The sequence below is a fragment of the Blastococcus sp. TBT05-19 genome (assembly GCF_003319095.1).
Lineage (GTDB): Bacteria > Actinomycetota > Actinomycetes > Mycobacteriales > Geodermatophilaceae > Blastococcus.
In genome coordinates, this window is the sequence record NZ_QOHI01000003.1 from 1 (window position 1) to 224677 (window position 224677).

General features: G+C 73.5%; 239 protein-coding genes, 4 tRNA genes and 4 pseudogenes (1 of these 247 cut by a window edge). 186 read left to right on the top strand and 61 right to left on the bottom strand.

The window, feature by feature from the left end:
- Positions 1-629 precede the first annotated feature (629 nt).
- The 9 genes from mobF to DQ244_RS09000 all read left to right on the top strand — a co-directional run bounded on the left by mobF (position 630) and on the right by DQ244_RS09000 (position 10512).
- Positions 630-4268, top strand: a complete 3639-nt coding sequence (gene mobF, locus DQ244_RS08955) for a MobF family relaxase (protein WP_113811162.1) — start codon at positions 630-632, stop codon at positions 4266-4268.
- A gap of 861 nt (positions 4269-5129) precedes the next feature.
- Positions 5130-5441 carry a WXG100 family type VII secretion target gene (locus tag DQ244_RS08965; RefSeq protein ID WP_113811164.1) on the top strand — a complete coding sequence of 104 codons (312 nt, stop codon included), beginning with the start codon at positions 5130-5132 and terminating at the stop codon, positions 5439-5441.
- A complete protein-coding gene (locus tag DQ244_RS08970; protein ID WP_113811165.1) occupies positions 5438-6787 on the top strand; it encodes a hypothetical protein in 1350 nt (449 codons plus the stop codon). The genes DQ244_RS08965 and DQ244_RS08970 overlap by 4 nt, the downstream gene beginning before the upstream one ends.
- Entirely contained in the window at positions 6788-7180 is a 393-nt protein-coding gene (locus DQ244_RS08975; RefSeq protein WP_113811166.1) for a hypothetical protein, read from the top strand.
- A complete protein-coding gene (locus DQ244_RS08980) occupies positions 7177-7860 on the top strand; it encodes a hypothetical protein (RefSeq protein ID WP_113811167.1) in 684 nt (227 codons plus the stop codon). Before DQ244_RS08975 ends, DQ244_RS08980 begins: the two co-directional genes overlap by 4 nt.
- Complete coding sequence (locus tag DQ244_RS08985) at positions 7853-8479, top strand: hypothetical protein (RefSeq protein ID WP_113811168.1); 627 nt, start codon at positions 7853-7855, stop codon at positions 8477-8479. Before DQ244_RS08980 ends, DQ244_RS08985 begins: the two co-directional genes overlap by 8 nt.
- The gene (locus DQ244_RS08990; protein WP_113811169.1) at positions 8476-9117 is read left to right on the top strand and encodes a hypothetical protein; all 642 of its coding nucleotides are present in this window, start codon (positions 8476-8478) and stop codon (positions 9115-9117) included. The genes DQ244_RS08985 and DQ244_RS08990 overlap by 4 nt, the downstream gene beginning before the upstream one ends.
- A 392-nt stretch (positions 9118-9509) precedes the next feature.
- Positions 9510-9674, top strand: coding sequence for a hypothetical protein (locus DQ244_RS19385; RefSeq protein WP_158544503.1), 165 nt, complete (start codon positions 9510-9512; stop codon positions 9672-9674).
- The gene (locus DQ244_RS09000) at positions 9664-10512 is read left to right on the top strand and encodes a hypothetical protein (protein ID WP_233491283.1); all 849 of its coding nucleotides are present in this window, start codon (positions 9664-9666) and stop codon (positions 10510-10512) included. Before DQ244_RS19385 ends, DQ244_RS09000 begins: the two co-directional genes overlap by 11 nt.
- Positions 10513-10515: 3 nt before the next feature.
- Here DQ244_RS09000 and phaZ read toward each other — a convergent pair whose 3' ends face one another.
- Positions 10516-11340 (bottom strand): poly(3-hydroxyalkanoate) depolymerase, encoded by an 825-nt coding sequence (gene phaZ / locus DQ244_RS09005; protein ID WP_113811171.1) that lies wholly within the window; start codon positions 11338-11340, stop codon positions 10516-10518.
- On the bottom strand, positions 11324-13087 hold the full coding sequence (locus DQ244_RS09010; protein WP_113811172.1) for an alpha/beta hydrolase: 1764 nt from the start codon (positions 13085-13087) through the stop codon (positions 11324-11326). The genes phaZ and DQ244_RS09010 overlap by 17 nt, the downstream gene beginning before the upstream one ends.
- A 156-nt stretch (positions 13088-13243) precedes the next feature.
- Between DQ244_RS09010 and DQ244_RS09015 the strand changes: the two genes are divergently transcribed.
- Entirely contained in the window at positions 13244-13843 is a 600-nt protein-coding gene (locus DQ244_RS09015) for a TetR/AcrR family transcriptional regulator (RefSeq protein ID WP_113811173.1), read from the top strand.
- Between the two features lie 8 nt (positions 13844-13851).
- Positions 13852-14523 (top strand): enoyl-CoA hydratase/isomerase family protein, encoded by a 672-nt coding sequence (locus DQ244_RS09020; RefSeq protein WP_113811174.1) that lies wholly within the window; start codon positions 13852-13854, stop codon positions 14521-14523.
- A gap of 18 nt (positions 14524-14541) precedes the next feature.
- Here the strand turns inward: DQ244_RS09020 and DQ244_RS09025 are convergent, their stop codons facing one another.
- Positions 14542-15723 carry an acyl-CoA dehydrogenase family protein gene (locus DQ244_RS09025; RefSeq protein ID WP_113811175.1) on the bottom strand — a complete coding sequence of 394 codons (1182 nt, stop codon included), beginning with the start codon at positions 15721-15723 and terminating at the stop codon, positions 14542-14544.
- A 102-nt stretch (positions 15724-15825) separates the two neighbouring features.
- Here DQ244_RS09025 and DQ244_RS09030 point away from each other — a divergent pair, with 102 nt between their 5' ends.
- On the top strand, positions 15826-16533 hold the full coding sequence (locus DQ244_RS09030) for a hemerythrin domain-containing protein (protein WP_113811176.1): 708 nt from the start codon (positions 15826-15828) through the stop codon (positions 16531-16533).
- Positions 16534-16596: 63 nt separating this feature from the next.
- Here DQ244_RS09030 and DQ244_RS09035 read toward each other — a convergent pair whose 3' ends face one another.
- Together DQ244_RS09035 and DQ244_RS09040 are read right to left on the bottom strand one after the other, a co-directional pair.
- Positions 16597-17637: a YihY/virulence factor BrkB family protein gene (locus DQ244_RS09035; RefSeq protein ID WP_113811177.1), complete on the bottom strand. Its 1041-nt coding sequence runs from the start codon at positions 17635-17637 to the stop codon at positions 16597-16599.
- Between the two features lie 99 nt (positions 17638-17736).
- Entirely contained in the window at positions 17737-19215 is a 1479-nt protein-coding gene (locus DQ244_RS09040) for an MFS transporter (RefSeq protein ID WP_113811178.1), read from the bottom strand.
- 181 nt (positions 19216-19396) lie between these two features.
- Between DQ244_RS09040 and DQ244_RS09045 the strand changes: the two genes are divergently transcribed.
- Positions 19397-19588: a hypothetical protein gene (locus tag DQ244_RS09045; protein WP_147251495.1), complete on the top strand. Its 192-nt coding sequence runs from the start codon at positions 19397-19399 to the stop codon at positions 19586-19588.
- A 71-nt stretch (positions 19589-19659) separates the two neighbouring features.
- On the opposite strand, the gene DQ244_RS09050 is transcribed toward DQ244_RS09045, so the two are convergent.
- From DQ244_RS09050 to DQ244_RS09060, 3 genes are all read right to left on the bottom strand, one after another.
- On the bottom strand, positions 19660-21456 hold the full coding sequence (locus DQ244_RS09050) for an acyl-CoA dehydrogenase (RefSeq protein WP_113811180.1): 1797 nt from the start codon (positions 21454-21456) through the stop codon (positions 19660-19662).
- A 135-nt stretch (positions 21457-21591) separates the two neighbouring features.
- Entirely contained in the window at positions 21592-23373 is a 1782-nt protein-coding gene (locus DQ244_RS09055) for an MDR family MFS transporter (RefSeq protein ID WP_113811181.1), read from the bottom strand.
- Complete coding sequence (locus DQ244_RS09060) at positions 23370-23873, bottom strand: MarR family winged helix-turn-helix transcriptional regulator (RefSeq protein ID WP_113811182.1); 504 nt, start codon at positions 23871-23873, stop codon at positions 23370-23372. Before DQ244_RS09060 ends, DQ244_RS09055 begins: the two co-directional genes overlap by 4 nt.
- Positions 23874-24055: 182 nt before the next feature.
- Here DQ244_RS09060 and hrpA point away from each other — a divergent pair, with 182 nt between their 5' ends.
- Positions 24056-27994 carry an ATP-dependent RNA helicase HrpA gene (gene hrpA / locus DQ244_RS09065; RefSeq protein WP_113811183.1) on the top strand — a complete coding sequence of 1313 codons (3939 nt, stop codon included), beginning with the start codon at positions 24056-24058 and terminating at the stop codon, positions 27992-27994.
- Here the strand turns inward: hrpA and DQ244_RS09070 are convergent.
- On the bottom strand, positions 27991-28341 hold the full coding sequence (locus DQ244_RS09070) for a hypothetical protein (RefSeq protein WP_113811184.1): 351 nt from the start codon (positions 28339-28341) through the stop codon (positions 27991-27993). The genes hrpA and DQ244_RS09070 overlap by 4 nt on opposite strands.
- 226 nt (positions 28342-28567) lie before the next feature.
- On the opposite strand from DQ244_RS09070, the gene DQ244_RS09075 reads away from it, so the two are divergent.
- The 3 genes from DQ244_RS09075 (at position 28568) to DQ244_RS09080 (ending at position 30690) form a co-directional block, all read left to right on the top strand.
- On the top strand, positions 28568-28957 hold the full coding sequence (locus DQ244_RS09075; RefSeq protein ID WP_113811185.1) for an ATP-binding protein: 390 nt from the start codon (positions 28568-28570) through the stop codon (positions 28955-28957).
- A gap of 97 nt (positions 28958-29054) precedes the next feature.
- Positions 29055-29219, top strand: a complete 165-nt coding sequence (locus tag DQ244_RS19620; protein ID WP_199580317.1) for a hypothetical protein — start codon at positions 29055-29057, stop codon at positions 29217-29219.
- Between the two features lie 94 nt (positions 29220-29313).
- The gene (locus DQ244_RS09080; RefSeq protein WP_233491284.1) at positions 29314-30690 is read left to right on the top strand and encodes a cytochrome P450; all 1377 of its coding nucleotides are present in this window, start codon (positions 29314-29316) and stop codon (positions 30688-30690) included.
- On the opposite strand, the gene DQ244_RS09085 is transcribed toward DQ244_RS09080, so the two are convergent.
- The gene (locus DQ244_RS09085; RefSeq protein ID WP_199580318.1) at positions 30687-32030 is read right to left on the bottom strand and encodes a sulfate adenylyltransferase subunit 1; all 1344 of its coding nucleotides are present in this window, start codon (positions 32028-32030) and stop codon (positions 30687-30689) included. The two genes, DQ244_RS09080 and DQ244_RS09085, sit on opposite strands and share 4 nt — an antisense overlap.
- A 68-nt stretch (positions 32031-32098) precedes the next feature.
- Between DQ244_RS09085 and DQ244_RS09090 the strand changes: the two genes are divergently transcribed.
- A complete protein-coding gene (locus DQ244_RS09090) occupies positions 32099-32326 on the top strand; it encodes a hypothetical protein (RefSeq protein ID WP_113811186.1) in 228 nt (75 codons plus the stop codon).
- Here DQ244_RS09090 and cysD read toward each other — a convergent pair.
- The 6 genes from cysD to DQ244_RS09120 form a co-directional block, all read right to left on the bottom strand.
- Positions 32317-33225: a sulfate adenylyltransferase subunit CysD gene (gene cysD / locus DQ244_RS09095; protein WP_113811187.1), complete on the bottom strand. Its 909-nt coding sequence runs from the start codon at positions 33223-33225 to the stop codon at positions 32317-32319. The genes DQ244_RS09090 and cysD overlap by 10 nt on opposite strands.
- A 75-nt stretch (positions 33226-33300) precedes the next feature.
- The gene (locus DQ244_RS09100; RefSeq protein ID WP_113811188.1) at positions 33301-34041 is read right to left on the bottom strand and encodes an inositol monophosphatase family protein; all 741 of its coding nucleotides are present in this window, start codon (positions 34039-34041) and stop codon (positions 33301-33303) included.
- A complete protein-coding gene (locus DQ244_RS09105; protein ID WP_233491285.1) occupies positions 34032-34754 on the bottom strand; it encodes a PaaI family thioesterase in 723 nt (240 codons plus the stop codon). The genes DQ244_RS09100 and DQ244_RS09105 overlap by 10 nt, the downstream gene beginning before the upstream one ends.
- 22 nt (positions 34755-34776) lie before the next feature.
- On the bottom strand, positions 34777-36288 hold the full coding sequence (locus DQ244_RS09110) for a cell wall metabolism sensor histidine kinase WalK (RefSeq protein WP_199580319.1): 1512 nt from the start codon (positions 36286-36288) through the stop codon (positions 34777-34779).
- The gene (locus DQ244_RS09115) at positions 36285-37046 is read right to left on the bottom strand and encodes a response regulator transcription factor (protein ID WP_233491286.1); all 762 of its coding nucleotides are present in this window, start codon (positions 37044-37046) and stop codon (positions 36285-36287) included. The genes DQ244_RS09110 and DQ244_RS09115 overlap by 4 nt, the downstream gene beginning before the upstream one ends.
- Positions 37047-37135: 89 nt before the next feature.
- The gene (locus tag DQ244_RS09120; protein ID WP_113811190.1) at positions 37136-37924 is read right to left on the bottom strand and encodes a siderophore-interacting protein; all 789 of its coding nucleotides are present in this window, start codon (positions 37922-37924) and stop codon (positions 37136-37138) included.
- Between the two features lie 104 nt (positions 37925-38028).
- On the opposite strand from DQ244_RS09120, the gene DQ244_RS09125 reads away from it, so the two are divergent.
- Together DQ244_RS09125 and DQ244_RS09130 are read left to right on the top strand one after the other, a co-directional pair.
- Complete coding sequence (locus DQ244_RS09125; RefSeq protein ID WP_113811191.1) at positions 38029-38238, top strand: DUF2945 domain-containing protein; 210 nt, start codon at positions 38029-38031, stop codon at positions 38236-38238.
- 45 nt (positions 38239-38283) lie between these two features.
- Positions 38284-38742 carry a DUF2795 domain-containing protein gene (locus DQ244_RS09130; protein WP_113811192.1) on the top strand — a complete coding sequence of 153 codons (459 nt, stop codon included), beginning with the start codon at positions 38284-38286 and terminating at the stop codon, positions 38740-38742.
- Between the two features lie 71 nt (positions 38743-38813).
- Here DQ244_RS09130 and DQ244_RS09135 read toward each other — a convergent pair whose 3' ends face one another.
- Positions 38814-39581 (bottom strand): alanine-zipper protein, encoded by a 768-nt coding sequence (locus tag DQ244_RS09135; protein WP_233491287.1) that lies wholly within the window; start codon positions 39579-39581, stop codon positions 38814-38816.
- A 283-nt stretch (positions 39582-39864) separates the two neighbouring features.
- On the opposite strand from DQ244_RS09135, the gene DQ244_RS09140 reads away from it, so the two are divergent.
- Positions 39865-41838: an LCP family protein gene (locus tag DQ244_RS09140; RefSeq protein ID WP_233491288.1), complete on the top strand. Its 1974-nt coding sequence runs from the start codon at positions 39865-39867 to the stop codon at positions 41836-41838.
- On the opposite strand, the gene DQ244_RS09145 is transcribed toward DQ244_RS09140, so the two are convergent.
- From DQ244_RS09145 to DQ244_RS09175, 7 genes are all read right to left on the bottom strand, one after another.
- Positions 41828-42376: a GNAT family N-acetyltransferase gene (locus DQ244_RS09145; protein WP_199580320.1), complete on the bottom strand. Its 549-nt coding sequence runs from the start codon at positions 42374-42376 to the stop codon at positions 41828-41830. The two genes, DQ244_RS09140 and DQ244_RS09145, sit on opposite strands and share 11 nt — an antisense overlap.
- Before the next feature lie 34 nt (positions 42377-42410).
- Positions 42411-43190 (bottom strand): phosphate ABC transporter ATP-binding protein PstB, encoded by a 780-nt coding sequence (gene pstB / locus DQ244_RS09150; RefSeq protein WP_113811195.1) that lies wholly within the window; start codon positions 43188-43190, stop codon positions 42411-42413.
- Positions 43191-43229: 39 nt separating this feature from the next.
- Entirely contained in the window at positions 43230-44309 is a 1080-nt protein-coding gene (gene pstA / locus DQ244_RS09155; RefSeq protein ID WP_113811196.1) for a phosphate ABC transporter permease PstA, read from the bottom strand.
- A complete protein-coding gene (gene pstC, locus DQ244_RS09160) occupies positions 44309-45259 on the bottom strand; it encodes a phosphate ABC transporter permease subunit PstC (protein WP_113811197.1) in 951 nt (316 codons plus the stop codon). The genes pstA and pstC overlap by 1 nt, the downstream gene beginning before the upstream one ends.
- A 127-nt stretch (positions 45260-45386) precedes the next feature.
- On the bottom strand, positions 45387-46514 hold the full coding sequence (gene pstS, locus DQ244_RS09165; protein ID WP_113811198.1) for a phosphate ABC transporter substrate-binding protein PstS: 1128 nt from the start codon (positions 46512-46514) through the stop codon (positions 45387-45389).
- A gap of 167 nt (positions 46515-46681) precedes the next feature.
- Positions 46682-47578: a mycothiol synthase gene (mshD, locus tag DQ244_RS09170; RefSeq protein ID WP_113811199.1), complete on the bottom strand. Its 897-nt coding sequence runs from the start codon at positions 47576-47578 to the stop codon at positions 46682-46684.
- 7 nt (positions 47579-47585) lie between these two features.
- A complete protein-coding gene (locus DQ244_RS09175; protein ID WP_113811200.1) occupies positions 47586-48362 on the bottom strand; it encodes a response regulator transcription factor in 777 nt (258 codons plus the stop codon).
- Between the two features lie 176 nt (positions 48363-48538).
- Between DQ244_RS09175 and DQ244_RS09180 the strand changes: the two genes are divergently transcribed.
- From DQ244_RS09180 to DQ244_RS09200, 5 genes are all read left to right on the top strand, one after another.
- Positions 48539-49363, top strand: coding sequence for a hypothetical protein (locus tag DQ244_RS09180; protein ID WP_113811201.1), 825 nt, complete (start codon positions 48539-48541; stop codon positions 49361-49363).
- A complete protein-coding gene (locus tag DQ244_RS09185) occupies positions 49360-50049 on the top strand; it encodes a DUF2993 domain-containing protein (protein ID WP_113811202.1) in 690 nt (229 codons plus the stop codon). The genes DQ244_RS09180 and DQ244_RS09185 overlap by 4 nt, the downstream gene beginning before the upstream one ends.
- Before the next feature lie 29 nt (positions 50050-50078).
- On the top strand, positions 50079-50447 hold the full coding sequence (locus tag DQ244_RS09190; RefSeq protein WP_113811548.1) for a thioredoxin family protein: 369 nt from the start codon (positions 50079-50081) through the stop codon (positions 50445-50447).
- Positions 50448-50677: 230 nt separating this feature from the next.
- Positions 50678-51505, top strand: coding sequence for a sulfurtransferase (locus DQ244_RS09195; protein WP_113811203.1), 828 nt, complete (start codon positions 50678-50680; stop codon positions 51503-51505).
- Between the two features lie 6 nt (positions 51506-51511).
- Positions 51512-51805: a DUF1416 domain-containing protein gene (locus DQ244_RS09200; protein ID WP_113811204.1), complete on the top strand. Its 294-nt coding sequence runs from the start codon at positions 51512-51514 to the stop codon at positions 51803-51805.
- 111 nt (positions 51806-51916) lie between these two features.
- Here DQ244_RS09200 and DQ244_RS09205 read toward each other — a convergent pair whose 3' ends face one another.
- Positions 51917-53677, bottom strand: coding sequence for a SpoIIE family protein phosphatase (locus tag DQ244_RS09205; protein ID WP_113811205.1), 1761 nt, complete (start codon positions 53675-53677; stop codon positions 51917-51919).
- Positions 53678-53911: 234 nt separating this feature from the next.
- Here DQ244_RS09205 and DQ244_RS09210 point away from each other — a divergent pair, with 234 nt between their 5' ends.
- Together DQ244_RS09210 and DQ244_RS09215 are read left to right on the top strand one after the other, a co-directional pair.
- Positions 53912-54445: an FABP family protein gene (locus DQ244_RS09210; protein ID WP_113811206.1), complete on the top strand. Its 534-nt coding sequence runs from the start codon at positions 53912-53914 to the stop codon at positions 54443-54445.
- Positions 54442-56130: a DUF885 domain-containing protein gene (locus tag DQ244_RS09215; protein WP_113811207.1), complete on the top strand. Its 1689-nt coding sequence runs from the start codon at positions 54442-54444 to the stop codon at positions 56128-56130. The genes DQ244_RS09210 and DQ244_RS09215 overlap by 4 nt, the downstream gene beginning before the upstream one ends.
- Positions 56131-56146: 16 nt before the next feature.
- On the opposite strand, the gene DQ244_RS09220 is transcribed toward DQ244_RS09215, so the two are convergent.
- The 3 genes from DQ244_RS09220 to DQ244_RS09230 all read right to left on the bottom strand — a co-directional run bounded on the left by DQ244_RS09220 (position 56147) and on the right by DQ244_RS09230 (position 59495).
- Complete coding sequence (locus DQ244_RS09220; RefSeq protein WP_113811208.1) at positions 56147-56878, bottom strand: hypothetical protein; 732 nt, start codon at positions 56876-56878, stop codon at positions 56147-56149.
- A gap of 321 nt (positions 56879-57199) precedes the next feature.
- Positions 57200-58576, bottom strand: a complete 1377-nt coding sequence (gene nhaA / locus DQ244_RS09225; RefSeq protein ID WP_113811209.1) for a Na+/H+ antiporter NhaA — start codon at positions 58574-58576, stop codon at positions 57200-57202.
- A gap of 70 nt (positions 58577-58646) precedes the next feature.
- Positions 58647-59495: an aminotransferase class IV gene (locus DQ244_RS09230; RefSeq protein WP_113811549.1), complete on the bottom strand. Its 849-nt coding sequence runs from the start codon at positions 59493-59495 to the stop codon at positions 58647-58649.
- Between the two features lie 38 nt (positions 59496-59533).
- On the opposite strand from DQ244_RS09230, the gene DQ244_RS09235 reads away from it, so the two are divergent.
- The 8 genes from DQ244_RS09235 (at position 59534) to DQ244_RS09265 (ending at position 64532) form a co-directional block, all read left to right on the top strand.
- Positions 59534-59989, top strand: a complete 456-nt coding sequence (locus DQ244_RS09235) for a Fur family transcriptional regulator (RefSeq protein WP_113811210.1) — start codon at positions 59534-59536, stop codon at positions 59987-59989.
- Positions 59986-61089, top strand: a complete 1104-nt coding sequence (locus tag DQ244_RS09240) for a folate-binding protein YgfZ (RefSeq protein ID WP_113811211.1) — start codon at positions 59986-59988, stop codon at positions 61087-61089. Before DQ244_RS09235 ends, DQ244_RS09240 begins: the two co-directional genes overlap by 4 nt.
- Positions 61086-61229: a hypothetical protein gene (locus DQ244_RS19390; protein ID WP_158544505.1), complete on the top strand. Its 144-nt coding sequence runs from the start codon at positions 61086-61088 to the stop codon at positions 61227-61229. Before DQ244_RS09240 ends, DQ244_RS19390 begins: the two co-directional genes overlap by 4 nt.
- On the top strand, positions 61226-61786 hold the full coding sequence (locus DQ244_RS09245) for an aerial mycelium formation protein (protein WP_113811212.1): 561 nt from the start codon (positions 61226-61228) through the stop codon (positions 61784-61786). The genes DQ244_RS19390 and DQ244_RS09245 overlap by 4 nt, the downstream gene beginning before the upstream one ends.
- Positions 61787-61800: 14 nt before the next feature.
- Entirely contained in the window at positions 61801-62754 is a 954-nt protein-coding gene (locus DQ244_RS09250; RefSeq protein WP_113811213.1) for an asparaginase, read from the top strand.
- Between the two features lie 87 nt (positions 62755-62841).
- Positions 62842-63306, top strand: coding sequence for a helix-turn-helix domain-containing protein (locus DQ244_RS09255; RefSeq protein WP_113811214.1), 465 nt, complete (start codon positions 62842-62844; stop codon positions 63304-63306).
- 30 nt (positions 63307-63336) lie between these two features.
- Positions 63337-64119, top strand: coding sequence for a hypothetical protein (locus DQ244_RS09260; RefSeq protein WP_113811215.1), 783 nt, complete (start codon positions 63337-63339; stop codon positions 64117-64119).
- A 128-nt stretch (positions 64120-64247) separates the two neighbouring features.
- Complete coding sequence (locus tag DQ244_RS09265; RefSeq protein ID WP_113811216.1) at positions 64248-64532, top strand: DUF2516 family protein; 285 nt, start codon at positions 64248-64250, stop codon at positions 64530-64532.
- A gap of 12 nt (positions 64533-64544) precedes the next feature.
- Here the strand turns inward: DQ244_RS09265 and DQ244_RS09270 are convergent, their stop codons facing one another.
- From DQ244_RS09270 to DQ244_RS09280, 3 genes are read right to left on the bottom strand one after another with little or no spacing between them, the layout of a single operon-like run.
- Positions 64545-64739: a PspC domain-containing protein gene (locus tag DQ244_RS09270; protein ID WP_113811217.1), complete on the bottom strand. Its 195-nt coding sequence runs from the start codon at positions 64737-64739 to the stop codon at positions 64545-64547.
- Between the two features lie 33 nt (positions 64740-64772).
- Complete coding sequence (locus DQ244_RS09275; protein ID WP_113811218.1) at positions 64773-65612, bottom strand: spermidine synthase; 840 nt, start codon at positions 65610-65612, stop codon at positions 64773-64775.
- 4 nt (positions 65613-65616) lie between these two features.
- Entirely contained in the window at positions 65617-66480 is an 864-nt protein-coding gene (locus tag DQ244_RS09280; protein WP_113811219.1) for a class I SAM-dependent methyltransferase, read from the bottom strand.
- 34 nt (positions 66481-66514) lie between these two features.
- Here DQ244_RS09280 and DQ244_RS09285 point away from each other — a divergent pair, with 34 nt between their 5' ends.
- Positions 66515-67522, top strand: coding sequence for a UDP-N-acetylmuramate dehydrogenase (locus tag DQ244_RS09285; RefSeq protein ID WP_113811220.1), 1008 nt, complete (start codon positions 66515-66517; stop codon positions 67520-67522).
- A 72-nt stretch (positions 67523-67594) separates the two neighbouring features.
- Here DQ244_RS09285 and DQ244_RS09290 read toward each other — a convergent pair whose 3' ends face one another.
- Complete coding sequence (locus DQ244_RS09290) at positions 67595-68380, bottom strand: SDR family oxidoreductase (protein ID WP_113811221.1); 786 nt, start codon at positions 68378-68380, stop codon at positions 67595-67597.
- Between the two features lie 86 nt (positions 68381-68466).
- On the opposite strand from DQ244_RS09290, the gene mshA reads away from it, so the two are divergent.
- The 5 genes from mshA (at position 68467) to DQ244_RS09315 (ending at position 74101) form a co-directional block, all read left to right on the top strand.
- Positions 68467-69807: a D-inositol-3-phosphate glycosyltransferase gene (mshA, locus tag DQ244_RS09295; protein ID WP_233491289.1), complete on the top strand. Its 1341-nt coding sequence runs from the start codon at positions 68467-68469 to the stop codon at positions 69805-69807.
- The gene (locus DQ244_RS09300; protein WP_113811223.1) at positions 69804-70328 is read left to right on the top strand and encodes a YbjN domain-containing protein; all 525 of its coding nucleotides are present in this window, start codon (positions 69804-69806) and stop codon (positions 70326-70328) included. Before mshA ends, DQ244_RS09300 begins: the two co-directional genes overlap by 4 nt.
- Positions 70325-71917, top strand: a complete 1593-nt coding sequence (locus DQ244_RS09305) for an MFS transporter (protein ID WP_113811224.1) — start codon at positions 70325-70327, stop codon at positions 71915-71917. Before DQ244_RS09300 ends, DQ244_RS09305 begins: the two co-directional genes overlap by 4 nt.
- A gap of 109 nt (positions 71918-72026) precedes the next feature.
- Positions 72027-73298, top strand: a complete 1272-nt coding sequence (locus tag DQ244_RS09310; protein WP_113811225.1) for an aminotransferase class I/II-fold pyridoxal phosphate-dependent enzyme — start codon at positions 72027-72029, stop codon at positions 73296-73298.
- A gap of 35 nt (positions 73299-73333) precedes the next feature.
- On the top strand, positions 73334-74101 hold the full coding sequence (locus DQ244_RS09315; protein WP_113811226.1) for a phosphoglyceromutase: 768 nt from the start codon (positions 73334-73336) through the stop codon (positions 74099-74101).
- A gap of 108 nt (positions 74102-74209) precedes the next feature.
- Here the strand turns inward: DQ244_RS09315 and phoU are convergent, their stop codons facing one another.
- Complete coding sequence (gene phoU / locus DQ244_RS09320; RefSeq protein ID WP_113811227.1) at positions 74210-74872, bottom strand: phosphate signaling complex protein PhoU; 663 nt, start codon at positions 74870-74872, stop codon at positions 74210-74212.
- Between the two features lie 168 nt (positions 74873-75040).
- Between phoU and DQ244_RS09325 the strand changes: the two genes are divergently transcribed.
- Both DQ244_RS09325 and DQ244_RS09330 read left to right on the top strand, forming a co-directional pair.
- The gene (locus tag DQ244_RS09325) at positions 75041-76246 is read left to right on the top strand and encodes a cell wall metabolism sensor histidine kinase WalK (protein WP_113811228.1); all 1206 of its coding nucleotides are present in this window, start codon (positions 75041-75043) and stop codon (positions 76244-76246) included.
- Positions 76243-76929 carry a response regulator transcription factor gene (locus DQ244_RS09330; protein WP_113811229.1) on the top strand — a complete coding sequence of 229 codons (687 nt, stop codon included), beginning with the start codon at positions 76243-76245 and terminating at the stop codon, positions 76927-76929. The genes DQ244_RS09325 and DQ244_RS09330 overlap by 4 nt, the downstream gene beginning before the upstream one ends.
- Positions 76930-76942: 13 nt before the next feature.
- Here the strand turns inward: DQ244_RS09330 and DQ244_RS09335 are convergent, their stop codons facing one another.
- Together DQ244_RS09335 and DQ244_RS09340 are read right to left on the bottom strand one after the other, a co-directional pair.
- Positions 76943-77143, bottom strand: coding sequence for a DUF3072 domain-containing protein (locus DQ244_RS09335; RefSeq protein WP_113811230.1), 201 nt, complete (start codon positions 77141-77143; stop codon positions 76943-76945).
- A gap of 10 nt (positions 77144-77153) precedes the next feature.
- On the bottom strand, positions 77154-77381 hold the full coding sequence (locus tag DQ244_RS09340) for a hypothetical protein (RefSeq protein ID WP_113811231.1): 228 nt from the start codon (positions 77379-77381) through the stop codon (positions 77154-77156).
- Between the two features lie 81 nt (positions 77382-77462).
- Between DQ244_RS09340 and DQ244_RS09345 the strand changes: the two genes are divergently transcribed.
- Positions 77463-78542 (top strand): helix-turn-helix domain-containing protein, encoded by a 1080-nt coding sequence (locus DQ244_RS09345; protein ID WP_113811232.1) that lies wholly within the window; start codon positions 77463-77465, stop codon positions 78540-78542.
- On the opposite strand, the gene DQ244_RS09350 is transcribed toward DQ244_RS09345, so the two are convergent.
- Positions 78435-79247, bottom strand: a complete 813-nt coding sequence (locus DQ244_RS09350) for a hypothetical protein (protein ID WP_113811233.1) — start codon at positions 79245-79247, stop codon at positions 78435-78437. The genes DQ244_RS09345 and DQ244_RS09350 overlap by 108 nt on opposite strands.
- 32 nt (positions 79248-79279) lie before the next feature.
- On the opposite strand from DQ244_RS09350, the gene DQ244_RS09355 reads away from it, so the two are divergent.
- Genes DQ244_RS09355 through DQ244_RS09365 form a run of 3 tightly spaced genes read left to right on the top strand, consistent with a single transcriptional unit; the run spans position 79280 to position 81413 of the window.
- Positions 79280-79648: a DUF1801 domain-containing protein gene (locus DQ244_RS09355; RefSeq protein ID WP_199580321.1), complete on the top strand. Its 369-nt coding sequence runs from the start codon at positions 79280-79282 to the stop codon at positions 79646-79648.
- Positions 79649-79665: 17 nt separating this feature from the next.
- Positions 79666-80610, top strand: coding sequence for a Ppx/GppA phosphatase family protein (locus DQ244_RS09360; RefSeq protein ID WP_113811235.1), 945 nt, complete (start codon positions 79666-79668; stop codon positions 80608-80610).
- Complete coding sequence (locus DQ244_RS09365; protein WP_113811236.1) at positions 80610-81413, top strand: hypothetical protein; 804 nt, start codon at positions 80610-80612, stop codon at positions 81411-81413. The genes DQ244_RS09360 and DQ244_RS09365 overlap by 1 nt, the downstream gene beginning before the upstream one ends.
- A 10-nt stretch (positions 81414-81423) precedes the next feature.
- Here the strand turns inward: DQ244_RS09365 and DQ244_RS09370 are convergent, their stop codons facing one another.
- On the bottom strand, positions 81424-81984 hold the full coding sequence (locus tag DQ244_RS09370; RefSeq protein ID WP_113811237.1) for a type 1 glutamine amidotransferase domain-containing protein: 561 nt from the start codon (positions 81982-81984) through the stop codon (positions 81424-81426).
- Positions 81985-82042: 58 nt separating this feature from the next.
- On the opposite strand from DQ244_RS09370, the gene DQ244_RS09375 reads away from it, so the two are divergent.
- The 6 genes from DQ244_RS09375 to DQ244_RS09400 all read left to right on the top strand — a co-directional run bounded on the left by DQ244_RS09375 (position 82043) and on the right by DQ244_RS09400 (position 86483).
- Entirely contained in the window at positions 82043-82693 is a 651-nt protein-coding gene (locus DQ244_RS09375; RefSeq protein WP_113811238.1) for a hypothetical protein, read from the top strand.
- On the top strand, positions 82690-83508 hold the full coding sequence (gene proC / locus DQ244_RS09380) for a pyrroline-5-carboxylate reductase (protein ID WP_113811239.1): 819 nt from the start codon (positions 82690-82692) through the stop codon (positions 83506-83508). The genes DQ244_RS09375 and proC overlap by 4 nt, the downstream gene beginning before the upstream one ends.
- A gap of 423 nt (positions 83509-83931) precedes the next feature.
- Complete coding sequence (locus tag DQ244_RS09385) at positions 83932-84147, top strand: helix-turn-helix domain-containing protein (RefSeq protein WP_113811550.1); 216 nt, start codon at positions 83932-83934, stop codon at positions 84145-84147.
- Between the two features lie 222 nt (positions 84148-84369).
- Positions 84370-84468 carry a 30S ribosomal protein bS22 gene (locus tag DQ244_RS09390; protein WP_012854759.1) on the top strand — a complete coding sequence of 33 codons (99 nt, stop codon included), beginning with the start codon at positions 84370-84372 and terminating at the stop codon, positions 84466-84468.
- Positions 84469-84478: 10 nt separating this feature from the next.
- Positions 84479-85585 (top strand): NAD-dependent epimerase/dehydratase family protein, encoded by a 1107-nt coding sequence (locus DQ244_RS09395; protein WP_113811240.1) that lies wholly within the window; start codon positions 84479-84481, stop codon positions 85583-85585.
- Entirely contained in the window at positions 85578-86483 is a 906-nt protein-coding gene (locus tag DQ244_RS09400) for a lysophospholipid acyltransferase family protein (protein WP_113811241.1), read from the top strand. Before DQ244_RS09395 ends, DQ244_RS09400 begins: the two co-directional genes overlap by 8 nt.
- 71 nt (positions 86484-86554) lie before the next feature.
- On the opposite strand, the gene DQ244_RS09405 is transcribed toward DQ244_RS09400, so the two are convergent.
- The 3 genes from DQ244_RS09405 to DQ244_RS09415 all read right to left on the bottom strand — a co-directional run bounded on the left by DQ244_RS09405 (position 86555) and on the right by DQ244_RS09415 (position 89623).
- Positions 86555-87469 carry an HAD family phosphatase gene (locus DQ244_RS09405; protein ID WP_113811242.1) on the bottom strand — a complete coding sequence of 305 codons (915 nt, stop codon included), beginning with the start codon at positions 87467-87469 and terminating at the stop codon, positions 86555-86557.
- Between the two features lie 89 nt (positions 87470-87558).
- A complete protein-coding gene (locus DQ244_RS19625) occupies positions 87559-88689 on the bottom strand; it encodes a DUF5667 domain-containing protein (protein ID WP_199580322.1) in 1131 nt (376 codons plus the stop codon).
- A 109-nt stretch (positions 88690-88798) separates the two neighbouring features.
- Positions 88799-89623: a sigma-70 family RNA polymerase sigma factor gene (locus DQ244_RS09415; protein WP_113811243.1), complete on the bottom strand. Its 825-nt coding sequence runs from the start codon at positions 89621-89623 to the stop codon at positions 88799-88801.
- A gap of 198 nt (positions 89624-89821) precedes the next feature.
- Here DQ244_RS09415 and DQ244_RS09420 point away from each other — a divergent pair, with 198 nt between their 5' ends.
- From DQ244_RS09420 to DQ244_RS09490, 15 genes are all read left to right on the top strand, one after another.
- Positions 89822-91405, top strand: coding sequence for an AMP-binding protein (locus DQ244_RS09420; RefSeq protein WP_113811244.1), 1584 nt, complete (start codon positions 89822-89824; stop codon positions 91403-91405).
- Complete coding sequence (locus DQ244_RS09425; protein WP_113811245.1) at positions 91398-91643, top strand: glutaredoxin family protein; 246 nt, start codon at positions 91398-91400, stop codon at positions 91641-91643. The genes DQ244_RS09420 and DQ244_RS09425 overlap by 8 nt, the downstream gene beginning before the upstream one ends.
- A gap of 232 nt (positions 91644-91875) precedes the next feature.
- Complete coding sequence (locus DQ244_RS09430; RefSeq protein WP_113811246.1) at positions 91876-92538, top strand: redox-sensing transcriptional repressor Rex; 663 nt, start codon at positions 91876-91878, stop codon at positions 92536-92538.
- The gene (locus DQ244_RS09435) at positions 92535-93878 is read left to right on the top strand and encodes a glutamyl-tRNA reductase (protein ID WP_113811247.1); all 1344 of its coding nucleotides are present in this window, start codon (positions 92535-92537) and stop codon (positions 93876-93878) included. The genes DQ244_RS09430 and DQ244_RS09435 overlap by 4 nt, the downstream gene beginning before the upstream one ends.
- A complete protein-coding gene (hemC, locus tag DQ244_RS09440; RefSeq protein ID WP_113811248.1) occupies positions 93875-94861 on the top strand; it encodes a hydroxymethylbilane synthase in 987 nt (328 codons plus the stop codon). The genes DQ244_RS09435 and hemC overlap by 4 nt, the downstream gene beginning before the upstream one ends.
- 94 nt (positions 94862-94955) lie before the next feature.
- A complete protein-coding gene (locus tag DQ244_RS09445) occupies positions 94956-96500 on the top strand; it encodes a uroporphyrinogen-III synthase (protein WP_113811249.1) in 1545 nt (514 codons plus the stop codon).
- Positions 96497-97492 carry a porphobilinogen synthase gene (gene hemB, locus DQ244_RS09450; protein ID WP_113811250.1) on the top strand — a complete coding sequence of 332 codons (996 nt, stop codon included), beginning with the start codon at positions 96497-96499 and terminating at the stop codon, positions 97490-97492. Before DQ244_RS09445 ends, hemB begins: the two co-directional genes overlap by 4 nt.
- 4 nt (positions 97493-97496) lie before the next feature.
- Complete coding sequence (locus DQ244_RS09455; protein ID WP_113811251.1) at positions 97497-97967, top strand: hypothetical protein; 471 nt, start codon at positions 97497-97499, stop codon at positions 97965-97967.
- The gene (gene hemL, locus DQ244_RS09460) at positions 97964-99337 is read left to right on the top strand and encodes a glutamate-1-semialdehyde 2,1-aminomutase (protein WP_113811252.1); all 1374 of its coding nucleotides are present in this window, start codon (positions 97964-97966) and stop codon (positions 99335-99337) included. The genes DQ244_RS09455 and hemL overlap by 4 nt, the downstream gene beginning before the upstream one ends.
- Positions 99334-99969, top strand: a complete 636-nt coding sequence (locus DQ244_RS09465) for a histidine phosphatase family protein (RefSeq protein ID WP_113811253.1) — start codon at positions 99334-99336, stop codon at positions 99967-99969. Before hemL ends, DQ244_RS09465 begins: the two co-directional genes overlap by 4 nt.
- Positions 99966-100544, top strand: coding sequence for a TlpA disulfide reductase family protein (locus DQ244_RS09470; protein WP_113811254.1), 579 nt, complete (start codon positions 99966-99968; stop codon positions 100542-100544). The genes DQ244_RS09465 and DQ244_RS09470 overlap by 4 nt, the downstream gene beginning before the upstream one ends.
- A gap of 1 nt (position 100545) precedes the next feature.
- Positions 100546-101391, top strand: a complete 846-nt coding sequence (locus tag DQ244_RS09475; RefSeq protein WP_113811255.1) for a cytochrome c biogenesis CcdA family protein — start codon at positions 100546-100548, stop codon at positions 101389-101391.
- Entirely contained in the window at positions 101388-103013 is a 1626-nt protein-coding gene (locus DQ244_RS09480) for a cytochrome c biogenesis protein ResB (RefSeq protein ID WP_113811256.1), read from the top strand. Before DQ244_RS09475 ends, DQ244_RS09480 begins: the two co-directional genes overlap by 4 nt.
- Complete coding sequence (ccsB, locus tag DQ244_RS09485) at positions 103006-103965, top strand: c-type cytochrome biogenesis protein CcsB (RefSeq protein ID WP_113811257.1); 960 nt, start codon at positions 103006-103008, stop codon at positions 103963-103965. The genes DQ244_RS09480 and ccsB overlap by 8 nt, the downstream gene beginning before the upstream one ends.
- Positions 103966-104087: 122 nt before the next feature.
- Complete coding sequence (locus tag DQ244_RS09490) at positions 104088-104381, top strand: hypothetical protein (protein WP_113811258.1); 294 nt, start codon at positions 104088-104090, stop codon at positions 104379-104381.
- A gap of 57 nt (positions 104382-104438) precedes the next feature.
- Here the strand turns inward: DQ244_RS09490 and DQ244_RS09495 are convergent, their stop codons facing one another.
- The gene (locus tag DQ244_RS09495) at positions 104439-104648 is read right to left on the bottom strand and encodes a hypothetical protein (protein WP_113811259.1); all 210 of its coding nucleotides are present in this window, start codon (positions 104646-104648) and stop codon (positions 104439-104441) included.
- A gap of 108 nt (positions 104649-104756) precedes the next feature.
- Here DQ244_RS09495 and DQ244_RS09500 point away from each other — a divergent pair, with 108 nt between their 5' ends.
- Together DQ244_RS09500 and DQ244_RS09505 are read left to right on the top strand one after the other, a co-directional pair.
- A complete protein-coding gene (locus DQ244_RS09500; protein WP_233491291.1) occupies positions 104757-105185 on the top strand; it encodes an Lrp/AsnC family transcriptional regulator in 429 nt (142 codons plus the stop codon).
- Complete coding sequence (locus DQ244_RS09505; protein WP_113811261.1) at positions 105178-105468, top strand: DUF4229 domain-containing protein; 291 nt, start codon at positions 105178-105180, stop codon at positions 105466-105468. The genes DQ244_RS09500 and DQ244_RS09505 overlap by 8 nt, the downstream gene beginning before the upstream one ends.
- A gap of 3 nt (positions 105469-105471) precedes the next feature.
- Here the strand turns inward: DQ244_RS09505 and DQ244_RS09510 are convergent, their stop codons facing one another.
- Together DQ244_RS09510 and menE are read right to left on the bottom strand one after the other, a co-directional pair.
- Positions 105472-106341, bottom strand: a complete 870-nt coding sequence (locus DQ244_RS09510) for a 1,4-dihydroxy-2-naphthoate polyprenyltransferase (RefSeq protein ID WP_113811262.1) — start codon at positions 106339-106341, stop codon at positions 105472-105474.
- Entirely contained in the window at positions 106341-107456 is a 1116-nt protein-coding gene (gene menE / locus DQ244_RS09515) for an o-succinylbenzoate--CoA ligase (RefSeq protein WP_113811263.1), read from the bottom strand. The genes DQ244_RS09510 and menE overlap by 1 nt, the downstream gene beginning before the upstream one ends.
- A gap of 40 nt (positions 107457-107496) precedes the next feature.
- Between menE and DQ244_RS09520 the strand changes: the two genes are divergently transcribed.
- From DQ244_RS09520 to DQ244_RS09530, 3 genes are all read left to right on the top strand, one after another.
- A complete protein-coding gene (locus DQ244_RS09520; protein ID WP_113811264.1) occupies positions 107497-108465 on the top strand; it encodes an o-succinylbenzoate synthase in 969 nt (322 codons plus the stop codon).
- Positions 108462-110129, top strand: a complete 1668-nt coding sequence (gene menD, locus DQ244_RS09525) for a 2-succinyl-5-enolpyruvyl-6-hydroxy-3-cyclohexene-1-carboxylic-acid synthase (RefSeq protein ID WP_113811265.1) — start codon at positions 108462-108464, stop codon at positions 110127-110129. The genes DQ244_RS09520 and menD overlap by 4 nt, the downstream gene beginning before the upstream one ends.
- 82 nt (positions 110130-110211) lie before the next feature.
- Positions 110212-110568, top strand: coding sequence for a hypothetical protein (locus DQ244_RS09530; RefSeq protein WP_147251496.1), 357 nt, complete (start codon positions 110212-110214; stop codon positions 110566-110568).
- A 1-nt stretch (position 110569) separates the two neighbouring features.
- Here the strand turns inward: DQ244_RS09530 and DQ244_RS20155 are convergent, their stop codons facing one another.
- On the bottom strand, positions 110570-111829 hold the full coding sequence (locus DQ244_RS20155; protein WP_199580324.1) for an isochorismate synthase MenF: 1260 nt from the start codon (positions 111827-111829) through the stop codon (positions 110570-110572).
- 35 nt (positions 111830-111864) lie between these two features.
- Between DQ244_RS20155 and DQ244_RS09540 the strand changes: the two genes are divergently transcribed.
- The 20 genes and pseudogenes from DQ244_RS09540 to DQ244_RS09635 all read left to right on the top strand — a co-directional run bounded on the left by DQ244_RS09540 (position 111865) and on the right by DQ244_RS09635 (position 134006).
- On the top strand, positions 111865-112584 hold the full coding sequence (locus DQ244_RS09540; protein ID WP_113811267.1) for a demethylmenaquinone methyltransferase: 720 nt from the start codon (positions 111865-111867) through the stop codon (positions 112582-112584).
- Between the two features lies 1 nt (position 112585).
- Positions 112586-113509, top strand: a complete 924-nt coding sequence (locus DQ244_RS09545) for a DNA polymerase beta superfamily protein (protein WP_199580325.1) — start codon at positions 112586-112588, stop codon at positions 113507-113509.
- 6 nt (positions 113510-113515) lie between these two features.
- The gene (locus DQ244_RS09550) at positions 113516-114175 is read left to right on the top strand and encodes a phosphoribosyltransferase (RefSeq protein ID WP_233491292.1); all 660 of its coding nucleotides are present in this window, start codon (positions 113516-113518) and stop codon (positions 114173-114175) included.
- A 92-nt stretch (positions 114176-114267) separates the two neighbouring features.
- Positions 114268-115536 (top strand): geranylgeranyl reductase family protein, encoded by a 1269-nt coding sequence (locus DQ244_RS09555; RefSeq protein WP_113811268.1) that lies wholly within the window; start codon positions 114268-114270, stop codon positions 115534-115536.
- Between the two features lie 93 nt (positions 115537-115629).
- Entirely contained in the window at positions 115630-115992 is a 363-nt protein-coding gene (locus DQ244_RS09560) for an NADH-quinone oxidoreductase subunit A (RefSeq protein ID WP_199580326.1), read from the top strand.
- Between the two features lie 13 nt (positions 115993-116005).
- Positions 116006-116474, top strand: a pseudogene (locus DQ244_RS09565) (NuoB/complex I 20 kDa subunit family protein); the annotation flags it as partial.
- 202 nt (positions 116475-116676) lie between these two features.
- A complete protein-coding gene (locus DQ244_RS09570) occupies positions 116677-117429 on the top strand; it encodes an NADH-quinone oxidoreductase subunit C (protein ID WP_113811271.1) in 753 nt (250 codons plus the stop codon).
- A complete protein-coding gene (locus DQ244_RS09575; RefSeq protein ID WP_113811272.1) occupies positions 117426-118748 on the top strand; it encodes an NADH-quinone oxidoreductase subunit D in 1323 nt (440 codons plus the stop codon). Before DQ244_RS09570 ends, DQ244_RS09575 begins: the two co-directional genes overlap by 4 nt.
- Complete coding sequence (gene nuoE, locus DQ244_RS09580; protein WP_113811273.1) at positions 118745-119758, top strand: NADH-quinone oxidoreductase subunit NuoE; 1014 nt, start codon at positions 118745-118747, stop codon at positions 119756-119758. The genes DQ244_RS09575 and nuoE overlap by 4 nt, the downstream gene beginning before the upstream one ends.
- 3 nt (positions 119759-119761) lie before the next feature.
- The gene (gene nuoF / locus DQ244_RS09585; protein ID WP_113811274.1) at positions 119762-121090 is read left to right on the top strand and encodes an NADH-quinone oxidoreductase subunit NuoF; all 1329 of its coding nucleotides are present in this window, start codon (positions 119762-119764) and stop codon (positions 121088-121090) included.
- Complete coding sequence (locus DQ244_RS09590) at positions 121087-123588, top strand: NADH-quinone oxidoreductase subunit G (protein ID WP_113811275.1); 2502 nt, start codon at positions 121087-121089, stop codon at positions 123586-123588. The genes nuoF and DQ244_RS09590 overlap by 4 nt, the downstream gene beginning before the upstream one ends.
- Positions 123585-125066 (top strand): NADH-quinone oxidoreductase subunit NuoH, encoded by a 1482-nt coding sequence (gene nuoH, locus DQ244_RS09595; protein WP_113811276.1) that lies wholly within the window; start codon positions 123585-123587, stop codon positions 125064-125066. The genes DQ244_RS09590 and nuoH overlap by 4 nt, the downstream gene beginning before the upstream one ends.
- On the top strand, positions 125059-125622 hold the full coding sequence (nuoI, locus tag DQ244_RS09600) for an NADH-quinone oxidoreductase subunit NuoI (protein WP_233491293.1): 564 nt from the start codon (positions 125059-125061) through the stop codon (positions 125620-125622). Before nuoH ends, nuoI begins: the two co-directional genes overlap by 8 nt.
- On the top strand, positions 125619-126428 hold the full coding sequence (locus tag DQ244_RS09605; RefSeq protein ID WP_113811277.1) for an NADH-quinone oxidoreductase subunit J: 810 nt from the start codon (positions 125619-125621) through the stop codon (positions 126426-126428). Before nuoI ends, DQ244_RS09605 begins: the two co-directional genes overlap by 4 nt.
- Positions 126425-126724, top strand: a complete 300-nt coding sequence (gene nuoK, locus DQ244_RS09610) for an NADH-quinone oxidoreductase subunit NuoK (RefSeq protein WP_113811278.1) — start codon at positions 126425-126427, stop codon at positions 126722-126724. The genes DQ244_RS09605 and nuoK overlap by 4 nt, the downstream gene beginning before the upstream one ends.
- Before the next feature lie 16 nt (positions 126725-126740).
- Positions 126741-128636, top strand: coding sequence for an NADH-quinone oxidoreductase subunit L (gene nuoL / locus DQ244_RS09615; RefSeq protein WP_233491294.1), 1896 nt, complete (start codon positions 126741-126743; stop codon positions 128634-128636).
- Between the two features lie 46 nt (positions 128637-128682).
- On the top strand, positions 128683-130290 hold the full coding sequence (locus tag DQ244_RS09620; protein ID WP_113811280.1) for an NADH-quinone oxidoreductase subunit M: 1608 nt from the start codon (positions 128683-128685) through the stop codon (positions 130288-130290).
- Positions 130287-131834 carry an NADH-quinone oxidoreductase subunit NuoN gene (nuoN, locus tag DQ244_RS09625; protein ID WP_113811281.1) on the top strand — a complete coding sequence of 516 codons (1548 nt, stop codon included), beginning with the start codon at positions 130287-130289 and terminating at the stop codon, positions 131832-131834. The genes DQ244_RS09620 and nuoN overlap by 4 nt, the downstream gene beginning before the upstream one ends.
- 1 nt (position 131835) lies before the next feature.
- Entirely contained in the window at positions 131836-132888 is a 1053-nt protein-coding gene (locus DQ244_RS09630) for a polyprenyl synthetase family protein (RefSeq protein WP_113811282.1), read from the top strand.
- A gap of 17 nt (positions 132889-132905) precedes the next feature.
- Positions 132906-134006 carry a sorbosone dehydrogenase family protein gene (locus DQ244_RS09635; protein ID WP_233491295.1) on the top strand — a complete coding sequence of 367 codons (1101 nt, stop codon included), beginning with the start codon at positions 132906-132908 and terminating at the stop codon, positions 134004-134006.
- On the opposite strand, the gene DQ244_RS09640 is transcribed toward DQ244_RS09635, so the two are convergent.
- The gene (locus tag DQ244_RS09640) at positions 133990-134658 is read right to left on the bottom strand and encodes a pyridoxamine 5'-phosphate oxidase family protein (protein WP_113811283.1); all 669 of its coding nucleotides are present in this window, start codon (positions 134656-134658) and stop codon (positions 133990-133992) included. The two genes, DQ244_RS09635 and DQ244_RS09640, sit on opposite strands and share 17 nt — an antisense overlap.
- Before the next feature lie 90 nt (positions 134659-134748).
- Here DQ244_RS09640 and DQ244_RS09645 point away from each other — a divergent pair, with 90 nt between their 5' ends.
- Entirely contained in the window at positions 134749-136209 is a 1461-nt protein-coding gene (locus DQ244_RS09645) for a PLP-dependent aminotransferase family protein (RefSeq protein WP_113811284.1), read from the top strand.
- 19 nt (positions 136210-136228) lie between these two features.
- On the opposite strand, the gene DQ244_RS09650 is transcribed toward DQ244_RS09645, so the two are convergent.
- Complete coding sequence (locus tag DQ244_RS09650) at positions 136229-137323, bottom strand: 2-oxoacid:ferredoxin oxidoreductase subunit beta (protein WP_199580327.1); 1095 nt, start codon at positions 137321-137323, stop codon at positions 136229-136231.
- Complete coding sequence (locus DQ244_RS09655) at positions 137320-139287, bottom strand: 2-oxoacid:acceptor oxidoreductase subunit alpha (protein WP_199580328.1); 1968 nt, start codon at positions 139285-139287, stop codon at positions 137320-137322. Before DQ244_RS09655 ends, DQ244_RS09650 begins: the two co-directional genes overlap by 4 nt.
- Before the next feature lie 196 nt (positions 139288-139483).
- Between DQ244_RS09655 and htpX the strand changes: the two genes are divergently transcribed.
- Positions 139484-140359, top strand: a complete 876-nt coding sequence (gene htpX, locus DQ244_RS09660) for a zinc metalloprotease HtpX (protein ID WP_113811285.1) — start codon at positions 139484-139486, stop codon at positions 140357-140359.
- Positions 140360-140375: 16 nt separating this feature from the next.
- Here the strand turns inward: htpX and DQ244_RS09665 are convergent, their stop codons facing one another.
- Complete coding sequence (locus DQ244_RS09665; RefSeq protein WP_158544507.1) at positions 140376-141323, bottom strand: DUF559 domain-containing protein; 948 nt, start codon at positions 141321-141323, stop codon at positions 140376-140378.
- A gap of 128 nt (positions 141324-141451) precedes the next feature.
- The gene (locus DQ244_RS09670) at positions 141452-141943 is read right to left on the bottom strand and encodes a YajQ family cyclic di-GMP-binding protein (protein ID WP_113811287.1); all 492 of its coding nucleotides are present in this window, start codon (positions 141941-141943) and stop codon (positions 141452-141454) included.
- A gap of 113 nt (positions 141944-142056) precedes the next feature.
- Here DQ244_RS09670 and DQ244_RS09675 point away from each other — a divergent pair.
- Positions 142057-142138: transfer RNA gene (locus DQ244_RS09675), tRNA-Tyr, on the top strand.
- A 58-nt stretch (positions 142139-142196) separates the two neighbouring features.
- On the opposite strand, the gene DQ244_RS09680 is transcribed toward DQ244_RS09675, so the two are convergent.
- Positions 142197-142628 (bottom strand): pilus assembly protein TadG-related protein, encoded by a 432-nt coding sequence (locus DQ244_RS09680; RefSeq protein WP_113811288.1) that lies wholly within the window; start codon positions 142626-142628, stop codon positions 142197-142199.
- A gap of 683 nt (positions 142629-143311) precedes the next feature.
- Between DQ244_RS09680 and DQ244_RS09685 the strand changes: the two genes are divergently transcribed.
- The 7 genes from DQ244_RS09685 to DQ244_RS09720 all read left to right on the top strand — a co-directional run bounded on the left by DQ244_RS09685 (position 143312) and on the right by DQ244_RS09720 (position 148716).
- On the top strand, positions 143312-145807 hold the full coding sequence (locus DQ244_RS09685; RefSeq protein ID WP_199580329.1) for a bifunctional diguanylate cyclase/phosphodiesterase: 2496 nt from the start codon (positions 143312-143314) through the stop codon (positions 145805-145807).
- A 135-nt stretch (positions 145808-145942) separates the two neighbouring features.
- Positions 145943-146015, top strand: a tRNA-Thr gene (locus tag DQ244_RS09695).
- Between the two features lie 56 nt (positions 146016-146071).
- A tRNA-Met gene (locus DQ244_RS09700) sits at positions 146072-146145 on the top strand.
- Positions 146146-146254: 109 nt separating this feature from the next.
- Positions 146255-146419, top strand: coding sequence for a 50S ribosomal protein L33 (rpmG, locus tag DQ244_RS09705; protein WP_113811290.1), 165 nt, complete (start codon positions 146255-146257; stop codon positions 146417-146419).
- Positions 146420-146450: 31 nt separating this feature from the next.
- Positions 146451-146894: a MaoC family dehydratase N-terminal domain-containing protein gene (locus tag DQ244_RS09710; RefSeq protein WP_113811291.1), complete on the top strand. Its 444-nt coding sequence runs from the start codon at positions 146451-146453 to the stop codon at positions 146892-146894.
- Positions 146891-147298 (top strand): MaoC family dehydratase, encoded by a 408-nt coding sequence (locus DQ244_RS09715; RefSeq protein WP_113811292.1) that lies wholly within the window; start codon positions 146891-146893, stop codon positions 147296-147298. The genes DQ244_RS09710 and DQ244_RS09715 overlap by 4 nt, the downstream gene beginning before the upstream one ends.
- On the top strand, positions 147295-148716 hold the full coding sequence (locus DQ244_RS09720) for a M1 family aminopeptidase (RefSeq protein WP_113811293.1): 1422 nt from the start codon (positions 147295-147297) through the stop codon (positions 148714-148716). The genes DQ244_RS09715 and DQ244_RS09720 overlap by 4 nt, the downstream gene beginning before the upstream one ends.
- Positions 148717-148722: 6 nt before the next feature.
- On the opposite strand, the gene DQ244_RS09725 is transcribed toward DQ244_RS09720, so the two are convergent.
- Entirely contained in the window at positions 148723-149979 is a 1257-nt protein-coding gene (locus tag DQ244_RS09725) for a pyridoxal phosphate-dependent aminotransferase (protein WP_113811294.1), read from the bottom strand.
- 218 nt (positions 149980-150197) lie between these two features.
- Here DQ244_RS09725 and DQ244_RS09730 point away from each other — a divergent pair.
- From DQ244_RS09730 to DQ244_RS09825, 20 genes and pseudogenes are all read left to right on the top strand, one after another.
- Positions 150198-150270 (top strand) — tRNA-Trp (locus tag DQ244_RS09730).
- Positions 150271-150383: 113 nt separating this feature from the next.
- Positions 150384-150911 carry a preprotein translocase subunit SecE gene (gene secE, locus DQ244_RS09735; RefSeq protein ID WP_113811295.1) on the top strand — a complete coding sequence of 176 codons (528 nt, stop codon included), beginning with the start codon at positions 150384-150386 and terminating at the stop codon, positions 150909-150911.
- A gap of 44 nt (positions 150912-150955) precedes the next feature.
- Positions 150956-151846, top strand: coding sequence for a transcription termination/antitermination protein NusG (gene nusG, locus DQ244_RS09740; RefSeq protein WP_113811296.1), 891 nt, complete (start codon positions 150956-150958; stop codon positions 151844-151846).
- A gap of 50 nt (positions 151847-151896) precedes the next feature.
- The gene (rplK, locus tag DQ244_RS09745) at positions 151897-152325 is read left to right on the top strand and encodes a 50S ribosomal protein L11 (RefSeq protein ID WP_113811297.1); all 429 of its coding nucleotides are present in this window, start codon (positions 151897-151899) and stop codon (positions 152323-152325) included.
- An 86-nt stretch (positions 152326-152411) separates the two neighbouring features.
- Complete coding sequence (gene rplA / locus DQ244_RS09750; RefSeq protein WP_113811298.1) at positions 152412-153131, top strand: 50S ribosomal protein L1; 720 nt, start codon at positions 152412-152414, stop codon at positions 153129-153131.
- A 351-nt stretch (positions 153132-153482) separates the two neighbouring features.
- Positions 153483-154007: pseudogene (gene rplJ / locus DQ244_RS09755) on the top strand (50S ribosomal protein L10); the annotation flags it as partial.
- 125 nt (positions 154008-154132) lie between these two features.
- Positions 154133-154525, top strand: a complete 393-nt coding sequence (rplL, locus tag DQ244_RS09760) for a 50S ribosomal protein L7/L12 (RefSeq protein ID WP_113811300.1) — start codon at positions 154133-154135, stop codon at positions 154523-154525.
- 294 nt (positions 154526-154819) lie between these two features.
- Positions 154820-155968: an ABC transporter ATP-binding protein gene (locus DQ244_RS09765; protein WP_113811301.1), complete on the top strand. Its 1149-nt coding sequence runs from the start codon at positions 154820-154822 to the stop codon at positions 155966-155968.
- Positions 155969-156072: 104 nt separating this feature from the next.
- Positions 156073-156780 carry an ABC transporter permease gene (locus DQ244_RS09770; RefSeq protein ID WP_199580354.1) on the top strand — a complete coding sequence of 236 codons (708 nt, stop codon included), beginning with the start codon at positions 156073-156075 and terminating at the stop codon, positions 156778-156780.
- A gap of 104 nt (positions 156781-156884) precedes the next feature.
- Entirely contained in the window at positions 156885-157649 is a 765-nt protein-coding gene (locus DQ244_RS09775) for an ABC transporter permease (protein WP_224500141.1), read from the top strand.
- A gap of 7 nt (positions 157650-157656) precedes the next feature.
- Entirely contained in the window at positions 157657-159036 is a 1380-nt protein-coding gene (locus DQ244_RS09780) for an MCE family protein (protein ID WP_113811302.1), read from the top strand.
- Positions 159033-160112, top strand: coding sequence for an MCE family protein (locus tag DQ244_RS09785; RefSeq protein ID WP_113811303.1), 1080 nt, complete (start codon positions 159033-159035; stop codon positions 160110-160112). The genes DQ244_RS09780 and DQ244_RS09785 overlap by 4 nt, the downstream gene beginning before the upstream one ends.
- A complete protein-coding gene (locus DQ244_RS09790; RefSeq protein WP_113811560.1) occupies positions 160112-161137 on the top strand; it encodes an MCE family protein in 1026 nt (341 codons plus the stop codon). Before DQ244_RS09785 ends, DQ244_RS09790 begins: the two co-directional genes overlap by 1 nt.
- Entirely contained in the window at positions 161137-162387 is a 1251-nt protein-coding gene (locus DQ244_RS09795) for an MCE family protein (RefSeq protein ID WP_113811304.1), read from the top strand. The genes DQ244_RS09790 and DQ244_RS09795 overlap by 1 nt, the downstream gene beginning before the upstream one ends.
- Entirely contained in the window at positions 162384-163652 is a 1269-nt protein-coding gene (locus tag DQ244_RS09800) for an MCE family protein (protein WP_113811305.1), read from the top strand. The genes DQ244_RS09795 and DQ244_RS09800 overlap by 4 nt, the downstream gene beginning before the upstream one ends.
- Positions 163649-164923, top strand: coding sequence for an MlaD family protein (locus DQ244_RS09805; RefSeq protein ID WP_113811306.1), 1275 nt, complete (start codon positions 163649-163651; stop codon positions 164921-164923). Before DQ244_RS09800 ends, DQ244_RS09805 begins: the two co-directional genes overlap by 4 nt.
- A 73-nt stretch (positions 164924-164996) precedes the next feature.
- On the top strand, positions 164997-165737 hold the full coding sequence (locus DQ244_RS09810; RefSeq protein WP_113811307.1) for a nuclear transport factor 2 family protein: 741 nt from the start codon (positions 164997-164999) through the stop codon (positions 165735-165737).
- Positions 165738-165861: 124 nt separating this feature from the next.
- Positions 165862-166548, top strand: coding sequence for a hypothetical protein (locus DQ244_RS09815; protein ID WP_113811308.1), 687 nt, complete (start codon positions 165862-165864; stop codon positions 166546-166548).
- Between the two features lie 499 nt (positions 166549-167047).
- Positions 167048-170440 carry a DNA-directed RNA polymerase subunit beta gene (gene rpoB, locus DQ244_RS09820; protein ID WP_199580355.1) on the top strand — a complete coding sequence of 1131 codons (3393 nt, stop codon included), beginning with the start codon at positions 167048-167050 and terminating at the stop codon, positions 170438-170440.
- 92 nt (positions 170441-170532) lie between these two features.
- Positions 170533-174438: a DNA-directed RNA polymerase subunit beta' gene (locus tag DQ244_RS09825; protein WP_113811310.1), complete on the top strand. Its 3906-nt coding sequence runs from the start codon at positions 170533-170535 to the stop codon at positions 174436-174438.
- Positions 174439-174607: 169 nt separating this feature from the next.
- Here the strand turns inward: DQ244_RS09825 and DQ244_RS09830 are convergent, their stop codons facing one another.
- Positions 174608-175648, bottom strand: a complete 1041-nt coding sequence (locus DQ244_RS09830; RefSeq protein ID WP_113811311.1) for an LLM class F420-dependent oxidoreductase — start codon at positions 175646-175648, stop codon at positions 174608-174610.
- A 523-nt stretch (positions 175649-176171) separates the two neighbouring features.
- On the opposite strand from DQ244_RS09830, the gene rpsL reads away from it, so the two are divergent.
- The 37 genes and pseudogenes from rpsL to truA all read left to right on the top strand — a co-directional run bounded on the left by rpsL (position 176172) and on the right by truA (position 199102).
- Positions 176172-176546, top strand: coding sequence for a 30S ribosomal protein S12 (rpsL, locus tag DQ244_RS09840; protein ID WP_012950487.1), 375 nt, complete (start codon positions 176172-176174; stop codon positions 176544-176546).
- Positions 176546-177016, top strand: a complete 471-nt coding sequence (gene rpsG / locus DQ244_RS09845; RefSeq protein WP_113811313.1) for a 30S ribosomal protein S7 — start codon at positions 176546-176548, stop codon at positions 177014-177016. The genes rpsL and rpsG overlap by 1 nt, the downstream gene beginning before the upstream one ends.
- Positions 177017-177094: 78 nt before the next feature.
- Positions 177095-179194, top strand: coding sequence for an elongation factor G (gene fusA, locus DQ244_RS09850; RefSeq protein WP_113811314.1), 2100 nt, complete (start codon positions 177095-177097; stop codon positions 179192-179194).
- A gap of 94 nt (positions 179195-179288) precedes the next feature.
- Complete coding sequence (tuf, locus tag DQ244_RS09855) at positions 179289-180482, top strand: elongation factor Tu (RefSeq protein ID WP_097182414.1); 1194 nt, start codon at positions 179289-179291, stop codon at positions 180480-180482.
- A 117-nt stretch (positions 180483-180599) separates the two neighbouring features.
- Positions 180600-180905 carry a 30S ribosomal protein S10 gene (gene rpsJ, locus DQ244_RS09860; RefSeq protein ID WP_014377994.1) on the top strand — a complete coding sequence of 102 codons (306 nt, stop codon included), beginning with the start codon at positions 180600-180602 and terminating at the stop codon, positions 180903-180905.
- A gap of 15 nt (positions 180906-180920) precedes the next feature.
- Positions 180921-181586, top strand: a complete 666-nt coding sequence (gene rplC, locus DQ244_RS09865; protein WP_113811315.1) for a 50S ribosomal protein L3 — start codon at positions 180921-180923, stop codon at positions 181584-181586.
- Complete coding sequence (gene rplD / locus DQ244_RS09870; protein WP_199580330.1) at positions 181583-182365, top strand: 50S ribosomal protein L4; 783 nt, start codon at positions 181583-181585, stop codon at positions 182363-182365. Before rplC ends, rplD begins: the two co-directional genes overlap by 4 nt.
- Positions 182362-182664 carry a 50S ribosomal protein L23 gene (gene rplW, locus DQ244_RS09875; RefSeq protein ID WP_104523787.1) on the top strand — a complete coding sequence of 101 codons (303 nt, stop codon included), beginning with the start codon at positions 182362-182364 and terminating at the stop codon, positions 182662-182664. The genes rplD and rplW overlap by 4 nt, the downstream gene beginning before the upstream one ends.
- A gap of 43 nt (positions 182665-182707) precedes the next feature.
- Positions 182708-183541: a 50S ribosomal protein L2 gene (gene rplB / locus DQ244_RS09880; RefSeq protein WP_113811316.1), complete on the top strand. Its 834-nt coding sequence runs from the start codon at positions 182708-182710 to the stop codon at positions 183539-183541.
- Between the two features lie 23 nt (positions 183542-183564).
- Complete coding sequence (gene rpsS / locus DQ244_RS09885; RefSeq protein ID WP_091929108.1) at positions 183565-183846, top strand: 30S ribosomal protein S19; 282 nt, start codon at positions 183565-183567, stop codon at positions 183844-183846.
- Positions 183847-183866: 20 nt separating this feature from the next.
- Positions 183867-184217 (top strand): annotated as a pseudogene (gene rplV, locus DQ244_RS09890) (50S ribosomal protein L22); the annotation flags it as partial.
- 113 nt (positions 184218-184330) lie between these two features.
- Entirely contained in the window at positions 184331-185260 is a 930-nt protein-coding gene (gene rpsC / locus DQ244_RS09895; protein WP_113811317.1) for a 30S ribosomal protein S3, read from the top strand.
- A 3-nt stretch (positions 185261-185263) separates the two neighbouring features.
- The gene (rplP, locus tag DQ244_RS09900) at positions 185264-185680 is read left to right on the top strand and encodes a 50S ribosomal protein L16 (protein WP_104523783.1); all 417 of its coding nucleotides are present in this window, start codon (positions 185264-185266) and stop codon (positions 185678-185680) included.
- Positions 185680-185913, top strand: coding sequence for a 50S ribosomal protein L29 (rpmC, locus tag DQ244_RS09905; protein ID WP_089336468.1), 234 nt, complete (start codon positions 185680-185682; stop codon positions 185911-185913). The genes rplP and rpmC overlap by 1 nt, the downstream gene beginning before the upstream one ends.
- Positions 185910-186200: a 30S ribosomal protein S17 gene (gene rpsQ / locus DQ244_RS09910; protein WP_113811318.1), complete on the top strand. Its 291-nt coding sequence runs from the start codon at positions 185910-185912 to the stop codon at positions 186198-186200. Before rpmC ends, rpsQ begins: the two co-directional genes overlap by 4 nt.
- A 211-nt stretch (positions 186201-186411) precedes the next feature.
- On the top strand, positions 186412-186780 hold the full coding sequence (rplN, locus tag DQ244_RS09915) for a 50S ribosomal protein L14 (RefSeq protein WP_091929103.1): 369 nt from the start codon (positions 186412-186414) through the stop codon (positions 186778-186780).
- Between the two features lie 35 nt (positions 186781-186815).
- Positions 186816-187130 carry a 50S ribosomal protein L24 gene (rplX, locus tag DQ244_RS09920; RefSeq protein ID WP_113798601.1) on the top strand — a complete coding sequence of 105 codons (315 nt, stop codon included), beginning with the start codon at positions 186816-186818 and terminating at the stop codon, positions 187128-187130.
- 50 nt (positions 187131-187180) lie between these two features.
- On the top strand, positions 187181-187735 hold the full coding sequence (gene rplE, locus DQ244_RS09925) for a 50S ribosomal protein L5 (RefSeq protein WP_233491330.1): 555 nt from the start codon (positions 187181-187183) through the stop codon (positions 187733-187735).
- Positions 187736-187754: 19 nt separating this feature from the next.
- On the top strand, positions 187755-187940 hold the full coding sequence (locus DQ244_RS09930; RefSeq protein ID WP_040338541.1) for a type Z 30S ribosomal protein S14: 186 nt from the start codon (positions 187755-187757) through the stop codon (positions 187938-187940).
- 155 nt (positions 187941-188095) lie between these two features.
- The gene (rpsH, locus tag DQ244_RS09935; RefSeq protein WP_104523780.1) at positions 188096-188506 is read left to right on the top strand and encodes a 30S ribosomal protein S8; all 411 of its coding nucleotides are present in this window, start codon (positions 188096-188098) and stop codon (positions 188504-188506) included.
- A gap of 14 nt (positions 188507-188520) precedes the next feature.
- On the top strand, positions 188521-189060 hold the full coding sequence (gene rplF, locus DQ244_RS09940; RefSeq protein ID WP_113811320.1) for a 50S ribosomal protein L6: 540 nt from the start codon (positions 188521-188523) through the stop codon (positions 189058-189060).
- Positions 189060-189461 carry a 50S ribosomal protein L18 gene (gene rplR, locus DQ244_RS09945; protein ID WP_113811562.1) on the top strand — a complete coding sequence of 134 codons (402 nt, stop codon included), beginning with the start codon at positions 189060-189062 and terminating at the stop codon, positions 189459-189461. Before rplF ends, rplR begins: the two co-directional genes overlap by 1 nt.
- A gap of 49 nt (positions 189462-189510) precedes the next feature.
- Entirely contained in the window at positions 189511-190125 is a 615-nt protein-coding gene (rpsE, locus tag DQ244_RS09950; RefSeq protein WP_113811321.1) for a 30S ribosomal protein S5, read from the top strand.
- Between the two features lies 1 nt (position 190126).
- The gene (gene rpmD / locus DQ244_RS09955) at positions 190127-190306 is read left to right on the top strand and encodes a 50S ribosomal protein L30 (RefSeq protein ID WP_113811322.1); all 180 of its coding nucleotides are present in this window, start codon (positions 190127-190129) and stop codon (positions 190304-190306) included.
- Between the two features lie 12 nt (positions 190307-190318).
- Positions 190319-190762 carry a 50S ribosomal protein L15 gene (gene rplO / locus DQ244_RS09960; protein ID WP_113811323.1) on the top strand — a complete coding sequence of 148 codons (444 nt, stop codon included), beginning with the start codon at positions 190319-190321 and terminating at the stop codon, positions 190760-190762.
- Between the two features lie 133 nt (positions 190763-190895).
- On the top strand, positions 190896-192206 hold the full coding sequence (gene secY, locus DQ244_RS09965; protein ID WP_113811324.1) for a preprotein translocase subunit SecY: 1311 nt from the start codon (positions 190896-190898) through the stop codon (positions 192204-192206).
- Positions 192206-192814, top strand: a complete 609-nt coding sequence (locus tag DQ244_RS09970; protein WP_113811325.1) for an adenylate kinase — start codon at positions 192206-192208, stop codon at positions 192812-192814. The genes secY and DQ244_RS09970 overlap by 1 nt, the downstream gene beginning before the upstream one ends.
- Before the next feature lie 37 nt (positions 192815-192851).
- Positions 192852-193709 carry a type I methionyl aminopeptidase gene (map, locus tag DQ244_RS09975; protein ID WP_233491297.1) on the top strand — a complete coding sequence of 286 codons (858 nt, stop codon included), beginning with the start codon at positions 192852-192854 and terminating at the stop codon, positions 193707-193709.
- Between the two features lie 298 nt (positions 193710-194007).
- Positions 194008-194229: a translation initiation factor IF-1 gene (infA, locus tag DQ244_RS09980; protein ID WP_012950459.1), complete on the top strand. Its 222-nt coding sequence runs from the start codon at positions 194008-194010 to the stop codon at positions 194227-194229.
- Positions 194230-194302: 73 nt separating this feature from the next.
- The gene (gene rpmJ / locus DQ244_RS09985; protein ID WP_012950458.1) at positions 194303-194416 is read left to right on the top strand and encodes a 50S ribosomal protein L36; all 114 of its coding nucleotides are present in this window, start codon (positions 194303-194305) and stop codon (positions 194414-194416) included.
- A gap of 14 nt (positions 194417-194430) precedes the next feature.
- Positions 194431-194805: a 30S ribosomal protein S13 gene (rpsM, locus tag DQ244_RS09990; RefSeq protein ID WP_113811327.1), complete on the top strand. Its 375-nt coding sequence runs from the start codon at positions 194431-194433 to the stop codon at positions 194803-194805.
- 119 nt (positions 194806-194924) lie between these two features.
- On the top strand, positions 194925-195332 hold the full coding sequence (rpsK, locus tag DQ244_RS09995; protein ID WP_026857037.1) for a 30S ribosomal protein S11: 408 nt from the start codon (positions 194925-194927) through the stop codon (positions 195330-195332).
- Positions 195333-195367: 35 nt separating this feature from the next.
- On the top strand, positions 195368-195994 hold the full coding sequence (gene rpsD, locus DQ244_RS10000; protein WP_113811328.1) for a 30S ribosomal protein S4: 627 nt from the start codon (positions 195368-195370) through the stop codon (positions 195992-195994).
- 100 nt (positions 195995-196094) lie between these two features.
- Positions 196095-197171: a DNA-directed RNA polymerase subunit alpha gene (locus DQ244_RS10005; protein WP_104523802.1), complete on the top strand. Its 1077-nt coding sequence runs from the start codon at positions 196095-196097 to the stop codon at positions 197169-197171.
- A 149-nt stretch (positions 197172-197320) separates the two neighbouring features.
- A pseudogene (rplQ, locus tag DQ244_RS19895) lies at positions 197321-197668 on the top strand (50S ribosomal protein L17); the annotation flags it as partial.
- A gap of 257 nt (positions 197669-197925) precedes the next feature.
- Positions 197926-198234 (top strand): hypothetical protein, encoded by a 309-nt coding sequence (locus tag DQ244_RS10015; RefSeq protein WP_199580332.1) that lies wholly within the window; start codon positions 197926-197928, stop codon positions 198232-198234.
- A gap of 70 nt (positions 198235-198304) precedes the next feature.
- Positions 198305-199102, top strand: a complete 798-nt coding sequence (gene truA, locus DQ244_RS10020) for a tRNA pseudouridine(38-40) synthase TruA (RefSeq protein ID WP_255411602.1) — start codon at positions 198305-198307, stop codon at positions 199100-199102.
- A gap of 67 nt (positions 199103-199169) precedes the next feature.
- Here truA and DQ244_RS10025 read toward each other — a convergent pair whose 3' ends face one another.
- Together DQ244_RS10025 and DQ244_RS10030 are read right to left on the bottom strand one after the other, a co-directional pair.
- Positions 199170-199835, bottom strand: a complete 666-nt coding sequence (locus DQ244_RS10025; protein ID WP_113811331.1) for an SDR family oxidoreductase — start codon at positions 199833-199835, stop codon at positions 199170-199172.
- A 10-nt stretch (positions 199836-199845) separates the two neighbouring features.
- The gene (locus tag DQ244_RS10030; protein ID WP_113811563.1) at positions 199846-200430 is read right to left on the bottom strand and encodes a molybdenum cofactor guanylyltransferase; all 585 of its coding nucleotides are present in this window, start codon (positions 200428-200430) and stop codon (positions 199846-199848) included.
- Positions 200431-200472: 42 nt separating this feature from the next.
- Between DQ244_RS10030 and fdhD the strand changes: the two genes are divergently transcribed.
- Positions 200473-201303 (top strand): formate dehydrogenase accessory sulfurtransferase FdhD, encoded by an 831-nt coding sequence (fdhD, locus tag DQ244_RS10035; protein WP_113811564.1) that lies wholly within the window; start codon positions 200473-200475, stop codon positions 201301-201303.
- 7 nt (positions 201304-201310) lie between these two features.
- On the opposite strand, the gene DQ244_RS10040 is transcribed toward fdhD, so the two are convergent.
- From DQ244_RS10040 to glp, 3 genes are read right to left on the bottom strand one after another with little or no spacing between them, the layout of a single operon-like run.
- The gene (locus tag DQ244_RS10040; protein WP_233491299.1) at positions 201311-201814 is read right to left on the bottom strand and encodes a molybdenum cofactor biosynthesis protein B; all 504 of its coding nucleotides are present in this window, start codon (positions 201812-201814) and stop codon (positions 201311-201313) included.
- A complete protein-coding gene (gene moaC / locus DQ244_RS10045; protein WP_113811332.1) occupies positions 201802-202275 on the bottom strand; it encodes a cyclic pyranopterin monophosphate synthase MoaC in 474 nt (157 codons plus the stop codon). The genes DQ244_RS10040 and moaC overlap by 13 nt, the downstream gene beginning before the upstream one ends.
- The gene (glp, locus tag DQ244_RS10050) at positions 202272-203474 is read right to left on the bottom strand and encodes a gephyrin-like molybdotransferase Glp (RefSeq protein WP_113811333.1); all 1203 of its coding nucleotides are present in this window, start codon (positions 203472-203474) and stop codon (positions 202272-202274) included. Before glp ends, moaC begins: the two co-directional genes overlap by 4 nt.
- Before the next feature lie 88 nt (positions 203475-203562).
- Between glp and DQ244_RS10055 the strand changes: the two genes are divergently transcribed.
- The 11 genes from DQ244_RS10055 (at position 203563) to tsaE (ending at position 213815) form a co-directional block, all read left to right on the top strand.
- Complete coding sequence (locus DQ244_RS10055; protein ID WP_113811334.1) at positions 203563-204066, top strand: carbonic anhydrase; 504 nt, start codon at positions 203563-203565, stop codon at positions 204064-204066.
- Positions 204067-204190: 124 nt separating this feature from the next.
- Positions 204191-204634, top strand: a complete 444-nt coding sequence (rplM, locus tag DQ244_RS10060) for a 50S ribosomal protein L13 (protein ID WP_113811335.1) — start codon at positions 204191-204193, stop codon at positions 204632-204634.
- Positions 204631-205050 (top strand): 30S ribosomal protein S9, encoded by a 420-nt coding sequence (rpsI, locus tag DQ244_RS10065; RefSeq protein ID WP_113811336.1) that lies wholly within the window; start codon positions 204631-204633, stop codon positions 205048-205050. Before rplM ends, rpsI begins: the two co-directional genes overlap by 4 nt.
- An 8-nt stretch (positions 205051-205058) precedes the next feature.
- Positions 205059-206402: a phosphoglucosamine mutase gene (gene glmM, locus DQ244_RS10070; protein WP_113811337.1), complete on the top strand. Its 1344-nt coding sequence runs from the start codon at positions 205059-205061 to the stop codon at positions 206400-206402.
- Positions 206403-206486: 84 nt separating this feature from the next.
- Positions 206487-208364: a glutamine--fructose-6-phosphate transaminase (isomerizing) gene (gene glmS, locus DQ244_RS10075; protein WP_113811338.1), complete on the top strand. Its 1878-nt coding sequence runs from the start codon at positions 206487-206489 to the stop codon at positions 208362-208364.
- A gap of 224 nt (positions 208365-208588) precedes the next feature.
- Positions 208589-208975 carry a holo-ACP synthase gene (locus DQ244_RS10080; protein WP_113811339.1) on the top strand — a complete coding sequence of 129 codons (387 nt, stop codon included), beginning with the start codon at positions 208589-208591 and terminating at the stop codon, positions 208973-208975.
- Positions 208972-210438, top strand: a complete 1467-nt coding sequence (locus tag DQ244_RS10085) for an NAD(P)H-hydrate dehydratase (RefSeq protein WP_113811340.1) — start codon at positions 208972-208974, stop codon at positions 210436-210438. The genes DQ244_RS10080 and DQ244_RS10085 overlap by 4 nt, the downstream gene beginning before the upstream one ends.
- Positions 210435-211571 (top strand): alanine racemase, encoded by a 1137-nt coding sequence (alr, locus tag DQ244_RS10090; protein WP_113811341.1) that lies wholly within the window; start codon positions 210435-210437, stop codon positions 211569-211571. The genes DQ244_RS10085 and alr overlap by 4 nt, the downstream gene beginning before the upstream one ends.
- Complete coding sequence (locus DQ244_RS10095; protein ID WP_113811342.1) at positions 211571-212746, top strand: alpha/beta fold hydrolase; 1176 nt, start codon at positions 211571-211573, stop codon at positions 212744-212746. Before alr ends, DQ244_RS10095 begins: the two co-directional genes overlap by 1 nt.
- The gene (locus DQ244_RS10100; RefSeq protein WP_113811343.1) at positions 212743-213372 is read left to right on the top strand and encodes a uracil-DNA glycosylase; all 630 of its coding nucleotides are present in this window, start codon (positions 212743-212745) and stop codon (positions 213370-213372) included. The genes DQ244_RS10095 and DQ244_RS10100 overlap by 4 nt, the downstream gene beginning before the upstream one ends.
- The gene (tsaE, locus tag DQ244_RS10105; RefSeq protein ID WP_113811344.1) at positions 213369-213815 is read left to right on the top strand and encodes a tRNA (adenosine(37)-N6)-threonylcarbamoyltransferase complex ATPase subunit type 1 TsaE; all 447 of its coding nucleotides are present in this window, start codon (positions 213369-213371) and stop codon (positions 213813-213815) included. The genes DQ244_RS10100 and tsaE overlap by 4 nt, the downstream gene beginning before the upstream one ends.
- 5 nt (positions 213816-213820) lie before the next feature.
- On the opposite strand, the gene DQ244_RS10110 is transcribed toward tsaE, so the two are convergent.
- On the bottom strand, positions 213821-214225 hold the full coding sequence (locus tag DQ244_RS10110) for a GtrA family protein (RefSeq protein WP_113811345.1): 405 nt from the start codon (positions 214223-214225) through the stop codon (positions 213821-213823).
- Between the two features lie 17 nt (positions 214226-214242).
- On the opposite strand from DQ244_RS10110, the gene DQ244_RS10115 reads away from it, so the two are divergent.
- The 4 genes from DQ244_RS10115 (at position 214243) to tsaD (ending at position 216953) form a co-directional block, all read left to right on the top strand.
- Positions 214243-214764 carry a GNAT family N-acetyltransferase gene (locus DQ244_RS10115; protein WP_113811346.1) on the top strand — a complete coding sequence of 174 codons (522 nt, stop codon included), beginning with the start codon at positions 214243-214245 and terminating at the stop codon, positions 214762-214764.
- Positions 214765-214840: 76 nt separating this feature from the next.
- On the top strand, positions 214841-215476 hold the full coding sequence (gene tsaB / locus DQ244_RS10120) for a tRNA (adenosine(37)-N6)-threonylcarbamoyltransferase complex dimerization subunit type 1 TsaB (RefSeq protein ID WP_113811347.1): 636 nt from the start codon (positions 214841-214843) through the stop codon (positions 215474-215476).
- 14 nt (positions 215477-215490) lie between these two features.
- Entirely contained in the window at positions 215491-215919 is a 429-nt protein-coding gene (gene rimI, locus DQ244_RS10125; RefSeq protein WP_113811566.1) for a ribosomal protein S18-alanine N-acetyltransferase, read from the top strand.
- On the top strand, positions 215916-216953 hold the full coding sequence (tsaD, locus tag DQ244_RS10130) for a tRNA (adenosine(37)-N6)-threonylcarbamoyltransferase complex transferase subunit TsaD (RefSeq protein WP_113811348.1): 1038 nt from the start codon (positions 215916-215918) through the stop codon (positions 216951-216953). Before rimI ends, tsaD begins: the two co-directional genes overlap by 4 nt.
- 8 nt (positions 216954-216961) lie before the next feature.
- On the opposite strand, the gene DQ244_RS10135 is transcribed toward tsaD, so the two are convergent.
- Entirely contained in the window at positions 216962-217333 is a 372-nt protein-coding gene (locus tag DQ244_RS10135; RefSeq protein ID WP_233491333.1) for a hypothetical protein, read from the bottom strand.
- A 25-nt stretch (positions 217334-217358) separates the two neighbouring features.
- A complete protein-coding gene (locus DQ244_RS10140) occupies positions 217359-218591 on the bottom strand; it encodes a THUMP-like domain-containing protein (protein ID WP_158544509.1) in 1233 nt (410 codons plus the stop codon).
- 219 nt (positions 218592-218810) lie between these two features.
- Between DQ244_RS10140 and groES the strand changes: the two genes are divergently transcribed.
- Together groES and groL are read left to right on the top strand one after the other, a co-directional pair.
- The gene (gene groES / locus DQ244_RS10145) at positions 218811-219119 is read left to right on the top strand and encodes a co-chaperone GroES (RefSeq protein ID WP_113811350.1); all 309 of its coding nucleotides are present in this window, start codon (positions 218811-218813) and stop codon (positions 219117-219119) included.
- A gap of 107 nt (positions 219120-219226) precedes the next feature.
- The gene (groL, locus tag DQ244_RS10150; RefSeq protein WP_113811351.1) at positions 219227-220873 is read left to right on the top strand and encodes a chaperonin GroEL; all 1647 of its coding nucleotides are present in this window, start codon (positions 219227-219229) and stop codon (positions 220871-220873) included.
- A gap of 107 nt (positions 220874-220980) precedes the next feature.
- On the opposite strand, the gene DQ244_RS10155 is transcribed toward groL, so the two are convergent.
- Positions 220981-221280 carry a WhiB family transcriptional regulator gene (locus DQ244_RS10155; protein ID WP_104523745.1) on the bottom strand — a complete coding sequence of 100 codons (300 nt, stop codon included), beginning with the start codon at positions 221278-221280 and terminating at the stop codon, positions 220981-220983.
- Between the two features lie 375 nt (positions 221281-221655).
- On the opposite strand from DQ244_RS10155, the gene DQ244_RS10160 reads away from it, so the two are divergent.
- The 7 genes from DQ244_RS10160 to DQ244_RS10190 form a co-directional block, all read left to right on the top strand.
- Positions 221656-222354 (top strand): response regulator transcription factor, encoded by a 699-nt coding sequence (locus DQ244_RS10160; RefSeq protein WP_199580357.1) that lies wholly within the window; start codon positions 221656-221658, stop codon positions 222352-222354.
- A gap of 179 nt (positions 222355-222533) precedes the next feature.
- On the top strand, positions 222534-222998 hold the full coding sequence (locus tag DQ244_RS10165; RefSeq protein ID WP_113811353.1) for an Asp23/Gls24 family envelope stress response protein: 465 nt from the start codon (positions 222534-222536) through the stop codon (positions 222996-222998).
- Positions 222995-223333, top strand: a complete 339-nt coding sequence (locus DQ244_RS10170; RefSeq protein ID WP_113811354.1) for a hypothetical protein — start codon at positions 222995-222997, stop codon at positions 223331-223333. Before DQ244_RS10165 ends, DQ244_RS10170 begins: the two co-directional genes overlap by 4 nt.
- An 8-nt stretch (positions 223334-223341) precedes the next feature.
- Positions 223342-223599 carry a hypothetical protein gene (locus tag DQ244_RS10175; protein WP_113811355.1) on the top strand — a complete coding sequence of 86 codons (258 nt, stop codon included), beginning with the start codon at positions 223342-223344 and terminating at the stop codon, positions 223597-223599.
- A 46-nt stretch (positions 223600-223645) separates the two neighbouring features.
- Positions 223646-223831, top strand: a complete 186-nt coding sequence (locus tag DQ244_RS10180; protein WP_113811356.1) for a hypothetical protein — start codon at positions 223646-223648, stop codon at positions 223829-223831.
- Positions 223828-224232 (top strand): Asp23/Gls24 family envelope stress response protein, encoded by a 405-nt coding sequence (locus tag DQ244_RS10185; protein WP_113811357.1) that lies wholly within the window; start codon positions 223828-223830, stop codon positions 224230-224232. The genes DQ244_RS10180 and DQ244_RS10185 overlap by 4 nt, the downstream gene beginning before the upstream one ends.
- 10 nt (positions 224233-224242) lie before the next feature.
- Positions 224243-224677 carry the 5' portion of a DUF6286 domain-containing protein gene (locus tag DQ244_RS10190; RefSeq protein ID WP_113811358.1) on the top strand. The gene runs 96 nt beyond the window's last position, so the window shows 435 of its 531 coding nt (coding positions 1-435); it begins with the start codon at positions 224243-224245; the stop codon falls past the right edge of the window.

The window sequence follows — 224677 nt, forward strand, 5'->3', positions numbered from 1 at the left end:
GCACGCCGATGACGTGGGCTTTGCGATGCGCGAACAGGTCCACGGCGAGCATGGCGACGATGCCGCCGAGCACGGCCAACCACAACCACAACGGGACATCCATGCGGAGACTCCTGCCTCGGTCGGTGCCTTACTACCCCGCCGTTGACGGGAGGTTCGTCGACGTTCGGTGCAGGCTGACCGGTCCGGACTGCCCCGGGTGCGTCGCGATCGTATGTACCGGAGGCCAAGGCCTCTGAAACGGCCGGGGGTTGGATGACGCCTGGCCGCCATGTCACCGCCAGCGGGCGACTCCCACGCTGCAGGGCTCGGCGGCACGGCCGTCGAACTCGTCGCGACGCACAGGCGCCCGCGGCCCTCGGCGTGTCCCTACCTCCACCGCAAGCGCGAGAGCTGGAACATTGACATTCGGCTCGCAGTCGACGATCGCCATGAACGATCAACAAGATGGCACCTGCACGATTCCTTGCCCCCGAGTGAGCTGCTCCAATAAGTGCTCAGATCTTCACGAGAGAACGGCACGAATGCTACCTTCGGAGGTAGCTCGGGCCCCGCTTCGCGGGGCCCATCGGCGTTTCTAGGGGTGACTCGTTGGTCATTGTCGGGTGGCGTTGAAGATGCACGGCGGAATGAAGATTTACGCCGGCGCGCCGGTGGCTGCCCGGCACTACGTGGAGGCCGACCGCGGCCGGGTCGACGACTACTACCTCACCGAGGGCACCGGCGTCGCCCGTCGCTTCACCACAACGGATGGTCGCGTGGCCGAGCTGGGGCCGCTGACCGGCGACGCCTACGAGACCTGGGTGGCTGGCCGCGACCCGAAGACGGGTGAGCCGAGGGGGCAGCTGCGCACCGATGAGCACGCCGTTCGGTTCGCCGAGGTGGTGGTCAACGGCCCGAAGACGTGGTCGCTGGCCGCCGCGCTGGACCCGGACATCGCGACGGCGTACGAGGCGGCGCAGGACCGCGCCGCCGAGCAGATCATCGCCTGGCTCTCCGAGCACGCCACCACCCGGGTCGGCCCGCGCGGCGGGCAGGTGCAGATACCGCTGGAGGTGCTGGAGGCCGCGACGGTTCGGCACTACACCTCCCGGGCGAACGACCCGCACTGGCACCTGCACCTGCAGTTCCTGTCCCGGGTATTCGCCGCGGGGAAATGGCGCGGCTTGCACACCGTCGGCGTCCGCGACTTCCTGGGCGCGATCAACGGGATCGGGCACGCCGCGATGGCGTGTGACCCGGAATTGAACGCCGCCTTCGCCGCGCACGGCTACCGGAAGGGCGCTACGGGAGAAATACTGGAGCTCGCCGAGTACACGGGTCCGTTCAGCGCCCGGCACGCCCAGATCGCCCGGAATGTGGACCGCTACGAACGGGAATGGACCGCAGCGCACCCCGGCGAATCCCCCGGGCCGGTGCTGCGCCGAGCCTGGGACGTCCGGGCGTGGGCCGACGGCCGCCCGGACAAGATCACTGCCCAGCCCGGGGTCGGGCTGGAGGAACGCTGGCGGGCCGAGCTGTCCGCCCTCGGCTACCGCGACCCGGGAAAGCCGGTCGACCTGGCCCCCACCCCGATCGGGGCCCTCGATCGAGACGAACTGGTGCAGCGCGCGCTGGCCCGGCTCGCGGCCGGGCGGTCGGCGTGGAACGCCGCCGACATCCGGGGCGAGGCCGAGCGGCTGATCGCCGCCGCAGGCGTCGTCGCCGACGCCGGGGTGCGCATCGAGCTGGCCGAAGACCTCACCGCCCGCGCGATGGACCGGTGCGTGCCGTTGCTGGACCGCGACGGGGTGCCCGAGCACATCCGCGCCTGGACCTCCCAGCCGGTCCTCGACGTCGAAGCCGACCTGACCACCCGGCTCGCCGCCCGCGCTGCGCGCGGCGTGCCGGACACCGTCCCGGCACTGCCGGTCGAGCGCGTGGCCGCCGCCGGCCGGCTGGATGCCGGCCAAGCCGCGGCGGTCGCCGCGCTCGCCGGCGACCGGCCCCTGGTGGTGGTCGAGGGCGCCGCCGGGGCGGGCAAGACCACCACCCTGTCCGCCACCCGCGACCTGCTCGAGGCACAACATCGCCGGCTCGTGGTGGTCACCCCCACCCGCAAGGCAGCCAAGGTGGCCGCCTGCGAGGTGGGGACGGCCGCCGGGTCGGCGGCATCCCTGGCCTTCCAGCACGGCTGGCGCTGGAACGACGAAGGGCGTTGGACCCGGCTCACCGCCGGCCAGGTCGACCCGGCGACCGGCCGTGTGTACGCCGGGCCGAACGAGGCCGCGCAGCTACGGCCCGGGGACCTGCTGCTGGTCGATGAGGCCGGGATGCTCGATCAGGACACCGCCCGCGCCCTGCTCACCGTCGCCGACGAGTGCCGGGTCCGGGTGGCGCTGCTCGGCGACCGGCACCAGCTGTCCGCGGTCGGCCGCGGCGGCGTCCTAGACCTCGCCATCGGCCAGGCCGACCCCGGGGCGCACCTGACACTCGACTCCGTGCACCGCTTCACCCGAACCGACGAGGAAGGCCGCACAACACGCGACACCGGCTACGCCGAGCTGACCCTGGCCATGCGCACCGGCGAGGACCTCGGCGCCGTCTTCGACGCCCTCCTCGCCCGCGGCCAGATCCGGCTGTTCCCCGACGCCGCCGCGCTGCGCGACGCGCTGGCCGCCACCGCCGCCGAGTCTTATGCCGCAGGCCGACCGGTGGCCGTGGTGGTGGACACCCGCGACCAGGCCGCCGAACTCAACACCGCCATCCGGGAACGGCTGGCCGTCGCCGGCCGGGTCGATGACCGAACGGTGGCCGTCACCGGCGCCGGGGAGCGGATCGGCGCCGGGGACCGGATCGCCACCCGGCGCAACGACCGTCACCTCGACGTCGCCAACCGCGACACCTGGGTGGTCACCGCGGTCGGCCGCCGCGGCGGGCTGCTCGTCACCCCTGCTGTCACCCCCACCGGCACCGTCCCCGGGAACGGGTCCGGCGGTGTCACCCCGGCCGGCCTAGGGACCCGCGTACTGCCCGCGGACTACGTCACCGAGCACGTCGAGCTCGCCTACGCCTCCACCGCGTACGGCGTGCAGGGCGACACCGTCACCGCCGCGCACGTGGTGGTCGGCGAGCAGACCGGCGCCTCCTCCTGCTATGTCGGGATGACCCGCGGCCGAACGGCGAACACCGCCCACCTCGTCGCCACCGACGCCGACCAGGCGCGGGGACAATGGATCGCCGTGTTCGCCCGCGACCGCGCAGACCTCGGCCCCGCGCACGCCGCCCAGCTCGCCGCCGCCGAGGCCGCCCGGTACGCCACTCCCCGCCCGCTGGAGCAGACGCTCGCCGACCTGCACTCTGCGTGGACGGCCGAGCAACGCTGCCTCGACCGGCTCGCCCACGACCTGCCGCGCCGGGACGCGCTGCGCGAGATCGTCGCGCTCGAGTCCGCCCACGCCGACCGGGCCGCCGCGCTCACAGATGCGTATCGGCAGACAGGGATCGACGCCCGCCACGCGACGGCGCGGGCCGACGCCAGCGGCGCGGTCGTCACCGCCGAGACCGACCGGATCCGCGACACGCTGCTCGGCAGCTGGGACACTGGGCGTGACGCCGCCCGTGACGCCGCGCAGGTCGTGCTCGATGGTCCCGGCCGGCTCCGGCTGCGGCGGGCGGCGGTGAACCGGGCCGGCGAGCAGCTGGTCGACTGGGCGGACGCCTGGCGGCCCTACCTGCCGGCCATGCCCACCGACCCGCAGCAGCTCGCGCGCCTGGCTGACCGGTCCGACGACCGACCGCGGCTGTGGACTGCCTTCGACTCCTACGCCCGCCACCACGCCGAACACGCCCATCCGGAGCACGCTCAGTTGCGCGAGACCGCAGCCACCGCCCAGGAGACCCACCGGCACGCCGGGGCCGCGCTGGCCGACGCCCGCCGTCAGCACGAGGACCGGCTCGCCCGCTTCGGACCTCTCGCCCGAACCCTCGACCCGGCGGAGCGACTGTCCGACACCGACCGGGCCATCACCGCCGCCCGAGCAGAACTGGCCGCCGTCGGCGCCCGCGTTGCGCGTCTGACGGCCGAGCCGGCTCTTCTCGCCCAGCCGGTCGACCGCCTCGCCCAGGAGCGGGTCACCTGGCGTGCACACCAGGACGCAGACCCGAACCCACACGGATCGGCCGCCCCGCTGCTGACCGCCTCCGAACCGGGTGTCCGCCGCCCGCGGCCCGAGGATCTTCAATACATCTCGCCGCACCGCGCCCCGGGGCGGGGCATATCGCGCTGAACGGGCGGCCCTCCCCGAGCCTCCGACGACGGGGCTGAGACTCGGCCGCCAGCGTCGACGCTCCGTCGCCCAGGCGGGGGTGGGTGCCGCGAGCCTACGGCGCTCACCACCACGCGGATGGTTCACCGGCGGCGTGCGGATCAGTGGGGGCACTTCGCCCGACAGCCGCCCACACCGCGCCCACAAGACGCCCACAGAAGGGCCGTCCGCGACCAACGTCGACCGAACGCAGCAAACGGTATTTCTGCTGGTCAAGACACAGTTCCGCGGAGAATGCGCTGATCAGAAGAGCGTCTCTTGGGAACTTTTATCCGCGGGTTGTGGGTTCGATCCCCACGGGGCCCACTGGACAGCAGGCGTGGATCCTCGGCCTCCCCTCGCGGTAGCGGGCGGCGCGTACGCCGCAGCCGGAAGTTCGAGCCGCGCCTCCGCCCTGGCTGGCGGTCGGCTGGAGGTCCGGAACCGGCTGAGCACCCGCCAGTTGCTGGGCGCGGACATCGAGCGGGTTTCCTCGGCTCGGACCATGGGGGTCGGGTCGAACCGCCGACTCGTGGTGCACCTGAGAGACGGGGCGGCCGTGCCGCTCGCGGCGACCGAAGCTCTGCCGCTACCCGGGCAGCTCCGGGCGCTGGAGGAGCAGTCGGCGGAACTGCTCCACTGGCTCCGGGACCACCGCTCCCGGTAGACGCTGGCCGACATCAGCCGCCAAGCTGCCGGGTCCGCAGCGGATCCCTCGCGTCCTGCTCGGGCCCGGTGCGTCTCGTAAGCGCTGCACCCTCACGGCGTCGCCCATATCCTGCTCCTCGGACTCGCGGCCGCGTGCGGCGCGAACGGGCTCCTGAGAGACGCGGGGGGATGCGGATGAGCGACCTGAGGGTGGACTTCGAGACGCTGCGCAGCAGCGCCGAGACGGCGAAGGTGATCAAGGCCGCCTTCGACGACCTCGCGTCCCGCGTGGGGGACACGCGCGACTGCTGGGGCCACCCCGGGATCGCCGACGCCATGCACACCTTCGGCACGAACTGGCGCTACCACCGCACGATCCTCAGCGAGGAGATCCAGGCGACCGGCGACAAGCTGGAGAAGTGCCTGGAGGTCTTCCAGGAGGCCGACCAGGCGCTGGCCTCGAGCACCCCCACCAGCAGCACCGGCGGACAGCAGGGGCCCCGATGAGCGCGCGACCCGGGAACTGGGGCCTGCTGGAGCTCGGCCGCGACCCGCTGCCGGGCGACCCGGACGAGGTGGCGACCGAAGCGGCGCACTACCGGGACCTCGCGCAGGAGATCCGCAGCCAGGTCGCCCGGCTGCGCGAGCTGGCCTCCGGCACCAACGAGCTGGTCGGCAGGTTCGCCCCCGAGGTGCGCGAGAGCGCCGAGGAGCTCGCCACGCACCTGGGCCAGGCGCAGGGCCGCTTCGACACCGTCGCCGCGCAGCTCGACCGCTGGCACCCGGAGCTGGAGCACGGGCGGATCGAGACCGGGAGCCTGCTGCGCCGCGCCGAGGACGCGAAGCACGAGGCCGCGGTGAACGAGCCGTCCGGCACACCCGTCGATCCGACCGACCCCGCCGCGGTGGCCGCCGACCAGGCCCGCAGCAGCAGGCTCCAGCAGGCCACGTCGGAGCTCAACGCCCTGGTCAGCCAGTGCCGGACGCTCCTGGACGACGTCAACGGCGTCGGCGACGACGTCGCCCGCACGATCGAGGACGCCTCCTCCGACAGCCTCGAGGACAGCTGGTGGGACCGGAACGTCCGGTCGTTCATCCACGAGCACGCGGACTTCCTCAAGCTCATCGCCGACGTGCTCACCTGGGTGGCGACCGGCCTGGCGATCGCCGTCCTGCTGCTCAGCAACCCGGCCGGCTGGATCGCCCTCGCCGCCATCGCGTTCACCGCGGGCGCCATGGTGATCCACACGGCCCTGGCGGCGAACGGCGACGGCTCGTGGGCCGACGTCGGGATGGACGCGTTCGCGCTGGTGACCTTCGGCGCCGGCCGGCTGCTGACGTCGGGTGCGAAGACGGCGCTGGCGGCCCGTGAGGGCATGGCGGCCTTCAGCGCCGCGTCGCGGACCGCGCGGCAGGCGTTCGCGAGCGCCAGCGGAGTGTTCGGCAAGGCCGGGGCCTGGCTCACCAGGAGCAACCTCGTGGCGCGCAACCTCCGGGGAGCCGGGGCGGCCCTTTCCCGTTTCCAGCAGGTCCGGGGGCAGAACCTGGTGGGCGACGTGCCGGTGCTGTCCTGGCTGTCCTTCGGGGAGAAGCAGGGAGCTCTGCTGCACCAGGCGATCCAGACGTCGGTCCGCCAGCACGGGCCGGGCGTGCTGCTCAACGGCGCACTGGCGATGTCCAACGGCGCGCGCGCCGCGTTCCTGGCCGGGACCACGGCCGACGTCGCCGGGAAGATCGTCAACCCCTCGTTCCCGGGGATCCGGCCCGACGGCGCGCCGCTGCTCCCGGGCGTGCCGGTCGTGGACCAGTGGCTCCAGGAGCACACCGTGCACGGCGCTCCGGTGTTCCGCTAGATGCTGGAACTGACCCGACTCGCCCGCGGCATCGGTTTCGTCTTCCTCGGCTACTTCGCCGGCTGGCCGCTGCTCGCCGTGCTCGGTGCCGTGCTCACCCGGGGCTTCGACGTCCAGGGGTTCGAGCGGGTGGTCGAGTGGTGGATCTGGCCCGTGCCGGGCATCTTCCCGGTCCTGTCGGTGGTGCTCGCCGTGGACTTCTTCCGCAGGCTGCGCGGGCACCGGCTGCGACCGGCCAAGGTGGGCAGCTACCGCTTCGTCGCGCTCCTGCTCACCTTCGGAGCGGGCTTCGCGGTCAGCCGGCACTGGGCACCGCTCCTGATCAGCGGGCTGTGCCTGCTGGCGATGTTCGCCCCGGTCAAGAAGCGCGCCGCCGCCTCGGTGGAGGCATGAGCCTGTTCCGCCGTCGCCGCACGGCACCCCCCACGGCCGCGCGGGCCGCCCTCAAGGACCCGGTCTTCGCCTGCTCCACCCCGGGCGTCGCGGCGGTCCACGTCGACTACGACCCCGCGGTCTGGGTGCGCACGCCCAAGCCGGGCCAGGACCGCACCGACTGGGTGGCGGACCACCTCGCGGCCTTCGCCAGCGACCTGGATCTCGACGCCTCGGACGTTCTCTACCAACACGCCCGCATCGCCCTCGACCTCGTCGCCGACAGCGGCATGGGGCACACCTGCGACTTCGTCTCGGTCCAGGGCGAGGGCCAGGAGACGGGCATCGTCGCCTACGTCAACGTGGTCGACGAGGAGCTGGGCTGGCTGGAGCACGGCGACCCCGAGGCGTTCACCACCATGGCCGACCTCGCGGCGCAGGGCGGCGAGCTCCGACGTCCCGAGCACTTCCCGACGCGTCGCGACCCGCGCAGCTGGCGGGTGTCGCGCGAGCAGAGTCTGGACCCGGAGACCCTGTCCACCACGTTCCTCGAGCGGGCCTACCGCTGCATCGCCGCCGAGGCCGGCCGCCCCGCCGTCCACCTGTACGGGGGAGGCTTCTACTCGTCCCCGCAGTCCGTGGCGCCGCTGCTCGGCCTCTTCGTGAAGGTCGACGTGCAGCTCGAGGAGCCTCGTGGCTGACCCCACCGACGACGGGTCCCAGATGACGGCCCCCGACATCGCCGTGGCCGTCGACTTCGACCCCGGGGTGTGGATGGTCGGCCCGACCGACGGGGACGCCGAGGGCTGGACCGAGGGAGCGCTCGCCGCGGTCTGCGCCGATTTCGTGATCGCCGACGGCAGCGCGGCGCAGACCGCGGTGCGCGAGGTGTTGCTCGCCTTCGCCACCGCCGAGCTCGGTTCGGACTTCCGCTTCCTGCGCCTGCGCAGCCTGGCCGACGTGCCGGTCATCGCCCTGCTGCACATCTGGCCGGTGGATCCGACCGACGTCGATGCCGCACGGCGGGGCGCTGCCGTGCTCTCCGAGTTCGAGCCCGGGACCCGGTGGTACGACCACGGGCCCCAGCTGCTGGACCTGGACGAGGAAACGGGCCTGAAGCGGGCGCTGCGGTACGCCCTCGGCGACGACGGCCGGCTCAGCAGCGTGATCCGCTACCACCGGCGGGTGGCCCGGCCGGCGGCGGACGTCGTCCTCACCTGTGCCGGCGCGGACCTGCGCACGACCGCCATGGCGCTGGGCGACCTCGACGACCTCGCGCGGGCGGTCCAGCTGATCGAGCCGCGAGGGACGCGGCCGTGACCCGGATCAGCTCCTACCGCCTCGTCCTGCCGCCACCGTGGGTGCGGGTGCCGCTCGGCCCGGACGCGCGGGACCGGGTGCACGACATCGTGGAGCAGGCGGCCGCCCAGGCGCCTCGGAACATGTCGCCGGACCAGCTCGGCCCGCTGAAGCGGGAGCTCGAGCGGCGCATGCTCGGCCAACTCGCGGCGGCGGCCGACCGCGGCGGCCTGGACCACTACTTCCCCCTGGGCCCGATGCACGGGATCAACCTCGGGGCGTCCTTCTTCGTCGCCGCCGTCACGCCACCGGGAGGGACCGCGGACCTGACGCCGGACGCGCTCGCCGGCGGCGTGCTCACCGAGCTCGTGGCGTCCACGCCGGGAGCGGTCGCGGTGGAGATCGGGGGCACGGTGTGGGTCCGCACCGACGGCGTGGACGCACCCGATCCCGGCCGCACCGGTGGCGTGGACGTGCCGGTCCGCCGGGTCACCTACCTGACGGCGGTTCCCGACGACCCCGGGCAGTGGATCCTCGTCACCTTCAGCACCGTCGGCGACGGCGACCCCGACAGCGAGCACACCCTGCTCACGGTGGAGCTGTTCGACGCGATCATGAGCACCTGGCGCTGGGCCACCGGCCCCGACGGCTGGGACTGACCGCTCAGCGGCGGAGCGCCGGTACCGGCCGGCCGCCGGGGTGCCGATGGAGAGGGGACGGCGAAGCATGCCCTCCGCCCACCCCGTCCGACACGCCGGGGTGTCGCGACCGCGACCGGGATGACCGACACCGGGATCGCCGCTTCCACGCTCAGATCCCGCGGACTTGTCGACAAGACGCCGGGCCGGGGAACAGGTCGTCGACCCGCCTCGGGGGCGTCGGCAACGAATCGGAAACGGGGCGTCCGCGAGGTGTCGCGGAACGGGTCCCGGGGGCCTCCTCGCTCCCTAGCCTTCGGGTCGTCCGCGGCGCTTCCCCAGCCGCGGAGCACGACCCAGAGGAGCTCCCCGTGAACGCGCCCGGCCTTCCGGTCCACACCCCCGTCCCATCCGTGGGACGCCCTGACCACGGACTGGCCCTGGTCCTGGACCTGATGACCTACGAGCTGCCGGCGACGTCGACGGCCGGCCCGGGGTTCGTGGCGCGTGCGCAGGACTGGGCCCAGCGGGCGGCCGCCTGGGGCGAGGGACCGCGGGGAGCCTGGCGTGCCTGGTGAGCTGATCTGGCTGGCGCTGTCCCTGCTCAGCAGCGTCGGGCTCGTGATCGTCCTCGGTACCAGCTCCACCGCGCGGTACGAGTTCGAGCGCAACGGCGTCCAGCAGCAGCGGCAGCGGACGGCGGCGCCGACCTCAGCACCCGTCGCCGCTCCCGCGGCGCAGGTCCCCGCCGCCGGCCCGGGTGCCGCGCAGGCGGCGCCGGCGCCGAAGTCCGTCGCCGTGGGCACCCACCCGTCGGCGCGGCTGGCCACGGTCGCCCCGATGGCGACGGGCTGGTGGCTCGTCGACGGCCCCGGCGCCCCGCTGGCCGGCCCCTTCGCCGACGTCATCGACGCGGACTGGGCGGCCTTCTCCCTCGGGCTGCCCGAGAGCGCGCGGACCGTCTACGGCGCCCAGCGCGAGGACGGCGGCGTCGCCCGTCGTCAGTCCCCGCAGGAGCGGGTGTGGCTGGACGAGCTGGGACGTCAGCTGGACCGGCTGCCCGAGGAGTGGACCGAGCTCATCAGCGACGACGACGCCCTGACGACGCTCGCCGTCGACGTCACCGCGGCACTGCTGGAGGCCGGCCTGCCGCTGCACGACTGCGACGGGCACGCCGCCGAGGGGCGCGGTACCGGCGGCGCCTGCCTGACCCCGCGCCCCGAGGCCGGCGGGCTGGTCGTCACGTGGCGGCAGCACGACCGGATGAGCGTCCAGCAGGTGCGCGGCGCCGACGCCGACGCCGCCGTGCAGCAGGCGATGACCGCCGCCGTCGTCACGGTGCTGGAGCAGCTCGGCTTCGTCGTCGAGCCCTACGGCGCCGCCGGCGGCCACCTGGTCACCGCGAGCGGCCGCTGAGCGTCAGGCGTCGAGGAACCGCTCGATCACCGGCGCCAGCTCCTCCGCCTCGGTGATGAGCGCGATGTGCCCACCGCTGTACACGTGCAGCTGCCCGTGGGGGAGGAGCCGGGCCATCAGCCGGGCGTTCACCACCGGGATGATCGGGTCGTCGTCGCCGGCGATCACCAGCGTGGGCTGCCGGATGAGCCGCAGGAAGGGCAGCGAGCTCCACCCCGCGCTGGACGCCAGCTGGTAGTAGTAGCCGCGCTTCGGGCCGACCCGCGTGTTGGCGTGCAGCGCGGCGGCGGCCCGTTCCGGCTCGGTGCGCATGGTGCCGCCGTAGATGTCGCCGGCGATCTGCCGGGCGTACGCGGGATCGCGGTGCCGGCGGGGCGTCAGCATCCGGGCGAGGACCCGCGGGTGGGCCGGCACCATCAGCGACCCGGTCGCCGTCGCGGCCAGCACCAGCCGGCGGCACCGACGGCGGTGCTGCACGGCGAAGTGCTGCGCGAGCCCGCCGCCCCACGACAACCCCAGCACGTCGACCGGTTCGTCGTACCCCAGCCTGCTCAGCACGCCGGCCACCACCGGGCTCAGCGTGGACAGCACGTAGGGGACGACGGGCCGCGGTGACCCGCCGACCCCGGGGACGTCGAATCGGACGACGGTCCGACGGGGGTGCAGGGCGTCGACCAGCGGCTGCAGCACCTCGAGGCTGGCGCCGATGCCGTTCATCAGCAGCAGCGGGGGGACGTCGTCGTCGGTGCCCTTCCGGACCGCGACCCGGATCGTCCGGCCGCCGACGGTCAGGCTCCGGACGAGCTCCGGGCTACTTGTCGAAGACATACGTCCCCGGTGCCTCGGCCAGCACGTCCAGCCCGTTCCCGCCCAGCTCGGCCGGGGCGTCGATCTCCTCACCGGACCGGTCGCCGAGCCAGGCCGTGAAGTCCGGCCACCAGGAGCCCTTGACGGTCTCGGCGGCCTTCATCCACTGCTGAGCGTCGGGCGGCGTGGACTCCGCGACCTGGAAGGTCGACTTCGGGTTGCCCGGCGGGTTCACCAGCGAGGCGATGTGACCGCTGGTCGACAGCACGAACCGGCTCTCCCCGCCCAGCAGCTGCGTCGTCCGGTAGCAGGCCTCCCACGGGCAGAGGTGGTCGGCGATCCCGGCGGTGGCGTAGGTGTCGACCGTGACCGCGGAGAGGTCCACCGGCGAGCCGAGCATCGACACCTCGCCGGCCTTCGTCAGGGCGTTGCGCACGGCGACGTCGATGAAGTCGCGGTGCAGACCGGCCGACATCCGCGTGGTGTCGGCGTTCCAGTAGAGGATGTCGAAGTTCGGTGGCGGCTTGCCCTGCAGGTAGTTGTTGACCCAGTAGTTCCAGATCAGGTCGTTGGGTCGCAGCCAGGCGAACACCTCGGCCAGCTGGGCGCCGTCCAGGTAGCCCTTCTTGCGGGACCGCTCGGTCGCGGCCTCCACCGCCCCGGGGTCCATCAGCGCGGACACCGTGCCTGCCTTGGACCAGTCCAGGACGGTGACGGCGTAGCTGGCGGCGCGCACCCGGTCCTGCCGGCCGGTCGCGGCGAGGTGGGCCAGCACCATCGCCGTGATGATGCCGCCGGAGCAGAACGCCTGGAGCGCCACCTGCTCCTGCCCGGTGATCGTCTCCACGGCGTCCATCGCGTCGAGCAGGGCCTGGCCGTAGGTGTCGAGGTCCCAGTCGGCGTGCCGCTCGTCGGGGTTGCGCCACGAGATCATGAAGACCTGCTGCCCGGCGGCCACGTAGTGCTCCACGATGCTGCGGCCCGGCGCGAGGTCGGTGATGTAGAACTTGTTGATCGTCGGCGGCACCATCACCAGCGGCAGCGAGCGGACCTTCTCGGTGGTCGGCCGGTACTGGATGAGCTCGAAGACCTCGGTCCGGAGCACGACGGCGCCGGGCGACACCGCGAGGTCCTCCCCGACGGTGAACGCGTCCGGCTCGACCATCGAGGGCACGCGCGGCGGCGAGGTCAGGTCCGACACCAGCCGGCGCACGCCCTCGACCACGTTGTGCCCACCGGTGTCGATCGTGGCCTTGAGCGCCAGCGGGTTGAGGAACGGCACGTTGCTGGGCGCCAGCGCGTCGACGAGGTTGGTCGCGGTGAAGCGGATCCGCTCGTCGTCCTGCCAGTCCAGGTCGGCGTCCTCGATCAGCTCCCAGGCGGTGCGCGCCGTCGCCAGGTGCAGCTGCATCGCCCGCTTGAGCAGGGGGTTGCCGCTCCACGCGGGATCGGCGAAGCGCTTGTCCTTCTTGCCCGGGGCCAGTTCCGAGCGGCCGGTGGTGATCCGGCCCAGCTCGCCGACCAGTTCGCCGGCCCGGCGGGCCACCGTGCCCGGCTTGCGCGCCAGGGAGGACCCGAAGTGCAGGGTCGTGCTGAGCGGGGGGACGAGCCGGCGGAGCGGGCCCCGGGCGGCGTCGACCAGGACCATGTCGAGGCCGGTCGCCGCCTCGGCCGCAGCCTCCGGCGTGCCGGTCGACGCGACGGCCTCGGGGCGCTCGCGAGGCGGAGCGGAGGCGTTCTGCGCTGGTTCGGTGGCGGGCTGGGCCATGCGGGTCTCCTTCACGCGCGCCGCCTGCGAGAGGGCCGGAGCGCCGCCCTCGAGGCGCGGATGTGACCCCGACCACTCAACCACAGCCACCGGAACGGGGCAGGCTGGAAAGGGGCGCCCGAAAACGGTTGTGGAGCGTGTGCTCCAATACGGGCCGTGGCCCGCCCCCGTCTCCGCACAGCCGACGAGCTGCTCGACGCCGCCGAGGCGCTGGTGGTCGACTCCGGGCGCGGGGGCCTGACCGTGCGGGCGCTGAGCGCCCGGACCGGCGCCTCGAACGGCAGCGTCTACCACGCGTTCGGCGACCTGGAGTCACTCCTCGCCAGCACCTGGCTGCGCCGGGCCCGCCAGTACCTCGCCCTCCTGCGGCAGTCCGTCGACGCGGACCTGCTCGCGGGTGAGGGGCGGCGGGCGGTCCTCGCCGCGGCCGACACCCCGGCCCGGCTCGCCGAGCAGGACCTCCGCGCCGCCCGGCTGCTCACCGCCCTCACCCGCGACGACGTCCTGACCGACGGCGTGGCCGAGCCGGTGGCCTCCGACCTGCGGGCTCTGGACCAGGAGCTCGGCGAGGTGCTGCGGGCACTGGCCCGCGCCGTCCGCGATCGCGCCGGCCGCGCCGCGGTCGACGTCGTCACCACCTGCGTCGTGCGCCTCCCGGCGGCGCTGCTCTTCCCCGAGATCCGCGCCGGCCGGGTGCGCTCCCTGGCCCGCCGGCAACTGGCGGCCGCCGTCGGCGCCGTCCTCGACACCCCCTAGGAGAACCGATGCCCGCGCTGGACCGGCAGGACGACGTCTTCGTCCTCGACCTCGGTGACACCGAGAACCGCTTCTCCCCCGACTGGCTGACGGCGGTCGAGGCGGCCCTGGACGAGGTCGAGGCGGCCGAGGGTGCCCGCGCCCTGGTCACCACGGCGACCGGCAAGTTCTTCTCCAACGGGCTGGACCTGGACTGGCTCTTCGCCCACGCCGACCAGCACGAGGCCTACGTCGTGCGCGTGCACGAGCTCTTCGCCCGCGTGCTCACCCTGCCGCTGATCACCGTGGCCGCCCTGCAGGGGCACACCTTCGCGGCCGGCGCGATGCTGTCGCTGGCCCACGACTTCCGCGTCATGCGGGCCGATCGCGGCTTCTGGTGCCTCCCCGAGGCCGACATCGGCATCCCGTTCACCCCGGGGATGTCCGCGCTGATCCAGGCCCGCCTGACCCCGCAGACGGCGCACGAGGCGATGACCACCGGACGGCGCTACGGCGGCGCCGACGCCCAGGTGGTCGGCCTCGTCGACCAGGCCGTCGAGGAGGACGCCGTCCGGTCCACTGCGGTCGAGCTGGCCGCGTCGCTGACCGGCAAGGCCGGCGACACCCTGGGGACGATCAAGACCCGGATGTACGCACCCGCGCTCGCGGCGCTGCGCGAGCGGGCGTCCGCGACCGGCTGAGCGCCGACGGGGCCGGCGTCACACGATGGCGCTGGCCCCGGTCACGCCCCGGCCGACGATCAGGGTGTTGACCTCGCGGGTGCCCTCGTAGCTGTAGATCGCCTCGGCGTCGGCGACGTACCGGCCCACGTGGTTCTCCAGCAGGATGCCGTTGCCACCCATCAGCTCGCGGGCCCAGCCGACGGTCTCCCGCATCCGCATCGTGCAGAAGGCCTTGGCGAGCGAAGCCTGCTCGTCGGACATCTCGCCGGCGCCCTGCAGCTGCGACAGCCGGGCGCACATGGCCGCCGAGGCGGTGATGTTGCCCAGCATGCGCACCAGCAGGTCCTGCACGAGCTGGAACTCCACGATCGGCTGGCCGAACTGCTGGCGGCCCATCGCGTAGCGCAGGGCGTGCTCGTAGGCGCCGCGGGAGCAGCCGACCGCGGACCACGCCACGCCGGCGCGGGTCATGCGCAGCACGTTCGCCGTCTCCCGGAAGCTGTGCGCCTCCTGCAGCCGGTTCTCCTCCGGCACCCGCACGCCCTCGAGCGTGATGTGCGCGTTCTGCACCGCCCGCAGGGCGATCTTGTCCTCGAGGTCGACGGCGGTGAAGCCCGGCGTCCCCTGCTCGACGACGAAGCCGAGCACGCGTTCGGTCTCCACGTCGCGGGCCCAGATGATGATCAGGTCGGCGAAGCTGGCGTTGCCGATCCACTTCTTCTCGCCGTCGAGCACCCAGGTGTCGCCGTCGCGGCGGCAGGTCGTCTGGAGCCCCTTGGCGACGTCGGACCCGTGCTCGGGCTCGGTCAGCCCGAACGCGCCGATCAGCTCCATGCGCGCCATGGCCGGCAGCCAGCGCTCCTTCTGCTCCTCGGAGCCGCACAGGTAGATCGAGCCCATGGCGAGCCCGCCGTGCACGCCCATGAAGGTGGAGATCGACGGGTCGCCCTTGGACAGCTCCATGGCGATCATGCCGTCGACGAGCTGCGACCGGCCGGGGCAGCCGTAGCCGGAGTAGGGGTTGCCGGCGATGCCGAGCTCGGCCATGGCGGGGATGAGCTGGGTGGGGAACGTGCCCTTCGTCCAGTGCTCGTTGATGACCGGCTCGACCTGCTCGTCCATGAACGTGCGCACCCGGTACAGCAGCGCGCGCTCGTCCTCGTCGAGCAGCGCCTCGAGGTCGTAGAAGTCGGACGTGATCGTCGAGCGGTCGGTCATCGCGGGGACCTACCCGCGGCACCCCGGCCCGCAACCAGTGGCATGCGCCTCCGGGGAAGCGGGCACTCCGGAGGTCGAGACCCGATCAGCCGGGAGGCCCCCGTGACCAGATCCATCGCCGACCAGACCGTCGAGGAGCTGGGTGGTCCGGGCAGCGTGCTCGCCCGCCAGCGCCGCGACCACGTCCAGCTCGACCAGCTGCTCCACGAGCTCGACGGCAGCACCGGCACCGCCCAGGAGGAGGTGCTCGCCCGCATCGACCGGCTCGTCTTCAGCCACGCCTTCGCGGAGGAGACCGTGCTGTGGCCGGTCATCCGACGGGTCCTCCCCGACGGCGACGCGCTCACCCTCCAGGTCGAGGAGGAGCACCAGGAGGTCAACGAGCTCGTCACCGCCCTCGAGCGCGACGGGCTGGACTCCCCGGAGCGCCCGGCGAGGCTGCGCCGGCTGGTGGAGGTGCTGCGCGAGGACGTGCGCGACGAGGAGGACGTCCTCTTCCCGCGGCTGCAGGAGGCGCTGAGCCACGAGGAGCTGCGGGCGCTGGGCCGTCGCTGGGCGCTCATGGCCCGGAGGTCGCCCACCCGCCCGCACCCGACGGTCTCCCGCCGGCCGCCGGGCAACGCCCTCTCCGGGCTGCCCCTCTCGCTGATCGACCGGACCCGGGACGTGGTCGACGCCGCGGCCCGTCGAGCGCCGGAACGGTTCGTCCCGGCCGGCCGCGCGGTGAGCCAGGGACTGGCCGCGGTCGCCGCCGTCGTCGAGCGGCTGCCGCTGTCCCGCACGGGCGACCGACCGCCGACCAGCCGCTGAACGCACGTCAGGGGCCCTCTCCCGCACGGGGAGAGGGCCCCTGACGTGTGGTGGGGCCGGTCGTTACGTCGTCTGCTTGTCCTTGGGCTCGGCGCGGGCGTCGAGCTGGATCTCCTTGTCGGCGCGCGGGACGCCGTCCTTGAGCTCCTTGGTCCGCTCGATCTCGGCGTCGAGCTCGATGCCGAGCAGCAGCGTGACGTTGATCAGCCAGAACCAGATCAGGAAGATCACGACACCGGCCAGCGCCCCGTACGTGGCGTTGTAGCTGCTGAAGTTGGCGACGTAGAAGGCGAAGGCGGCCGAGGCGACCACCGCGACCAGGATGGCGACGCCGGCTCCCGGGCTGACCCACTTGAAGCCGCGCAGCCGCACGTTGGGGGTCGAGTAGTAGAGGACGGCGATCATCAGCGCCAGGATGACGAGGATGACCGGCCACTTGGCGACGGCCCACACGGTCTGCCCGGCCTCGCCGATCCCGATGGTCGAGGCGATGGCGTCGACGACGGGACCGCTGAGCACCAGCAGCGCCACGATGACCGCGGCGAACAGGACGCCGATCAGCGTGATCAGCAGCTGCAGCGGCTTGAGCTTCCAGACCTTGCGGCCTTCCGGCGTCTCGTAGACGACGTTGGCCGCGCGGGTGAAGGCCCCGACGTAGCCCGACGCCGACCAGATGGCGCCGGCGAGACCGATGACCAGGCCGATGCCGGCAGCCTGGTCGTTGCCGGCGATCTGGTCGATCACCGGGCCGACCGTGGTCGCGGCGCTCTCCGGCACGACCGTGGTCAGCGCTTCGCGGAGCTGCTCCGGCGTGGTGAAGAGCCCGACGATGGACGCCAGTGCGGCGATCGCGGGGAACAGCGCCAGCACGCCGTAGTAGGTGAGGGCGGCCGCCCAGTCGGTGAGGCCGTCCTCGCTGAACTCCTTGAGCGTGCGCTTGAGCGTGCCGCCCGTGGTCGGCTTCGGGTCGGCGCCGGTGGGCGCGAAGTCCGACCGGGTGCCGCTGACGTTGTCGTCGTCGGGCGCGGGGTCGTTCGCGGCGTGGTTGCCGTTGAATCGGGTGTCCGCCGCGGTGCGGCTGGACGAGCCGGTGGCTCGGGCCATGAAGATGTCCTCCGGTCGGCGGGGGCGGTCGTCCCCGTCGGTTCCCCGGACGTCCCCGTTCCATGCCGGACGCGCCGGTGACGGTTCGATATCGGTCGGTCAGCGCAGTCCGGACACCGGTGACCACTCGCCGGCGCCGGCGGTGGTCTCCTCGACGTCGGCGGGGGGACCCTGCCGGCGCCCAGGACCGGAGCGCAGGCCGAGCACCGCGACCGCCACGACGACGGCCGAGGCCACGGCGCCGACCAGCGCCACGAGCGTGACGGCGATGGCCCGGGGGAGCCCGGTGCCGGGATCGAGGGTGGCCGCGATGAGAGTGACCGCGACCGTGCTGCCGAGCGCCTGGCCGACGGCGCGGGCGATCGAGTTCACCGCGTTGGCCACGCCGGTCTCGTCCTCGTGGACCGCCTGCACGACCAGTGCCGGCAGCGACGCGTAGGCGATCGTCACCGAGAGCTGGGTCAGCAGCCCGGCGACGATCACCTGCCAGGGCTCGGCGCGCAGTCCGGCGAGCATGCCGAACCCGACGACGCCCATGGCCGCCCCGGCCATCAGCGTGGGCAGTGCCCCGAACCGGCCGACGAGCCGCCCGGCGAACGGTGCGACGACGATCCCCGCGATCCCACCGGGCAGCAGGTAGACGACGGCCGACTCCAGCACGGTGGCCCCGAACCCGTAGCCGGTGATCTCCGGCGGCGACTGGACGTGCTGGAGGACCGCGAGGAAGGAGGCGAAGAGGGCGATCCCGGTCATGAGCCCGGCGAGGTTGGGGACGACGGTCCGCCGGTCGGTCAGCATCGACGGGCGCACCAGCGGCTGGGCGGTCCGCCGCTGCAGCACGACCCAGCCGGCGAGGACGACGACGGAGCCGGCCAGGCACCCGATCGTGCCGGGGGAGGCCCAGCCCCAGGTCGGTCCCTGCGACAGCGGCAGCAGGAGCAGGACGAGGCCGAGCCCCAGGACCGCCGCGCCCCACCAGTCGATGCGGCCCGACGCCGTGCCGGGGGAGTGGGGCAGCAGCCACGCGCTGAGGGCCAGGGACGCCAGCGTCACGGCGAGGCCGACCCAGAACGCGTGCCGGTAGTCGCCGTCGTCCCCGGTGAGCAGGCCGGTGGCGACCAGGCCCACGACGCCGCCGACGGCCAGCGTGCTGCTGACCACGGCCATCGCGACGCTGAGGCGGGTCTTCGGCAGCTCCCGGCGGAGCACGCTGATCGACAGGGGGAAGAGGCCGTAGGAGGCGCCCTGGAGGACCCGGGCGACGAGCAGCAGCGGCAGGGACTCGGTCACGATCGCCAGGAGGGTGCCCAGCGAGACGACCGCGAGGATCGCGAGGATGACCGGCCGCTCGCCGCGCAGGTCACCGAGCCGGCCCAGCACCGGGGTCAGCACCGCCGCGGCCAGCAGGTTGGCGGTCAGCACCCAGCCGGCGGCGGAGGGGGAGATGCCGAGCTGGTCCTCGATGCGGCCGAGGGCCGGCACCACGAGGCTCTGCAGCAGCGCGAGCGTGGTGACCCCGAGGGAGAGCGCGACGACCAGCACCACCGGACGGGCGCGCGTGGCTGTGGGGTCGGACACGTGTCGATCAGACCACGTCGCTCCGCACCCCCCGTACGGCGCGGCTCCGCCGCCGAAGAGTGTGGTTGTGCTCACACCCCGTCAGGTGAAGTGGGTGGATCGACGATTGAGAGGGAGGAGTTCGGGGGACACAGTCCCGCGACGACGTATGGCCGCCCGTGACCCGGCGGCAGTGGACGAGATGTATGGGGGAGATCTGCTGATGATGGTGTGGCCGGCTGTGGCCCTGCTGGGGTTCCTGTTCCTGACGGCCCTGGTCATCGCGATGGGCACGCAGTCCACCGCCCGGTACGAGCAGGAGCAGCGCGCTGCCAGCCGCTCCGCCGCCGGGCGCCCCGCGGCCCCCGAGGCCGTCGGCGCCGCCCGCGCCTGACCGGCACCTGACGCGACCGCGCCCCGTCACTCCTCGCGGAGTGACGGGGCGCGGTGCTGTTCCGGGGCGGCTCAGAGCACGGTCGCCGGGGTGTCCAGGACCGTGCGGTCGAGCGATTCCAGCAGGTCGAACCAGCCGCGGGTGCGCGGCAGCTCCCACCGCCAGAAGTAGCGGGCGGCGGCGCGCTTGCCCTCGTGGAAGTCGGTGGTGGCGCCCTCGCAGGCCAGCGCCTGCTCCAGCCACAGCCAGGCCACCACGATGTGCCCGGCGGCCTCGAGGTAGACGTGCGAGTTGGCCAGCGCGAGGTCAGGGTCGGCGGTTCCCCACAGCGTGGCGGTGACGGCGCCCATCCGGGCGACCGCGGCGTCCAGGTCGGCGGCGAAACCGGCCCACTGCGTGCCCGCCGCCCGCGCGGTCGTGGCCGCGATCGTCTCGCCGAGCAGGGCCAGACCCGCGCCGCCCTTCATCACGACCTTGCGGCCGAGCAGGTCCAGGGACTGGATGCCCTGCGTGCCCTCGTGGATCGGGTTGAGCCGGTTGTCCCGGTAGAACTGCTCGACCGGGTAGTCGCGGGTGTAGCCGTAGCCGCCGTGCACCTGGATGGCCAGGTCGTTGGCCACCAGTCCCCACTGGGAGGGCCAGGCCTTGGCGACCGGCGTCAGCATGTCGAGCAGCAGGTGGGCGCGCTCGCGGTCCTCGGCGCTCTCGGCGGTCTGCTCCTCGTCGACCAGGCGGGCGCAGTACAGCCCCAGCGCCATGCCGCCCTCGGCGTAGGACTTCGCCGCCAGCAGCATCCGGCGCACGTCGGTGTGCTCGATGATCGGCACCATCGGCGAGGCGGGGTCCTTGCCGGCCGCCGGGCGACCCTGGGTGCGGGTGCGGGCGTACTCCAGCGCGTGCAGGTAGCCGGTGTAGGCCAGCACCGTCGCGCCGACGCCGACACCGATCCGCGCCTCGTTCATCATGTGGAACATGTAGGTCAGGCCGCGGTGGGGCTCGCCGACGAGGTAGCCGACGGCGCCGGCCTGCCCGCCCGGCGTGTGCACCCCCTCGCCGAAGTTCAGCAGGGTGTTGGTCGTCCCCCGGTAGCCCATCTTGTGGTTGAGCCCGGCCAGGACGACGTCGTTGCGCTCGCCCAGGGAGCCGTCGGGGTTCACCAGGAACTTGGGCACGATGAACAGCGAGATGCCCTTCACCCCGGGCGGACCGCCGGGGATCTTGGCCAGCACCAGGTGCACGATGTTCTCGGTCAGCTCGTGGTCGCCGCCGGAGATCCACATCTTGTTGCCGGACAGCCGGTAGGTGCCGTCGTCCTGCGGCACCGCCTTGGTGGTGATGTCGGCCAGCGAGGACCCGGCCTGGGGCTCGGAGAGCGCCATCGTGCCGAACCAGCGGCCCTCGAGCTCGGGCCGCACGAAGGTGTCGATCTGCTCCTGGCTGCCGTGGGCCAGCAGCAGGCGAGCGTTGCCCATCGTCAGGAACGGATAGGCCGAGGTGCCGACGTTGGCCGCCTTGAACCAGGCGAACACGGCCTGGCCGACGGTGTGCGGGAGCTGCATGCCGCCGTACTCCTCGTCGAAGGACCCGGCCATCAGCCCGGCGTCGGTGAACACCTTGAGCGCCTTGGCCACCTCGGGGATCAGCACGGCCCGGCCGTCGACCATGTGCGGCTCGTTCTCGTCCGCGGTGCGGTTGTGCGGCGCGAAGTGGTCGGTGGCGATCTGCTGGGCGAGGTCCATCACCGCGTCGAAGGTCTCGCGCGAGTGCTCGGTGAAGCGCGACCGCTTGGTCAGCGACTCGACGTCCAGCCACTCGTGGAGCATGAAGTCCAGGTCGCGACGGGACAGGATCAACGACGACGAAGCCATGTCCCGACTCTAGGCCGCCACGTCCGGGCAGTCGTGGCCGCCGACACACGACGGGCCCGCCCGCGCCGAGCGCCGTCCTCCCTCACCGTTCCGGGTCCTCCCTCGCGGTCGACCGTGAGGGAGGACCCCTGGTGATCAGGTGACCTGATCACCAGCGGGACGGGGGGCGTCGCCGGGTCGGCCGACCGGCGGGGGCGTGGACGTCGGGGACGCCGCGCCGACCGCCTCGATCGCCTGCTCCGCCGGGTCGTCGACGTCGTGCGTCGCGGTGGCGCTCTGCTGCCGGGCCTGGATGCCCGACTTGTTGCTCAGCGCCAGCTGCGGCAGGAACAGGAACACGAAGAACCCGATCGCGACGACGCCCGCGGCGATGAGGAACACCAGGTCGATCGAGTCGGAGAACCCGGCCTTGAACGGCTGCGCCAGGTATCCGGGCAGCTCCTGGATGAACGAGGTGTCCGACAGGTCGGCGCCGGCGTCCAGCTGCCCGCTCTGCAGCGCCTGCGCCACCCGCGGGTCCTGCGCCGCCGCCGTCTCCACCCGGGCGCCGATGTCCTCGGGCAGCCGGGTGAACAGGATCGACAGGAACGCCGCGGTGCCGATCGTGCCGCCCATCTGCCGGAAGAAGGTCACCGAGGAGGTGGCCACCCCCATCTCCCGGGGGGAGACGGCGTTCTGGACGGCGAGGATGACCGGCTGGAAGTTCAGGCCCAGGCCCAGGCCGAGCATCACCATGAACGGCACGATCGCCCAGATCGAGGTGTCGGCGCCGACGACGAACGACATCGCGACGAGCGCCACGACCATCAGCGCGATGCCGACCAGCGGGAAGACCTTGTACTTGCCGGTCTTCGAGATCGCGATGCCCGACCCCATCGCGCCGGTCATGATGCCGGCGACCAGCGGGATCATCTGCAGGCCGGCGACGGTGGCGCTGGAGCCGTGCACGATCTGCAGGTACTGCGGGAGCAGCAGCAGCCCGCCGAACATCCCGGCGCCCATGACGATCGAGCCGATGCCGCTGACGGCGAAGCTGCGGTTCCGGAAGAGCCGCAGGGGCAGGAGGGCGTCGTCCCGGTAGGCCCGCTCGACGAGCACGAAGAGCACGAAGCCGAGCGCACCGACGGCGTAGCAGGCGATCGCGCGACCCGAGTCCCAGCCCCAGGTGCGGCCCTGCTCGGCGACGATCAGCAGCGGCACGAGGAACGTGATCAGCGCCAGCGCGCCGGGCCAGTCGATGCGGTGGTCGCGGCGCTCGTGCGGCAGGTGCAGCACGCGCCAGACGGCGGCGAACGCCAGCAGGCCCAGGGGCACGTTGATCCAGAAGATCCAGCGCCAGCCGTCGAGGCCGAGGATCGAGTCGTGGCCGGCGAAGAAGCCGCCGATGACCGGGCCCAGCACGCTCGAGGTGCCGAAGACGGCCATGAAGTAGCCCTGGTACCTCGAGCGCTCCCGCGGCGGCACGATGTCGCCGATGATCGCCAGCGCCAGGGACATGAGCCCGCCGGCGCCGACGCCCTGCACCGCGCGGTAGGCGGCCAGCTGGTACATCGTGTCGGCGATGCCGCACAGCGCCGAGCCGACGACGAAGATCGCGATGGCGAAGAGGTAGAACGGCCGCCGGCCGTAGATGTCGGAGAGCTTCCCGTACAGCGGCGTGGAGATCGTGGACGTGATCAGGAACGCCGTCGTCGCCCACGCCTGCAGGTCGTAGCCCTGCAGGTCGTCGGCGATGGTGCGGATCGCGGTCGAGACGACGGTCTGGTCCAGCGCGGCCAGGAACATCGCGACCATCAGGCCGGCGAGGATCGTGACGATCTGGCGGTGGGTGAAGGCGCCGTCGGCGCCCGGCGCGGACGCGGCCGTGCGGGCGTCCCGTCGCCGAGCCGCCTTGTCGCGGGCGGTGGTCTGGCTCATGCGTCGTCCTTCGGGGAACGGGTGTCCGTGCGGGGTGGGGTGGCGGCGGGCAGGCCGGCCGCGAGGCCGTCCAGGAGCCGGCCGAACAGGGTGGTGAGGGCGGTCAGGTCGGCCTCGGGCCAGTCGGCGGTGATCGCGCCGAGGTGCTTCTCCCGCTCGCGCCGCAGCCCGTCGAGCGCCGCGTGCCCGGCGTCGGTGACGACGAGGCGGGTCGCGCGGCCGTCGGACTCGTCGGCGGTCCGCCGGACCAACCCCTGGTCGACGAGCGCGGAGACGTGCCGGCTGACCGTGGACGGGTCGGCGTGGACGAGGTCGGACAGCGCGCTCTGCCGCAGGGGGCCGAGGCGGCTCAGCGGGAAGAGCAGGACCAGGGCGGCTCGGTCCCGGCCGTCGGCGCCCAGCTGGCTCTTGAGGCCGTGCAGCACCCGCATCATGCGCGGCAGCTGCTCGGCGAGGACGGCGACCTCGGCGTCGCGGCCGGGCGAGCTGTTCGCGGACATGCGACCTCGGGAGGGTGGACGGGAGCTGACTCGTGCACGGTACAACTCGTTGCAGGGTGCATGCAACGAGTTGCAGGGCGCATCGGGTGTGAGGTGGGGAACGCTGGGCCGGGCCCGCGAGGTGGGACCCTTGGGAGCCTGTCCCCCTACCCGTCCCGCCCGAGAGGAACGCGAGTCCGCCGGTGAGTTCTCCGCACGACGACCTCCGCGCGCGGTTGGCGTCCCTCACGCTGGCCGACGAGCACCGGCTCCGCCGCCGGCTCGACGGGCTGCGGCGCACCCGGGACGCGCAGGCCCGCGAGCGGCAGCGGGAGCGGATCGCCGCCGACGTCGCCGTCGCCGAGGAGCGGATCGCCCGCCGGCGGGCCGCCGTCCCGGTGATCAGCTATCCCGAGGACCTGCCGGTCAGCGGCCGCCGCGACGACATCGCCGCCGCGCTGCGCGACGCCCAGGTCGTGGTGGTCGCCGGCGAGACCGGCTCGGGCAAGACCACCCAGCTGCCCAAGATCGCCCTCGAGCTGGGCCGCGGGGTGCGCGGTCGCATCGGGCACACCCAGCCGCGCCGGATCGCCGCGCGCAGCGTCGCCGAGCGGATCGCCGAGGAGCTCGACACCCCGCTGGGCGAGGCGGTCGGCTACAAGATGCGCTTCAACGACCAGGTGTCGGACTCGACGCTGGTCAAGCTCATGACCGACGGCGTGCTGCTGGCCGAGATCGCGCACGACCGGCTGCTGCGCCAGTACGACACGATCATCCTGGACGAGGCCCACGAGCGGAGCCTCAACATCGACTTCCTGCTGGGCTACCTCGCCCAGCTGCTCCCGCGGCGGCCCGACCTCAAGCTGGTCATCACCTCCGCGACCATCGACGTCGAGCGGGTGGCGAAGCACTTCGGGAACGCGCCGGTGATCGAGGTCAGCGGGCGCACGTACCCGGTCGAGGTCCGGTACCGGCCGGTCGTCGACCCCGATGACGCGGAGGCGGACGAGGACCGCGACCAGGTCACCGCGATCGTCGACGCGGTCGACGAGCTCGTCGCCGAGGGGCCGGGCGACATCCTGGTGTTCCTCGCCGGCGAGCGGGAGATCCGCGACACCCAGGACGCGCTGTCCGAGCGCGACCTGCGCGGCACCGAGATCGTCCCGCTGTACAGCCGGCTCTCGGCCGCCGACCAGCACAAGGTCTTCGCCCCGCACAGCGGTCGCCGGATCGTGCTCGCCACCAACGTCGCCGAGACCTCGCTGACCGTGCCCGGCATCCGCTACGTGATCGACCCGGGCACCGCGCGGATCTCCCGGTACAGCCATCGCACCAAGGTGCAGCGGCTGCCGATCGAGCCGGTCAGCCAGGCCTCGGCCCGGCAGCGCTCCGGCCGGTGCGGGCGGCTGGGCCCCGGCATCGCGATCCGCCTCTACACGCACGACGACTTCGAGGCGCGCCCCGAGTTCACCGACCCGGAGATCCTGCGCACCAACCTGGCCTCGGTGCTGCTGCAGATGGCGGCGCTCGACCTCGGCGACGTCGCGGAGTTCCCGTTCGTCGACCCGCCGGACCGGCGCGCGGTCAGCGACGGCATCGCGCTGCTCGAGGAGCTCGGCGCCCTCGACGCCGGCGGGAAGCTCACCGACACCGGCCGCTCGCTGGCCACCCTGCCGCTGGACCCGCGGCTGGCCCGCATGGTCGTGGAGGCCGACCGCCGGGGAGTGCTGGAGGAGGTCCTGGTCATCGCCGCCGGGCTGACCATCCAGGACCCGCGCGAGCGGCCCGCCGAGCACCAGCAGGCGGCCGACCAGTCGCACGCCCGCTTCGCCGACGACAACTCCGACTTCCTCGCCCTGCTCAACCTCTGGCGGTACCTGGAGGAGCAGCAGGAGTCGCTCTCCGGCAACCAGTTCCGCCGCACCGTGAAGCGGGAGTTCCTGCACTACCTGCGCATCCGGGAGTGGCAGGACCTGCACGGCCAGCTGCGCGGAACGGCGCGACGCCTCGGCATGGAGCTGAAGGACGCGGCGGCCGAGCCCGACGAGCGGGGCATCTCCGCCGCGCTGCTGTCCGGCCTGCTGACCAACGTCGGCCTCCAGGTGGAGCCGGCGAAGACCCGGGACGGCAAGCCGGGACGGCCGGGCCGCGAGTACCTGGGCACCCGGAACACCCGCTTCGTCATCGCCCCGGGCACCCCGCTGGCCAAGAAGCCCCCGCGCTGGGTGGTGGCCGCGGAGCTGGTGGAGACCAGCCGGCTCTTCGCCCGCACCGTCGCGCGGATCGACCCGGAGGAGGTCGAGCGGCTCGCCGACCACCTGGTCAAGCGCCAGTACTCCGAGCCGCGGTGGGACGCCAAGCGCGGCAGCGTCGTGGCCACCGAGCGGGTCACCCTGCACGGGCTGCCGCTCGTCGTGGGCCGCCGCGTCCAGTACGGCTCCATCGACCCGGTCGTCTCCCGTGAGCTGTTCATCCGGCACGCGCTGGTGCAGGGGGAGTGGACGACCCACCACAGGTTCTGGGCCGAGAACCAGCGGGCTCTGGAGCAGGTCGGGGAGCTCGAGGAGCGGGCCCGGCGGCGCGACATCGGGGTCGACGACGAGACCGTCTTCGAGCTCTACGACGCCCGCATCCCGGCCGACGTCGTCTCCACCCGGCACTTCGACAAGTGGTGGAAGGCAGCCCGGCACCGCACGCCCGACCTGCTGACGTTCACCCCGGAGATGCTGACCGACGCGGCGGTCGCCGCCGAGGTGCGGATCGAGGACTATCCCGACGAGGTGCACCTGACGCAGGGGTTGACCCTGCCGCTGAGCTACGCCTTCGAACCCGGCGCGCCCCTCGACGGCGTCACCGTCGACGTCCCCCTCGGCATGCTCGACGCCGTCGCCCAGCGGACGGCGGGTGAGTCGCTGGCCTTCACCGTGCCGGGGCAGCGCGCCGAGCTGGTCACCGAGCTGCTCCGCTCGCTGCCCAAGCAGCTGCGCCGCGCCCTGGTGCCGATCCCGGACCGGGTGCGGGAGGTGCTGCCGCGGATCGACGTCGGGGAACCGCTGCTGCCCGCGCTGGAGCGCGAGCTCCGCCGGGCGGTCGGCATGGTGATCCCGCCGGACGCCTGGCAGCCCGGCCAGGTGCCCGGTCACCTGCGCGCGACGTTCCGCGTGCTCGACGACCAGCACCGGACGCTGGCCACCGGCAAAGACCTCGCGGCGCTCACGGCGCAGGTCGCGCCGCAGGCCCGCGCCAGCCTCGCCCGCGCGGCCTCGGACCACGAGCGGACGGGCCAGACGTCGTGGACGTTCGGGGAGCTGCCGGAGACCGTCGAGGTGCGGCGGGGCGGCCACGTGGTCACCGCCTTCCCCGCTCTGGTCGACGAGGGGGCGACGGTCGGCGTCCGCGTCGTGCCCACCGCGGCCGAGGCCGCCCGGCTCACCCGGCTCGGCGCCCGTCGGCTGCTCGTGCTGGTCGCCGGCTCGCCGGTCAAGCAGGTCGTGAAGGGGCTCGGACCGGCCACCCGCCTGGCCCTGCAGTTCAACCCGGACGGCGAGATCCCCGACCTGGTCGCCGACTGCGCGGACGCCGCCGCCGACGAGCTCATCGCGGCCGCCGGTGGGCCCCCGCGGGACGAGGTCGCGTTCGCCGCGCTCGTCGCCGCCGCCAAGGGGCAGCTCCAGCAGCTGACGGCGGACACCGTGCGGCGGGTCGAGGCGGTCCTCACCCGGGCGCGCGAGGTCGCCGTCGCCCTCGGCGCCGCCCCCGGTCGGCGGGTGCCGGAGGCCGCGGTCGCCGACCTCCGCCGGCAGATGACGGGCCTGCTGCACCGGGGCTTCGTGGCCGCGACCGGACGGCGCCGGCTGCCCGACCTGGTGCGCTACCTGACGGCGATGGCCCACCGGGTGGAGAAGCTGCCGGCCAACGCCGCCCGCGACCAGCTGTGGATGCAGCAGGTGGCGGCGGTGACCGAGGACTACGAGCGGCTGCGCCGGGAGGTGCCCTCCACCGGCGCGCCCGACGACCCGGTGGTGCGCGTGCGCTGGATGGTCGAGGAGCTGCGGGTGGCGCTGTTCGCCCAGGTGGTGGGCACGCCGCGGCCGGTCTCCGAGCAGCGGATCTACAAGGCGATCGACGCGGTCCTCGGCTAGTCCCCGTCGCGCAGCAGCGCCGAGATCCGCTGCCGCGTGACGCCGAACAGCGCCGCGATCCGGTTGATGGAGACCTCCTCCCGCTGCAGCGCGGCCGCCTCCTCCCGCCGCCAGGTGTGCCCCGCGGTGGCCAGGGACGAGAGCACCGACGAGATGCTCTCGACCACCAGCGGGCGGGACTCCTCGGTGACCAGCTCCAGCCAGGGGCGCCCGGCCCGGCGGTCGGCGAGCAGCGCCACGGCGCGTTCCCGCGCGCGCTGCAGCTCCGCGAGGGACCGGTCGACCTGCTCGATCAGCTCGACCAGCGCCCGGGTCGCGGCGTCGTCGGACGGCCGGGGCGTGCTCATGCGGGTCCTCTCGGGTGGCGACCGGACGGCGGACGACGATACGTCACCGTGGGACGCATGCAACAGGTGTGACATGCAATGGGTGTTCCATGCAACGGCAGTTGCGGGGAAGGGGTCGTCGCGGGACAGTTGTGTGCAACCGAAGCTCAGCTCTCGGGCCGGACCTGCCGATAAGAAGAGCACGGGCCAGACGCCGCCCCGCCAGCCGGCAGAACGGAAAGGTTCCATGTCCACGCTCATCGCCAGTTTCGACCTGCCGCCGACCGCTGCCAGCGTTCCGGTCGCCCGGCGGCTCGTGCGCGAGCTGATGCAGGCATGGGGAGCCCGGCAGGACCGCGACGACGCCGCCCTGCTGGTGACCGAGCTGGTGGCCAACGTGGTCGACCACGTCGGCGGATCGGACTGCCTCACGCTCGAGGCCACCTTCTCCGAGGACTGGCTCCGCCTGGGCGTCGTCGACTGCTCGCCGACCCGGCCGGAGGTCCAGGAGCTGGACGGCGACAGCGTGCGCGGCCGCGGCATGCACATGGTGCAGGTCGTCGCCGACCGCTGGGGCTGCGAGGACCACCGCGGCGGCAAGCGCGTCTGGTTCGAGCTGCGGCCCCAGCGCCTCTGACCCGCGCCGACCGCGGCTGTGACCGACGGCTGGTTTGCCGCCGTCCCGGATCGGGGAGGCTCCCTGCCAGGAGCCATCCCACAGGAAGGGGACTGCGATGAGCGAGCCCAACACCCACGCCGCCGGCGAGGGGGTCTCCGACGAGGAGATGATCGAGACCGTCGCCGGTCAGACCGACAGCGCGTCGGAGAACGCCGACGTCGCCGGCAAGGACTGGGACGGCGACCCGGGTAGCGCGCCCGCGCCGACCGACCAGGCCTGAGCGCCGAACGACCCCCGCACCGCCCCCGTCCCGCACCGCGGGACGGGGGCGGTGTCGCGTCCGGGCCGGGGTCGGCGGCTGACAGACTGCGGTGATGAGCGCCACAGCCGAGACGCGGCCGGTCCCCGCCGGGGCGGCCCTCGGGCCGCTGGCCCGCCCCGCCCGCACCGCCGTGCGCTGGGCCGTCCGCCACGGCCTGCCCGCCGTCTACCTCTCCCGCAGCGCTCGCCGGGGCGATCCGGTGGGCCGGCTGATGCGCGACCGCGCCCTGCGCGAGCAGCCCTACGGCGTGTACGAGGAGGTCCGCGCCCGCGGGCCGCTGAGCGGCAGCAGCCTCGGCTGGGTCACCACCTCGCACGCGATCGCCCAGGAGGTGCTCCGCTCCGACCGGTTCGGCGTCGGGTGGGACCGGTCCGCCGCGCCGAAGCCCATCCGGTGGGCGCTGGAGTTCGGTGACGACCCGGCGTCGGCGGGGGTGGCCGAGCCGCCCTCCATGCTGGTCGTCGACCCGCCCGACCACACCCGCTTCCGCCGGCTGGTCAGCCGGGCGTTCACCCCGCGGGCGACGGCGGCGTTCGAGCCGGCGATCCGCCGCACCGCCGACTCCCTGCTCGACGCCCTGGAACGGCGCACCGGCACCGTGGACCTGATCGGGACCTACGCCGCCCAGCTGCCGGTGCTCGTCATCGCCGAGCTGCTCGGTGTGCCCACGTCCCGGCGGGAGGACTTCCTGCGCTGGGGTGCCGCGGCCGCCGCCACGCTGGACCCGGGGCTGCCGCTGCGGCGCTACCTCGCCGCGGAGAAGGCGCTGCGGGCCATGCACACCTTCCTCGACGAGCACTTCGCGCAGCTGCGCCGCGACCCGGGCGAGGACCTGGTCAGCAGCCTGGTGACCCTGCCGCCCGAGGAGGCGCTCACCGACCGCGAGCTGCACGCCGTCGTCCTGCTGCTGCTCGGCGCCGGGTTCGAGACGACGGTCAACCTGCTCGGCAACGCCGTCGTCCTGCTGGACGCCCACCGCGACCAGTGGGAGGGCCTGCGCGCCGACCCCACGGGCTGGGACGGCGCCGTGGAGGAGGTCCTGCGGCTGGACAGCCCGGTGCAGCTGACCGGCCGGACGGCGAAGGCCGACGTCGAGCTCGGTGGGCGCAGCGTGCGCACCGGTACCCGGGTGACCGTGCTGCTGGGCGCGGCCAACCGGGACCCCGACGTCTTCCCCGACCCGGCGCGCTTCGACGTGACCCGGGCCAACGCCCGCGCCACCTGGCGTTCTCCGGAGGCATCCACTACTGCGTGGGCGCGGGCCTCGCCCGGCTGGAGGGCGTGGTGGGCCTGCGGGCGCTCAGCGAGCGGTTCCCGGAGCTGCGGGTCGCCGGCACGCCCGAGCGCCGCGACCTGCAGACCCTGCGCGGCTTCGAGCGCCTCCCCGTCACCCTCCGCTAGGGGCCAAAATGGCCATTTCGGCCCTTAGCTGCCGGGTACGAGCATCCCGGCGCCGACGGTGGCGTTGGTCGCCTCGTCGATGAGGATGAACCGGCCGGTCACGCGGTTGCGCGCGTAGTCGTCGACGAACAGCGGCTGCGTCGTCCGGATCTTCACCCGGCCGATGTCGTTGAGCCCGAGCTCGCCGGCCTCGCCGTCCCGGTGCAGGGAGTTCACGTCCAGCCGGTACTGGAGCTCCTTGACCATGCCGCGGACGGTGCGGGTCGTGTGCTTGACGGCGATCCGCTGACGGGGCCGCAGCGGCTCGTCGGTCATCCAGCACACCAGCGCGTCCAGGTCCTGGGACGCGTGCGGGGCGTTGGCCGGGCGGCAGATCAGGTCACCGCGGGAGACGTCGAGGTCGTCGGAGAGCCGGACGGTCACCGCCATCGGTGCGAACGCCTCGTCCACCGGGCCGCGGGGCCCGTCGATGCCGGCGATCGTCGTCGTCAGGCCGCTGGGCAGCACCTGCACCTCGTCGCCGGCGCGGAGCACACCGCTGGCCACCGTGCCGGCGTAGCCCCGGTAGTCGTGGTGCGCGTCGGACTGCGGGCGGATCACGTACTGCACGGGGAAGCGGACGTCGACCAGGTTGCGGTCGCTGGCAACGTGCACGTGCTCGAGGTGGTGCAGCAGCGAGGGGCCCTCGTACCAGGGCATGTTCTCCGAGCGCCGGACCACGTTGTCGCCGTTGAGGGCGGAGATCGGGACGACGGTGAGGTCGGGGATGTCGAGCTTGGCCGCGAACGCGCTGAACTCGTCGCGGATCGCCTCGTAGGTCGCCTCCGACCACTGGACCAGGTCCATCTTGTTCACCGCGACGACCAGGTGCGGCACCCGCAGCAGCGAGGCGAGGAAGGCGTGCCGGCGGCTCTGCTCCACCATGCCCTTGCGGGCGTCCACCAGCACGATCGCCAGGTCGGCGGTGGAGGCGCCGGTGACCATGTTGCGCGTGTACTGCACGTGGCCGGGGGTGTCGGCCAGGATGAAGGTGCGCCGGGGGGTGGCGAAGTACCGGTAGGCGACGTCGATGGTGATGCCCTGCTCGCGCTCGGCGCGCAGCCCGTCGGTGAGCAGCGCCAGGTCGACGAAGCCGCCCTTGCTGGCCCGCTCGACCGCCTCGTACTGGTCCTCGAAGATCGCCTTGCTGTCGTAGAGCAGCCGGCCCATGAGGGTGCTCTTGCCGTCGTCGACCGAGCCCGCGGTGGCGATCCGCAGGATGTCCTTGCGCGCGGTGGCGATCTCGGCGGCCTGCTCGGCCGCCCGCGAGTGGACGTCGACCGGCGGCTCGGGGTGGACGTCGACCGGGGCGTCGGGGATCGAACTCATCGGGACATCTCCTGGCAGAGGACGGCGTCGGGGCGGACGCTGGGAGCCGACGCCCGGGGAGGAAGCGCATGTTCGTGTTCGCCGCGGCGGTCCCGGCGCTGCTGGTCGTGGTCGTGGGCTACGTCGCCGGGCACGCGGTGGCCGCGTGGATCTGCGCCGTGCTGGGCGTGGAGGTTCGGCAGCCGCCGGAGGTGGCGGGCTGGGTGACGGGCCTGGTGCTGCTCGCCGTCGTGGTCCGGCTGCTGGTGCAGCGCTGCCGCCGGCGCTCCGCGGAGAAGCGGGGCCATCAGAAGTAGCCCTCCTTCTTGCGGTCCTCCATCGCCGCGTCGCTGACCTTGTCGTCACCCCGGGTGGCGCCGCGCTCGGTCATGCGGGTCACCGCGATCTCGGCGATGACCTCCTCCACGGTGACCGCCTCGGACAGCACCGCGGCGGTCAGGTTCGCGTCGCCCACGGTGCGGTAGCGGACGCTCTCGCGGCGCACCTGCTCGCCCTCGCGCGGGCGGATGAACTCGTTGACCGCGTAGAGCATCCCCTGGCGCTCGACGACGTCCCGCTCCTGCGCGAGGTAGAGCGGGGGGATCGCGATCTGCTCGCGGGAGATGTACTGCCAGATGTCGAGCTCGGTCCAGTTCGACAGCGGGAACACCCGGATCGACTCGCCCAGGTGGATCCGGCCGTTGTAGAGGTCCCAGATCTCGGGGCGCTGGTTCTTCGGGTCCCACTGACCGAACTCGTCGCGGAAGGAGAACATCCGCTCCTTGGCGCGGGCCTTGTCCTCGTCGCGGCGGGCGCCCCCGAACAGGGCGGTGAACCCGTGCTCCTCGACCGCGTCGAGCAGCACCGGCGTCTGGATCCGGTTGCGGGAGCCGTTGGGCTCCTCCTTGACCGTGCCGGCCGCGATCGCGTCGGGGACGGAGGCGACCACGAGCTGCACGCCGAGCTCGGCGACCCGCTTGTCGCGGAACTCGAGCACCTCGGGGAAGTTCAGCCCGGTGTCGACGTGCATGACCGGGAACGGGATGCGGGCCGGGGCGAACGCCTTCCGGGCCAGCTCCAGCATGACGATCGAGTCCTTGCCGCCGGAGAACAGCAGCACCGGCCGCTCGAGCTCGGCGACGACCTCGCGGATCACGTGGATGGACTCGGCCTCCAGCGTCTCCAGCTGGCTGAGCCGGTAGTCGGGCGTAGTCATGCGCGCAGGCTCCGGGGATTCGACATCAGGGCGAGCAACCGCATCGACTCGGTGCGGATTCCGCTCCAGTGTCCGCTATCGCCCGGTACGGGCCGCAGCCAGCACCCGGTCGGCGAGCTCGGGCCGGGCGACGACGAGGTCGGGCAGCGACGGATCGGGCACGTTGTAGACCAGCGGGGATCCGTCCAGCCGGCAGGTGACCAAGCCCGCGGCCCGGGCGATCGCGACCGGGGCGGCGGAGTCCCACTGGTACATCCCGCCCGAGTGGACGTAGGCGTCCACCTCGCCGCGGACCACGGCCAGCGTCTTGAAGCCGGCCGACCCCAGGGGCACCAGCTCGCCGTCCAGCGCGGCGGCCACGGCCTCGGCCTCGGCCGGGGGGCGGGTGCGGCTGACCGCGATCCGGACCGGTCCCTCCGGGCGGGCGGGGAGCGCCGGCGCGGGTTCGGCCACGTGCACCTCGCCGAGCGCGGGCAGCGCGACGGCGGCCGTCCGCAGCTCGCCGCCGGCCCACAGCGCCACGTGCACGGCCCAGTCGCCGCGCTCGGGATCGGAGTACTCCCGGGTGCCGTCGAGGGGGTCGACGATCCAGACCCGGTCGGCGGCCAGCCGGCGGGCGTCGTCCGCCGCCTCCTCGCTGAAGACGACGTCGTCGGGCCGCTGCTCGGTCAGGACGGCGAGGATGGCGCGCTGGGCGGCGGCGTCACCGGCGTCCCCCAGCGCGCGGCCGGTCGGGCCGCCCGAGCGCAGCGGGAGGAGCACCTCGGCCGCGGCCCGGGCGGCCCGGACCGCGACGGCGACGTCGGTCAGCTCCACTGCACCGACGTCGCGTCGCCCGGCCGGCGCGGCGGGGTGTGCTTCCCGGTGGCGTCGGTGATCGCGCCGAAGTAGGCCTGGGCCTTCTCCGGGCGCGGCATGACGAAGATGCCGCGCGCCTCGACCAGCGGCTTCTCCGGAGCGGAGGCGAGCGCGATCGTGCCGGCGATGACCGACTTGCGGCCCTCGTTGCTGTCCACCCAGGCGCGCAGCACCAGCGGCGTCTCCAGCGGCAGCGGCCCGCGGTAGTCCAGCTCCAGGTGCGCGGTCATGCCCCACAGGCCCGCGGCACCGGCGGCGCTGCCGAGGAGCTGGTCCATGAACAGCGCGCTCATGCCGCCGTGCACGTAGCTCGGCGGGCCCTCGTAGGCCACGCCGAGCGTCACCTCGGCGACGACGCCGCCCTCCTCGCGGCGCACCAGCAGCGGCGGGGCGATCGCGTTGCCGATGCCGACGACCGGGTTGAACACGCGGCGGCCCGTGGCGGGGTCGTCGAGGACCGGCAGCTGGGCGGCGGTCCGCCGGGACGCCGCGACCCGCGCGGTGGCCTGGCGCACCAGCTCGGCGGCCGCGGCGATCTCCCCGGCCGGCACCGTGCTGACCACCGAGGCCTCGATGAGGTCGCGCAGCGCGGCGCCGAGATCGGTGGACGCCGCCATCAGCTCGGCGTCGTAGGGGGCTCCGGTCTCGGGCTCGCCGTCGTTCGTGGTCACCGCCAGATGGTCGCAAGCCCGCTCAGGCCGGCGTCGTGGCACCCCTGGGCGGTCCGCCGCGGGGCAGCCGGACGGTGACGGCGAGCCCCGCGCCCGGCGCCGTCTCCAGCGCCGCGGACCCGCCGTGGGCGGCGGCCAGCGAGGCGACGATGGACAGGCCCAGCCCGGTCCCGCCCGCGGCCCGGGTGCGCGAGGCGTCGGCCCGGTAGAACCGCTCGAAGGCCCGGGCGGCGTCGGCCTCGGCCATGCCCGGCCCCTCGTCGGCGACCCGCAGCAGCAGCACGTCGGCGTCCTCGGGGTCCTGCGCCACCGAGACCAGCACGCGGGTGGTCACCGGGGTGTGGGTCAGCGCGTTGGTGACCAGGTTGCCGACCACCTGGCGGAGCCGGCCCTCGTCGCCGAGCACGACCGGGACGTCGGTCAGCGACTCGTCCAGGTGCAGGCTGATCGGCCGGTCGGGCTGGACGGCGCGGGCGTCGTGCACGGCGTCGCCGGCGACGGCGGCGAGGTCGACCGGGGCGGTCGACAGCGGTCGCTGCTGGTCCATGCGGGCGAGCAGCAGGAGGTCCTCGACCAGCAGCCCCATCCGGCCGCCCTCGGCCTCGATCCGCTCCATGAGGCGGGCGACGTCGTCCTCCGAGCGGACCGCCCCCTGGCGGTACAGCTCGGCGAAGCCGCGGATCGACGTCAGCGGGGTCCGCAGCTCGTGGCTGGCGTCGGCGACGAACCGCCGCATCCGCTGCTCGGAGCCGCGGGCCTGCTCCTCGGAGGCCTGCTGGGCGTGGAAGGCGCTCTCGATGCGGGCGAGCATCCCGTTCAGCGCCGTCGAGAGGCGGCCGACCTCGGTGCGCTCGTCGCCCTCCGGCACGCGGCGGGAGAGGTCGCCCGCGGCGATCGCCCGCGCGGTGTCCTCCACCTCGGCGAGCGGCCGCAGGCTGTTCCGCACCAGGACGTAGCCGGCGGCTCCCAGCAGCGCGAGGACGACGAGGCCGACGACGACCTCGATGGCCACCAGGCGGTGGATGACCTGCTCGTCGCCGCGCAGGTCACGGGCGAGCAGCGCCGTGTACCCCTCGGGCAGCTCGACGGCGGCGACCCGCCAGGAGGTGCTCCTGTCCTCCGCGGGGACGGTGAACATGCGCGGTGGGCGGGCGGGGCCAGCGGGGTCGTCGTCGCCCATCCGCTCGGCCAGCCGGCCGAGGTCGGGCCGCTGGCCCTCGTCGACCGTCGGGCCGGCGAGGACGACCAGCTCCTCGCCGCCGGGGGCGAGGCAGCCGAGGTAGTCGGTGGCCGGGTAGGCCTGCGCCTCGACCGTGCACTGCCGGAGCAGCGAGACGCGCTGCTCGGAGAGCCGGTCGGCGGTCACCCGCAGCTGCGCGTCCTGCTGCTGGGTCAGGTAGCCGCGCAGCAACGAGGTGGCGGCCAGACCCGTCGCCAGCAGGGCGACCGAGAGGAGCGCGACCAGGAGGGCGACCAGGGTCACCCGCAGCGGGATCCGGGCGCCCCGGCGGGGATCCGGGGAGCCGGCGGTCACGAGCCCCGCGGCAGCCGCAGCGTGTAGCCCACCCCGCGGATGGTCTGCAGCAGCCGGGGCTCGGTGGTGTCGATCTTGCGGCGCAGGTAGGAGATGTAGGACTCGACGACGTTCGCCTCGCCGTTGAAGTCGTAGTTCCACACGTGGTCGAGGATCTGCGCCTTCGACAGCACCCGGCCGGCGTTGGCCATGAGGTAGCGCAGCAGCTTGAACTCGGTGGGGGAGAGGCTGATGACCTCGCCGGCCTTGATGACCTCGTGGGTCTCCTCGTCCAGCTCGATGTCGGCGAAGGTCAGCCGGGGCGCCTCGGCGGCGCGCTGGGCGCCCGCCGTCCGGCGCAGCACCGCGCGGATGCGGGCGACGACCTCGTCGAGGCTGAACGGCTTGGTGACGTAGTCGTCCCCACCCAGGGTCAGGCCGCTGATCTTGTCCTCGGCGGCGTCCCGGGCGGTGAGGAACAGCACCGGGGTGTGCTTGCCCGACTCACGCAGCCGGCGGACGACGCCGAAGCCGTCGAGGCCCGGCATCATGACGTCGAGCACCAGCAGGTCCGGGCGGAACGACCCGGCCAGCGCGAGCGCCTGCTGCCCGTCGGCCGCCGTCGCCACCTCGAACCCCGCGTAGCGCAGGCTGGCCGAGAGCAGCTCGCGGATGTTCGGCTCGTCGTCCACCACCAGCAGGCGGGCCTCCGGGGCGGGGCTGCCGGTGGTCTGGTTGCCGGACACGGCTCCTCCGGTCACGTGCGCCGATGCGGTCATGGTCCCGAGCCTCGGTCCGCCGGCTGCGCCACGACTGGACGCTACCTGTGAATCCGCTGGGAGCCGACGCTCTCTCACCCGCCCGGGGATCAGCTGCCCATGGCCTTGCCCAGGCGCCAGTAGCCGATCGCGTGGTGCTGCGCCCGGCCCAGGCCCCAGCGCCCGCGCAGGTCGGCCCGGACGGCGCGCACCGTCGCCGACTCCGCCCCGACCCAGGCGAAGACGTCGTCCCCGGGCGGCCGCTCGAGCGCGGCGACGGCGTCGGCCAGCAGCGTGCTCTCGCCGGGCGGTGTGCCGCCGCGGTGCAGCCAGCGCACCTCGATCCCGGGCGGGCCCGGAAGCGGCTGCTCCTCCTCCGGCCCGGCGACCTCGAGGAAGGCGACGCCGACCGCGGTGGGCGGGGCGGTGGCGAGCAGCCGGCTGATGGCCGGCAGCGAGGTCTCGTCGCCGGCCAGCAGCAGCCAGCCGGCGGGACGCTCGGCCAGGGAGGCGGCACCCGCGACCGCCAGCACGGCACCCGGTCGCGCGGCGGCGGCCCAGGCGGCGGCCGGGCCGTCGCCGTGCAGGACGAAGTCGATGTCCACCTCGCCGGCGGCGGGGTCCTGGCGGCGGGCGGTGTAGCTGCGCAGCGCGACCCCGTGGCTGCCCTGCGGCCAGACGATCCGGCCGTCCCGCTGGATGCGCGGCCAGAGCGGGTCGGGGTCGTCGGCCCGGGGCACGAGCAGGTTCACGGTCGGGCCCGCGGCGGCCACCGCGGCGGGCTCCCCGGAGAGGGTCACCCGGCGCACCGAGGGGGTCACGTCGGTCACCGCGACGACGGTGAGGACGTCGACCGGTCGCAGGCCGTCGGTGAACACGGCGCCGTCAGGAGAGGTCACGTCGCTCCAGCCTAGGCGGGCCGCCCGTCGCCGGTGACCGATGTGTGCCCGGCCGCCCCCGGGGGCACGGCACGGGCAGCACTGTCCGCGAGCAGGGAGACGCCATGTCTGGCGAACCGAAGAAGGGTGACCACGTCACCTGGAGCAGTCACGGCAACGAGGTCGAGGGCACGGTGAAACGGAAGATCACCTCCGACACCGAGGCGTCCGGTCGCACCGTGCGGGCCAGCAAGGACGACCCGCAGTACGAGGTGGAGAGCGACAAGACCGGCAAGACCGCCGTGCACAAGCCCGGCGCCCTGCACGAGGACTGATCCACAGGTCCGGGCACCCCGGACCGCACAGCAGAGGGAGACACCGTGACCGAGTCCGCAGGCCAGTTCGCCGGAGCGTCCGAGCGCAGCACCAAGCACAACCCCCGGCTCGACGAGGAGCTCGAGCACGAGATCCAGGGCATGCTGAAGGGCGAGAAGGCCACCCGGGCGCAGGAGTGGCGCGAGGTCGAGCCGGTCGCCGAGGGCGAACCGGACATCACCGCGGACCCGACCGGCACGCTCGTCGGCGGGACCCCAGTCGGCATGACCGAGGACGCGGTCGTCGCCCGGGCCGAGCTGGCGCGCTGGCTGACCCGCCAGCCCTTCCCCGGCACCCGGGAGGACCTGGTCGAGGCCGCCCTGGACCACCGCGCGCCGGATGTCGTGGTGGCGGAGCTCCAGCGGCTGCCCGAGGGGCAGACCTTCGAGCGCATCGGCGACGTCGCCCGGGCGCTGGGCTACCCCACGGAGACCGGCCCCGGGGCCGGCGCGTCCGACGTCTGACCCGAGGAGGGAGGACCCCGGTCTTCTCACCCCTCGCAGGCTCGGGGTGAGACCTTGACCGGGGCCGATCCTCAGGCGTCCGTTGCTTCCCGGGCCTCGTCCTGCGCGATCTCCTCCGCCCCGCGGCGGCGGAACAGGCGGGAGCCCGGGAAGCCCTTCACGATCTGACGCATGTCCTGGACCGTGTCGACCAGGTCGTGCACGTCGGTGCCCACCGTCCCGAGGGTCTCCAGCACCGGCAGGATGTCCTCGTCGAGGTGCGTGACCAGCTGGGGGAGCTGGTCGATCAGCTGGATGAGCGCGTCGACCTCGTCGGCATCGACCGAGGCGGCCAGTCGCCGGACCGCGGGGGCCAGGGCGGTCAGCACCGGCTCGTAGTCGGCGAGCATCGGCTCGACCCGGCCCACCATGCTCTCGGCCCGGTCGACGATCGCGTCCGCCCGGGCGCTGGTGCCCCCGACCCGCTCGATGGCGTCGTCGGCCTTCTGCTGGGTCTGGCCGACCCGTTCGATGGCGTCGTCGGCCTTCTGCTGGGTCTGGCCGACCCGTTCGATGGCGTCGTCGGCCTTCTGCTGCGTCTGGCCGACGCGCTCGATCGCGTCGTCCGCCTTGGCCTGGATCTCGCCCACCCCGGCGATGGCCTCGTCGGCCCGGGTCCGGGTCGCCTCCACCCGCTCGATCGCGCCGTCGGCCCGGTCGAGCAGGCCCTCCATCCGGTCGACCAGCCCCGACACCCGGCTCAGCAGGGTCTCCACCGTGCCGAGGACGTCGGCCGCCCGGGGGACGAGCGCGACCGCGTCGGACACCCCGTCGCGGACGCCGCCCACGAGGGCGAGCACATCGGAAGGGCCTGGTACGGAAGGGAGACGCACCCGTCGAACGCTACGCACCACTCCGGTGGGCCACCATCAGGTTGCCCCCGTCAGGTCACCTCCCGTGCCGCGCGTCGGCGTGGTAAAGGCCCGGACGCCCGTATCGTGGGTCGACGGACACGTACGTGCGGACGACGAGAAGGTGTCGACACCTGTGGGGGATCAGCCGACGCGGGACGGCGGGGGCGCCCGAGGCGTCCCCGGTCGAACTCGCCGTGGGCACTCCGCGGAGGCCGGCGCCGTCGAGCCGGTGACCGTCGAGCAGCTCCTGGCCCGTCAGGGCGAGGGGGTGGGCCGGCGCCGCGCGTCCCGGCGCGCCGCCGAGCCCCGGGCCGAGGCTCCCGCCCGCCGGGCCGCCGAACCCCGGGCCGGGGCTCCGGCCCGCCGCGCCCCGGTCGCCCGCGGGCCCGAGACGCCCGCCGCGCGCTCCGACGAGAGCCCCGCTGTCCGCGCCGGTCTGCCGCCCGTGCCCGGTGCCGTGCGGCCGGCCCGTCCCGCCGGGGGGTCCACCGCTGCGCCCGAGGTGCAGCCGGGCCCGCCGCCGCTGCCGGCGCTCCAGCCGGGGCTGCCACCGGTACCCGCCGCCGCCCCCGCGCCGGCACCGATCGCTCCTGCCGTCCAGGCCGGTCTCCCCCCGGTGCCGGGCAGCAGCGGGGCCTCGCTCTGGGCCCCCGCCGAGCGCCCGTCGCGGCGCAGCGGCCCGATCCCCCCGTTGCCGGGTATCGCCGTCCCGCCGGCGCCCCCGGTGGAGCGGCCCACGCGCGCCGAGGCCCGCCCCCCGCGGAGCGCGGGCCGCCGCCGCGCGGTCCGGGTGGCGACGGCGCTGGTCGCGCTGCTCGGCGTCGTCGTCCTGTACCACCTGGCGCTCTACTTCTATGTCGACCAGCGCATCGACCGGGTCGACGCGCTGGCGACCGACGGCCCCGAAGTGCTCGCCGCCGAGCTGCAGGACGCCGCCGAGACCTACCTCGTCGTCGGCACCGGCGTCCCCGGGCAGACCGGCGCGGCCTCGGTGGCGACCCTGGTGGCCTCGGTGTCGGCCGAGGGCGACCGCGCGGTGCTGGTGAGCGTCCCGCCGACCGCGATGATCGACACCCCCGTGTGCCGCACGCCCGACGGCGATCTGCGCAACCCCGTGACCGAGGCCTTCGCCAGCTCGCTGCTCGACGGCGGTCCGGCGTGCATGGTGCGGGCGGTCCAGCAGCTCTCCGGCCTGAGGATCGACCACTACCTCGGGGTGGACCTCGCCGGTCTGCCGGCGATGGTCGACGCGCTGGGCGGCGTCCCCGTCTGCGTCGTCCCCTCCGAGGCGACCGCCGCGGCCGCCGAGCCGCCGCCCGCGGGCCCCTCGCAGCTCACCGGCAGCGCGGCCGCCGGGTTCCTCGCTCCGGGTGACTCGGGCACCGACGTCACCGGGGCCGCCGTCGCCGAGCGCGCGCAGCGGCTGCTGACCTCGACGCTGCGCGGGGCGATGTCGATCGACACGCTGCTCGACCCGGTCGCCCTCGCCACCTTCCTCAACCGGGCGTCGGACAGCCTGACCGTCGACGAGCAGACGACCCTGGGGGACCTGCGGGAGCTGGCCGGCTCGCTCGGGAACCTCTCCGGCGACGCCGTCCAGCGGGCCGGGCTGCCGGTCGCGCAGGTCGGCTACGTGCCGGCCGGCACCGATGAGGCCTACGTCGTGCTCGACGCACCGGCGACGCGGTCGCTGTTCGACGCGGTCATCGACGACACCCGGCTGCCCGCCGAGGTCCTCGAGGCCCAGCGGGCCGCCCAGACCGCCGCGTCCCAGGCGGCCGAGGCGCCGCAGCCGGCTCCCGAGCAGCCGGCGGGCCCGCCGCCCCTGACGGCGGCACCCGGGCAGATCACCGTCGACGTGCTCAACGGCACGGCCACGACGGGGCTCGCCGGCACGGTCGCCGACGCCCTGCGCGCCCAGGGCTTCGGTGTCGGGACCGTGGGCAACGAGGAGGGCACGGTGAACGAGACGGTCGTGCGCTTCGGACCCGGGGCGGAGGAGCAGGCGCGCACTGTCGCGGCCGCCGTGCCGAACTCGGTCCTCCGGCCCAGCGACGCGGTCGGTGCCGCGGTCCAGCTGGTGATCGGGCCCGGGTACTCGACGGTCGTCCCGGTCCAGGTCGGCGGTCCGGCCGCCGTCGAGACCGCGGCGCAGCCGGCCCCGGCCGATCCGCAGCCGGAGGCGGAACCGGTCAGCTGCTGACGCCGCCCGGCTCCTCCAGGCGGGCGTTCAGCACCTGGAACAGCACGTGGTCCCGCCAGCGACCGGCGATGTGCAGGTAGCGCGGAGCCAGGCCGTACCGCTCGAAGCCGTTGCGGGCCAGCACCGCCTGGGAGGCGACGTTGTCCGGCAGGGTCCCCGCCTCGACCCGGTGGAGGCCGAGCTCGTCGAAGGCGGTGCGGATGACGTGCGCCACCGCCGCCGAGGCCAGCCCCTGCCGGGTGTGGCGCTGCGCCACCCAGTAGCCGACCGCGCCGGACAGCAGGGCTCCGCGCACGATGCCGGCCAGCGTGATCCGGCCGGCCACCTCACCGCTGGGCGCCAGCACGACGTAGGGCGCCATCGTGCCCGCGGCGTGCGCGGCCAGCACCGTGGCCAGCTCCGCCCGCTGGCCCTCGTCGGTGTACCAGGACTCGTCGCGATGCGGCTCGTAGGGCGCGAGGAACTCCCGGTTCTCCCGCAGCAGCGCCGCGAGGGCGGGGGCGTCGTCGAGGGTCACCAGCCGGGGTGGGGGCAGCACCCCGGCATCCTCTCAGCGCCGGATCAGCGCCGGATCAGCCGAAGCGGCCGGAGATGTAGTCCTCGGTGGCCTTCTCGTCGGGGTTGCTGAAGATCTTCTCGGTCGGGTTGAACTCGATCAGCCGGCCGGGCTGCCCGACACCGTTGAGGTTGAAGAAGCCGGTGGACTCGCTCACCCGCGCCGCCTGCTGCATGTTGTGCGTGACGATCACGATGGTGAACTGCTCCTTCAGCTCGGTCATCAGGTCCTCGATGGCCAGCGTGGAGATCGGGTCCAGGGCGGAGCACGGCTCGTCCATCAGCAGGACGTCGGGCTCGACGGCGATGGCGCGGGCGATGCAGAGCCGCTGCTGCTGACCACCGGACAGGCCGGAGCCGGGGCGGTCGAGCCGGTCCTTCACCTCGTTCCAGAGGTTCGCGCCGCGCAGCGACTTCTCGACGAGGTCGTCGGCCTCGGCCTTCTTCATGCGCTTGTTGTTCAGCCGGTTGCCGGCGATCACGTTGTCGTAGATGGACATCGTCGGGAACGGGTTCGGCCGCTGGAAGACCATGCCGATCTGGCGGCGGACGTCCACCGGGTCGACGTCGGGTCCGTAGAGGTCCTGGCCGTCCATGACGACCTTGCCCTCGACGCGTGCCCCGGGAAGCACCTCGTGCATCCGGTTGAGCGAGCGGAGGAACGTCGACTTCCCGCAGCCCGACGGGCCGATGAGCGCGGTGATGCTCCGCGGCTCGATGGAGATGTTGACGCCTTCGACGGCTCGGAAGTTGCCGTAGTAGATGTTGAGGTCGGAGACCTCGATGCGCTTGGCCACGTGCGTGTCCTCCGGGTCTGTCGGTCGGCTCGGGATCGGTCAGCGACCGGTCTTGGGCGCGAAGAATCGGCTGATCAGGCGGGCGACGACGTTGAGCGCCATGACCAGGATGATGAGTACGAGGGCGCCCGTCCAGGCGCGGTCCAGGAATGCCTGCGTGGCGGTACCCGGCTGGGTCAGCTGGTAGAAGGCGAACACCGGCAGCGTCGCCATGCGCCCGTCGAACGGGTTGAGGTTGGTGCCGGTGATCAGGCCGACGGTGACCAGCAGCGGCGCGGTCTCGCCGACGACGCGCGCGACGGCGAGGGTGATGCCGGTGCCCAGCCCGGCGATCGCGGTCGGCAGCACCACCTTGACCACGGTGCGCCACTTGGGCACACCGAGGGCGTAGCTGGCCTCGCGCAGCTCGTTGGGGACCAGCTTGAGGACCTCCTCGCACGAGCGCACGACCACCGGGATCATCAGCACCGACAGCGCGACCGCGCCCATGACGCCCAGCCGGACGCCGCCGCCGAACAGCAGCGTGAACAGCGCGAAGGCGAACAGGCCGGCCACGATCGACGGGATGCCGGTCATGACGTCGACGAAGAAGGTGATCGACTTCTTGAGGCGTCCCCGGGCGTACTCCACGAGGTAGATGGCGGTCATCAGGCCGATGGGCACCGAGATGGCCGTGGCCAGCGCCGTGATGATCAGCGTGCCGAGGATGGCGTGGTAGGCGCCGCCGCCCTCACCGACCACGCGGTACATCGAGTTGGTGAAGAACTGGGCGTCGAACCGGGGCAGGCCGTTGTCCAGCACGGTCCACACGAGCGACAGCAGGGGCACCATCGCGATCCCGAAGGCGGTCGTGACCAGGGCGGTCACCAGCCGGTCGGTGGCCTTGCGCGGACCCTCGACGATCCGGGAGGCGACGAAGACCGCGAGCGTGCCGAGGACGACGCCGTAGACGACCGCGGTGGTGAGGCCGGAGCCGGTCAGGGCGGCGAGGGCCGCACCGAGGGCGAGGCCGGCCAGGTAGAGGCCCAGGGGCGCGAAGCGGGGCAGCCGTCGCTGGGTGCGGACGGGCCCGGTCGGACGGGCCGGGACCTCGGGGGCGATCCGGGTGGGGGTGCTCATCAGTTGGCTCCGGAGAAGTCGGCGCGGCGGTTGACGACCCAGCGGGCGAGCATGTTCACGCCGAGCGTGATGACGAACAGCACCAGGCCGCTCGCGATGAGCGTGTTGACGTCGATGCCGGTGGCCTCGGGGAACTTCAGCGCGATGTTCGACGCGATCGTGGAGGGGTTGGCGGAGCTGATCAGCGTCAGCGTGGCACCGGCGCCACCCGAGAGCACGATGGCCACGGCCATGGTCTCCCCGAGCGCGCGGCCCAGGCCCAGCATCGCTCCGGCGATCACGCCGGACTTGCCGTAGGGGAGCACCGCCATCCGGATCATCTCCCACCGCGTGGCGCCCAGCGCCAGGGCCGCCTCGCGGTGGAGGGCGGGGGCCTGGCTGAACACCTCCCGCGAGATGGCCGAGATGATCGGCAGGATCATCACCGCGAGCACCAGGCCGACGGTGAACATCGTGCGGCCGGTGGAGGACGCGGGGCCGGCGAAGAACGGGATGAAGCCGAGCGTGTCGGCCGCCCAGGTGTGGAAGGGCCGCAGGGCGGGCGCCAGCACCGCCAGACCCCAGAAGCCGTAGACGACGCTGGGGATCGCCGCCAGCAGGTCGATGACGTAGCCCATGGCGGCGGCGATCCGCCGCGGGGCGTAGTAGGTGACGTAGAGCGCGATCGCGACGGCGAGCGGCGTAGCCACGAGGAGGGCCAGCAGGGCGCCCATCAGCGTGCCGAGGATCAGCGGCCCGATGTAGGCGGCCAGACCCTCGCCGCCGGGGATCTCCTCCGCGGGAGCGGTCAGCGCGGGGATGGCCTCGCCGATCAGGAAGGCGGCCACCCCGGCGAGGACCAGCAGGATGAGGATGCCGGAGGCCTTGGCGGTGCCGGCGAAGATGCGGTCGCCGGGCCGGCGGACGGCCGGCTTCTGCGTGGGCTCGGACGGGGCCTTCGTGGCGGTCACCGCTGCTCCGTGGGTCTGGTTCGTGGATGGGTACGTCTGGTCCGGGACGGTCCGCCCCGCCCCGGGCCGGGCGGTCCGATGGCCCGGGACGTCACGAGGACGTCCCGGGCCATCATGGCGGGCTGGTTCAGCTCGCGGCGGTGATCGCCTCGACCGCACCCTGGGCCTGCTCGCGGAGGGCGTCGGAGATCGGCGCGCTGCCGGCGTTCTCCTCGGCGGCCGCCTGGCCGTCCTCGCTGATCACGTACTCCATGAAGGCCTTGACGTTGTCCGCGGCGGCCTGGTCGTCGTACTCGATGCAGCCGATGTGGTAGCTGACCAGGACGATCGGGTACTCGCCCGACCCCTCGGTCTCCCGGTTGACCTCGATGGCGAAGTCGTACTCGCCGCGGCCCTCGACCGCGGGCGAGTTCTCCACGACGGCGGAGGCGGACTCGGCGGTGGGCGCGACGAACTCCTCGCCCACGCGCACGCTGGCCACCCCGAGATCACCGGCACGGCTGGCGTCGGCGTAGGTGATCGCACCCTCGCGACCCTCGACGACCCCCACGACACCGGAGGTGCCGTTGGCGGCCTCGCCGCCCTGGAGCGGCCAGACGCCGTCGGGCTCGGAGGTCCAGACCTCACCGGCGGCCTGGAACAGGTAGTCGGTGAAGTTGTCCGTGGTGCCCGAGTCGTCGGCGCGGTGCACGGCGGTGACCGGCAGGTCCGGCAGCGTGGCGTCCGGGTTGTCCGCGGCGATCGCCGGGTCGTTCCAGTTCGTGATCGCGCCGGAGAAGATGCCGGCGATCGTGGCGGGCACCAGGTTGAGCTCGTCGACGCCGGGGAGGTTGTACATGACCGCGATCGGCGAGATGTAGTTCGGCAGCTCGAAGATCTCGCCCCCGGCGCAGCGCTCCTGCGCGGCGGCCAGCTCCTCCTCGTCCAGCGCGGCGTCGGAGCCCGCGAAGTCGGTGTTGCCGGCGATGAACTGCTCGCGCCCGCCACCGGAACCGACCGGGTCGTAGCTGAAGTTCACGTCCGGGTACTCGCCCTGGAAGCCGGCCTGCCACGCCTCCATGGCGGCCTGCTGGCTGCTCGCGCCCGCGCCGACCAGGTCGCCGCTGAGCGACTGCTGGTCGTCGCCGCCACCGCCCTCGTTGCCCTGCTCGTTGGCTGCACCACAGGCGGCGAGCGCGAGGGTGCCGGCGAGCGCCACGGTCAGGGCCGTGGCGCGCGTCTTGGTGCGGAGCTTCAACTCAGTGCCTCTCGACATGGGCCCGGACCTGTCGTCCGGGCAGCGATGGACCGTCGGGAGAGACGCTAGGGAGCCGAGGTGGCGCGTTGCCCGGCGTTCGGTGAACGCACGGTGAACGACCGCTGAGGTCTTCGCCGGGTGCGGGTGGTGCCCGTCACCCGCGGGGATGAACGCCTGTCGGAGGGTCAGCGGACGGCCGGCTCGCGCCGCCACGAGACGTCGACGGCGAACCGGGTGAAACCGCGCCCCTCGTACAGCCGGACCGCTGGGTCGTTGTCCTCCTCGACGTACAGCAGCACCTCGTCCAGGCCCTGCCCGCGCAGGTGGGCGAGGCCGAGGTCGGTGAGCGCCCGGCCCAGCCGCAGGCCCTGCGCGTCGGGGTCCACTCCGAGCACGTAGATCTCCCCGACGGGCCGGGGACCCGCGTCGCCGGCGGGGTGCACCTTGGTCCAGTGCGAGCCGAGCAGCTCGGCCCCGGAATCAGGGTCGCCCCGCCACGCCATCAGGAAGCCCGCCGGGTCGAACCACGGCTCGGCCTCGCGCAGCTCGAGGTCCGCCCGGGTCATCCGCCCCTGCTCGGGGTGCCAGGAGAAGGCCCGCGCGTTGACCCGCAGCCACGCCTCCTCGTCGCGCCCGGGCACGAAGGGCACGATCCGCACGTCGGCCGGCAGCTCGGGCCGCGGGTCGGCGTCGATGCCGGCGAGGTCGCGGCGCATCTGCAGCAGCACGCGGGCGCGCTCGAAGCCGTGCGGGGCCAGCAGCTCCGCGGAGCCGGGCAGGTCGCCGTGCGCCCAGATGCTCAGCGAGCGGTCGCCGGCGAGATCGAGGAGCTGGGTCAGCAGCGTGCGGCCGTGGCCGCGGCGCCGGAGGTCCGGGTGCACCACCAGTTCCGCGACGCCGTCGTCGGACCGGGCGTAGCCGGCGAGCGCGCCGTCGTCGGTGCGGACGACGAGGTCCGAGCCGCCGGCCGCCCGGTGCTGCAGCCGCAGCTCGGCCTCCTCCGAGACCGGGCGCACGCCGTCGGCGGCGGCCGCGGCGCGCAGGAGTTCGAGGACCTCGTCGACGGCGATGGGCTGGCTCACCCGGCCATCAGACCAGCTCGGCGCCGGCCCGGTCCGCGGGGGCGGGGGCGGGGGCGGGGGCGGGGGCCTGGGCGGCCTTGGCGGTGGCGTCGGCCACCTGCTGGTCGAGCTTGTAGCCGACGTTGCGCACGGTGCCGATCAGCGCCTCGTGCTCGGTGCCGAGCTTGGCCCGCAGCCGGCGCACGTGGACGTCGACGGTCCGGGTGCCGCCGAAGTAGTCGTAGCCCCAGATCTCCTGCAGCAGCTGGGCGCGGGAGAACACCCGGCCCGGGTGCTGGGCGAGGTACTTGAGGAGCTCGAACTCCTTGTACGTGAGGTCGAGCGAGCGCCCGCGCAGCTTGGCCGAGTAGCTGTGCTCGTCGATGACCAGCTCGCCGGCCTGGGTGAGCCCGCCCTCGGCGCCGTCGACGGGGGTGGTGGCGGCCAGCCGGCGGGCGCTGGCCCACTTCAGCCGGGCGTCGACCTCGGCCGGACCGGCGGTGTCGAGCAGCACGTCGTCGACACCCCAGTCGGCCGACAGCGCGACGAGGCCGCCCTCGGACAGCACGGCGACGAGCGAGGCGGCGACCCCGGTGGAGGAGAGCAGGCCGCAGAGCGTGCGGGCCCGGATGAGGTCGTGGCGCGCGTCGACCATGATCACGTCATCCCCGTAGCCCACCCCATCGCCCTCGAGCAGGCTGGACAGCTCGGGGGCGACCACGCGGACCTGGTGCGGGAGCAGTCCCAGGGCGGGCAGCACCTCGGTCGTGGCCTGACGGGCGGCGGTCATGAGCACGAGTCGCATGTCGTCTCCTCAGGGTCCAGGGCCGACGGTCGCCGGCCGGACCTACGACGACGCTGTCGAGGTGAGAGGGCAGGATAGCCGACCCGCCGGTCGTCGGGGGAGCGCCGACGCGAACGGGTCGCGACGGCTCCGCTCGTCGAGCGGAGAGGACGCCGGACTTCTGAGACGATCGGGTCGTGAGCCCTCCCGCCGTCCTCCCCGCGACGCCGGGCCAGGCGCACCACCTGCCCGCGGCGGGGCTGGCGGCGCTCGCCACCGCCGTCCTGGCCGGTCTGCCCGCCGTGCTCGGCGGTGTCGGCGCGCTGGCGGCGGTCCTCGTGCTCCAGCTGGCGCTGGTGCTCTCCTGGGTCATGGTCGCCCGCATGCGCGGCGCCACCGCCTCGCTGGCGGTCGGCACCGCGACCGCCGTGGCCGCCGACCTCGCGCTGGTCCTGCCGGAGCGGCCTGAGCTCGGCGGGCTGATCGGGGTGCTCGCGGTGGGCTTCCTGGCGTCGGTGGCCCAGCAGATGCTGCGGTCGCCGCGGCACCACCTGGTCGACTCGCTGGCCGGCGCGGCGCTGCTGATGACCGCGGTGGCCGCGCTCGCCGCGCTCCTCCTCCTCGGCCGCTCCGACGAGGGACGGCTGGTGGTCACGGGGCTGGCCGCGGGCGCGGCGCTGGTGGTCGGTCACCTCGTGGACCAGGTGCTGCCCCGGCCGGTCGTCGCCGAGGGCGTGCCGCGCGGCCTCGCCGGGCTGGTCCTGGCGGTCCTGGCCGGCGCCGCGGTGGCCTGGGCGGTCCGCGGCCTCGCGGACCTCGGCATGTACCGCTCCCTGCTCGTCGGCGCGGTCGTCGCCGGCGTGGTCGCGCTGGTCGCCGTCGCGACGAGCTACATGGCCGTCGAGGCCGGGGACGACGGGGTGCCGGACGGCATCTCCCCGTGGGTGCTGACCGTCGTCCAGGTCGTGCTCCCGCTGGCCCCGGCGGCCCCGGTCGCCCTCGGCCTGCTGACGGTGCTGTGAAGGTCCTCGTCGTCCTGCTCGTCCTCCTTCTGGGGCTGGGCCTGCTGCTCGACCGGGTCGCGGTGAACATCGCCGAGGGGCAGGTGGCCCGGCAGCTCGCGGCCGAGGGCGGCCTGGCGGGGGAGCCGTCGGTGGACATCCGTGGCTTCCCCTTCCTCACCCAGGCCCTGGGCGGCCGGTACGACGAGGTCCGGATCTCGCTGACCGCCGACCAGCTGGGGCAGCCCGCGGGCACCGAGGCCGACGTCGTCCTGCGCGGCGTGCAGCTGCCCCTGTCCGCGGCGCTGTCCGGCTCGGTGCGGTCGATCCCGGTCGACCGCATCGAGGGCACGGCCACGCTGTCCTACGAGCTGCTGGCCGCGGAGCTGGGCGGGAACACCACGCTGCGCCCCGAGGGCGACGGGCTGCGGATCACCCGGACCGTCGACCTGCTCGGCTACACGCTGCCCCTGACGGCGGCGGGGACGGTCAGCCTGGACGGCGACGTGCTCGTCGTGGACGTGCGGCAGGCCTCCGGCGCGGGGGTCGAGCTCCCCGGGTTCCTGGTCGACCAGGCCAGCGACCTGCTCGACCTGCGCTACCCGATCGAGCTGCCCTTCGGGCTCCGGCTCACCGACGTCCGGCCGGCCCAGGACGGTGTCGAGGTGCGCGCCGAGGCCGAGGACACGGTCCTGCAGGCGGAATAGCCCGGCCGCCGCGCCCGGTTGTGCCGGAGGTGACAGGGGCTCCGGCGCGGGAGGACGACGGCAGCAGTGCCGCCGTGCTCGGGCGGCTGGGGGTCCGCCCCGCCGACGCGGAGCTCACCGTCGTCCAGTTCTCCAGCGCCTTCTGCGGGCCGTGCCGCGCCACCAAGGCCCGGCTCCGGCAGCTGCAGGCGACCCGGCCGGGGCTGGCGGTGGTGCAGGTCGACGCCGAGAGCCACCTGCAGGAGGTCCGCGAGCTCGACGTCCGCGTCACGCCCACGCTCTTCTTCCTCGACCGCACCGGGACGGTGGTCCGGCGCAGGTCCGGCGCTCCGCGGCCGGCCGAGCTGTCGGCCGTCGTGGACGCCCACGTCGGGGCCCGGAACGGCGGCGTGTCGTGATCCGTTACCCTCGCGCCGTGGGCATCCTGCTGACCTCTCGCCGCACAGTTGACCTGTGCCGCGTCGGCAGCTGCCTCTGTCCGGCCCTCTGAGGGCGGCACAGCGCCGTCCGGACGCGCTCTCCGCGCCGCCGGGATGCCCCTTTCTCCCGTGAGTCCCGCGCTCGAGCGATCCGCGTCCTCTTCGCACCGCCGAACCGATCGCACACCGACATCCGGAGGAACACACCCATGAGCCGCAACGACGTGCTCGTCACCGTCGACTGGGTCCAGGAGAACCTGGGCCAGCCCGGCATCGTCTTCGTCGAGGTCGACGAGGACACCAGCGCCTACGACGGCGGCCACATCGAGGGCGCCGTCAAGCTGGACTGGAAGAAGGACCTGCAGGACCCGCTGCGCCGCGACTACCTCGACAAGACCGCCTTCGAGGCGCTGCTGTCGAGCCGCGGCATCGCCAACGACGACACCGTGGTGCTGTACGGCGGCAACAACAACTGGTTCGCCGCCTACGCCTACTGGTACTTCAAGATCTACGGCCACGGCGACGTGAAGCTGATGGACGGCGGCCGCAAGAAGTGGGAGCTCGACGGCCGCCCGCTGTCGAAGGACGCCGTCGACCGCCCCGCCACCCAGTACTCCGCCTCCGAGCCGGACCTGTCGATCCGCGCCTTCCGCGACGAGGTCGTCGCCGCGATCGGCTCGAAGAACCTCGTCGACGTGCGTTCGCCCGACGAGTTCTCCGGCAAGATCCTGGCGCCCGCGCACCTGCCCCAGGAGCAGTCGCAGCGCGCCGGCCACGTGCCCACGGCGATCAACATCCCGTGGAGCAAGGCGGCCAACGAGGACGGCACCTTCAAGTCCGACGAGCAGCTCGCGGCGCTCTACGGCGAGCAGGGCTTCGACGACAGCAAGGAGACCATCGCCTACTGCCGGATCGGCGAGCGGTCGAGCCACACCTGGTTCGTGCTCAGCGAGCTGCTCGGCAAGAAGAACGTCAAGAACTACGACGGCAGCTGGGTCGAGTACGGCTCGCTGGTCGGCGTCCCGATCGAGAAGTGAGCTGACATGTGCGGTGCGCCGAAGCAGGGCGGTTCCCTCGCGGGGATCGACCTCAGCACGCAGACGGTGATCCAGGGCTCGGTCTGGCACGACGGTGCCCCGGTGGCCGGTGCCTACGTCCGGCTCCTGGACGGCACCGACGAGTTCACCGCCGAGGTCGTCACCAGCCCCGAGGGCGAGTTCCGCTTCTTCGCCGCTCCGGGTGAGTGGAAGCTGCGCGCGCTCGCTCCGGCGGGCAAGGGGCAGCGGGTGCTCGAGGCCGAGACCGGTCTCAACGAGACGACCGTGGTGCTCGAGTAAGGACCCCGTCCTCCTCACCGCTCGCACGCTCGCAGTGAGCCTCTGGACGGGGCCGGAAGTACCAGTCGCAGCGCCCGCCCGGCATCCGCCGGGCGGGCGCTGTCCTGTCTCTCAGTCCAGGCCGGGCGGCAGCCGGTTGGGCCCCGCCTCGGGCGGCCGGGGCCGGTCCTCCGGGAAGGTGCGGACGGCGACGATGGCGACGTCGTCGGCACCGGCGTCGGGCACGAGCCGCGCCAGCACCTCGTCCAGCAGGTCCTCCAGCGGCCGCTCGCCCAGGTCGCCCAGCGCCTCGCGCAGCCGGCTCGTGCCCTCGTCGAGGTCGATGTCGCGCCGCTCGACCAGCCCGTCGGTGAACAGCAGCAGGGTGTGGTGGTCGGGCAGGTCCAGCACGTGGTCGGTCCGCACCGCGTCGGGATCGATGCCGAACATCAGCTCGGGCCGGGAGACCAGCTCGGTGACGGTGCCGTCGGGGGCCAGCAGCAGCGGCGGGGGGTGGCCGGCGTTGCTCCAGCGCAGCAGGCGGGCGCCGGCGACCGGCACGTCGGGGTGGCGCTCGATGCGCGCCAGGACGCCGGTGGCCAGGGTGGTGACCGCCAGGCCCTGCGCGGCGTGCTCCACCCGGGTGAGGACCTCGGCCGGCCCGGCCTCGGAGGCGTAGGCCAGCGCGCGCAGCAGACCCCGGAGCTGCCCCATCGCGGCGGCGGCGTTGCTGTCGTGCCCGACGACGTCGCCGATCGCCAGCATGGTGGCGCCGTCGGGCTGGAGGAACGCGTCGTACCAGTCCCCGCCGACCTGCGCCTCGTGCGCGGCGGGGCGGTAGCGCACGGCGATCTGCAGGTGGTCGGGCTCCGGCGGCGGGGTGAGCAGCGACTGCTGCAGCCGGTCGGACAGCGCCCGGTCGCTCGCGGCGCGGAGGGCCAGCTCCTCCAGCTCCGCGGCCTGCCGCTGGGCGGCCAGCCGCTCGGTGAGGTCGCGGAAGGAGACGACGACACCGGTCTGGACGCCGTCCTCGACGGTCGGGACCACGACCATCTCGACCGGCATCGCCGAGCCGTCGCGGCGCCAGAACGTCTCGTCCTCGGACACGACCGTGCGGCCGCTGCGCAGCGCCCGCCAGACCGGGCACTCCTCGCGCGGGTAGGGGCTGCCGTCCCGGCGGTGGCCGTGGATCAGCGCGTGCTGGTCGTTGCCCAGCTGCTCCGCGGCGGAGAAGCCGGTGAGCCGGACGGCGGCAGGGTTCACGAACTCGACCCGTCCCGCGGCGTCCAGGCCGTAGATCCCGTCGGCGACGTTGGCCAGGACGCGGTCGCTGATCGCGAGCGCCCGGGTCAGCTTGGCCTCGGTCTCCTGGAGCGACTCCAGGTCCCGGGCCCGGCTGGCCGCGACCCGGCGGAGGGTCGAGGCCTCGGCCCCGGCGGCCCGCGCCTCGGCGACGGTGCGCTCCGTCTCCAGCCGGTCGGTGATGTCCATGCCCGTGGTCAGGAGGTACTGGGGCTTGTCGCCCTCCCGCACCAGCTGCAGCGTGAAGTCGGCGACGCGCTCGGTGCCGTCGGCCAGGAAGTAGGGGGTGGTGGCGCGGACGGGCTCCCCGCCCCGGGCGACGGAGGAGATCCAGCGCCGCACCTGGTCCTGCACCTCGACGCTGCCGGCCCACCAGCCGGTGTCCCAGAAAGGCCGGCCGAGCTGCTCGTGCCGGTCGAACCCGCAGCCCTCGACGGCCAGCAGGTTGCTGGTCAGGAGCCGTCCCCCGAGGTCGCAGACCGAGGCGAACATGAAGGCGGAGTCGTGCAGCACGGAGTACCAGGACGGCGTTCCGGGGAGCGCCTCGTCCTCCGTGGTCGGCACCGTCCTGCCGGGGCCGGCCTCGGCCATCTCGATGACTTCTCCTCGCTCGCGTCGTGGTCGTCCAAGCCTGCCCCACAACGCCCCGGTCCACCATCGAGCTTCCCTGTCGCGTAGCCCACCGTGCGAACGGGCGGCCCGGCGCGTCACTACGGTGGTCGCCATGGTTTCTGCCTGGGTCCTGGTCGCCCTGACCGCGATGACAGCGCTCGCTTCCGGCTACGGCGCCCTCCGGCTGGCCCGTCGTCCCCCGGCGGCGCGGCGATGAGCGAGCAGACGGAGCTGCCGGTCCCCGACACCGCCGACGTCCGCAGCGGGGTCGAGGTCTCCGAGGGGATCCTGTCGGTGCTGCCGCTGCTGGGCGAGTGGCACGGCGAGGGGCAGGCCGCGGGCACCGGCGGTGACCACCGCTTCGGTCAGTGGGTGCGGTTCGCCCACGACGGGCGGGGGTTCCTCGCCTACGAGTCGCGGACGTGGCGGCTGACCGACGACGGGAAGATCGTGGGACCCGACGTCCGGGAGTCCGGCTTCTGGCGCCCCCGCGGGAACGACGACGTCGAGCTGCTGGTCGCCGCCCCCGACGGGCTCCTGGAGATCTACGTCGGCACCGCCCGGACGACCACGAGCTGGGAGCTCTCCAGCGACGTCGTCGCGCGCACCCCGGACGCCCCCGAGGTCACCCGGTCGGTGCGGCTCTACGGGATCGTCGAGGGGGCGCTCATGTACGCCATCGACCGCGCCGTCGGCGACGGCCCGCTGCGCCCCACCATGTCGGCCCGCCTGGAGCGCATCCGTTGACCACCCCCCGCCGCGTGGCCGACCGGTACGTCGAGGCGGCCACGGAGCTGGATCCCACGCTGGGCACGGCACTGGGCACCCGCCCGCGCGAGGACCGGCTGCCGGACACCGGCCCCGCCGGGCTGGAGGCCGAGGCGCAGCTGGCCCGCGAGACGCTGGCCGAGCTGGACCGGGTGCTGGCCGCCGACCCGTCGCTGGACGACGACCCCGTGGAGCGGCGGTGCGCCCGCCTGCTCCGCGAGCGCCTGGAGGCCGAGCTCGCCGCGCACGAGGCGGGGGAGGGCTTCCGCTCGCTGAACAACCTGTTCACGCCGATCCACTCGGTCCGCCAGGTGTTCTCGATGATGCCGGCGGTCGACGAGGAGGACTGGTCCGTCCTCGCCCGCCGCCTCGCGCGGGTGCCGGAGGCATACCGCGGCTACCGGGAGACGCTGGCCGAGGGGGGCCGGCGCGGGCTGCTGGTCGCGCCCCGGCAGGTACGCACCGTCGTCGCCCAGCTCGACGAGTGGCTCGCCGGCCCGTACTTCGCCGGCTTCGTGGCCGCCGGGCCGGAGAGCCTGCGCCCGGAGCTCGAGTCGGCGGCGCGGGCGGCCGACGACGCGGTCGCCGGGATGCGGGACTTCCTGCGCGACGAGTACGCCCCGCTGGCCGAGGGCACGCCGGACGCCGTCGGCCGCGAGCGCTACGCGGTCGCGGCCCGCCGCTGGACCGGGTCGGACCTGGGTGCCGGGCGGGGGCTCGAGGAGGCCTACGCCTGGGGCTGGGCCGAGCACCGCCGGATCCTGGCCGAGCAGCGGACCGAGGCGGAGAAGGTGCTGCCCGGCGCGACCCCGCTGGAAGCCATGCGCCGGCTGACCGCCCACGGCCCGGCGGTCGAGGGCGTCGAGGCGGTCCGCGAGCGGCTGCAGCAGATGATGGACGACGCCGTCGCCGCGCTGGACGGCACGCACTTCGACCTCGCCGAGCCGGTGAAGCGGGTCGAGGCGATGATCGCGCCGCCCGGCAGCGCCGCCGCGCCGTACTACACGCGCCCGGCGCAGGACTTCTCCCGACCGGGACGCACCTGGCTGCCGACGCTGGGGCGTACCCGGTTCCCGCTCTGGGACCTCGTCTCCATCTGGTACCACGAGGGCGTTCCGGGTCACCACCTGCAGCTGGCCCAGTGGGCGCTGGTCTCCGGCGAGCTCTCGACCTACCAGACGTCGGTGGGCTCGGTCGGTGCCAACGTCGAGGGGTGGGCGCTCTACGCCGAGCGGCTCATGGACGAGCTGGGATACCTCACCGACCCCGGCGAGCGGCTGGGCTTCCTCGATGCGCAGCAGCTGCGCTCGGTCCGCGTGGTCATCGACATCGGCATGCACCTGGAGCTGCCCGTGCCCGACGACGCCGAGGGCGTGCTCGCCGAGCACCGCGGCCGGCCCTGGACGCCGGAGCTGGCGCGGGCCTTCCTGGGCGAGCACTCCGGCGCCGATCCGGCCTTCCTCGACAGCGAGCTGGTGCGCTACCTGGGCCTGCCGGGTCAGGCGATCAGCTACAAGCTCGGCGAGCGGGCCTGGCTGCAGGGGCGCGCGGCGGCGCAGCGGGCCCACGGTGCCGGCTTCGACCTCAAGGCGTGGCACATGGCGGCGCTGTCGCAGGGGTCGCTCGGCCTCGACGACCTCGAGGCGGAGCTGGCGGCGCTGTAGCCGCGGAGGCGTCCCGCTAGCGGGGCGGGACGGGGTTGACCGGGTCGTCGGCGTGGCCGACCCGGTCGCCGGGCTCGGCCGGCACGACCTCCAGGCCCGGTGCGGCCAGCAGGTCGGCGATGCACGCCTCGGTGCCGCCCACGTAGGTGCTCATCAGGTCGATGTCGGTCGCCACGATCCAGGCGCGGTCGGCCGGCCACCACAGGTTGGCGCTCTGCTCGGAGGGCTCGGGCGCCAGGTTGCGGACGGCGTCGCCCACGGCGCCCCGCACGAGGACGACGTCGCGGGCGCGGGGGAGCGGCAGGCGGGGGGCACCGCGGAGCTCGCCGGTGTCGTAGCCGAAGCCCGACCAGCGGCCGAAGAGGCAGTCCTGCGGCGTGGTGGTGTGCCGGGCGAGGACGGCGGCCATCCGGGCAGCGACGGTGCAGGGCAGGTGGCCTTCGGCGGGGGTGCCGTCCCAGGTGGGCGGCTGGCTGTCCTCGCTGACGTACTCCCACCCCCCGGTGACGGCCGGCCACTGCATCCGCGGGTGGGCCGTGGTGCCGTTCAGCGCCGCGACGGCGGCCCAGCCGATCTCGACGTCGTCGTCGCCGTCGTAGCGGTAGGCCGGGTGCAGCACGCGTGCGTAGGCCGGGAACAGCGGCGGCACGAGCGATCCCACGGTGCTCCAGTGCGCGCGCCCCACGGCCTCGGCGACCCAGGCGCCCACGGCGACGTCCTGCTCGACCGGCAGCCCGCCGAGCTGCACCTGACCTCCCCCGGAGAACGGACAACCCCCGGGCTGTTCCGCGGCGCCCAGCCCTCGGAGAGGGGGAGCAGCACGCGGGCCGACTGGACAATGGTCGGCGGCCCGGGGGTCGGGTGACTGTCCGGTTCTCGCTCGCCGCCGTACGACGGACGGGCGATTCGTGCCTCTCGTCCGGCTTCCACGCCGGACGGGCGGCCCATCTGGACGGCGGCTAGCGGACAGCCACCTCACGAGTCCTGTAGCTCAGCAAGTTACGGACCACCTCCTCTCTCGTGTACGACGAAAGTACGACCGCGAGAGCCGGGGGTGCAACCGGATTCGTCAGCTGTCGGCGAACGGCCTGGCCACGCGACCGGGCGGCGTGTCGCCGGGGTTGTCCAGCTCGTGGTCGGCCCGGTCGTCGACGGTGTCCCAGGCGTCCGGGATGCCGTCGTGGTCGATGTCGGAGGTCTCCTCGAGCTCCATCCGCTTGTAGATGCGGTTGCGGGCCCGCAGCACGACGGTGGCCAGCAGGGCGGCGGTCAGCGTGCCGACGAGGACACCGACCTTCACGTGCTCGTCGCGCTCGCTGCCCTGCCCGAAGGCGAGCTCGCCGATGAGCAGCGACACGGTGAAGCCGATCCCGCCCAGCAGCGCCAGGCCGATCACGTCCCACCAGCTGAGGTCGTCGGCCAGCTCGGCCCGGGTGAAGCGGGACACCAGCCAGGTGGCGAGCGTGATGCCGATGGTCTTGCCGGCCACGAGCGCGACGACGATGCCGAGCGCGACCCGGTCGGTGAGCGACTCGGTGAGCCCGGAGAGGCCGCCGATCGTGACGCCGGCGGCGAAGAAGGCGAACACCGGGACCGCGACGCCCGCCGAGATGGGGCGGATCCGGTGCTCGAAGTGCTCGGCCAGGCCGGGGCCGGCGTCCGGACCGCCCGCGGCCTGGCTCCGGACGACCGGGACGGTGAAGGCCAGCAGCACGCCGGCGACCGTCGCGTGCACGCCGGACTCGTGGACCAGCACCCAGGTGACCACCGCCAGCGGGACGAGCAGCCACCACGACCGGATCCGCTTCTGCACCAGCAGGCCGAACAGCGCCAGCGGGATCAGGGCCAGCAGCAGCGGGGTCACCGCGAGGGACGACGTGTAGAAGATCGCGATGATCGTGATGGCCAGGAGGTCGTCGACGACGGCGAGGGTGAGCAGGAACGTGCGCAGTGCGCTGGGCAGGTGCGTGCTGATGACGGCGAGCACGGCGAGCGCGAAGGCGATGTCGGTGGCGGTCGGGATGGCCCACCCGCGGAGCCCGCCGTCGCTCCCGAGGTTCAGCAGCACGTAGAGGACGCCCGGCACGACCATGCCGCCGACGGCCGCGGCGACCGGGAGTGCGGCCCGCCGGACGTCGCGGAGGTCACCGGCGACGAACTCGCGCTTGAGCTCGAGCCCCGCGACGAAGAAGAAGATGGCCAGCAGCCCGTCGGCGGCCCAGGTGCCCAGGGGCAGGTCCAGGTGCAGCGACGCCGGCCCGACCCGGTGGTCCCGCAGCGACTCGTAGGCCTCCGCCCACGGCGAGTTCGCCCAGACCAGCGCGATCACGGTGCCGATCAGCAGCAGGACGCCGCCGACCGTCTCCTTGCGCAGGACCGAGGCGATTCGGCTGGCCTCGGTCCAGGAACCACGCCCGAAGAGGCGGCTGGAGGCGGTGGAGGTCATGGGGGCGGCTCCGGGGGGAGGGTCGACGAGGACGTTGCCGACCAGACTTCCCGGCGCACCTCGGGTCAGGCTACCGGTCCAGGAGCTCCCGCACCCGGGCGGACAGGCCGGCGTCGCCCCGGCGGACGCCGTCCAGGGTGTGCACGGCCGCCGCGCCCCGCACCCCGGAGAGCAGCCAGACCGCGTCCGCGGCGTGCAGGTCATCGACCGTGCCCGCGGTGACCGACGTCGGCCAGCCCTCCGCGCCGGCCTGCGCGAACAGCCGGGCCTGGGTGGTGCCGGCGAGGATGCCGCTGTCCTGCGGCGGTGTGTGCAGCGTGCCGCCCGCGGCCCACACGACGGTCGACGTCGGCCCCTCCAGCAACCGGCCCTCGAGGCTGGTGAGCACGACGTCGTCGGCGCCGAGGTGGTGCGCGTGCCGCTGGGCGGCCATGTTGACCGCGTAGGAGAGCGTCTTCGCGCCGCCGAGGAGCCACGGGGCGGTGGCGCGGAAGTCCGCGGGGACGCCGAGCCCGAGGCTGACCACCGAGATCCCCTCGGTGCGCTGGCGCAGCGTCTCCTCGGGCACGGCGGCCAGCAGGGCGAGCGCCGTGGGCGCCGCGCCGTCGCCCGGACCACGGGTGAGGAACAGCCGGCAGACGCCCTCGAGGGCCGGTGGCCAGTCGCCGAGCACCGCGGCCACCAGCGCGCGCCAGGGATCGTCGCCCGGGTGCGGGATCCCGAGGAGGGTGGCCGAGCGGGTGAGCCGGGCCAGGTGCGCGTCGAGGTGCGGCGTGCGCCCCGCGACCACGGCCACGGACTCGAAGACGCCGTCGCCGCGGGCGAGGCCCTGGTCGAACGCGGTCACCACGGGCTGCTCGGCGGGCACCGCGACCGCCGTGCCGTTCCGCCAGACCGCGACCCTGCGCTGCTCGCTCACGCCCCCAGCCTGCCGCACGCCCGGCATAGGCTGCCCGCATGGGCCCGGAGGACATCGCCGCGCCGCTCGCCGAGCAGCTGCGGGCGCGCGGCCTGCGGCTGACCCCCCAGCGGGCGCGGGTGCTGGCCGCGGTGAGCGCGCTGGCGCACGCGACGCCGGAGGCGATCGGCGCCCGGCTGCGCGAGGAGGCCGGCCCCGGCGGCAGTGCGCCGGACACCTCCACGATCTACCGCACCCTCGAGCTGCTGGAGAGCCTCGGCCTCGTGTGGCACACCCACCTGGGGCGCGGGGCGCCGGTCTACCACGCCGCGGAGCGCCCGCACCTGCACGTCGTCTGCGCCTCCTGCGGCGAGATCTCCTCGGCCGCCCCCGACCTCCTGGACGAGGCGGCGGAACGTCTGGCGGCCGAACTGGGTTTCACCGTCGACGTCGGTCACGTCGCCCTGTCGGGCACGTGCCGCGACTGCCGTGACCGAGCTCAGGAGAAACCGTGACCGCCTCGCCCCTGCTGTCCCTCCCCGGCGCCGTCCAGGAGGAGAGCGGCTCGGTCGCCGTCCACTACGGCGACCCCCTGCGGGAGCAGCGGACCCTCGCCGAGGGCGCCGGGCTGGTCGACCGCAGCGACCGCGACGTCCTCGTGGTCCCGGGGGCCGACCGGCTCTCCTGGCTGCACAGCATCACCAGCCAGCACTTCGAGCGCATGGCCGACGGCGCCGGCAGCGAGGCGCTGGTGCTGTCGCCGAACGGGCACGTCGAGCACCACCTGGTGGTGGCGGAGCTGGCCGGCACCACCTGGGCCGACGTCGAGCCGGGCACGGGCGCGGGTCTGCTGGCCTTCCTCGAGCGGATGCGGTTCATGCTGCGGGTCGAGCCCGCGCTGGTCACCGGCGCGTGGGCGGTGCTGGGCGTCGTGGGTCCGCAGGCGCCGGGGGTGCTGGCCGCCGCCGGGCTGCCCGCGCCGGAGCGCGAGTACGGCGTCGCGCCCGCCGGCGCGGGGTTCGTCCGCCGGATGCCGCCGCTCGGCGACGGCGGGTCCGCGGTGTTCGACGTCCTCGTGGCCCGGGCCGAGCTGACCGCGACGGCCGACCGGCTACTCGCCGCCGGTGCGCGGCCCACCGGCTCCTCGGCCTACGAGGCCCTGCGGGTGGAGGCCCGGCGCCCGCGGTTCGGCGTCGACAGCGACCACCGCACGATCCCGAACGAGCTGCAGTGGCTCAGCACCGCCGTCCACCTCGAGAAGGGGTGCTACCGCGGCCAGGAGACGGTCGCCCGGGTGCACAACCTGGGCCGGCCGCCCCGGCGCCTGGTCCTGCTGCACCTCGACGGCATCAGCGAGGACCTGCCCGCTCCCGGCGCCGACGTCCTCGCCGGCCCGCGGACGGTCGGCCGGGTGGGCACCGTGGTGCGCCACCACGAGCTGGGCGTGGTCGCGCTGGCGCTGGTCAAGCAGTCCGTGGCGCCGGACACCGCCCTCACCGTGGGCGGCTCGAGCGCCGCGATGGAGCCCGAGGACGCCCCGGCCGAGCTCGACGACACCCGGGCCGCGGCGCGGGACCGCATCCGCGCCGTCCGGTCTGCGACGATCGGGCGGTGACCCGGAGCACCCCGGCCGCCGACCACCTGCGGGTGGGCCCGGCCGGGTCGCTGTCCTACGCTCCGGCGCAGCGCCTGACGATGACCACCGCCGATGCCCGGACCATGCCGGGGATCACGCCCCTGGAGGCCACCCCGTGAGTCCGAAGCCGTCCCCCGCCGGCGGTGCCGCCGTCGATGCGCTGCTGGACCCGTCGTTCCTCGAGAACGCCACGCAGCTGCAGATGAGCGAGGTGCGGCGGCTGCGCCGCGCGGCGGAGCAGGAGGAGGTCAACCTCTCCTACACCCGCCGCCTGCTCCAGGGGCGGTTGGACATCGTGCGCCGGGAGCTGCAGCGGCGCGCCGAGGACGACGGCCGGTCGCTGGTGGACCTGCTGCCGGAGATCCTCGCGGAGAAGGGCCGCGGCCCCGCCCACGGCCTCGGCCGGCACCAGACGGTGCAGCCGGCCCGCCCGGAGGAGTACGAGTCCTGGGTGAACTCGCTGACCCCGGGGGCCGACCTCTCCGCGATCACGGACCTGTCGGACAAGAAGCTGGAGACCGCCGCCCGCTCCCTGGCCGAGGCCGAGAAGGGTCTGTCGGAGCGTCGGCGGGGCGTCCAGCAGGTGATGGACGGACTGGCCGGCGAGCTCGGCCGCCGGTACCGCGACGGCGAGGCCGACGTCGCCGCCCTCCTCGCGGACGAGGGCCGGCACTGAACGCCGACTGGCCGGTGAACCCCGTTCTCGTCGAGGTCCACCGGTCGGGCTTCTTCGAGTCCGCGCACCGCGGGTCGCTGGTCGTGCTGGACGCCGCGGGTGAGGTGACCTTCGCCGCGGGCGCGGTCGACCGCCCCACGCTGCCCCGGTCGTCGAACAAGCCGGTGCAGGCGACGGTGATGCTGGCCGCCGGGTGGGCGCCCGCCTCGGCTGAGGAGCTGGCCATCGCGGCCGGGTCGCACCTCGGGGAGGACGGGCACCGGGAGACCGCGGCCGGGATCCTGGAGGCAGCCGGGCTCGGCCCCGAGGCGCTGGGCTGCCCGCCCGCGCTGCCCTCGCACGAGGCGACGAAGGCCGCCTGGCTGGCCTCCGGCCGCGCGCCGGAGCGGCTGGCCATGAACTGCTCGGGCAAGCACGCGGCGATGCTCGCCGCCTGCGTGGCCGCCGGCTGGCCCACCGAGGGCTACCTGTCGCGCGAGCACCCGCTGCAGCAGGCGATCGAGGCGCGGCTGGCCGAGGCGGCGGGCGAGCCGGTGACGGCGGTCGTCGTCGACGGCTGCGGGGCGCCCCAGCACGCGCTCTCGGTGACCGGTCTGGCGCGGGGCGTGCTCTCGCTGGTGCAGGCGGCCGAGGGATCGCGGGAGCGTGCGGTCGCCGACGCCATGCGGGCCAATCCCTGGTTCGTGGCCGGCACGGGTCGCGAGGACACCGACCTGATGCGCGCCGTACCCGGCCTGCTGGTCAAGGGCGGCGCCGACGGCGTGCACGTGGCCGCGCTGCCGGGCGCCGGCGCGGTGGCGCTGAAGCTGGACGACGGCGGCGACCGCGGCCGCACACCCGCCCTCACCGCCGGGCTCCGGCGGCTCGGCGTCCCGGCCGAGGTGCTTGCTCCCTGGGCGCGCACGCCGGTGTCCGGTGGCGACGGCGTGGTCGGCGACGTCCGCGAATCCGCGGATCTAAACGCCTGATGTGCCTTTTCCGGTGTGAGGGTCTTCACGCCGGTGTGCTAGCTCCTCCGCTTGCAGCTGCTAGCACCCGGGGCTAACGTCGTATGCGTGCAGACCCCCGGTGACTTCGTCCGCGAGCAGGTGACGACGGTCCGCGACACGGTGGACCGGGTCGCAGGCAGCGTGGCGGGGACGGTCGCGGAGGCGCCCAGCGTCTCGGCGGTCAGCTCGTCGGTGGGTGACTTCATCCGCGAGCAGCGCAGCGCTGCCCGGGTGTCGCTGCGCGAACTGGCCCGCAGCGCGGGGGTCAGCAACCCGTACCTGTCCCAGGTGGAGCGGGGTCTCCGGAAGCCGTCAGCGGAGATCCTCGCCTCGATCGCCCGGGGCCTGAAGATCTCGGCCGAGTCGCTCTACGAGCAGGCAGGGATCCTCGACCGGCGCTCCGGGAACCCGGACACCGTGGCGGCGATCCGCTCGGACGACGCGCTGTCCGAACGGCACAAGGCCGTGCTGCTCGAGCTCTACGAGACCTACGTCCGGGAGCACCGGGCCACGTCGCCGGCCGCCGGCTGAACCCCCACCCCTCACACCCAAGGAGTCGACATGACCCCCACCCAGACCGTGAAGCAGTACAGCGAGCTCGCCGTGGCGCAGGGCCGCACCCTCGCCGAGCAGGCCAAGACCCCCCTCCTGGCCGTCGTCGGCGCCGGTGACCTCGCCGTGGAGCGTGCCCGCACCGTGCTCGCCTCGTTCCGCTCGCAGGCCGAGGCGCTGCCCGGCGAGGCGCAGGTCCAGGCCGACCTCGCGGTGAAGGAGGCCCGCACCCGGGCCACCGAGGCCGCCGGCACCGCCCGCACCACCGCGCAGCAGCTGGCCACCGCCGTCCGTCCGGAGGCGCTGCGCAGCACCGTCACCGGCCTGGTCGAGGTGGCCCGCTCGCAGGCCGCCACCACCGTCGAGACGCTGGCCGAGCGCGGCGCCGAGGTCGTCGAGGAGCTGCGTCGTCAGCCCGCCGTCCGTCGCGTGATCCGTCGCGCCGAGGCCGCCGTCGACACCGTCGAGGACACCCTCGAGGAGGCTCTCGAGGAGACCGCCGAGGCCGTGACCGAGGCTTCCAACGAGGTCACCTCGATCGTCCAGAAGACGTCGGGCAAGGTCGCCAAGGCCGCGCACAAGGCCGAGGAGACGGTGCACGAGACCGCCGAGCAGACCAAGGCCACGGTGGCCGAGGTCGCCGAGGAGGAGCCCGCCCCCAAGGCCAAGGCGACCCCGAAGAAGAACAGCGCCGCCGCCGCCAAGAAGGCCCCGGCCACCTCGGCCCGCGTGACCCGCGCCCGCACCGCCCGCCGGAGCGACCCGACCGCCGTGCCGGCCAAGAAGAACTGACCTACCAGGTCCCGTGACCAGGGCCCCGGAGCTGCTACGGCGCTCCGGGGCCCTGTCGCGTCCGGGGCCGGCCCCGGCCCTCCGCGGCAGCGCCTGGACCGGGGCGCTCCCGCGAGTAGCCTTGCTCCATGGCCGAGTTCGACTGGTTGCTGCTCACCGCCCTGACGTGGGGCGCTCTGGCGCTGACCGTCTGGGCCTTCGTGGACGCGCTGACCCGGCCGGCGAACGCGTTCGTCGCCACCGGGAAGCTGACCAAGCCCGGCTGGATGGGGATCGCCGCGCTCGCGGCCTTCATCATCTGGCAGTTCGGCCTGGTCAGCTTCCTCGGTCTGCCGGCGGTCATCGCCGCCGTCGTCTACCTGGTCGACGTGCGCCCCGCGGTGCGCGGCCTGCCCCGCGGCAACAGCTGGTGACCGACCGCCGGCTCAGCCGGCGGGCATGAGCAGCCACAGCAGCGCGTAGGCCACGATCTGCGGCCCGGGCAGCACGCACGAGATCACGAAGGCCAGGCGGAGTCCGCCGACGGACAGCCCGAACTGGCGGGCGAGGCCGGAGCAGACACCTCCGAGGACCTTGTTGCTCGTGTCGCGGCGCAGCCCTCGCGGTGCAGGTGTCGTCATCCTCCCCACCCTACGGACGGCGGCGAGGCCCGGTCACCGGCCGAACACGCCCTCCGGCGGCTCGGGGGAGGGCTGCGCGTCGGCGTCGACCACCGGCGCGGCCTTCCCGACGAACCGGTCGAGGTCCGCGCCCTCCACCACGCGCGAGGGCATGGGGTCCCGCGCGCAGGCCCGGGTGAGCGCGGCGATCGGCAGCTCTCCGTCGGAGGCGACGGCGACGAGGTTGCCGAACCGGCGACCGCGCATGGTCCCCGGCTCGGCCAGCAGGCAGACGTGCGCGAACGCGGTGCGCAGCGTGGCCACCTGGGAACGCGCAAAGCGCAGCGGCGGGCCGTCGGCGACGTTGGCCGCGTGGACACCGCCCGGCCGCAGCACCCGGGCGACCTCGGCGGCGAACTCGACGGTGGTCAGGTGCGCGGGGGTGCGCGCACCGGCGAAGACGTCGGTGACGACGACGTCGGCGCTGCCGGGGTGCATCGTCCCGAGCGCCTCGCGGGCGTCGGCGGCGCGCACCCGGATGCGGGCGCCGCGGGGGAGCGGCAGGTGCTCGCGGACCAGGTCGGTCAGCGGCTGGTCGATCTCCACCGCCCGCTGCCGGGATCCCGGCCGGGTGACGGCGACGTAGCGGGGGAGCGTGAGCGCGCCGCCGCCCAGGTGCACGACGTCGAGCGGGACCCCCGGCTCCGCTGCCAGGTCGAGCACGTGACCCATGCGGCGGACGTACTCGAACTCCAGGTGCGCCGGGTCGTCGAGGTCCACGTGCGACTGCGGGGTGCCGTCGAGCATCAGCACCCAGGCACCGTCGCGGTCGGCGTCACCCAGCAGCTCGGCGGTGCCACCGGCCACCGGGGTCGGTCCGGGCGGGATCCGCATCGGCTCAGGTCGGGGCGACGGCCGACCAGCGCACCGTCACCTCGCCGTGGCGCCAGCGCCGGCTCGACCCCACCAGCGGCCAGCCCTGCTCGCCGAGCGCCTCGACGGCGGCGACCCAGCGCTGGCGGGGTCCGAACGTCGACATCCCCGCCGCCGCGGCCCAGCAGGCGTCGAAGGCGCGCAGGAACTCGTGCACCGGCTGGCCCGGGACGTTGTGGTGGATCAGCGCCTTGGGCAGGCGCTCGGCGAGGTCCGACGGCGTCCCGATGTCCGACACCCGCGCCGCGAGCGTCAGGGTGAGCGGTCCGCCGGCGTCGAGCGCGACCCAGGCCGACCGGCGACCCCACTCGTCGCAGGTGCCCTCCACGATCAGCCCGCCGGGGGCCAGGGCGTCGCGCATCGTGTCCCACGCCCGGGCGGCAGACTCCTCGTCGTACTGCCGGAGCACGTTGAACGCGCGGACGAGCACCGGCTGGAGGCCGGCGAGCTCGAACCCGCCCAGTCGGAAGTCCACCCGCGGCGGATCGCGGTCGGCGGCCACCGCCGTCACCCGCTCCGGGTCGATCTCCAGCCCGACGACCTCCAGGCCGTCCACCTCGGGCCCCAGCCGGTCGACGAGCTCCAGGGTGGTCACCGCGGACGAGCCGTAGCCGAGGTCCACCACCAGCGGCCGGGCGGAGTCGCGCAGCCGCGGCACCTGGGTGGCGACCAGCCAGCGGTCGACCCGGCGCAGCCGGTTGGCGTTGGTGGTGCCGCGGGTGGGCAGGCCCAGCGCGCGGGCGCGGCCGGCGGCCAGGCGGGGGGCGCGACGCTGCGGCTGCGGGGACAGCGAGGCCCGCCGCTTGTGCTCGTTGCCCGCCTCGCTCACCGGTGCAGAGGGTAGTCCCGGCTACCGTCGTGTCGTGCAGGTGCGATCCGACGTCCGGCTGGCGGAGCTCACGACCCTCGCCGTCGGCGGTCCTGCCGAGCGGCTGATCGAGGTGGAGAGCGCCGCGGAGCTGGTGGGCGCCGTCCGGGACGCCGACGAGGCCGGCCGTCCGCTGCTGCTCATCGGCGGGGGCTCCAACCTGATCGCGCCCGACGAGGGCTGGCCCGGTGACGTCGTCGCCGTCCGGTCCCGGGGCATCGAGCGCTCCGGGGACCGGCTGACCGTCCAGGCCGGTGAGGACTGGGACTCCCTCGTCGCGCACACCGTCGCGGACCGGCTGGCCGGCATGGAGGCCCTGTCGGGCATCCCCGGCTCCACGGGCGCGACGCCGGTGCAGAACGTCGGCGCCTACGGCCAGGAGGTCGCGCAGACGATCACCGCCGTGCGCGTGTACGACCGGTCCGAGAAGGCCGAGCGCACGCTGACGCCGGACGAGTGCGGGTTCGCCTACCGCGACAGCCGGCTCAAGCGGGAGCCCGGCCGGTTCGTCGTCCTCGAGGTGGAGTTCGAGCTGGAGCCGGGCGAGCTGTCCGCGCCGGTCGGCTACGCGGAGCTGGCGCGCACGCTCGGCGTCGAGATCGGCGAGCGTGCGCCGCTGGCCGACGTGCGCGAGGCCGTGCTCGGCCTGCGCCGCGGCAAGGGCATGGTCTGGGACCCCGCTGATCCGGACTCGCGCAGCGCCGGGTCGTTCTTCACCAACCCGATCGTGCCGGTCGAGCGCGCGGTCGAGGGCTGCCCGAGCTGGCCGGCCGGCGAGGGGCTGGTCAAGCTCAGCGCCGCCTGGCTCGTGCAGCACTCCGGCTTCGGCCGCGGCACGCGGGACGGCCGGGTCGGCACGTCGTCGCGGCACAGCCTCGCGCTGACCACCGAGGACGGCGCGACCGCCGCCGAGCTGCTCGCCTTCGCCGACCGGATCATCGCGACCGCGCAGGAGAAGTTCGGCGTCACCCTGGAACGCGAGCCCACCGCCGTCCGGCCCTAGAACCGCCGCGAGATCTGCACACTCGGGGTCTTCGAGCGCGTGAAAGCCCCGAGTGTGCAGATCTCGGGGAGGTCAGCTCTCCCGGTGCACCTTGTGCTGGGCGGCCTGGGCGCGGGGGCGGACCACCATGAGGTCGACGTTCACGTGGTGCGGGCGGGTGAGCGCCCATGCGATGCAGTCGGCGACGTCGTCGGCCACCAGCGGCTCGCGCACACCGCGGTAGACGGCGTCGGCCTTGTCCTGCGACCCCAGCCGGTTCAGCGAGAACTCCTCGGTGTGCACCATGCCGGGCGCGACCTCGATGACCCGCACGGGCTCGCCCACCATCTCCAGCCGCAGCGCCCCGACCAGGGCGTGCACGCCGTGCTTGGCCGCTGTGTACGAGCTGCCGTTCTCGTAGGTGACCAGACCCGCGGTCGAGCTGACGAACAGCACGTCACCGGCCCCGGAGGCCCGCAGCGCGGGCAGCAGCGCCTTCGTCAGCCGCACCGTGCCGAGCACGTTCACGTCGTACGTCCGCGCCCACGCGTCCAGGTCTGCTGCGGCCACCGGGTTCGCGTCGAACGCGCCACCGGCGTTGTTGACCAGCACGTCCACCCGCTCCAGGGAGGCGGCGAACGCGTCGACGGAGGCCTGGTCGGTGATGTCCAGCGCCACGGCTCGGCCCCCGATCGCCGCGGCCAGCTCCTCGAGCCGGTCGACCCGGCGGGCGGCGACGACGACGTCGAACCCCTCGGCCGCCAGACGGGTGGCGGTCGCGGCCCCGATGCCGCTGGAGGCGCCGGTGACGACGGCGGTGCGACCGTGCCCGGGCAGGGCGCGGTCCTCGGACTGGGGGGTCTCGGCAGGGTCGGGCATGCGGGCCATCCTCGCGCTGTTGCAGGATGGAGACGAGACAGGGGTGCGCCGGACGCACCGGAACAGCGCAGAGCGGGAGGTCGTAGGTGCCCGCTCACCGCACCCCCGGTACGGGCCTGCCCGCCCGGGTGGCGACGCTGTCGGTGCACACCAGCCCGCTCGACCAGCCGGGCGCGGGCGACGCCGGTGGCATGAACGTCTACATCGTCGAGGTCTCCCGACGGCTGGCCGCCCGCGGCATCGCCGTCGACGTGTTCACCCGCGCCACCTCCAGCGACCTGCCGCCCGTGGTCGAGATGAGCCCGGGCGTGACCGTCCGCCACGTCAGCGCCGGTCCCTTCGAGGGCCTGGGCAAGGAGGAGCTCCCCGCCCAGCTGTGCGCCTTCACCGCGGCGGTGCTCCGCGAGGAGGCCCAGCACGAGCCGGGCTACTACGGCGTCGTGCACTCGCACTACTGGCTCTCGGGCCAGGTCGGCTGGCTGGCGCGCGACCGCTGGAGCGTGCCGCTGATCCACACCGCGCACACCCTCGCCAAGGTCAAGAACGAGGCGCTCGCCGCCGGTGACCGCCCCGAGCCGCGCTCGCGCGTGATCGGCGAGGAGCAGGTGGTCGCCGAGGCCGACCGGCTCATCGCCAACACCGACGAGGAGGCCCGCCAGCTGGTGCGCCTCTACGGCGCCGACCCGGCGCGCACGCTCGTCGTCCCGCCCGGCGTCGACCTCGACCGGTTCGCCCCCGGCAGCCGGGCGGCGGCGCGACGCGCGGTCGGGATGCCCGAGGACGCCGTCGCGCTGCTCTTCGTGGGTCGCATCCAGCCGCTCAAGGCGCCCGACGTCCTGCTGCACACCGCCGCCCGGATGCTCGCCGACGACCCGGCGCTGCGGTCCCGGCTCCAGGTGCACGTCGTCGGTGCCCCCAGCGGCAGCGGCCTGGACGCCCCGCGCCAGCTCGAGAAGCTGGCCGCGGGCCTCGGCATCGGCGACGTCGTCCGCTTCCACCCGCCGCAGCCGCCGGAGCGGCTGGCGCACTTCTACCGGGCTGCCGACGTGACCGTGGTGCCCAGCCACAACGAGTCCTTCGGGCTGGTGGCCCTGGAGTCGCAGGCCTGCGGCACCCCGGTGGTCGCCGCCGCCGTGGGCGGGCTGCCGACGGCGGTCCGCGACGGCGTCTCCGGCGTCCTGGTCCCCGGGCACGACCCGGCCGACTACGCGGTCGCGGTCCGGTCGGTGCTCGCCCGCCGGGAGCTGCTGGCCGCCGGCGCCCGCCGGCACGCCGGCCGGTTCTCCTGGGAGCGCACCGTCGACGCCCTGGTCGAGGCCTACGCCTCCGCGGCCGCCGACATGGCCGCGGCGCCGCCGCGGCGGGCCCGCGAGCGCCGGACCGGGGGCCCGCTGCGCGCCCTGCCGGGCCTGGAGGTGGCCCGGTGAGCCGCTCGGTCGAGGAGCTCGACGCGGTCATCGACCAGACGCTGCGCGACAGCGAGCTGGTGCACGACCACCCGAGCCCGGGCACCTGGCTGGTCGACCTGCCCGGCACCAAGAAGCTCAAGACGGTCTGCGGGCTGATCGTGGGGGAGCACTCGCTGCGGGTGGAGGCCTTCGTCTGCCGCCAGCCCGACGAGAACCGCGAGCAGCTGTGGACCTACCTGCTGCAGCACAACGCGCGCATGTACGGCGTCTCGTACTCGATCGACTCGGTGGGCGACGTCTACCTGACCGGCCGGCTGCCGCACGCCGCGGTCACACCCGAGGAGCTCGACCGGCTCCTCGGTGCGGTGCTCAGCTACGCCGACGACCACTTCAACGCGATGCTGGAGATCGGCTTCGGCACCTCGATCCGCCGCGAGTGGGACTGGCGGGTGAAGCGCGGGGAGTCGTTGCGCAACCTCGAGGCGTTCGCCGCCTTCGCCGACCCCGCCCGCCGCACCGACCGCACCGGCGAGGGATGACGGCGACGGAGAAGTCGCAGCCGGGCACGGGAACGCCCGGCGCGGAGGAGAACCCCGGCTACGCCCGCCGATGGTGGGTGCTGGCCACGATGACGGTCTGCCTGCTCGTGGTGATCATGGGGAACACGATCCTCAACGTCGCCATCCCCACCCTCCAGCGCGAGCTGCGGGCGACCCAGGGCGAGCTGCAGTGGGCGGTGGACGCCTACATCCTCGTGTTCGCCGGTCTGCTGTTCTCCTGGGGCGTCATCGGCGACCGGATCGGCCGCCGCCGCGTGCTGCTGATCGGGCTGAGCATCTTCGCCGTCGGCTCGGTGCTGGCCGCCTTCAGCGACAGCCCGCTGGAGCTCATCGCCTGGCGCGCGGTCATGGGCATCGGCGGCGCCGCCGTCCAGCCGACGACGCTCGCCGTCATCACCAACGTCTTCCCGGCCCGCGAGCGCGGCCGGGCCATCGGCGTCTGGGCCGGCACCGCGGGGATCGCCGTCGCCGGCGGGCCGCTGGCCGGCGGGGCGGTCCTCGAGCACTTCTGGTGGGGAGCGGTCTTCCTGGTCGGCGTCCCCGTCGCCCTGGTCGGCATCGTCGCGGTCTTCGCCCTCGTGCCGGAGTCGCGGGATCCCAGCCCCGGCCGGCTCGACGTCCCCGGCGTCCTGCTGTCGATCGCGGCCCTCGCCGGGCTGGTCTACGGGATCATCCGCGGCGGCGGGGGTGAGGGGTGGACGACGCCGGCCGTGCTCGTGCCGCTGCTCGGCGGCTTGGCGCTGCTCGCCCTGTTCGTGTGGCTGCAGCGCCGCTCCGCCCACCCGGCCCTGGACGTGTCGCTGTTCCGCAACCCCGCGTTCTCGGCGGCCGCCGCGGCGCTGGGCCTGAACTTCTTCGCGCTGCTGGGCGCCACGTTCTACCTGGTCTTCTACCTGCAGGGCGTGCGCGGCCTGAGCCCCCTGGAGAGCGGGGCGGCGCTGATCCCGGTCGCGCTGGGCATGGCGGTCATGGCGCCGCTGAGCTCCGGGCTGGCCGAGCGCTTCGGCGCCAAGGCGGTGTGCGCGTCCGGGTTCCTGCTGATCGCCCTGTCCTTCGCCGGGGTGCAGCTGCTGGGCCTGGGCACCCCCGTGTGGGTGCTCATCGCCGTCCTGTCGGTGCAGGGCGTCGGCATGGGCACCGTGATGGCGCCGGCCACCGAGTCGATCATGTCCGTCGTGCCCCGGGAGAAGGCCGGCGCCGGGGCCGCCGTGAACAACTCCGTGCGGCAGGTCGGCGGTGCCCTCGGGGTCGCCATCCTCGGCTCGCTGCTGGCCGGCTCGTACGCCGCGCACCTGGGCAGCGCGGCCGACGACCTGCCCGCCGAGGTGCGGGAGGAGGCCTCGGAGTCGATCGTCGCGACGCTGGAGGCCGTCCGCCGGGTGCAGGACGAGGGCGGCGCGGACGCCGCGGCGGCCGCCGCCTCGGTCGTCGAGCCGGCGCGCGAGGCGTTCGTCTCCGCCATGCACGTCACCGCCGTCGGCACGGCCGCGGCGACGCTGATCGCGGCCGTCGTGGTCCTGATCTGGCTACCGGGGCGCCGCGATCGGGTGGTCCCGACCACCCGGTGAGGTGAACGATCGCCAGGGTGTTGACGCTCCGTCACCGTCTGCGCAGGCTTGCCGGGAAACCGTCCGGGGGAGGGGAACCCGCGCGGGCACGAGCGTGGGAGAACGACCTGTGACCGAGGGCCTGACCGCCGCCCGTCCCGATCTGACCGGTGGGCTGCGAGGCCGCCGCGACCCGTTCGCGCCGCTGCACGAGAACCCGCTCGCGGCGATGAAGCGCGACCCGCACCACCCCGGATCGGCCTCCCTCGCGGTGCCGACCGCAGGCGCGCCGCTGCCGGTGACCCGCTACGCGGACGGCCGCGACCGGATCAACCTGGGCACCGGCAACTACCTGGGCCTGGCCGGGGACCCGCGGGTCGTCGCGGCGGCCGAGGCGGCGTTGCACCGGTACGGCACCAGCACGTCGGGCAGCCGCGTCCTCAACGGCACCAGCGGGCTGCACCTGGAGCTCGAGGCCGAGCTCGCCGACGTCTACGGCACCGAGGACGCCGTCCTCACCTCCTCGGGCGTGAACGCCAACGTGGCCCTGCTGTCCACGATCTGCTCGCCCGACGACGTGCTGCTGGTCGACTCGCACGTGCACGCGAGCCTGCACGCCGCGGCGGCGGCCAGCCGGGGCACCGTGCAGCGCTGGCGGCACAACGACCTGGGCTCCCTCCTCCAGCGCCTCGAGGCGCTGGACCCGCGGGTCGGCGCGGTCGTGGTGGTCGACGGCGTCTACTCCATGACCGGCGAGCTCGCGCCGCTGGTCGAGATCACCGAGCTGTGCGAGCAGTTCGGCGCCCGGCTGGTCGTCGACGAGGCGCACGGCCTCGGCGTGCTGGGCGAGGTCGGCGTCGGGGCCGGCGAGGCGTTCGGCGTGCTCGACCGGGTCGACGCCGTGACCATCGCGCTGAGCAAGTCGCTGGCCAGCGTCGGTGGCGCGATCATGACCACCCGGGCCGCGGCCGACGGCATCCGCGCCGCGGCCATGCCCTACGTGTTCAGCGCGGGCAACGACCCGGCCTCCGTCGCCGCCGCGCTCGCCTCGGTGAGGATCCTGCGCGCCGAGCCGGAGCGGGTGCGCCGGCTGCGGGACAACTGCGCCCTGCTGCGCGCCGAGCTGACCCGGCACGGCGCCGCCCCGATCGTCGGCAGCGGCGCGGTGGTCGCCGTCCCGACCGGGGTCGACGAGGTCACCGGCACTGCCTGGCGGACGGCGTTCGACGCCGGCGTCTACACCAACGCCGTCGCCTACCCCGCCGTCCCGCGCGGCAAGGGCGTGCTGCGGCTGACCGTCATGGCCACGCACACCGAGGACCAGCTGCGCGCGGCCGCGGAGATCGTCGCCGCGTCGGTGCACCGCGCCCGCGAGACGGTGCAGGTCCGGGCGGTCGCCTGACACCCGGCCTGCCTGCGCGGACGCCGTCGGGCAGGATGATCGCCGTGACGACCTCGACCGGAACGCTGGTGCTGCTCCGCCACGGCGAGAGCGAGTGGAACAAGGCCAACCTCTTCACCGGCTGGGTGGACGTCCCGCTGTCGGAGAAGGGGCGCGCCGAGGCCGCCCGCGGTGGCGAGCTGCTGGTCGAGAACGACCTGCTGCCCGACGTGCTGCACACCTCGCTCATGAAGCGGGCCATCACCACCGCCGAGCTCGCCCTCGCCGCCGCCGACCGGCAGTGGATCCCGGTGAAGCGCTCGTGGCGGCTCAACGAGCGGCACTACGGCGCCCTGCAGGGCAAGGACAAGGCCGCCACCCTCGCCGAGTACGGCGAGGAGCAGTTCATGATCTGGCGCCGGTCCTACGACACCCCGCCGCCGCCCATCGCGGCCGACGACGAGTTCTCGCAGGACGCCGACGAGCGCTACGCCTTCCTCCCGCCGGAGGCGCGGCCGGCCACCGAGTGCCTCAAGGACGTCGTCGTCCGGATGCTGCCCTACTGGTACGACGCGATCGTGCCGGACCTGCGGGCCGGCAAGACCGTGCTGGTGGCCGCGCACGGCAACAGCCTGCGCGCGCTGGTGAAGCACCTCGACGGCATGGGCGACGACGAGGTCGTGGGCCTGAACATCCCGACCGGGGTCCCGCTGCGCTACGACCTCGACGCCGACCTGCGGCCGACCAACCCCGGCGGGCAGTACCTCGACCCCGCCGCGGCCGCCGCCGCCATCGAGGCCGTCAAGAACCAGGGCAAAAAGTAGCTCCGGTCGCGCCGAGCGGGCCCCGGAGGGGTCCGCGCAGGCGTGACGCAGCGGCTCAGCGCAACGGGGGACGGCTCCTGGTCGCGGTGTCGTCCGGAGGACGACAGATCAGTTGGCGGTCGCTTCAGGGACGTGCCGCTCGCCGGTCACCAGGTAGACGACCCGGCGGGCGACGCCGACGGCGTGGTCCCCGAACCGCTCGTAGTAGCGGCCCAGCAGCGTGATGTCGATGGCCGTCTCGACGCCGTGCGGCCACTTGTCCGACAGGAGCTCCCGGAACAGCTCGCGGTGGATGGTGTCCATCGCGTCGTCGTCGGTCTCCAGCTCACGGGCGGCCGCGACGTCGCGGGTGGCGATGACGGTGCCGGCCTTGGCGACCAGCATCTCCGCGACGTGCCCGGCCTCGAGGAACGCCGGACGCACCTCCTGCGGCACCGCGTGCTCGGGGAACCGCATGCGCGCCACCTTCGCGATGTGCTCGGCGAGGTCACCCATCCGCTCGAGGTCGCTGGCGATCCGCGTCGCGGTGACGATGGAGCGCAGGTCGGTGGCGACCGGCTGCTGGCGCGCGAGCAGCGTGAAGCACCGCTGGTCGATGCTCTCCCGCTGGGCGTCCAGCTGCTCGTCCCCGGCGATGACGAGGTCGGCCAGCGCGACGTCGGCGTCGAGCAGGGCGGTCGTGGCGGTGCTCATCTGGGAGCCGACCGTGTTGGCCATCGCGACCAGGCAGCTCCGGATGTCCTCGAGCTCCTCGACGTAGCTCTCGCGCATGTGCGGTCCTCTCCTCGTGATTCCCGGGGAACGCTAGGCGTCGCCCGGGGCCGGTCGGTCGCGGTGAGGTGAACGTCGGCCCACCCTGCGGTGAACTCTGACCCGTCCGGGCGGTGAACCTGTGCCGCACGGCTGGGAAAGGGCCCGTACACGCCTAGCATCTGGGCCGTGAGTCCGCTGGTCGCCCTGGTGGTCGGCCTCATCCTCGGTGGGGTGGTGGTCGCGACCGTCATCATCCGCTCGATCCCCGACCTGGGGCGGAGTTCCGGCGACGACGCGGCAGCGACGGCGCCCGAGGCGGCCCTGACCCGGCGGCTGGTGGACCTCATCGACCCGGCCATCGTGTTCGTGGACACCGACGACTCCGTCCTCCTCGCCAACCCCGCGGCCCGGGCCCTGGGCATCGTGCGCGGCGACCGGCTGCTCGTCCCCGAGCTCCTGGCGCTCTCCCACGACGTGCGCCGCGGCGGCAGCCGCCGGGCCGACGTCCGCCTGCCCGGGGACCTGGTCGGCTCCGGGCCGCGCCTGGTCGGCGCGCACGGGATGCGCCTGGACAGCGGCACCGTCGCCCGGCCGGGGCCGGTCGCCCTGGTGCTCCAGGACGTCACCGAGGCGCGGCGGGTGGAAGCGGTGCGGCGCGACTTCGTCGCCAACGTCGGCCACGAGCTCAAGACGCCGGTCGGGGCGCTGGCCCTCCTGGCCGAGGCGATCGAGGGCGCGGCCGACGACCCGGAGGCGGTGCAGCGCTTCGCCGGCCGCATCGCCGTCGAGGCCGACCGTCTGGGCCGGCTGGTGCGCGAGCTCATCGACCTCTCCCGCCTGCAGGGCGGCGAGCCGCTGCCGGAGCTGAGCCGGGTCGAGGTCGACCGGGTGCTCGCCGAGGCGGTGGACCGCACCCGCACCGCGGCCCGGGCCAAGAAGCTCGACATCGTCATCGGCGGGCAGCCCGACCTCGTCGTGCGCGGCGTGGAGAGCCAGCTGGCCACCGCCGTCACCAACCTGCTGGCCAACGCCGTGGCCTACAGCCCGGGGGAGAGCCGGATCGCCGTGGCCGCCCGGGCGCGCTCCGGTTTCGCGGAGATCGCCGTGACCGACAGCGGTATCGGCATCCCGCGCGCCGACCGGCAGCGCGTCTTCGAGCGCTTCTACCGCGTGGACCAGTCGCGGGCCAGCAGCACCGGTGGCACCGGCCTCGGGCTGGCCATCGTCAAGCACGTCGCCAGCAACCACGGCGGCTCGGTGAGCGTCTGGAGCGAGGAAGGGCTCGGCTCCACCTTCACCCTGCGCATCCCGCTCGCCGTCGCCGACGACCGCCCGGTCGCCGAGCCGGCTCCCGCCCCTGCTCCTCAGACCCTGGAGAACGAGCGTTCATGACCCGAGTGCTGGTCGTCGAGGACGAGGAGTCCTTCTCCGACGCGCTGTCCTACATGCTGGGCCGCGAGGGCTTCGACCCGGTCGTCGCCGCGACCGGGCCGGACGCCCTCGCCGAGTACGACCGCGGCGGGGCCGACATCGTGCTCCTGGACCTCATGCTGCCCGGGCTCTCGGGCACCGAGGTGTGCCGGGCGCTGCGGTCCCGCGGGAACGTGCCGATCATCATGCTGACGGCCAAGGACGGCGAGATCGACAAGGTCGTGGGCCTGGAACTGGGCGCCGACGACTACGTGACCAAGCCGTACTCGGCCCGCGAGCTCGTCGCCCGGATCCGGGCCGTGCTGCGCCGCCGGGGCGAGACCGCCGAGCCGGCCCCGTCCGACGGCGTGCTGACCGCCGGCCCGGTGCGGATGGACGTCGAGCGGCACGTCGTCGCCGTCGACGGGGAGCAGGTGGCGCTGCCGCTCAAGGAGTTCGACCTGCTCGAGTTCCTGATGCGCAACGCGGGGCGGGTGCTCACCCGGTCGCAGCTGATCGACCGGGTCTGGGGTTCGGACTACGTGGGTGACACCAAGACCCTCGACGTCCACGTCAAGCGGCTGCGGGCCAAGCTCGAGCCCGACCCCGCCAACCCGACCTACCTGCTGACGGTGCGGGGCCTGGGCTACAAGCTCGAGGCCTGAGGCCGACCGGGCGTCAGTTCTTGAGGTCGTCGATCTTCTGCGAGGCCTCGGCCTTGGTCAGCTGGTCGGGGTCGACGTCCTCGTCGGACTGGCGCGCCAGCGTCTCCAGGTAGCTCTTCTGCGGACCGGTGGCCGGCTCCTCGCCGGTGACCCAGTCGGCCGGGTCCTTCTCCGGCGAGGCGGCCGGCGCGGTGTTTCCGTTGGATTCGCTCATGTGTTCGAGCCTAGGCCGGGACGGGTCGCTCCGCACGGCGGGCGGCGGCGGTGACCGAGGCCGCGCGGGCCGCCTGCGTGGCGGTCCACCGGCGCCCGGTCCGGTAGACGTGCACGGTGCCGCAGGCGGGGCAGTCCACGTGCAGCGCGATGTGCGTCGGGTGGTTGGTGACCGACCGGATGCGCCGGTCGGAGACCAGCTCGTCGGTCCGGGTGGCGGGGCAGGTGATCAGCAGCATGAGGGCAGCCTGGCCCGGCCCTGAGTCCCGGACGAGTGGCAGGACTGACCATGACCGCCGGTTTTCTGCCATGCTGCCGCCATGGCTCTCCCGGACCGGCCGCTGGTCGTCACCGTCATCGTCGCCGACCAGCTCGTCGCCCCCTTCGGCCTCGGCGTCTGCAACGAGGTCTTCGGCTACGAGCGCACGCGGCTCGGGCTGCCGCGCTTCGACTTCGGGATCGCCGCGGAGCACCCCGGCGTCTGCCGGACCGACACGGGCATAGGGATCCTCGTCGAGCACGGCCTGGAGCGCGTGGAGCGGTCCGACATCCTGCTCATGACCGCGTGGGAGGACTTCGACGCCGACCCCTCGCCCCGGCTGCTCGACGCCGTCCGCCGCGCCCACGCCCGCGGCGCGCTGCTGGTCAGCCACTGCACCGGCGTCTTCGTGCTCGCCGCCGCCGGCCTCCTCGACGGTCTGCGGGTGACCACCCACTGGAAGTGGACCGGCGAGCTCGCCACCCGCTTCCCGCAGCTGGAGGTCGACCCGTCGGTCCTCTACGTCGACAACGGCCAGATCATCACCGGAGCGGGCACGGCGGCCGGGGTGGACGCCCTGCTGCACCTGATCCGCCGGGAGTGGGGCGCCAACGCGGCGAACTCGCTGGCGCGGGAGATGGTCGTGCCGCCGCACCGGGACGGCGGTCAGGCGCAGTTCATCGACGCCCCCGTGGCCGCGTGCGAGGACGATCGGCTGGGCGCGGTCCTCGGCTGGGCGCAGCAGCACCTGGCCGACGACATCAGCGTCGACCTGCTCGCCCGCCGGGCGCTGATGAGCCCGCGCAGCTTCGCCCGCCGCTTCAAGGCCACCACCGGGACGACGCCGCACGCCTGGCTGCTCGGTCAGCGGCTCGCGGCCGCCGAGGAGCTGCTGGAGAACAGCGACGCCTCGATCGAGGAGGTCGCCCGCCTGGTCGGCTTCGGCACGGCCGCCGGTCTGCGCGAGCAGTTCACCCGGCGGCGCGGTGTCTCGCCGCGGTCCTACCGGCAGACCTTCCGGGCGGGTGCGGCGTCAGTCGCCGGGACGGCGCCGGTGCAGCTCGACGGGCACCGGGCGGGGGCTGGCCGGGTGGGGGGCGATCATGCCCTGGTCGAGGCGGAGCTGGGTCAGCCGGCGTAGCTCGGTGAAGGCCGGCCGGCCCAGCAGCGCGGTGAGCTCCGCGGCGTAGGTGTCCACCAGCGGCTCGGGCGCCACGTGCGCGGTCGGGGAGCCGGTGCACCACCAGTGCAGGTCGGAGCCGCCGGGGCCCCAACCGCGCCGGTCGAACTCGCCGATGCTGGAGACCAGCACCCGCGTGCCGTCCGGCCGGTCGACGTGCTCCTGCTCGCGGCGCACCGGCAGCTGCCAGCAGACGTCGGGCTTGGTCGTCAGCGGGTGCACCCCGGTGCGCAGCGCCATCGCGTGCAGCGCGCAGCCGGTGCCGCCGGGGAACCCCGGTCGGTTGAGGAACACGCAGGCGCCGTCGACCACCCGGGTCCGCAGCGAGCGCACGCCGTCCTCGGCGTCGTCGGCGTCGTCCTCCTCGGTCCAGGCGCCGCGGCCGACAGGGGCCAGCTGCCAGTCCTCGTCGTCGAGGCCCGCGAACGCCGCGGTGACGCGTTCCAGGTCGTCCTCGTCGGTGAAGAACGCGCCGTGGCTGCAGCAGCCGTCGTCGGGCCTGCCCTCGACCACCCCCGCGCACCCGCGCCCGAACACGCACGTCCAGGCCGAGGTCAGCCAGGTCAGGTCGGCGCGGACGAGGTGCTCGGGATCGGCCGGGTCGGGGAACTCCACCCACTCGCGGGGGAAGTCCGGCGCGACCTCCTCCGGGGGCTCGTTCCGCACCCGCCCAGCCTAGGTCTGCCACGATGCTCCGCGTGCCCGCCCCCGACCCCGCCGTCGACGCCTACCTGGACGGGCTGGGCGGACCCCGAGCCGACGCCGCCCGCACGCTCCGCCGGCTCTGCCTGGAGGAGCTCGACGGCTTCACGGAGGGGATGGCGTACGGCATGCCCGGGTACCGGCGCGGACCGGAGGCCGACGGCGAGATCGCCTTCGCCGACCAGAAGCAGCACCTGTCCTTCTACGTGCTGCGCACCGACGTCATGGCCGCCCACCTCGACCGGCTGGGTGGTCTGGGCCTCGGCAAGGGGTGCGTGCGCTACCGCCGGGCCGACCAGCTCGACGAGGACGTGATCCGCTCCATCCTGCGGATGACGGCTGCGACCAGCGGCGCGGTCTGCTGACCCGGCAGAATCGCCCCATGCGACTCGGGGTGCTGGACGTCGGCTCGAACACGGTGCACCTGCTGGTCGTGGACGCCCACCGCGGCGCGCACCCCACGCCCATGCACGACGACAAGTCGGTGCTGCGGCTGGCCGAGCACGTGGGGTCGGACGACGTGCTGTCCAAGGCGGGGGAGAAGGCGCTGCTCACGGCGGTCCAGCGGGCCTGCGAGCAGGCCGAGGAGCAGGGCTGCGACGAGTTCATGGCCCTGGTGACCTCCGCGATCCGCGAGGCGGCCAACGGCCTGGAGGTGCTCGAGCGCGTCCGGGAGCGCACCGGCGTGGAGCTGAAGGTGCTCACGGGGGAGGACGAGGCGCGGCTGACCTTCCTCGCCGTCCGCCGCTGGTTCGGCTGGAGCGCCGGCCGGTTGCTGGTCCTCGACATCGGCGGCGGCTCCCTCGAGCTGGCGGCCGGGGTCGACGAGGACCCCGACGTCGCGCTCTCGCTCCCGCTGGGGGCCGGCCGGATGACCCGCCACTTCCTCCCCTCGGCGCGGCAGGGCGGCCGGCCCGATCTCGCCGCCCTCGAGGCGCTGCGCGCCCACGCCGACGAGCTGCTGGCACCGGCCGCCGAGAAGATCACCGCCCTCGGCGCGCCTGACCTGGTGGTCGCGACGAGCAAGACGTTCCGCACGCTGGCCCGGCTCGCCGGTGCCGCTCCGTCGTCGGCCGGGCTGCGGGCGCACCGCGAGCTCACGGCGGTCGGGCTGGGTCAGGTGGTGGGGTTCATCTCGCGGATCGAGTCCGACGCGCTGGCCGAGCTGCCGGGCGTCTCGGCCGACCGCGCGCACCAGGTTCCCGCGGGAGCGGTTGTCGCTGCCGCAACTCTGCGTGCGCTGGACGTACCGTGCGTACGGATCGGTCCATGGGCGTTGCGCGAGGGTGTCATCCTCCGCAGGCTCGACTCGTTGGGAGGAGCGTGATGGCCGAACCGGACTGGAACCCGGACACGGGCGGGCGGTCCCTCGCCGAGATCCTGCGCGAGGCCGGCGTCGAGTCCGCGGCCCGGCAGCAGGCCCGCCGGCGTCGCCTCGAGGACGACGACGACACCGGGATCCGGCAGCGCCGCGCGAGCGACGCGGCCGCCCGCGAGCGCGCGGGCTTCAGCCGACGCCGCAGCGACGTCGAGGCCCCTCCGTCCGCGCGGCCCTCCCGGCCCGCCCCGCGGGTCGCGGCCGGCCCCTCCACCGCAGCCATCCCGGGGCTCCGGCCCGACCGCAAGCCCGGCGTCCCGCAGCCCTCGGCCCCCGTCCCACCGCTGCGCCGCGCCGCCGAGGTGGCCGGCGCCCAGCGCACCACCCCCCGCACCGGCGGGCGGACCGCCGAGCGCGACGAGCGCCGGGGCGCCACCCGCGCCCCGGTGCGCGAGAGCCATCCGCACACCGGCCCCATCCCCGTCGTCCGCGCGGACGACCTGCCCGACACCGACGTCGACAGCACGCCGCAGGAGAGCGCGCTGGCGTGGCTCCGGTTCGGCGGCGAGCTGCTGATCGCGCTCGCGGCGGGTGTCGGCATCTACTTCGCGGCCACCGTGCTGTGGGAGATGGTGCCCCGCCTGGCGATGTTCCTGGCCCCGCTCGCGGTGACCGGCCTGGTGGCCGGGGTCAACCTGTGGCGGAACCGGCAGGGTGCCGAGCCGGTCGGTGCCCGGCTGCTCGCGGTGCTGGTCTTCGCCGGCACGCTGCTCACCATCGCCCCGGCCGCCAACCTGCTCGGCACCTCCTGACCGCTCGCCGTCAGGCGTCGGCCGGCTGCTCCTCCCGGGCGAACTCCTCGACGATCGCGGCGCCGAAGGCGTCCAGGTCGTCGGGGTTGCGGCTGGTGATCAGGTTGCCGTCGACGACGACCTCCTCGTCGACCCAGTTCGCGCCCGCGTTGCGCAGGTCGGTCTGCAGCGACGGCCACGAGGTCATGCGACGCCCGCGGACCACGTCGGCCTCGATGAGGACCCAGGGCGCGTGGCAGATCGCCGCGACCGGCTTGCCGGCGTCGAAGAAGGCCTTCACGAACGCCACGGCGTCGGCGTCGGCCCGCACGAAGTCGCCGTTGATGACACCGCCGGGCAGGACCAGCGCCGCGTAGTCGTCGGGGTCGGCCGACCCGAGGTCGGTGTGCACGGTGCGCTGCTCACCCTTGTCGATGTGCTCGTAGGCCGTGATCGTCCCGGTGCTGAACGAGACCAGCTCCGGTTCCGCGCCGGCCTCCTCCAGTGCCTGCCAGGGCCGGTCCAGCTCGACCTGCTCCACGCCGTCGGTGGCCAGCACGGCCACCCTCATCCCGTCCAGTTCTCCTGCCATGGGGGCGGCGCTACCCGGGGGCCGGACCGCACACACCCGGGCGCACTACGGTTCGGACGTGCCCGCCGTCCTGCGCTCCCGCCTGTCGTCGGCGTGGGCGGGCAGCCGTGCGCCGTCGGCCGAGGACGCCGTCCGTGCCGCCGGTGACCTGGTGGCCGCCGGCCGCCGGGTGGCCCTGGAGCCGCGGAGCGCCGCCCCGGCCGGCCTGCTGCCCGAGCTGGCCGGCCGGCTGACCGCCGCCGGTCTCGGTGCCTTTTCCGAGGTGACGGTCCCGGCCGGGGGCCCGATGCCGCCCTCGGACGTCGCCGTCGCCCTGACCGGTCCGGCCGGGGACGTCGACCGGCTCGCAGCGCTGCTGCCCGGGGCGCGCGTCGTCGTCGACGCGACCGCACCTGGGGCGGCGGACCGCTGCCGGCGGCTGGCCGGCGGGCGGGTCCGGCTGGTCTCCTCAGGACGCGGTGCCGCGGCGGACCTCGCGTTCGTCCGGTGCCTCACCGTCCTCCTGGCCGGCGACGGCGAGCACGCCGTCGCGACCACCGATCCACGGATCATCGCCGTCACCGGAGAGCGCGCGGCCTGGAACGGCCGCCCGCCCGAGAGCTGGGAGTACGTCATGCCCTGGGGAGCCCCCACCGAGGAGCAGCACCGCCTGGTCGCCGCCGGCCATCCCGTCCGCGTGCAGGTCTCCGTGGCCGGAGGCCGGGCGTGACCGCCGCGGGCCGGCGCGGCCTGGCGATCATCGGCGGCGGGAAGATGGGGGAGGCGCTGCTCTCCGGGCTGGTCCGCCGCGGGGGACCGGACGGCATCGTGGTGTGCGAGCGCAGCGCCGAGCGGGCGCAGCAGCTCGCCGAGCGCTACGGAGTGGGCACCGTCGACCTGGCCGGCGCGGCGGCGCGCGCCCGCGTGCTCCTGCTGGCCGTGAAGCCGCAGGACATCGACGGGCTGCTCCGCCTGGTCGCCGAGCACGTCGACACCGGTCACCTGGTGGTCTCCATCGCCGCGGGCGTCCCGACGGCCCGGATCGAGGCGGCGCTCCCCGAAGGAGTCCCGGTCGTGCGGGTCATGCCGAACACCCCGGCGCTGGTGGACGAGGGCATGAGCGTGCTGTCGCCCGGAGCGCACGCGGGCGAGGCCGAGCTGGACGAGGCCGAGGCGCTGCTGGCCGCCGTCGGCCGGGTGCAGCGGGTGCCCGAGGCGCAGCAGGACGCCGCCACCGCGCTGTCCGGCAGCGGGCCGGCCTACTTCTTCTACCTCGTCGAGGCGATGGTGGACGCCGGCATCCTGCTCGGTCTCCCGCGTGCGCTGGCCGCCGACCTGATCGTGCAGACCGCGCTGGGGGCGGCGGTGATGATGCGCGACTCCGGGGAGCACCCCGTCCAGCTGCGCGAGGCCGTCACCAGCCCCGGGGGGACGACGATCGCCGCGATCCGCGAGCTGGAGCGCCACGGGGTCCGCGCCGCGCTGATCGCGGCCATCGAGGCCGCGCACGCGCGCTCGGTGGAGCTGGGAGTCGACAAGTCGTGACGTCGACTGGTCGACCGTCACCGACCGGAGCGAGCCGAACACAGTAGCGCCCGTTCGAGCACTTTGGGTGGACGCTGCGTGATTGAACCTTCACGGTGTCGCAGAACGCGCCGGAACGCCTGTGTCGCGTGTTGCATACGTGTAGTTCTGCCGAGGACGGACCGGTCCGCCTGTTCGTTTCATCCATCGCATCCGTCACGTCAGTCCCCTTACGCTCAGTGCCAGCGCATGCGTGTTCAGTTGCCGGTGGGGAAGCCGGCGCCACGACATGGGCTAGGTACCGGAGACGAAGACATGACCATGCCCCAGCGCCACGCTGCCGCCACCGTCGTCCGCCCGGGGATGCCCGTCCCGCGCCCGATGGGTCGCCCGATGCCCGCTTCCGCCGTCGCCCGCCCCGTGCCGGCCGCTCACCCGGCCGCCATGCCGGTCGGCCGCCCGTCGGTCCCCGCCCCCCGTGCCGCCGTCACCTTCCTGACCGTCGCCGAGGTCGCCTCGATGATGCGGGTCTCCAAGATGACCGTGTACCGCCTCGTCCACGCCGGCGAGCTCTCCGCCGTCCGCGTCGGCCGCTCCTTCCGCGTGCCGGAGCGCGCCGTGCAGGACTACCTGCGCGACGCCTACACCGACATCGCCTGAGAGTCGCAGCCGACGTGCTCTGTCACGCCGAGTGGGCCCCGGAGGGGTCCGCGCAGGCGTGACGGTGGGGCTCCGCGTTCTGGGGGACGGCACCTGGCCGCGGTGTCATCCGGAGGATGACAGGGTCATAGCGCGGCTCGGGTACGCTCGGTCGCCGAGCGACGCCGGGGTGGACCCGGCGGTCGCGCTCGAGCTGTTCCAATACGACGTCGGGAGCACCACGTGGGTTCGGTCATCAAGAAGCGGCGCAAGCGGATGGCGAAGAAGAAGCACCGCAAGCTGCTGAAGAAGACGCGCGTTCAGCGTCGCAACAAGAAGTGAGCTGACGCTCGTGCCGCCCGCGGTCGTCCTCGTCACCGGTGTGAGCCGGTGGCTGGGTGGCGCGCTGGCGGCCGAGCTCGCAGCCGATCCGGCCATCGAGCGGGTCATCGGCGTGGACACCGTCCCGCCGTCCCCGGCGATGCTGCGCCGGCTCGGCCGCACCGAGTTCGTGCGGGCCGACATCCGCAACCCGCTGATCGGCAAGGTCATCGCGGCGGCGTCGGTCGACACCGTGGTGCACATGAACATCAGCTCCACGCCCGCCGGGTCCGGTGGGCGCGTGCCGATGAAGGAACTCAACGTCATCGGCACGATGCAGCTGCTCGCCGCGTGCCAGCGCGCGCCCTCGGTCCGCCGCTTCGTCCTGAAGTCCACGAGCGCGGTGTACGGCGCCTCGTCGCGCGACCCCGCCGTCTTCACCGAGTCGATGCAGGCCCGGCAGGTCCCCTGGGGCGGTTTCGCCAAGGACAGCGTCGACATCGAGGGCTACGTCCGCTCCTTCGCCCGCCGGCGTCCCGACGTCGACGTCGCCGTCCTGCGGTTCACCAACTTCATCGGCCCGCGGATCGACTCGCTGCTCACCGGCTTCCTCCGGATGCCGCTGGTGCCGACCGCGCTGGGCTACGACGCCCGCGTGCAGCTGCTGCACGAGGACGATGCCCTCGCCGTGCTCACCCGCGCGACCACCGGCTCGTTCGCCGGCACGGTGAACGTGGGCGGGGAGGGCACGCTCCTGCTCTCCCAGGCCATCCGCCGGCTGGGCCGCGTCGAGGTGCCGCTGCCCACGCCGGCGCTGGGCTCGGTGGGCCGGCTCTCCCGCCGCTTCGGGTTCGTGGACTACTCCCCGGAGCAGATGCGCTTCCTGAACTTCGGCCGCGTCGTGGACACCGCGCGCCTGCGCACCCGGTTCGGCTACACCCCCCGGTACACGACGGAGGCTGCCTTGGCCGACTACGCGCGCACGGTCGCGCCGGTGATCGACCCGCTGACGGTCCGGTCGGTGACCGGGGGCCTGAGTTCCCTGCTCACCCGGGTCGGCGACACCGCGTCGGCGGTGGAGCGGCGGTTGCGCCCGACCCCGCCGCCTCCCGGCCTGCGGGCGGTGCGCGATGCCTGAGGCCCGCGTGATCCCGCTGCGCCCGGACGACGACGAGCCGTTCGCCCCGGTGTCGCCGCCGGCCTGGGACGACCAGGTCGCAGGTGGCCTGGAGTTCCTGCAGCGCCGTCTGACCGGCGAGTACGAGACGGACGAGTTCGGCTTCGACCCCGATCTGGCCGACCACGTCCTCCTCCCCATCCTGCGGCCGTTCTTCCAGAAGTGGTTCCGGGTGGAGACCTTCGGCCTGGAGAACGTCCCCGCCGACAGCGGCGCGCTCGTCGTGGCCAACCACTCGGGCACGCTGCCGATCGACGCGCTGATGACCACGGTCGCCCTGCACGACGAGCACCCGGCGGCGCGCCGTTTCCGGCTGCTCGGCGCCGACCTGGTCTTCGACATCCCGCTGGTCGGGGCGATGGCCCGCAAGCTCGGCGCCACCCTCGCCTGCAACGAGGACGCCGAGCGGCTGCTCACCGAGGGCGAGCTGGTGGGGGTCTTCCCCGAGGGCTTCAAGGGCATCGGCAAGCCGTTCCGCGACCGGTACACGCTGCAGCGCTTCGGTCGCGGCGGCTTCGTGTCGGCGGCGCTGCGCACCGGGAAGCCGATCATCCCGTGCGCCATCGTCGGCGCCGAGGAGATCTACCCGATGATCGGCAACGCCAAGACGGTCGCGCGGCTGTTCGGGCTGCCCTACTTCCCGATCACCCCGACGTTCCCGCTGCTGGGGCCGCTCGGACTGGTGCCGTTGCCGTCGAAGTGGCTGATCGCGTTCGGCGAGCCGATCGAGACGGCGTCCTACGGTCCGGCCGCGGCCGAGGACCCGATGCTGGTCTTCAACCTGACCGACCAGGTGCGCGAGACGATCCAGCACTCGCTCTACCAGCTGCTCCTCCGCCGGACCTCCGTCTTCGGCTGATCGAGGGACCCTCGTCCCCCCACGCCTCGCTCCGCTCGGCGCGGGACCCTGACGAGGGCCGCTCCCTCAACTCACCAGGGGAACCTGTTGCGGCGGCGGAGCGCGACCGCGCCGCCGACCAGGCCGCCGGACAGCGCCGCGGCGGCCACGGTGGGGACGCCGATCTTCGCTGCCTTGCGGCCGGTGCGGAAGTCGCGGACCGTCCAGCCGCGCGCCTTGGCCGCGGCCCGGAGCTGGGTGTCGGGGTTGACCGCCACGGCCGTTCCGCAGAGGGAGAGCATCGGCAGGTCGTTGGCCGAGTCGCTGTAGGCGGTGCAGCGGGCCAGGTCGAGCCCCTCCCGCTCGGCCAGCGCCAGCACGGCCTCGGCCTTCGCGGGCCCGTGCATCATCTCGCCGACGAGCCGGCCGGTGTACCGCCCGTCGACGACCTCGGCCACGGTGCCGAGCGCACCGGTGAGCCCGAGCCGCTGGGCGATGATCGAGGCGAGCTCGACCGGGGTGGCCGTCACCAGCCAGACGCGCTGGCCGGCGTCGAGGTGCTGCTGGGCGAGCACCCGGGTGCCCGACCAGATGCGGTCGGCCATGAGCTCGTCGTAGATCTCCTCGCCGGCCTCCGAGATCTCGGCGACCTGGCGCCCGGCGACGAAGGCCAGGGCGTTCTCGCGGATCGTGTGGATGTCGTCGGCGCTCTCGTTGCCGGCGATGCGGAACTTCGCCTGCTGCCAGACGAAGCGGTAGAGGTCGCGGCTGGAGAAGTACTTGCGGGCGGCCAGCCCGCGGGCGAACCAGAAGAGCGAGGCGCCCATCATCATCGTGTTGTCGACGTCGAAGAACGCGGCGCCGGTGAGGTCCGGCTCGCGCACGGGAGGCGCGGCCACCTCCGCCGCGGCCGCGGACGCCGCACCGGCGACGTGCGCGCGGGTGCTCTCGTCCGCCTCGGCGACGGCGCGCCCGACCCGGCGGCCACGCAGCGACCATCGCGGCACAGCGACCTCCCTGCCCTCGATCCGCCGAGCGGCGCCCGATCCCGACCCCAGCGACCCTAGCCGTAGCCGGAGGCCGCCTCAGGCCGTGGTCAGCAGTCCCCGACGGTCGCCAGCGGCGGGAGGCAGAGCGTGATGGGCCCCGGCAGCGGCACGGCGACCACGGGCGGCGTCGTCGACCGGGTGGCCGAAGCGCTGGGAGCGCTGGGGAGCGGCAGGTTCGGCACGGGCGGCAGCAGACCGCCGGTCGGGGGCGTGGCCGCGGGCGGCACGCTGCTGGTGCCCGGCGCGGGGGAGGCGGCGGTGGGGGCGGCGCCGTCCGGGGCCGGTGCGGGCGGCGCTGCCGGGGGCAGCGGGACGCCGGCGCTCGGCCCGGAGGCGACCGGCGGCAGGACCGGGGCGTCCTCCGGCGCGGGCGCGGGCGCCTCGGCGACGCAGAGGCCGGGGACCGGGCCGAGGGCGTCCGCGCCCACGGTCACCGGGCCGGAGTCGCAGCCCAGGGCGGTGGTCAGCCCGGCGGTCCGGGTGGTGAGCGCACGGAGCAGGTCGACGGACCCGGCGAAGGCGGTCTCGGTGGAGGGCGGCACGTCGTCGCGCAGCGCCTGGAGACCGTCGGACTGGGAATCGCTCCAGGCGGCGAGGTCACCGAGGGCGTCGGTGTCGCCGGCCGCCACCGCGCGGGTGGTGAGGATGGCCGCGGCCTCGGTGGTCTGGGCGTCCATGGTGCGCAGCGTCTGCCGGACGAGGTCGGCGTCGCCGGCCACGGTGCGCAGCTCGGCCAGACGGGTGCTGGCCAGCTCGAGCAGCGTCTGGCCGCGGCTCTCGCCGGCGAGGGCCAGCTGGGTCTGCTCGGTGCCGCGCTTCAGGTCGTAGAGGGCGTCGCCCGGCTGCGCGCCGGCGGCGACGGCCACCAGGGCGGCCAGCCCGGTCACGCCGACGGCGGCGCCGGCGAGCCCGGCGGTCAGCCGCCCGCGCCAGCGGGACGGCGCCCGGTCCTCGGCCCGGACGGCGAGCAGCCGGGCCACCAGGGGACGCGGAGCCGGTTCGGGGGTGCGGACGGCGGCCATCGCGACCAGACGCGCCCGCGCACGGGCCCGGTACTGGTCATCGGGCTCGCCGCCCAGGGCGGTGGACAGGGCCTGCAGCCGCGCGACGAGCTCGGCCTCGCGATCACCTGCGGGTACGGCGCCCGGAGTCGCCGTGCCGTCGTCGTGCCGGATCACCTGCGGCCTCCTGTCCTGTCCGATCGGGTCCCGCCGCCACCGGGGGACCGCTCCGGAGAGCACAACGACGACCGGGGGCCGTCGGTTACGCCCCGGAGCGCGGTGGATGTCACCGCAGACCCTCGGGCAGCATCGCCGCCAGCCGCCGCACCGCGCGGTGCTGGAGCGCCTTGATGGCGCCGTCCTTCTTCCCCATGATCTCGGCAGTCTCGGAGACGGACAGACCGTGCAGGAAGCGCAGCACGATGCACTCCTGCTGCTCGCTCCCCAGCTGTTGCACGCACGCCAGCAGCTGCTGGTTGGTCAGGTACTGCAGGACGGCGTCCTCGGGCCCGTCGGTGACCCGGTCGGCGTCCCGCATGTCGGCGGTGCTCACCTCGAGCCGGAAGCGGCTGCTCTTCACCTGGTCGCGGATGATGTTGCGCGCGATCGTGACCAGCCACGCGCCCACGTCGCGACCCTGGAACGACAGCGAGTCGATGCGGCGCAGCGCCCGCACGAACGTCTCGCTCGTGACGTCCTCGGCCGTGGCCCGGTCGCCGACCCGGTGGTAGGCGTAGCGGTGCACGAGGGTCACGTAGTGGTCGTAGAGCCGCCCGAACGCCTCGGCGTCGCCCTGCTGGGCCTCGCGGACCAGCGCCCACACGTCGGTGGCACCGGCGCTCGCCTCGGCCTCCGCCGCGGCGATCTCCTCGGCCACCTCCGACGGGAGCTCCGACGTGGCCGGGACCTCGGTGGGGACGCCGTCGGAAGTCGGGGCCGCTTCGACCGCAACCGGATCGCCCCCGGGCTCGTTGACCGGGTGCTCGTCGGTCCCGTGCTCGGCGGTCCCCGCATCCAGCCCCTCGGCGCTGGTGCGCGGGAACGGTGTCGGGCGGGGGCGTCGCGGCGTGGGGAGACCGGCCGGCCGTCCGGCGTCCAGGGGATGGGGCATGCGGGCGATCGACCTCCTCGTCGGCCCGCTGTGCCTGGACCGTCTCGTCGCCCCGCACGCCCCGGGAGGGCGTGCGCGGGCTGCGGCGCAGGCCCCATGGTGACAACATCGCCCGTGCTCGTCCACGGCAGCCTCGACGGACCACCCTCCGGAGCGCTCGCCGAGGGCCGGGCGCCGCCCCCTGAGACAGGAGATCCCGTGTCCGACGCAGGCACCTCGCTGGCCGCGCTGGTCCGAGCCGCCGCGCAGCGCGACCCCGGCGCACCGGCCGTGGTCGCCGGGGAGCAGCGGCTGAGCTGGGGCGAGCTGGACGCCGCCGTCGACCGCGTCGCCGCCGGGTACGCGGGCCGGGGGCTGACCTCCGGTACCCGGATCGCGGTGCAGCTGCCCAACGGGCTGGACTGGCTGCGCGCGGTGCTGGGGGCGCTGCGGGCCGGGCTGACGGTGGTCCCGGTCAACACCGCCTACACCGATCCGGAGCTCGAGCACGTGCTCACCGACTGCGGGGCCGCGCTCCTGGTGGCCGCGCACGAGCGGGACGAGCTGGCGGGGGTGCCGGTCTGCCCGGGGCCGCCCGAGGGCGAGGGGCCGGTGCCCGCGGTCGCCGACGACCCGGCCGCGCTGGCCTTCCTCTGCTACACCAGCGGCACGACCGGACGCCCGCGCGGCGCGATGCTCACCTCGGGGGCGCTCAAGGCCAACCAGGAGCAGTGCCTGGCGATGAGCCCGCCCCCGGTGCGCAGCGACGACCGGGTGCTGCTCGTCCTGCCGCTGTTCCACGTCTACGGCCTCAACGCCGGCTTCGGCCTGGTCGCCGCCACCGGCGCCTGCGCCGTGCTCGAGGAGACCTTCGACCCGCGCGGGTCCCTGGCGCTGATGGCCGCCGAGCAGGTGACGGCGGTGCCGGGCGCCCCGCCGATGTACCAGGCCTGGCTCGCCGCGGCCGACGCCGCCGGCAGCGACGCCGACCTGCGCCGGGCCTTCGCCGCCGTGCGCGTCGCCTCCGCCGGTGCGGCACCCCTGCCCGAGGACGTGTGGCAGGCGATGCGCGACCGGGCCGCGGTGACCGTGTGGGAGGGCTACGGCCTCACCGAGGCCGCGCCGGTCGTGGCGAGCACGCTGGCCACCGGCCGGGCCAAGCCCGACTGCATCGGCGGTGCGGTGCCGGGGCTGGAGCTCGTGCTGCGGGACACGGCCGCCATCGGCGCGGTCACCGTCGACCTCCCCGACGAGGAGGCCGGGACCGGCGAGGACGACGGCGGCGACCCCGACGAGGGCCCCGGCGAGATCTGGGTCCGCGGCCCGAACCTGTTCTCCGGCTACTGGCCCGACGGGACCGACGGCCCGGACGCCGACGGATGGCTCGGCACCGGCGACCTCGCCTACCGCGACGCCGACGGCGACCTGCACCTGGTGGACCGGCGCAGCGACCTGATCCTGGTGAGCGGTTTCAACGTCTACCCGGCCGAGGTGGAGCGGGTCCTCGACCAGCACCCCGCCGTCGTCGAGAGCGCCGTCATCGGGGTGCCCGATCCGCGCACCGGTGCCGCCGTGCGCGCCGTCGTCGTCACCGGGCCGGGGGAGCGGCTGGACGTCGAGGAGCTGCAGGCCTTCGCGGGCCGGTCCCTGGCCCGCTACAAGGTGCCCACGTCGGTGCACTTCCTCGCCTCGCTGCCGCACTCGCTCACCGGCAAGGTGAGCCGGGCCCGGCTGCGCGAGCTGGGGCTCACGGGAGCCGACGCGGACGCCGTGGTGGACGCGGGGAGCGCCGCCGGTGGGTGAGCCGCGGCTGCAGCTGCTCGGGCGGGCCGGCTGCCACCTCTGCCTGACCGCCGCCGAGCAGCTCGTCCCGGTCGCCGCCGAGGCGGGGCTGACCGTGGTCGACGTGGACGTCGACACCGACCCGGAGCTGCAGGCCGAGTACGGCGACCGCGTGCCGGTGCTGCTGCTCGACGGGCGCGAGCACTCCTACTTCACCCTCGACGTGCCCCGCCTGCGCCGGGACCTCGGGCTGCGCTGAGGCCCCGCGGCCCCCCGTCCGGGTGGCCGCTGACCTGCGGATACGGTGGTCCTCACCACAACCGGGCGCATCCGGGCTGGTCAGCGGGCCGGAGCCTCCTCGGCGACTTTGTTCCTGCGTTCACAAGCGGTTACCGTGGCGGACGCGAGCGCAGCAGCTGCTCGCGTCCCGATGTCGCAGATCCGCACCCGGCGCCCGCCGGGGTTCCGGGTGCGACCGCTGTGGAGAGCCCGTGATCCAGCCACGGCCCCGGACGATCCCGGAGGCCACCGTCGCACGTCTGGCCGTGTACCTGAGGGTGCTGAGCGGTCTCGCCGACGGCGGCCGGACCACCGTGTCCTCCGGTGAGCTCGCCTCCGCCGCCGGCGTGAACCCGGCCGGGCTGCGCAAGGACCTCTCGCACCTCGGCTCGTGCGGCGTCCGCGGCGTCGGCTACGAGGTCCGGGCGCTGCGGGAGCGGATCGCCCGCGTGCTCGGCGCGGAGCAGTCGCGGGCCTGCGTGCTCGTGGGCATCGGCAACCTGGGCACGGCGCTGGCCGACTACGCGGGCTTCGGCAGCCGGGGGTTCCGCTTCGTCGGCCTGTTCGACGCCGCCCCGGCGCAGGTCGGGCAGGAGATCGGCGGCCTGACGGTGCAGCCCATGACCGAGCTCGAGGCCACGGTGACCGCGCACGAGGCCTCCATCGGGGTCATCGCGACGCCGGCCGAGGTGGCCCAGCAGGTCTGCGACCGGCTGACCGCGGCCGGGGTGCGGAGCATCCTGAACTTCGCGCCGGTGACGCTCACCGCCCCCGTCGGCGTCGACGTCCGCCCGGTCGACCTCTCCGTCGAGCTGCAGGTGCTGGCCTTCCTCGGCCAGCAGCGCAGCGCCCGCGCCGCGGAGGTGACCGCGTGAGCCTGCTCGCGGTGGGCGTCAGCCACCAGACCGCACCGGTCGCGCTGCTCGAGCAGTTCGCGATGGGTGCCGACGACCGGGTGAAGGCCCTGCACGAGCTGGTCGGCAGCGACCACGTCAGCGAGGCCCTCGTGCTGGCCACGTGCAACCGGATCGAGGTCTTCGCCGAGGTCGACCGCTTCCACGGCGGCGTCACCGACGTCGGCCGGGTGCTCGCCCGCCAGGCGGGGGCCTCGGTCGAGGAGCTCTCCCCGTACGTGACGGTGCACTACGAGGACCAGGCCGTCGAGCACCTGTTCACGGTGGCCGCCGGGCTGGACTCGATGGTGGTCGGCGAGACCCAGGTCCTCGGCCAGCTGCGCGCCGCCTACGCCCTCGCCCGCGAGGAGGGCACGGTCGGCCGCGCCCTGCACCCGGTGGTCCAGCGGGCCCTGCGGGTGGGCAAGCGGGTGCACTCCGAGACCGGCATCGACAAGGCCGGCGCCTCCCTGGTGTCGGTGGCGCTCGACCGCGCCGAGGCGCGCATCGGCGACCTCACCGGGCGCCCGGTGCTCGTCGTGGGCGCGGGCTCCATGGGCGCGCTGGCCGCCACCACGCTGGCCCGCCGCGGCGCCGACGTCGTGATCAGCAGCCGCACCGAGACCTCCGCCGAGCGGCTGGCCGAGACCGTGGGCGGCCGCACGGCGCCGCTGGACCGGATGGCCGAGGAGCTGGCCGCCGCCGACGTGCTGCTCACCTGCACCGGCGCCACCGGCCTGGTCGTCGGCACCGACGTCGTCGCGACGGCGATGGCCGGGCGCGGCGACCGCCCGCTCGTCGTGGTGGACCTGGCGCTGCCGCGCGACGTCGACCCCGGGGTGGCCGCGCTGCCCGGCGTCCACGTGGTCGACCTGGCCCTGCTCCAGGGCGACCGCGGCGACGGCAGCGGCCCGGTCGCCGCCGACGACATCAACAGCGCCCGCGCCATGATCGAGGCCGAGACCGCTCTCCTGCGGGCCGAGCGCCGGGCCGCCGAGGTGGGCCCGACGGTCTCCGCGCTGCGCTCGCAGGCCGCCGAGGTGGTCGACGCCGAGCTGCTGCGGCTGGCCGGCCGGCTGCCCGACCTCGACGCCCGCGCCCGGGGCGAGATCGCCCGCACCGTGCGCCGGGTGGTCGACAAGCTGCTGCACGAGCCGACCGTGCGGGTCAAGGAGCTGGCCGCCTCGCCGGGCGGCACCGACTACGCCGGGGCCCTGCGTGCCCTCTTCGGTCTGGGCATCGACGCCGACGTGACGCCCGGCGCCGGTCGCCTGGCCGACGCTGTGACCGTGGACCCCGACCGTCCGGGAGGTGCGGCGTGACCGCCACCGACGTGCAGGGCGTCGCCTCCGCGAGCGCGGCCGCCGGCGTCCCGCTGCGCCTGGGCACCCGCGCCAGCCAGCTGGCCCGCACCCAGTCGCAGACCGTCGCCGACGCCATCACCGCCGCGACCGGCGTGCCGGTCGAGCTGGTCCTGATCAGCACCGAGGGCGACCGCTCCTCGGCCGCGATCGCGCAGCTCGGCGGCACCGGGGTGTTCGTCGCGGCGATCCGGCACGCGCTGCTCGCCGGCGAGGTCGATCTCGCCGTGCACAGCTACAAGGACCTGCCGACCGCCCCCGAGCCCGGGCTGATCCTCGCCGCGGTGCCCCCGCGCGAGGACCCGCGCGACGCGCTCGTGGCCCGGGACGGCCTGACGCTCGGCGAGCTGCCGGCCGGCTCGCGGATCGGCACCGGTGCCCCGCGCCGGGTCGCCCAGCTGCGGGCGCTCGGCCTCGGCCTGGAGATCGTGCCGATCCGCGGCAACGTCGACACCCGCCTCGGCCGGGTCCCCGGTGCCGGCGAGGGGCCGGGCGACCTCGACGCCGTCGTCCTCGCCCGCGCCGGGCTGAACCGGATCGGCCGGCTGGCGCAGATCACCGAGACGCTCGACCCGCTCCAGGTGCTGCCCGCTCCCGCGCAGGGCGCGCTGGCCGTGGAGTGCCGGACCAGCGACGCCCGGACCCGGGAGCTGCTCGGCCGGCTCGAGGACGCCCCCACCCGTGCCTGCGTCGTCGCCGAGCGGGCCACCCTCGCCGCGCTCGAGGCCGGCTGCAGCGCGCCGGTGGCCGCCTACGCCGAGATCGCCGAGGGCGAGGCGGGCCCCGAGCTCTTCCTCCGTGCCTCGGTGACCGCGATCGACGGCAGCGACGGCGTGCGCGGCTCGCTGACCGGCCCGCTGGCCGACGCGGCCGCGATCGGCCGGGCGCTGGCCGCCGAGCTGCTCGACCGCGGTGCGACCGAGCTCATGGCGGTCGGCGGATGACCGCCCCCGCACCGCACCCCCAGACCCCCGCAACGGCCCGCACCCGGGCCATGACAGACGCCCGAGCCACTCGGGCCAGGATCAGGAGCACGCGATGACGCGCTTCCGCAAGACCGCAGGCCAGTCGGGCCGGGTCGTGTTCGTCGGCGCCGGGCCCGGTGACCCCGGCATGCTGACCGCCCGCGCGACCGCCGCGCTGGCCGAGGCAGCCGTGGTGCTGGTCGACCCCGACGTCGCCGCACCCCTCCAGGACGCCGTCCGCGAGGCCAACCCGGGCACCGAGCTGACGCCGGTCTCCGGCGAGCCGGCCGACATCGCCAAGGGCGCCGTCGCCGCGGCGAAGAACGGCTCGGTCGTCGTCCGGCTGGTCGTCGGTGACCCCTACACCTCCGACGAGGTGATCAAGGAGGTCCTCTCCGTCGCCCGGACCTCGATCCCGTTCGACGTCGTGCCGGGTGTCGCGCCCTCCACCGCGGTGCCGGCCTTCGCCGGTGTCGCGATGGGCAGCACGACCGTCAGCGCCGACCTGCGCAGCGGCGTGGACCTGACCGCGCTCGCCGGTGCGACCGCCGCGACCGGCGGCACGCTGGTCCTGCAGGGCACCGCCGAGGAGCTCCCCGACGCCGCGGTGCGGCTGCTCGAGGGCGGGCTGTCCGGCAGCACCCCCGTCGTGGTCACCCTCGGCGGCTCGGGCACCGGGCAGAAGAGCATCGTGGCCAAGCTGTCGGCAGTGGCCGAGAAGACCGCCGGCCTCGACCCGCTCAGCGGTCCGGTCGTCGCCACCGTCGGCGCCGTCGTCGACAAGCGCGCCCGCATGTCGTGGTGGGAGAGCCGGCCGCTGTTCGGCTGGCGGGTGCTCGTGCCGCGCACCAAGGACCAGGCCGGTGACATGAGCGACCGGCTGCGCGCCTACGGCGCGGTCCCGGTCGAGGTGCCGACGATCGCCGTGGAGCCGCCGCGCAGCCCCGCGCAGATGGACCGCGCGATCAAGGGCCTGGTGACCGGCCGCTACGGCTGGATCGTGTTCACCTCCGTGAACGCCGTGAAGGCCGTGCGCGAGAAGTTCGTCGAGCTCGGCCTGGACGCCCGGGCCTTCGCCGGCGTCAAGGTCGCCTGCGTCGGCGAGCAGACCGCCCAGGCGGTCCGGGACTTCGGCATCGTGCCCGAGATGGTGCCCAGCGGCGAGCAGTCCAGCAACGGCCTGCTGGCCGACTTCCCGGAGTACGACGACGTCCTCGACCCGATCAACCGGGTGCTGCTGCCGCGGGCCGACATCGCCACCGAGACCCTGGCCGCCGGCCTGGTCGAGCGCGGCTGGGAGATCGACGACGTCACCGCCTACCGCACCGTCCGGGCCGCCCCGCCGGCCGCGTCGGTCCGCGAGGCCATCAAGGGCGGCGGCTTCGACGCGGTGTGCTTCACCTCGTCCAGCACCGTGCGCAACCTGGTGGGCATCGCCGGCAAGCCGCACGCGAAGACGGTCGTCGCGGTGATCGGCCCCGCCACCGCCGCCAGCGCGCAGGAGTTCGGCCTGCGGGTCGACGTCCAGCCGGAGACGGCGGCCGTCGCGCCGCTGGTCGACGCGCTGGCCGAGTACGCCCTGTCGCTGCGCGAGGCGGAGGACGGCGAGGGCAAGTGAGTGCTGGGGCGAACCCGGGCTTCGCGCGCGGGCGTCGGCTGCGGTCGACGCCCGCGCTGCGGCGGCTGACCGCGCAGACCCGGGTGGCCCCGGCCGACCTGGTGCTGCCGGTCTTCGTCAAGGAGGGCATCGACTCAGCCGTCCCGATCGGCTCGATGCCCGGCGTCGTCCAGCACTCGCACGACTCGCTGCGGAAGGCCGCCGCGGAGGCGGCCGAGGCCGGCATCGGTGGGCTGATGCTCTTCGGCATCCCCGCAGACAAGGACCCGGTCGGGTCGCAGGCCGACGCCGCCGACGGCGTGGTGAACAAGGCGCTGCAGAACCTGCGCGCCGACCTGGGCGACGAGCTCGTCCTCATGGCCGACCTGTGCCTGTGCGAGTACACCGACCACGGGCACTGCGGCGTGGTCACCCCGGCCGGCGTCGTCGACAACGACCCCACGCTGGACCGGTACGCCGCCGTCGCGATCGCGCAGGCGCAGGCCGGTGCCCACCTGGTGGCCCCCAGCGGGATGATGGACGGCCAGGTGGCCGCCATCCGCGCCGGGCTGGACAGCGCCGCGTTCACCGAGACGCCGATCCTGGCGTACGCCGCCAAGTACGCCTCCGGCTTCTACGGTCCCTTCCGCGAGGCGGCCGAGGGTGCGCCGCAGTTCGGCGACCGGTCGACCTACCAGATGGACCCGCCCAACGCCGACGAGGCGCTGCGCGAGGTGGCGCAGGACCTCGCCGAGGGCGCGGACGCCGTCATGGTCAAGCCGGCCCTGCCCTACCTCGACATCGTGGCCCGGGTCGCCGACGCGGTGCACGTGCCGGTCAGCGCGTACCAGGTCAGCGGCGAGTACGCGATGGTGGAGGCGGCCGCCGCCAACGGCTGGATCGACCGCGAGCGGGCGATCCTGGAGACGCTCACCGCCATCCGGCGGGCCGGGGCGGGCCAGGTGCTCACCTACTGGGCGGTCGAGGCCGCCCGGCTGCTCGCCCGCGGCTGAGCCGATGACCGCGCCGGCGGAGGACTACGTGGAGCAGGGCGGCTCCTGGCGCCCGGCCTGGATCGCCGGCGGGTTCGCGGTGCTGTGCGTCGTCCTCGAGCTGGCGCTCCCCGGGCCCGACCTGCCCCTGCTCGCCTGGGCCGCGCTCGCCGTCGTGGTGGCCATCGCCACCTCCGGCAGCCTGGCCGGGCGGCGGCTCTGGACGGTGCGCGTCACGGGGACCGGCGAGGAGAGCGAGCTGAGCGTCGGCCGCGAGCGGGTGGCGCTGACCGAGGTCGACGCCGACCACCTGCGCGCGCTCGAGTCCGGGGTCGACGCCGGCGCCCCCGTGCTCGGCGGCGGCTGGTCGGTCCCGAAGGGGTGCACCGGGCTGCCGCTGAGGCTGGCCGACGGGCGGACAGTGCTCGTTCCCACACGGGATCCGGACGCCCTGCGGGCTGCACTGCTCACCGCGAAGGGGACACTGGGACCGTGACCTCGCCGGACAGCCCACCGTTCCCCTACGAGGCCCCTGTGTCGGCCGACCTCTTCGCCCGCGGCCAGGAGATCACCCCCGGCGGCGTGAACTCCCCGGTCCGCGCGTTCCGGGCCGTGGGCGGGACGCCGCGGTTCATGGCGCAGGCCTCCGGTCCCTGGATCGTCGACGCCGACGGGCGCCGGTACGTGGACCTGGTCAGCTCCTGGGGCCCGATGCTGCTGGGGCACGCGCACCCCGCCGTCGTCGACGCCGTCGCGGCCGCCGCCCGGCGCGGCCTGTCCTTCGGCGCCCCGACCGAGGGCGAGCTCGACCTCGCCGAGGAGATCCGCTCCCGGATGGCCCCGGTCGAGCGGGTGCGCCTGGTCAACTCCGGCACCGAGGCGGTGCTCTCCGCCGTCCGGCTGGCCCGCGGCGCCACGGGGCGGCCGCTGGTCGTCAAGTTCGCCGGCCACTACCACGGCCACGTCGACGCGCTGCTCGCCGCGGCGGGATCCGGCGTCGCCACCCTCGGGCTGCCCGACACCCCCGGCGTGACCACCGGCGCGGCCGCCGACACGATCGTCCTGCCCTACAACGACGTCGCCGCCGTCGAGGCCGTCTTCGCCGAGAAGGGGCAGCGGATCGCCGCCGTCATCAGCGAGGCCGCCGCCGGCAACATGGGCGTCGTCCCGCCGCTGGACGGCTTCAACTCCGAGCTGCGGCGGATCACCGCCGCGCACGGCGCGCTGCTGGTCCTCGACGAGGTCATGACCGGCTTCCGCGTCTCCCGCGCCGGCTGGTACGGCCTGGACCCGGTGGATGCGGACCTGTTCACCTTCGGCAAGGTCATGGGCGGTGGGCTGCCCGCGGCGGCGTTCGGCGGCCGCGCCGACCTGATGGCGCACCTGGCACCGACCGGCCCGGTGTACCAGGCGGGCACCCTCTCGGGGAACCCGGTCGCGGTGGCCGCGGGCCTGGCCACGCTGCGGCACTGCACGGACGAGGTCTACGCCCAGTGCGACGAGGTCTCGGCGGTGCTGCGCGGAGCGGCGAGCGCCGCCCTGTTCTCCGCGGGGGTGCCGCACCGCGTGCAGCAGGCCGGCAGCATGTTCTCCATCTTCTTCGTGCCCGACGAGCGCCAGGTGCGCGACTACGACGACGCCCGGACCCAGGACGTCGCCCGCTACACCGCGTTCTTCCACGAGCTGCTCGCCCGCGGTGTCTACCTGCCGCCGTCGGCGTTCGAGTCGTGGTTCGTCAACGCCCAGCTGCGCGGCGAGGCCCTCGACCGCGTGCTGGAGGCCCTGCCGGCGGCGGCCCGGGCCGCCGCCGCGGTCTCCGGTGACGGCCGGCCGGCCGACCAGGACCTGTCGGAGGTGAGCTCGTGAGCGAGGTGACGACGGTGCACCTGCTCCGGCACGGGGAGGTGCACAACCCGGACGGGATCCTCTACGGGCGGCTGCCCGGCTTCCGCCTCTCCACCGCCGGCGAGGGCATGGCCCGCCGCGCCGCCGCCTGGTTCTCCGGGCACGACGTCGTCCACCTGGTGTGCAGCCCGCTGGAGCGGACCCGGCAGACCCTGCAGCCGCTCGCCGACGCCACGGGCCTCGAGGTGCACGTCGACGAGCGGATCATCGAGGCCGGCAACGCCTTCGAGGGCATGGCCGTCGCCGGCGGGGCCGGGGTGTTCCGGGCCCCGCGCAACTGGTGGAAGCTGCGCAACCCGTTCGCGCCGTCGTGGGGCGAGCCCTACGTGGAGATCGCCGCCCGCATGCTCGCCGCGGTCGAGGCCGCCCGGGACGCCGCCCGGGGGCACGAGGCCGTGCTGGTGAGCCACCAGCTGCCCATCTGGACGACCCGGCTGCACCTCGAGGGGCGCCGGTACCTGCACGACCCGCGTCGCCGCGAGTGCGCGCTGGCCAGCGTCACGTCGATCACCTACGACGGCGACCGGCTGCGTGGCGTCTCCTACGCCGAGCCGGCCGGCGCCACCGATCCCGATGCGGTGCCGGGCGCATGAGGGCAGCCGCGGTCGCGCTGCTGGCCGGCGCCCTGCTCACCGGGTGCACCACCGGGGCCGACGCCGTCGACGTCAACAACGGGGGCGAGTTCCGGTTCGTGGAGGCGACGCCGTCGGGCGAGGTCATCCCGCCCGACGAGCGGGCCGCCGCCCCGGAGTTCTCCGGCACCCTCGTGGAGACCGGTGACCCCTTCGCCTCCGACCAGCTCGACGGGCAGGTGGGCCTGCTCAACTTCTGGGGGTCCTGGTGCGCGCCCTGCCGCGTGGAGACCCCGGAGTTCGACGAGGTGTGGGACGAGTACTCCGACGCCGGCGTGCAGTTCCTCGGCATCAACGTGAAGGAGACCGACCGCCAGTTCGCGCTCGCCTTCATCGACCGCTTCGAGATCGGCTTCCCGTCCCTGTACGACCCGCGCGGCGAGGTCGCGCTGGCGTTCCGGGACTACCCGGCGAACGCGATCCCCTCCACGATCGTGCTGGACCAGCAGGGCCGCGTGGCCGCGGTCTACACCGGCGCGGTGACGCAGGAGGACCTGCGCCGCACCCTCGACCTGGTGCTGGCGGAAGGGGCCTGACGTGGGGGAGACCTTCGCCGGACTGGTCACCGACGGCCCCCTGCTCGTCGCGGCCGCCGTCGCCGCGCTGGTCGGGCTGATCAGCTTCGCCTCGCCCTGCGTGCTGCCCCTGGTGCCGGGCTACCTGTCCTACGTCGCCGGCCTGGTCGGGGCGGGCGCGCGGGAGACCTCGACGGTGCCCGCGGGTGCCCCCGCGACGACAGCGACGACGACTGCAGGGACGGCGACGGCGACGGCGGTGCGGGTCGACGAGCGCTCGCCGCGCGGGCGCATGGTGCTGGGCGCCGTCCTGTTCGTGCTGGGGTTCACCGCGGTCTTCGTCTCGATCAGCAGCGCCTTCGGCGGGCTGGGCCGCCTGCTGCTCGTGCACAACGACGTCATCACCCGCGTCATGGGCGTGGTGACCGTCCTCGTCGGGCTGGGCTTCCTCGGCTGGCTCCCGCTGCTGCAGCGGACCAAGCGGCTGACCGTGCGCCCGACGGTGGGCCTGGCGGGCGCGCCGCTGCTCGGCGTCGTCTTCGGCCTGGGCTGGACACCGTGCCTGGGCCCGACGCTCGCCGCGGTGCAGAACCTCGCCTTCGCCGAGGCGACCGCGGGTCGTGGCGCGATCCTCGGCCTGGCCTACTGCCTCGGGCTCGGGGTGCCGTTCGTCCTCGTCGCGCTGGGCGCCCGCTGGGCGCTCGGGGCGACCACGTTCCTGCGCCGGCACGCGCAGGCCGTGACCCGCTTCGGCGGGGTCGTGCTCGTGGTCGTCGGCCTGCTGCTGGTCTCCGGCGCGTGGACCGAGATGATGGGCTGGCTGCGCTCCTGGCTCGCGGCCACCGGGTTCGCGGAGACCTCGCTGTGAGCGTCGAGGCCCCCGCCCGCCCGGCGACGCCGCCCCCGCCGCCGTCGGGCCCCTCGGCGGGGCGGCGGGTCGGCGCGCTGCTGCTGCGCTGGTGGCGCCGGCTCACCGCGATGCGGACCGCGATCATCCTGCTGTTCCTGCTCGCCCTGGCCGCGGTGCCCGGCTCGCTGCTGCCGCAGCGCTCGCTGTCGCAGAACAACGTGCGCCAGTACTTCACCGACCACCCGGACCTCGCGCCGGTGCTCGACGACCTCTACCTGTTCGACGTCTTCAGCTCGCCGTGGTTCGCCGCGATCTACCTGCTGCTGTTCCTCTCGCTCATCGGCTGCGTGCTGCCGCGGGCGGCCGAGCACTTCCGGTCGCTGCGCACCCCGCCGCCCCCGGCTCCGCGCAACCTGCTCCGGCTGCCCGACTCCGGCCGGCTGGACAGCTCCCTGCCGCCCGCCGCCGCGCTCGACGTGGTCGAGGAGGAGCTGCGGGTGCGCCGGTTCCGCGTCGTGCGGCGGGAGACCGCGGGCGGTCCCGAGCTCTCGGCCGAGAAGGGCTACCTCAAGGAGACCGGGAACCTGCTGTTCCACCTCTCCCTGCTCGCGCTCCTGCTGGGGCTGGCCGGCGGGAAGATGTGGGGCTACGAGGGCAGCATCCTGGTCACCGAGGGCCAGGGCTTCTGCAACTCGTTCCAGCAGTACGACACCTACTCCTCCGGCCCGCTGGTCGACAGCGGCGACCTGAGCTCGATGTGCGTCGACCTCGAGCAGTTCCGCGCCGAGTACGAGGAGAACCTGACGGCGTCCTCCTTCACCGCCGACATCCGCTACGGCGACCCGCAGGGCGAGGAGCGGAAGACGACGATCGGCGTCAACGAGCCGCTGCGCATCGACGGCGACCGCGTCTACGTCACCGGTCACGGCTTCAGCCCGACGTTCTCGGTGACGCTGCCCGACGGCACCGCCTTCACCGACGTCGCGACGCCGTTCCTGCCCACCGACCAGCGGACGCTGGCCAGCGAGGGTGCGCTCAAGCTCCCCGACCTGGGCGCGGGCCAGGACGACCAGCTGGCGATCGAGGGCTTCTTCGCGCCGACGGGCCTGCTGCAGGGCGGGGTGCTCACCTCGGTGGACCCGCGCCCGCTCGCCCCGCAGGTCGCGATCATCGCCTACCAGGGCTACCTGGGCCTGGACTCCGGTCTGCCGCAGTCGGTCTACTCCCTCGACCGCAGCCAGATCGAGCGCGGCCGGCTCACCGAGGTCGGCGCGGCGAACCTGCGGGTGGGGGAGTCGCTGGACCTGCCCGACGGCACCCAGGTGACCTTCACCGGCTACAAGGAGTTCGCCGCGCTCCAGTACTCCCACGACCCTGGCCAGCTCTGGGTCCTCGCCGCGGCCGTCGCGCTGCTCGGCGGGCTGCTCGGCCTGCTCCTGCTGCGCCGCGAGCGGGTCTTCGCCCGCGCCGGGTCCGCCCCGGACGGGAGCGGTACCGTGCTGACGATCGCCTCGCTCGCACGCGGCGGCGGTGAGAGCGGGCCGCGGTTCACCGAGCTGTCCGACGAACTCCGGGCCGCGCTCACCGCGGCCGCCCCCCGCACCGCACCGTCCGATCCGGAGGTCCCCCCGCGTGACTGACTCCTCGCTCGCCGAGCTGTCGAACACCCTCTTCTCCGTGAGCGTCGCGCTCTACTCGGCGGCGCTGGTCGCCTACTGCGCGGAGCTCGCCTTCGGCCGGCGTCGCCGGCGGGCCGAGGAGCTCGTCGGGGCCGAGACCGGGCAGGGCGGCGGGGTCGCGCTCGCCGACCGCCCCGCAGCGGGCACCGCCGCGGAGACCCCGGGCGCCAACCGCTGGGGGGTCGTCGCCCTCGGCGTCACGGTGCTCGGGGCGCTGACGCACGCCGGCGTCCTGCTGACCCGCGGCCTGGCGACCGACCGCCTGCCCTGGGGCAACATGTACGAGTTCGCGACGGCGGTCGTGCTCGTCGCCGTGGTGGCCTTCGTGGTCTTCGCCGTCCGCTCGCCGAACCTGCGGCACATCGGCGTGTTCATGATGGCGCCGGTGATCCTGTCGCTGGTCGCCATCGGGCTGGGCCTCTACACCGAGGCCGCGCCGGTCGTCGCCGCGCTGCGGTCCTACTGGCTGGCCATCCACGTCACGGCGGCCATCCTCGGCTTCGGCATCTTCATGGTCAGCGGCATCGCCAGCGTCCTGTACCTGGTGCGCTCCCGGCCCGGCGCCGAGGCCGGCACGGGGCTCGTCTCGCGGCTGCCCTCCCCGGCGGCGCTGGACCGGCTGGCGCACCGCACCGCCGTCTTCGGCTTCCCGATCTGGACCTTCGCGGTCATCGCCGGCGCGATCTGGGCCGAGGCCGCCTGGGGCCGCTTCTGGGGCTGGGACCCCAAGGAGACCTGGTCCTTCGTGGCCTGGGTGGTCTACGCGGCCTACCTGCACGCCCGCACGACGGCGGGCTGGCGGGGGCGCCCGGCTGCGTGGGTCAACGTCGTCGGCCTGGCCGTCATGATCTTCAACCTGACGTTCGTCAACCTCGTCTCCACCGGGCTGCACAGCTACGCCGGGGTCGACTGAGCGTCAGCACCACCCCGTCCGGGCGACAACCGCGCGGGATACCCGTGACCACGTCCGACGCGCGTGCTTCCATGCCCCCATGCAGCACGGACAGCGGGGACCGGTCGTCACGGAGGTGCGGCATGGGTAGGCACACCGCGGCCGACGGCGCCGGGGCGCACCCCCTCGTGGCCGCGGCGCTGGCGCAGCGGGCGGGCGACGGCGGCGGCACCCACCACGGCGGCACGGCGTCCGCGCCGGAGGAGAGCGGTCTCGGCTGGCCCGTGACCCCGGACGCACCCGAGCCGGGCGACGGCGGGCTGGGCTGGCCCGGCGGCGGACCCGAGCAGGGCGCGGAGGACGCGGTGCCCGCGGATGCGGCCGGGACGCGCGCACGGCGCGGCTGGCGCCGGTTGTTCGGAGCGCGCGCCGCCTGAAGAAGGACCCCGTCCCCCTCACCACTCGCAGGCTCGCGGCGAGCCTCTGGACGGGGCCTAAGCGGGGGAGCCGTCGTCCTTGCGGATGCGGCGACCGAGCTCGCGCAGGAACTCCGGGTCGTCGTCGGGCGCCGGCGGAGGTACCCGCCTCTGGGGCGGCCGCGGAGCCCGGCGGGCGGCGCGGTCGGGCTTGCCCGACGCCGCCGCGGCACGGACGACGAGCAGCAGTACGACGACTGCCGCCACGAGCACCACCAGGAACACCACGGGCCCACCCCCTCGTCGGACCCCAGCGTACGACCGCCGGGGATACTCGGTGCCGACGAGCGGGCGATCCGGCTCGCACCGCCTGGACGGAGAACCCCCATCGACGCCGTGGACCAGCAGCTGATCGACCTGCTGCGCGCCAACGGGCGGGCCAGCTACGCCGAGCTCGCCCGCCAGGTCGGGCTCTCCTCGCCCGCGGTGCACGAGCGCGTGGGCAAGCTGGAGGCGGCGGGCGTCGTCACCGGCTACCGCGCGGTGGTCGACCCCTCGGCGGTGGGCCTGGACGTCACGGCGCTGATCGGCGTCATCGAGAGCGACTCGGTCGACGACACCGGCCTGGAGGCCGCCATGCGCGAGGTCCCCGGCATCGAGGACTGCTGGCGGGTGGCCGGCAGCGAGGGCTACGTGCTCAAGGTGCGCGTGACCGACATCCCGGCACTCGAGGCCACCGTCAACGCGTTGAACCGGATCAGAGGGGTGGCACGCACCCGGACGACGGTCGTCCTGTCGACCAAGTGGGAGGGCCGTCATGGCTGAGCAGAACAACCCGGCGAACGCACCGCGGCCCAAGGTCGCGCCCTGGCTGCTGATCTACGTGATCGGCAGGTTCGGCATCGCCGCGCTGCTGGTGCTGATCCTGTGGCAGGTGGGCCTCGGCAGCTTCCCGGGCCTGCTGTTCGGCCTGCTGCTCTCCATGCCGGTGTCCTACCTGCTCCTGCGCCCCTCGCGCGACCGGCTGACCGAGGCGCTGGCCGCCCGGGCCGCCGAGAAGCGGGCGGCCAAGGAGGACCTGCGCGACCGGCTCGCCGGCGAGCGCTGACCCTCAGCTCAGCGCGAGCCCCGCGCCCAGCAGGATCCCGGTGGCCAGGGTGACCAGCCCGGCCCCCTGCAGCGCGGCGATCAGCGCCGGTCCCCGGCCGCCGGTGAGCACCGTGCGCACGGGCGTCAGGGCCAGCGGTGCGGCCAGCAGGCCGAGCAGCGCCGCCGGGCGGCTGATCCCGACGGCGGCGATGACGGCGAAGGCGACGACGAAGAGCCCGGCGAACAGCAGCCGCGTCGCCCGGTCGCCCAGCAGCACGGCGAGGGTCCGCTTGCCGACCTCGGCGTCCCCCGCCAGGTCGCGCAGGTTGTTGACGACCAGGATCGCCACGATCAGCAGCCCGAGGGGCACCGACATCGCGAACGCGAGCCCCTCGAGCGTGCGGGTCTGCACGAAGGTGGTGCCGACCACGGCGACCGGCCCGAAGAACACGAAGACGAAGACCTCGCCCAGCGCCCGGTACCCGTAGGGGAGCGGGCCGCCGGTGTAGGTCCACGCCGCGGCCATGCAGATCGCCCCGACCGCGACCAGCCACCAGCTGGACAGCGCGGCCAGCGCGAGCCCGGCCACCCCGGCGACGGCGAAGGAGACCAGCGCGGCGACCAGCACCTGCCGCGGTGAGGCGGCGCCCGAGCCGACCAGCCGCATCGGCCCGACCCGGTCGGCGTCGGTGCCGCGCTTGCCGTCGGAGTAGTCGTTGGCGTAGTTGACCGCCACCTGCAGGGCCAGGGCGACCAGCAGCGCCAGCAGCGCGGGTGCCGGCCGGAAACCGTCGAGGGCGACGGCGGCGCCGGTGCCCACGAGGACCGGGGCGAGCGCGGCGGGCAGGGTGCGGGGGCGGGCGCCGGCCAGCCACTGCGCGGGGGTGGCCATCAGACCTCCGGGATGCGGGCCGCGACGGCGCGGCGGTCGGGCTTGCCCGTGTGCAGGGTCGGGATGGAGTCGACCAGGTGCAGCCGGCGGGGGGCGGCCGCGGCGCCCAGCCGCTCGGCCACCCAGGGGCGCAGGACGGCGAGGTCGGGGGTGGCTCCCGGCGCGGGGACGACGGCGGCGACGACGCGCTGCCCCCACTCCGGGTCGGGGCGGCCGACGACGACCGCGTCCGCGACGTCGGGGTGCTCCCGCAGCGCCGCCTCGACCGCGGCGGGGGCCACGTTCACCCCGCCGGAGATGACGACGTCGTCCAGCCGGCCCTGCACGGTCAGCCGGCCGTCGGGGCCGAGCGTGCCGGCGTCCCGGGTGCGGAACCACCCCTCGGCGGAGAAGGCGGCGGCGGTGCCCTCGGGGTCGCCCCGGTACCCCAGCGCCAGCACCGGACCGGCCAGCTCGATCCCGTCCGTCACACGGACCTCGATACCTTCGAGCGGCAGGCCGTCGTAGACGCAGCCGCCGGCGGTCTCGGTCATCCCGTAGGTGGTCACGACAGCGACGCCCTCGGCGCGGGCGCGGTCGAGCAGCGCGGGGTCGGTCGCCGCGCCGCCGACCAGGACCGCGTCGAAGGCCCGCAGCGCGTCGGGCTCGGTGTCGAGCCAGCGGCGCAGCTGCGTCGGCACCATCGAGGTGTAGCGGCGGTCGCCGGCCGGCATGCGCGACACCGTCTCGGCGAGCGTGCCGGTGAGCCGGACGGGGGCGCGGTCGCTCAGCAGCGCGCGGCACACCACCTGCAACCCGGCGATCGCCGAGACGGGCAGGGCGAGCAGCCAGCTGCCCGGGCCACCGATCCGGTCCAGCGTCGCGGCCGCGGACGCCCGCAGCGCACCGGCGGGGAGCAGCACCCCGCGTCCGCCGCCGGTCGAGCCGGAGGTGACGACGACGAGGTCCGCCCCCGGCTCCAGGGGCTCCTCGGGACGCAGCACCGCGCGGGCGGCGTCGACGACGGCGGGCGCGCCCGAGGGGAGGACGGCCAGCGGGCGCCCGCCGTCCAGGGCGGCGCGGACGTCGTCGTCCGAGAGCTCGGCCGCACGCACGAGGGTGAGGTACCGAGCCACGAGGGACGAGATTACGTCTGCCCCTTCTAGGCTGATCATCATGACTCCCGCCCCCGCCGCCGCGCTGCCGGCGGGGAGCACCGAGCTGGCGGTCTACGAGGTGCCGCTGCGCACCCGCTTCCGGGGCATCGACGTGCGTGACGGGGTGCTGCTGCGCGGCCCCGCCGGCTGGGGCGAGTTCTCCCCGTTCTGGGACTACGACGCCGCCGAGAGCCGCCGCTGGTGGGCCGCCGCCGTCGAGGCCGCCGTCGACGGCTGGCCCGCACCGCTGCGCGACCGGGTGCCGGTCAACGTCACCGTGCCCGCGGTGGACGCCGAGCGGGCGCACGCGATCGTCACCGCCTCGGGCTGCCGCACCGCGAAGGTGAAGGTCGCCGAGCCGGGGCAGACCGCGGCCGACGACCTGGCGCGCGTGGAGGCCGTGCGCTCGGCGCTGGGGCCGACCGGCGCGATCCGCGTCGACGCGAACGCCGCCTGGGACGTCGACACCGCGGTCACCCGGATCCGGTCGCTGGACGCGGCGGTGGGGCTGGAGTACGTGGAGCAGCCGTGCGCCGGGCTGGACGAGCTGGCCGTGCTTCGCCGCCGCATCGACGTGCGGATCGCCGTCGACGAGGGCGTCCGGCGCTCCGGCGACCCGCTGCGGGTGGACCTGCGCGAGGCCGGCGACGTCGTCGTCCTCAAGGTGCAGCCCCTCGGCGGGGTGCGGGCGGCGCTGCGGGTGGCCGAGGCGCACGGGCTGCCGTGCGTCGTCTCCTCGGCTCTGGAGTCGTCGATCGGCATCGCGGCCGGCGTCGCGCTGGCCGCGGCGCTGCCGGAGCTGCCCTTCGCCTGCGGGCTGGCCACCGTCGCCCTCTTCACCGGCGACGTCTGCTCGGCCTCCCTGCTGCCGGTCGACGGCGCCCTGCCGGTCGTCCGCCCCGAGCCCGATCGGCGGGCCGACGTCGCCGCCGGCGAGGGCACCGCCGCCCGCTGGCGGGCCCGGATCGACGAGGTGCTCGCCGCGTGAACCCCTCTTCCGCCTTCGCGCGCGTGCTGGTCGACGAGCTGGTGCGCGGCGGCGTGACCGACGCGGTGCTCGCGCCCGGCTCCCGCTCGGCTCCCGTCGCGCTGGCCCTCGCGGCCGCCGAGCGCGACGGCCGGCTGCGGCTGCACGTGCGCATCGACGAGCGGACGGCGTCCTTCCTGGCGCTGGGGCTGGCCAAGGCCTCCGGGCGGCCGGTACCGGTGCTCACGACCTCGGGGACGGCGACCGCGCACCTGCACGCCGCCGTGCTGGAGGCGCACGAGAGCGGGGTGCCGCTGCTGGCGCTGACCGCCGACCGGCCGCCGGAGCTGCGCGCCACGGGGGCGAACCAGACCATCGAGCAGGCCGGCCTCTACGGCGGCGCGGTGCGCTGGGCGCTCGACGTCGGCGTGCCCGAGGCAGGCCGCGAGGAGGCGCAGAACCGCTACTGGCGCTCGCTGGTGGCCAAGGCGCTCGTCACCGCCTCCGGCGTGCTGTCGGGCGACCCGGGCCCGGTGCAGCTGAACCTGGCGCTGCGTGAGCCGCTGATGCCCGACGGCGACGACCTCCCCGCGGAGTTCCACGGCCGACCGGACGGCGCTCCGTGGACCGCGGCGCTGCCCTCGCCCGGCTACGCCGCGACCGCGCACCGCCTGCCACCGCGCACCCTGGTGGTCTGCGGGGACGGCCCCGCGATGGCCGCCTCCGGGCTGGACGACGCCTTCCCCTGGCCGGTCGTGGCCGAGCCGAGCAGCGGGCAGTGGGGTCGCGGCCTGCGCGCCGGCGTGCTGCTGCTGGGCGCCGGGGAGTGGCTCGCCGCGCACCGCCCCGACCACGTGCTGGTCGTCGGCCGGCCGACGCTCTCCCGGCCGGTCAACGCGCTGCTGGCCGATCCCGCCGTCACGGTCGAGACGGTCAGCGCCGTTCCCGGGTGGGCCGACGCGGTCCGCGCCAGCGCACGGGTCTCCCGGATCTTCGCGGGTGCCGACGGGGACGCCGACGCGGACTGGACGGCCTCCTGGCGCGCGGCCGCCGACCGGGTGGGGTCCGCCGTCGACGCGGCGCTGGACGGGTCGCCGTCGCTGACCGCCGCGCGGCTCGCCCGTGACGTCGTCGCCGCGCTCCCGGCCGGTGCGCTGCTGGTGCTCGGCTCGTCCACGCCGGTGCGCGACGTCGACCGGCTGGCCGTGCCGCGGGCCGACGTCACGGTGCTGGCCAACCGCGGCGTGGCCGGCATCGACGGCACGATCTCCACCGCGGTCGGGGCCGCGCTGGTGCACCGCGGCCCGGCGTTCGCGCTGATGGGCGACCTGACGTTCCTGCACGACCTCAGCGGCCTGCTGCTCGGCGAGGGGGAGCGGCGGCCGGACCTCACGGTCGTCGTCCCGGACAACGACGGCGGCGGGATCTTCGCCCAGCTGGAGCCGGGCCAGGACCGGTACGTCGCGGACTACCGGCGGGTGTTCGGCACGCCGCACGGGCGCGACCTGGTCGCGGTGGCGGAGTCGCTGGGCTGGGCGGCGTCGCGGGTGCGGTCGTCGTCCGAGCTCGCCGGCGCGCTCGCCCTGGGCGGCCCGCGGGTGGTCGTCGTCGGCACCGACCAGCGCGCCGAGGCGCAGCTGGCCGGCGATCTCCGGTCCGCCGCCGCGGCAGCGCTCCAGGACTGAGGGTCACCCGATCGGGTGACCGGGCGGCCGGTCGTGCGGTCCGCCTTGCCGGGTCGGCGGGACTCGGCGAGTGTCCGCCGCGATGACGAACGCGCGGATCGGGCAGGAGCTCGGGCTCAGCACGCCGGTCGCCGTCCTCTACCTGGGGATGGTGGCGGCGCTGTACGCGGGGCACGCGGTGGGCCTGGCGCTGCTGGTGGTGTTCGGCCCGACGACCTCCGGGCGATCGTCGGTGCTGGTGCCCGTGGTGGCGCTGTCGCTGCTGGTCGCGTGCTCGCTGGTGCTCGCGCTGGTCTCGCGCCAGCTCCGGCCCGGCACGAACCTGCTCCTGCACCCGCTCCGCGCCCTGGCCCTGCTCTACGGGTCGGCGGTGCCGGTGGCCTGGCGCTCGCTGCGCCCCTTCCCGGCCGGCGCCGACGCGGGGCCCGACGGCGGCTGACTCAGCCTTCGAGCGCGGCCTGGAACGCGGCGAACTTCGACTGCGTCTCGGCCAGCTCCGCGGCCGGGTCGGACCCGGCGACGATCCCGCAGCCGGCGAACAGCCGTGCGCCGTCGTCGCCCACGAGCTCGGCGCAGCGCAGCGCCAGCCCGAACTCGCCGTCGCCGGTGGCGTCCAGCCAGCCGACCGGGCCCGCGTAGCGGCCGCGGTCCATGCCCTCCAGCTCGCCGATCAGCGCGGCGGCGTCGGGGGTGGGCGTGCCGCAGACGGCGGCGGTCGGGTGCACCGCGCCCACCAGCTCGAGCAGGTCGGCGCCCGAGGCCCGGCCCCGCGCGGCCTGGGTGCCGACGACGTCGGTGGCCAGGTGGCGCACGTTGGCCAGCGTGAGCAGCTGCGGCTCGGCGGGGGAGTCGAGGGTGTCGCAGTAGGGCTCCAGCGCCCTGACCAGCGAGTCCACGGCGAGCGAGTGCTCGGCGCGGTCCTTGGGCGAGGCCAGCAGCGCCCGCGCCAGGCGCTCGTCCTCCGCGCCCGCGCCGCGCGGTGCGGTGCCGGCCAGGACGCGGGCGGACAGCCGCCGGCCGGTGCGGCGCAGCAGCAGCTCGGGGGTGGCGCCCAGCAGCCCGTCGACGGCGAAGGTCCAGCAGTCGGGGAAGCGGGCGGCCAGCCGGCGCAGCATCCGCCGGGGGTCCAGCGGCACGTCGGAGGAGACGAAGAGGTCGCGGGCGAGGACCACCTTGGCCAGCTCGCCGGCGTCGATCCGCTGGACGGCCTGGGCCACGGCGGCGCACCAGCTCGCCGGGTCCAGCGCACCGTCGGCGTAGCGGAGGCGGGGGGCGGGGCCGTCGTCCAGGGCGGTGGGTACGGGGGCTGTGGGCGCGGTGCCGACGGCGGTGATCCAGCCGACGCCGTCGCGCCGTCCGACCACGACCTCGGGGACGACGAACACCGACGTCCCGGCGACCGGGTCGAAGGCGATGCTGCCGAAGAGGACCGGTCCCGAGCCGGGGACGCCGAGCGCGTCGTCGACGTCGAGGCCGGCGGTGTACTCGTCCCACCAGGCGGCGGCGTCGGCCAGCGCGCGGGGGCCGGTGACCTCGAGCCGCGCGGCCTCGCCCCAGCCGACCAGGCCCTCACCGCGGCGCACCCAGGACAGCCCGCCCCGGGCCGGGAGCAGGTCCAGCAGGTCGCCGGCGGCGTCGGACCGGACCGTGGTGACGGTGCGCGACGCCGCTGCCGGGGAGGTCAGGGCGGCCGCGGTCACGTGTTCAGAGTAGGAGGCCTTGTAGCGTCGATGCCGTGGCAGACCGGCGAGAGACCCAGCACACCGCCGGCCTGAGGGCCGATCTGGACAAGCGCCCGGCCGAGGTCGCGGCCATGTTCGACCGGGTCGCGAAGCGCTACGACGTGACCAACACGGTGCTCTCCGGCGGGCTGGACGCCTCGTGGCGGCGGGCCACCCGGGAGGCGCTGGGCGCGCGTCCGGGGCAGACCGTGCTGGACGTCGCGGCCGGCACCGCCGTCTCCACCGTCGAGCTGGCCGCCGGTGGCGTGCGCGCGATCGCCTGCGACTTCTCCCAGGGCATGCTCCGCGCCGGCGCCGCCCGCCGGGTGCCCAAGGTCGCCGGTGACGCGATGGCGCTGCCGCTGGCGGACGAGAGCGTGGACGGCGTCGTCATCTCCTTCGGCCTGCGCAACGTGGCCGATCCCGACGCCGCCCTGCGGGAGTTCTCCCGCGTGACCAGGCCCGGCGGGACGCTCGTGGTCTGCGAGTTCTCCAGCCCCACCTGGTCGCCGTTCCGGACGGTCTACACCGAGTACCTGATGAAGGCGCTGCCGCGGATCGCCCGTGCGGTCAGCAGCAACCCGGAGGCCTACGTCTACCTGGCCGAGTCGATCCGCGCCTGGCCCGACCAGCCCGCGCTCGCCTCCCGCCTGCAGGACGCCGGCTGGTCCGACGTCGCGTGGTCCAACCTCACCGGCGGCATCGTGGCCCTGCACCGGGGCCGCAAGGTCTGACGTGGAGGTCATCCGCGGGGACAGGTCGTTGCCGGGGCCCTTCGACCACCCGCACGCGTCGGAGGTGGCCCGCCGCATCGCCGAGCGGGGCACGGTGCTGCGCGCGCAGGTGGGCTCGGGAGTGCACGGCACCTCGATCAGCGGGCAGGACGACCGGGACGAGATCGGCATCTGCCTCGAGCCACCGGAGTTCGTGACGGGGCTGGCCCGCGTGCCCTCCGGCCTGTCGACGACGGCGACCGTCGAGTTCGAGCAGTACCACCGGCACACCGTCTGGGACCAGCCGGGCGGCCTGGCGAACCGGTCCGGCGCCGGCGACCTCGACGTCGTCATCTACTCGGCGCGCAAGTGGTGCCGCCTGGCGCTGGCCGGTAACCCCTCGGTCCTGCTCCTGCTGTTCGTGCCCGACGAGGAGGTGGTGCACCGGGACGAGATCGGCGTGGAGCTGGTGGAGGGCGCGCACCACTTCGTCTCGCGGCTGGCCGCGGACCGCTTCCTGGGCTACCTGCAGGCGCAGAAGGCGGCCATGACCGGCGAGGTGGGAGCGCACACCAACCGGCCGGAGCTCGTGGCCGAGCACGGCTACGACACCAAGTTCGCCATGCACGCGCTGCGCCTGGGCGTCCAGGGCGTGGAGCTGCTGACGACGGGGCGCATCACCCTGCCGGTCCCCGAACCCGACCGCGCCTACCTGCGGTCCGTGCGCCGCGGCGAGGTGCCGCTGGCCGAGGTGGTCGCGGCCGTCGCCGACGTCGAGGCCCGGCTGGAGGCCCTGCGCGAGCACTCCGACGTCCCGCCCGAGCCCGACCGGGCCTGGGTCGACGGCTGGCTGCACCGGTCCTACGAGAGGTTCTGGGCCGGGCTGCCCCTGGGGGACGTGAGCCCGCCACCACCGCGGCCGGACGACCTGTCCCCGATCGGCTGACCCACCGTGCCGGCCGCCCGCTACGCCGACCGGCGTGACGCCGGCAGGGTGCTGGCGGCAGCGCTCGCCGGGCGCGCCGACGCGAGCGCCCTCGTCCTCGGGCTGCCGCGCGGGGGAGTGGTCGTCGCCGCCCAGGTGTCCGCGGTCTTCGGGGCGGAACTCGACGCGCTCGTCGTCCGGAAGCTCGGCGTCCCGGGCCACCCCGAGCTGGCGATGGGGGCGATCGCCGCGGTGGGGAGCGCCTTGGAGACCGTGTGGGTCGAGCCGGTCGTGGAGCAGGTCGCCCCCGACCCCGGTGCCGTCGCCGCGGTCCGCGAGCGCGAGCTCCTCGAGCTCCGCCGTCGCAGCGCCGCCTACCGCGGGAACCGGCCGCCGCCGGCGGTCGACGGACGGCACGTCGTCCTGGTCGACGACGGCCTCGCCACCGGCGCCACCGTGCGCGTCGCGATCCAGGCCCTGCGCGCCGGCGGCCCCGCCCGCGTCACCGTCGCCGTCCCGGTCGCGTCGCCGTCCGCCCTCGCCCGGCTGGCCGCGTCGGTCGACGAGCTCGTGTGCCCGCACGCGCCGGACGGGTTCCGCTCCGTCGGGCAGGCGTACGCCGACTTCTCCGAGACGACCGACGACGAGGTGGTCGACGCCCTGGGGCGAGGGGGCGTTGTCAGCTAGGTCACACCCGGGCCTAGACTCGGGACCGAGCACTTTGTGAAGCATTTCACAAAGTGCGGCCGGGCTCGACGACGGAACCGGGGGTGGGAGCGATGACGCAGGCGGCCGAGCACCGTGCCGACGTCGTCGTGGTCGGCGCCGGCCCCGCGGGATCCAGCGCGGCCTGGCACCTGGCCAGCGCCGGGCTGGACGTCGCGGTGCTGGAGAAGGCCGAGTTCCCCCGCGAGAAGGTGTGCGGCGACGGCCTCACCCCGCGCGGGGTCAAGGCGCTGACGGACATGGGCGTGGACACCTCCGGCCCCGGCTGGGTGCGCCGCCGCGGCCTGCGCGTGCACGGCGGCGGCCGGATCGCCGAGGTCGACTGGCCGCGGCTGGACTCCTGGCCCGGGCACGGGCTCGTGCGCACGCGCAAGGAGATGGACGCGCTGCTCGCCGAGCACGCGGTCGGCGCCGGCGCCCGGCTGGTCACCGGCACCACCGTCACCGAACCGCTGCTCGACGACGACGGGCGCGTGACCGGCGTCCAGGCGCAGGCGGGCGGGGACCGCGAGCCGGTCACCTGGCGCGCACCGCTGGTCGTCTCCGCCGAGGGGCTGTCCGGCCGGCTGGCCAAGAGCCTGGGTCTGCTGCGCCGCACCGACCGGCCGCTCGGCGTCGCCGTCCGCCGGTACGTCACCAGCCGGCGCACCCACGACGACTACCTCGACATCGCCTTCGACCTGACCGCCGAGGGCCCGAGCCGGGACTCCATGCCCGGCTACGGCTGGATCTTCGGCATGGGCGACGGCACCGCCAACGTCGGCTACGGCCTGCTCGACACCCGCCGCGGCACCGGCGCCGACCGGCGGGCGGTCCTGCGGCGCTGGCTGGACCTCTTCCCCGACGAGGAGGGGCTGCGCGAGGAGGATGCCGTCTCGCCGCTGCGCGGCGCGGGCCTGCCGATGGCGCTGAGCCGCGGCCCGGCGTACACGCGCGGGCTGCTGCTGGCGGGCGACACCGCCGGCACCGTCAACCCGTGCAACGGCGAGGGCATCAGCTACGCCCTGGAGAGCGGCCGGATGGCCGCCGAGGCCGCGATCGCGGCGCTGGCCGCCCCGTCGGCCGACGCGCGGGAGGCGGCGCTCGAGCGCTACCCGGTGCGGCTGCGCGAGGAGGTCGGTCGCCACCACCGCCTCGGCATGGGCTTCCTCGCCCTGCTCGCCCGGCCCGGTGTCGTCCGGCTCGCGACCGCCCGGGGCCTGCGCCGTCCGAAGCTGGTCGACGGCGCGCTGCGGCTCATGGGCAACCTGACCGACGGGCGGGACGGCGACGCGGTGGACCGCGCGCTGGCCGTGCTCCTCCGACTCACCCCGGCGGTCTGACGTGGCGGCCATGGCGACTTGTCGACCCGACACGAACGCTCCGTGTCCTCATCGTGACCCGGACGTGACCGACCTCACCCTAGGGTTTCGCTGATGCTCTCGACCTACGTCCCGATCGTCGGGCTCTTCGTGCTGGCCGCGGGGTTCGCGGTGTTCTCGGTCGCCGCGGCGCCCTACGTCGGTCCGCGCCGCTACAACCGGGCCAAGCTCGAGGCCTACGAGTGCGGGATCGAGCCCGTGGACCAGCCGCTCACCGGCGGCCGCTTCCCGGTGAAGTACTACCTGACGGCGATGTTGTTCATCGTCTTCGACATCGAGATCGTCTTCCTCTACCCCTGGGCCGTGCACAACGAGGCGCTCGGCGTCTTCGGCCTCGTGGAGATGGCGATCTTCATCGCCACCGTGTTCATCGCCTACGCGTACGTGTGGCGCCGCGGCGGGCTCGAGTGGGACTGAGGGGGAGCTGACGATGGGTCTCGAGGAGAAGCTGCCCAGCGGCGTGCTGCTGACCAGCGTGGAGAAGCTGGTCAACTGGACGCGGAAGTCCTCGCTCTGGCCGGCCACGTTCGGCCTGGCCTGCTGCGCGATCGAGATGATGGCCTCGGGCGCCGGCCGCTACGACCTGGCGCGCTTCGGCATGGAGGTCTTCCGGGCCTCGCCGCGCCAGGCCGACCTGATGATCGTCGCCGGCCGGGTGAGCCAGAAGATGGCGCCGGTCCTGCGGCAGATCTACGACCAGATGCCCGAGCCGCGCTGGGTGCTCGCGATGGGCGTCTGCGCCAGCTCCGGCGGCATGTTCAACAACTACGCCGTGGTGCAGGGCGTCGACCACATCGTCCCGGTGGACATGTACCTGCCCGGCTGCCCGCCGCGGCCGGAGATGCTGATGGACGCGATCCTCAAGCTGCACCACAAGATCCAGCACGAGCCCCTGGGTGCGAAGCGCGAGAAGCAGCTCGAGCGGGCGCGGCAGGAGGGCACGGCCAAGGAGCTGCACGTCGAGATGCCCTCGACGGTCCGCGCGAACAAGGACCTCCGCCGGGCCTACGAGGAGGCGGCCGCGCAGGGCCGCACCGGGCAGTTCGCGATCGAGCAGCGCGGCGGCAACGCGGTGCTCCTGCCGAGCGAGCGGGGGAGCAAGTGAGCGACGACGGCGGGTCGAACGTCGTCCCGGGCCGCGAGGAGGCCGGCTACGACGACGCCACGGCGCCCTCGGGCGGCTTCCGGAAGGGCTCCTTCGGCGTCAGCGGCAGCGGTGACACCTCGGGCTTCGGCGGCCTGGTCCGCGTGGAGCCCGGCGGCGCGGTCGCGCTGCACTCCACCGAGCGGCCCTACGGCGGCTGGTTCGACGAGGTCACCGACGCGCTGATCGAGGCCGTCGGCCAGGCCACCTACGACGCCGCCGTCCAGCGGGTCCTGGTCGACCGCGGCGAGATCACCTACTTCGTCGCCCGGGAGCACCTGCTCACCCTCGCGCAGGCGCTCCGCGACGACGAGGCGCTGCGCTTCGAGCTGCTGTCCAGCCTCTCCGCCGTCGACTACCTCGACAGCGGCGGTCCCGCCGTCGCCCCCGGCCGGCCGCGGCTGCACGTCGTCTACCACCTGACGTCGATGACCTACCGCCGGCGCATCCGGCTGGAGGTCGCGGTCAGCGCCGAGGACCCGCACGTCCCGTCGGTCACCGCCAGCTACCCGACGGCGGACTGGCACGAGCGCGAGACCTTCGACATGTTCGGGATCGTCTTCGACGGCCACCCGGGGCTGACCCGGATCCTCATGCCGGACGACTGGGACGGTCACCCGCAGCGCAAGGACTACCCCCTCGGCGGCATCCCGGTCGAGTACCACGACGCGACGATCCCGCCGCCGGACACCCGGAGGGCGTACCGATGACGACCACCCAGGACCCCTACGCCGGCTCCCGCGAGACCACCGAGGGGCGGGTCTACACCGTCACCGGTGGGGACTGGGACGCCACGCTCGGCGCCGACCCCCACGAGAACGAGCGGCTCGTGGTCAACATGGGCCCGCAGCACCCGTCCACCCACGGCGTGCTCCGGCTCGTGCTCGACCTCGAGGGCGAGACGGTGACCAAGGCACGCGTGGTCATCGGCTACCTGCACACCGGCATCGAGAAGAACACCGAGTACCGCAACTGGGTGCAGGGCACGACCTTCGTGACCCGCATGGACTACCTGGCCCCGCTGTTCAACGAGGCCGGCTACTGCATGGCCGTCGAGAAGCTGCTCGGCATCGAGATCCCGCAGCGGGCCGCGACCATCCGCGTGCTGGTCATGGAGCTCAACCGGATCGCCTCGCACCTGGTCGCCCTGGCCACCTTCGGCATGGAGATGGGCGCCCTCACCGGCATGACCAACGGCTTCCGCGAGCGGGAGATGGTCCTCGACCTGCTCGAGGAGATCACCGGGCTGCGGATGAACCACGCCTACATCCGGCCGGGTGGGCTGGCGCAGGACCTCCCCGAGGGCGCGGTGGGCCACATCCGCGAGTTCCTCGAGGTCATGCCCAAGCGGGTGGCCGACTTCCACCGGCTGCTCACCGGCCAGCCGATCTGGCAGCGGCGGCTCAAGGACGTCGGCTACCTCGACGTCACCGGGTGCCTCGCGCTGGGTGTCACCGGACCGATCCTGCGGGCCGCCGGGCTGCCCTGGGACCTGCGCAAGGTGGAGCCCTACCTCGGCTACGAGACCTACGACTTCGAGGTGCCGACCGCCGACACCAGCGACGCCTGGGGCCGCTACCTCGTGCGCATGTCCGAGGTGAACGAGTCGCTGAGGATCATCGAGCAGGCCCTGGACCGGCTCGAGCCCGGCCCGGTGATGGTCGAGGACCGGAAGATCGCCTGGCCGGCGCAGCTGTCGCTCGGCCCCGACGGCATGGGCAACTCCCACGAGCACGTCGCGCACATCATGGGCCAGTCGATGGAGGCCCTGATCCACCACTTCAAGCTGGTCACCGAGGGCTTCCGGGTGCCGGCGGGCCAGGTCTACGTGCCGGTCGAGTCGCCCCGCGGCGAGCTCGGCTACCACGTCGTCAGCGACGGGAGCACCCGCCCGTGGCGCGTCCACGTGCGCGACCCCAGCTTCGTGAACCTGCAGGCCACGGCGGCGATGAGCGAGGGCGGCATGATCGCCGACGTCATCGCCGCGATCGCTTCGATCGACCCGGTCATGGGGGGCGTCGACAGATGAGTGCACTTCCCGGTTCCATCGAGGGCGCGCTGACCACGGGGCTGGACGACAGCCCCGTGCTGCCCGCCCCGGCCGACCTCCCGCCGCTGACCGAGCAGACCCGGCTCGAGGCGCGGGAGATCATCGCCCGCTACCCGGTGCCCCGCTCGGCCCTGCTGCCGATGCTGCACCTGGTGCAGAGCTACCAGGGCTACGTCAGCCCCGAGGGCGTCGCGCTGTGCGCCGAGGAGCTCGGCCTGACCAAGGCCGAGGTCGGCGCGGTCGCGACGTTCTACACGATGTACAAGCGCCGTCCGACCGGCCGGCACATCGTGAGCGTCTGCACCAACACGCTGTGCTCCGTCCTCGGCGGCCAGCGGATCATGGACGCGCTCTCCGCCGACCTCGGCGTCCACCACGACGAGACGACGGCGGACGGCTCGATCACCCTCGAGCACGCCGAGTGCCTGGCCGCCTGCGACTACGCGCCGGTGGTCACCGTCGACTACGAGTTCTACGACCAGCAGGACGTCGAGAGCGCCCGCGCGCTGGTCGAGGCGCTGCGCCGCGGCGAGAAGCCGCACCCGACCCGGGGCGCCCCGCTCACCGACTTCCGCGGTGTCTCCCGCCAGCTCGCCGGGTTCTCCCAGCACGCCGACGAGGCCGCCGTCGCAGGCGCGGTCGACGCGCCGGGCAACTACGAGCCCACCCTGCGCGGGCTCCGGCTGGCCGAGGAGCGCGGCGAGCACGCGCCGCCCATGACCGGGCCCACCGCGGAGCCGGCCGACGCCGGGGAGCCGCGGGAGACGGTCCGGCCCGCGGGCCGGACGGGCGAGACCCCCGGCAAGGAGGCCGCCGACGCCCGCGTCGCCGCGGCCGACACCCCCGCGGAGAAGGCCGGCGCCGCCGAGGCCCACCCCGACGCCCCCGAACCGGCCGGCCGGTCCCTGGCAGACCAGGACGACGGCACCGACACACCCGCGGGGTCCGAGCCGGGCACGTCCGGCCAGGGTCCGCAGAGGGAGGCCTGACCCATGCCGCTGAGCCCTGTCCTCACCTACCGCTGGGGCGCCGACCAGTCGTGGCGGCTGTCGACCTACGAGTCGATGGACGGCTACGCCGCGCTGCGCACCGCGCTGTCGATGACGCCCGACGAGCTGGTCACGATGGTCAAGGACTCCGGTCTGCGTGGCCGCGGCGGCGCCGGCTTCCCGACCGGCATGAAGTGGAGCTTCATCCCGCAGCCCAAGCCGGGGGAGACCCCGACCGGCCCGGCGGCCCTGCCCAAGTACCTGGTGGTCAACGCCGACGAGGGCGAGCCGGGCACCTGCAAGGACCTGCCGCTGATGATGGCCGACCCGCACTCGCTCATCGAGGGCGTGATCATCTCCGCGTACGCGATCCGCTCGAAGTTCGCCGTCATCTACGTCCGCGGCGAGGCGGTGCACGCGCACCGCCGGCTGGTGAACGCGGTGGAGGAGGCCTACGCGGCCGGTTACCTCGGCAGCGACATCCTCGGTTCCGGCTACGACCTGGAGCTGGTCGTGCACGCCGGCGCCGGTGCCTACATCTGCGGCGAGGAGACGGCGCTGCTCGACTCGCTCGAGGGCTACCGCGGCCAGCCCCGGCTCAAGCCGCCGTTCCCCGCGGTCGCCGGTCTCTACGGCGCCCCGACGGTCATCAACAACGTCGAGACGCTGGCCAGCGTGCCGTTCGTCGTCCGCGGCGGTGCCGACTGGTTCAAGGCCTTCGGCCCGGAGAAGTCGCCCGGCCCGAAGATCTACTCGCTGTCGGGCCGGGTGGTGCGGCCGGGCCAGTACGAGGCCCCCATGGGGACGACGATGCGCGAGCTGCTGGAGATGGCCGGCGGCGTGCGCCCCGGCCACGAGCTGAAGTTCTGGACGCCGGGGGGTTCCTCGACGCCGTACTTCACCGCGGAGCACCTCGACGTCCCGCTGGACTTCGACTCGGTCGCCGCCGCGGGCTCCATGCTCGGCACCACCGCGCTGATGGTGTTCGACGAGACCGACTCGATCGTCGAGGCCACCCTGCGCTTCACCCAGTTCTACGCGCACGAGAGCTGCGGCAAGTGCACCCCCTGCCGCGAGGGCACCTACTGGCTGGTCCAGATCCTGCAGCGGCTGGTCGACGGGAAGGGCACCGCCCAGGACCTCGACCTGCTGGTCGACACCTGCGACAACATCCTCGGCCGGTCGTTCTGCGCCCTCGGCGACGGCGCGACCAGCTGCATAGCCAGCTCGCTCCAGTACTTCAAGGACGACTACGTCGCCCTGCTGCCGCCCGAGGAGCAGGCCCGCCTGGGTCGCAGCCTCCGCCTCGAGCCCGTGGGGGCCGCCTCGTGACACTCACCAACCCGACGCCGGCGCCGGCGGTGCCGCCGGGCGCGCCCGGACCGCACACCCCGGCCGACGCCGTCCACTGCACCATCGACGGCTTCGACGTCGCCGTGCCGAAGGGCACGCTGATCATCCGGGCCGCCGAGATGATCGGCGTCCAGATCCCGCGGTTCTGCGACCACCCGCTGCTCGAGCCGGTCGGCGCCTGCCGGCAGTGCCTGGTGGAGGTGGAGGGCCAGCGCAAGCCGGTCGCCTCCTGCACGATGCCGGTCACCGACGGCATGGCCGTCCGCACCCAGCTCTCCAGCCCGGTCGCCGACAAGGCGCAGCAGGGCACGATGGAGCTGCTGCTGATCAACCACCCGCTCGACTGCCCGGTCTGCGACAAGGGCGGCGAGTGCCCGCTGCAGAACCAGGCGATGAGCAACGGGCGCACCGAGACCCGCTTCGAGGGCCAGAAGCGCACCTACCCGAAGCCGCTGCCGATCAGCTCCGAGATCCTGCTCGACCGCGAGCGCTGCGTGCTCTGCGCCCGCTGCACCCGCTTCTCCGAGCAGGTCGCCGGCGACCCGTTCATCGAGCTGTTCGAGCGCGGCGCCCTGCAGCAGGTGGCGATCTACGAGGACGAGCCGTTCGAGTCCTACTTCTCCGGCAACACCACCCAGATCTGCCCGGTCGGCGCCCTCACCAGCGCCCAGTACCGGTTCCGCGCGCGCCCGTTCGACCTGCGCAGCGAGCCCAGCGTGTGCGAGCACTGCGCGTCGGGCTGCTCGATGCGCACCGACTACCGCCGCGGCAAGGTGACCCGCCGGCTGGCCGGTGAGGACCCGGCGGTCAACGAGGAGTGGACCTGCGACAAGGGCCGCTACGCGTTCCGCTACGCGACGTCCAACGAGCGGCTCACCACGCCGTTGGTCCGCCGCGACGGCGTGCTGCAGCCCGCCTCCTGGCCGGAGGCGTGGGCGGTGGCCGCCGCGGGCCTCGCGCAGGCCCGCGCCGAGGGCGGGGTCGGCGTGCTGCCCGGCGGGCGGCTGACCGTCGAGGACGCCTACGCCTGGGCCGCCTTCGCCCGCGTGGCGCTGGGCACCAACGACGTCGACGCCCGCGCGCGGGCGCACTCGGCCGAGGAGCTCGCGTTCCTCGAGTCCGCCGTCGCCGGCACCGGCCCCGAGACCGGCGCCGTCACCTACGACGAGCTCGGCTCGGCGCCGGCCGTGCTGCTGGCCGGTCTGGAGCCCGAGGAGGAGTCCCCGATCCTCTTCCTGCGGCTGCGCCGGGCCGTGCGCACCGGGAAGCTCGCCGTCTTCGACCTCGCGCCCTACGGCTCCCGGGCCGCGGAGAAGCTGCAGGCCACCGTGCTCGCCACGCTGCCCGGCACCGAGGCGCGGTCGCTCGAGGCGCTCGCCGAGGGCAGCTGGGGCGGGCCCGCCGTCGAGGCGCTCCGGCAGCCCGGCGCGGTCGTGCTCGCCGGCGAGCGGCTGGCCGAGGTGCCCGGCGCCTTCTCGGCGCTGGTCGCCCTGGCCCGCGCCACCGGCGCCCGGCTGGCCTGGGTGCCCCGCCGCGCGGGTGAGCGCGGTGCCGTCGAGGCCGGCGCCCTGCCGAGCCTGCTGCCCGGCGGCCGGAACGTCACCGACGCCGAGGCCCGCGCCGAGGTGGCCGCCGTCTGGGGCGTCGACCCCGCCGCCGTCCCGGCCACGCCCGGCCGCGACGTCACCGGCATCCTGGCCGCCGCGCGCAGCGGCCGGCTGCCCGGACTCCTCGTCGGCGGGGTCGACCCGGCCGATCTGCCCGACCCGGCGCTCGCGGTCGCGGCCCTGGACGCGGCGGCCTTCGTGGTCAGCCTGGAGATGTTCCCCAGCGCGGTGACCGAGCGCGCCGACGTCGTCCTGCCGGTCGCCGCCGCCTCGGAGAAGGCGGGCAGCTACCTGGACTGGGAGGGGCGGGTCCGCTCCTTCGACGCCACCCTGCACGGCACCGGGATGCTCACCGACGGGCGGGTGCTGCACGGCCTGGCCGACGAGATGGACGTCGACCTGCGGCTGCCCACCCCCGAGTCGGCCCGCGCCGCGCTGGCCGCCCTCGGCGCCCGGCGCTCGCAGCCCGCGGCGGACGACGGGCTCGACGTCCCCGCCCCGGCGGTCCCCTCGCTGCGCGACGACGAGGCGCTGCTGGCCTCCTGGCGGCAGCTGCTGGACGTCGGCACCCTGCAGCGGGACGAGCCGGAGCTGGCCGGTACGGCCCGCCGTCCGGTGGCCCGGGTGGGGTACGACACCGCCGAGCGGCTGGGCCTGGCCGACGGCGACCGGATCACCGTGAGCGGGTCCACCGGCTCGATCAGCCTGCCGGTGCTGATCACGCCGATGCCCGAGCAGGTGGTGTGGGTGCCGATGCGCTCGCCCGGCAGCGAGATCCGGACCGACCTGGGCACCGGGCCCGGCGGCATCGTGCGGCTCTCCCGCACGAGCGCGCCCGTCCCGGCCGACACCGCGGGAGGCGCGCGATGAACCTGTGGGCCTCGCCCGACCAGCCGACGCTGGAGGACTTCGGCAACGACGTCTGGTGGATCGTGCTCATCAAGGTCGTCGGGATCTTCGGCGTCCTGGTGCTGATGACGCTGTTCGCGATCGTCTTCGAGCGCAAGGTCGTCGCCCGCATGCAGCAGCGGATCGGCCCCAACCGGGTCGGCCCCCGTGGCTACCTGCAGAGCCTCGCCGACGGGCTGAAGCTGGCGTTCAAGGAAGACATCATGCCCGCGCTCGCGGACAAGCCCGTCTACTTCCTGGCGCCGATCATCGCCGCGATCCCGGCGTTCCTGGCCTTCTCGGTCATCCCGCTCGGCCCGACCGTGAGCATCTTCGGCGAGCGCACGCCGCTGCAGCTCACCGACGCCCCCATCGGCGTGCTGGTCGTCCTCGCCAGCTCCGCGATGGGTGTCTACGGGATCGTGCTGGCCGGTTGGGCGTCGGGCTCGACGTACCCGCTGCTGGGCAGCCTGCGCAGCGCCGCGCAGATGGTCAGCTACGAGATCGCCATGGGGCTGTCGATCGTCGCGGTGTTCCTCTACGCCGGGTCGATGTCCACCTCGGAGATCGTCGCCGCACAGGCCGACGGGAACCGGCTGGACTTCTTCGGCCTCGAGTTCACCGGCCCGAGCTGGTTCGCCGTGCTGCTGCCGGTCTCCTTCGTCATCTACGTCATCGCCGTCGTCGGTGAGACCAACCGGGCGCCCTTCGACCTCCCCGAGGCCGAGAGCGAGCTGGTCGGCGGCTTCCACACCGAGTACTCGTCGCTGAAGTTCGCGCTGTTCTTCCTGGCCGAGTACATCAACATGGTCACCGTCTCGGCCCTGGCCGCGACGCTGTTCCTCGGTGGCTGGCGGGCGCCCTGGCCGATCTCGATCTGGGACGGCGCCAACACCGGCTGGTGGCCGCTGCTCTGGTTCTTCCTCAAGGTCGTCGCCGCGCTGTTCGTCTTCATCTGGCTCCGCGGCACGCTGCCCCGGCTGCGCTACGACCAGTTCATGCGCTTCGGGTGGAAGGTGCTGGTCCCGACCGCGCTGGTCTGGATCCTCGTCGTCGCCACCATGCGCACCGTCTCCCGCGAGGCCGACCTCTCCACCGGTCAGGTCGCGCTCTTCGTCGGCGTCCCCGCGGCGGTGCTCGTGCTCGCCGGCCTGCTGCTGGCCAGCCGGTCGGCCAACCGGGACACCCGGGTGATGGCCGAGCAGGCCTCCGCCGGCGCGGTGCACGCCACCGACCCCGAGCCGGAGGTGCTCCCGCCCGCCGGGGCCCGACGCCGGCCCGCCGGTGGCCCGAGCCGTGCCGAGGGTGGCTTCCCCGTACCGCCGATGGACCTGAAGGTGCCGCCCTCGCCGCGCATCCGCCGGGAGAGCGCTGCGGCCGGGACGACGGACCCCGGCACGGCCGTCGTCGGCACCGGCCGCCGCGGTACCGCCACGATCGAGGAGGACGGCGATGTCTGAGATCGAGCGCGCACCGGCGAGGGAGGCGAAGCCCGCCCTCCGCGACGCCGTCACCCCGGCGCCGGCCCAGGGGTTCGGGGTCACCTTCGCCCAGATGTTCCGGACGGTGACCACCGAGCAGTACCCGTTCGAGCCCAAGGTGACCAAGCCGCGCTACCACGGCCGGCACGTGCTCAACCGGCACCCGGACGGGCTGGAGAAGTGCGTCGGCTGCGAGCTGTGCGCGTGGGCCTGCCCCGCGGACGCGATCTACGTGGAGGGCGGCGACAACACCGAGGACGCCCGCTTCTCCCCGGGTGAGCGGTACGGCGCGGTCTACCAGATCAACTACCTGCGCTGCATCTTCTGCGGGCTGTGCATCGAGGCCTGCCCGACCCGGTCGCTGACCATGAGCAACGACTTCGAGCTGGCCGACGACAACCGGCAGGACCTGATCTACACCAAGGAACAGCTCATGGCCCCGCTGCTGCCCGGCATGGAGGCGCCCCCGCACGCCATGCGCCTGGGCGAGGACGAGAAGGACTACTACCTGCGCGCGCCGGAGGTCCGGCCGTGAACCCCGACGTCGTGATCGGCACCGGCGAGGCCGTCGTCTTCTGGATCCTCGGCCCGGTGGCGCTGGCCGGGGCGCTCGGCATGGTGTTCAGCCGCAACGCGGTGCACTCCGCGCTCTGGCTGGTCAACACCATGCTGGCGCTCGGCGTCTTCTACGTCGTGCAGTCCGCGCCGTTCCTCGGTGCCGTGCAGATCATCGTCTACACCGGCGCGATCATGATCCTGTTCCTCTTCGTGCTCATGCTGGTCGGGCGCGACTCGTCGGACTCGGTCGTGGAGACCCTGCGCGGGCAGCGCATCGCCGCCACGCTGCTCGGCATCGGCTTCGCCGGGCTGGTCGGCGCCGGGATCGCCCGGGCCACCCAGGACCTCCCGGTCGCCGGGCTCGGCGACGCCCAGGCCGAGGGCAACATCCCGGCGATCGCCGAGGTGCTCTTCACCCGGTACCTGCTGGCCTTCGAGGTGACCAGCGCGCTGCTGATCACCGCCGCCGTCGGCGCGATGGTGCTGGCCCACATCGAGCGGGAGCCCGGCAGCCGGCAGAGCCAGAAGGAGCTGTCCCGCGCGCGGTTCCTCACCGGCGACCGCCCGCAGACCTACCCGGGCCCGGGCGTCTACGCCCGCGCCAACTCCGTGGCCGCCCCCGCGCTCCTGCCCGACGGCCGGACGCTCGGGGAGACGGTCGCCACCGGCGTCGAACCCCAGGAGGTCGAGCAGATGCCCCGTCCCACCGGCCGGGAGCAGCTGGGCAGCCCGGACGCCGCCCTCGGCACGCTCGGCCCGGCGGACGGCGGGGAGCAGCGGTGACGATCAGCTACTACCTGGTCCTGGCCGCGATCCTCTTCACGATCGGCGCCGTCGGCGTGCTGGTCCGCCGCAACGCGATCGTCGTGTTCATGTGCATCGAGCTGATGCTCAACTCGGTGAACCTGACGCTGGTCACCTTCGCCCGGTCCACCGGCACGATCGACGGCCAGATCATGGCGTTCTTCGTCATGGTCGTCGCCGCGGCCGAGGTCGTCATCGGCCTGGCCATCATCATGTCGATCTACCGGACCCGACGGTCCGCCTCGGTCGACGACGCCAACCTGCTGAAGTACTGACGGGGACGGACATCCAGTGCCTGCTGAAGGGTTGCTCGCCGCCTCCTGGCTGCTGATCGCGCTGCCGCTCGCCGGCGCCGCCGTCCTGCTGCTGGGCGGGCGCCGCACCGACCGCTGGGGTCACCTGCTGGGCACGGCGACGGTGGCGGCCGCCTTCGTGCTCGCCGTGGCCTGCACGGTCCAGCTCGCGGGGACCGACGGGCGGTCGGTCGACGTCGAGCTGTTCACGTTCATCTCCGCCGGGGAGCTGGACGTGACGGCGGGGCTGCTCTACGACCCGCTCTCGGCGGTCTTCGTCCTGCTGATCACCGGCGTCGGGTCGCTGATCCACGTCTACTCGATCGGTTACATGGCGCACGACCCCGCGCGCCGGCGGTTCTTCGCCTACCTGAACCTCTTCGTCGCCGCGATGCTGCTGCTGGTCCTCGGCAACAGCTACGTCGCGCTCTACGTGGGCTGGGAGGGCGTGGGCCTCGCGTCCTACCTGCTGATCGCCTTCTGGTACACCCGCCCGGCCGCGGCCACCGCGGCGAAGAAGGCGTTCATCATGAACCGCGTCGGCGACGTGGGCCTGGCCATCGCCGTCTTCATCATGTTCGCCCAGCTCGGGACCACGTCCTACGCGGGCGTGCACGCCGGGGTGGCCACCCTCGCCGGCGGCACGGTCACCGCGATCGGCCTGCTCCTGCTGCTCGGCGCGTGCGGCAAGTCGGGTCAGTTCCCGCTGCAGGCGTGGCTGCCCGACGCCATGGAGGGCCCGACCCCGGTGTCGGCGCTCATCCACGCCGCGACCATGGTCACCGCCGGCGTCTACCTGATCGCCCGGTCGGCGCCGGTCTACGACGAGACGCCGACGGCGCGCACCGTCGTCCTGGCCGTCGGTGCGGTGACGCTGCTCATCGGCGCGATCGCCGGCTGCGCCTACGACGACATCAAGAAGGTGCTGGCCTACTCGACGGTCAGCCAGATCGGCTACATGTTCCTGGCCGTCGGGCTCGGGCCCGCGGGCTACGTCGCCGGCCTCGCCCACCTGCTGGCGCACGGCTTCTTCAAGGCCGGGCTGTTCCTCGGCGCGGGGTCCGTCATGCACGCGATGGACGACCAGGTGGACATGCGCCGGTTCGGGGCGCTCTGGAAGAAGCTGCCGGTCACCTTCGTCACCTTCGGGCTGGGGTACCTGGCCCTGATCGGCTTCCCGTTCCTGTCCGGTTACTTCACCAAGGACGCGATCATCGAGGCCGCCCTGGACCGGGGCGACACCTGGGGCTGGGTGCTCGGCGGGGTGGCGGTGCTCGGTGCCGGCCTGACCGCCTTCTACATGACCCGGCTGATGCTGATGACCTTCTTCGGCGAGGCCCGGTGGACCGACGGCGTCCACCCGCACGAGTCGCCGTCGGTCATGACCGCCCCGATGGTCGTGCTGGCGGTCGGCTCGGTGTTCTCCGGCGCGCTGCTCGTCTCGGTCTTCCCGCTGTCGGGCTGGCTGGAGCCGGTGTTCGGCGAGCCGGCGGAGGCCGAGCACGTCGTCGCCCCCGCCGTCATCGGCCTGGTCGTCACCGTCGTGATGGCGCTCGGCGTCCTCGCCGCCTGGCTGTTCGTCGGCCGCCGCGAGGTACCGGTCACCGCGCCGGTGCGGGTCTCGCCGGTCACCCGCGCGGCCCGCAACGCGCTCTACGTCGACACGATCAACGAGTCGCTGTTCATGCGCCCGGGGCAGTGGCTGACCCGCGCGCTGGTCTGGTTCGACAACCGCGGTGTGGACGGCGCGGTCAACGGCCTGGCCGCGGGCCTCGGCGGCTCGTCGTCGCGACTGGGCCGCGCGCAGAACGGCTTCGTACGCACCTACGCGCTCGGCATGCTCGGCGGCGCCGTCATGGTCGCCGGCGCACTGCTGGCGGTGACCGCCGGATGAGCGGCTCCCTGTTCCTCCCGATCCCCGAGACGGTGGTGCCCCGATCGTGAGCGCGTCCCTCTACCTGGTGGCGATGATCGCGCTGCCCGCCGTCGGCGCCGCCGTCGTCGCCGCGCTCCCGCGCGAGCGGTCCCTGCTCGCCAAGCAGGTGACCCTCGGGGTCAGCCTCGCCGTCCTGCTGCTGGCCGTCCTGGCCACGCTCGCCTTCGACCCCGGTGGCGAGCGGTTCCAGCTGACGTCGTCGATCTCCTGGATCCCCGACTTCGGCGCGGACTTCGCCCTCGGCGTCGACGGCATCGCCCTGGTGATGCTGCTGCTCATCGGCGTCCTGGTGCCGCTGGTCGTCGGGGCGTCCTGGCACGAGGCGGACGCCGGGCCGCGCCCGCCGCGGGTGTTCTTCGCCTGGCTGCTGCTGCTCGAGGCGATGATGGTCGGCGTCTTCGCCGCCACCGACGTGCTGCTGTTCTACGTCTTCTTCGAGGCGATGCTCGTCCCGATGTACTTCCTGATCGGCAGCTTCGGCGGGCCGCGCCGGCAGTACGCGGCGGTCAAGTTCTTCCTCTACAGCCTGGTCGGCGGCCTGATCATGCTGGCCGCGGTCATCGGGCTCTACGTGGTGAGCACCAGCCAGCTGGGCGAGGGCACCTTCGCCTTCGACGCGCTGCGGCAGCTGGACATCGACCCCGACGTGCAGAAGCTGCTGTTCCTCGGCTTCTTCATCGCCTTCGCCATCAAGGCCCCGCTGGTGCCGCTGCACACCTGGCTGCCCGACTCCGGCGCCGAGGCCCCGATCGGCGGCGCGGTGCTGCTCGTCGGCGTCCTGGACAAGGTCGGCACGTTCGGCTTCCTGCGCTACTGCCTGCCGCTGTTCCCCGACGCCTCGCGGTTCTTCGCGCCGTTCGTCCTGGTGCTCGCCGTCGTCGGCATCCTCTACGCCGCGCTGCTGGCCATGGGGCAGAGCGACATGAAGCGGCTGGTCTCGTACACGTCGATCTCGCACTTCGGCTTCATCGCGCTGGGCATCTTCGCCTTCACCACCGAGGCCGGCACCGGCGCGGTGCTGTACATGGTCAACCACGGCATCGCGACGGGCCTGCTGTTCATCGTCGTCGGCATGCTCATCGCCCGGGGCGGCTCGCGGGAGATCGGCGACTACGGCGGCGTCGCCAGGCACGCGCCGAAGCTGGCCGGGGCCTTCCTGGTCGCGGGCCTGGCCTCGCTGGCCCTGCCGGGCACCAACAGCTTCGTCAGCGAGTTCCTGGTGCTCATCGGCGCGTTCCCCGAGCGCCCGGTGTTCACGGTCCTCGCGACCGCCGGCATCATCCTGGCCGCGCTGTACATCCTGCTCATGTACCAGCGCACGATGCACGGACCGGCCCGCGGCGTGCTCCTCGAGGCCGTCGACGACGCGCCCGCCGGCCCGCCGCCGACCGGGGGTGGGGGAGCCACCGCGGTCGCCGCCGCGCCCGCCCCCGCGCGCGGGGTGCTGCGGGTGCGTGACCTCGACCGTCGCGAGCTCGCCGTCGTCGCCCCGCTGATCGCGCTGATCATCGGGCTGGGCGTGTACCCGCAGCCGCTGCTGGACCTGATCGAGCCCGCCGTCAGCGCCACCATGAGCGACGTCGGCGCCGCCTCCGGAGGTACGGACCGATGATCGACGTGCCCGACCTCGACATCGCGGCCCTCGCCCCGCTGCTGCTCGTCCTCGGGGCGGCCTGCATCGGGGTGCTGGTGGAGGCGTTCGCCCCGCGCCACGTCCGCCACCCGGTGCAGGTGACCCTCGCCCTCGTCGGCACCGTGGGCGCGCTGGCGGCCACGCTGCTGCTGGCCCTCGGCGGCCACGAGGACGGGGTCACCGCCGGCGCCGCGCTCGCCGTCGACGGCGCGGCGCTGTTCCTCCAGGCGACGATCGCCGGGCTCGGCGCGCTGTCGATCCTGCTGTTCGCCGAGCGCTCGCTGGATCCGGCGAAGTCGGCGTTCGTCGCGAGCGCGGCGGTGCCGGCGGGCAGCTCGCGCGACCGGGAGCTGATGACCGCCGAGCGCGTGCAGACCGAGGTCTACCCGCTGGCCACGTTCGCCATCGGCGGCATGATGCTGTTCGTCGCGGCCAACGACCTGCTGGTCATGTTCGTCGCGCTCGAGGTGCTCAGCCTCCCGCTGTACCTGATCAGCGGCATGGCCCGACGTCGCCGGCTGCTGTCGCAGGAGGCGGCGGTCAAGTACTTCCTCCTGGGCGCCTTCGCCTCCGCCTTCTTCCTCTACGGCCTCGCCCTGGTCTACGGCGCCACCGGCAGCGTCCGGCTGAGCGACATCCGCGAGGCCGGCCTGGACGGCGGCGGCGACGTGCTGATGGTCCTCGGCCTGGGCCTGCTCATCGTCGGCCTGCTGTTCAAGGCCAGCGTCGCGCCGTTCCACACCTGGACGCCGGACGTCTACCAGGGCGCCCCGACGCCGGTCACCGCCTTCATGGCCGCCTGCACGAAGGTGGCCGCGTTCGGCGCCATCCTCCGGCTGCTCTACGTCGCCTTCGGCACCGCGGAGTGGACCTGGCGCCCGCTGATCTACGCGGTGGCGATCGTGTCGATGATCGTCGGCGCCGTCCTGGGTCTCACCCAGACCGACCTCAAGCGGATGCTCGCCTACTCCTCGGTGGCGCACGCGGGCTTCCTGCTCACCGGCGTGCTGGGCCTCGGCGCGGGCGGCACGGGCTCGGGCCTGGCGGCCACGATGTTCTACCTGCTCGCCTACGGGCTGACCACGCTCGGCGCCTTCGCCGTCCTCACCCTCGTGCGGGACGGCGACGGCGAGGCCACCCACCTCTCGCAGTGGGCCGGCCTCGGCGCGCGGTCGCCGCTCACCGCCGCGGTGATGAGCCTGTTCCTGCTCGCGCTGGCCGGGATCCCGCTCACCGCGGGCTTCACCGGCAAGTTCGCGGTGTTCCGGGCGGCCATCGAGGAGGGCGCGTGGCCGCTGGCCGTGGTCGCGCTGGTGGCCAGCGCCGTGGCGGCCTTCTTCTACCTGCGGGTCATCGTGCTCATGTACTTCTCCGAGCCGGTGGCCGACGGTCCCACGGTCGGCGTTGCCGGGATCCCGACGACCCTGGTGCTGGCGATCACGGCGACGGCGACGCTGGCGCTGGGCATCCTGCCCGGGGCGGTGCTCGACCTCGCCGAGCAGGCGGCTAGATTCGTCGGTTGATATGACCGGAGCCCGTGCCGCGACCGACGGCATCCACCCCGAGGTCTGGCACCGGATCTCCACGCCGGCGTCGACCATCGGCCCCTGGCTGCCCGAGGGCGAGCTCGGGGAAGCGCTCGCCGAGGGGCTCGCCCGCGTCGAGGCACGGCTCGGCGTCGCGGTGGGCAGCGAGCACCCGTTCGTGCGGGAGGCCGCCGGCCACCTCATGTCGGCCGGGGGCAAGCGGTTCCGCCCGATGCTGGCGCTGCTGGCCGCGCAGCTCGGCGACGCCACGGCCCAGCAGGTCACCGAGGGCGCGGTGGTCTGCGAGCTGACCCACCTGGCCACGCTGTACCACGACGACGTCATGGACGAGGCCGCCGTGCGCCGCGGTGCTCCCAGCGCCAACAGCCGGTGGAGCAACAGCGTCGCGATCCTCACCGGCGACCTGCTCTTCGCCCGGGCGTCGGACATCCTGGCCGACCTCGGGCCGGATGCCGTCCGCATCCAGGCCCGCACCTTCGAGCGGCTGGTCACCGGGCAGATCCAGGAGACCGTCGGCGCCCAGCCCGGCGAGGACCCGGTCGCCCACTACCTGCAGGTGCTGGCCGACAAGACCGGCTCGCTGGTGGCGACCTCGGCCCGCTTCGGTGCCTCCTTCGCCGGCGTCGACCCCGCCCTCGTCGAGGCGCTCACCGCGTTCGGCGAGGAGGTGGGCGTCGCCTTCCAGCTGTCGGACGACCTGCTCGACATCGTCACCGACGGCGCCTCCGGCAAGCAGCCCGGGACCGACCTGCGCGAGGGCATCGCGACCCTGCCGGTGCTGTTCGCCCTCGCCGGCGACGACCCGGCGGAGGCCCGGCTGCGCGAGCTGGTCGCCGCACCGGTCACCGACGACGCCGAGCACGCCGAGGCGCTGGAGCTGCTGCGGTCCTCCCGCTCGCTGGCCCGCGCCACCGACGTGCTGCGCGAGTACGCCGACCGGGCCCGTGCCCGGCTGGAGGCCGTGCCGGACGGCGACGTGCGCGACGCCCTCTCCGCGCTCTGCGAGTACGTGGTCACCCGCACCAGCTGAACGACGACACTGGGGCCGTGCGCAGGTTCCTGGTCCCGGTGACGGCCCTCCTCCTCGTCGGCTGCTCGTCCCCGGAGCCGGAGATCGACGACGCTCCACCGCCCTCGGCGCCCGGGCTGCAGGTCGAGGTGGTCACCGACGGGCTGGACCACCCGTGGGACGTCGTCCAGGCCCCGGACGGGACGCTGCTGGTCGACGAGCGCGCCGGCGGGTTCACCGCCGTCCTCCCCGACGGGGACGTGCGCGAGGTGACCGCCGACCTCGACGACCTGTTCGCCCTCGGCGAGACCGGGCTCATGGGCCTGGCGCTGGACCCCGCCTTCGCGCAGACCCGACGGCTGTACAGCTGCCAGGGTGACACCGCGGGCGACATCCGGGTGGTCGCCTGGACGGTGGCCGAGGACTGGTCCGCCGCCGACCGCGCGGCCGACCCCGTGGTGGCCGGCCTGCCGCTCAACGAGCGCAGCGGACGGCACGGTGGCTGCCGGCTGGAGTTCGACCCCGACGGCGCACTGCTGATCGGCACCGGTGACTCCGCCGACGGAGCCGTCGCCCAGGACCCGGCGTCCCTCGGCGGCAAGGTGCTCCGGGCCGACCCGGGGTCCGGCGAGGTGAGCACCTGGACCACCGGGCACCGCAACGTGCAGGGTCTGGCCGTGCGCCCCGGCTCGGGGCAGGTCTTCTCCGTCGAGCACGGCCCGGACCGCGACGACGAGGTGAACCTGCTGCGCGACGGCGCCAACTACGGCTGGGACCCCGACGGCGAGGGCTCCTACGACGAGAGCGTGCCGATGACCGACCCGGCGGTCCCCGGCGCCGTCGAGGCGGTGTGGTCCTCCGGGCAGCCGACCCTGGCCACCAGCGGCGCCACCTTCGTGACCGGGTCGCAGTGGGGCGCACTCGAGGGTCTGCTGCTCGTGGCGCTGCTCAAGGACCAGGGGGTCCTCGCCCTGCGCCTGGACGACGCGGGCGCCGTGGTCGAGCAGTTCCGGCTGCCCGAGCTCGACGGCACGCACGGCCGCATCCGCACGGTCCAGCAGGGCGGGGACGGCGCGCTCTACGCCGTCACCGACAACGGCGAGGACGACGTGCTGCTGCGGATCACGCCCGGAGGCTGAGCTGCCGGTCCCGCACCCGCGCCGGCACCGCTTCCCCGGCGGGCAGCAGCGGGCACGGCTCGGGCTCGCCCGCGACCGTCCGGAGCGGCAGCACCCCCGCCCACACCGGCAGCGCCAGGTCGGCCTCGTCGTCGCCGGGGGGACCGGTCCGGATCTTGACGCTGGCCTCGGTGAGGTCCAGCGCCAGCACGGCGGTCGCGGCCAGCTCCTTGCGGTCGGGGAGCCGGGTGGCCGACCAGGAGCCGGGCGCCAGCTGCTCGGTCAGGGCCTCCAGGCCGAGCAGCCGTTCGTCCTCGTCGGTGACGGCGCGGGCCGTGCCGTGGACGACGGCGCAGCGGTAGTTGACCGAGTGGTGGAAGGCGGAGCGGGCGTAGACGATCCCGTCCAGGTGGGTGACGGTGAAGGAGACCGGCACCCCGGAGGAGGCCCGTAGCGAGGCGGCGCCGGTGGATCCGTGCAGGTAGAGCGTCTCCCCGCGGCGGCCGTAGCCGGTGGGCAGCACGACCGGAGCGCCCTCGACGACCACCCCCAGGTGGCCGATCAGGCCGGCGTCCAGCACCGCGTAGAGGTCGGCGCGGTCGGTACGGGCGCGCCTGGCACCGCGGCGCACGGTGCTGCGGGGGGTGGGGGAGAGCGGGGTTCCGGCGTTCACGGGATCGATGCTCGACGGTCGAGTGGCCTCGCGGAACGGCCAATCCGCTACCTTTCCGGCAGGCCACCTCGTTCGAGTCCCGGAGGCACCGTGGTCGACGTCCCGCCCGTCCTGCTCGACCGCACCTCGCGCACGCCGCTGTCGGTGCAGCTCGCCGACGCGCTGCGGACCGCCACGGCCGACGGCACCCTGCGCCCCGGTGACCGGCTGCCCTCGACCCGCGAGCTCGCCGCCGCCCTGCGGGTCAGCCGCACCGTCACCTCCGCCGCCTACGACCAGCTGCTGGCCGAGGGCTGGGCGGGCGGGCGCCGGGGCGCGGGCACCTTCGTGCTGGACGCCCCGTCGGCGGCACCGGCCCCGACGGTGCGGGCGGTCCCCCCGGGCGCCGCAGCCGCGGAGCTGGTCGACCTCCGCGCCGGCTCCCCGTGCCTGGAGGTGCTCGACCGGGCGGCCTGGCGGCGGGCCTGGCGGGCGGCGGGGGACGACCCCCCGGACCGGCGGCCCGAACCGGCCGGGGACCCCGGGTTCCGCTCGGCGGTGGCCGAGCACCTGCTGCGCCACCGCGGCCTGGCGGCGGCACCGGCCGACGTCCTGGCGACCACCGGCACGTCGGCGGCGGTCACCGAGGTCGTCCGCATCCTGCCGCCGGGCAGCCGGGTGGCCGTGGAGAACCCGGGCTACCAGCGGGTGGTGGGTGCGCTGCGCGATGCCGGGGCCGAGGTGGTGCCCGTCCCGGTGGACGCCGACGGGCTGGTCGTCGAGGCGGTGCCGGCGGACGTCGCCGCGGTCTACTGCACGCCGGCGCACCAGTACCCGCTGGGCCGGCGGATGTCCGCGGCCCGGCGGCTCGCGCTCGTGACGCGGGCGCGGACCGAGGGCTGGTGGGTCCTGGAGGACGACTACGACGGCGAGCTGCGCTACGACGTCGCACCGCTGCCGCTGCTGGGTGCGCTGGGCCCCGACGTCGTGGTCCACCTCGGGACGGCGAGCAAGATCCTCAGCCCGACGCTGGGGGTGGGCTGGCTGGTCGCACCGTCCCTGGTGCGCGACCTGCTGCTCGAGCGCCGCACCCGCACCGGTCTGCGGCCCCCGCGGGCCGGTCAGCGGGTGCTGGCCGCCCTGGCGGCCTCGGGGGACCTCGCCCGGCACCTGCGCCGGTTGCGGCGCGAGCTCGGCGCCCGGCGGGACGAGGCGCGCGCCGCGGTGGCCGCGGCCGGGCTGGTCGCCGAGGGCGACCCGGCCGGGGCGCACGTGCTCGTGCCCCTGGCCGGCCCGGACCAGGAGGTCGCGGTGATCGCGGCCGCGGCGGCGCGGGGCGTGGCGCTGGACGGCGTGGGCCGTCACCTGGCCGCGGGTGCCGGGGACGGCGTCCGCTCGGGGCTGGTGCTCGGCTTCGCCGCCCCCGATCGCGCGGAGCTGCGCCGCGCCCTGGCCGTGCTCACCCGGGTGCTCGCGGAGGCCGGGAACGACAGCGGGTCGGCCTCCCCGGAGGGAGACGGACCCGCGGTCGTGGCCCCGTCCGGAGGCTCGTCCCGAGCGTGCGAGGGATGAGTGGGACGGGGTCCTTCTGTCAGGCGCTGACGGTCCAGGTGTCGCCGCCGGCGAGGAGGGCGTCCAGGTCGCCGGGGCCCTGCAGGCGGGCCTCGTCGAGCTGCTCGCTCATCATCGCCTCGTAGCTCGGCTTCTGGACCTTCCGGAAGACGCCCATGGGCGTGTACCGCAGGTCCTGCGAGGACAGTCGCGACAGCGCGAACGCGTAGGACGGGTCCTCGCGGGTGGCGTCGTGGACCACGATCTCGGAGGCGTCGACCTGGTTGGTCTCGGCGATCCGCAGTCCGCCGAAGTCCTCGCGCACGACGCACGAGGCGCCGTCCGGACCGAACACGAGCGGCTTGCCGTGCTCCAGCGGGATCGTCCACATCGGGCCGGTCGCCGGGTCCTTGAGCAGCTCGAACGCGCCGTCGTTGAAGATGTTGCAGTTCTGGTAGATCTCCACCAGCGACGTGCCCTTGTGCTCGGCCGCCTGCCGCAGCACGTCGGTGAGGCCCTTGCGGTCGGAGTCCATCGCCCGCCCGACGAAGGTGGCGTCGGCGCCGAGGGCCAGCGAGACCGGGTTGAACGGGTGGTCCAGCGAGCCCATCGGGGTGGACTTGGTGACCTTGCCGACCTCGGAGGTGGGCGAGTACTGGCCCTTGGTCAGCCCGTAGATCCGGTTGTTGAACAGCAGGATCGTCATGTCCACGTTGCGGCGGAGCGCGTGGATCAGGTGGTTGCCACCGATGGAGAGCGCGTCGCCGTCACCGGTCACGACCCACACCGACAGGTCGGGGCGGGCGGCGGCCAGACCGGTCGCGATCGCCGGGGCGCGCCCGTGGATCGAGTGCATCCCGTAGGTGTTCATGTAGTACGGGAAGCGCGACGAGCACCCGATGCCCGAGACGATGACCATGTCCTCGCGGGCGATGCCGAGGCTGGGCAGGAAGCTCTGGACGGCGTTGAGGATGACGTAGTCACCGCAGCCGGGGCACCAGCGCACCTCCTGGTCGGTCTTAAAGTCCTTGCCCTTGAGCTCGGTCACCTTCGGACCGTGCTGCTCGAGCGAGCGGGCGATCGCCGCGTCGATGGGGGTCGGTGCATCCGGCATGCCGAGTTCGACGGTGGTCACTGCTGAGCTCCGTTCAGGGATGCGGTGGTGCTGTCGATGGCGTCCTGGATCACCGCAGCCAGCTCCGCCGCGCGGAAGGGCAGCCCGCGCACCTGGGTGTGGCTCTGCACGTCCACCAGGTACTTGGCCCGCAGCAGCAGGGAGAGCTGACCGAGGTTCATCTCCGGGCAGATCACCCGGTCGTAGCGCGCCAGCACCTCGCCGAGGTCGGAGGGGAACGGGTTGATGTGCCGCAGGTGGATCTGGGCTACCTTGCGGCCCGAGCTCCGGATCCGCCGGGCGGCCGCGCCGATCGGCCCGTAGGTGGACCCCCAGCCGATGACGGCCACGCGGGCGTCGCCGTCCGGGTCCTCGACGTCGGTCAGCGGGATCGAGGCGGCGATGCCGTCGATCTTCGCCTGCCGGGTGCGGGTCATGAAGTCGTGGTTGGCCGGGTCGTAGGAGATGTTGCCGGTCTTGTCGGCCTTCTCCAGCCCGCCGATCCGGTGCTGCATGCCCGCGGTGCCGGGGATGGCCCAGGCGCGGGCCAGGGTCTCCGGGTCGCGCAGGTAGGGGAGGAACTCGCCGTCCTCGCCGTTGGGCTCGGTGGCGAACGCGACCCCGGGGGCGAGGTCCGGCAGCGAGGCGGCCTCCGGGATGGCCCACGGCTCGGCGCCGTTGGCCAGGTAGCCGTCGGACAGCAGCATGACCGGCGTGCGGTAGGTCAGCGCGATGCGCGCGGCCTCGACCGCGGCGTCGAAGCAGTCGCCGGGGGAGCGGGGGGCGATGACCGGGATCGGCGCCTCGCCGTTGCGGCCGAACATCGCCTGCAGCAGGTCCGACTGCTCGGTCTTGGTCGGCAGACCGGTCGAGGGGCCGCCGCGCTGGACGTCGACGATGACGAGCGGGAGCTCGGTCATGACCGCCAGGCCGATCGTCTCGGCCTTGAGCGCCACACCGGGGCCGGAGGTGGTGGTGATGCCGAGCGCGCCGCCGAAGGAGGCGCCCAGGGCCGCGCCGATGCCGGCGATCTCGTCCTCGGCCTGGAACGTGCGCACGCCGAAGGCCTTGTGCCGCGACAGCTCGTGGAGGATGTCCGACGCCGGGGTGATCGGGTAGGCGCCCAGGAAGATCGGGAGCCCCGACCGCTGGCCGGCGGCGACGAGCCCCAGGGCCAGCGCCTGGTTGCCGGAGATGTTGCGGTAGCGGCCCGGCTTCATCGGGGCCGGCTTGATCTCGTAGGAGACCGCGAAGGCCTCCGTGGTGTCGCCGTAGTTGTAGCCGGCGCGGAAGGCGGCGATGTTGGCCGCCGCGATCTCGGGCTTGCGGCGGAACTGGCGCTCCAGGAAGCGGATCGTGCCCTCGGTGGGCCGGTGGTACATCCAGCTCAGCAGGCCGAGGGTGAACATGTTCTTGCTGCGCTCGGCCTCCTTCTTGCCGAGACCGGAGTCCTTGAGCGCGTCCGTCGTCATGGAGGTCAGCGGCACGCTGACGGTCTGCCAGCCCTCGAGCGAGCCGTCCTCGATCGGGTTCGTCGCGTAGCCGACCTTGGCCAGGTTCCGCGGGGTGAACTCGTCGGAGTCGAGGATGAGGAGGCCGCCGCCGGGGAGCTCGCCGAGGTTCGCCTTGAGCGCCGCCGGGTTCATGGCCACGAGGACGTCGGGTGCGTCACCCGGCGTCATGACGTCGTGGTCGGCGAACTGCAGCTGGAAGGAGCTGACGCCGGGGAGGGTCCCCGTGGGCGCCCGGATCTCGGCGGGGAAGTTCGGCAGCGTCTTCAGGTCGTTGCCGAAGGACGCCGTCTCGCTGGTGAAGCGGTTGCCCGTGAGCTGCATGCCGTCACCCGAGTCACCCGCCAGCCGGATGACCACGCGGTCGAGCTCGACGACGCTCTTCACGAGCCCACCGGGCGCCGAGCTGGACACCGTGGTGGCCAGGGCGCCGTTCGACTCCGACGGCGCGACGGTCGGGTTGGGGCCAGTCATCAGGGGGTCTACCTCCACCGGGCGAGGTTACGTGCGTGGTCCGCGCCGGGGATGTGCAACCGGACACGCTGGGCGGCGGGAAGGATCCCACCGCGTTCCCACCGGCCAACCAAGGCCGCCCTTATCTCATTCCGCTGGGTGACGGGACGCAGTCGGGGCGGGGAACGGGCCATCGGGCGACGGCGTTGGACCGGACGTGCACCGCTGGACCAACGGACTGAGGACCGCCCTGCTCCTCGGGCTCATGGGCGGTCTGATCCTGATGGCCGGTGCGCTCATCGGGGGCCGGAGCGGGTTGTTCGTCGCGCTGCTGGTCGCGCTGGGCGTGAACGGCTACGCCTGGTTCAACTCCGACACGCTGGCCCTGCGCTCGATGCGGGCCTTCCCCGTGACCGAGACCCAGGCGCCGCAGCTCTACGCGATCGTGCGCGAGCTGGCCACCTCGGCCCGGCAGCCGATGCCCCGGCTGTACGTGAGCCCGACTCCCCAGCCCAACGCCTTCGCGACCGGCCGCAACCCGCGCAGGGCCGCCGTCTGCGTCACCCAGGGCATCCTCGAGCTGCTCGACCGGCGGCAGCTGCGCGGTGTGCTGGCCCACGAGCTCTCGCACGTCTACAACCGCGACATCCTCATCAGCTCCGTGGCCGGCGCGATGGCCACCGTCGTCACGTACCTGGCGCACATGGCGATGTTCGCCTCGCTCTTCGGCGGCCGGTCCGAGGGCGACCGCGGCGGCGGCAACGCCCTCGGTGGCCTGCTGCTCGTGCTGCTGGGCCCGCTCGCGGCCGGCCTGGTGCGGATGGCGGTGAGCCGCAGCCGCGAGTACCAGGCCGATGCCTCCGGCGCCGAGCTCTCCCAGGACCCGCTGGCGCTGGCCGACGCGCTGCGGGTCATCGAGCGCGGCACCGCGGCCCGTCCGCTGCCGCAGGAGGAGCGCCTCGTGAGCCAGAGCCACCTGATGATCGCCAACCCGTTCCGCGGCCAGGGCCTCGCGTCGCTGTTCGCCACCCACCCGCCGATGCCCGAGCGGATCGCCCGCCTCGAGGAGATGGCCCGCGACCTGGGCCGCTGACGCGCGGCGTGGCCCCTCACGCGCGCATTCCGGCGCCCGGAATGCGCGCCCCCAGGGCCACGCCTCCACGCTGCCCGAGGACGGCGACGACGCGCGCCCGGCAGACGTGCGGCCGCTCGACCACGTCGGTCCAGCCGAAGCGCAGCACCACCCATCCGAGGGCAGCCAGAGCGGCGTCCCGGCGCAGGTCGCGCTCACGCGCCGCGAGGTCACCGTGGAAGGCGGCACCGTCGAACTCCACCGCGACCTTGAGGTCCGGCCAGGCGGCGTCCAGGAACACCGGCCCGTCCGGCAGGTGCACCCGGTGCTGCAGCCGTGGTGCCGGGACCCCCGGGGCGGTGACGACGTCGCGCAGGCCGCGGATCTCCAGCTCGCTCTGGCAGCCGGCGGCGACGAACCCCAGCAGCTCCAGCAACGCAGCGCGCCCAGGCAGCTGTGGGCACGCGGCCAGCTCGGCCTCGACGGCGGCCGGATCGACCAGCCGGCCCCGAGCTGCTCGGAGGACGACCCCGCGGACGACGGAGTCGGCCCCCCGCACCGCCCGCACGTGGTGGGTGTCGCCCCACGTGTCCACGAGCGCGCGTTCGAGCGATGTGACCGGCAGGCCACGGACCCGCTGCGTGCGGACCGGGCGCGAGCTGCGGTGGACCCGGAGCCAGCGCGAGGTCCGGACCCGCCGCGAGCGCGGCACGGTGAGGTCCAGCCGTGTCACGCCCTCGGCCTGGAGACCGTGCACGTGCAGCGCGCTCCAGTGGCTGAGGAGCCCGCCGGTGTACCCGACGGCGGCGTGCGCGCGGACCGTCCAGTCGTCGGCCCGGTCCGCCGTCGTCACCCAGCCCGGGTGCAGGGCGACCAGCCGCCCGGCCGCCAGCCACCGCCGGACCGAGCTCGGGTGGACGACCGAGCCGAGATGGGCGGTCGGAGCGGTCCCGGTGGGGCCGAGCAGCGCGGCGAGGTCGTGCACGCGGTCACCGTGGACCACGGGTCACCGGTGCGGGGCGCGAGAGCCGCAGCTGTGGACAGCGGCGCGGTGCCTGGTCCCTCAGACGCGCATTCCGCCGGTCGGAATGCGCGCCCGGGGGACCACGCGCGTCAGCGGTAGTTGTCGAACTGCAGCGCGACGTCGAGGTCGGCGCCCTTCAGCAGCTGCTGCACCGCCTGCAGGTCGTCGCGCTTCTTGCCGCTCACCCGCAGCTGGTCGCCCTGGATCTGCGCCTGGACGCCCTTGGGGCCCTCGTCGCGGATGAGCTTGGCGATCTTCTTCGCGACGTCGGACTCGATGCCCTGCTTGATCGTCGCGCCGATCTTGTAGCCCTTGCCCGAGGACTGCGGGTCACCGGCGTCGAGCACCTTCAGCGAGATGCCGCGCTTGATCAGCTTCTCCTTGAACACCTCGAGCGCGGCCGCGACCCGCTCCTCGGTGTCGGCCTGGAGGGTCACGCCCTCGTCGCCGGCCCAGGCGATCGTGGCGTTGGTGCCGCGGAAGTCGAAGCGCTGCGACAGCTCCTTGCCCGCCTGGTTCAGCGCGTTGTCGACCTCCTGGCGGTCCACCTTGCTCACGACGTCGAACGATGCGTCGGCCATGTCTTCCTCTCCGTGGGGGGCGGTCCCGCCACCGGGACTCGTCGCGGGGACCCGTCACCACCGGTCCTCGCGTCTTGTAGTCTCTCCCGCGTACCGAGCAGCACGCACCGCACGGCGGGTTGCCCGAGTGGCCAATGGGAGCGGACTGTAAATCCGTCGGCTTAGCCTTCGAAGGTTCGAATCCTTCACCCGCCACGTTCGGTACGACGGCCCCCGACCTGCAGGTCGGGGGCCGTCGCCTTCTCCGGCTCGCTCAGGGCAGCGTGGGCGCCCGCGCGCTGGCGACGGCGGTGCGCTCCAGCAGCTCACCACCGAGGAAGAGCCAGTCGAACGCGATCCGCACGTAGCGGGTGCAGCGCACCGTCACCTCGGCGCCGTCGGTCTCGGCCGACCAGCCGTCCAGCTCCACCCCGCCGTCGGCCAGCTGGTCGGCGACCGCGGCCTGGGCCGCGGCCCGGGTCAGGGGCAGCTCGGTGCCGACCCCGCGGGCGTAGACCGCCGCCTCGTCGGCCTGGTTGGCCGCTGCCAGCGCGGCGCTGTCGCAGACCGCCTGCACCTCCTGCTGCTCGAGGAAGGCGTCGGAGGCGGCGATGGCACCGAAGGCCATCAGCGCGGCGACCACCCAGCAGACGAGGACGAAGGGGAGCGTCGACCCCCGCTCCGGGTCGTGGATGTCCGCGCGCACGCGGAGGAGCCAAGCAGCCCGCAGGCGTCGTCCACCACCTGTGGACACGATCTGTGGACATTGTGGACGGACGGTCACCCGGTCCCGTGACGCGCGGCCCGGTCCTGTGGACGGCGACGGCGGCGGCGGGCGTCGAGAGGCTGCTCGAGGTCACCCAAGGTGCGACCCGAGTGGCGGAAGGTCACGACATGACGTAGGCGCCCGGCGTGTCGCCGCGCACGTGCTTGTCGCAGTCGATCACGGGAAGCATTGTCTTCGGCGCGGTCCGTATTCGACGACGCTCTGCCCCCGCGCGTGGATGGCTGCCGCACCAGCCATTTTTGTCGTGCCCAGAGGGAGGCGCCATGAGCATCACCATGCAGCGTGAGGGTCGTTCGGTCCGCGGTTCCAAGTGGACCCGGGGCAGCAAGTGGACCCGCGGGAGCAAGTGGACCTGATGGAGGCCTGACAGCCAGCTGTCTCCCTCGAACGGGTAGTTGCGGGACGGTCGACTCTTCGGAGCGGCCGTCCCGCCTCATGTTCCGGACCCGGTCTGCCGATGAGCCGCGAGGACGGCGCCCTCCCGACGCACGAGAGGGTCGCGATGACCTCCATCGCTGTTAGCCTTCGCCCGCCCGACGACACGGGGAGTCCAGTTGCAGGTAGCTGAGCAGCACGTTCGCGTGCCAGGGAGGGCCCGCGCGATGCGCAGCCCTTGGCTGGTGGCGCTGCTCGGACTGACCTTCGGGGTGCCGGTCGGCGTCCTCGTCTTCCTCGGCGGGCCGCTGACGGTGGACGTCCCGGTCCTGGTGGCCGTCTTCTGCGCCGCCGTCGTCGCCGAGCGGCTGAACGTGCACGTCGAGTTCCGGCGCGAGAGCATCCACAGCTCCGCGAGCGAGCTGGCCTTCGTCCTCGCGCTGGTCGAGCTGGGCGGCGCGTGGACCGCCCTGACGCGCGCCGCGGCCGTGGCCCTCGTGCTGTCGGCCCAGCGCCTCCCCGCACCGAAGGTCGTCTTCAACGCAGCGGTCGCCGTGGTGGAGGCCGGCGTGGCCGTGTCGGTGCTGGCCGTCCTCCCGGTCGGCGACGTGACCGACCCCAGCACCTGGATCTCCTGCCTGGTCGCCGTCTTCGTGGCCAACGTGGTGGGCGCCTGCTTCGTCGCCGCGGCGATCACGATCACGCAGGGCTACCCCGGTCGCGCCGTCTGGGCGGGTCTGTTCATCCCGGTCGTCGTCATCGGCCCCGTGGCGGTGCTGATCGGCCTGACGGCCCTGCTGCTGCTGCACGCCACCGTGTGGTCGTGGCTGCTCATCGTGCCGCTCGGTGGAGCCCTGGCGCTCCTCTACCGCCGGTTCGCAGCGGTCACCCGCGAAGGCGACTCGCTCGAGCAGGTCTACGAGTTCGCCCGCCGCGTCGAGGAGGTGCAGGCCGACGAGGCCGGCACCCGGCAGATCGTGCAGGCGGTGCGGGAGCTGCTGAACGCCGAGCGCGTCGCCCTGTGGTTGCCCCCGTACCTCGACGAGGAGCCGCGCCTCGTCGTGGTCTCGGAGGACGGCGCCTCCTGGTACGACGGTCCGGGCGACCCCGACGACCCGCTCCGGCGGCGTGCCGTGGCCTCGGCCGAGGGAGTTGTGCACGTGGCCGCGGCGCGCGCCGACGACGTGGAGCGGGCCGCGCTGGCCCGCCGCGGGGTGTCGGACCTCCTGGGTGCACCGGTCACGACGGCGGCCGGCGAGCCCGGCTACCTCGAGGTCTGCGACCGCCGCAGCGACCTGGTGACGTTCAGCAGCAGCGAGCGCGGCGCGCTGGACTCCATGCTCACCCACGTCAACGCCGCGATCCGCCAGCAGCAGCTGCTGACCCGGATCCGCTACGACGCCGACCACGACCGGCTGACCGGGCTGCCCAACCGCCAGCGGCTGGCCGCCGAGATCGACCAGCTGCTGTCGGCCGACCCGACCCGCGCGCGGGCCGGGCTGATCCTGGCCTCGCTCGGCACCTACGCCGACGTCACCGACACCCTCGGTCACGCCGCCAGCGACGAGCTCCTGCTCGTCACCGCCGGCCTGCTCCGCGAGCACGCCCCGCCGCGGGCCCTGCTGGCCCGCATGGAGCGCGAGCAGTTCGCGGTGCTCCTGCCCGGCCTCTCGCTCGCGGCGACCGAGCAGGCGGCCCGCCGGCTGCGCGAGGCCGCCGCGACGCGGGTCCGCGTCGCCGGGCTGGACCTGGAGGTCTCGCTCACCCTCGGCGTCGTCGCCGCGCCCGTGCACGGCACCGACGCCGGCATCCTCATGCAGCGGGCCGACGTCGCCCTGCTCGCGGCCGAGGGCTCCGGCGGGGTGGCCAGCTACCACCCGGTCCTGGACCAGCAGAGCCTCCGCCGTCTCCAGCTCGGCACGGAGCTCGAGCAGGCCATGGCCGACCGCCAGATCGCCGTCGTCTTCCAGCCGGTGATCGACGCCCAGTCCAACGACATCGTGTCGGTGGAGACGCTCGTCCGGTGGGTCCACCCCCGGTACGGCAACGTCCCGCCGGAGGAGGTCATCGGGCTGGCCGAGCAGATCGGCCGGATCGGCGCGATCACCGACCACGTCCTCGACCTCGCGCTGGCCCGCTGCCGCAGGTGGCTCGACCAGGGCATCGCCCTGTCGGTCGCGGTCAACGTGTCGGCGCGCTCGCTGGCCGAGCCGGACCTCGTCGAGCGGATCCGCGGCGCCCTGCTGCGGCACGACGTCCCGGGGGAGCTGCTCGTCCTCGAGTTGACCGAGAGCAGCGTCGTCGACGACGCCGTGCGGGAGAGCTCCGTGCTCGACGACCTGCACGACCTGGGGCTGCGGCTGTCCATGGACGACTTCGGCACCGGCTACTCGTCGCTGTCGCAGCTCCGGCAGCTGCCCATCGACGAGCTGAAGATCGACAAGTCCTTCGTCCTCACCATGGCCACCAGCCAGGGGGAGTCGTTCATCGCCCGCTCGATCATCGAGCTCGCGCACAACCTCGGGCTCTCCGTGGTCGCGGAAGGCGTCGAGGACGAGATGACGCGCAACCAGCTGGCCACCATGGGCTGCGACAAGCTGCAGGGCTTCCTGATCAGCCGCCCGCTGCCCGAGGACCGCCTCGAGAAGTGGCTGCTGGCCCGGGCCGGCGTCCGTTCGGCGACCCCGGGAGCCCCGCACCGCCGGCTGTTCGTACGGACGTGACGAAGGACCCCGCGTCCCCCCACCGCTCGCGAGCTCGCGCCGGGGCCCTGACGCGGGGCCGTTCCAGCACCTCGCGGGGCCCCTGCGACGTGGTCCGAGGCGTCAGGTAGAGTCTGCGATGGCTCTTCGGAGCAGGCCCCTTTAGCTCAGTCGGCAGAGCGTCTCCATGGTAAGGAGAAGGTCTACGGTTCGATTCCGTAAAGGGGCTCTGGCAGTAAGCTGACCAGCGGGTCCTGTCGCGAGACCGGGCAGCTCGGTCATCCCGGCGGTGTAGCTCAGCCTGGTAGAGCAAGCGGCTCATAATCGCTGTGTCACCGGTTCAAGTCCGGTCACCGCTACTCCCGACGGACCCCGCACCCCGGGGTCCGTCGTCACGCCGGCACCTGTCGGCGAACGGCACGAGGTCCCTGCAGGGGCCGCACACACCTACAAGGCGAGGAGCGCCCCGTGGCAGCCACCGATGTCCGTCCGAAGATCACCCTGGCCTGCCAGGAGTGCAAGAGCCGCAACTACATCACCCGCAAGAACCGGCGGAACGACCCCGACCGGCTCGAGCTGAAGAAGTACTGCCCGCGCGACCGCAAGCACACCGTGCACCGCGAGACCCGCTGACGGTCTCCGACAGCTGAGCGAGGGCGGGAGCATGGCGCTGGACCGGGAACTGGTCGGGCGCAGCTACCCGCCCTCTGCCGTCTACGAGGTCGGTCGCGCGAAGATCGCCGAGTTCGCCACCGCGGTCGGCGCGCTGGACCCGGTCCACCTCGACGCCGACGCCGCCCGGGCGGCCGGCCACCCGGACGTCATCGCACCGCCCACCTTCGCCATCGTCGTGAGCCTCGATGCGGCGTTCGTGGTGCTCTCCGACCCCGAGGTGGGTCTCGACTACAGCCGCGTGGTCCACGGCGAGCAGAAGTTCACCCATCACCGCCCCGTGCGCGCCGGTGACCGGCTGGTGGCGACGACGACCATCGACGCGGCGCGCACGGTGGCCGGCAACGACCTGCTGACCGCCCGGGTGGAGCTGGCCGGCGAGGACGGCGAGCCGGTCTGCACCGCGGTCTCGATGCTCGTGGCGAGGGGCGCATGACCGTCGAGGTGGGCACCGAGCTCCCGGAGCAGCTCTTCCGGGTCACCCGCGCGGACCTGGTCCGCTACGCCGGCGCCTCCGGCGACTTCAACCCGATCCACTGGAACGAGCGGGTCGCCCTCCAGGTGGGCCTGCCCGGCGTCATCGCCCACGGCATGTTCACCATGGCGCTCGCCGGCCGCGCCGTCACCGCCTGGACCGGCGACCCGGCCGCCCTGGTGGAGTACCAGGTCCGCTTCGGCCGACCGGTCGTCGTCCCCGACGACGACGAGGGCGCCGAGCTGACCGTCCGCGGCAAGGTCGCGGCCCTGCTGGACGACGGCCGCGCCCGGGTCGACCTCACCGTCACCAGCGGCGGCGAGAAGGTCCTCTCCCTGGCCCGCGCGGTGGTCCGCCTCCCGTGACCGGTCGCAGGTCCGGCGGCGCGCTCCTCGCCGTCCTCCTGCTGTCGGGCTGCACGTCCTTCGCCGACGGGGACCCGCCCCGCGTCGACGCGGCGCCGGCGACCACCCAGGCGCCGGCCGACCCGACGGCGTGCCCGGCCGAGCGTGCCGGGCCCGACCCGGACCGCCCGGTGATCGACTACGACTTCCGGCTCGCCGACGACCTGCGCACGGTGACCGGGAGCGAGACCGTCGTCTTCACCCCGGACCTGCCCACCGACGAGCTGGTGTTCCGCCTGGTGCCGAACGCGCCGGAGTCCGCGCCCGCCGGGAACGGGCTCGTCGTCGACGGCGTGCGCGGCGACGACGTGCGCGGCGGCGGGTACGAGGCGGCCGGGGGAGCGGGCCCGGGCGGGCTGTACGTCGTGCAGCTGGACGACGAGCTCGCCGCGGGGGAGTCGACGGAGGTCCGGCTGGACTTCACGCTCTCCATCGGCGAGGGCGGGTTCGAGCGCTTCGGGGTCGCCGAGGGCATCACCTGGTGGGGGAGCGGCGCCCCGCTGCTGGCCTGGGAGACGGGGGTCGGCTGGGCACGGGACCCCTTCGTCGGACTCACCGGGGAGACGGCGAGCAGCGAGGCCGCCGACGTCACGCTCACCGTCTCCGCACCGGAGCAGCTCACCGTGCTGATGACCGGCGCGCGCGCCCGGCCGTCCGAGCCGCGGGACGGGCGCCGCACCTGGCGGGCCACGGAGCCGGTGGCCCGCGACGTCGCCGTCGCGGCCGGTCCGTTCGGGACGGCTGAGCAGGAGACGCCCGGAGGCGTGCTGGTCCGCGCCGGTGCCCTGGTGGACGGCGAGCTGGAGCCGGCGGAGCTGCTCGACCAGACCGTGGCGGCCATCGCCGAGCTCGAGGCGTTCCTGGGGCCGTTCCCGTACGAGACGCTCACCGTCGCGCTGCTGCCCGACTTCGGCGGCGGCATCGAGTACCCGGGCATGATCCTGGAGGCCACCCCGAGCCGCGACGTCCTCGTCCACGAGGTCGCGCACATGTGGTTCTACGGGATGGTCGGCAACTCCCAGTTCCGCGATCCGTGGCTCGACGAGGCGTTCGCCACCTGGGCCGAGGCGGTGCCGGACCCGCCGCCGGCCCGCGCGGTGGAGTCCGCCGTGGACCGGGAGGGCGACGTCGGCGGCTCGATGGACCAGTTCGCCGGCGACCGCCCCTACGTCAGCGCGGTCTACGGCAAGGGCGGCGCCGCGCTGCTCGCCGCGCGGGAGGCCGCGGGGCCGCCCGCCTTCGACGAGGCGATCCGCTGCTACGTGGACGCCACCGCCTGGTCGATCGCCACCCCGGAGGACGTCGCCGCCGCGCTGGCCGACCTGCCCGCGGCCGTCGACGTCCTCGTCCGCGCCGGCGCGCTGGACGCCGACGGCTAGGACCCGCTACTCGGCGGAGCCGAGGAGGCGCTGCATCCGGGTGACGCCCTCGACGAGGTCGTCGTCGCCCAGCGCGTAGGACATCCGGACGTAGCCGGGGGTGCCGAACGCCTCGCCGGGGACCACGGCCACCTCGGCCTGCTCCAGGATCAGCTCCGCCAGCTCGGCGCTGGTGGACGCCGTGCGCCCACCGATCGGCCGGCCCAGCAGGCCCTTCACCGACGGGTAGACGTAGAAGGCGCCCTGGGGCTCGGGGCAGGCGATGCCCGGGATCTCCCGCAGCATCTGCACGATCGTCGTCCGGCGGCGGTCGAAGGCCTCCCGCATCGCGGCCACGGCCGAGAGGTCGCCGGTCAGCGCGGCCACGGCCGCCGCCTGGGAGACGTTGGCGACGTTGGAGGTCGCGTGCGACTGGAGGTTGGTCGCGGCCTTGACCACGTCCAGGGGCCCGGCGATCCACCCCACCCGCCAGCCGGTCATCGCGTAGGTCTTCGCGACGCCGTTGACGACCACGCAGCGGTCGGCGAGCTCGGGCACCAGGACCGGCAGCGACGGCGCCGTCACGCCGCCGTAGGTCAGGTGCTCGTAGATCTCGTCGGTGAGCACCCAGAGGCCGGCGTCCAGCGCCCAGCGGCCGATCTCCTCGACCTGCTCGGCGGGGTAGACCGCACCCGTGGGGTTCGACGGCGAGCAGAAGAGCAGCGCCTTGGTGCGCGGGGTCCGCGCGGCCTCCAGCTGCGCCGCCGAGACGAGGTAGCCGCTCTGCTCGTCGGCCACCACCGGCACCGGCACGCCCCCGGCCAGCCGGATCGCCTCCGGGTAGGTCGTCCAGTAGGGCGCGGGCACGATCACCTCGTCGCCCGGGTCGAGCATCGTGGCGAACGCCTCGTAGACGGCCTGCTTGCCCCCGTTGGTGACCAGCACCTGCGCCGGGGTGAGCTGCAGCCCGGAGTCCCGCGCCGTCTTGGCGACGATCGCCTCCTTGAGCGCGGGCAGCCCGCCGGCGGGGGTGTAGCGGTGCATGGCCGGGGTGCGGGCCGCGGCGATGGCGGCCTCGACGACGTAGTCCGGCGTGGGGAAGTCCGGCTCCCCGGCACCGAACCCGATCACCGGCTTCCCGGCGGCCTTGAGCGCCTTCGCCTTGGCGTCGACGGCCAGCGTCGCGGACTCGGCGATCGAGCCGATGCGACGGGAGATGCGGCGCGCGGCGGGCGGCAGCTCGGTCGAGGGGGCGGCGGACTCCTGTGCCGAGGCGGCGGTCATGGGACCATCGTGTCAAAGTCCCGCAGCCGTGGGGGCCGCCGCCCGCTGCCGATGCCGTCCGGTCCGCCGGGAGGGGTGGGACGTTGGCTGCGCGCCCGGGCGGTCCCGTACACTTCGAGTCCTGGGGCTGTTGACCCCGCCACCGGCGTGCCCCGGATCTCCTCGGAGGTCGGGACGCGGCTGCGGCGAGGCAGTCGTCCCGGGGCCCTTCCGGGCACAGGGGTGTAGCTCAATTGGCAGAGCAGCGGTCTCCAAAACCGCAGGCTGCAGGTTCAAGTCCTGTCACCCCTGCCCGTGCCGCCGGTCCGCCGGCGACGAGCACGTCCGCACGGCAGCACGACAACGGCACCACCGACCGAAGGCCCTCGCTGGAGCGGCCACCACGACGAGGCGAGCGAGGCGCAGTGAGCGACGAGAAGCCGGGCCGCGAGGACGACGCGCGCGCCGCCTCCGACGCCGAGCTCACCGACGAGCAGCTCGACCGCGAGGCCCCGGGCGTCGACGACGCCGAGGCGCTCGAGGCGGCCGAGGACGAGGTGGCGGGCGAGGCCGCGGCCGACGAGGACAAGGTCGTGGCCGACCGGCCGCGCGGTCGCCGCGGCCGGATCACCGCCGACGACGACGAGGACGACGAGCCGGCCACGAGCGGCCGCCGCGCCGCGCGCAGCGCCTCGCGCCCCGCACGGGACGGCTCGGGCACCCGTTCGCGCGCGGCCGCCGAGCGCGCGCGGGCCGAGGAGCTCCGCCCGCGCCGCTCCCTCATGCGGTTCCTCCGCGAGGTCGTGGCCGAGCTGCGCAAGGTCATCTGGCCGGGCCGGCGGGAGCTGCTCACCTACACCACCGTCGTCATCGTGTTCGTGACGTTCATCGTCGCCCTGGTGGCCGGGCTGGACCTGCTCTTCGCACGGGGCGTGATCGCCGTCTTCGGCTGACCTCCGCCCCTGCCGCTCCGCCCCCTGACAAGGAAGAGACACCTGTGACCGACCCCCGCGAGCCCTTCGAGACCGACAGCGCGGTCGAAGGCACCGACCTGGACGACGCCCGCTTCGACGTGCGCGGTTCCGCCGACGTCGAGACCGGTACCGGCGAGACCGGCGCCGCCGAGGGCTCCAGCGACACCGCCGACCTGCAGACCGACACCGAGGTCGCCGACGTCGTCCCCGAGGTCGAGGACGGCGACACCGCGAGCCTGGCCAGCGACCCGCTGGTCGCCCCGGCCCCCGACTCCGACGTCGCGGTGGAGGAGGACGAGGACCCCGCGGAGGCCATGAAGAAGGCGCTGCGGATCGCCCCCGGCGACTGGTACGTCGTCCACTCGTACGCGGGCTACGAGAACAAGGTGAAGACCAACCTCGAGGCGCGCATCCAGTCCCTCGACGTGGAGGACTACATCTACCAGATCGAGGTGCCCACCGAGGAGGTCACCGAGATCAAGAACGGCAAGCGCTCGCAGGTCAACCGCAAGGTCCTGCCGGGCTACCTGCTCGTCCGCATGGAGCTCAACGACGAGTCGTGGGGCGCCGTCCGCAACACCCCCGGCGTCACCGGCTTCGTCGGCGCGACCTCGAAGCCCTCGCCGCTGACGATCGACGAGGTCGTCAAGATCCTCGTGCCGGCCACCGCGCCGGAGGCGCCGCGGACCGCCGAGGCCGCCGCCTCCGGTGGTGGCGCCGCCGCGGCCGCGCCGGCCGCCGTCGTCGACTTCGAGGTCGGCGAGTCGGTCACCGTCATGGACGGCCCGTTCGCGACGCTGCCCGCCACCATCAACGAGATCAACGCCGAGCAGCAGAAGCTGCAGGTGCTGGTCTCCATCTTCGGCCGCGAGACGCCCGTCGAGCTGTCGTTCAACCAGGTCTCGAAGATCTGACGCCGCACGGCGTCCTCTCCGAGCTGATCCACCCGAGATAGAAGGAAGTCATGCCCCCCAGGAAGCGGTTGACCGCGGTCATCAAGCTCCAGATCAAGGCCGGCGCGGCCACCCCCGCGCCGCCCGTGGGTCCGGCGCTCGGCCAGCACGGCGTCAACATCATGGAGTTCTGCAAGGCCTACAACGCGGCGACCGAGTCGCAGCGCGGCGACGTGGTCCCGGTCGAGATCTCGGTCTTCGAGGACCGGAGCTTCACCTTCATCACCAAGACCCCGCCGGCCGCGCGCATGCTGCTCAAGGCCGCCGGTGTCGAGAAGGGCTCGGGCGAGCCGCACAAGACCAAGGTCGCCACGGTCACCCGTGACCAGGTCCGCGAGATCGCCACCACGAAGATGACCGACCTCAACGCCAACGACCTCGAGCAGGCCGAGAAGATCATCGCCGGCACCGCCCGGTCGATGGGCATCACGGTCGTCTGAACCAGCTCCACCCAGCAGTAGTGGGAGGGCCACGCCAGGCCCGTTCACCACGTGACCGGGGCACCAGCCCCCGGAGAGGACTCACCATGGCGAAGCACGGCAAGAAGTTCCGCGCCGCGGCCGACAAGGTCGACCGCGACACCCTGTACAGCCCGCTCCAGGCCGCCACGCTGGCCAAGGAGACGTCGACGACCTCCTACGACGCCACCGTCGAGGTCGCCATGCGCCTGGGCGTCGACCCGCGCAAGGCCGACCAGATGGTCCGCGGCACGGTCAACCTGCCCCACGGCACCGGCAAGACCGCCCGCGTCATCGTGTTCGCGACCGGTGACAAGGCCGCCGAGGCCGAGGCCGCCGGCGCCGACGTCGTGGGCTCCGACGACCTCATCGAGAAGATCCAGGGCGGCTTCCTGGACTTCGACGCCGCGATCGCGACGCCGGACCAGATGGCCAAGGTCGGCCGCATCGCCCGCATCCTCGGCCCCCGCGGCCTGATGCCGAACCCGAAGACGGGCACCGTGACCCCCGACGTCACCAAGGCCGTCAACGACATCAAGGGCGGGAAGATCAACTTCCGCGTCGACAAGCAGGCGAACCTGCACCTGGTCATCGGCAAGACCTCGTTCGACCAGACCAAGCTGGTGGAGAACTACGCCGCCGCGCTCGACGAGGTGCTCCGGGCCAAGCCCGCCGCCGCCAAGGGCCGGTACGTCAAGAAGGTCACCATCTCCACGACCATGGGCCCGGGCATCCCGGTCGACCCGAACCGCACCCGCAACCTGACGGTGGACGAGCCCACCGTCTGAGGACCCCCTCGCCCCCCACCGCTCGCTGACGCTCGCGGCGGGACCCTGCGAGGGGTCCGTTCCAGCACGTCCCGAAGGCCCCGTCGCGCACCCGCGCGGCGGGGCCTTCGTCGTATCGCGTACTCTTGTCGGCGTTCCCCCCAAGACCGCTGGTCGTCGCACGTCCGCGTGCGATCGAAGGTCCCGGAGCTCCGGGCGACCCGCGCAGGTGGACGGTTCGATCGCCGGGCGTCATCGCGCGCCCGTCCTCGCCCCGTGCGCTCTGCGCCGGGGCGTTCCTCGTCTCCGGGGGCGTCGATCGCCCGCCGTCGTGCAGCGGCCAGAGGTCGCCCGACAGACGAGAGGAGGCCCATGCCCACGCAGGCGAAGGCCGCGGTGATCGACGAGATCACCGATCGGTTCCAGAACTCGAGTGCGGCGGTGCTCACCGAGTACCGCGGGCTGACCGTGGCGCAGCTGACCCAGCTGCGTCGTTCCCTCGGTGCGGGCAGCAGCTACGCCGTCGTCAAGAACACCCTGACGAAGCGGGCAGCGGACTCGGTCGGTTTCTCCGACCTCGGCCCGCTGCTCAACGGACCGACCGCGATCGCCTTCATCGAGGGCGACCCGGTCGAGGCCGCCAAGGTCATCCGTGACTTCGCCCGGGCCAACCCGATGCTCGTCGTCAAGGGCGGCGTCGTGGACGGTCGCACGGTCGACGCCTCCGAGGTCACCCGCCTCGCCGACGTCGAGCCGCGCGAGGTCCTGCTGGCCAAGCTGGCCGGCGCGATGAAGGGCAACCTGACGAAGGCCGCCGGGCTCTTCCAGGCCCCGCTGTCCCAGATGGCCCGCCTGGCCGAGGCGCTCAAGGAGAAGAAGCCCGCCGAGGCTGCCGCTCCCGAGGCCCCCGCCGCCGAGGCTCCGGCCGCGGACGACAGCGCTGCTGCTGACACCACCACCCCCGAGACCGACACCGCTGCCGCCGACGCGGCCAGCGACGACTGACCCAGAAGGAGATCACCATGGCGAAGCTTTCCAGCGCCGAGCTGCTCGACGCGTTCAAGGAGATGACCCTCCTCGAGCTGTCCGACTTCGTGAAGCAGTTCGAGGAGACCTTCGAGGTCACCGCTGCTGCCCCCGTCGCCGTCGCGGCGGCCCCGGCCGCCGGTGGTGGCGGTGGCGACGCCGCCGCCGCCGTCGAGCAGGACGAGTTCGACGTCATCCTCGAGGCTGCCGGCGACAAGAAGATCCAGGTCATCAAGGAGGTGCGTGGCCTCACGTCCCTCGGCCTCAAGGAGGCCAAGGACCTGGTGGACAACGCGCCGAAGCCGATCCTGGAGAAGGTCGCGAAGGACGCTGCCGAGAAGGCCAAGGCCGCTCTCGAGGGCGCCGGCGCCACCGTCACCGTCAAGTAGTCCCCCGGCGCTCCGGCGCCTGGCTGCACCACAGCTCCACAGGGGCCGTCCTCCGCCAGGAGGGCGGCCCCTGTCGCGTCTCCGGGTGGTTTTCGACTGCAGGAAGAGATCGGGGTCACCGAAAGCGCGTGACACACGTAACCTTGCCCCCGCACGTTCGTTACTGACCGGTAGTGGTGCGGGCCACGACGACTTCCGGATGCGGAGACGTCGGGGTTGCCGCACACTGCCGGGGCCCGCCATCGCGGCGGGGCGGGGACCGGCAGCAGAGCCGGAGCGGGAGGCGAGGGACACGTGGGCGTCGCAGTCGAGGTCGAGGGGCTGAGCAAGTCCTTCGGGAGCCAGAACATCTGGAGCGATGTCACGCTGACGCTGCCGCCGGGGGAGATCTCGGTGCTGCTCGGTCCGTCCGGTACCGGTAAGTCCGTCTTCCTGAAGTCGCTGGTCGGGCTGCTCAAGCCCGAGCGCGGGTCGATCATCATCAACGACACCGACCTCGTGACGACCAGCGAGCACAAGCTCTACGAGATCCGGAAGCTGTTCGGCGTCCTCTTCCAGGACGGCGCCCTCTTCGGCTCGATGAGCCTGTACGACAACATCGCCTTCCCGCTGCGCGAGCACACCAAGAAGAGCGAGTCCGAGGTCAAGTCGATCGTCCTCGAGAAGATGGACATGGTCGGCCTGCAGGGCGCCGAGGGGAAGCTCCCCGGCGAGATCTCCGGCGGTATGCGCAAGCGCGCCGGCCTGGCGCGTGCGCTGGTGCTCGACCCCGAGATCATCCTGTTCGACGAGCCGGACTCCGGTCTGGACCCGGTGCGCGTGGCCTACCTCAACCAGCTCATCGTCGACCTCAACGCGCAGATCGACGCCACCTTCCTCATCGTCACGCACGACATCGGCACCGCCCGCACCGTGCCGGACAACCTCGGCCTGCTGTTCCGCCGCAACCTGGTGATGTTCGGCCCGCGCGAGCAGCTGCTCACCTCGCAGGAGCCCGTCGTCCGCCAGTTCCTCAACGGTCGCCGCGAGGGTCCGATCGGCATGAGCGAGGAGAAGGACGTCGCCCAGGTCGAGGCCGAGATGAAGGCGCTCGAGGAGCGCGGCGGCGACTCGCACAACGGCGTCGGGCCCAAGGGCGCCTCCGGTGGGGACGCCGTGCCTCCGCAGCTGACGCCGACCGAGGGGCTTCCCGAGCGCAAGGCGGAGCGCCGCCGCCAGGAGCGCGTCGCGCGGATGCTGCACGAGTTCGACGAGGACACGCAGGCCGCGATCCGGAAGTCGCTGCCGGAGGAGCTGCTGGCGAAGGTCGAGTCCGGGGCCTACGAGTCGACCCGGTCCGGCGGGCGGCACTGGGCAGCCGAGCCCGACGCGCAGGGCACCGACGGTCAGCCCTCCCGGTCCACCGCGACGGCCGTGCTGCCTCGCCAGGGCGGTGAGGAGTGAGCGCCACCGAGAAGCCCAAGGCGCCCGGGCTGCTCGACGGCAAGCTCTCGCCGACGCGCCCCCTGCGCGCCAGCGGCAACCTCTTCGCCTTCGCCCTGGACACGATGCGGGCACTCCCCAAGCGCCCGTTCCAGCTGCGCGAGTTCATCCAGCAGGCCTGGTTCGTCGCCAGCGTCACGATCATCCCGACCGCCCTCGTGGCGATCCCGTTCGGCGCCGTCATCGCGCTGCAGCTGGGGTCCCTGACCCGGCAGCTGGGCGCGCAGTCGTTCAGCGGTTCGGCGTCCGTGCTGGCGGTCGTGCGCGAGGCGAGCCCGATCGTGACCGCGCTGCTGATCGCCGGCGCCGGCGGATCGGCCATCTGCGCCGACCTGGGCTCCCGGAAGATCCGTGACGAGATCGACGCCATGGAGGTGCTGGGCATCAGCCCGATCCAGCGCCTGGTGGTGCCGCGGGTGCTGGCGGCGATGCTCGTGGGCGTCCTGCTCAACGGCCTGGTCAGCGTCGTCGGCGTCGCGGGCGGCTACTTCTTCAACGTCGTGCTCCAGGGCGGTACCCCCGGCGCCTACCTCGCCTCGTTCAGCGCGCTGGCGCAGATCGAGGACTTCTGGGCCTCGGAGTTCAAAGCACTCGTGTTCGGGCTCATCGCCGGCATCGTCGCCTCGTACAAGGGGCTGAACGCAGGAGGTGGACCGAAGGGCGTCGGCGACGCGGTGAACCAGTCCGTCGTCATCACGTTCCTCCTGCTGTTCGCGGTGAACCTCGTGATCACGGCGATCTACTTCCAGCTCGTCCCGCCGAAGGGGCAGTGATGGCGCTCCTCTCTCCCGGCGACCGGATCAAGGTCGGCACCCGCAAGCTGGTCCGCAAGGTCTACAAGCAGCCCCTCGACACGTTCGAGGACCTCGGCGACCAGATGTCGTTCTACGCCCGCGCGCTGGCGTGGACCCCGCGGACGCTGCGCCGCTACAAGAAGGAGACGATGCGGCTGCTGGCCGAGGTCACCTTCGGCAGCGGGGCGCTCGCCGTCATCGGCGGCACGGTCGGCGTCATCGCCGCGCTGGCCTTCTTCACCGGCTCGGCGGTCGGCCTGCAGGGCTACGCGGCGCTCGACCAGCTGGGCACCGCCGCCTTCACCGGCTTCCTCTCCGCGTACTTCAACACCCGCGAGATCGCCCCGCTGGTCGCCGGCGTGGCCCTCTCGGCCACCGTCGGCTGCGGCTTCACCGCGCAGATCGGCGCAATGCGGATCAACGAGGAGATCGACGCCCTCGAGGTCATGGGCGTGCCCTCGCTGCCGTTCCTCGTGACCACCCGGATCATCGCCGGCTTCGTCGCGGTGGTCCCGCTCTACGTCCTGGGCCTGCTGACCAGCTACTTCGCCACGAGGCTGATCGCGACCCAGGGGTACGGGCAGTCGACCGGCACCTACGACCACTACTTCAACCTGTTCCTGCCACCGGAAGACGTGTTGTGGTCGTTCCTCAAGGTGCTCGTCTTCTCCGTGGTCATCATCCTGACCCACTGCTACTACGGGTACCGGGCCAGCGGTGGCCCGGCGGGCGTCGGCCTGGCCGTCGGCCGCGCGGTCCGCTTCTCCATCGTGGCGATCAACATCATCGACCTGTTCCTGTCCCTGGCCATCTGGGGCTCGACGACGACCGTCAGGATCGCGGGGTGACCAGCTGATGTCCTCGACCAAGGGGCGAGTGATCCGGCGCCGGCTGCAGGGCGTCGTGTTCTTCGTCGTGCTCGCCATGCTGCTGGGGCTCTCGGTGGCGACCTACCAGAAGGTCTTCACCGACGTCGCCGAGGTGACGCTGCTGGCCGACACCGCCGGCAACCAGCTGCAGGAAGCCTCCGACGTGAAGATCCGCGGGGTCATCGTGGGCGAGGTCCGCGATGTGTCGGCCAGCGCGGACGGGGCGGAGATCGAGCTCGCGATCAACCCGGAGTACCTGGACCAGATCCCCGCCGACGTCAGCGCCCGGCTGCTGCCCAAGACGCTCTTCGGCGAGCGCTTCGTCTCCCTCGAGCTGCCGGAGCAGCCCAGCTCCGAGCGGCTGGCCGACGGCGACGTGATCGGCCAGGACCGCAGCTCGAACGCCATCGAGCTGCAGCGGGTCATCGACGACACGCTCCCGCTGCTCCAGGCGGTGCAGCCGCAGGACCTCTCCTACACCCTCGGTGCGGTCGCCGAGGCGCTGCGCGGCCGTGGCGACGGGCTGGGCGCCAACCTCGCCGCCACCGGCGAGTACATCGGTGAGCTCAACACCGTGCTGCCGCAGATCCAGGCCGACATCTCCGGCCTCGCCGACTTCGCCGAGACCTACGACGGCGCGGCCGACGACCTGCTCGCCGTCCTCGACAACCTGGCGGTCACGAACACCACGGTCGTCGACCAGGAGGAGCAGCTGCGCCGCACGTTCACCGTGGGCACCAGCTCCTCCAACGTGGCCGCCGGCTTCCTCGAGACCAACGAGCGGAACCTGATCTCGCTGGCCGAGACCTCCCGGCCGGTGCTCGGGCTGTTCGCGAAGTACTCCCCGATCTACCCGTGCCTGCTGGACGGCCTGACCCGCTCGGTGCCGCGGATCGGGGAGACCTTCGGGACCGACGGGGACCCGGCCCTGAACCTGAACATCCAGGTCATCCTGCCGCCGCGCAACGGCTACCAGCCGGGCGACCAGCCCATCTACGCCGACGCCGCGGCGCCGGACTGCCGGGGGCTGGACGACATCGACGGCGAGATCGCCCAGGCCGCGTCGGGGGAGTACTACTGCCCCTACCCGCCCAACGACGGCGTCGAGTCGCCCGAGAGCGCGGAGCGCCCGGAGCCGGCCTGCTACGAGGGTGGCGCCGACGACGGTGGCAACCCGGACAACGTGCCGCGCTCGGCACGGGCGGGTGACTCGCTGCCCGACGTGCTCGCCGGGTCCACCGCCGAGCTGGACTTCGTGCGGAGTCTGCTGGCCTACCAGACCGGGGCGGAGCCGGACGAGGTCTCCGACCTCTCGGCCTCGACGCTGGCGCCGTTCCTGCGGGGGAAGAACGTGATGATCCGATGACCGGTCAGCTGCGAGGCATGGCGGGGCCGCTGACCAAGCTGGTCGCGTTCGCGGTCGTGACGATCCTGGCCGCCTACGTGCTGGTCTCCACCATCACGAACGCCGGCTTCGGCGAGCAGGTGGTCTACCGGGCGCAGTTCACCGACGTCGCCGGCCTCGTCGAGGGCGACGAGGTGCGCATCGCCGGCGTCCGGGTCGGTCAGGTGGTCGGGATCGGCGTGGCCGACCAGCCCGACCCCAACGCCCGGCCGGTCGCCGAGGTCGAGCTCGAGGTGTCCTCCGACATCCCGCTGCCCGCAGCGGTCGAGGCCACCATCCGGTTTCGCAACCTCGTCGGGCAGCGGTACATCTCGCTGACCGAGGGCGACGGCTCCTCCGGCGAGACGCTGGAGGAGGACGCGGTCATCCCGCTCGACCAGACGACCGAGGCGCTGGACCTGACCACCCTCTTCGGCGGGTTCCAGCCGCTGCTCCAGGCACTGTCGCCCCAGGACGTGAACCGGGTGTCCTTCGAGATCATCCAGGTCTTCCAGGGCGAGGGCGGGACCATGGAGAGCCTGCTCGCCCACGTCGCGTCGCTGACCGACTCCCTCGCGGACAAGGACGCGGTGATCGGGAGCGTCATCGACAACCTCACGACGGTCATGAGCACCGTCGCGGCCCGCGACCAGCAGCTGTCGGACCTGGTCGTCAGCCTGCAGCAGTTCGTCACCGGCCTGGCCGGTGACAGCGAGGCGATCTTCGACTCGCTGGCGACCATCGACCAGCTCGCCGTCGAGACCAGCGGCTTCCTCGCCGACGTCCGGCCGCCGCTGGCCGCCGACATCCAGGCCCTCGAGGACCTGTCCCGCAACGTCGCCGACTCCGGCGACCTGGTCGAGGAGTTCCTGCAGCTGGCACCGACCAAGCTCGACCTGACGACCCGGACCGCGATCAACGGCAGCTGGTTCAACTTCTTCATGTGCCGGGCCGGGGGAACGGTGACCCTGCCGGCGCCGGTGACGCCGGCGAACCCGAACGGGACGGCGTTCTCCCAGGAGTTCGACTTCGACAGCCAGGCAGAGGGGTGCGGGTGATGGCGCGCCGTTCCAAGAACTTCCGCGACAAGAACCCGGTCGTCGTCGGGGGCGTCAGCCTGCTCGTGATGGCCGTGGTGATCCTCCTGGCGTTCAACGCGCAGTCCCTGCCGCTCATCGGCGGCGGCACCGTGTACCGGGCGCAGTTCTCCGAGGCGGCCGGCCTGAAGCCCGACGACCCGGTGCGGGTGGCCGGCGTGAAGGTCGGCAGCGTGGAGAGCCTGGCCCTCGAGGACGGGGCGGTGACGGTCGAGTTCCGCGTGAAGGACGCCTTCGTCGGCGACCGCTCGGAGGCCGCGATCAAGATCGAGACCGTGCTCGGTGCCAAGTACGTGGCCCTCGTGCCGCGCGGTTCCGGCGAGCTCGACCCGGACGAGGGGATCCCGCTGGAGCGGACCGCTTCTCCCTACGACGTCGTCGAGGCCTTCGCCGACCTGTCGACCACCGTGCAGGAGATCGACACCGCCCAGCTCGCCAGCTCCTTCGAGGTGCTGGCCGAGACCTTCGCGGACACGCCTGACGAGGTCCGCACCTCGCTGGAGGGACTGTCCCGGCTGTCGGACACGATCGCGTCCCGCGACGCGCAGCTGCGCGAGCTGCTGGGCGCCACGCGCAAGGTCACCCAGGTGCTGGCCGACCGCAACGGCGAGTTCACCCAGCTGATCCTCGACTCCAACACCCTGCTCGCCGAGGTGCAGGAGCGGCGGGAGCTGATCGACGCGATCCTCACCAGCACCCAGGAGCTCTCGCGCCAGCTGTCGGGGCTCGTGTCGGACAACCGCGAGACGCTCACGCCGGCGCTCCAGCAGCTGTCCCGCGTCACCGACATCCTGTCGCGCAACCGCGCGGCGCTCGCCCAGACGGTGAACGAGCTGGCGCCCTTCGTCCGGGTGTTCACCAACACGCTCGGCAACGGCCGCTGGTTCGACAGCTTCGTCAACGACCTGCTGCCGACGGTCATCGGCACCGCCGTCTGCACCGGGCTCGAGACCCCCGCGACCGGCTGCACCCCGGGAGGACAGTGATGAGCGGCACGCTGCAGCGCGCGGTCGCGGCGGGAGCCGCCCTGGTCCTGCTCGCGGCACTGGGCTGGACCATCCTCCGGCCCGCCGGCCAGTACCGGGTGACGGCGTTCTTCGAGGAGACCGTCGGCCTCTACCCCGGCTCGGAGGTCCGCGTCCTGGGCATCTCCATCGGCACGATCGACGACGTCGTCCCGCTCGGTGACCAGGTGCGGGTCGACATGAGCATCGACGAGGACTACGACGTCCCGGCCGACGCCAACGCCGTCGTCCTCGCCCCCTCGCTGGTCTCCGACCGGTACGTGCAGTTCGCGCCGGTCTACGACGGCGGTCCGAAGCTGCAGGACGGCGACGACATCCCGCTGGACCGCACCGCGATCCCGGTGGAGCTCGACGCGGTCTACGGAGCCCTCGACGAGCTGTCGGCCGCGCTCGGCCCCACCGGCGCGAACGAGAACGGCGCCCTCTCCGACCTCGTCGACGTCGGCGCGGCCAACCTGGAGGGCAACGGCGAGGCGCTGAACCGCACCCTCACCGGCTTCTCGCAGGCGGTGGAGACCCTGGCCGACAACCGGGAGGACCTGTTCGGTTCCCTGGAGAACCTGCAGACCTTCACCACGGCGCTGGCCTCCATCGACGCCCAGGTCGGTCTGTTCAACGACAACATGGCGGCCGTGTCCGAGCTGCTGGCCTCCGAGCGGGAGGACCTCGCCGAGGCGGTCGTCCTCCTCAACGACGCCCTCGCCGACGTCGCCGGCTTCGTGCGGGACAACACGACCCTGCTGACCAGCAACGTCAACAAGCTGGCCGACGTCACCCTGGTGCTCGTGCAGCAGCGGAACGCGCTCGCCGAGGTGCTCGACGTGGCCCCGGCCGCGCTCAGCAACCTGGCGCGCGCCTACAACCCCGACTACGGGACCCTGGACACCCGCGACAACGGGGTGGGTTCGCTCAGCCCCGAGGTCGTCGTCTGCGGTGCGCTCTTCCAGCTGGGCCGCGTCGACCTCGAGGTCGACCTGCCGCTGCCCGTCGACCCCTCGGAGCCGCTGCGCGACGGCGTCCAGCAGATCTGCGCACGCCTGCTCTCGGGTGACGCGGACAACGCCAACGGGCCGGACGACCTGAACGGCAACGGCATCCCCGACCGGGACGAGATCTGGGAAGCCATCTTCGGTGGCGGAGCCGGGGGCGGTGGCGGCGCGCCGCAGCTGCCCGTCGGGTTCGTCCCCGTCTCGACGGGAGCTGCGGAATGACCAGGGCGACGACCAGGGCACGTCGGCTCACGGCGCTCGGTGCCGGGCTGCTGCTGCTGACCGGCTGCGGGTTCCGCGGCGCCTACTCGTTCAGCCTCCCCGGCGGGGCCGACATCGGCGAGGAGGCCTACCGGGTGCAGATCGAGTTCCTCGACGTGCTCGACCTCGTCCCGCAGTCCGGGGTCCGGGTCGCCGACGTCGCGGTGGGCAGGGTCGAGGAGATCGAGCTCGCCGACGACTGGACGGCGGTCGTCACGGTCGCGGTCAACGGCGACGTCGAGCTTCCGGCCAACGCCGTCGCGGCCATCCAGCAGTCCTCGCTGCTGGGTGAGAAGTACGTGGAGCTGGCCGCGCCCGGCGGGGACCTCGAGGCGCAGGGTCAGCTGGAGGACGGCGACCGGATCACGCTGGACCGCACGAACCGCAACGTCGAGGTCGAGGAGCTGCTGGGGGCGCTGTCCCTGGTGCTCAACGGCGGCGGCCTGGCGCAGCTGCAGACGATCAACCGCGAGCTCGGCGACGCGCTCGAGGGCCGCGAGGCGGCGATCAAGGACACGCTGGGTCAGCTCGACACCTTCATCGGTGGGCTGGACGAGCAGAAGGCGGAGATCAACCGGGCGCTGGACAACGCCAACGCCCTCGCCGCCACCCTCGCCGAGCGGACCGCGACGATCGAGACCGCGCTGGACACGATCGGCCCCGGCCTCGACGTGATCAACCAGCAGCGCGACCTGCTGGTCTCGATGCTCGAGGGCCTGGCCCGGCTGGGCGACGTCGGCACCCGGGTCATCCAGCAGTCGGCCGAGAACACCGTCGCCGACCTGCAGCTGCTCCAGCCGATCCTCACGCAGCTGGCCGCGGCCGGTCCCGACCTGGCCGGGTCGCTGGAGCTCCTGCTGACCTACCCCTTCCCCGACAGCTCCCTCTCGGCGCTCAACTACCGGAAGGCGCAGTCCGGTGGCATGGCCCTGTTCACGAACATGACCGCCACGATCGACCTGGACCTGAGCACCATCCTCTGCCGGTACGTGATCGACCAGGACGGCGCGCTGCGCCAGCTGCCCGTGACCGACGTCCTCGTCGGTGACCGGTGCGGCGTCGAGGGCGGCACCGGGGGCGGCGGCGGTGGAGGCGGCGGCGCCGCGGCTGCGTCGTCGTCGCCGGCACCGACCGGGCTCGAGGACGTCGCCGGCTCCGTGGTCGAGGCAGTGCCCGACGAGGCGGCCCGCGCCGGCCTCCCCCAGGTCCCGGAGGTGGGTCCGTGATCGGCCGCGTCACCAACATCAAGCTGATCGCCTTCGTCCTCGTGGCGATCCTGGGGATGGCGTACCTGGGCTTCAAGTACGTCGGCCTGGACCGGCTCGTCCTCGGCACGGGGTACGAGGTGGCCGCCGACTTCCGCGACTCGGGCGGCATCTTCGTCAACGCCGAGGTCACCTACCGCGGCGTCGCCGTCGGCCGGGTGTCGGACATGCAGCTCGTGGACGACGGCGTCCGCGTGGAGATCACGATCGAGCCGGGAACCGATCCCATCCCGGCCGACACCGACGCCGTCGTCGCCACCCGCAGCGCGGTGGGCGAGCAGTACATCAACCTGCTCCCCAGCAGCGAGGGGGAGCCGTTCCTCGAGGACGGGTCCGTCATCCCGCAGGAGCGGACGCGGATCCCCGTGCCCGTGGAGCAGATGCTGCTCAGCATCGACGGGCTGGTCGGCTCGATCGATCCGGAGAACCTGCGGATCGTGGTGGACGAGCTCGGCAAGGCGTTCGCCGGCTCCGGTGACGACCTGGGGCGGCTGATCGACAACGGCGACCTGCTCCTGGCGCGCGCCCAGCAGTCGCTGCCCGAGACGCTGCGGCTCATCACCGACGGCCAGACCGTCCTCGACACGCAGCGCGACAGCCGCTCGGCGATCCGACAGTGGGCTGCGGACCTGCGGCTGTTCACCGACACGCTGGTCGAGCTGGACCCGGAGCTGCGCGGCCTCGTGGTCAACGCGCCGGACGCCGGCGAGGCGCTGCAGCGGCTGGTCGAGGACGCCGGTCCGGGCCTGGGCTCGCTGGTCCGCAACCTCGACATCCTCAACAAGGTGACGATCCCCCGGCTCGACGGCGTCCAGCAGATGCTGGTGACCTACCCCGACGCGGTGACCGGCGGGTTCACGGTCGTCCGCCGCGACGAGGACGGGGTGCTGCGCTCGCACTTCGGCCTGGTCCTCACCCAGTCGCCGCACTCCTGCGTCACCGGCTACGTACCGACGAGCCAGACGCCCAGCGCCGGGGCGGTGGGGGCGGTGGACACCGACGCGGTCAGCTGCCAGGTCTTCGACGGGGTCGATCCGCGTCCGGGTGACGACTACGACGAGAACGGGTCGAACATCCGCGGCGAGCAGAACATCGGCAGCGACGGCGGCCGCGGGGCGGCCCAGCCCGGGGGAGGGGCGCCGGGTGGCGGCGGGGCGGACCCGCTCGCACCGCTCACCGATCTGGTGAACGGTGTGCTCAACGCCACCCCGCTGGCCTCGGCGCTCGGCTGAGCATGGCATGCTCACCCGCCCGGACGGCCGCACGCCGTCCGGGACGACCACGACTGCAGGGAGGGCCCCGCGGGTGATCAGCGACGCGCGCGCGCATCCGCCTGAGGCGGAGGACGCCACCGAGCCGGTCGACGGCGACACCGCGGCGGCCGACCACGACGGGGCCGGCGCCGAGGTCCCCGCCGGCGCCGAGGCCCCTGCCGGCGACGAGCCGGCGGCCGGGACGCCCTCGCGCCGCCGGGGCCGGGGGGCGCGCAAGGCCGCCCGGGACGACGCCGGCGCGACCGCTGACGGCGGGCCTGGAGACGAGGACGGCGGGGACCGGCGGGGGCCGCGGCTCGCGCTGCCGCTCGTGCCGGCGCTGGCCGTGCTCCTCGCCCTGCTGGCGGCCGCGGCCGCCTTCCTGTGGTTCACCCGGCCCGAACCGTCCGACATCCGCACCGGTGACTACACCGCCGCGCTGCAGGCGGCCCGCTCGGGGGTGGTCGACGTGACCTCCTTCGACCACCTGACGATCGACGACGACATCGAGCAGATCCGCCGGGTCACCGTCGGCGACCTCCGCGACGAGGCGGTCGAGCAGCTCGACGCCCGCCGGGAGGAGATCGCGGCGTCGGAGGCGGTCGTCAACACCGAGGTCGTCGACGCCGGTGTCGTCGCGGCCGACGGCGACAGCGCCACCGTCGCCCTGCTCATCCAGTCCACGCAGCAGTCCAACGCCAGCCCGCAGGCGCAGATCGTGAAGTACCGGATCCAGGTGGAGCTGCAGAAGGTGGACGACCAGTGGCGGCTGTCCGGGATCACGGGGCGGTGAGCCGGTCGTGAGCGAGCAGTCCGGGAACCGTCCCCGTCCCACCCCCCGACCGCGCCCCAGCGCCTCCGCGCGGCCGAGCCCGCGGCCCCGGGTCGCGGGCGGGCGCCGCGAGCGCGAGGAGCCGGTGACGGCGCCGGCCCCGTCGGACGGCGCCGCCCCCGTCGTCCTCGAGGAGCCCACCGCGGCCGCCGGGTCGACGGTCTCCGGTCGCCGGGCGACCGCGCGGCCGACCGGGGAGCGACCGGCCGGCGACGCCGCACCGGGGAAGGGCGCTCCCCGCCGCGTGACGGCGCTGGTCCTCGTCCTCGCCGTGCTCTGCGTCGCCGCCGCGACGGCCGTCGGGGTGCTGCTGTACCAGCGGCTGAACCCGGCCTACGTCGACGCCGGGCTGCTGACCTCGGCCCGCAGCAACGTCGAGGCGCTCTACGCCTACGACTACGAGGACTCCGAGGGCAGCGTGGAGCGCAAGCTCGCGGTGCTCACCGGGGACCTGCGCGAGCAGTACGAGGCCGACCTCGGGCAGGGCGGCATCATCGACACCTACGAGCAGGTGTCCGCGACCACCCGGTACGAGGTGCTCGACGTGGGCGTGAAGTCGGTCAACGACGCCCAGGACGCCGCCACGCTGGTGGTGTTCGGCCAGTACGTCGTGCAGTCGGCGAACAGCGGGCAGCAGGAGGCCCCGCAGGGGTCGGAGTGCAGCGTGACGCCCGAGGGTGCCCAGTCCTGCGTGCAGACGCTGCGGCTCGAGGTCGTCAAGGACGACGGGGACTGGAAGATCAGCGAGGTCGTCCTCCTCACCACCAGCTGAGCACGGCCCCTCGCCCCCGCGAGGGGCCGCTCGGCGTGGCGACCGCACCTCGGTGCCTCCGCTGGCATAGTGGCCGGTGCGCACCCCGCCGGCCCGGAGTTCCGGGCCCGCGCATCCCGCGGATGTGGCACCGCTCGCACCGGTACCCCCGACGTGGACATCGTGCAACAGCAGGGGTAGGGTCTCCTGTTGCGCTGCCCTCTGACTGCCTGCCCGCCGAGACGGGTCACCACGGGTGCCCGGGAATGCTCCGGGTCATGCCCACGCTGACCGTTCCTGCGGGCGATCGCGGCCGTCTCGGACAGCCTCGCCATTACCGACGACGACCCAGGACGACCCCGCAGCCCACCGCCCGCACGTCGTGAGGTCCTTGGAAGGACGCATCTTGGCAGGCTCTCGCCCCACCAGCATCACCCCCGGCACCACCGATCCCGGCACCACCAGGACCACCCCGGCACCGCAGGACGGCCCCCGCACCGGCGAGGCCGACCAGCAGAAGATCCCGGGCGCGCCGCTGCGCGTCTCGTTCGCCAAGATCTCCGAGCCCCTCGCGGTGCCGGATCTGCTCGCCCTGCAGACCGCGTCGTTCGACTGGCTGGTCGGCAGCCCCGAGTGGCGGGCCACGCTCTCGCCCGAGGAGCAGGAGGCCGCCGTCGGCGGTCTCGCCGAGATCCTCGAGGAGATCTCCCCGATCGAGGACTTCAGCGGCTCGATGTCGCTGTCCTTCTCCAACCCGCGCTTCGAGGACGTCAAGGCGTCCCTCGAGGAGTGCAAGGACAAGGACATGACCTACGCGGCGCCGCTGTTCGTCACCGCCGAGTTCATGAACAACACCACCGGCGAGATCAAGTCGCAGACGGTGTTCATGGGCGACTTCCCGATCATGACGAACAAGGGCACGTTCGTCATCAACGGGACCGAGCGCGTCGTCGTCTCGCAGCTCGTCCGCTCGCCGGGCGTCTACTTCGACAAGACCCTCGACAAGACGTCGGACAAGGACGTCTTCTCGGCCAAGGTCATCCCCAGCCGCGGTGCGTGGCTGGAGTTCGACGTCGACAAGCGCGACACCGTCGGCGTCCGCATCGACCGCAAGCGCCGCCAGCCGGTCACCGTGCTGCTCAAGGCGCTGGGCTGGACCGAGGACCGCATCCGCGAGCACTTCCAGTGGTCGCCCACGGTGCTGGCCACCCTCGAGAAGGACCACATCGCCGGGCAGGACGAGGCGCTGCTCGACATCTACCGCAAGCTGCGGCCGGGCGAGCCGCCGACGCGCGAGTCGGCGCAGGCGCTGCTGGAGAACCTGTTCTTCAACAGCAAGCGCTACGACCTGGCCAAGGTCGGCCGCTACAAGGTCAACAAGAAGCTGGGTGTCGACGTCCCGCAGGGCACCAGCACGCTGACCGAGGACGACATCGTCGCCACCATCGAGTACGTCGTGCGTCTCCACGCCGGCGAGCCCGAGCACGGCGTCGACGACATCGACCACTTCGGCAACCGCCGCCTGCGCACCGTCGGCGAGCTGATCCAGAACCAGATCCGGGTCGGCCTCTCCCGCATGGAGCGCGTGGTCCGCGAGCGGATGACGACCCAGGACGTCGAGGCGATCACGCCGCAGACCCTGATCAACATCCGGCCGGTCGTCGCCTCCATCAAGGAGTTCTTCGGCACCAGCCAGCTGTCGCAGTTCATGGACCAGACCAACCCGCTCGCGGGCCTGACCCACAAGCGCCGCCTGTCGGCGCTGGGCCCGGGTGGTCTGAGCCGTGAGCGCGCCGGCATGGAGGTGCGCGACGTGCACCCCAGCCACTACGGCCGCATGTGCCCGATCGAGACGCCGGAAGGCCCGAACATCGGCCTGATCGGTTCGCTGTCCTCGTTCGGCCGGGTGAACGCCTTCGGCTTCATCGAGACGCCGTACCGCAAGGTCGAGAACGGCACCGTCACGGCGCAGATCGACTACCTGACCGCCGACGAGGAGGACCGCTTCGTCGTCGCGCAGGCCAACAGCCCGCTCGACGCGCAGGGCCGCCTCGCCGAGGAGCGCGTCCTGGTCCGCACCAAGGGCGGTGAGGTCGACTACCTCGCCCCCGAGAACGTGGACTACATGGACGTCTCGCCGCGGCAGATGACCTCGGTCGCGACGGCGATGATCCCGTTCCTCGAGCACGACGACGCCAACCGCGCGCTCATGGGCGCGAACATGCAGCGCCAGGCCGTGCCGCTGCTCCGCTCGGAGGCCCCGCTCGTGGGCACCGGCATGGAGCTGCGCGCCGCGGTCGACGCCGGCGACGTCGTCGTCGCGGAGAAGGCCGGTGTGGTCGAGGACTCCACCGCCGACTACGTGACGGTCATGGCCGACGACGGCACCCGGCAGACCTACCGCCTGCTGAAGTTCCGCCGCTCGAACCAGGGCACCTCGATCAACCAGACGCCCGTGGTCCAGGAGGGCCAGCGGGTCGAGGTCGGTCAGGTCGTCGCCGACGGCCCCTGCACCGACCAGGGCGAGATGGCGCTGGGCAAGAACCTGCTCGTCGCCTTCATGCCGTGGGAGGGCCACAACTACGAGGACGCGATCATCCTGTCGCAGCGCCTCGTGCAGGACGACGTCCTCTCCTCGATCCACATCGAGGAGTTCGAGGTCGACGCCCGCGACACCAAGCTGGGCGCCGAGGAGATCACCCGGGACATCCCGAACGTCTCCGAGGACGTGCTGGCCGACCTCGACGAGCGCGGCATCATCCGCATCGGTGCCGAGGTCGTCCCGGGCGACATCCTCGTCGGCAAGGTGACGCCCAAGGGCGAGACCGAGCTGACCCCCGAGGAGCGGCTGCTCCGCGCGATCTTCGGTGAGAAGGCGCGCGAGGTCCGCGACACCTCGCTCAAGGTCAAGCACGGTGAGTCCGGCAAGGTCATCGGCGTCCGCGTGTTCTCGCGCGAGGACGGCGACGAGCTGCCCGCCGGCGTCAACGAGCTGATCCGGGTCTACGTCGCCCAGATGCGCAAGATCTCCGACGGCGACAAGCTCGCCGGACGCCACGGCAACAAGGGCGTCATCTCGAAGATCCTGCCGCAGGAGGACATGCCGTTCCTCGAGGACGGCACCCCGGTGGACATCGTCCTCAACCCGCTCGGCGTGCCCGGCCGCATGAACGTCGGCCAGGTGCTGGAGACCCACCTCGGGTGGATCGCCAAGCAGGGCTGGGAGGTCAACGGCGACCCGGACTGGGCGAAGAACCTGCCCGAGGCCGCCAAGGCCGCTGCCCCCGGCACCCGGACCGCGACTCCGGTGTTCGACGGCGCGAAGGAGGACGAGATCATCGGCCTGCTGGGCTCGACGATCCCGAACCGCGACGGCAACCGGATGGTCCAGGAGACCGGCAAGGCCCGGCTGTTCGACGGTCGTTCGGGGGAGCCGTTCCCCGAGCCGATCTCGGTGGGCTACGTCTACATCCTGAAGCTGCTGCACCTGGTCGACGACAAGATCCACGCCCGCTCGACCGGCCCGTACTCGATGATCACGCAGCAGCCGCTGGGTGGTAAGGCGCAGTTCGGTGGTCAGCGCTTCGGCGAGATGGAGTGCTGGGCGATGCAGGCCTACGGCGCGGCCTACGCGCTGCAGGAGCTGCTCACCATCAAGTCCGACGACATCCTCGGCCGCGTCAAGGTCTACGAGGCCATCGTCAAGGGCGAGAACATCCCCGAGCCGGGCATCCCCGAGTCGTTCAAGGTGCTCCTCAAGGAGCTGCAGTCGCTGTGCCTCAACGTCGAGGTGCTCTCCGGCGACGGGCAGGCCATCGAGCTGCGCGACACCGACGACGAGGTCTTCCGGGCCGCGGAGGAGCTGGGCATCGACCTCAGCCGCCGCGAGCCGTCGTCCGTCGAGGACGTCTGATCGGCCGCCGGCCGGCCTCGGGCACCGGGGCCGGCCGGCCACACATCTCTGACACAGAAGCGAAGAACTAGCCCCGGAAAGGGGTCACCACCTTGCTCGACGTCAACTTCTTCGACGAGCTCCGCATCGGGCTGGCCACCGGCGACGACATCCGCCAGTGGTCGCACGGTGAGGTGAAGAAGCCCGAGACCATCAACTACCGGACCCTGCGTCCGGAGAAGGACGGTCTCTTCTGCGAGAAGATCTTCGGTCCCACCCGGGACTGGGAGTGCTACTGCGGCAAGTACAAGCGCGTGCGCTTCAAGGGCATCATCTGCGAGCGCTGCGGCGTCGAGGTCACCCGCGCCAAGGTGCGTCGTGAGCGGATGGGCCACATCGAGCTGGCCGCGCCGGTCACCCACATCTGGTTCTTCAAGGGTGTCCCGTCGCGTCTGGGGTACCTGCTCGACCTGGCGCCCAAGGACCTCGAGAAGATCATCTACTTCGCGGCCTACATGATCACCTCGGTGGACGACGAGGCGCGGCACCGCGACCTCCCGACCATCGAGGCCGAGATCAGCGCCGAGAAGTCGAACCTCGAGGGCCAGCGCGACGCCAACGTGGAGGCCCGCCAGCAGAAGCTGGAGGCCGACCTCGCCGAGCTCGAGGCCGAGGGTGCCAAGTCCGACGTGCGCCGCAAGGTGCGCGAGGGCGGCGAGCGCGAGATGCGCCAGCTGCGCGACCGCTCGCAGCGGGAGATCGACCGCCTCGACGAGGTGATGGACACCTTCCGCAAGCTCGAGGTCAAGCAGCTCATCGCCGACGAGAGCCTCTACCGCGAGCTGCGCGACCGCTTCGGTGAGTACTTCGAGGGCGGCATGGGCGCCGCGGCGCTGCAGAAGCTGCTCGCCGGCTTCGACCTCGACGCCGAGGCCGTCTCGCTGCGCGAGACCATCCGCAGCGGCAAGGGCCAGCGCAAGCTGCGTGCCCTCAAGCGGCTGAAGGTGGTCGCTGCGTTCCAGCAGACCCGCAACTCGCCCATGGGCATGGTGCTGGACTGCGTCCCGGTCATCCCGCCGGACCTGCGCCCGATGGTGCAGCTCGACGGTGGCCGCTTCGCGACCAGCGACATGAACGACCTGTACCGCCGCGTCATCAACCGGAACAACCGGCTGAAGCGTCTGCTGGACCTCGGCGCACCCGAGATCATCGTGAACAACGAGAAGCGGATGCTCCAGGAGTCCGTGGACGCGCTGTTCGACAACGGCCGCCGCGGCCGTCCGGTCACCGGCCCGGGCAACCGTCCCCTGAAGTCCCTGAGCGACCTGCTCAAGGGCAAGCAGGGCCGGTTCCGCCAGAACCTGCTCGGCAAGCGCGTCGACTACTCCGGCCGTTCGGTCATCGTCGTCGGCCCGCAGCTGAAGCTGCACCAGTGCGGTCTGCCCAAGCAGATGGCCCTGGAGCTCTTCAAGCCCTTCGTCATGAAGCGGCTGGTCGACCTCAACCACGCGCAGAACATCAAGTCCGCCAAGCGGATGGTCGAGCGCGCGCGTCCCGTCGTCTGGGACGTGCTGGAGGAGGTCATCACCGAGCACCCGGTGCTGCTGAACCGCGCGCCGACGCTGCACCGCCTGGGCATCCAGGCCTTCGAGCCGCAGCTGGTCGAGGGCAAGGCCATCCAGATCCACCCGCTCGTCTGCACCGCGTTCAACGCGGACTTCGACGGTGACCAGATGGCGGTGCACCTGCCGCTCTCGGCCGAGGCGCAGGCCGAGGCCCGGATCCTGATGCTGTCGTCGAACAACATCCTGTCGCCGGCCGACGGTCGTCCGATCACCGCGCCGACCCAGGACATGGTGCTGGGCCTGTACCACCTGACGACCCTGGTGCCCTCGCGGCACGAGGCCGACGGTGGCCAGCCGGCCGCGTTCGCCTCGGCGGCCGAGGCCCTCATGGCCTTCGACATGGGTGCCCTGGGCCTGCAGGAGCGTGCGCTGATCCGCCTCGACGAGGTGTTCGGCGTCGACAACGGCAAGGTCAACGACGCGTGGGTCCAGCCCGAGGACTGGACCCCGGGTCAGCCCTCGATCGTCGAGACGAGCCTGGGCCGGGTGCTGTTCAACGAGGCGCTGCCCGAGGACTACCGCTTCGTCAACTACCAGGTGCCGAAGAAGGAGCTCGGGGCGATCGTCAACGACCTCGCCGAGCGCTACCCCAAGGTGCAGGTGGCGGCGACGCTGGACGCCCTCAAGGCGGCCGGCTTCCGCTGGGCGACCCGTTCGGGCGTCACGATCGCCATCGACGACGTCGTCACGCCGCCGGTCAAGCGCGAGATCCTCGACCGGCACGAGGCCGAGGCGGCCAAGATCGAGAAGCAGTACGAGCGCGGCGTCATCACCGACGCCGAGCGTCGTGGCGAGCTCATCGAGATCTGGACCCGCGCTCGCGCCGAGGTCAGCCAGGCGATGGTGGACAACTTCCCCACCACCAACCCGGTCTGGGTCATGGTCAACTCGGGTGCCCGAGGCAACATGATGCAGATCAGCCAGATCGCCGGTATGCGTGGACTGGTCGCCAACCCCAAGGGCGAGATCATCCCGCGGCCGATCAAGGCGAACTTCCGCGAGGGTCTGTCCGTGCTGGAGTACTTCATCTCCACGCACGGTGCCCGCAAGGGTCTGGCCGACACCGCCCTGCGCACCGCCGACTCCGGGTACCTCACCCGTCGTCTGGTGGACGTCTCGCAGGACGTCATCATCCGCGAGGAGGACTGCGGCACCGACCGCGGCGTGATCATGCCGATCGGCACCGTCGTAGACGGTGTGGTGACGCGTGACGCCCACGTGGAGACCAGCGTCTACGCCCGCGCCCTGGCCGCCGACGTGGTGGCCGAGGACGGGACGGTCATCGCCGAGGCGAACGCCGACCTCGGTGACGTCCTCATCCAGACGCTGATCGACGCCCAGGTGTCGGAGGTCAAGGTCCGCTGCGTGCTCACCTGCGAGTCGCTGCTCGGCACCTGCGCCACCTGCTACGGCCGCTCGCTCGCCTCCGGCAAGCTGGTGGACGTCGGCGAGGCGGTCGGCATCATCGCCGCGCAGTCGATCGGTGAGCCCGGCACCCAGCTGACGATGCGCACCTTCCACACCGGTGGTGTGGCCGGTGCGGACATCACGCACGGTCTGCCGCGTGTGGTGGAGCTCTTCGAGGCCCGCGTCCCCAAGGGCAAGGCCCCGATCGCCGAGCTGGCCGGCACCATCCGGATCGAGGACGGCGAGCAGTTCCGCAAGCTCACCATCACGCCGGACGACGGCTCCGACGAGGTCGTCATCGACAAGCTGTCGCGTCGCTCGCGGCTGCGGGTCGAGGACGGTGCGCACGTCGAGGTCGGCGAGCAGCTGACCGAGGGTGCGGTCGACCCGCACGAGGTGCTGCGGATCATGGGCCCCCGCGAGGTGCAGCTGCACCTGGTCCGCGAGGTCCAGGAGGTCTACCGCAGCCAGGGTGTGTCGATCCACGACAAGCACATCGAGGTGATCATCCGCCAGATGCTGAAGCGGGTGACCATCATCGACTCGGGCGCGACGGAGTTCCTGCCCGGTGCGCTGGTCGAGCGGACGCTGTTCGAGACCGAGAACCGCCGTGTCGTCGCCGAGGGCGGCGAGCCGGCCTCGGCCCGTCCGGTCCTCATGGGCATCACCAAGGCCTCGCTCGCGACCGAGTCGTGGCTGTCGGCCGCCTCCTTCCAGGAGACGACCAAGGTCCTCACCGACGCGGCGATCCAGGGGAAGAGCGACAGCCTGCTCGGCCTCAAGGAGAACGTGATCATCGGAAAGCTGATCCCGGCGGGTACGGGCATCAGCCGCTACCGGAACATCACGGTCGAGCCGACCGAGGAGGCGCGCGCCGCCGTCTACACCATGGCCGGCTACGACGACGGGCAGTACTACAGCCCGGACGTCTTCGGTCAGGGCACCGGCGAGGCCGTGCGCCTCGAGGAGTACGACTGGCGGGGCTGAGCGCCTAGCTGGGCAGTGACGAAAGGGCCCCCGAGTCTCCGGACTCGGGGGCCCTTCTGTCTGTCGTCCTCCGGACGACACCGCGGCCACATGCCGTCCCCAGCGGCGCTGAGCCGCTGCGTGACGCCGAGCGGACCCCTCCGGGGCCCGCTCGGCGTCACAAGGCCGACTACTTCGCCAGTCGCGCCATGGTCTCCACCGTCTTCAGGCGGGCCTCGCGGCTGTCGTCGAGGGGCTGGAGCATGAGCGTGGTGACGCCGGCCTCGGCGAAGGCGGCGATCCGCTCGGCCACGTAGGACTCGGGCCCGATCAGGGAGGACGCCCGCACCAGCTCGAGCGGCACCGCGGCGGCCGCCTCGTCCTTCTTGCCGTCCAGGTACAGGTCCTGGATCGTCTTCGCCTCGGCCTCGTAGCCGTACCGGACGGCGAGGTCGTTGTAGAAGTTCTTGCCCCGGGCGCCCATGCCGCCGATGTACAGCGCCAGGGCGGGGCGCACGAACTCCAGGAGCGGCTCGACGTCGTCGCCGATGGCGACCGGGACACCGGTGATCACCTGCAGGTCGCCCAGGGCGGGGTCGCGCTTGGCCTTGCCGGCGGCGAGCGAGTCGCCCCAGACGGAGGCGGCCTTCTCCGGGTGGAAGAAGATCGGCTCCCAGGCCTCGGCGATCTCGGCGGCGAGCTCGACGTTCTTGGGGCCCAGCGCCGCCAGCATCACCGGGATGCGCTCGCGGACCGGGGTGTTGATGAGCTTGAGCGGCTTGCCGAGGCCCGTGCCCTGGTCGGCAGGCAGGGGCACCGAGTACTTCTTGCCCTGGTGGTCCAGCCGCTCGCGGCGCCAGACCTGGCGGCAGATCTCCACGATCTCGCGGGTGCGCTGCAGCGGGGCGTCGTAGGGGACGCCGTGCCAGCCCTCGATGACCTGCGGGCCCGAGGCGCCCAGCCCGAGGGTGAACCGTCCGCCGGAGACGAAGTCCAGGCCGGCCGCGGTCATCGCCGTCAGCGCCGGCGTGCGGCTGTAGATGGGGAAGATGGCGCTCAGCAGCTCGACCCGTTCGGTGACGGCGGCCAGGTAGCCCAGCTGGCTCACCGCGTCGAAGGTGTAGACCTCGGCCACGGCGGCGAGGTCGAGACCGGCCGCCTCGAGGTCGCGGATCTCCGCCGCCGTCTCCTGGAAGCCCCCGCTGTAGCTGGCCTGGATGCCGATGCGCACGTGCACTCCTCTGTGTCCCGGCGCCGTCGTCGACGCCGTCCGCACGCTATCGGGCGGGCGCACGGGGGAGCGGGGGAGCTGCCACGGAGGTGCTCCAGCCGGTACGGTCCGCGGGGCGGGGAGCGCCTCCCGGTCGACCTGTCGACGGGTGTGAGGCACCCGGCTTTGACCCGCTCAGACGGCACGGGTATCGTGGTCAGCCGTGCCCAGGGTGCCCTGGGCCTGCTCCCGTTCGCGGTGCGCCTGGGTGACCAGAGGCCAAGCCTCCTGATCGCCGGGGACCATCCGCCGGGCCGCGTCCAGCGCGGTGGCCGGAGGGTGGCGGCGCCGAGTCGCGAGGGGCAACCGAGTTCGGTCCTTCATCGGACCGGTCCGGCGGAGGGCGACACACCCGACCGCGTGGACCGGAGATGGAACACGGCAGGATTCGGGAAGGTTCCCCCACGGGAGTCGGCACCCAGCACCACCGCAGAGCTCCACGTCAACAGCACGACCCAGCGCAGGTAGGAGATCAAGGCCACCCATGCCCACGATCAACCAGCTGGTCCGCAAGGGCCGCGAGGACAAGGTCGAGAAGACCAAGACTCCGGCGCTGAAGGGTTCGCCCCAGCGTCGCGGAGTCTGCACGCGCGTCTACACGACGACCCCGAAGAAGCCGAACTCGGCGCTGCGCAAGGTCGCTCGCGTCCGCCTGACGAGTGGCATCGAGGTGACCGCCTACATCCCGGGCGTCGGCCACAACCTGCAGGAGCACTCGATGGTGCTCGTGCGCGGTGGTCGTGTGAAGGACCTCCCGGGCGTCCGCTACAAGATCATCCGCGGCTCGCTGGACACCCAGGGTGTCCGCAACCGCAAGCAGGCCCGCAGCCGTTACGGCGCGAAGAAGGAGAAGAGCTAATGCCGCGCAAGGGCCCCGCCCCGAAGCGTCCGCTCGTCGCCGACCCGGTGTACCAGTCGCCGCTGGTGACCCAGCTGGTGAACAAGGTGCTCGTCGACGGCAAGCGCTCGGTCGCCGAGGCGATCGTGTACGGCGCCCTCGAGGGTGCCCGCGCCAAGAGCGACACCGACCCGGTCGTCACCCTGAAGCGCGCCCTGGACAACGTGAAGCCGGCCCTCGAGGTCCGCAGCCGCCGTGTCGGTGGCGCGACCTACCAGGTCCCGGTCGAGGTCCGTCCCTCGCGGAGCACCACGCTCGGCCTGCGCTGGCTCATCCAGTACAGCCGCGCCCGTCGTGAGAAGACGATGACCGAGCGCCTGATGAACGAGCTGCTCGACGCGAGCAACGGTCTGGGTGCTGCTGTGAAGCGGCGCGAGGACACGCACAAGATGGCCGAGTCGAACAAGGCCTTCGCGCACTACCGCTGGTAAGCACCAGCGCCCGCCGCCCGCGGGACACCGGGCGATCCCCGGAACCCCGCTCGCGGACCCGAACGAAGAGGAGAAGCAATGGCCAGCAACGAGGCCCAGCTCCGCAAGACCCGGAACATCGGGATCATGGCGCACATCGACGCCGGCAAGACCACCACGACCGAGCGCATCCTCTTCTACACCGGTATCACGTACAAGATCGGTGAGGTCCACGACGGCGCGGCCACGATGGACTGGATGGAGCAGGAGCAGGAGCGCGGCATCACCATCACGTCCGCCGCGACGAAGTGCTCCTGGAACGGCCACGACATCAACATCATCGACACCCCCGGGCACGTCGACTTCACCGTCGAGGTGGAGCGTTCGCTCCGCGTCCTCGACGGCGCCGTCGCCGTCTACGACGGTGTCGCCGGTGTCGAGCCGCAGACCGAGCAGGTCTGGCGGCAGGCCGAGAAGTACGGCGTTCCGCGCATGTGCTTCGTCAACAAGCTCGACCGCACCGGCGCGGACTTCTTCCGCTGCGTCGACATGATGGTGGAGCGCCTGGGCGCCAACCCGCTGGTGCTCCAGCTGCCGATCGGTGCTGAGGCCGACTTCCTCGGGGTCGTCGACCTCGTCCAGATGCGTGCCCTCACGTGGCGCGGCGAGACGAAGATGGGCGAGGACTACGCGGTCGAGGAGATCCCGGCCGAGCTCGCCGACCAGGCCGCCGAGTACCGCGAGAAGCTGCTCGAGAACATCGCGGACTTCGACGACTCGCTCATGGAGGACTACCTCGGTGGCGAGGAGATCGCGGTCGACCGTCTGAAGGCGGCCATCCGCAAGGCCACCATCGGCGGCCAGGTCAACCCGGTCATCACCGGCACCGCGTTCAAGAACAAGGGCGTGCAGCCCCTGCTCGACGCCGTCGTCGACTACCTGCCCAGCCCGCTGGACATCGAGGCGATCGTCGGCACCGCGCTCGACGGCGAGACCGAGGTCCTGCGGCACGCCGACGAGGACGAGCCGTTCTCGGCGCTGGCGTTCAAGATCCAGACCGACCAGCACCTGGGCAAGCTGACCTACGTCCGCGTGTACTCCGGCCGGCTCGACGCGGGTTCCGCGGTGCTGAACAGCACCAAGGACCGCAAGGAGCGGATCGGCAAGATCTACCAGATGCACGCCAACAAGCGCGAGGAGCGCGAGGGCGTCGGCGCCGGTCAGATCGTGGCGGTCAACGGCCTCAAGCAGACGACGACCGGTGACACCCTCTGCGACCCGCAGAAGCCGGTGATCCTCGAGTCGATGTCCTTCCCCGCTCCCGTCATCTCGGTCGCCATCGAGCCGAAGACGAAGAGCGACCAGGAGAAGCTGGGCACCGCGATCCAGAAGCTCGCCGAGGAGGACCCGACGTTCCAGGTCCGCCTCGACGAGGAGACCGGCCAGACCGTCATCTCGGGCATGGGCGAGCTCCACCTGGAGATCCTGGTCGACCGCATGCGCCGCGAGTTCAACGTCGAGGCCAACGTCGGCAAGCCCCAGGTCGCCTACCGCGAGACGATCCGCAAGGCCGTCGAGCGGTACGACTACACCCACAAGAAGCAGACGGGTGGCTCCGGGCAGTTCGCGAAGGTCCAGATCGCGATCGAGCCCCTGGAGATGGCCGCGGACTCGGCGACCTACGAGTTCGAGAACAAGGTCACCGGTGGCCGCATCCCGAAGGAGTACATCCCCTCGGTCGACGCGGGCATGCAGGACGCCATGCAGTACGGCGTCCTCGCCGGCTACCCGATGGTGGGCGTCAAGGCCAGCCTGCTGGACGGCCAGTACCACGAGGTCGACTCCTCGGAGATGGCCTTCAAGATCGCCGGTTCGATCGCCTTCAAGGAGGCGGCGCGCAAGGCCAGCCCGGCCCTGCTCGAGCCGCTGATGGCGGTCGAGGTGACCACGCCCGAGGAGAACATGGGCGATGTCATCGGCGACCTCAACTCCCGCCGCGGGATCATCCAGGCGATGGAGGAGCGCTCCGGCGCCCGCGTCGTCCGGGCCCTGGTGCCGCTGTCGGAGATGTTCGGCTACGTGGGCGACCTGCGCAGCCGCACCCAGGGACGGGCGAGCTACTCGATGGTGTTCGACTCGTACGCCGAGGTCCCGGCCAACGTCGCCAAGGAGATCATCGCCAAGGCGACCGGCGAGTAACCCGGAATGCGGGCCGGCCGGCCCGCGCTCCTGCGAGCACCACCCCACCCCAGAGCACGCACCACCTGCGTAACCACGAGGAGAGGAACCCCCAGTGGCCAAGGCCAAGTTCGAGCGGACCAAGCCGCACGTCAACATCGGCACCATCGGGCACATCGACCACGGGAAGACGACGCTGACCGCGGCGATCACCAAGGTCCTGCACGACAAGTACCCGAACCTCAACGAGGCGTCCGCGTTCGACCAGATCGACAAGGCGCCCGAGGAGAAGGCCCGCGGCATCACGATCTCGATCGCGCACGTGGAGTACCAGACGGAGAACCGTCACTACGCGCACGTCGACTGCCCCGGGCACGCCGACTACATCAAGAACATGATCACCGGTGCCGCCCAGATGGACGGCGCGATCCTGGTGGTCGCCGCCACCGACGGCCCGATGCCGCAGACCAAGGAGCACGTGCTCCTGGCCCGCCAGGTCGGTGTCCCCTACATCGTCGTCGCGCTGAACAAGGCCGACATGGTCGACGACGAGGAGATCCTGGAGCTCGTCGAGCTCGAGGTCCGCGAGCTGCTCAGCGAGTACGAGTTCCCGGGCGACGACGTCCCCGTGGTCCGCGTCTCGGCGCTGAAGGCCCTCGAGGGCGACGCCGAGTGGGGCGACAAGCTCATGGAGCTGATGAACGCCGTCGACACCGCGATCCCGGAGCCGGAGCGCGAGATCGACAAGCCGTTCCTCATGCCCGTCGAGGACGTCTTCACCATCACCGGTCGCGGCACGGTCGTCACCGGCCGCGTCGAGCGTGGCATCGTCAAGGTCTCCGAGGAGATCGAGATCGTCGGTATCCGCGAGGGTTCGACGAAGACCACCGTCACCGGCGTCGAGATGTTCCGCAAGCTGCTCGACCAGGGCCAGGCCGGTGACAACGTCGGTCTGCTCCTCCGCGGCATCAAGCGCGAGGACGTGGAGCGCGGCCAGGTCGTCGTGAAGCCCGGCTCGATCACCCCGCACACCAACTTCGAGGGTTCGGTCTACATCCTCTCGAAGGACGAGGGTGGCCGTCACACGCCGTTCTTCAACAACTACCGTCCCCAGTTCTACTTCCGGACGACGGACGTCACCGGCGTGGTCACGCTGCCCGCGGGCACCGAGATGGTCATGCCCGGCGACAACACCGAGATGTCGGTGGAGCTGATCCAGCCCATCGCCATGGAGGAGGGCCTCCGGTTCGCCATCCGTGAGGGTGGCCGCACCGTCGGCGCCGGCCGGGTCGTCAAGATCAACAAGTAACACCTGACGGGCGGCGGCCGGGGATCCGGCCGCCGCCCCTCACCCGGGTCCCAGGACCCGCGGGTCAGCAGACCCACTCGAACTTTCACAACCGATCGGCAGGAGCAGAAGACAGCGATGGCGGGACAGAAGATCCGCATCCGGTTGAAGGCCTATGACCACGAGGCGATCGACGCCTCGGCGCGGCGCATCGTGGAGACGGTCACCAAGACCGGAGCGCGTGTGGTCGGCCCGGTGCCTCTGCCGACGGAGAAGAACGTGTACGCGGTGATTCGTTCGCCGCACAAGTACAAGGACTCGTTCGAGCACTTCGAGATGCGCACGCACAAGCGGCTCATCGACATCCTCGACCCGACGCCGAAGACGGTCGACGCGCTCATGCGCATCGACCTGCCGGCCTCGGTCGACGTCAACATCCAGTAAGGGCAGTCAGCAGACATGGCGAGCACATTTCGCGGTCTCCTCGGCGAGAAGCTGGGGATGACCCAGGTATTCGACGAGAACAACCGCCTCGTGCCGGTGACCGTCGTCAAGGCGGGCCCGTGTGTGGTGACCCAGGTGCGCACCCCCGAGGTCGACGGCTACTCGGCCGTCCAGCTCGGGTTCGGCGAGATCGACCCGCGCAAGGTGAACCGCCCCGAGGGCGGGCACTTCACCAAGGCGGGCGTGACGCCGCGGCGCCACCTGGTGGAGCTGCGCACGAAGGACGCCGGCACCTACACGGTCGGCCAGGAGCTGACCGCCGACGTGTTCGACGGCGTGGCCAAGGTCGACGTCATCGGCACCAGCAAGGGCAAGGGCACCGCCGGCGTCATGAAGCGTCACGGCTTCAGGGGCCTCGGCGCGTCGCACGGCACCCAGCGCAAGCACCGGTCGCCCGGCTCCATCGGTGGCGCGTCCACCCCGGGCCGCGTGTTCAAGGGCCTGAAGATGGCCGGCCGCATGGGCGCCGTGAAGACGACCACGCTGTCGCTGGTCGTGCACAAGGTGGACGTGGAGCGCGGGCTCATCCTGATCAAGGGTGCCGTTCCCGGTCCGAAGGGTGGCCTCCTCCTCGTCCGTTCCGCGGTCAAGGGTGGCCCCGTGGGGAGTGAGACGAAGTGACCACGTCCATCAACAGCGAGCCGCGCACCGACCGCCAGGTCGACGTCCGCACCCCGGCGGGGGAGACCTCCGGCAGCGTCACGCTGCCCGGTGAGCTCTTCGACGCCAACGCGAACGTCTCCCTGATGCACCAGGTCGTCGTGGCCCAGCTGGCCGCGGCCCGTCAGGGCACGCACGCGACCAAGACGCGTGGCCAGGTCAGCGGTGGTGGCGCCAAGCCGTACCGCCAGAAGGGCACCGGCCGCGCCCGCCAGGGCTCGACCCGCGCGCCGCAGTTCGCCGGCGGTGGCACCGTCCACGGCCCGCAGCCGCGCGACTACGCGCAGAAGACCCCGAAGAAGATGAAGGCCGCCGCCCTGCGCGGTGCCCTCTCGGACCGGGCCCGCGAGGGCCGGGTGCACGTGGTCTCCGCGTTCGTCGACGGGGACGCCCCCAAGACGAAGGCCGCGCTCGCCACGCTGAACGCCGTCACGCAGGCCAAGCGCGTGCTGATCGTGCTGGACCGCGAGGACGTCCTCAACTGGGTCAGCCTGCGCAACGTGCCGGAGGTGCACCTGATCGAGGCCGGTCAGCTGAACACCTACGACGTGCTGGTGGCCGACGAGGTCATCTTCACCGAGGCCGCGCTCGCCGAGTACGTGGCCGGGCCGGCCAAGGGCAAGCGCTCCGCCGACGGCCTGCCGGACCTCTCCACCTCGGAGATCCCCGGTGGCGTGCCGTCCATCGCTCCCGCCGCAGGCGAGGGCACCGTCGAAGAGACCACCGAGGAGAAGGCATGAGCGTCCGCGACCCCCGGGACGTCCTGCTCGCCCCGGTCATCTCCGAGAAGAGCTACGGCCTGATCGACGGCAACCAGTACACGTTCATCGTGCGCCCGGATGCCAACAAGACGCAGATCAAGATCGCGGTCGAGCAGATCTTCAACGTGAAGGTCCTCGGCGTGAACACGATCAACCGCCAGGGCAAGCGCAAGCGCAGCCGGGGTGCACAGATGGGCAAGCGCAAGGACACCAAGCGCGCCATCGTGTCGCTGGCCGCGGGCGACCGCATCGAGATCTTCGGGGGCCCGGGCGCCTGAGGCGCCCGGACCGACGGACCAGAGATAGAGGACTGAGTCAGCAATGGCTATCCGCAAGTACAAGCCGACGACGCCGGGCCGCCGCGGCTCCAGCGTCGCCGACTTCGCCGAGGTCACCCGCGACCATCCCGAGAAGTCGCTGGTCCGACCGCTGCACGGTCGCGGCGGGCGCAACGTGCACGGGAAGGTCACCGCTCGCCACCAGGGCGGTGGGCACAAGCGCGCCTACCGGCTGATCGACTTCCGCCGGGCCGACAAGGACGGCGTGCCGGCCAAGGTCGCTCACATCGAGTACGACCCCAACCGCACGTCGCGCATCGCGCTGCTGCACTACGCCGACGGCGAGAAGCGCTACATCATCGCGCCGGCGAAGCTCAAGCAGGGCGACACGGTGGAGTGCGGCCCCGCCGCCGACATCAAGCCGGGCAACAACCTGCCGCTCCGGAACATCCCGGTCGGCACCGTGGTTCACGCCATCGAGCTCCGTCCCGGTGGCGGCGCGAAGATCGCCCGTTCCGCGGGTACCAGCGTCCAGCTGGTCGCCCGTGAGGGTCGCTTCGCGCAGCTCCGCATGCCGTCGGGCGAGATCCGCAACGTCGACGTGCGCTGCCGCGCCTCCGTCGGCGAGGTGGGCAACGCCGAGCAGTCCAACATCAACTGGGGCAAGGCCGGCCGCATGCGGTGGAAGGGCAAGCGCCCGACCGTCCGCGGTGTCGCCATGAACCCGGTGGACCACCCGCACGGTGGTGGTGAGGGCAAGACCTCCGGTGGTCGCCACCCGGTGAACCCGAACGGCAAGCCGGAGGGCCGGACGCGCAAGCGGAAGGCCAGTGACGCCCTGATCGTGCGCCGCCGGCGCGCCAACAAGAAGCGCTGAGCGGGAAGAGGAGTCCGACAGAGATGCCACGCAGCCTGAAGAAGGGCCCGTTCGTCGACGACCACCTGCTCAAGAAGGTGGACGCTCAGAACGAAAAGGGCACCAAGAACGTGATCCGCACCTGGTCGCGTCGTTCGACGATCATCCCCGACATGCTGGGTCACACCCTCGCGGTGCACGACGGCCGCAAGCACGTCCCGGTCTTCGTGACCGAGGCGATGGTCGGGCACAAGCTCGGCGAGTTCGCACCCACGCGCACCTTCCGTGGCCACGTCAAGGACGACCGCCGCTCGCGGCGGGGCTGACCAGGTAGAGAGAGATTCAGATGACTTCCCAGTTGGGACAGGAGGCGCCGGTCGCCCGGGCTACGGCCCGGTTCGTCCGCGTGACCCCCATGAAGGCCCGCCGGGTGGTGGACCTGATCCGCTACCTGCCCACCGACGAGGCCCTGGCCCTGCTGCGCTTCGCGCCGCAGTCGGCCAGCGAGCCGGTCGCCAAGGTCGTCGCGAGCGCGGTGGCCAACGCCGAGCACAACCTGCAGCTGGACCCGGCTGCACTCGTGGTCAGCGCCGCCTACGTCGACGAGGGCCCGACGCTCAAGCGGATCCGTCCGCGTGCGCAGGGCCGGGCGTTCCGCATCAACAAGCGGACCAGCCACATCACCGTCGAGGTCAGCGAGGTCGCCACCAGCGACGTCCTCGCGCAGAAGTCGCGCAAGGCGCGCCGGGACACCGGCATGTCGGGCCCGGCCACGCAGCAGACGAACAACACGAGGGGAGGGACCCGCTAGTGGGTCAGAAGGTCAACCCGCACGGGTTCCGACTCGGGATCACCACCGACTACAAGTCCCGGTGGTACGCGGACAAGCTGTACAAGGACTACGTCAAGGAAGACGTCGCGATCCGCAAGCTCATGTCCAAGGGCATGGAGCGGGCCGGCATCTCCAAGGTGGAGATCGAGCGCACCCGTGACCGGGTCCGCGTCGACATCCACACCGCCCGGCCGGGCATCGTCATCGGCCGTCGCGGCGCCGAGGCCGACCGCATCCGCGGCGAGCTCGAGAAGCTCACCGGCAAGCAGGTGCAGCTGAACATCCTCGAGGTCAAGAACCCCGAGTCGGACGCGCAGCTGGTCGCCCAGGGCGTCGCCGAGCAGCTCTCCAGCCGGGTCAGCTTCCGCCGTGCCATGCGCAAGGCGATGCAGTCGGCGCAGCGCAGCCCGCAGGTCAAGGGGATCCGGGTGCAGTGCTCCGGTCGCCTGGGCGGCACCGAGATGAGCCGTTCGGAGTTCTACCGCGAGGGCCGCGTGCCCCTGCACACGCTCCGCGCGAACATCGACTACGGCATCTACGAGGCCCGCACGACCTTCGGTCGCATCGGCGTCAAGGTGTGGATCTACAAGGGCGACGTCAGCGGCTCGCGCGCCGAGCGGGAGGCCCTCGAGGCCCTCGCCCAGCGTCAGCAGCGCCGTGAGCGGGCCCAGCGTCCGCAGCGCCGCTCCGGGTCCTCGGGCACCACCGCCGGTGGCACCGAGGCCGGCCGCGCCGCCGCGGAGTCGACGACCGGTCCGGTCGCCGACACCACCGAGGCCGTCGTGGCGCAGACCTCCGGCGAGGTCGCGCCCGAGCAGACCGTCGCCGAGGCCGCCGGACCCGAGGCCACTGCTGCGGTCGAGACCGCTGCGGCCGAGACGACGGCCACCGAGAACACGGAGAGCTGAGCCATGCTCATCCCACGGCGCGTCAAGCACCGCAAGCAGCACCACCCGAGCCGTTCCGGCCGGGCGAAGGGCGGCACCGAGATCAACTTCGGTGAGTTCGCGATCCAGGCCCTCGAGCCCGCCTACGTGACCAACCGCCAGATCGAGTCCGCTCGTATCGCCATGACGCGGCACATCAAGCGTGGCGGAAAGGTGTGGATCTCGATCTACCCCGACCGTCCGCTGACCAAGAAGCCCGCCGAGACCCGCATGGGTTCCGGTAAGGGTTCGCCCGAGTGGTGGGTGGCCAACGTCAAGCCCGGCCGCGTGCTGTTCGAGCTGTCCGGTGTCGCCGAGCCCGTGGCCCGCGAGGCCATGCGCCGCGCGATCCACAAGCTGCCGATGAAGTGCCGCTTCATCACGCGTGAAGGAGAAGTGTGATGGCCGCCGGTCTGACCGCTCCCGAGCTGCGCGAGCTCTCTGTCGATGAGCTCGCCGCGCGGCTGCGCGAGTCGAAGGAAGAACTGTTCAACCTGCGGTTCCAGGTGGCCACCGGCCAGCTGGACAACAACCGGCGACTGCAGACCGTCCGCCGCGACATCGCCCGGATCTACACGATCATGCGCGAGCGCGAGCTGGGTCTCTCGGTCGCCCCGAACGAGGGTGTGGCATGACCGAGACCCAGCAGTCGTCCGGCCCCGGCCTGGCCGGCCGTGGCTACCGCAAGGTCCGCGAGGGCCTGGTCGTCAGCGACAAGATGGAGAAGACCATCGTCGTCGAGGTCGAGGACCGCGTGAAGCACGGCCTGTACGGCAAGGTCATCCGCCGTACGAGCAAGCTCAAGGCACATGACGAGCAGGGCGTCGCCGGTATCGGCGACCGCGTGCAGATCATGGAGACCCGCCCGACGTCGGCCACCAAGCGGTGGCGGCTCGTGCAGGTCATCGAGAAGGCCAAGTAAGTCCTGTACCGCGGCCCCCAGGGGCCGCGGTACAGCCGTTCAGCAGCAACGAGTACGCTGGACGACTGGCGCGCCCCAGGGCGTGCCGCATCCCGGTACCCGTGCCTCGAACGCACCGGCGGCCCCGCCGCCGGTGCGTCCGCACGCAGGGTCCCGGACAGCCGGTTCACCGATCCGGCCCGGCTGTCACCACAAGTTTGGGGAGTAGGACGTGATCCAGCAGGAGTCGCGACTGCGCGTCGCCGACAACACCGGTGCGAAGGAGATCCTCTGCATCCGGGTGCTCGGCGGCTCGGGGCGACGCTACGCGGGCATCGGTGACGTCATCGTCGGCACCGTGAAGGACGCGCTGCCCGGCGCCGGCGTGAAGAAGGGCGACGTGGTCAAGGCCGTCGTCGTCCGCACGGTGAAGGAGCGCCGTCGTCCCGACGGTTCCTACATCCGCTTCGACGAGAACGCCGCGGTCATCATCCGCGACAGCGGCGACCCGCGCGGTACGCGCATCTTCGGCCCCGTGGGCCGTGAGCTCCGCGACAAGCGCTTCATGCGGATCATCTCGCTCGCCCCGGAGGTGCTGTGATCATGGCTCAGGCAGCCAGCGGGAAGACCCCGTCGATGAAGGTCAAGAAGGGCGACACCGTCCTCGTGCTGTCCGGCAAGGACAAGGGTGCGAAGGGCCGCGTCATCGCCGCCTACCCCAAGGACCAGAAGGTGCTCGTCGAGGGCGTCGGCCGGGTCAAGAAGCACACCCGGATCAGCTCCAACCAGCGCGGTGCCCAGCAGGGCGGGATCGTCACGCAGGAGGCGCGCATCCACGTGAGCAACGTGATGGTCGTCGACTCCGAGGACAAGCCGACCCGGGTCGGCTACCGCAAGGACGAGGAAGGCCGCAGCATCCGGGTCTCGCGGCGCACCGGTAAGGACCTCTGATCACCATGACTTCTTCTCAGGGGACCGCCCCCACCCGCGAGCTGCCCCGCATGCTCGCCCACTACCGCGAGGCCATCGTCCCGGCGCTGCAGTCGGAGTTCAACTTCGACAACGTCATGCAGATCCCGCGGCTGACCAAGATCGTCGTCAACATGGGCGTCGGCGAGGCCACCCGCGACGCCAAGCTGATGGACGGCGCCGTCCGCGACCTGACCGCCATCACCGGTCAGAAGCCGGCCGTCGTCCGGGCCCGCAAGTCCATCGCGCAGTTCAAGCTGCGCGAGGGCATGCCGATCGGCGCCAAGGTCACCCTGCGCGGCGACCGGATGTGGGAGTTCCTGGACCGGCTGCTGTCGCTGGCCCTGCCCCGCATCCGCGACTTCCGCGGGCTGAACCCGAAGCAGTTCGACGGGCACGGCAACTACACGTTCGGCCTGACCGAGCAGTCGATGTTCCGCGAGATCGACGTCGACAAGATCGACCGGCAGCGCGGTATGGACATCACGCTGGTCACCACCGCCACGACCGACGAGGAGGGTCGCGAGCTGCTCCGCCAGCTCGGGTTCCCCTTCGCCGGCCTGACCGTCGTGAACACGACCCGCTGAGCCGGGGCAGGAGAGACAGATGGCCAAGAAGGCTCTGATCAACAAGGCGGCCCGCAAGCCGAAGTTCGCGGTCCGCGGCTACACCCGCTGCCAGCGGTGCGGTCGCCCGCACGCTGTCTTCCGCAAGTTCGGCCTGTGCCGGATCTGCCTGCGGGAGATGGCGCACGCCGGGGAGCTCCCCGGCGTCAAGAAGTCCAGCTGGTAGAAGGACCCGGCTGCACCCCGTGACACGCTCCGCGCGCCACGGGTCCCTGCAGCCGGGCCGGTTCCATCCACGCACCACTGATCGCCGATAGGCCCAGCGCCAAGTCTCCGAGACCCAGCGCATGAGGAACCGCGGCGAGAGAGGCACCACCCGACATGACGATGACCGACCCCATCGCGGACATGCTCACGCGTCTGCGCAACGCCAACCAGGCGTATCACGACGCCGCGGTCATGCCGTCCTCGAAGCTGAAGACGCACATCGCGGAGATCCTCCAGCAGGAGGGCTACATCGCCGGCTGGACGGTGAAGGACGTCGAGAAGGACGGCTCCACCTTCAAGCAGCTGCACATCGACCTGAAGTACGGCCCGAACCGTGAGCGGAGCATCGCCGGCGTCCGGCGCGTCTCCAAGCCCGGTCTGCGGGTCTACGCGAAGTCCACCTCGCTGCCGAAGGTGCTGGGCGGGCTCGGCGTGGCGATCATCTCCACGTCCACCGGGCTGCTGACCGACAAGCAGGCGAACAAGAAGGGCGTGGGTGGGGAAGTCCTCGCCTACGTCTGGTAAGGGAGCGAACGAGAATGTCACGGATCGGACGACTCCCGATCGCCGTGCCCAGCGGCGTCGACGTCGCGATCGAGGGCCAGACGGTGAACGTGAAGGGTCCCAAGGGGAACCTGACCCACACCGTCGCGGCCCCGATCACCGTCGAGCGCGGTGAGGACGGCACGCTGCAGGTGCAGCGCCCCAACGACGAGCGGCAGAACCGCGCCCTGCACGGGCTCTCGCGGACTCTGATCGCCAACATGATCACCGGCGTCACCGAGGGCTACACCAAGACCCTCGAGATCGTCGGCGTCGGCTACCGCGTCCAGGCGCGCGGCTCGGACCTCGAGTTCGCCCTGGGCTTCAGCCACCCGGTTCCCGTGAAGGCGCCCGAGGGCATCACCTTCGCCGTCGAGTCCCCGACCCGCCTGCGGGTCACCGGGATCGACAAGCAGCTGGTCGGCGAGGTCGCAGCCAAGATCCGCAAGATCCGCAAGCCCGACCCGTACAAGGGCAAGGGCGTGCGGTATCAGGGCGAGGTCATCAAGCGCAAGGTCGGGAAGACGGGTAAGTGATGGCTCAGGCAGAGAAGGCCGTTCGGGTCCACAAGCCCGTGGGCACCGACATCAGCACGGCGCGGCGCACCTCGCGTCTCCGTCGTCACAACCGGCTGCGCAAGCGGGTCTCCGGCACGCCGGAGCGTCCCCGCCTCGTGGTCAAGCGCAGCTCGCGGCACATCCACGTGCAGCTGGTCGACGACACCGTCGGCCGCACCGTGGCCAGCGCCTCGACCATGGGTCTGCGCGGGGCCGAGGGCGACAAGTCCGCCCTGGCCCGCCAGGTGGGCGCCCAGATCGCCGAGCGCGCCAAGGCGGCCGGCATCTCGGCGGTCGTCTTCGACCGCGGTGGCAACCGTTACGCCGGGCGCATCGCCGCTCTGGCCGACGGTGCCCGCGAGGGTGGGCTGGACTTCTGATGACCACCCACACCAGCAGCACGAGCGAGCAGATCGAGAGGGACGTCTGATGCCAGGACCACAGCGACGCGGCGGCGGCGCCGGCGGCGGCAACGACCGCCGTGACCGTCGTGACGGCGGGCGGGGCCCCGGAGGCGCTCCCGTCGAGAAGAGCAACTACATCGAGCGCGTGGTCGCCATCAACCGCGTGTCCAAGGTCGTCAAGGGTGGTCGTCGCTTCAGCTTCACCGCCCTGGTGATCGTGGGCGACGGCGACGGCACCGTGGGCGTCGGGTACGGCAAGGCCAAGGAGGTGCCCGCGGCGATCGCCAAGGGTGTCGAGGAGGCCAAGAAGCACTTCTACAAGGTGCCCCGCATCGCCAGCACCATCCCGCACCCCGTGCAGGGTGAGGCCGCTGCGGGTGTCGTGCTCCTCAAGCCGGCCAGCCCGGGTACCGGTGTCATCGCCGGTGGTCCGGTGCGCGCCGTGCTCGAGTGCGCGGGCATCCACGACGTGCTGTCGAAGAGCCTCGGCTCGTCGAACCCGATCAACATCGTCCACGCCACGATGCAGGCGCTGAAGGACCTCGTCCGCCCCGAGGAGATCGCGGCCCGCCGTGGTCTGCCGCTCGAGGACGTCGCCCCGGCCGCCATGCTGCGTGCCCGTGCGGGTCAGGGGGTCTGACATGGCTCAGCTCAAGGTCACCCAGATCAAGTCCGCGATCGGCACCAAGCCCAACCAGCGCCAGACGCTGCGTTCCCTGGGCCTGAAGCGGATCAACGACTCGGTCGTCCAGGAGGACCGTCCCGAGATCCGCGGGATGGTCGCTACGGTGCCGCACCTGGTCACCGTCGAAGAGGTCTGAGGAAGACTCGCTATGACTCTGAAGGTCCACCACCTGCGCCCGGCCCCGGGCGCCCACACCGCCAAGACCCGCGTGGGTCGCGGTGAGGGCTCCAAGGGCAAGACGGCCGGTCGCGGTACCAAGGGCACCGGCGCGCGTGGCAACACCCACGCGCGGTTCGAGGGTGGGCAGACCCCGCTGCACATGCGGCTGCCCAAGCTCTCGGGCTTCAAGAGCCCCAACAAGGTCGTGTTCCAGGTCGTCAACCTCGACCGGATCGCGGCGCTCTTCCCGAAGGGCGGTCAGGTCAACCCTGACACCCTCGCGGACGCCGGCGCCGTCCGTCGCGGTCACCCGGTCAAGGTGCTCGGCACCGGCGACCTCGGTGGCGTGAAGGTCGACGTCCAGGCGCACGCCTTCTCCGCGTCCGCCGCCGACAAGATCGGCGCGGCCGGGGGCAGCACCACCCGCATCTGAACCAGGAGAAGGACCCCCCTGCCCCCGCCCGTCAGTCGGGCGGGGAGCACGGGGGTCCTTCGCCGTGTACCGCCCCGCGCCATCGCGGAGCGGACCGATTGCTAACCTCACTCGACCGATCAGGGGAGGGCTCGTGCTGCAGGCGTTCGCTGCGGCGTTCCGGACGCCAGATCTCCGGCGCAAGCTGCTGTTCTCCCTGGCGATCATCGCCGTGTACCGGCTGGGCGCCGCGGTGCCCGGACCCGGCGTCTCCGTGGAGGCCATCAACAGCTGCCTCGAGCAGGCGCAGGCCTCCGACCAGCGGGACATCTACTCCCTGGTCAACCTGTTCTCCGGTGGCGCGCTCCTGAGGCTCTCCGTCTTCGCGCTCGGCATCATGCCGTACATCACGGCCAGCATCATCGTGCAGCTGCTGGTGGTCGTGATCCCGCGGTTCGAGCAGCTGAAGAAGGAAGGGCAGTCGGGTCAGGCCAAGCTGACCCAGTACACGCGCTACCTGACGATCGCCCTCGCCGTCCTGCAGAGCACCGGGATCATCGCGCTGGCCCGCAGCGGGCAGCTGTTCCCGAACTGCAGCGAGTCGATCATCCCGTCGGACTCCGTCTGGTCGACCGTCATCCTGGTCATCGCGCTGACGGCGGGCACCGCCCTCGTGATGTGGCTCGGCGAGCTGCTCACCGAGAAGGGGATCGGCAACGGCATGTCCGTGCTGATCTTCACCTCCATCGCGGCTCGCATCCCGGCCGAGGGCGGCGCGATCCTGCAGTCCCGCGGCGGCCTCGTCTTCGCCGTCGTCTGCGTCATCGCGGTCCTGATCATCGGCACCGTCGTCTACGTGGAGCAGGCGCAGCGGCGCATCCCGGTGCAGTACGCCAAGCGCATGGTCGGTCGCCGCATGTACGGCGGTACCTCGACCTACCTGCCGCTCAAGGTGAACCAGGCCGGCGTCATCCCGGTCATCTTCGCCTCGTCGCTGCTCTACCTGCCCCAGCTGGTGACCCAGCTGCAGGGCAACGAGAGCGGTGCCGTGCGGCGGTTCTTCGAGAACTACATCATCGACCAGAGCAGCCCCGTCCACGTGGCGGTCTACTTCGGCCTGATCGTGTTCTTCACGTACTTCTACGTGTCGATCACGTTCAACCCGGAGGAGCGCGCCGATGACATGAAGCGGTACGGCGGTTTCATCCCCGGCATCCGCCCGGGTCGGCCGACGGCCGAGTACCTGCAGTACGTCCTGTCCCGGATCACGCTGCCGGGGTCGCTGTACCTGGGCACGGTGGCTGTCCTGCCGAACCTGTTCCTCTCGCTCACGCAGCCGGGGCAGAACCAGAACTTCCCGTTCGGTGGCACCGCGGTGCTGATCATGGTCGGAGTGGGGTTGGAGACGGTGAAGCAGATCGAGACGCAACTGAACCAGCGCAACTACGAAGGGTTCCTGAAGTAGTGCGCATCGTCCTCCTGGGCCCTCCCGGAGCGGGCAAGGGCACCCAGGCGCAGATCATCGCCGGCAAGCTCGGCGTCCCCGCGATCTCGACCGGTGACATCTTCCGGGCGAACGTCAGCGGGCAGACCGAGCTGGGCAAGCAGGTGAAGACCTACCTGGACGCCGGGAACCTCGTCCCCGACGAGATCACCGTCGCCATGGTCAAGGACCGCCTGGCCGAGCCGGACGCGGAATCGGGCTTCCTGCTCGACGGCTTCCCGCGGAGCATCCCCCAGGCCGAGCAGCTGCGGGACTCCCTCACCGACCTGGGTCAGAAGCTCGACCGCGTCGTGGAGCTCGTCGTCGACGAGGACGAGCTGGTCCGGCGTCTCTCCGGCCGTCGCATGATCGTGGACGGCAAGGAGGTGCAGCGGGACGACGACAAGCCCGAGACGGTGCGGCACCGCCTGGGGGTCTACCGGGAACAGACCGCTCCGGTCGCGGGCTTCTACGAGGGCGAGGGTCTGCTGTCGCGCATCGACGCGATCGGTGAGATCGACGAGGTCACCGGCCGGGCGCTGCGCGCGCTGGGCGTCGAGGGCGAGGCCGGGCAGCCGGCGGGCGTCTGAGCCGGCGTCCCGGCCCGACGAAGGAGCAGCACGGCAGATGACGGCAGGCATCCTCGGCCGCATCCCGTTGCTGGCGAAGTGGAGTGGACGCATGATCCAGATCAAGACGGCGCACGAGATCGAGCTCATGCGGGCGTCCGGGCTGATCACCGCCGGAGCGCTCAAGGCGGTCAAGGCCGCCGTGGCCCCGGGGGTCAGCACCGGTGAGCTCGACGCGGTGGCCGAGGACTACATCCGCTCCCACGGGGGCGTGCCGAACTTCCTCGGGTACCACGGGTTCACCGGCACGATCTGCGCGTCCATCAACGACGAGATCGTGCACGGCATCCCGAACCCCGACCGGCGGCTGGCCGCCGGCGACAACATCTCGATCGACTGCGGCGCCATCCTGGACGGCTGGCACAGCGACTCCGCGATCACCGTGACGGTGGGGGAGCCCTCGCCCGAGGACGCGGCCCTGCTCGAGGTGACGGAACGGTCGATGTGGGCGGGGCTGGCCCGCGCGGTGGCCGGCGGCCGGCTGACCGACATCAGCCACGCGGTCGAGGAGTCGATCCGCTCCCACGAGCACGAGTACGGGATCGTCGACCACTACGGCGGTCACGGCATCGGCACCGAGATGCACCAGGACCCGCACGTGCTGAACTACGGCCGCGCGGGGCGGGGGCCCAAGCTGGTCCCCGGTCTCGCCCTGGCCATCGAGCCGATGGTCACCGTCGGGGACCCCGCGACCGCCGAGCTCGACGACGGCTGGACGGTCGTGACCAAGGACGGCTCGCGGGCGGCCCACTTCGAGCACAGCGTCGCCATCACGCCCGAGGGCCCGTGGGTCCTGACTGCGGAGGACGGCGGCGTCGCGGGGCTCGCCCCGTTCGGGGTCACCCCCCGCACCTGACGAAGGACCCCGTCGCCCCCCAGCGCTCGCTCCGCTCGCGCAGGGGCCCTGCGACGGGGCCGTTCCAGCACGTCGCCATCGTCACTACGGGGGCGGGTTGGTGACGGGTGGGACGCCGGGGTACTCTCTTCGATGGCGCTAGCGCCGTCTCGCCGTCGTGCTGTGGCCGCATGACCCGAGACGCCCTCTGCGAGAGCGCCTGCACCACCTGTTCTGCAATCTCCGAGTTCGTCCTGCCGGGTACCGGCGCGGGCGCACGAGGATCCAGTACCACCGAGTCAGGGAGCGCGCACAAGGCATGGCGAAGAAGGACGGGGCCATCGAGGTCGAGGGTCGCGTCGTCGAGCCGCTGCCCAATGCGATGTTCCGGGTCGAGCTGCAGAACGGGCACCGGGTGCTCGCCCACATCAGCGGCAAGATGCGTCAGCACTACATCCGCATCCTGCCCGAGGACCGCGTGGTCGTGGAGCTCTCGCCCTACGACCTGACGCGCGGTCGCATCGTCTACCGCTACAAGTAATCGCTCGGACCGTGCAGCTGCCGTCAGGCAGAGCGCGGCGGGCCACGATCCGAGGAAATGAGGGCCGGCACCGGTGAAGGTCCAGCCGTCGGTGAAGAAGATCTGCGACAAGTGCAAGGTGATCCGCCGGCACGGCCGGGTCATGGTCATCTGCGACAACGCCCGGCACAAGCAGCGCCAGGGCTGAGGGAGTACCTGAACATGGCACGACTGGCTGGCGTCGACCTGCCCCGCGAGAAGCGGATGGAGATCGCGCTCACCTACATCTATGGCATCGGCAAGCACCACGCCAAGGAGACCCTGGCCGCGACGGGCGTCAGCCCGGACCTGCGCGCCAAGGACCTCTCGGACGAGGACCTGCTGAAGCTCCGTGACTACATCGACGAGCACTTCCGCGTCGAGGGCGACCTCCGTCGCGAGGTGGCCGCGGACATCCGTCGCAAGGTGGAGATCGGTTGCTACCAGGGTCTGCGGCACCGTCGCGGCCTCCCGGTGCACGGTCAGCGCACCAAGACGAACGCGCGCTCGAGCAAGGGCCCGCGCAAGACCATCGCGGGCAAGAAGAAGGCCCGCTGACCCACAGCACGTCGACGTGCGGTCACGGCGACCCGTGAGGGCGGGAGTGATGGCGCGACACGTGTGCTGCCTCGCGGCAGCAACCCCAGGCCACAGCAACTGAAGGAAACCGGAGAGACATGCCTCCCAGGGCTCGCACCGCGGCTGGTGCCAAGAAGGTCCGCCGCAAGGAGAAGAAGAACGTCGCCCACGGCGCCGCGCACATCAAGAGCACGTTCAACAACACGATCGTGTCGATCACCGACCCGAACGGCAACGTGATCAGCTGGGCCTCCGCCGGCCACGTCGGCTTCAAGGGCTCGCGCAAGTCCACGCCGTTCGCGGCGCAGATGGCTGCCGAGAACGCCGCGCGCAAGGCGCAGGAGCACGGCATGCGCAAGGTCGACGTCTTCGTGAAGGGCCCTGGCTCCGGTCGCGAGACGGCCATCCGCTCCCTGCAGGCCACGGGCCTCGAGGTCGGGCAGATCCAGGACGTGACGCCGCAGCCGCACAACGGCTGCCGCCCCAAGAAGCGCCGCCGGGTCTGACCGGTCACTGACGAGACGATCTAGGAGTATTTGACGTGGCCCGTTACACCGGAGCCGACTGCCGCCTGTGCCGGCGCGAGAAGATGAAGCTGTTCCTCAAGGGCAGCAAGTGCGAGTCCGCGAAGTGCCCGATCGAGATCCGGCCCTACCCGCCGGGCGAGCACGGCCGCGGCCGCACCAAGGACAGCGAGTACCTGCTCCAGCTGCGTGAGAAGCAGAAGGCCCGCCGCATCTACGGCGTGCTGGAGAAGCAGTTCCGCGGGTACTACGAAGAGGCCAACCGCAAGACCGGCAAGACCGGTGAGGTTCTCCTGCAGATCCTCGAGTCGCGGCTGGACAACGTGGTCTACCGGGCCGGCTTCGCCGAGTCCCGTGACATGGCCCGCCAGCTGGTGCGCCACGGCCACATCCGGGTGAACGGCCGCAAGGTCGACATCCCGTCGTACCGCGTGAGCGAGAACGACATCATCGAGGTGGCCGAGAAGTCGCGCACGATGCTGCCGTTCGAAGTCGCCCAGGCCCGCGCCGGCGAGCGTCCGGTCCCCGCGTGGCTCGAGGTCATCAGCAGCCAGCTGCGCGTGCTGGTGCACAGCATCCCGGCCCGTCAGGTGATCGACACCCCGGTCCAGGAGCAGCTGATCGTGGAGCTCTACTCCAAGTAAGCAGTACCGGCTCCGGCGGGCGGACAGATGCCCGCCGGAGCCAGCACCACCCCCTCACGGCGTCATATGGCGGGTGCCGGAGGACCTGAAGGAGAAACACATGCTCATCGCACAGCGCCCCACGCTGACCGAGGAGATCATCTCGGAGCAGCGCTCGCGGTTCGTCATCGAGCCGCTCGAGCCGGGTTTCGGCTACACCCTCGGCAACTCCCTGCGGCGCACGCTGCTGTCCTCGATCCCCGGCGCTGCTGTCACCAGCATCCGCATCGAGGGCACCCTGCACGAGTTCACCACCGTGCCGGGCGTCAAGGAGGACGTCACCGAGATCATCCTGAACCTCAAGGGTCTGGTCGTCAGCTCCGACTCCGACGAGCCGGTGACGATGTACCTGCGCAAGCAGGGCCCCGGTGAGGTCACCGCCGCGGACATCGCTCCGCCGGCCGGCGTCGAGGTGCACAACCCCGACCTGCACATCGCGACCCTCAACGGCAAGGGCCGCCTGGAGATCGAGCTCGTCGTCGAGCGCGGCCGCGGCTACGTCCCGGCCCCGCAGAACAAGCAGCCCGGCCAGGAGATCGGTCGCATCCCCGTCGACTCGATCTACTCGCCGGTCCTCAAGGTCACCTACGCCGTCGAGGCCACCCGTGTCGAGCAGCGCACCGACTTCGACCGCCTCGTGGTCGACGTCGAGACCAAGCCCTCGATCGCCCCGCGCGACGCCATCGCCTCCGCCGGCTCCACGCTGGTCGAGCTGTTCGGCCTCCTGCGCGAGCTGAACGTCGACGCCGAGGGCATCGAGGTCGGGCCCAGCCCGGCCGAGGCCGCCGACATCGCGAACTTCTCGATGCCGATCGAGGACATGGACCTCACCGTCCGGTCCTACAACTGCCTCAAGCGCGAGGGCGTGCACACCGTCGGTGAGCTCGTCACCCGTTCCGAGGCCGACCTGCTCGACATCCGGAACTTCGGGGCCAAGTCCATCGACGAGGTCAAGATGAAGCTGGCCGCCATGGGCCTCGCGCTCAAGGACAGCCCGCCCGGGTTCATCCCCACCTCGGTCGAGAGCTACGACGAGGGCTACGAGACCGACGCCTACCAGGGCACCGGCGAGTACGCCGCGGGCTACGACCAGGCCCAGTACGACGAGACCTCCTACCAGGAGACCGAGCAGCTCTGAGGCCGTGTGCCGGACGGCGGGGTGCACCCGCCGTCCGGCACCGCCCCGCGGGCAGCCACACTGAACGCGAGCACCACCGCAGCACGGACGACAGCAGCACCACGGATGCAGCCGGCAACGAGCGCCCGGCGGCCTGAGGAAGGACCGACATGCCCACCCCCACCAAGGGTCCCCGTCTCGGCGGCGGCCCCGCGCACGAGCGGCTGATGCTGGCCAACCTGGCCACGTCGCTGTTCGAGCACGGCCGCATCACCACGACCGAGGCGAAGGCGAAGCGGCTGCGTCCGCTGGCCGAGAAGCTGGTCACCTTCGCCAAGCGCGGTGACCTGCACGCCCGCCGCCAGGTCATGACGACCATCCGTGACAAGGACGTCGTCCACACCCTCTTCGCCGAGATCGGTCCTCGCTTCGAGAACCGTCCCGGTGGCTACACCCGCATCACCAAGGTGGGCCCCCGCAAGGGCGACAACGCCCCCATGGCGGTCATCGAGCTCGTCGAGGCGCTGACCGTCGGCCAGCAGGCCGTCGGCGAGGCCGAGCGCGCCCGCGGCACGAAGTTCGCCTCCGGCGCCGGTTCGTCCGCCGCCTCGGGTGAGGTCACCGCGGACGCCGTCGAGACCGACGCCGCCGACACCGCCGAGGCGCCCGCCGCCGAGGCGACCGAGGCTCCGGCCGACGACGCCGAGGCTGCGGCCGACGACGCCGAGGCGCCCGCCGCCGACGACGCCGAGGCCGAGGGCACGGACGGCACCAAGTGACCGACCCCCAGGGCACCACGACCGGTCCGGGTGGCGACACCTCGCCGGCGGTGACCGACGGTTCGGTCACCGACGAGGCGCAGGAGATCGTCACCGACGTCTTCACCCCCGACGGTGAGCGCCAGGACGACGGCTCCGTCACCCCGGAGCCGACCGCGCACAACACCGCGGTCGTCGACGACCCGAACCTCTCGCCGGAGGTGGCCGAGGCCGCCGCGGCCGAGGTCAACGCCGCCGAGATGGGCGACGCCGCCACGGCCAGCCTGAACGCTCCCGGCGGCGAGTCGGCTCCCGACCCGAAGTGACGTCTCGCTGACCAGTCAGCATCCGGACGAGCCCGCCCCCGACCACGGGGGCGGGCTCGTCCGTCTTCGTCTGCACGTCCAGTACGACGGCAGCGCGTTCCACGGGTGGGCGCGCCAGCCCTCGTTGCGCACCGTCCAGGCCGAGCTGGAGCAGGGGCTCGGCACGGTCCTGCGCCGTCCGGTCGAGCTGACCGTCGCCGGCCGCACCGACGCCGGGGTGCACGCCACCGGTCAGGTGGTGCACTGCGACGTCCCGGCCACGCTCTGGCAGGAGCAGGGTCCCAAGCTGGTGCGCCGGCTGCGCGGCGTGCTGCCGGCCGACGTCGTCGTCCGGTCGGTCGTCGAGGCGCACCCCGACTTCGACGCCCGCTTCGGCGCGCTGGCCCGGCACTACGTGTACCGGCTGACCGACGATCCGGCCGGGCCCCCGCCGCTGCGGCGGTCGGACACGGTCGCCTGGCCGCGCTCGCTCGACGCCGGCGCCATGGACCTCGCGGCCGGGCTGCTGCTCGGGCAGAACGACTTCGCCGCCTACTGCAAGCGGCGGGAGGGCGCGACGACGGTCCGCACCCTCCTGAGGCTCACCGTGGCCCGGCAGCGGGAGGACGACGGCAGCGAGGTCGTGCGCATCGACGTCTCGGCCGACGCCTTCTGCCACTCGATGGTGCGCAGCCTCGTCGGCGGGCTGATCGCCGTCGGCGAGGGACGCCGACCGCTGGACTGGCCCGCCGGGCTGCTCAGCCGGCGCGAGCGGGCCAGCGAGGTGCCGGTGGCCCCGGCCCACGGCCTCGCCCTGGTCGCGGTCGACTACCCGCCCGACGCCGAGCTCGGCGCCCGCGCGCAGGTCACGCGCGCCCGCCGCACGTAGGAGAAGGACCCCGCCGCCCCCCACCACTCGCATGCTCGTGGAGGGACCCTGCGGCAGGGCCGTTCCATCAGCCCAGGGCGGCGACGGCCTCGGCGATCGGGGTGTCCCCGGCGACCAGCTCGACCACCGCGCCGTCCCGGCCGGCGTCCAGCAGCTCGAGCAGCACGGCGGCGACGTCGTCCCGGGGGATGCTGCCCCGGTCGGCGTGCCGGGCGAGGGTCACGCGACCGGTCCCGGCGTCGTCGGTCAGGCTCCCCGGCCGGACGACGGTGACCGCGAGCCGCTCCCGCGCCAGCAGGTCCTGCTCCGCGCCGAGCTTGGCCCGCAGGTACGCGGTGAACACCTCGTCCACGCCCTCGGGCTGCGCGCCGTCGGCCACGAGGTCCACGCCCATCGAGGACACCAGCACGTACCGGCGCACGCCGGCCCGCTCGGCGGCGTCGGCCAGCAGCACGGCGGCGCCCCGGTCGACGGTGTCCTTGCGCGCGATGCCGCTGCCCGGTCCGGCGCCGGCGGCGAACACGACCGCGTCGGCACCCGCGAGGACCTCGGCCACCTCCTCGACCCCGGCCGTCTCGAGGTCGAGCACCGCGGGTGCGACGCCGTCGTCCGACAGGTCGCTCCGGTGGTCGGGGTTGCGGACGAGGCCGGTGACGGCGTCGCCGCGGGCGGACAGGAGGCGGCCGAGGCGACGGGCGATCTGCCCGTGGGCTCCGGCGATGACGATGCGCATGGTCCCCGCCCTACCCGGCGCGCCCGGCGGCTACCTCCCGGGCGCGGGCCAGCTCCTCGGGTGTGTCGCAGTCCACCCACGGAGCGGGCGACCCGGAGGGCACGGACGGGCGGTGCCGGTCCACGTCCAGCCCGCGCAGCGCGCGGTGCAGGGCGGGCGGGCCGTCGTCGACGGCGGCCCTCAGCGGCTCGGTCCGCCACACCCCGAGCAGCAGCTGGTCGCGGTCCTCGTCGTCCACGACCAGGACGCCGTCGGCACGGAGCGCCCGCCGCAGGTCGGTGAGCAGCTCGGCGGTCAGGAAGGGCAGGTCGCCGGCGAGGACGGCCACCACCTCGGTGCGCACCTCGCGCAGCCCGGCGCGCAGCGCGGCGACGGGGCCCCCGCCGGGAGGCTCCTCGCGCACCACGACGACGTCGGCCGGCGAGGGCTGCGGCGGGCCCACCACGATCCGCGGACGGGCGTCGGGCACCGCGTCGAGGACGGCGTCGAGCATCGAGCGGCCGCCGACCTCGAGCTGCGGCTTCGCCAGCCCGCCGAGCCGCGCGGCCCGGCCCCCGGCGAGCACCACGGCGGCGTACGCGGGCAGCTGGTCCATGCGCAGCACCGTAGGCCGCCGGGCGTGGGTACCGTCGCCCCCGTGGGACGAGTCACCAGCCGCACCCCCGTGCTGCGCATCCGCGGGCCGCAGCGCACCACCCGGCCCGACACCGTGGCGGCCGAGGAGCCGCTGGAGATCCGGCTCGGCGGCACGGCGCTGGCGGTGACGATGCGGACGCCGGGGGACGACTTCGACCTGGTGCACGGCTTCCTGGCCACCGAGGGCGTCATCGCCGGCGCCGACGACGTGGCCGGGCTGCGCTACTGCGACTCCGTGGACGCCGACGGCCGCAACACCTACAACGTCGTGGACGTCGACCTCGCGCCCGGCGTGCCGATCCCGGACACCGGGCTGGAGCGGAACTTCTACACGTCGAGCTCCTGCGGGGTGTGCGGCAAGGCGAGCATCGACGCCATCCGCACGAAGACCTCCTACGACGTCGGGGCCGACGGGGCGCGGCTACCGCTGGAGGTGCTGCTGGCGCTGCCGGACCGGTTGCGGGCCGAGCAGCAGGTGTTCGAGAAGACCGGCGGTCTGCACGCCGCCGGGCTGTTCACCGCCGACGGCGAGCTGCTCGCGCTGCGGGAGGACGTCGGGCGGCACAACGCGGTGGACAAGGTCATCGGTGACGGCGTCCGGGGCGGGCGCCTGCCGCTGGCCGGGCACGTGCTGATGGTCAGCGGGCGGGCGAGCTTCGAGCTGACCCAGAAGGCGGCGATGGCGGGCATCCCGGTGCTGGCCGCCGTCTCCGCGCCGTCGTCCCTGGCGGTCGAGCTGGCCCGCGAGGTCGGCATCACGCTGGTCGGCTTCCTGCGCGGCGACGGGTGCAACGTCTACACGCACCAGGAGCGGATCGTCCTCCCGGACTGAGCCGAGCTCAGTGGTCGCCGCCGCGGAGCTGGCTGACCACGTGGGGGAGCAGGGGCCCGAGGACCGCGAGCCCGTCCCTCACGCCACCGGTGGAGCCCGGAAGGTTGACGACCAGCGTCCGGCCCGCGGTGCCGGCCAGCCCACGGGAGAGCACCGCGGTCGGGACGCCGTTCTCCGCGCCGTACCGGCGCACGGCGTCGGCGATCCCCGGCGCCTCGCGCTCGAGCACCGCGCGCGTGGCCTCCGGCGTGACGTCGGTGGGGGAGAGGCCCGTGCCCCCCGTGGTGACGACGAGGTCGGCGCCGCCCGCCACCGCGTCCCGCAGGACGGCGGCCAGCTCGTCCACGTCGTCCGGGCGCACGTGCGGCCCCTCGACCGCGAAGCCGAGCTCGCGCAACCCGGCCGCGAGCGCCTGCCCGCTGCGGTCGGAGTAGACGCCGGCCGACGCGCGGTTGGAGGCGGTGACGACGACGGCGCGGGCGCCCGCCGGCACCCCGCTCACCGGGTCCACACGCCGCTCTTGCCGCCGGACTTCCGCAGCAGCCGGACGTCGGTGATCGCCGCCCTCGGGTCGACCGCCTTGACCATGTCGATCATCGTCAGGCCGGCCACGGTGACCGCGGTCAGCGCCTCCATCTCCACGCCGGTGCGGTCGGCGGTGCGGGCGGTGGCGGTGATCTCCACGGCGTCGTCGGCGACCTCGACCTCGACGGTGACGCCGTGCAGCGCGATCGGGTGGCACAGCGGCACGAGGTCCGGCGTCCGCTTGGCGCCGGCGATACCGGCGATGCGGGCCACGGCGACGGCGTCGCCCTTCGGCACGCCCTTCCCGCGCAGCAGGTCCACGACCTCGGCGCTGACCAGCACCCGGCCGGCCGCGGTGGCCTCGCGGGCCGTGACCGCCTTGGCGCTGACGTCGACCATGCGCGCGGCGCCGGACTCGTCGACGTGGGTGAGCCGGGGCTCGGTCATTGCAGGGCTCCCTCGATCAGCACGACGTCCACTGCGGCGCCGGCGGGCAGTTCGGTGACGTCCTCGGGGACGACGACCAGGCAGTTGGCGCGGGCCAGGTGGGCCACCAGGTGCGAGCCGGGGCCGCCGACCTGGGAGACCTCGCCGCCGTCGTAGCGGCCACGGAGGAACTGCCGCTTCCCGGCCGGCGAGCGCAGCGCACCGGTCAGCCGGGCGGGGGCGCGCAGCCGGTCGGGGAAGGCGTGCCCGAGCGCGCGGCGCAGGGCCGGCCGGACGAACACCTCGAAGGACACGAAGGCGCTCACCGGGTTGCCCGGCAGCGTGATCACCGGGACGCCGTCGACGGTGCCGGCACCCTGCGGGCCGCCGGGCTGCATGCCCACCTTGCCGAACTCGACGGTGCCCAGGCTGCGGAACGCGTCCTTGACCACCTCGTAGGCGCCGGCGCTCACCCCGCCGCTGGTGATCAGCAGGTCGGCCGTCGCCAGCTCGGCGCGGACCGTGGTGAGGAACTGGTCGACGTCGTCGGGGACGAAGTGCAGCCGGCGCGGGATGCCGCCGGCCTCCTCCACGGCGGCCGCCAGCAGCACCGAGTTCGACTCGTAGATCTGCCCGCGCGCGAGCGGCTCCCCGGGCGCGACGAGCTCGCTGCCGGTGGACAGGACGAGCACCCGCGGGCGGCGCCGGACGGTCAGCTCGGTGACCCCGACCGCGGCGGCCAGACCGAGCTGGGCGGCGCCGAGCGGGGACCCGGCCGACAGCGCGACCGTGCCCGCGGCGATGTCCTCCCCGGCTCCGCGCAGGTGGCTGCCGACCGGCGGGCGGTCGCGGACCTCCACGACGTCGGTGCCGCCGTCGGTCAGCTCCACCGGGACGACGACGTCGGCACCCGGGGGGAGCGGGGCGCCGGTCATGATGCGGTGCACGGTGCCGGGCGCCAGCGGGACGACGTCGCCGCGCCCGGCGGGGACGTCCTCGGCCACCGGCAGCCGCACGGGGCCGCCGTCGGCGCCGGCCAGCTCGGCCCACCGCCCGGCGTAGCCGTCCATCGCGGAGTTGTCGAAGCCCGGCAACGGCACCTGCGCGACCACGTCGCGGGCGAGCAACCGGCCGTGCGCCTCGGCCAGCGCGACGACCTCCTCGGGCATCGCCGGCAGCAGGGCGTTCACCACTGCCTGGTGTTCCTCGACGGTGCGCATCCGCCCATCCTGGCCGATCACCCCGGCTGCCGGCCCGGCGCCTGCCGGTTACTGTCCCGGGCACCGAGGAACGAGAGGGAGGACCGACGTGGCGGAGATCGACCGGATGCTCGAGGCGAACGCGGCCTGGGCGGAGCGCTTCCCCGGCAGCAAGCCGGTGCGCCCGGCCCGCAAGGTGGCCGTCGTCGCGTGCATGGACGCGCGCATCCCGCTGTTCGGCGTGCTGGGCCTGGAGGTCGGTGATGCGCACGTCATCCGCAACGCCGGCGGTGTGGTCACCGAGGACGTCGTCCGGTCGCTCACCATCAGCCAGCACGCGCTGGGCACCCGGGAGATCGTGCTCATCCACCACACCAACTGCGGGCTGCAGGCGACCGACGACGTCAGCTTCTCCGACACGGTCTTCGAGGCGACCGGCCGGCGTCCCCCGTGGGCGGCGCGCGCCTTCTCGGACGTGGACGCCGACGTGCGCGAGTCGATCGCGCTGATCAAGGAGAGCCCGTACCTCCTCTCCCACGAGGTGCGGGGCTTCGTCTACGACGTCGACACGGGGCTGCTCCGGGAGATCCAGGGCCCCGGCCCGGGGGCGTAGCCGCCGCTGGTACTGTTCTCGGTTGGCGCGCGCGAGCCGGCTGGTGCTGCGCGCGTCGATCCACGTCTCCCGTGCTCGGTGAGGCGAACCACCAGCCACCCCGACGACGAGGAGTCGAGCGCCCGTGCGCACGTACACCCCCAAGCCCGGCGAGATCGCCCGGGCCTGGCACGTCATCGACGCCACCGATGTGGTGCTCGGTCGACTGGCCAGCCAGACCGCGCAGCTCCTGCGCGGCAAGCACAAGCCCCAGTACGCCCCGCACGTCGACGTCGGCGACTTCGTCGTCATCATCAACGCCGGCAAGGTCGCCCTGACCGGGTCGAAGCGGGACGACAAGCGCGCCTACCGGCACTCCGGTCACCCGGGTGGTCTCAAGACCATCAACGTGGGCGACCAGCTCCGCACCCACCCCGACCGCGTCGTCGAGCGCGCGATCAAGGGCATGCTGCCGCACAACACCCTCGGGCGTCAGATGCTCTCCAAGCTCAAGGTCTACGCCGGCCCGGAGCACCCGCACGCCGCGCAGCAGCCCCAGACCTACGAGATCAAGCAGGTGGCCCAGTGACCAGCGCACTGACCGTGACCGACGCCGACGGGCGTCCGATCCAGACCGTCGGCCGCCGCAAGGAGGCCGTCGTCCGCGTGCGGCTGCTCCCCGGCACCGGCCAGTTCACGCTGAACGGTCGCACCCTCGAGCAGTACTTCCCGAACAAGGTGCACCAGCAGCTCATCCGTGAGCCGTTCGTGACCCTCGAGAAGGCCGAGCAGTACGACGTCGTCGCCCTGCTCAAGGGTGGTGGCGTCACCGGCCAGGCCGGCGCGCTGCGCCTGGGCATCGCCCGCGCCCTGATCGAGGTCGAGGCCGAGGACCGTCCGGCCCTCAAGAAGGCCGGCTTCCTCACCCGTGACCCCCGGGTCAAGGAGCGCAAGAAGTACGGGCTCAAGAAGGCCCGCAAGGCTCCTCAGTACTCCAAGCGCTGACCCGTCCCTTGGGTCGCCTGTTCGGTACGGACGGCGTCCGCGGAAGGGCCAACTCCGAGCTCACCCCGGAGTTGGCCCTCTCCGTGGCGCGCGCCGCCGCCGGAGTGCTCGCCGACCGCGACGGGACCTCGCGTCCCGTCGCGGTCGTCGGGCGTGACCCCCGCGCCAGCGGGGAGATGCTCGAGGCCGCGGTCGTCGCGGGCCTCACGAGCGCCGGAGCCGAGGTGCTCCTGGCCGGTGTCGTCCCGACGCCGGCACTGGCCTACCTGACCGGCCGCGCCGACGCCGACCTCGGCGTCATGATCTCGGCCAGCCACAACCCGATGCCCGACAACGGCATCAAGCTCTTCAGCCGGGGCGGGCACAAGCTGCCCGATGCCCTCGAGGCCGCCATCGAGCAGACCGTCGCCTCCGGCTCGTCCGAGGACCACCGGCCCACCGGCGCCGGCATCGGCCGCGTCAGCGCGCTCTCCGACGGCATCGACGCCTACCTCGAGCACCTGCTCTCCACCGTCGACCGGCCCCTGTCCGGGCTCTCCGTCGTCGTCGACGGCGCCCACGGTGCGGCGGCCTCCGCCGCCCCGGAGGCCTATCGCCGCGCCGGTGCCACCGTGCACGCGATCGGCTGCGAGCCCGACGGCTGGAACATCAACGACGGCATCGGGTCCACCCACCTCGGCCCGCTGATCGACGCGGTCCGCGAGAAGGGTGCCGACATCGGCATCGCCCACGACGGCGACGCCGACCGCTGCCTGGCCGTCTCGGCCTCCGGCGAGGTCGTCGACGGCGACGCCATCCTCGCGATCTGCGCGCTGGCGCTGCACGAGCGGGGCGCGCTCAAGTCCGACACCGTGGTCGCGACCGTGATGAGCAACCTCGGCTTCCACCACACGATGCGCGACGCCGGCATCGGGGTGCACACCACTGCCGTCGGTGACCGGTACGTGCTCGAGGCGCTGCGGGCCCGTGACCTCAGCCTCGGCGGCGAGCAGAGCGGCCACCTCGTCTTCCTCGAGCACGCGACGACCGGCGACGGCGTGCTCACCGGCCTGGCCCTGCTCTCGCGCATGGCCGCCACCGGCGCCTCGTTGGCCGAGCTCGGCTCCGTGGTGCACCGGCTCCCGCAGGTGCTCATCAACGTGCCCGTGCAGGACCGGCTCGCCGTCGCCGAGAGCGACGAGGTCGCGGCGGCCGTCAACGCGGTGGAGGAGGAGCTCGGCGACTCCGGGCGCGTCCTCCTGCGGCCGTCGGGCACCGAGCAGCTGGTCCGCGTCATGGTCGAGGCCCCGACCCAGGAAGTGGCCGACGAGGTGGCGCAACGCCTCGCCGGCGTGGTCGCCCGGGTCTCCTGATCCCGGCGGAGGCCCTCACCCCAGGGGGGTCCACCGGCCCGTGGCCGGGCTCGTCCACCGTTCCCGGCCGGTACCCTCGGTCCAATGTGCGGCATCGTGGGGTACGTCGGTCCGCAGGGCGCGCTGGACGTCGTCCTGGAGGGCCTCCGTCGGCTGGAGTACCGCGGGTACGACTCGGCCGGCGTCGCTCTCCTCTCCGACGGTGAGCTGAGCACGGCCAAGAAGGCCGGCAAGCTCGCCAACCTGGAGAAGGAGCTGGCCGAGCAGCCGCTGCCGGCGGCCACGATCGGCATCGGGCACACGCGCTGGGCCACGCACGGTGGGCCGACCGACCGCAACGCCCACCCGCACGTCTCCGCCGACCGCTCGGTCGCGGTGATCCACAACGGCATCATCGAGAACTTCGCCGCCCTGCGCGCCGAGTGCGAGACCGCCGGCGTCGAGTTCACCTCCGAGACCGACACCGAGGTCGTCGCGCACCTGCTCGCCGCCGTGTACCGGGACACCCCGGAGGGCGAGGGCCGGTTCGCCGAGGCCATGCGCACCGTGTGCCAGCGGCTGGAGGGTGCCTTCACCCTCGTCGCCACGCACGTGGCCGAGCCGGACACGCTGGTCGCAGCCCGCCGCAGCAGCCCGCTGGTCGTGGGCGTCGGCGAGACCGCCGACGGGACCCCCGAGTACTTCCTCGGCTCCGACGTCGCCGCCTTCATCGGGCACACCCGGGAGGCGCGCGAGCTCGGCCAGGACCAGGTCGTGGAGATCGACCGCACCCGCGGCCTGACCGTCACCGGCTTCGACGGGACGCCCGCCGAACCGGCCGCCTACACCGTCGACTGGGACGCCGCCGCCGCGGAGAAGGGCGGCTACGACTGGTTCATGCTCAAGGAGATCGCCGAGCAGCCCCAGGCGATCGCCGACACGCTCCTGGGCCGGCTGGGCGAGGACGGGAATCTGCTGCTGGACGAGGTCCGCCTCTCCGACCAGGAGCTGCGCGACATCGACAAGATCTTCGTCGTCTCCTGCGGCACCTCGTTCCACGCCGGCCTGATCGCGAAGTACGCCATCGAGCACTGGACCCGCATCCCGGTCGAGGTGGAGGTCGCGAGCGAGTTCCGCTACCGCGACCCGGTGCTGGACCGCTCGACGCTCGTCGTCGTGATCAGCCAGTCCGGCGAGACCATGGACACCCTGATGGCGATGCGGCACGCCAAGGAGCAGAAGGCCCGCGTGCTGGCCATCTGCAACGCCAACGGGTCGACCATCCCGCGGGAGTCCGACGCCGTGCTCTACACGCACGCCGGCCCCGAGGTCGCCGTCGCCTCGACCAAGGCCTTCCTCAGCCAGATCGTCGCCTGCTACCTGGTCGGGTTGTTCCTCGCCCAGGTGCGCGGCGTGAAGTACGAGGACGAGATCGCGGCCATCGTCGACGACCTCCGCGAGCTGCCGGCCAAGGTGGCCCGCGTCCTCGAGGACATGGAGGAGGTGCGCGCGCTGGGCCGGTCGCTGGCCGACGCGGGCACGATCCTGTTCCTCGGCCGGCACGTCGGCTACCCGGTGGCGCTGGAGGGTGCGCTCAAGCTCAAGGAGCTCGCCTACATCCACGCCGAGGGCTTCGCCGCCGGCGAGCTGAAGCACGGGCCGATCGCGGTCATCGACCAGGGCACACCGGTCGTCGTCGTGGTCCCGTCGCCGCGCAGCCGCAACTCGGTGCACGGGAAGGTGGTCTCCAACATCCAGGAGGTCCGCGCCCGCGGCGCCCGCACCATCGTGATCGCCGAGGAGGGCGACGACGACGTCGTGCCCTACGCCGACCACCTGATCCGGGTGCCCCGCACCCCGACGCTGATGGCACCGGTGGTCACCACCGTGCCGCTGCAGGTGCTGGCCTGCGAGATCGCCGACACCCGCGGGTTCGACGTCGACCAGCCGCGCAACCTGGCCAAGTCCGTCACCGTCGAGTAGCAGAAGGACCCCTTCGCCCCCCACCGCTCGCTCCGCTCGCGGCGGGCCCCTGCGAAGGGGCCGTTCCAGCACGTCACCTGCTGGCGGCCGGGCGGTACCGGGGTCGCGGCTCGACCGCCGCGCTGTGGTCGTCGGCGCCTCGCTGCAGCGCGGCACCGGTGACCGCACGGCGGCGGTGACGGCGTGCCGAGGCGCGCGGCCCGCGGGGGCGGCAGACTGACCCGGTGATCATCGGGGTGGGCATCGACGTGGTGCCGGTCGAGCGGTTCGCGGAGTCGCTCACCCGCACGCCAGGTCTGCGCGACCGTCTCTTCACCGCGGCCGAGCAGGTCACGCCCTCGGGCAACCCGCGCACCGGTGAGTCGCTGGCCGCGCGGTTCGCGGCCAAGGAGGCGCTGGCCAAAGCGCTCGGCGCCCCCGGCGACCTGCACTGGCACGACGCCGAGGTGACCGTCGGCGAGCACGGCCGGCCGCACCTCGCGGTGCGCGGCTCGGTCGCCGGCCGTGCCGCCCAGCTGGGCGTCTCGTCCTGGCACGTCTCGCTCAGCCACGACGGCGGCATCGCCTCGGCGGTCGTGATCGCCGAGGGCCTCGGCCGGGACGTCCCGTGATCGGGCTGCACCCCGCCGCCGAGGTCCGCGCCGCCGAGGCGCCCCTCCTGGCCGCGCTGCCGGCCGGCGCGCTCATGCAGCGGGCCGCGACGGGCCTGGGCGTCGTCTGCCTGCGGTTGCTCGGACGCACCTACGGCAGGAGCGCCGTCCTGCTGGTGGGGGCGGGCGACAACGGCGGGGACGCGCTGCACGCCGGTGCGCTGCTCGCGGGGAGGGGTGTGCGGGTCACCGCCGTCCTGCTGGCTCCCGAGCGCGCGCACCCCGGCGGGCTGGCCGCCCTCCGGCGGGCCGGCGGCCGGACGGTCGCCCCCGACGACGCGGGACCGGTCCTCGACCGCGCCGACCTCGTGCTCGACGGGATCGTGGGCATCGGCGGGGTCGGCAGCCTGCGCCCGCCGGCCGCCGCACTGGTCGAGCGGGCCGCGTCGGGACCGGCGCTCATGGTGGCCGTCGACGTGCCGAGCGGGGTCGACGCCGACACCGGCGCCGTCGAGGGTGCTGCCTTCCCGGCCACGCACACCGTCACGTTCGGCGCGGTGAAGCCCGGCCTCGTCGTCGGCGAGGGGCGCGCCTGCGCCGGTGAGGTGCACCTGGTCGACATCGGCCTGACCGAGCACCTGCCGCCCGCGAGGGCCTGGCAGCTCACCGACGACGACGTCGCGGCCCGGCTGCCCGTGCCGGAGGCCGGCGACGACAAGTACTCGCAGGGCGTGGTGGGGATCGTCGCGGGCTCGACGACCTACCCCGGGGCCGGGGTGCTGTGCACCGGCGCCGCCCTGCGCACCCGGCCCGGGCTCGTCCGCTACGCCGGGACGGCGGCCGACGGCGTGCGGGCGGCGTGGCCGGAGGTGATCGTGACCGACGGCCGGCCCGCGGACGCCGGGCGGGTGCAGGCGTGGGTCGTGGGCCCGGGGATGGGCACCGACGACGACGCGCGCAGCGTGCTGGCCGAGGTGCTGGCCACCGACCTCCCGGTGCTCGTGGACGCCGACGCGCTGACCCTGCTGGCCGCGGAGCCGGACCTGGTGCGCGGCCGTTCCGCGCCGACGGTGCTCACCCCGCACGACCGCGAGTTCGCCCGGTTCGGGTTCGAGGTGGGCGCCGACCGCATCGCGTCGGCCCGGCGGCTGGCCGCCGACCTGGGTGCCGTCGTCCTGCTCAAGGGCGAGGCCACGGTGGTCGCGGACCCCGGCGGCACCGCCTGGGTCAACGCCACGGGCACCCCATGGCTGGCGACGGCGGGTACCGGCGACGTGCTCTCGGGCATCGCCGGGGCGCTCCTGGCCACCGGGCTCCCGGCGGCCGAGGCGGCGGCGGTGGCGACCCACGTGCACGGCCGGGCCGGGCAGGCCGCCTCCGCCGGTGGGCCGCTGATCGCCGGTGACCTGGTGCGGCACCTGCCCGAGGCGATCGGCCGGGTGCGCGGTGCCCGAACGGAGCGCCTGCCAGACTCGGCTCCGTGACGAACGGGACCGGGGCCGAAGTCGTGGTCGACCTCGACGCGATCGCGGCCAACACCTCGGTGCTGCGCGAGCGCGTGGGGCGGCCGCTGATGGCTGTCGTGAAGGCCGACGGCTACGGCCACGGCCTGCTGCCGGCGGCCCGGGCCGCCCTGGCCGGGGGTGCCGACCAGCTCGGCGTGGCCGTCCTCGCGGAGGGGCTGGCGCTGCGGGCCGCCGGCATCACCGCGCCGGTGCTGGCCTGGCTCCACGGCCCCGGTGCCGACTTCGCCGCGGCGCTGACCGCCGACCTGGAGGTGTCGGTCAACGCGGGGTGGGGGCTGGCCGAGGTGGTCGCCGCCGCGCGGGCCACCGGCCGGCCGGCCCGGCTGCACCTGTGCGTGGACACGGGGCTGTCCCGCGAGGGCGCGACCACGGCCGAGTGGCCCGAGCTGGTCGCCGCGGCGGCCCGCGCGCAGGCCGACGGCGACGTCACCGTGGTCGGGCTGTGGAGCCACATGGCCTACGCCGACGCCCCGACCCACCCCACCATCGGCTCCCAGGTGCGGGTGTTCGAGGAGGCGGTGGCGGTCGCCCGTGCCGCCGGCCTCACCGACGCCCGCCGGCACCTGGCCAACTCCGCGGCCACCGTCGCCCTGCCCGACACCTGGTTCGACATGGTCCGCCCGGGGATCGCCGTCTACGGGCTGGACCCGCTCGGCGGGAACGCCGCCGACCACGGGCTGCGGCCGGCGATGAGCGTGCGGGCCCGCGTGGCGCTGACCAAGCGCGTGCCGGCCGGCGCCGGGGTGTCCTACGGCCACACGTACACGACGCCCGCGGAGACGACGCTCGCCCTGGTGCCGGTCGGCTACGCCGACGGCGTGCCCCGCGCCGGCGGGAACTCCGCGCCCGTCCTCGCGGCCGGTGCGCAGCGCACGATCGCCGGCCGGGTGTGCATGGACCAGTTCGTCGTCGACGTCGGCGACGCCGCCGTCGCGCCGGGGGACGAGGTGGTCCTCTGGGGTCCCGGTGACGCCGGTGAGCCGACCGCCCAGCAGTGGGCCGACGCCGTCGGCACGATCCACTACGAGCTGGTCACCCGGATCGGGGGCCGGTTCGCCCGCCGCTACGTCGGCTCCGCGGGAGCGGTCTGATGGCCCGCGCGAAGCCCCCGGCCCCGAAGCACCCGCGCGGCCACACCGCCGGCGTGGTCGGCGCCGTCCTGGGCCTGGCCGCCGCCGGGACCGCCGCCGGCGTCGCGGTCAGCAAGATCGCTGCCCGGCGGGTGCGCGCCGCCGAGCTGGGGCCGGCGGCGGAGCTGCCGGAGAACCTGACCCCGGGCCAGCTGCGCCAGGTCGACCCGCTCGGCCTCGAGTCGCGGCCGGCGGACCGCACCGCGCTGGTGCAGACCGACGACGGCGTGCTGCTGGCGGTGGAGGAGATCGGCCCGCGGGACGCTCCGCTGACCGTCGTCTTCGTGCACGGGTACACGCTGTCGATGGCGTCCTGGGCGTTCCAGCGGCAGTCCCTCGGCGCGGAGCTGGCGACGGAGAACGGGCACCGGCCCCAGGCGCGGCTGGTGTTCTACGACCAGCGCGGCCACGGCGCCTCCGGACGCGGGAGGTCGGAGAACTCGACGATCGAGCAGGCGGCCCGCGACCTGCTGGCGGTGCTCGACGCCCGGGTACCCCGCGGGCCGGTCGTGCTCGTGGGCCACTCCATGGGCGGCATGACGATCATGGGCCTGGCGGCGCTGCGACCTAAGCTGTTCGGCAGCCGCGTCGTCGGTGCCGCGCTGGTGGCGACCTCCAGCGGCCAGCTGGCCGACCTGAACTTCGGCCTGCCCGACGTGCTCACCCGCGTGCGCGCGACCGTCCTGCCGGTCGCGGCGTGGACGATGCGCCACCGGCCGGCGTTCGCCGAGCGCACCCGGCGGGTGGCCGCCGAGCTGGTGTCGGTCGCCACGCGCTCGCTGTCCTTCGGCTCCTCCGACGTCGACCCGGCGCTGGGGCGCTACGTGGACGCGATGATCGCCGGTACGCCGGTCGAGGTGATCGCGGAGTTCTACCCGGCGATCGCGGGCCTGGACCACACGGGATCGCTGGCGCCGCTGCGCGCGGTGCCCACGCTGGTGCTCACCGGCGACCGGGACAAGCTGATCCCCCAGGAGCACAGCGACCGCATCGTGGAGCAGCTGCCGGACTCGGAGTACGTGGTGGTGGCCGGTGCCGGCCACATGGTGCAGCTGGAGCGGCCGGCCGAGGTCGACCAGGCACTGACCGCGCTGCTGCGCCGCGCCGGCGCCGGGCGGCCCCGGAGGTCCCGGTGAGCCCGGTGGGCACCGACCACGACGCCCGCACGGTGGCGGCCGCCGCCGCGGCCGCCCCGGACTGGACGTCGCTGGCCGCCGCGGCACGCACCTGCGTGGCCTGCCCGGAGCTGGCCGCGACCCGGCAGCACGTCGTCGTGGGTGACGTGCCGCCCACCGGTCGTCCCCGGCTCGTGCTGGTCGGCGAGGCGCCCGGGGCCACCGAGGACGAGACGGGGCGGCCCTTCGTCGGGAAGTCCGGCGCGCTGCTGGACCTGCTGCTCGGTGAAGCCGGGCTGGACCGCGCCGAGGCCGCCGTGCTCAACGTCGTGAAGTGCCGCCCGCCGGGCAACCGCACCCCGAAGGCGCCCGAGGTGGCACGGTGCAGCGGGTGGCTCCGCCGGCAGCTGGACCTGCTGGACGCGCCGGTGGTCGTCGCGCTCGGGCTGTCGTCGGCCAAGTGGTTCCTCGGGCCCCGCACCGTCCTCGCCGCCGTCCGCGGCCGTCCGCACGAGGTCGACGGCCGCTCGGTGTGGGCGACCTACCACCCCTCGGCGGCCATCCGGTTCGGCCCGAACGGCGCCCCGCGGGCGGGTCTGCTGGCCGACCTCACCGCCGTCGCCGCCACCCTGGGAGGAGCCCCGTGAACCGCGAGCACGTGCTGGCGACGCTCGCCGACACCCACGCGCTGGGCCGGCGGCTGGCCGACCTGGCGCGGCCGGGGGATCTGCTGGTGCTGGTCGGCCCGCTCGGCGCCGGCAAGACCGCGCTCACCCAGGGCATCGGCGCGGGCCTGGGCGTGCGGGAGCCGGTCACCTCGCCCACGTTCGTCATCGCCCGGGTGCACCGCGAGGGCCGGATCCCGCTGGTGCACGTCGACGCCTACCGGCTGGGCGGGCACGCCGACGTCGACGACCTGGACCTCGACGCCTCCACCGAGGAGTCGGTGACCGTCGTCGAGTGGGGGCAGGGGCTGGTGGAGCAGCTGGCCGACGAGCACCTCGAGGTGCGGTTGGACCGGCGCGACGACGAGGTCCGCACCGCCGTCCTGGTGCCGCACGGACCGGGCTGGGAGCAGCGGCTCGATTGAGGCGGTCAGCTCCGGAAGACGACCAGCCGGAGCACCACGAAGTTGACCGCCGTCCCCAGCCCCTGGGACAGCGCCCAGGCCAGCGGCACCCGCCACGAGGAGCCGGGGAGGGCCGTCAGGGCGAGGGCGTTGGTGGCCAGGATGACGACGAAGGTCGTGCCGTAGAGCAGCGCGAACGACGCCGCGCGCCGGCGGCTCCCGGGCACCGCGAACGCCCACCGCCGGTTCAGCGCGTACGCCGTCGTCGTGCCGGCGCCGAAGCTGAGCGCACGGGCCGCGTACGTCGCCAGCCCCAGGTGCAGGCCGAGCAGGTAGACGCCGAGGTCGACCAGCGCGCTCCCCGCGCCCACGATGCCGAACCGGACGAGCTGGCCGAACCACCCCGGACGGTCGGCACCGGTGCTGGCCACCTGGCTAGCCTGCCGCAATGACCACGGAGCGCTCTCCCCGGGTGGAGCTCGTGCAGCTGGACCGGGAGACCTTGCGTGCGCTCGCCGACGGCGACCTCGCCGCCGCCGAGGCGGGGGCGCCGGTGCCGCTGAGCCCCTACCTGGCCGGCCCGGAGTGCCGGCCGGTGTGGGATATCCGTGCGGTGCAGGTGGTCGTGGACCCGCCGAGCGCCGACTGGGTCACGCGTGTCGTCTGGGACCCCGAGCGCCGGCTGGCCGTGGGCCGGGCCGGCTTCCACGGCCCGCCGGACGGCGACGGCATGGTCGAGGTCGGGTACTCCATCGACCCGGACCACCGGCGGCAGGGGTACGCCCGGGCCGCGCTGCGTGCGCTGATCGCGTGGGCCGCGGACGCGCCGGGCGTCTCGGTCGTGCGTGCCTCGGTCAGCCCGGAGAACACCCCCTCGCTGAACCTGGTGCGCGCGCACGGGTTCGTCGCGGTCGGCGAGCAGGTCGACGAGGAGGACGGGCTGGAGATCATCCACGAGCGCCGCCCGTGACCGCGCACCCCTCATGGGGCGCCCTGGTGGAGCGGCTCGGCGGCACCGCCGGGGCCGCGGACTAACCTGGCCTGCCGTGCTCGTCCTCGCGCTCGACACCGCCACCCCGACCCTCGTCGCAGGCGTCGCTCGGTGGACCCCCGACGGCGGCGCGGAGGTGCTCGCCGAGCACGCCGTCCCCTCGGGCACGAAGCACGCCGAGCTGCTGACCCCGGCCATCCGCGGGGCGCTGTCCGACGCCGGGGTCGCGCTGGCCGACGTCGAGGCCGTGGTCACGGGGCTGGGCCCGGGACCGTTCACCGGCCTGCGGGTCGGCGTGGTCACCGCCGCGGCGATCGCCGACGCCCGGGGGCTGCCCGTCGTCGGCGTGTGCTCCCTGGACGCGGTGGGCTCGGGTGCGCGCACGGTCGTGACCGACGCCCGGCGCAAGGAGGTCTACTGGGCCACCTACGCCGCCGACGGCAGCCGCACCGACGGGCCCGCCGTCGTCCGGCCGGAGGAGCTCGGCCTGCCCGGACCCTTCACCGGGGACGCGGCGTTCGCCGCCCGGCTGGGCGCCGACGTCGCACCGGCCGACGTCACGACCGCGGGGCTGCTGCGCGCAGCGGCGGCGCAGCTCGCCGACCCCGCGTCCGCCGGCCCCCTGGTGCCGCTGTACCTCCGCCGGCCCGACGCGGTGCCGCCGACGTCGATCAAGGCGGTCACGCAGTGACCCGGCTCCGGCCGATGCGACTGGCGGACATCCCCGCGGTGATGGTGCTCGAGGAGGAGCTCTTCGCGCCCGACACCTGGACGGCGCAGATGTACCGCGAGGAGCTGGCCGAGACCGGTACACGCCACTACCTGGTCGCCGAGGACGGAGACGCCGTCGTCGGGTACGCCGGCCTCATCGCCTACGCCGACGAGGCGCACGTGGCGACCATCGGCGTCACCGGGACCCGGCAGGGCGAGGGCATCGGGGCGCAGCTGCTCGACGCGCTGCTGGCCGAGGCCGACCGGCGGCGCAGCCCCGTGGTGCTGCTCGAGGTGCGCGCGGACAACGAGCTGGCCCAGGGGCTGTACCGGCGGCGCGGGTTCGCCGAGATCGGCCGCCGGCCGAGGTACTACCAGCCCAGTGGCACCGACGCCGTGGTGATGCAGAGGGAGCGGTCGTGAAGCAGGAACCGATCGTCCTGGGGTTCGAGACCTCGTGCGACGAGACCGGCGTGGGCATCGTCCGCGGGCACACGCTGCTCGCCGACGCCCTGGCGACGTCGATGGCCGAGCACGAGCGGTTCGGCGGGGTGGTCCCGGAGATCGCCTCCCGGGCGCACCTGGAGGCGATGGTCCCCACGGTGCACCGCGCCCTGGCCGAGGCCGGCATCAGCGCGTCCGACGTCGACGCCGTGGCGGTCACCTCCGGTCCGGGGCTGACGGGCGCGCTGCTGGTCGGGGTGGCCGCCGCGAAGGCCTACGCCCTGGCCCTGGGCAAGCCGCTGTACGGCGTCAACCACCTGGCCGCGCACGTCGCCGTCGACGAGCTGCAGCACGGGCCGCTGGCCGAGCCGTCGATCGCGATGCTGGTCTCGGGCGGGCACAGCTCGCTGCTGCTGGTGCCGGACCTCGCGCAGGAGGTGCAGTCCCTGGGCCGCACCATCGACGACGCGGCGGGGGAGGCCTTCGACAAGGTGGCCCGCGTGCTCGGCCTGCCCTTCCCGGGCGGCCCGCCGATCGACCGCGCCGCCCGCGAGGGCGACCCGGGCGCGATCGCGTTCCCGCGGGGTCTCACCGGTCCGCGCGACGCGGCCTACGACTTCTCGTTCTCCGGGCTGAAGACCGCCGTCGCGCGGTGGATCGAGGCGCGCGAGCGGGCGGGTGAGCCGGTGCCGGTGGCCGACGTCGCCGCGTCCTTCCAGGAGGCCGTCGCCGACGTGCTGACCGCCAAGGCGGTGCGCGCGTGCAAGGACCACGGCGTGGACCACCTGGTGCTCGGCGGGGGAGTGGCGGCCAACTCGAGGCTGCGGGCGCTGGCCGAGGAGCGCTGCGCCGCGGCCGGGATCGTGCTGCGGGTGCCCAGCCCCAAGCTCTGCACCGACAACGGGGCGATGGTGGCCGCGCTCGGCTCGCGGCTGGTGGCCGCCGGCGTCGCGCCGTCGGCTCCCGACCTGGGAGCGGACAGCTCGTTGCCGATCGAGACGGTGAGCCGCTGACCCCGTGGTCACCGCAGGGCCAGCACCACGCAGACCACGGCCAGGGCCAGCGCCACGGGTGTCATGACTGCGCGTTCGGGCCGGCTGCGGGAGGCGGCGTTCATCGCGACGCCGAGGGCGAAGTAGCCCGCGAGCACCCAGATGCCGACCTCGGCCGCGCTGTCCGGGAGGACGTCGACGGCGCCGGCCGCCTGCAGGATGACCAGGGCGAACAGCGCGTAGAGCGCGATCGACACCGCGCTGGCGATCCGCAGCGGCACCGGCAGGACGTCGTGCCGGCCGCCCCAGGCGTACCGGCCGAGCGGCGCCCCGGCGGCCAGCACCACCTGCAGGACCGCCAGGCAGTTCAGGAGGACGACTCCGACCATCGCGACGATCATGATCACGCCGGCACGCTAGCGGCCCTCAGGTCCGGACGTCGCAGACCAGCGTTGTGGGTGCGCCGGCGACCCGGGTGACGACGACGGTCGCCGTCCCGCGGGCGTCGGTGCGCAGCTGGCGGGCGAGGGTCTCCGGCTCGATCGCCGACCCCCGCTTCTTCACCACGACCCGGCCGACCCCGCGCTCGCGCAGCAGGGCGCGGAGCTTCTTGAGGTTGAACGGCAGCACCTCGTCGATCCGGTAGGAGCTCACCCACGGGCTCTCGGCGGCGGCGTCGGAGGTCAGGTAGGCGATCGTCGGGTCGACCAGGGTCGCGCCGAGGTCGGCGGCGACCAGCGACACCAGCCCCGAGCGGATCACCGCCGGGTCGGGCTCGTGCAACCAGCCGCGCACCGGCCCGGCCGACGCCGGGCCGGGGTCGGAGTCCGCGGTCAGCTCGTGCACGACGCCGTCGCGAACGACCGTCGCGCGCCGCCAGGTCTCCGCCACCGCGGATCCCCACAGCAGCGCCTCGACGATCGAGCCGCCGACCGACACCCACTCCGCCTCGACCCCGGCCGGCACGCGGTCGTGGTCCAGCCCGGGGGCGACCTTGACCACCGAGGTCGGGACCTTCTCCAGCAGCTCGACCACCGTCGACCACGGGGGCGACCACGTGTCGGGGTCCAGCTGCCGCCTGCCGCCGGCACGGCGGGCGGGGTCGAGGACCGCTGCGCCGCAGCCGGCGACCTCCCGGCCCCGGGCCGCCGCCACCATCTCCACGGCGTCCCCGGCGACCACCCAGACGTCGTCGATCCCCAGGGCCTCCACGTTCAGGGCGGTGAGCTCGCGGGCGACCGGATCGACGTCGACGGCGAGCACCCTGGCCCCGGCGCGGGCGAGCGCGATCGTGTCGGTGCCCGCCGCGCACCCGAGGTCGGCGACGGAGTCGGCACCCCCGGCCAGCAGGCGGGCTGCGCGCCGCGCGGCGAGCTCGGGGCGCCCGGCCTGCTCCAGGGCGTCGGAGGTGAACAGCATCCGGTCGGCGTCGGCCCCGAAGGTCGCCCGTGCCTTGTGCCGCTGGCGCGCGATGCCCCAGGCAGGGCCGGCCAGGTCGGTGCCCACCTCGGCGCGCAGCCGGCTCAGCGCGGCGACCGCGTCGACGCGGTCGTCCAGCAGCGCCGCCGCCCGGGCCAGCGCCACCGCGCCCTCGGGCGTCGCCAGGGCGCGCAGCTGGCGCACCGTCTCGGCGGTCTGCTCCTCGGGTACCGGGTCCACCGGGACAGCGTGGCGTACGGACCGGTCCGCGCTCCGGTCACCCACCCCGGGGACCAGGTTGAGCGGCTGGCACTCTCGTAGGTAGAGTGCCAAAGCGACACGGGCTGGCGCCCGACCCCCGCGACGGCGGGTGCCCGGATCCCGTGCCACAGCATCAGCACCACCGCAGTACCGCACCACCATCCACAGCCGTCCGACACCGAAGGGGGCGTCACCGACGTGACGACCGCTACCAAGGTCAGCATCAAGCCGCTGGAGGACCGGGTCGTGGTCCAGGCCAACGAGGCCGAGACCACCACCGCCTCCGGTCTGGTCATCCCGGACACCGCCAAGGAGAAGCCCCAGGAGGGCACCGTCGTCGCCGTCGGCCCCGGCCGCATCGACGACAACGGCAACCGCGTCCCGCTCGACGTGAACGTCGGCGACGTGGTCATCTACTCCAAGTACGGCGGCACCGAGGTCAAGTACAGCGGCCAGGACTACCTCGTCCTCTCCGCCCGCGACCTGCTCGCCGTCGTGGAGAAGTGACCTCGCGTCACCCGCAGCACCAGTAAGTCCTTCGACCGCCCCGGGCGACCCGAACTCGGGTCCCGGGGCGGTCGTCTTTCGCCTGCACTCATTGATCGGACAAGCCCATGGCCAAGATCATCAAGTTCAACGAGGACGCCCGCCGGGCCCTCGAGCGCGGTGTCGACAAGCTCGCCGACGCCGTCCGGGTGACGATCGGCCCGCGCGGCCGCAACGTCGTCCTCGACAAGAAGTTCGGCGCTCCGACCATCACCAACGACGGCGTCACCATCGCCCGCGAGGTCGAGCTCGACGACCCCTACGAGAACCTCGGTGCGCAGCTCGCCAAGAGCGTCGCCACCAAGACCAACGACGTCGCCGGTGACGGCACGACCACGGCGACCGTGCTGGCCCAGGCGCTGGTGCACGAGGGCATGCGCAACGTCGCCGCCGGCGCCAGCCCGCTGGGCCTCGGCCGCGGCATGCGCGCCGCCGTCGACGCGGTGCACGCCGCCCTCGACGCCGCCGCCATCCCGGTGGACAAGCGTGAGGACATCGCCGGCGTCGCCACCATCTCCGCCCAGGACGCCGAGGTCGGCGAGCTGATCGGCGAGGCGATGGAGCGCGTCGGCAAGGACGGCGTCATCACCGTCGAGGAGAGCAACACCCTGCACACCGAGCTCGACGTCACCGAGGGCGTCCAGTTCGACAAGGGCTACCTCTCGCCGTACTTCGTCACCGACCAGGAGGCCATGGAGGCCGTCCTGGACGACGCCCTGCTCCTGCTGGTCAGCGGCAAGGTGAGCGCGCTCGCCGAGCTGCTCCCGCTGCTGGAGAAGGTGCTCTCGACCGGTGGCCGCCCGCTGCTGATCGTCGCCGAGGACGTCGAGGGCGAGGCGCTGTCCACCCTGGTCGTCAACTCCATCCGCAAGACCATCAAGGTCGTCGCGGTCAAGGCGCCCTACTTCGGTGACCGCCGCAAGGCGTTCATGACCGACCTCGCCGTCGTCACCGGCGGTCAGGTCGTCAGCGAGGACGTCGGCCTCAAGCTCGACCAGGTCGGCCTCGAGGTGCTCGGCACCGCCCGCCGCGTGACGGTCACCAAGGACGCCACCACCATCGTCGACGGTGGCGGCACCTCCGAGGCGATCGGCGACCGCGTGGCGCAGATCCGCCGCGAGATCGACGCCACCGACTCCGACTGGGACCGCGAGAAGCTCCAGGAGCGCCTCGCGAAGCTCGCCGGCGGCATCGGCGTCATCCGGGTCGGCGCGGCCACCGAGGTCGAGCTGAAGGAGCGCAAGCACCGCATCGAGGACGCCATCGCGGCCACCCGCGCGGCGGTCGAGGAGGGTGTGATCCCCGGTGGCGGTTCCGCGCTGGTGCACGCCGCCGCGGCGATCGACGCCCTCTCGCTCGAGGGCGACGAGCTGACCGGTGCCCGTGCGGTGCGCGCGGCGCTGGACGCCCCGATGGTGCAGATCGCGGAGAACGCCGGCTTCGAGGGCCGCGTCGTCGTCGCCAAGGTCCGCGAGGCCGGCGCGGGTCAGGGCTTCAACGCCGCGACCGGTGAGTACGGCGACCTGGCCGCCCAGGGTGTCATCGACCCGGTCAAGGTCACCAAGGCCGCGCTCGGCAACGCCGTCTCCATCGCGGCGATGGTGCTCACGACCGACTCCGCCGTCGTCGAGGCTCCCGAGGAGGAGCACGACCACGCCGGGGGCGGGCACCACACGCACGGCCACTCGCACGGCGGGCACGGCCACAGCCACTGACGGAGGGAGCCCCCTGCTGCGGCAGGGGGCTCCGTCCCGGCACCGCACGAACGAGAGGGCCGGTCCAGCGAATGCTGGACCGGCCCTCTCGGTGTTCGTGGGGGGTGTCAGACCCCGGCGGCGACTGCGGCGGGCTCGGCGGCGATCAGCCGGGTCCGCTCCTCCTCGCTCATGCCGCCCCAGACGCCGTACGGCTCGCGGACGGCGAGGGCGTGCTTGAGGCAGGCCTCCACCACCGGGCAGCGCGCGCAGACGGCCTTGGCCGCGGTCTGCCGCCGCGCCCGGGCCGGACCGCGCTCGCCGTCGGGGTGGAAGAAGAGGGACGTGTTCTCGCCACGGCACGCGCCGTGGAGCTGCCAGTCCCAGACCTCGGCGACGGGCGTCGGGAGCCTGCGGATGTCGGCCATGTCTCCTCCTGGACTCGAAACGAGCCGGAAGGAAGCTGTCCGGCTGCAAGGGGCCGGGTGCCCTCGCCGTCCCACCGTCAAACACGGCCGATTCGCAACTTTTTGACGACGTGTGCTGCATCACCCCTGTTCGGGGCGCTCACCCCCGGGGGTGAGGGCGTCTGTCGGAGGCCCCCCGAGTCGATCAAGGTGGCTCCAGGGCGCGCCGACGACCGGGTGGGGGAGTTACCCGGATCCGGTGCGCGGCCCGCGCAGAGGTGGAGGGCTCCCGGGTGGAGCCCTCCACCCGAGCGACAGCCGGCCGGGCTTCCCGGCCGGTCGGGGGACCCCGGCGCGAGCCGGGGAGAGCGAGGAGCAGTCGTGATCGAGGACAGGATGCGCGCGCCGGTGCACGGCGCGACGGTGTGGGTGTACGACGAGCGGCGACGGGTCCGTGACGACGTCGCCTCGCGGCTGGTCGCCCTGCCCTTCGTCGGCCGGGTCGAGGTGGTCGGCGACGGTCAGTCGCTGATGTCCCGCCTGGCCACCCGCAGCCCCGACGTCCTCGTCGTCGGCACGCAGCGTGCCGTCGACACCGGCCTGTCGGCCGCCACCCAGGCGCTGCGCGCCCACCCGGGCCTCCCGGTGCTGGTGCTCGGCGCCCCGGACGACGCCGAGAGCGTGCGCGCCGCCGTCGCCTTCGGCGCCCGCGGGTACCTGCGCTGGGACGCCACCCCGATCGAGATGGGCCTGGGCCTGTCCCGGGTCGGCCTCCGTGCCGACGGGCGCATCCCGGTGCAGCAGGCGCCCCAGCCGGCCATGGCCTGGAGCGGCGCGGCCCCGCTGGCGGGCTCCGCACCCACCACGGTCCGGTCGACCGTCCGCGAGACCACGCCGTCGCCGGCGCTGTCCATGCGGGAGATGCAGGTGCTCACCGGGATGAGCCAGGGCAAGAGCAACGCCCAGATCGGCCGGGAGCTCTACCTGTCCGAGGACACCATCAAGACCCACGCCCGGCGGCTGTTCCGCAAGCTGGGCGCGAAGGACCGCGCCGAGGCGGTCGCGCTCGGCTTCCGCCGCGGCATCATGGCCTGACTCCGGGAGCGCTGACCACTCCGCGGCGCACGAGGGCGGGAATCCACGACCGGATTCCCGCCCTCTGGCGTTCACGGGTTGATTGTGCCCGTCTAAGTGTTGGGCAATTAGGCGTTTCACGATCTTTCGGCGAGGGGACTGCGGTTTACGTCCGAAACTTCGTCAGAGAGGCCTCCGCCATGACCCAGCCCACCAGCACCTCGTCGTCCGTCAGCACGACCGGGCCCGTCTCCCAGGCGGCTCCCTCCGAGCTGCAGACCAGCCAGGGCAACACGACCATCGCCGACGGCGTCGTGCAGAAGATCGCCGGCCTCGCCGCGCGCGAGGTCGCCGGCGTCTACGCCCTCGGTGGCGGTGCCGCCCGCGCGTTCGGCGCGATCCGCGAGCGGATCCCCGGCGCCTCGCAGACGGCCGGTCAGGGCGTCTCGGTCGAGGTGGGCGAGCGCCAGGCCGCCGTCGATCTGGACATCGTCACCGAGTACGGCGCCCCCATCTCCGAGGTGTCGCGCTCGGTGCGCCGCAACGTGATCAACGCCGTCGAGGGGATGACCGGTCTCCAGGTGACGGAGGTCAACATCGCGGTCAACGACATCCACCTGCCCAGCGACGACGAGGGCCAGCCGGAGCCCACTCGGGTCCAGTGACGTCGCCGGGGACCGCTGCCGGGGACGCCGACGCCATCGCCGCGGCCACGCTCACCGCCCCGGCCGTCGCCGGCCTGCACACCGGAGGCGTCACCCAGATCGCCACCTACCTGCCCGGTCGCCGGGTAGAGGGTGTGCGCATCGGCGACGACCGGGTGCAGGTCTCCGTCGTCGCCGTGCACGGCGTCCCCCTCATCGCCGTCGCCGAGCAGGTCCGCGAGCGCGTGGTCCCGCTGGCCGGCGGCCTGCCCGTCGACGTCCACGTCGGTGACGTCCAGCTGCCCCTGGAGGAGCAGCTGGCGCTCCCGCCCGCCGACGCCGACCAGCTCGGCTGAGGCGATCCGTGTCCCTCGATCGGGAGCAGCGGCGCCTCCGCCGGGCGGCCATCCGCAGGCACCACCCCGATGCCGGCGGCTCCGCCACCGACCTGCTCGCCGCCCTGGCCACCTTCGCCGGTGGCCGGGGCGGACCGGCGACGTCGTCGTCCCAGGGCGCTGGCCCCGAGGTCCGGTTCGTACGCCGGCCGACGGGTCTGCAGAGGCTGCTGCTCCTGGTCCGGACCCGCAGCACCCGCTCCTCCCGCCCACGCCGCGTGGTGTGAGCGTCCTCCCGTCCAGCTCCGCTCCTCACTCCTCTCGGAGGTTGCCATGCCCCCCACCGTGGTGGGTCTGTTCACCGGGCTGCTGCTCGGTATCGCCTGGGTCGTCGGCGGGTTCGACGCCTTCGTCGGGACCGCCGTCCTCGGCGTGATCGGGTTCCTCGTCGGCAAGGTGGTGTCCGGCCAGCTCGACCTCATCCCCTACCTCGGTGGCGGCGGCCGGAGCTCCCGATGAGCACCGCCGTGTCCGCAGCCGAGCCGGACGCCGCGACCGACGACCCGGGAGAGCGCGGCACGCTGACGCTCGCCGACCGGGTGGTCGAGCGCGTCGCCGGTTACGCCGCGACCCAGGTGCCGGGGGCGGCCGCCGCACCCCGCCGTGTCCTGGGGATCAGCGTCGGCGATGCGCGGCCCGACTCCGAGGCATCCGTGCGCGCCCGGGTCGATGGCGGGACCGCGACCGTGGAGGCGACCATCGCCGTCTCCTGGCCCGCGTCTGTCCGCGCGGTCACCGAGCAGCTTCGCGAACGCGTCCGTGCCGACGTCCTGCGGGTGACCGGCGTGCGCGTTGCCCACATCGACGTCGACGTCGTCAGCTTCGCCGTGCCGGAGTCCCGGCCGCGGCGCGTGCAGTGAGGAGCGACCCGTGCGACTCGTGAACCGCATCCTGGCCACGCTCCTGGCGCTCGCCCTCCTCGGCGGCGCTGTCATCGCCCTGGTGGAGATCGTCCTCGCCGCGTTCGGACGAGGACCCTGGTTGGTGCCCTACCCCGCCTGGGCCACGTGGTTGTCGGAGCAGACCTTCGACGCCGGCGTCGTGCGCGCCGTCCTCATCGGGCTGGTCGTGCTCGGCCTGGTCCTGCTGGTCCTGGCCCTGCGCCGTGGCCGGCCGGGCTCGCTGCCGCTGCCGACGACGACCGAGGGCGTGCGCGTCACCGCTTCCCGCCGGGGGCTGGAGCGCACGCTGACCACCGCCGCGACCCGTCCCGAGGGCATCAGCGCCGGACGGGTGAAGGCGAGCCGCCGGTCGGCGCGGGTGAAGGTCACCACGAACCTGCGCGAGCCCGGTGACCTGCAGGGT

Coding starts and splice junctions, on each gene's coding strand:
- rplF (WP_113811320.1), top strand. CDS start 188,521: ATGTCACGGATCGGACGACTCCCGATCGCCGTGCCCAGCGGCGTCGAC.
- glp (WP_113811333.1), bottom strand. CDS start 203,474: ATGCGCACCGTCGAGGAACACCAGGCAGTGGTGAACGCCCTGCTGCCG.
- groL (WP_113811351.1), top strand. CDS start 219,227: ATGGCCAAGATCATCAAGTTCAACGAGGACGCCCGCCGGGCCCTCGAG.
- cysD (WP_113811187.1), bottom strand. CDS start 33,225: ATGACTACGCCCGACTACCGGCTCAGCCAGCTGGAGACGCTGGAGGCC.
- DQ244_RS09010 (WP_113811172.1), bottom strand. CDS start 13,087: ATGGCCCAGCCCGCCACCGAACCAGCGCAGAACGCCTCCGCTCCGCCT.
- DQ244_RS09780 (WP_113811302.1), top strand. CDS start 157,657: ATGTCCTCGACCAAGGGGCGAGTGATCCGGCGCCGGCTGCAGGGCGTC.
- DQ244_RS09175 (WP_113811200.1), bottom strand. CDS start 48,362: ATGCGACTCGTGCTCATGACCGCCGCCCGTCAGGCCACGACCGAGGTG.
- fusA (WP_113811314.1), top strand. CDS start 177,095: ATGGCCAGCAACGAGGCCCAGCTCCGCAAGACCCGGAACATCGGGATC.
- DQ244_RS09085 (WP_199580318.1), bottom strand. CDS start 32,030: ATGAGTTCGATCCCCGACGCCCCGGTCGACGTCCACCCCGAGCCGCCG.
- nuoF (WP_113811274.1), top strand. CDS start 119,762: ATGCCGCTGAGCCCTGTCCTCACCTACCGCTGGGGCGCCGACCAGTCG.
- DQ244_RS19620 (WP_199580317.1), top strand. CDS start 29,055: ATGAGCGAGCCCAACACCCACGCCGCCGGCGAGGGGGTCTCCGACGAG.
- DQ244_RS09555 (WP_113811268.1), top strand. CDS start 114,268: ATGACGCAGGCGGCCGAGCACCGTGCCGACGTCGTCGTGGTCGGCGCC.
- DQ244_RS08975 (WP_113811166.1), top strand. CDS start 6,788: ATGCTGGAACTGACCCGACTCGCCCGCGGCATCGGTTTCGTCTTCCTC.
- DQ244_RS09035 (WP_113811177.1), bottom strand. CDS start 17,637: ATGGCCCGAGCCACCGGCTCGTCCAGCCGCACCGCGGCGGACACCCGA.
- DQ244_RS09630 (WP_113811282.1), top strand. CDS start 131,836: ATGACCGGAGCCCGTGCCGCGACCGACGGCATCCACCCCGAGGTCTGG.
- DQ244_RS09080 (WP_233491284.1), top strand. CDS start 29,314: ATGAGCGCCACAGCCGAGACGCGGCCGGTCCCCGCCGGGGCGGCCCTC.
- DQ244_RS09800 (WP_113811305.1), top strand. CDS start 162,384: ATGACCAGGGCGACGACCAGGGCACGTCGGCTCACGGCGCTCGGTGCC.
- DQ244_RS10160 (WP_199580357.1), top strand. CDS start 221,656: ATGCGCGCGCCGGTGCACGGCGCGACGGTGTGGGTGTACGACGAGCGG.
- rpsS (WP_091929108.1), top strand. CDS start 183,565: ATGCCACGCAGCCTGAAGAAGGGCCCGTTCGTCGACGACCACCTGCTC.
- rpmD (WP_113811322.1), top strand. CDS start 190,127: ATGGCTCAGCTCAAGGTCACCCAGATCAAGTCCGCGATCGGCACCAAG.
- rplK (WP_113811297.1), top strand. CDS start 151,897: ATGCCCCCCAGGAAGCGGTTGACCGCGGTCATCAAGCTCCAGATCAAG.
- DQ244_RS09560 (WP_199580326.1), top strand. CDS start 115,630: ATGCTCTCGACCTACGTCCCGATCGTCGGGCTCTTCGTGCTGGCCGCG.
- rpsL (WP_012950487.1), top strand. CDS start 176,172: ATGCCCACGATCAACCAGCTGGTCCGCAAGGGCCGCGAGGACAAGGTC.
- DQ244_RS09195 (WP_113811203.1), top strand. CDS start 50,678: ATGAGCCGCAACGACGTGCTCGTCACCGTCGACTGGGTCCAGGAGAAC.
- DQ244_RS10135 (WP_233491333.1), bottom strand. CDS start 217,333: ATGATCGTCGCGATGGTCGGAGTCGTCCTCCTGAACTGCCTGGCGGTC.
- DQ244_RS09415 (WP_113811243.1), bottom strand. CDS start 89,623: ATGCCCCATCCCCTGGACGCCGGACGGCCGGCCGGTCTCCCCACGCCG.
- rplB (WP_113811316.1), top strand. CDS start 182,708: ATGGCTATCCGCAAGTACAAGCCGACGACGCCGGGCCGCCGCGGCTCC.
- DQ244_RS09115 (WP_233491286.1), bottom strand. CDS start 37,046: ATGACCGCATCGGCGCACGTGACCGGAGGAGCCGTGTCCGGCAACCAG.
- phoU (WP_113811227.1), bottom strand. CDS start 74,872: ATGCGCGAGAGCTACGTCGAGGAGCTCGAGGACATCCGGAGCTGCCTG.
- infA (WP_012950459.1), top strand. CDS start 194,008: ATGGCGAAGAAGGACGGGGCCATCGAGGTCGAGGGTCGCGTCGTCGAG.
- DQ244_RS09470 (WP_113811254.1), top strand. CDS start 99,966: ATGAGGGCAGCCGCGGTCGCGCTGCTGGCCGGCGCCCTGCTCACCGGG.
- DQ244_RS09670 (WP_113811287.1), bottom strand. CDS start 141,943: ATGGCCGACGCATCGTTCGACGTCGTGAGCAAGGTGGACCGCCAGGAG.
- phaZ (WP_113811171.1), bottom strand. CDS start 11,340: ATGTCTTCGACAAGTAGCCCGGAGCTCGTCCGGAGCCTGACCGTCGGC.
- DQ244_RS09200 (WP_113811204.1), top strand. CDS start 51,512: ATGTGCGGTGCGCCGAAGCAGGGCGGTTCCCTCGCGGGGATCGACCTC.
- DQ244_RS09290 (WP_113811221.1), bottom strand. CDS start 68,380: ATGCCCGACCCTGCCGAGACCCCCCAGTCCGAGGACCGCGCCCTGCCC.
- DQ244_RS10180 (WP_113811356.1), top strand. CDS start 223,646: ATGCCCCCCACCGTGGTGGGTCTGTTCACCGGGCTGCTGCTCGGTATC.
- DQ244_RS08980 (WP_113811167.1), top strand. CDS start 7,177: ATGAGCCTGTTCCGCCGTCGCCGCACGGCACCCCCCACGGCCGCGCGG.
- DQ244_RS09335 (WP_113811230.1), bottom strand. CDS start 77,143: ATGAGCGAATCCAACGGAAACACCGCGCCGGCCGCCTCGCCGGAGAAG.
- rpsH (WP_104523780.1), top strand. CDS start 188,096: ATGACGATGACCGACCCCATCGCGGACATGCTCACGCGTCTGCGCAAC.
- DQ244_RS09715 (WP_113811292.1), top strand. CDS start 146,891: ATGACCGTCGAGGTGGGCACCGAGCTCCCGGAGCAGCTCTTCCGGGTC.
- DQ244_RS09360 (WP_113811235.1), top strand. CDS start 79,666: ATGCGACTCGGGGTGCTGGACGTCGGCTCGAACACGGTGCACCTGCTG.
- mobF (WP_113811162.1), top strand. CDS start 630: ATGAAGATTTACGCCGGCGCGCCGGTGGCTGCCCGGCACTACGTGGAG.
- DQ244_RS09055 (WP_113811181.1), bottom strand. CDS start 23,373: ATGAGCCAGACCACCGCCCGCGACAAGGCGGCTCGGCGACGGGACGCC.
- rplL (WP_113811300.1), top strand. CDS start 154,133: ATGGCGAAGCTTTCCAGCGCCGAGCTGCTCGACGCGTTCAAGGAGATG.
- rplA (WP_113811298.1), top strand. CDS start 152,412: ATGGCGAAGCACGGCAAGAAGTTCCGCGCCGCGGCCGACAAGGTCGAC.
- DQ244_RS09260 (WP_113811215.1), top strand. CDS start 63,337: ATGACCCCCACCCAGACCGTGAAGCAGTACAGCGAGCTCGCCGTGGCG.
- DQ244_RS09020 (WP_113811174.1), top strand. CDS start 13,852: ATGCCCGCGCTGGACCGGCAGGACGACGTCTTCGTCCTCGACCTCGGT.
- DQ244_RS09270 (WP_113811217.1), bottom strand. CDS start 64,739: ATGACGACACCTGCACCGCGAGGGCTGCGCCGCGACACGAGCAACAAG.
- DQ244_RS10095 (WP_113811342.1), top strand. CDS start 211,571: ATGGCCCGCGCGAAGCCCCCGGCCCCGAAGCACCCGCGCGGCCACACC.
- DQ244_RS09315 (WP_113811226.1), top strand. CDS start 73,334: ATGATCGCCGTGACGACCTCGACCGGAACGCTGGTGCTGCTCCGCCAC.
- DQ244_RS09305 (WP_113811224.1), top strand. CDS start 70,325: ATGACGGCGACGGAGAAGTCGCAGCCGGGCACGGGAACGCCCGGCGCG.
- rplE (WP_233491330.1), top strand. CDS start 187,181: ATGCTCGCCCACTACCGCGAGGCCATCGTCCCGGCGCTGCAGTCGGAG.
- rimI (WP_113811566.1), top strand. CDS start 215,491: ATGCGACTGGCGGACATCCCCGCGGTGATGGTGCTCGAGGAGGAGCTC.
- DQ244_RS09345 (WP_113811232.1), top strand. CDS start 77,463: ATGGCTCTCCCGGACCGGCCGCTGGTCGTCACCGTCATCGTCGCCGAC.
- DQ244_RS09785 (WP_113811303.1), top strand. CDS start 159,033: ATGACCGGTCAGCTGCGAGGCATGGCGGGGCCGCTGACCAAGCTGGTC.
- DQ244_RS09050 (WP_113811180.1), bottom strand. CDS start 21,456: ATGGCTTCGTCGTCGTTGATCCTGTCCCGTCGCGACCTGGACTTCATG.
- DQ244_RS09795 (WP_113811304.1), top strand. CDS start 161,137: ATGAGCGGCACGCTGCAGCGCGCGGTCGCGGCGGGAGCCGCCCTGGTC.
- DQ244_RS09275 (WP_113811218.1), bottom strand. CDS start 65,612: ATGCGGATCCCGCCCGGACCGACCCCGGTGGCCGGTGGCACCGCCGAG.
- DQ244_RS10185 (WP_113811357.1), top strand. CDS start 223,828: ATGAGCACCGCCGTGTCCGCAGCCGAGCCGGACGCCGCGACCGACGAC.
- moaC (WP_113811332.1), bottom strand. CDS start 202,275: ATGACCGAGCCCCGGCTCACCCACGTCGACGAGTCCGGCGCCGCGCGC.
- DQ244_RS09090 (WP_113811186.1), top strand. CDS start 32,099: ATGTTCGTGTTCGCCGCGGCGGTCCCGGCGCTGCTGGTCGTGGTCGTG.
- DQ244_RS09445 (WP_113811249.1), top strand. CDS start 94,956: ATGACGCGCTTCCGCAAGACCGCAGGCCAGTCGGGCCGGGTCGTGTTC.
- pstS (WP_113811198.1), bottom strand. CDS start 46,514: ATGTCGAGAGGCACTGAGTTGAAGCTCCGCACCAAGACGCGCGCCACG.
- DQ244_RS09575 (WP_113811272.1), top strand. CDS start 117,426: ATGACGACCACCCAGGACCCCTACGCCGGCTCCCGCGAGACCACCGAG.
- DQ244_RS10155 (WP_104523745.1), bottom strand. CDS start 221,280: ATGGCCGACATCCGCAGGCTCCCGACGCCCGTCGCCGAGGTCTGGGAC.
- rpsG (WP_113811313.1), top strand. CDS start 176,546: ATGCCGCGCAAGGGCCCCGCCCCGAAGCGTCCGCTCGTCGCCGACCCG.
- DQ244_RS09520 (WP_113811264.1), top strand. CDS start 107,497: ATGACTCCCGCCCCCGCCGCCGCGCTGCCGGCGGGGAGCACCGAGCTG.
- DQ244_RS08965 (WP_113811164.1), top strand. CDS start 5,130: ATGAGCGACCTGAGGGTGGACTTCGAGACGCTGCGCAGCAGCGCCGAG.
- DQ244_RS09070 (WP_113811184.1), bottom strand. CDS start 28,341: ATGAGCACGCCCCGGCCGTCCGACGACGCCGCGACCCGGGCGCTGGTC.
- nuoN (WP_113811281.1), top strand. CDS start 130,287: ATGATCGACGTGCCCGACCTCGACATCGCGGCCCTCGCCCCGCTGCTG.
- rpsK (WP_026857037.1), top strand. CDS start 194,925: ATGCCTCCCAGGGCTCGCACCGCGGCTGGTGCCAAGAAGGTCCGCCGC.
- pstA (WP_113811196.1), bottom strand. CDS start 44,309: ATGAGCACCCCCACCCGGATCGCCCCCGAGGTCCCGGCCCGTCCGACC.
- DQ244_RS09685 (WP_199580329.1), top strand. CDS start 143,312: ATGCGCAGCCCTTGGCTGGTGGCGCTGCTCGGACTGACCTTCGGGGTG.
- nuoH (WP_113811276.1), top strand. CDS start 123,585: ATGAACCTGTGGGCCTCGCCCGACCAGCCGACGCTGGAGGACTTCGGC.
- rpsM (WP_113811327.1), top strand. CDS start 194,431: ATGGCACGACTGGCTGGCGTCGACCTGCCCCGCGAGAAGCGGATGGAG.
- DQ244_RS09530 (WP_147251496.1), top strand. CDS start 110,212: ATGACGAACGCGCGGATCGGGCAGGAGCTCGGGCTCAGCACGCCGGTC.
- rplR (WP_113811562.1), top strand. CDS start 189,060: ATGGCTCAGGCAGAGAAGGCCGTTCGGGTCCACAAGCCCGTGGGCACC.
- rpmC (WP_089336468.1), top strand. CDS start 185,680: ATGGCCGCCGGTCTGACCGCTCCCGAGCTGCGCGAGCTCTCTGTCGAT.
- DQ244_RS09510 (WP_113811262.1), bottom strand. CDS start 106,341: ATGGCCACCCCCGCGCAGTGGCTGGCCGGCGCCCGCCCCCGCACCCTG.
- glmS (WP_113811338.1), top strand. CDS start 206,487: ATGTGCGGCATCGTGGGGTACGTCGGTCCGCAGGGCGCGCTGGACGTC.
- rpsJ (WP_014377994.1), top strand. CDS start 180,600: ATGGCGGGACAGAAGATCCGCATCCGGTTGAAGGCCTATGACCACGAG.
- DQ244_RS09205 (WP_113811205.1), bottom strand. CDS start 53,677: ATGGCCGAGGCCGGCCCCGGCAGGACGGTGCCGACCACGGAGGACGAG.
- DQ244_RS10165 (WP_113811353.1), top strand. CDS start 222,534: ATGACCCAGCCCACCAGCACCTCGTCGTCCGTCAGCACGACCGGGCCC.
- DQ244_RS08970 (WP_113811165.1), top strand. CDS start 5,438: ATGAGCGCGCGACCCGGGAACTGGGGCCTGCTGGAGCTCGGCCGCGAC.
- DQ244_RS09490 (WP_113811258.1), top strand. CDS start 104,088: ATGGGTAGGCACACCGCGGCCGACGGCGCCGGGGCGCACCCCCTCGTG.
- DQ244_RS09025 (WP_113811175.1), bottom strand. CDS start 15,723: ATGACCGACCGCTCGACGATCACGTCCGACTTCTACGACCTCGAGGCG.
- DQ244_RS09725 (WP_113811294.1), bottom strand. CDS start 149,979: ATGACCGCCGCCTCGGCACAGGAGTCCGCCGCCCCCTCGACCGAGCTG.
- DQ244_RS09330 (WP_113811229.1), top strand. CDS start 76,243: ATGACCCGAGTGCTGGTCGTCGAGGACGAGGAGTCCTTCTCCGACGCG.
- DQ244_RS09505 (WP_113811261.1), top strand. CDS start 105,178: ATGGCTGAGCAGAACAACCCGGCGAACGCACCGCGGCCCAAGGTCGCG.
- rplO (WP_113811323.1), top strand. CDS start 190,319: ATGACTCTGAAGGTCCACCACCTGCGCCCGGCCCCGGGCGCCCACACC.
- rplP (WP_104523783.1), top strand. CDS start 185,264: ATGCTCATCCCACGGCGCGTCAAGCACCGCAAGCAGCACCACCCGAGC.
- DQ244_RS09775 (WP_224500141.1), top strand. CDS start 156,885: ATGTCGTTCTACGCCCGCGCGCTGGCGTGGACCCCGCGGACGCTGCGC.
- rplX (WP_113798601.1), top strand. CDS start 186,816: ATGAAGGTCAAGAAGGGCGACACCGTCCTCGTGCTGTCCGGCAAGGAC.
- DQ244_RS09060 (WP_113811182.1), bottom strand. CDS start 23,873: ATGTCCGCGAACAGCTCGCCCGGCCGCGACGCCGAGGTCGCCGTCCTC.
- nuoE (WP_113811273.1), top strand. CDS start 118,745: ATGAGTGCACTTCCCGGTTCCATCGAGGGCGCGCTGACCACGGGGCTG.
- DQ244_RS09790 (WP_113811560.1), top strand. CDS start 160,112: ATGGCGCGCCGTTCCAAGAACTTCCGCGACAAGAACCCGGTCGTCGTC.
- DQ244_RS09235 (WP_113811210.1), top strand. CDS start 59,534: ATGGGCCCGGAGGACATCGCCGCGCCGCTCGCCGAGCAGCTGCGGGCG.
- map (WP_233491297.1), top strand. CDS start 192,852: ATGACGGCAGGCATCCTCGGCCGCATCCCGTTGCTGGCGAAGTGGAGT.
- DQ244_RS09655 (WP_199580328.1), bottom strand. CDS start 139,287: ATGACTGGCCCCAACCCGACCGTCGCGCCGTCGGAGTCGAACGGCGCC.
- rplW (WP_104523787.1), top strand. CDS start 182,362: ATGAGCGTCCGCGACCCCCGGGACGTCCTGCTCGCCCCGGTCATCTCC.
- DQ244_RS09710 (WP_113811291.1), top strand. CDS start 146,451: ATGGCGCTGGACCGGGAACTGGTCGGGCGCAGCTACCCGCCCTCTGCC.
- rplC (WP_113811315.1), top strand. CDS start 180,921: ATGGCGAGCACATTTCGCGGTCTCCTCGGCGAGAAGCTGGGGATGACC.
- DQ244_RS09340 (WP_113811231.1), bottom strand. CDS start 77,381: ATGCTGCTGATCACCTGCCCCGCCACCCGGACCGACGAGCTGGTCTCC.
- DQ244_RS09365 (WP_113811236.1), top strand. CDS start 80,610: ATGGCCGAACCGGACTGGAACCCGGACACGGGCGGGCGGTCCCTCGCC.
- DQ244_RS09385 (WP_113811550.1), top strand. CDS start 83,932: ATGCCGGTCGGCCGCCCGTCGGTCCCCGCCCCCCGTGCCGCCGTCACC.
- DQ244_RS09455 (WP_113811251.1), top strand. CDS start 97,497: ATGACCGCGCCGGCGGAGGACTACGTGGAGCAGGGCGGCTCCTGGCGC.
- DQ244_RS10030 (WP_113811563.1), bottom strand. CDS start 200,430: ATGGACCAGCTGCCCGCGTACGCCGCCGTGGTGCTCGCCGGGGGCCGG.
- DQ244_RS09265 (WP_113811216.1), top strand. CDS start 64,248: ATGGCCGAGTTCGACTGGTTGCTGCTCACCGCCCTGACGTGGGGCGCT.
- DQ244_RS10115 (WP_113811346.1), top strand. CDS start 214,243: ATGACCACGGAGCGCTCTCCCCGGGTGGAGCTCGTGCAGCTGGACCGG.
- nhaA (WP_113811209.1), bottom strand. CDS start 58,576: ATGACCTCCACCGCCTCCAGCCGCCTCTTCGGGCGTGGTTCCTGGACC.
- DQ244_RS10025 (WP_113811331.1), bottom strand. CDS start 199,835: ATGCGCATCGTCATCGCCGGAGCCCACGGGCAGATCGCCCGTCGCCTC.
- DQ244_RS09400 (WP_113811241.1), top strand. CDS start 85,578: ATGCCTGAGGCCCGCGTGATCCCGCTGCGCCCGGACGACGACGAGCCG.
- DQ244_RS09210 (WP_113811206.1), top strand. CDS start 53,912: ATGAGCGAGCAGACGGAGCTGCCGGTCCCCGACACCGCCGACGTCCGC.
- DQ244_RS09125 (WP_113811191.1), top strand. CDS start 38,029: ATGTCTGGCGAACCGAAGAAGGGTGACCACGTCACCTGGAGCAGTCAC.
- rpsE (WP_113811321.1), top strand. CDS start 189,511: ATGCCAGGACCACAGCGACGCGGCGGCGGCGCCGGCGGCGGCAACGAC.
- DQ244_RS09045 (WP_147251495.1), top strand. CDS start 19,397: ATGTATGGGGGAGATCTGCTGATGATGGTGTGGCCGGCTGTGGCCCTG.
- DQ244_RS09770 (WP_199580354.1), top strand. CDS start 156,073: ATGCGGGCACTCCCCAAGCGCCCGTTCCAGCTGCGCGAGTTCATCCAG.
- DQ244_RS09075 (WP_113811185.1), top strand. CDS start 28,568: ATGTCCACGCTCATCGCCAGTTTCGACCTGCCGCCGACCGCTGCCAGC.
- DQ244_RS09370 (WP_113811237.1), bottom strand. CDS start 81,984: ATGGCAGGAGAACTGGACGGGATGAGGGTGGCCGTGCTGGCCACCGAC.
- DQ244_RS10005 (WP_104523802.1), top strand. CDS start 196,095: ATGCTCATCGCACAGCGCCCCACGCTGACCGAGGAGATCATCTCGGAG.
- rpsQ (WP_113811318.1), top strand. CDS start 185,910: ATGACCGAGACCCAGCAGTCGTCCGGCCCCGGCCTGGCCGGCCGTGGC.
- nuoI (WP_233491293.1), top strand. CDS start 125,059: ATGTCTGAGATCGAGCGCGCACCGGCGAGGGAGGCGAAGCCCGCCCTC.
- DQ244_RS09930 (WP_040338541.1), top strand. CDS start 187,755: ATGGCCAAGAAGGCTCTGATCAACAAGGCGGCCCGCAAGCCGAAGTTC.